Origin of the sequence: Nonomuraea sp. JJY05, from assembly GCF_043496855.1 — a bacterium.
Classification (GTDB): Bacteria; Actinomycetota; Actinomycetes; order Streptosporangiales; family Streptosporangiaceae; genus Nonomuraea.
Map to the genome: position 1 here is coordinate 54,609 of NZ_JBIEIS010000004.1, position 170,602 is coordinate 225,210.

Below are 170,602 nucleotides of genomic sequence, written 5' to 3' on the forward strand. Positions count from 1 at the left end.
CTCCACGCCGATCGTGGGCGAGGAGGGGTCGTCGAAGTTCGCCTTGAGCTCCCCGGCCAGGTTGTAGTGGATGTCGCCGGTCAGCACGACGGGGTTGCTGACCTGCCGCTCCACCATGCCGTTCAGCACGCGGTCCTTGGCGGCCTTGTAGCCGTCCCAGAGGTCCATGCTGAGCTTCTGCGCGGGCCCGGCGTCGTAGTCGAGCTGGATCATGGCGATCTGCTGGGCCAGCACGTTCCACTTGGCGCGGGAGGCGCCCAGGCCGTCGAGCAGCCACTGCTCCTGCTCGGCCCCGAGCATCTGCCGGGCCGGGTCGAGCCGCTCGGCGCAGTCGATCTGCTGCCCGTCGCCGCAGACCTGGTCGTCGCGGTACTGCCGGGTGTCCAGCACGTTGAACTCGGCCAGGTCGCCGAAGGCGAACCTGCGGTAGATCCGGGCGTCGGGCCCCTGCACGGCGGGCACCCTGATGGGCAGGTTCTCCCAGTACGCGCGGAAGGCGTTGGCGCGGATCACCAGGTAGTCCTGCTCGGTCACCTCGCCGCCGGGGCCGAAGCGGCCCGCCCAGTTGTCGAGCACCTCGTGGTCGTCCCAGGTGACGATCCACGGCGCCGCCTGGTGCGCGGCCTGCAGGTCGGGGTCGCTCTTGTAGAGGCCGTACTGGACGCGGTAGCGGTCGAGCGTGTCGCACTGCACCCGGAACTGCTCGGGCACGGGCGTGCTGCGGTTCCCGCCCGAGGGCACGATGCCGTACTCGTAGATGTAGTCCCCGAGGTGGAAGACGACGTCGGGACGCTCCTCGGCGAGGTGGCGGTAGGCGGCGTAGTAGCCGTCCTGCCACGACGCGCACGAGGCGAAGGCCAGCCGCAGCGACTCGGGGCTGCTGCGCGGCGCGGGCGCCGTCCTGGTCCTGCCGACCGGGCTGAGCTCGCCGCCGGTGCGGAAGCGGTAGAAGTAGTCGCGGCCGGGGCGCAGCCCCTTCGCGTCCACGTGGACCGAGTGTCCGTATTCGGGGGTGGCCCACGTGGAGCCGTGCCCCGCGCGCCGGGTGAACGCCTCGTCCTCGGCGATCTCCCACTCGACCTTGATCTTGTTGTACGGCAGCCCGCCCAGCGGTTCGAGCGGCCTGACCGCCAGCCGGGTCCAGAGGATCACCCGGTCGGGCAGCGGATCACCGGACGCGACGCCGAGCTGGAAGGGGTAGTCGCCTTTCACCGTGGCCGCGGCGGTCCACGGGTCGGCGAGGTCGGTGCTGAACGCCAGGGCTAAAGCGCTGAGACCGAGGAACGAACGGCGCGTGTGCATGCTGCTTCCTCAGATGGGGGGCGAAAGCCCTCACTTTGTAGCAAGCAGGCAAGCTTGTAACAAGTCTGAAGTTAAAAATCACAGATCAGAGTGTTACAACTGGGCGACCTCGACCCGCCGGTGCCGGTCGCGCAGGCGCTGCAGCATCTCGGCGGGGGCGTTGGAGTCGACCACGATGACGTCGAAGTCGTCGAGCGGCGCGACCCGGTGCAGCGCCACCCTGGCCAGCTTGGAGCCGTCCACGGCCAGGATCCGGCGGGTGCCCGAGCCCAGCATCGCCCGCTTGACCAGGACGATCTCCTGCTCCTGGTGGAAGGCGTACTGGTCGGAGACCGCCGAGGTGGAGACCACCACCACGTCGGTGCTGACCGCCTCGACCGCGTCCACGCAGCCGAGCCCGAGGAACGAGTCGTGGGTGGCGTGATATTCGCCGCCGAGCGCGATGAGCCGGATGTCGGGGGTGGCCGCGAGCAGCCTGATCGCCTCGAGGAAGTTCGTCAGCACGGTCAGCGGGGCGAGCTCGCCCAGGTGGCGGGCCACGGCCAGGGCCGTGGTGGAGTCGTCGAGCATCACGGAGCTGCCCGGCTCGATGAGCCCGGCCACCACCCTGGCGATCGCGTCCTTCTCCGCGGTGTGCGCCGTGAGCCGGTAGGCGATGTTGCTCTCCCAGACGTTGGAGGCCTGGGCGGTGGCGCCGCCGCGGACCTTGCGCACCATGCCCTGGCGCTCCAGCTCGTCGAGGTCACGGTGCACGGTCATCACGCTCACGTCGAAGCTCTCCGCGAGCTCCGTCACCGTGGCCGAGCCACGCCGCACGATGTGCTCGGCCATGTCCCGCCATCGGGCGGACTTGCCGGAGGTGTGCTGCCGCGAATTCACCCTGAGCCCTCACCCTCGCCTGGACGGTTGCGGATCCTACTCTTGACACCCTTCTCGGGCGACTCGTACCCTCCCGACATCCCTCATTTTTAACAAAATCGGCTGTTAACTTAACAGGCCCGTCATTAAAACGTTCGTATCGGCTCCCCAGCGGCCGGGCGAGGAGACATGACATGACCGATCTGCGTGACGCCCGACTCAGCCGGGTCCAGTTCTTCCGCATGATGGGTGGCCTCGCCGTGGCGGCCGCTGCCGCGGCCTGCTCGACCAAGCCCGAGACCACGGCCTCCACGGGCGGCGGGTCCGCCGCAGGGGTCGACCTGAAGTTCCTCGGCGTGGCGGACCAGAAGGCGCCGATGGACGAGCTGCTGGCCGCCTACCGGAAGGTGAAGCCGGAGGTGCGGCTGACCGCCTCCTTCGCCCCCACCGACCAGGTGCAGACCTCCGTACGCACCCAGCTCGGCGCCGGCAACGCCCCCGACCTGCACGTGGTCTACCCGGGCAACGGCAGCGCCATGTCCATGAGCCAGATCGCCAAGGCCGGGCTGCTGGCCGACCTGTCCGCCCAGGCGTGGACGCAGACGATCCCCGCCGGCTTCAAGCCCGCCTTCCAGCTCGACGGCAAGACCTACATCTACTCCGCCGGCTCGTCGGTCATCGGCGCCGTCTACAACAAGAAGGCGTTCGAGAAGGCCGGCGTGGACGCGCCGCCGACCACGTGGACGGAGTTCCTCGCGGTCTGCGACAAGCTGAAGAAGGCCGGCATCACGCCGATCGCGCTGGGCGCGCAGACGCCGTGGGTCACCCAGCTCATCACGTACGCGCTGGTGCCCTCCACCGTCTACGCCAAGGACCCGACGTTCGACGACAAGCAGCTCGCCGGGCAGACCTCCTTCGCCCAGTCGGGCTGGCGCCAGGCCATGGAGATGTACCTGGAGCTGCAGAAGCGCGGCTTCTTCAACGACAAGCCGAACGGCACCACGTTCGAGCAGCAGATCTCCATGGTGGCCACCGGCAAGGCCGGCATGGCGATCCAGGTGTCGGCCGTGCTGCCAGACTTCCGCAAGGCGGCCTCCTCGCCCGACGACCTGTCGATGTTCCCCGTGCCGGGCGCGGACGACGCAAGCCAGGTGTGGATCCCCGCCGGCGTCGTCGTCGGCCTCGGCGCCAGCGCCAAGGGCCAGCACGTCGAGGAGGCCAAGGCGTTCATCGACTTCCTCGGCAAGCAGGAGAGCATCAACGCCTGGGCCAAGGCCATCGCCGCCATCCCGCTCACCCAGGACTCCTCCTCGACCATCGACCCGGCCGTCCAGTCGTTCCTGCCCTTCACCAAGGACCGCGCGGTGCCGTTCATGGACCAGCGCTGGCCCAACGCCGAGGTGCAGCCGGTGCACTTCGCGGTGATCCAGGAGCTGCTGGCCGGCAAGTCGACCATCGACGAGGCACTGAAGAAGATGGACGAGGCATACAAGAAGTGACTTCCCTGACTGTCCAGCGGCGCTCGGCCGCCTCGCGGCGCAGGCGGCGCTTCAGCGCCACCTCGCCGTCCTGGCTGTTCGCCGCGCCCGCCCTCGTCGTCTACGCGCTGGTCGTGCTCTACCCGGCCGCGGCCGGCGTGGTGTACGCCTTCACGGACTGGAGCGGCATCGGCCAGGACATGTCCTTCGTCGGTCTGGCCAATTTCGGCGCTCTCCTGGACGACGAGCAAGCCATGGGCTCGATCGGCAACACGCTGCTGCTCACCGTGGCCATCGTGGCCGTCCAGAACGGCGTCGGCCTGCTGCTGGCCCTGGGGGTCAACGCCAAGCTGAAGAGCCGGGCGCTGCTGCGGGTGATCTTCTTCGCGCCCGTGGTCGTCAGCCCGGTCATGGTGGCGTTCCTGTGGAAGTACGTCTACAACCCCGACCCGTCGGCCGGGCTCAACGGGCTGCTCGGCCTGAGCGTGGACTGGCTGGGCGACCCGTCGGTGGCGCTGTGGTCGATCGCCGGCATGGTGGTGTGGCAGTACGCCGGCTACTCCATGGTCATTTTCCTGGCCGGGCTCGAAGGCGTGCCCAAGGAGCTGCACGAGGCGGCCATGATCGACGGGGCGGGCACCTTCCAGCGCTTCCGCTACGTCACCTGGCCGCTGCTGGCCCCCGCGGTGACGATCAACCTCATGCTCTCCACGATCGGCGGGCTCAAGCTCTTCGACCAGATCTTCGCCGCCACCAACGGCGGCCCCGGCTACGCCACGGAGACCCTGTCCACGGTGCTCTACAAGCAGGCGTTCGTGTTCGGCAAGTTCGGCTACAGCACCGCGATCGCGCTGGTGCTCGCCCTGTTCGTGGCGGCCGTCTCCCTCGTCCAGGTCTACTACCTGCGCAATCGGGAGGTGACCGCGTGAGAAGGACGTTCCTGCTGGAGATCGTGATGATCGCGGCGGCGGTGGCGTTCCTGTTCCCCGTCTACACGCTGATCTCGCTGTCGCTGAAGGACCCGGCGCAGATCTCCCAGACGCCGCTGGCCCTGCCCGACCCGCCCACGCTGGACAACTTCGGCAAGGCGTGGTCGGCCGCCGCGCTGGGCCCGTCGCTGGTCAACAGCACGGTCATCACCGTGGCCAGCCTGGTCCTGCTGATCGCGCTGGGCTCGTTCGCCTCCTACTTCCTGGCCCGCGTGCAGACCAGGCTCGGCTACGGCCTGTACATCCTCTTCCTGCTGGGCATCGTGCTGCCGTTCCAGCTCGGCATGATCCCGCTCTACGAGCTGGTGACCGACCTGGGGCTGATCGGCACGCATGCCGGGATGATCCTCTTCTACACCGGCATCCAGCTGCCCTTCACGGTCTTCCTCTACACCGGCTTCATCCGCGCGCTGCCCCGGGAGTACGCCAGCGCCGCCCAGATCGACGGCGCCTCGCACCTGACGGCGTTCACCCGGGTGGTCTTCCCGCTGCTGCGGCCCATCACCGGCACCGTGCTGATCCTCAACGCCGTCTTCATCTGGAACGACTTCTTCACCCCGCTGCTCTACCTGGGCGGCTCCGGGTTCGAGACGGTCCCGGTCAGCGTCTTCGCCTTCGTCGGCCGGTACGTCTCCGATCATGGCCTGGTCTTCGCCGGGCTCGTCCTCGGGGCGCTGCCGATCGTGCTGGTCTTCCTGGTGCTGCAGCGCTACGTCATCAAGGGCTTCTCCAGCGGGCTCAAGGGATGAACCTGGCCGACGTGCTCCGCGAGCCGCCACGGGAGTTCTCCCCGGCGGCCATCTGGTGGTGGAGCGGCGAGCCGCTGCGCCACGACCGGCTGCGCTGGCAGATGGAGCGGCTCGTCGCCGGGGGAGTGCGCAACCTCGTCATCCTCAACCTGGCGCCGTCGGGGCCGCTGTTCGGCTCCGACGCCGACGACCCGCCGTTCCTGTCGGAGGCGTGGTGGGAGCTGCTGGACGGGGTCTGCGCCGACGCCTTCGAGCTGGGCGCGTACCTGTGGTTCTACGACCAGCTCGGCTTCTCCGGCGCCGACCTGCAGGCCCGTCTCGTCCAGGAACGCCCGGAGTTCGCCGGCCAGTGGCTGGCCCCCGACGGGACCGTCTCGACGCGCGGCTTCGACTACCTGTCCCGTGAGGCGTGCGCGGTGCTGCTCGACCGGGTGCACGGCGAGTTCGAGCGGCGGGTCGGCCACTGGTTCGGCAAGGTGATCGCCGGGTCGTTCCAGGACGAGCTGCCGACCGTGCCCACCTGGTCGGCGACGTTCGCCGAGGAGTACGCGGCCCGGCGCGGCCGGCCGTTCGCCCTCGACGCGCCCGACTGGCACGCCTACCAGCAGACCCGGGCCGAGCTGGCCGAGGAGGCGTTCTTCCGGCCGCTGGCCGCCTGGCACGAGCGCCACGGCCTGCTCAACGGCTGCGACCAGCAGGACCCGGCCCGCGCCGGGCATCCCGTGGACGGGGTCCGGCTCTACGCCGACTACGCGCGCACCCATCGCTGGTTCAGCGCGCCCGGCTCCGACCACCACGGCGACGCGCGCCTGCACTCCTCCCTCGCCCACCTGTACGGCAGGCCGCGCACCTGGATCGAGGCGTTCCACTCCAGCGGCTGGGGCGGCACCCTGGAGGAGACCTTCGACTGGTTGCTGCCCTGGCTGCGCGCCGGTGCCAACCTCTACAACCCGCACGCCGTCTACTACACGACCCGGCGCGGCTGGTGGGAGTGGGCGCCGCCGTCCACCGACTGGCGCCAACCCTACTGGCGGCACCACCGGGTCTTCGCGGACGCGGTGACCCGCCTGTGCGCGGCCCTGTCCCTGGGCCGCCACGCCTGCGACGTTGCGGTGCTCCTGCCCACCGCGACGTCGCAGGCCGGTACCCGGCTGGACGGCGTCGGCGCGCAGGCCGCGCGGGCGCAGGAGGTCTACCGGGAGATCGTGGGCGACATGGCGTGGTTCGCGACCGTGCCGGGGGCGCTCGACCGGCTCGGCCTCGACGCCGACGTGATCGACGAGGACTCGGTGCGGCGCGCGAGCGTGCGCGACGGGCGGCTGGCGGTCTCCACCGAGGCGTACCGGGCCGTCGTGCTGCCCGCCGTGACCGTGCTCGACGAGGACGTGGCCGCGCGGCTGAAGGAGTTCGCCGCCGGCGGCGGGTTGCTGGTCGCGGTGGGGACGGTCCCCGACGGGCTCCCCGACGGGCTCCCTGTCGTGTTCGCGGAGAGCGCCGAAGGGCTCGGGGCGGCGCTGGCCGGGCTCGAACGGCGGGTCGAGGCACCGGTGCCGCCGCTGGTGCGCGAGATCGGGGAGACCACGCTGGTGTTCCTGACCGCCGCGTTCCCCATGGCCAGCAGGATCGGCGTGGAGCGGCCCGAGGAGCGCGGCGTCGAGCTGGGCTGGCTGGACGCCGCCATCGACTTCGACCCGTCCCGGTACGCCCGCGAGATGCGGGTGAAGGTGCGCGGCGTCTCCGGGACGCCGCTGCTGGCCGGCCCGTTCGGCGGGGAGCCCCGGGCGCTGCCGTGCACGGTGGACGGGGACGCCGTGGAGGTCGTCGTGCCCTTCGACGACGGGCCCGCCGCGCTGCTCGTCTTCGACGGGACGTCCCGGGCCCCGGCGCCGCGCCCGAGCTTCGGGCACGAGGTGGAGCTGGGCGAGGAGTGGGACGTCGAGCTCGTGCCGACGCTGGACGACACCTGGTCGGACTTCGGCAGCCACGCCGTCGTCGAGCGCTGGACGCTGCGCACGCCGGACGGGGAGCCGGTGCACGTGACCTTCGAACCCCGGGGCGAGCAGCGGGTGGGCGCCGGGCCGTGGACGCCGTCGGTGTGGTCGCCGTCGCGGGGGCTGCGCAAGGACCCGATCCACCGGGAGACCCTCGGCCCGAAGGGGCACGTGCCCGTGGAGTTCCTGGCGTTCGGGACGGTCGGGGCGGGGCAGGAGGCGCGCTTCCGCAGCCTGCTCACCGTGCCCGAGGGCGGTCTGCTGGCGATCGGGGCGGGGGCGGCCAAGAGCGCCTGGCTGGACGGCGAGGAGCTGCCGCTGGACGACGCGGGATACGCGGCGGTCTCGCGCGCGCCGCTCGCGCCCGGCACGTACCTCCTGGAGCTGCTCCTCGTCCCCGACGAGGAGCTCGACCTGCGGGCCTATGCCTGCCTGGTCGCCGATCCCCGCGACGCGGCCCTGCCCGAGTGGATCGGCGGGGTCATGGAGACCACCGTGCCCGTCGGCGAACCTCCGTACGAGCTGCTGCAGGTGGCCTCGACCGCGTACTGCCGGGTGCTGGTGAACGGGGCGGAAGCGGGCAGGCAGGGCGGGTTCGACCCGTACGAGGAGGCGGACATCCCGCGCGTGCGCCGCTACGACGTCTCGGGCCTGCTCCGGCCGGGCGGCAACACCATCAGCGTGGAGTCGGACGGCTGGGTGCTGGTGGACGGGCTCGCGGTCTCCGGTCCCGGCTGGACCTCGCGGCCCCGCGTACGGCGGCGCCAGCAGGGCGACCCCGCCGCGCTCCACCTGCGGCCCCGGCCGCATCCGCTGCCCGGGGCGGGCTGGCTCGACGGACGCGTGACCGCGCTGCCCGCCGTGTTCGCGGTCCCGGGCGGACACCCCGGCCCCGGACGTCTCCTGCTGGACCCGCCGCCCGGCGTGACCGGGATCGAGGTGGACGCGACGGGTCCCGTACGGATCCACGGAACGGAGCTGGAGGTCACCGGGTCGCTGACCGGCCCGGTCCGCTTCACCTGCGGCCCCGGCCGGATGCGGCTCGGCGACTGGGAGGAACGCGGCCTGTTCGGCTACAGCGGCGGCCTCCGCTACCGCACCACGCTCACCGCCGCCGCCGGGCCCGGCGTGCTCGACCTCGGCAGGGTACGCGGAACGGCCGAGGTCACCGTGAACGGCCGGCCCTGCGGGATCCGGGTGTGCTCGCCCTACACCTTCGACGTACGGCTGGACGAGGGCGAGAACACCATCGAGATCCTGGTCCTCGGCACCCTCGGCCCGTACCTGGACGAGGTCAGCCCCACCCACTTCGTCTTCGCCGGACAGCGCAGCACCGGCCTGTTCGGCCCCGTCCGGCTGCGCACGCCCTGACAGCGTGCTGCCAGCCTTTTACCAGGGCGGCCGGAGACCGTGAGGTCATGGACATTCGACTCGGAGTGGTACGAGGCCTCCAGTACGGCCTCGTCGAGAAGACCGACACGTTCGCGCCGCAGGTCAGGGAGCTGGGGGCCGGGCTGGTGCGCGTGTTCCTCTACTGGTCGCAGCTCGAACCCGAGCCCGGCCGCCACGACTGGTCGGCGGTGGACGCCGTGCTCGACCAGTTCGACGACGACACCGAGCTCTGGTTCACCCTCGGCGCGGCCTCGCCGTGGGGCTCCACCCGCTCCACCGACCTGCTGCCCGCCTCGCCGCCCCTCGACCCGGCGGCCTACGCGGCCACGCTGCGCGCCCTCGTGAGGCACTGCCGGGGCCGCGTGCGCTACTGGCAGTGCGAGAACGAGCCCTGCATCGCCCTGTTCTGGGCCGGCACGGCCGCCGACTACGTGGCCCACCTCGCGGCCTTCCACCAGGCGGTCAAGAGCGCCGACCCGGAGGCCGCCGTGGTGCTGGGCGGCTGCCCGCCCGGCGTCTTCTCGGCCCAGGACGAGCCCGATGCCGAACGGGACTTCTTCCTCCAGGTCATCGAGGAGGGCCGGGACGCCTACGACGTTCTCGACATCCACCTGTACGGGGATCCGTACCTGATCCCCGGCGCGATCGAGGACGCGCGCGCGGCCGTGGGGGACAAACCGATCGTGGTGGGCGAGTGCAACGGGCCGCTGCCGACGCAGTACCCCGAGGCGTTCGAGCACCTGACGGAGGTGATCGAGGCCGGGGGCATCCAGCCGTGGCACCGCCTGACCGTCGAGGACCTCCGCGAGGGGCGGCTCACCACCGAACCGGTGCGCGCCGCAATGAAACGGCTCTACGACCGGATGGCGGAGCTGCCGCCCACGCTCCAGATGTTCATGACCGGCTGCCCGCCGGAGCATGAGGCCGAGCGGCACCGGATCAACGCCGACGACCTCGTCATCAGGAACCTGCTGGCCCTGTCGTGCGGCATCCGGCTGACCGTCTGCTGGCAGCTCGGCCCCGACATGCCGGAGCCGCCCGATCCGTACAACTTCCTCCAGCTGATGTTCTCGAAGTTTCAGCTCATGGGCTTCGAGGGCGGCACCATGTCCGTGCGGCATCCCGCCGCGGACGCGTTCGCCGAGCTGTCGTCGCGGCTCGCGGGCGCGACGGACGTGCGCCGGGTGGAGGTGCCGGGACGCCCGGACGCCCACGTCTTCGAGCTGGTCGGCACGGGGGTGGAGGTGGCCTGGCTGCGCCCCTCGTCCCCCGAGCCGCCGGCTCTGGTCTGGAACGGCACGGTCCTGAGCGCCCGGCCTCAGTTCACGTACGCCCACAGGTCGTAGGTGGGGTATTGCGGGTTCTGCGGCTGGGTGGTGCTGCACCACCAGGTGCTCCACCGGCCGTTCTGCTGGCCGGACTGGCCGAAGGAGACGCAGACGTCGTAGGGCAGGTAGGAGTAGACCTTCTGCAGGGTCGAGCCGGCGTGCGCGGGCGTGGCCACGGTCAGGGCGGTGGCGAGGGCCGTGGCCGCGAGCAGCGACAGGGCGGCGAGTCGGTGACGCACCAGATCTCCCATCTCGAAGGGGGCGGATCACCGTAAATTGCACGACGCGGTGATCCCCCGCCGCAACGGCGCCGCCCCCGCCCCCTTGGCGACCAGCGCTGACGCCCGTCGCGGTCGTGAAATTTTCAGGAGGCGACGGGGGGGTTGAGCCGGGCGAAGCCCTCCTGGCGCCGGTACGGGAAGTACGGGTACGCCGCGGTGGTGGCGCTTGCCGCATTCAGCCGGGACACCTGGTCCGGCGTCAGCTCCCAGCCGATCGCCCCCAGGTTCTCCTGGAGCTGCGACTCGTTGCGGGCGCCGACGATGACCGAGGAGACGGTCGGGCGGCGGAGCAGCCAGTTGAGCGCGACCTGCGGGACCGACCTGCCGGTCTCCGCGGCGATCTCGTCCAGGGCGTCCACCACCGCGTACAGCAGTTCGTCGGCCACCGGCGGCCCGAAGGGGGCGGTCTTGTGCAGGCGGCTGCCCGCGGGAAGAGGCTGACCGCGCCGGACGCGGCCGGTGAGGCGGCCCCAGCCGAGCGGGCTCCACACCACCGCGCCGACGCCCTGGTCGTGGCCGAGCGGCATCAGCTCCCACTCGTAGTCGCGCCCGACCAGGGAGTAGTAGACCTGGTGCGCCACGTAGCGCGGGTAGCCGTACCGCTCGGCGGTCGCCAGCGACTTCATGAGCTGCCAGCCGGAGAAGTTCGAGACGCCCACGTAGCGCAGCTTGCCCGCCCTGACCAGGTCGTCGAGCGTGGACAGCACCTCCTCCACCGGGGTCGCCGCGTCGAAGGCGTGCAGCTGGAACAGGTCGATGTGGCCGGTGCCGAGGCGGCGCAGCGCGTCGTCGACCGACTTGATCAGCCGGTGCCGGGAGGTGCCCGCGTCGCCGGGACCGTCGCCCATGGGCAGGCCGGCCTTGGTGGAGATGAGCGCCCGCTCCCGCCGCCCCTTGAGCGCCTGGCCCAGCACCTCCTCGGACGCGCCGTCGGAGTAGACGTCGGCCGTGTCGAACATCGTCACCCCCGCGTCGAGGCAGATGTCCACCAGCCGCCGGGCCTGCGCCACGTCGGTGTCGCCCCACGCGCCGAACAGCTCGCCCTTCCCGGCGAACGTGCCGGCGCCGAAGCTCAACGCCGGAACCTTGAGGCCAGATGCCCCCAACTGCCGATATTCCATGACAAGCCACTCCTTAACGGGTCTATCGTCCCTTTAAGGTAGCACGCTAACGGGATAACTGTTTCATTATGGGAATGCGGCATCGATGGAAGGAGAAGGCGGCGAGGCGCGGCGGCGGCCGCCGGAAAGGAAGGAGGGAGGCCGGCACGACGGCGGCCACGATAAGGCAGGCGGCGGCGTCGGCCCGCTGGGCCCGCGCGACCTCGCCGGGTCCGTACTCCAGGCAGGTCTCCGGGGGCACGCGCGGGCCGCCGGTCACGCCGATGCGCTCGGCGGGGGCGAAGTGAATCTCGGACGCGACATGGAGCAGCGTCCAGGAGGCCGCCGCCCGGACGGTCCATCGTCCGGTCCAGGGGAAGATGTCACGATCGTGCCGGTCGCCCGGGCAGCGGCGGATCCCCGTGACGAGCGAGCGCCCTCGCTCTCACGGGGGAGACGGCTCCTTACGCCTCGATACCGGCCTCCTTGGCGGCGCGGTCGATGGCGGTCAGCTCGTCGTCGGAGAAGTCGAGCCGGTCGACGGCGGCCACGTTGGCCTCGAGCTGCTCGGGGCTGGAGGCGCCGACCAGCACCGACGTGACGCGCGGGTCCCTGAGCGCCCAGGCCAGGGAGAGCTGCGCCACCGTCTGCCCGCGGGAGGCGGCCAGCTCCGACAGCGCCCGCACGAACGCCAGCACCTCGGGCGTCACCCGGTCGGGGGTGAGGAAGCGCGCCTCGGCGGCCCGCGAGTCGGCGGGGATGCCGTCGAGGTAGCGGTCGGTGAGCAGGCCCTGGGCCAGCGGCGAGTAGACCACGCAGCCGACGCCCTCCTGCTCCAGCACGCCCAGCAGGCCGTGCTCGATCTTCCGGTTGAGCAGCGAGTACGACGGCTGGTGGATCAGCAGCGGCGTGCCCAGCTCGCGCAGCAGCCGGGCGGCCTCCGCCGTGCGCTCGGGCGAGAAGTTCGACACGCCCACATAGAGGGTGCGCCCCGTGCGGACCATGTAGTCCAGCGTGGCCACCTGCTCCTCCAGCGGCGTCTCCTCGTCGTCGCGGTGCAGGTAGAAGATGTCCACGAAGTCGAGGCCGAGCCGGGCCAGCGACCGGTCGAGCGTGGCGAGCAGGTGCTTGCGGGAGTTGCCCTTGCCGTACGGGCCGTCCCACATGGGGTTGCTGCCCTTGGTGGTGACGACCACCTCGTCACGCAGTGACCGCGGCAGGAGCCGGTTGAACGTCGCCTCGGCGGCGCCGAACGGCGGGCCGTACCGGTCGGCGATGTCGAAGTGGGTGATGCCGAGATCGAGCGCCTTGTTGAAGATGGCGCGCTGGCTGTCGAGGGATTTGCCCCCGCCGAAGTTGTGCCACAGTCCGAGCGACACGGCGGGGAGGAGGAGACCGCTGCGGCCGCACCTTCTGTATGGCTGGCGTTCGTAGTCCAAGGATTACCTTCCTGCGATTCCGGTGAGCGTGACGCCCCGGATGAACGTCTTCTGCGCCAGGAAAAAGATGACGAGGATGGGCAGCATCGACACTAGCGCGACGGCCATCATCTGGTTGTACTGGGTCACGTACTGACCGTTGAACATGCCGAGCCCCTGCGCGAGGGTGATCTTCTCCATCGAGCGCAGGTAGATGGAGTTCTCCAGATACTGGTTCCAGTTGCCCACGAAGGAGAACAGGCAGATCGCCGCGATGGCGGGCTTGGCCAGCGGCAGCATGACGCTCCACAGGATGCGCAGCTCCGAGGCCCCGTCGATGCGGGCCGCGTCGATGAGCTCCTGCGGGATCGTGGTGAAGAACTGGCGCAGCAGGAAGATGTAGAGCGCGACGCCGAAGAACTCCGGCACGACGAGCGGCAGATACGTGTCGACCCAGCCGAGCTTGGAGAACATCACGAACTTCGGCACCAGCGTGATCTCGCGCGGGATCATCATGGTCGCCAGCAGCGCCGCGAACATGAAGCCCGCCGCCCGCGCCCGCAGCCGGGCGAACGCGTACGCCGGCAGGACGCACGAGACGAGGTTGCCCACCATGGACAGCCCGGTGATCACGATCGTGTTCAGCAGGAACCTGGTGAACGGCAGCGACCCGCTCCAGCCCTTGGCGTAGTTGTCGAAGTTGAAGGAGTCGGGCAGCCACTGCGGCGGGAAGGCCAGGTTCTCCGCGTCCGACTTGAGCGAGGTCGTCACCATCCACAGGAACGGCAGCAGGAACACCGCCGAGCTGATGACCAGCAGGATGTACGCGCCGGAGCGCCGGATCCGCCTGACGCGCTCGGCCTGCTCCGAGCTCAGGGGCTTGCCACCCGGCCTGGGGGCGCGCGCGGGCTTGACGGCGGTCTCGACCAGCATCGGCGACCTCATTTGAACTCGTAGTGCACCCAGCGCCTGGCCAGGCCGAACTGGATCGCGGTCACGGCGATGACCAGCACGAACATCGCCCACGACAGCGTGGCCGCGTACCCCATGTCGAAGTAGACGAACGCGTGCCGGTAGATGTAGAGCCCCAGCACCATCGTGGCGTTGCCGGGCCCGCCCTCGGTCATGACCAGGATGAGCACGTAGCTCTGCAGCGCCGCGATGAACCCGGTCACCACGTTGAAGAAGATGACCGGCGACATCATCGGCACGGTCACGCTCCAGAACCGGCGCCACCACCCCGCCCCGTCGATCTCGGCGGCCTCGTAGAGCGTCTTCGGGATGCCCTGCAGCCCGGCCAGGTAGATGACGATCGTGTTGCCCGCGCCCCACACGCTCATCAGCACGAGCCCGGGGATGGCCCACTCCTGCGAGGCCAGCCAGCCCGGCCCCTCGATGCCGAACGACGCCAGCACCTTGTTGATCAGCCCGTAGTCGGGGTGCAGGATGTTCAGCCACAGCAGCGCCGTGGCCAGGCCCGACACCACCGACGGCAGGTACATCACGGTGCGGAACAGTCCCTGGAAGCGCAGCGGCTGGTTGAGCAGCAGCGCCAGCAGGAACGTGAACGACACGCCGAGCGCCACCGAGCCGAGGCCGTACTGCACGGTGTTCTCGATCGACTCCCAGAACTCGGGGTCGGTGAACATGCGCTCGTAGTTGGCGAGACCCACCCACGTCGGCGGCTTCAGCAGGTTCCAGTCCATGAAGCTCAGCACGATGGCGCCGAGGATCGGGCCCGCGCTGAAGAGCACGAACCCGATCACCCACGGCGAGACGAACAGGTGGAAGCGCCGCGCCTCGCGGCGCGCCAGCGTGCTGCGGGCGCTGACGGCGGTCATGCGATCTTGTTCTCGGCCAGTACGGGCGTGACCTTGTCGGCGATCTCCTTCAGCGCGTCGTCCACGCTGATCTTGCCGAGCATCGCGCGCTCCCAGATGGGCTTGGCCGTGTCGACGACCTTCTTGTTGGCCGGCAGCCGCAGCACGCCGTCGTCGGAGGCGTAGTCGGCCAGGACCTCCTTGACCAGCTTCGCCGTCTCGTCGGGGATGCCGATCGCCTTGGCGTTGGCGTCCCAGGCGGACTGCCGGGCGGGCGCGGTGATCTGGCGGAACTTGTAGCCGGAGGACGACAGGAACTCGTGCATGTAGATCCAGGCGGCGTCCTTGTTCCGCGAGGAGGCCGTCATCACCAGCGCGCTGCCCACGGCCGGGGTGAAGCGGCCCGCCGGGCCCTTGGGGACGTGCGTGGCGCCCCACTTGAACGCCGTCTGCTTGGACAGCTCCAGCATCAGCCAGGCGCCGTTGATGAGCATGGCCGCGTGCCCGGTCTTGAACGGGTCGACCTTCTCCAGCAGCTGCAGCTCGGCCAGGCTGGGCACCGCCTTGTCCTTGACCAGCAGGTCCAGCCAGCGCCCCATGGCCTCTCTCGCCTTGGGCTCGTTGATCATCACCTTCGACTCGGCGGCGTCCAGGAACCGGCCGCCGAACGGCATCAGGAAGACGGTGCCGAGGTCGGGGCCCGGTACCGGCATGGGGGAGAAGCCGTAGACCTTCTCCGCGCCCGACCCGCCGGTCATCTTCTTGGCCGTCTCGAAGAGCTTGTCGAACGTCCAGCTCTCGTCCGGGTAGTCGATCCCGGCCTTGTCGAACAGGTCCTTGTTGTAGAAGAGCAGCTTGGGCGCCATGTCGGTGGGCAGGCCGTACAGCTTGCCGTCGCGCTTGAAGTAGCCGAGCCCGCTCTGCGGGATGTCGTCCATGTCGAACTCGGGCGTCTTGGCGATGAACTCGTCCACCGGATGCAGCACCTGGTTGGAGATGAGGTTCTGCGTCCAGGAGTAGTGGTTGTAGAGCACGTCGGGCAGGGTGCCGCCGGCGGCCTGCGTCATGTACTTCGTCAGGAACTGGTCGAAGGGCGACGACTCGCGCTTGATCTCGATGTTCGGATGGCGCTTCTTGAAGAAGAAGTCGAACTGGGCGTTGCGCACCTCGGTGACCGCGTCCGTGGTCATCGCCACCGTGATCGTCACCTTGGACGCCGGGTCGGGCACGCTCGTCTTCGGCCACGTCAGCGAGTTGTCGAGCTTTTCGGCCGCCTCGAACGGCCAGGCGTCGCTGCCGGGCCGGTTGGGGTCGATCAGCTGCGCGCCGGACTTGACCGGAGCCGCGGCCTGCTTCTGCTGCCTGGTGTCCGCGCAGGCGGACAGCACGGGCGCGGTCGCGGCCGCCACCGCCAGGGCCAGCATCCGGCGACGGTTCATCTCCATGGTGGGCCTCTCAAAGGAAGAGCTCGATATAGGTCGGATGTATCGGCGCGCCGATGGACTGGTCTGGCGGCTGTCCGTGAGGCATGGCCGTACCGTAGACCCGGTAATTAACTTCGTCAAGAATTGAATTGAAAGCGCTTGCAACCTAGGCTCTAGCGCACTGTGAGGAGATCCGGACGCCTTGACCGGCGGCCGTGCCTGGCGTGGGGACGGCCGGTAAGCCGCGATCGACTCCTCCTATCTCTTCCTTACCTGGAGGGCACGTGCCAAGCTGGACGTTCAGTGACGAGGACCTGGAAGCGGGGCTGAGCCTCTCCGCCGAGGGCGTGCTCACGCTGGAGGTGCGCCACCGCGGGCGGACGGTGCTGGAGCCGTCCAGGCTGGGCGTCAGGACCGCCCACGCCGACCTGAGCAAGGGGCTCGCGCTGTCCGGGATGTCCGAGCGACGGGTCGAGGAGACCTACCGGACGGTCACCGGCAAGCGGCGCGAGCACGCCTACGAGGCCGGCGAGTGGACGCTGTCGTTCACCAGGGACGGGCACCGGCTCGACGTGCAGATCCGCGTCGGCGGGCACGGCGTGGCCTATCGGTACGTGGTGCCGTGGACCGGCCCGGTCACCGTCGTGGAGGAGGCCTCCGAGTACGTCGTGCCGTCCGAGGCCCGCGCGGTGCTGCTCCCGTACGAGAACGGCCGCTGCGACTACGAGGAGATCCACCGCCACGGCAGCGTCGCCGACGCCGAGCCCATCCTGTACGGCTACCCCTCGCTCTTCGAGACCGGCGGCTCCTGGATGTTCGTCACGGAGTCGAACCTGGACAGCGGCTACGCCGGCTCCCGCCTGCTCCTCGACGGCAACACCTTCCGGCTCGACCTGCCCGACCCGTACGTGACCGCCGCCAGCCCGCTCACCACCCCCTGGCGCACGATGATCGTCGGCGACCTGGCCACGATCGTGGAGAGCGACCTGGTCACCAGCCTCGCGGAGCCGTCCAGGGTCGAGGACACCTCCTGGATCAAGCCCGGGGCCGCCGCCTGGTCGTGGTGGTCCGACGGGCCCTCGACGCGCGACCTAGACGCCCAGAGGCGCTGGGTCGACTTCGCCGCCGCGAACGGCTGGCCGTACGTGCTGGCCGACGCGGGCTGGAACAAGGAGTGGATGCCCGAGCTGATCGCCTACGCCGAGGAGAAGGGCGTCGGCGTCTGGCTCTGGTCGCACTGGCAGCACGTGGACACCGAGCTGGAGCACCGCGAGAAGCTCGCACTCTGGAAGGAGTGGGGCGCGGTCGGCGTGAAGATCGACTTCACCGAGTCCGACGGCCAGGACCGGATGCGCTGGTTCGACTCCATCCTGGCGGCCACCGCCCGGCTGGAGCTCATGGTGGTCTTCCACGGCGGCACGATCCCGCGCGGCACCGAGCGGACGTGGCCGCAGTTCATGACCGCCGAAGCCGTCAAGGGCGCCGAGTGGATCAAGCCGAAGCCCGGCAAGCAGCCGCTCTACCAGCCCACCCACTACCTGTCGCTGGCCTTCACCCGCAACGTGCAGGGCCCGATGGACTTCACGCCGTGCACGTTCACCGGCGTGCGCGCGATCTCGGCCGGGTTCGAGCTCGCGCTTTCGGTGATCTTCGAGTCCGGCGTCCAGCACTTCGCCGACGGCATCGAGGCCTACGAGGCCCGGCCGGAGGCCCTGCGGCTGCTGTCGGCCGTCCCCACCGCGTGGGACGAGACGCGGCTGCTGTCCGGCGACCCCGCCGACCACATCCTGCTGGCCAGGAGGAACGGCGCCGAATGGTACGTCGGCGCGGGCGTGTCGGGCGAGGCCCGCACGCTCACCGTGCCGCTCGACTTCCTCGACCAGGGGGAGTGGGCGGCCGAGATCTACCGGGACGCCCCAGGCGACCGGATCCTCGCCGAGACGGTCACCGTCTCCGCCGGGGGCAAGCTCGACCTCGCCGTTCCCCCCAATGGCGGGTTCACGCTTCACCTGAGGAGAGAAGACCAGTGAACAAGCGCATCGGCGGTGTCTTAGCCGCCCTGGCGGTCACCGCCGCCACCGCACTGCCCGCCGCCGCTCCCGCCGCGGCGGCCGCCTGGACGCTGCGCTGGAGCCCCGACCCGGCGGACGACACCGTCGCCGAGGCGTTCGAGGGCATCGAGGACGACCGCGCCGACTCGCACTCCGGCGTCACGCACATCTACGTCTCCGGCGGCGCGTACCGCTTCGACATGCACACCCAGGACCGCGACGGCGACGACCGCCAGCGCAACGAGGTCAAGGGCATGCGGACCGGCGGCAGCTCGTACCTCAAGATCCTCGAGAACGAGACCTGGCGCATCGGCTACCAGCTGTACATCCCGGCCTCGCTGGACGCGACCAGCAGCTTCACCCACATCGCGCAGATGAAGGTGCCCGGCTCCGGCGCACCCCTCTACACGATGTCGCTGCCCATCTCGGGCGGCACCCCCAAGATCAACGTCCGCTACTGGGACGAGGCCGAGCAGACCCACGAGGTCGGCAGCACTAACCTGGAGCCGATCCAGGGCAAGTGGGTGGACACGACGTTCGAGTTCAAGGCCTCCGACAGCGGCTACCTGCGCTGGACGCTCAAGGACGGCTCCACCACGCTCGTCGACAAGCGCCTGGACAACACCGACCTGTGGCGGGGCGACGACGAGTACCTGCGGCCCAAGTGGGGCATCTACCGCAGCATCAACAGCTCCGGCCTGCAGAACACCTACCTCCTGGTCCGCAACCTGCAGGCCTACCAGCTCACCGGCGGCGGCAGCACCGACCCGTCCGCGTACGAGGCCGAGCAGGGCTCCTTCAGCGGCACCGCCCGCACGGCGTCCTGCTCCGGCTGCTCGGGCGGCACCAAGGTCGGCTGGATCGGCGGCGGCTCCGGCAACGCGGTCACGCTCAACGTGCAGTCCGCCGCCGCCGGTGCCCGGCAGCTGACGGTGCACGGCCTGGTGAGCGGCACCCGCGGTTTCCAGGTCAGCGTGAACGGCGGCGCCGCCCAGACCGTCTCGCTGACCGGCACGGACTGGAACACGCCCGTCTCCAAGACGGTCCCGGTGCAGCTCGGCGCGGGCGCCAACAGCGTCCGTTTCTTCAACGACGGCGCGAGCGCGCCCGACCTCGACAGGGTGACGATTCAGTGAGAAGGCACCTGGTGGGAGCCCTGGCGGCGATGGCGCTGCTCCTGCAGACGGCCCCGGCCGACGCCGTCGCCGCCGGAGCTCCCAGCGGGGCTCCCCGGTGGGAGACCCGGTGGAACCCCAGCCCGTGGCGCGACGGCGTCAACGCGTTCGAGGCCCTGGAGGACGACCGGCGCGGCTCCCACCCCGAGGGCCTGCCGCACGTGCGCGCCGAGAAGGGCGGGTGGCGGTTCGACGCCCACCTGGAGGACCGTGACGGCTCCGACCGCATGCGCAACGAGGTACGCGGCATGCGGGCCGTCGACGGGACCCCGCTGGAGATCCGCAAGGACGAGACCTGGCGGATCACGTACCAGATGTACATCCCGGACACCCTCGACGCGACCACGAACTTCACCCACATCTGGCAGCTGAAGAACTCCGACGTCGGCACGCCGATCGCGCAGATCTCGCTGCCGGTCGTGAACGGCGTGCAGAAGATCGCGGCCCGCTACTGGACGCTCGAGGACAACAAGTCGCACGACTTCGCCACGGCCGACCTGGAGCCGATCCAGAACAAGTGGGTCACGACGACCATCGAGTTCAGGTCCGGCGACGCCGGATACCTGCGGTGGGTGCTGCGTGACGGCCCGAAGAACGGCTCGCGGACGATCGTGGACCAGAAGGTCGACGGCATCGACCTCTGGTGGACGCAGGAGCAGTACAACCGGCCCAAGTGGGGCATCTACCGCAGCATCAAGAGCGCCGGCCTGCAGGAGACGTACCTGCTGGTCAAGGACCTGAAGGCGGAGCAGCTCGGGCCCGCGACGCCGCCGGTGAAGCTGCCGCCGCCGGATCGCGGTCCGGGGACGTACGAGGCCGAGCGGGCCGGCAACGTCTTCGAGGGCGCCGCCGAGCCCGCCTACTGCGCCGTCTGCTCCGGCGGGCGCAAGGTCATCCTCATCGGCGGCAACGTCTACGACTACGCCGTGGTCAGGGGCGTGCTGTCGGAGACCACCGGGACGCGGCAGCTGACCGTGCACGCGCTGGTGGACGGCTCCCAGTCGTTCTCGGTCAGCGTCAACGGCGGCGACGCGATCCAGGTGCCGATGACCGGCGCCAAGGACACGGTGACCACCGCGACGGTGCCGGTGGACCTGGTGGCCGGGGTCAACACGATCCGGTTCTTCGGTCTCACCGCCCGCGGCCCCGAGCTCGACAAGATCGTCATCAGATAGGTGGACCATGACACATGACCTCAGCAGGCGGGCCGTGCTCGCGGCGGGTGGCGCGCTGGCGCTGTCCGCCGCGGGTGCGGCGATGGGTGCAGGGCCCGCAGGCGCCTCGACGATCTGGCAGTCCCGCCTGGTGCGCTACGACCGGCGGGGGCGGCTGGCGTACGAGCAGGACGCGGAGGGCAACCGCATCCCCGACTTCAGCCACGCCGGCTACCGCAACGGCGAGCGGCCGATCCCGCACGTGCCGGTGGTCAAGACGATCCGGCCGATCGAGGGCGACAACACCGCCCACGTCCAGGCGGCCCTCGATGAGGTGGCATCGCTGCCCCGCGCGCGGCGCGGCGCCCTGCTCCTGCTGCCCGGCCTCTACCCGGTGGCGGGCACCCTGTACGTACGGGCCAGCGGCACGGTCCTGCGCGGCTCCGGCGACGGCGAGGACCCGGCGGGCAACACGATCATCAAGGCCACCGGCAACAACCCGAAGGACCGCGACGTGATCGTGGCCGGCGGCGCGGCGGGCGGCGGCTGGGCGGGCGAGGTCCCCGGCACCCGCACCGACATCACCACCGACTTCGTGCAGGTGGGCGCGCGCGAGTTCGCGGTGGCCGACCCGCGCTCGCTGCGGCCCGGCGACAACATCGTGATCACCCATCCCTGCACCGAGGAGTGGCTGAAGGCCATCGACTACGGCGGCCACGACGTGGGGCCGCCGTGGAAGGTGGGCGAGCACCCCATCATCTACAACCGGTACGTACGCGAAGTTTCCGGAAATGTCGTGAAAATCGATGTCCCGGTCTTCAACCACCTCAACCGGGCCCTGTCCCCCTCCTTCCTCTACAGATGGGACCGGGCCGGGCTGGTCACCCAGGTGGGCGTGGAGCGGCTGCGCGTCGACATCGAGTACCACGGCGACCCGGAGCAGGACGAAGACCACGCCTACAACGCGATCGTCCTGCTGCGCACCGAGGACTCCTGGGTGAGGGACTGCACGATGCTCCACTTCACCCAGGCCGGGGTCGCCACCCAGGAGACCACCCGCGCCACGGTCGAGAACTGCCGGGCCGTCGACCCGGTCAGCATCGTGACGGGCAGCAGGCGCTACAACTTCAACACCTACGTCTACTCGCAGCAGGTGCTCTTCCGCGACTGCTACGCGTACAAGGCCAGGCACGCGTTCGTCTCCAACGGCCACAGCACGGTGTCGGGCGTGGTGTTCCTGCGCGGCACCTCGGAGTACGCGCTCAACTCCAGCGAGGGCCACCGCCGGTGGTCGCAGGGGCTGCTGTTCGACGGCCACAAGGACGTCGACCCGCACTACGACTACACCCTCGGGCTGTACAACCGCGGCCGGTACGGCACCTCGCACGGCTGGTCGGCGGCGCACTCGGTGGCGTGGAACTGCGACGTGTCGACCAGCAGGCTCATCGTGCAGAAGCCGCCGACCGCTCAGAACTACGCGATCGGCTGCCGCGGCACGATCACCGGCGACGGGCCGTTCGCGCAGCCGGCCGGGTACATCGAGGGCGCCGACCAGCCCGGCCTCCTGCCGCCCTCGCTCCACCAGGCCCAGCTGCTGGACCGCCTGCGCCGCTGAACACAGACCAGGCGCAGCCGCCGACTGTCCGGGCGCTTGAGCGGCTGCGCCTGCAACCCCCACCCACCCGGCCCGCGCGTCCGCCCGGCCCGCGCGCGTGCCACGCCGCATCGATGGCCCAAGGGGCGGGCGCCTCGGGCCATCGGCCCGCAAGAGGGCGGCGGGCGGCGCTAGCGGGTCAGGCGGAGCAGGCCGCCCTCGGGGACGTCGACCTGGGCGATGCCGGGGCGCAGGGGCAGGTTGCCCTCGGTGACGGTGCGGCCGCGGCAGTCGAGGATCGTGGCGTGGGCCGTACCCGAGTCGGGCACCCGCAGCAGCACGTCGGTGGAGGCGTCGCCGTTGGCCAGCCAGAGCGTGCCGGTGGCGGGCGCGGCCACCGGCATCGGCGCGTACCGGGCCGTGATCACCGTGTCGCCCGAGCGGGCCGTGACCTGCGGGTAGGCCAGGTCGGGCCGGGCGGGCTCGAAGGAGCCGCGCTGCAGCACCTCGGCGTGCTCCCGGAAGAAGCCCAGCCAGAACCGCAGCACCTCGCCCTGCTCGGGCGTCTGCGCGGTCAGGTCCACCGAGATCTGCGGCACCGAGAAGAGCACGTTGACGAGTTGCGTGGCGACGTGCTCGGGCCGCTCACCCGGGTGCCACATCAGCATGTCCGCGTGCACGGCCATGGGTCCCGCGATCAGCCGCAGGTCCACCGTGCGCTGCCGGTTGTGCGCCGGGCTGAGCGGGCAGTCGGAGGCGCGCACCATCGTGGCGTACGGCCACAGGCCCGGGCTCACGTACGGCTGCCGCAGCTCCACGAGGCAGTCGCGCGGCAGCTGCGCCAGGAGCCGGCGCACGCCCTCGTTCACCGTCCGGCAGTCGGCCTCGGGTCCGGGCTCGGGCGGGTCCTCCACGGCGAACTGGTCGATGAAGTCGATCTTGAGGCCGTCCATGCCCCACTCCGTGACCGCCCGGGTGAGATGGCCGGCGATCAGGTCGCGGACGTGCGGGTAGCGGGGGTCGACGACGGCGGCGTTCATGTGCTCCTTGTACGCCAGCGTGTACCCTCGCACGCGCTCCCAGAGCGCCGTGTGGCGGCCGACGAACGGCAGGGCGTACCAGAGCAGGTAGGCCAGCCCCTCACCCCGCACCTTGGCCACATGTCCCGAAATATCGGGGAATGTGGTGGGGGACGGCTCCCATTCGCCGACATAGCCGTACCCGCGCCCCCGGTCGTCGCTGTGCCAGCCGTCGTCCACGATGATCGCCTCGCAGCCCAGCTCGGCCGCCGGCCCCGCCTGCCGCTCCACGCTCTCGGCGCTGACGTGCTGCTGCATGGCGTACCAGGTCGAGTACGCGGGCATCCGCGCCACCTGCGGCACATCGGCGACGGGGCCGTGCAGCGCGCGCCACCAGCCGGCCACCTCGGCCAGCGTGGTCGCGAAGTGCCGCCGGGTGAGGTCGAGCCGCAGCACGAGCCCCGCCTCCGGCCCGGCCTCGTGCTCCACCCAGAACCCGAACTCGCCGGTCTCCTCCACCACCCCCGTGCGCGTGCGCACGGGCTTGACCACCTCGCCCGCGGCGTAGGTGCACAGCGCCACGTCACCGGCGCCCACCAGGCAGCCGACGGGCGCGTTCTTCTCCAGCGCCGCCGTGCGGGGACGGCGCCAGAACGGCGGCAGCCCCCGGTGCTCGCCGCCGTCGGCGGCCCAGAACGCGGTCGCGTCCACGCACGGCACCCGCCAGGCCACCCGCACGTCCGCGGTCCGGTCGGGGACGACGCGCAGCTCCAGGACACCCGGGGACGGCTCGGCGGCCGTCCAGGTGAGCACGGCCGCCGCCGAGCACTCGAACGCGAGGCCCGCCGCCTCGACCCGCACCTCCTCCGGCTGCTCGAACGCGCGGTCGTGCGGCTGCCAAATACCGGGCGCTGCGGTCACTCAATCTCCCTGTTCATGGCCTCACTTCGTGAGGCGTCTCGGTCGCTGGGATCCGCTGCCCTCCCTCGAGGGCGAAGTGCTGCTGGATGGCGACCGCGGCGGCGCCGCGGGCCCACTGCTCGAACGATCGCGGGCGCAGCAGCAGGCGGCAGTCGGCGGCCGCGCCGAACGCCTGGGCCGTGAACGACCGGTTGAGCTGCTCCTCGAACAGTCCGTACGAGGCCAGCCCCGGCACGTCACCGGTCACGATGATCAGCTCCGGCCCGAACAGGTTGGCCATCGCGGCCATGGCCAGCCCGATGGCGTGCCCCGCGCGGGTGAACACCTCGCGCACCGCCGGATCTCCCGCGTGGGCGGCCTCGATGGCCGCGTCCACGGTCAGCGACGCGTCGCCGGACGCCGCGCGCGCCGCCGCCAGCAGGGGCGCCGTGCCGGCGATGGCCTCGACGCAGCCGCGCCCGCCGCAGTGGCACCCGGGCTCGTCACCCCCGACGGGGATGTGGCCGATCTCCCCGGCCAACCCGTGCGCGCCGGCCACCACCCGGTCGTTGACCACCAGCCCGCACCCTATCCCCACCCCCACGGTGACCAGGGCGAACGACGAGGTGCCCACCCCGTCGCCGAACCACTGCTCGGCCACGGTGAGCGACTTGACGTCATTGTCGATCGTGACGACCAGGCCCGTGGCCTCGGCGGCCAGCCGCGCCAGCGGCACCTGGTGCCACCGCAGGAAAGGGGAGTAGCGCACCACCCCCTGGACCTTGTCGACGTCGCCCGACACGGCCAGGCCCAGCGCGTGGCAGCGCTCGCCGTAGGCCGGGTCGGCGGCCAGCAGCTCGGCGACCAGCTCGGCCAGCGCCGAGACCACGCCCTCGACCGACGTCGTGGCCAGCGGGCGGTGCGCCGAGACCAGCGGCTGCGCGCGCAGATCGGTGACCACGCCGATGAGCTCCTCGTGCGTGATCTTCACCCCGCAGAAGAACTCCCGCTCCGGCCTGATGGAAAGCGGGCTGGCCGGGCGGCCCGCGCCCGGTGCCGTACGCTCGGTGGCCTCCAGCTCCTCCAGGTAGCCCGCCTCGATGAACGGCCGGGCGGCCTTGGTGACGGCGGCCGACGACAGCCCGCTCCGCCTGGCGATCTCCACCCGGGAGACCGGCCCCTGCGTCAGCACCATGGTGAACACGGTGGCCGCCGCGGGAGTCGAGGTGAGCCGTGGGTGCATGAGCGCCATAGTAACAGTAATTAACTTCGTCAAGAATTGAATTCGGAGCTGGGGCGTGCCTACGCTCCGGGGCATGAGATCGGTGACCTTCGACGCCCCCGGCCGCAGGTGGCTGCTTCGTACCCCGGGCACGAGTTACGTCGTCGCCCTCGCGGCCGACGACGCCCCCCGCTGCCTGCACTGGGGCCCCGCGCTGACCGCCGAGCAGGCCGCCGGCCTCCCCGGCCCCACCGCGTACGGGGCCAGCAGCTTCGACAGCACGGCGGGCGGGGAGGAGCTGGTCTCCGAGGTGGGGGCGCGGTTCGAGACGCCGTCGCTGCAGCTCGTCCTCCCGGACGGTGATCGGGGGATCGAGTGGCGGCACGAGGGCCACGACGTCGACGGGGGCCACCTGACGCTGCGCTTCTCCGACCGCCGCCATCCGCTCCTGGTCGAGCTGCACTACCGGGTGCGCGAGGACAGCGACGTGATCGAGCGCTGGACCGTGCTGCGCCCTGGGGTGCCGGTGACCGTGCTGCGGTGCGACTCGGCGGCCTGGAGCGTTCCGGCGCTGGACGGCTATCGGCTCAGCCACGTCACGGGCGGCTGGAGCTCGGAGCACGCGCTGAGCCGTACCGAACTGGCGGTGGGGGAGACGACGCTGACCAGCAGGCGCGGGCTGAGCAGCCACCACGCGAACCCCTGGCTGATGATCGACGGCGGCGACGCGGGCGAGCGGCACGGCGAGGTGTGGAGCTGCGCCCTGGCCTGGAGCGGGAGCTGGCGCGTCACGCTCACCCGCACCCCCTCCGGGCGGGCGAGCTGGACCGGCGGGTTCGGCCACGAGGGCCTCACCTGGCGGCTGGAGCCGGGCGAGGAGTGGGTGACACCGGTGTTCGCCGGCGTGTACGCGCCCGACGGGTACGGCGAGGCCAGCCGGCGCTGGCACGACCACGTCGCCAGGCACGTGCTGCCCCGGCCGGACGAGCTGCGCCCGGTCGTCTACAACGCCTGGGAGGCCGTCGGGTTCGACGTGAACGAGGCCAACCAGCGCGACCTCGCGCGGCTGGCCGCCCGGGCGGGCGCGGAGCTGTTCGTGATGGACGACGCCTGGTTCGGTGGTCGCACCAGCGACGGCGCCGGGCTCGGCGACTGGTGGGTCAACGAGGAGCGCTTCCCCGACGGGCTCAGCCCGCTCATCGACGAGGTGCACCGGCTCGGCATGCGCTTCGGCCTCTGGGTCGAACCCGAGATGGTCAACCCCGACAGCGACCTCTACCGCGCCAACCCCGACTGGGTCCTGCACATGCCGGGCCGCTCCCGCACGCTGCTGCGCAACCAGCTCGTGCTGAACCTCGCCCGGCCCGACGTCGCCGACTGGGCGCACAAATGGCTGCACAAGCTGGTCTCCGAGCACGCCGTCGACTTCCTGAAGTGGGACTTCAACCGCGCCTTCACCGAAGCGGGCCGGCCCGGCGACCCGGACCAGGACCGGCTCTGGATCGACCACGTCAGGGCCGTCTACTCGATCATGGACCGGCTCCGCGCCGACCACCCGCACCTGCGCATCGAGGCGTGCGCGGGCGGCGGCGGCCGTACGGACCTGGGCATCCTGGCCCGCACCGACCAGGTGTGGACCTCCGACAACACCGATGCCCACGACCGCATCGGGATCCAGCGCGGATTCAGCCAGGTGTACCCGGCCCGGGCCATGGCCGCCTGGGTCACCGACAGCCCGAACCCGCTCACCGGGCGGGCCGTCCCGCTCCGCTTCCGCTTCCACGTGGCGATGGCCGGGGCGCTCGGGCTCGGCGGTGACCTCGCCCGCTGGAGCGAGGCCGAGCTGTCCGAGGCGGCCGAGCTGGTGGCGGTCTACAAGGACATCCGGCCCGTCGTGCAGTTCGGGCGGTTGTGGCGGCTTCCGTACGGGGTGCAGTACGCGCACGAGGACCGGGTGGTGGTGCTCGCCTGGCACGGGCCGGTCGCGTTCGGCACGCCGATCGCCCCGCTCCGCCTGGCCGGGCTCGACCCGGACGGCCGCTACCGCGACGAGGACACCGGCGCGGTGCACCACGGCGCGGTGCTGATGTCCCGCGGCCTGCCGCCGCTGACCCCGAGGGGCGGCTACACCAGCACCCTTCTCCGCCTGCGCGCCTGCTGACCCCGCCGGATCACCGGGTGACCTCCCGCCGCAGCTCCTCGAGGGACTCCTCCATCAGGCGCGGCAGCCGGTCGCCGTGCGGGAGCGAGCCTGACAGGACGCACGAGACGACGACGGTCGTGTCGCTGTAGACCATCGACACGGCCCCGCCACGGGTGTCGTACGTGGGCGGTACGGCGAAGCAGCCGTCCAGCGGCAGGCTCACCCCGATGACGCTCACCGTCATCCGGCCCGGGAACGCCTTCGGCACGAGCCACCTGAGCAGCCGGAACACCACCGTCGGGGCGTCGACGGGGTAGCGGTCGCGCCGGTAGGCGGCCATCCGCTCGAAGCTCGTCTGCTCCATGACCCGGCGCAGCCGCTCGGGCGGCGCGGCCTCGGCGCAGGGCAGGACGACCGGCATGGTGGTCGCCCCGTTGCCCAGGCCGCCGTCGCGCAGCCGGCCGTTCAGGTTGAGCGGGAAGGAGACGGTTGTGCCCCGGCGGCCCGCCTTCCGCCAGTGAGCCGGGTTCCAGGCCCTCAGAGCGCCTGCCAGCACGGCCAGACCGACCTGCGGGACGCTCGCGCCGGTCGCGGCGGCGATCTGGCGGAAAGCGGCGAGGTCGAGACGCAGGAAGAGCGTGCGCGCGGCCGCCTCCGCCCCGCCGGTCCGGCCCGGGGGCGGTCTGAGCCGCGCCGACGGGGCCGCCAGCCGGGCCGCCGTGGCGAGCAGCCGCATCCGTGCCATGACCGGCGCCCGCACCGCCACGTTCCGATCGGGCGCCGGGACGGTCTTCTCCAGCAGCACGGCCCGCGTCGCGACCCGGGCCGCCGCCACGCCGTCCTGGAAGGCGTGGTGCACGCGGTAGCAGAGCAGGTGCTCGTCCGAGGCGTACCCGTGGACGACCATCAGGCTCCACAGCGGGTGCTCGGGCAGCAGCCGGTTGTCCCTGACGGCGTCCACCACGGCCGCGCCCACGTCACGGCCCGGCGCCACCCGGTACTCCACGACGTGGCAGGCCGGGTCGAAGGCGGGATCCGGCTCCCATCCCCCGCGGGCCAGCCGGTAGGTCAGGACGGGCGCCCGCGCGGCCGACTCGGCGACCAGGCGCCGCAGCTCGCCGGAGTCGGGCGCCGGGCCGGGCCTCCTCGCCGCGAGGGCGATGTGCAGCCGGTAGTCGCGGGCCGAGCCGAGCTCACCGAGAAAGAGCCGGTCCGGCCCGGTCAGCGGTACGGCCCCAGCAGCTCGCATGGCCGGGCTAACCGGCCGTCTGCCGCGCGAGGTACGAACGGTGCGCCAGCCGGGCGACGTCGCCGACCGTCATCTCCATCGTGAAGTCGGACGGGTCGATGTCCAGCCCGTGGCCGCCCAGCGCCGCCCGCAGTTCGAGCACGCTCATGCTGTCGGACTCGAGATCGTCCACGAACGTGGTCTGCGGGGTGACGGCCGCCGGGTCGACGACGTAGATCTCGGCGCAGTACTGGCGTACGAGCCGCAGGATGTCTTCCTCGGACAAGAGTTCTCGCCTTTCCGTCGGGGGTCCGTCGGGGGTCCCAGCATGTCGCCGCGCGGCAGGCCGGGGCGGCGCCGGAGTCCTCGTGTCCGGTCAAGAACGGCCCCGGACTGGAAAACACGACTAGTCGATCAGCGGGCTGAGCCGGGTCGCGACGTCGGCTACGGCCTTCAGGGCGGCCCGGCAGCGGGTCCGGTCGTAGCGGGACACGGCGCCGGCCTCGACGCCTGCCGCGATGAGGCCCTCGGCCGCCGTCAGCGCCTCCCCGGACGCCATGGGCAGGAAGCCGTTGCGGCCGAACACCTCCGCGATGCCGTGGCGGGCGACGAACCCGGCGTCGCCGATCGTGCCCCACGCGGTGGCGTGCCCGGGCAGGCCGCGGGCGCGCCGCCGCCGGGCCAGGGCGTCCAGGAAGACGTTGGCGGCCGCGTACGCGGACTGGCGCGTGCCCCCGTACGTGCCGCTGACCGAGGAGAACAGCCAGAACAGCTCCAGCTCCCGACCCTCGGTGAGCCGCTCCAGCACCAGGGCCCCGGCCATCTTGCACCCCAGCACGCGGGCCAGCCGCGCGGGGTCCAGCCGCAGCAGGTCGCTCGAGTCGGGCTCCATCGCGGCGTGCGCCACGCCGCGCAGGGGATGCTCCCCGGCGTCGATCTCCTTGAGCACCGACGCCATCGCGGCCAGGTCGGTGACGTCGGCGGCATGGACGGACGCCTGCGCGCCCCGCGACCGGAGCCCGGCCACCGTGGCGGCCGCCTCCGGCGCGGCGCCGCCCCGGCGCGAGACCAGCGCGAAGTGCCGCGCGCCCCGCTCCGCCAGCCGGTAGGCCGCCGCGGCCCCGAACCCGCCCACGCCACCCACCACGAGGTACGTGCCGCCGGGATCCGGCCGGAGCCGTCCGGGCCGCGTCCTGACCGGCACCGGGCCGTCCAGGGGGTCGAAGGAGATCACGACCGCGCCGAGGTGCCGGGCGTGCCGCATGGAGGCGACCGCCTCCCGCACCCGGGCGGCGGGGTGGACGGTGTGCGGGAGCGGGCGGTGAACGCCCGCGTGGACGCGCTCCATGACCTCACGGAAGACCTCGTGATCGACCGCCGGCTCCGGCCCGCCGTCGCCGGGGTGCGGGGCGTCGAGCACGTCCGGCACGCCGAGACCGTGCAGGAACTCGCGTTGGGCCGCCGTCCGCGCGGTGGCGGTGATCGGCGTGCCGCGCTGCCACGCGTCCTGCAGCGCCGCGAGCCCGAGCCCCGAGGCGCCACCGCGCGCCTCGTGGCGGGCCAGGGCGATGAACGGGATCGGCAGGGTGGCGGCCTCGGCGAAGCTCATGCCGTCCGGGACCGCGCCGACGAGCCGGGCGTCGGCGATCAGGTGGGACGCCGGCGCACCCGGCGCCACCCCGACCACCCGACAGCCGGTCCCCACGTCGCGCACGCCCGTCCCGACCGCGGTGACCAGCCCGGCGAACGCCCATCCGGCATCCCCGGTGTCGCCTTCGGACGGGAGCGGCTGATCGGGCAGCCCGGCGGCCCGGACCTCGACGGCGACCGTGCCAGGGGCGGGCGGCGGCGGAGGGCCGGTCTCCGCCCAGGCGGGCTCCCCGTGCCGCCCCGGCCGGCCGAGGTCCAGGACGTAGTGCCGCACCCGTTCGCCGACGCCCTCGTACGGCACCTCCCGGGCGGCGAAGCGGCCACCCGGGGTCAACGCGACCTCGCTCTCCCCGGAGCCGGCCAGCAGTTCGCGGGCCAGCCGGCGGGCGTCCACGGCCACCGTTCCCTCGCGGTGCAGGCTGATCCTGGGCAGGTGCAGGCCGGGCCGGTCGTTGGCGAGGGCCCGGGCGGCGCCCCAGACCGCCGCGTCGGCGGGCACGAGAGGCAGCTCCGGAGCGGGCAACGCGCCGCTCGGCCGGGTCACCACGTACAGGGTGCGCCCGACGGCCGGTGGCAGCTCGTCGCACGCGGCCACGACGGCCCTCAGCACCCCCATCCGCCCGACGGCCTGCTCCACGCGCAGGCGCGGCTCGTCATCGCCGCCGGCGCACTCCTCGTGCTCGGCCAGCACGAACACGACGCACACCCGCCCGCTCCCCGCCCCGCCGCCGCACACCGGCGCGCGCCAGCCGGCCGGATCCCCGTCCGCGACCACCGCCACGGCCCGGTCGCCCAGCAGCCGGGCGACCGCTTCGGCGAGTGGCAGCTCGGACGCCGTCTCCGCCGCGACGAGCCAGCGGGTGCCGTCGGCGGGCGCGGGAAGCGGCCGCCGCCGAGCCTCGGTGGCCGGGGGACGGGAGGCCAGGATGACGGAGAAGCCGTCCCGGGCGGGCGGCCGGTCGTCGCCGGTCCGCACCACATGGGCGAACCCGCACTCGCGCAGCAGCTCCGGCCACCGGTCGCGGGACAGCAGCAGGCCGTTCGGGCGCAGGTGGTGGTCGTCGACCTGCCAGAAGCTCTCCAGCAGGCCGAAGGTGCCGATCAGCAGGCGCGGGTCGTGGGTCTCGACGGCCAGCAGCCGGCCGCCGGGGGCGAGCAGCGCGCCGACCCTGCGCAGGGCCGGGGCCAGGTCCCGGGCGGTGTGCAGGGCGTTGGCGGCGACCACCACGTCGTAGCCGCCCGCCGCGAAGCCCTGGGTCATGGGGTCGGCGTTCAGGTCGAGCTGCCGGTAGTCGAGGAAGTCGTGGATGGCGAAGCGGCGCCGGGCCGCGGTGCAGAAGAAGGGCCAGACGTCGGTGAAGGTGTAGCGGGTGCGATCGGGGGGCAGGCGCGGCAGCAGCGCCGCCGTCGTGCCGCCCGTTCCCGCGCCGACCTCCAGCACCCGGAGCGGCCGGTCCGGTGGCCAGGCGGCCACGATCTCGTCGAGCAGCGCGCCGGCCACCTGGTTGGCGAAGCGGCAGAGCGGGGCGATGTCGTAGAGCTGGCGGGTCAGCTCGCCGCCGCCGTCGCGGCTCAGCAGCTCCAGCGGGTCCCGTTCGCCGCGCAGGACCGCCGGCAGGTGGTGGTACATGCGGCTGTTCAGCGCGACCTCCGTGACGAAGGCCGGGTGCCTCAGCAGCAGGCTCCGGGTCAGCTCGTACGGCCTGGCCGGCCCGGTCAGCCGCCACCGGCCGTCCGGCCCGGGCTCGGCGAGCCCGTGCTCCCGCAGCAGATCGAGGACGACGGCGCCCAGCCGGTGGCCGGGGCGGGTCAGCTCGTCGAGGGCGGTCGCGAACCGGTGGAGCTGGGCCTGCCAGGCCTCCGGGAGGAACCGCTCGTAGCGGAGCTCGCGCCACGCCTCGCGCAGCCGTTCGATCCGCTCGCCCGCGCGGGCCACGATCACCTCGGGATCGGGATCGGGATCGGCGTCTGGGTCGGGGGTTGCGGGCGGCGGGTGGTTCGGCTCGTGCGGGGCGGCGCGGAGCCGGGCGTGGTGCAGCGTGATCGGCGGCCGGGCGTCAGGCATCGGACCTGCCGCCGGATGACGGCGGGGTGATCGGGCCGCGCGGCACCGCCACCACCGTGCAGCCCCGGCCGGGCTGGTGGGTGATGGCGACGCGGTTCATCCCCTCGTCGCGCGGATCGGCGGCGGACAGGATCACGCGGCGGGTCACGACGTGCAGGAACGTCGAGATCTGCAGCAGCGCGAAGTGCCGGCCCACGCACACGTGCGGCCCCGTCCCGAACGGCAGCCAGCTGTACGGGACGGGACGCCCCTCCAGGAACCGTTCGGGGCGGAAGTCCAGCGGGTCGGCGAAGTGCCGGGGATGGCGGTGCAGCGCCCGCAGCGCCACCAGCAGGTTGGTGCCGGGTTCGACCCGGTAGCCGCCGAACGTGAGCCGTTCGCGCGCCACGCCCAGCGGCACGGTCGAGGTCGAGGGGCGCAGCCGCAGCGTCTCGCAGGCGACCGCGGTGGCGAACCGGTCGTCCTCGCCGCGCAGGGCCTCCGCGGTCAGCCGGTGGAGCGCCGACGGGTGCCGTACGAGCCGCTCGACCGCCCAGGCCACGCCCAGCGCGGTCGTGGTGTGCCCCGCCAGCAGCATGGTCAGGACCTGGTCGACCAGCGCCTCGTCGTTGAGCCGCCACCCTTCGGCGGTGCGCGAGGCCATCAGCAGGCTCAAGATGTCGTCACCGGTGTCGCCGTCGTGGCGGCGGGCGATCTCCCCCCTGACCAGCCGCACGCAGCGGGCGCGCAGCCGCCGCGCGGACGGCCAGAGCCGGATGGCGCCCAGCTCGCGCAGGGCGAAGCGGACCATGAGCTGCTCCGTCAGCGCCACGTTCAGGAGCTCCCGCACCAGCGGCCGCCACACCTCCAGGCGCCGCCGGTCCAGCCCGAGCAGCGAGCGCAGCGCGATCTCCAGCAGCGCCTCCCACAGCAGCGGCAGCAGCTCGAACGGCTTACCGGCGGGGAACTCGTCCACCGTCCGCCCGGCCACGTCGGCCACGATCTCGCGGTGGCGCCGCACCGCCCTGCCGCCCAGGAGCGGCAGCACCAGCTTGCGCATCCGGTGGTGGTCGGCCCCCTGCTGCGCGAAGATCGACCGCGGCCCCCACGCCGCCGCCGTGGGCCGGCCGTCGAACGGGTCCAGCCGCGCCGTCATGACCTCGCCGATCAGCGCGGGGTCGCGCATGAGCGCGACCCGCCCGATGCCCGGCGCCCAGAACGCGAACACCTCGCCGTAGCGTTCGAAGGCCCGGTCGAGAAGGTGCTCGCCCCGCAGGAGGTACGCGGGCAACGCCAGCGGGGTCAGCCAGCCGGGGCCTGGGACGGGACGCGCCTTGCTCACCCGCCGATGGTAGGAAAGGGCGCCCGCCCGATGCCTCGTGCAACGCCGGGAGCAGGTAAAACGGGAGAGTGAGATTCGGCGTGCGGCAGTTCGAACTGTCCTTGATGCACCGGATGCGCGATCTCAACCCCGTGCGGGTCGAGGAGGCGCTCGGGGCCATGGGCGCGTCCAGGGCGGAGCTGCGGGCCGCGCACGCCCAGTGGACGAGGATGCTCCACTCGCCGCGGGCGCCGAAGACGCTGCGGCCGCTGCTCGGCCGCCCCGCCTACGAGGGCACGACCGCCGTGGGCAGCCTGACCTGCGGCGTGTCCCGCTGGGCCCTGCCGTCCTGGCCCGGCCTGGAGTTCGAGGTCCTGTACGGGCCCGGCGGCGAGACGTGGAACCAGTGGTTCGTCCGCCCGGGGGACCCCAGGACGCTGTCCTTCGCCGACCTGGAGCCCTGGAGCTGCGTGGTCGCCGACGTCGCCGCGAGCTTCCCCGGCGCCGTCCACCAGGAGGGCCAGGCCCCGCACCATTGGGCCGTCGACCTCGACCACGGCGGCGCCACCCACCGCGCCCGCTTCGTCTACGGCCTCTGCCAGCGGATCGACGTCATGTAGCCCGAGGGCCCGGCTGGAAAGCTTCGATGATCGATTGCATGATGAGGGCTCGGGTTTCCTGAGGAAGAAAAGGTGACGAAATATGCTCCGTGCCCTCGCCGTGTCCGTGGCCGCCGGGATCCTCTCGTTCGGGGGACCGTCCCCGGCCCGGGCGAGCGTCACCTGCCCACCGGAGGGGGTCGTCTGCCAGGAGGTCCGCGGGGTGCCCGGTGACCACTACTACTGGTTCACGATCGAGCCCGCGCCGACCACGGCCGCCTTCACCTTCACCGTCAACGGCTCCCTCACCCCCGGCTCCCTCACGACGACCACCGCCGGCACCACGCTCGAAGGGGACTTCCGGCCCGCCCTGGTGCTGGTCAGCGGGGATCGGGTCTGCATGCGCGCCGGCAGCCTGAGCGGCGAGTACTGCGCCACCACACCCTGACCCGGACGATTCTTTACTGGTCTGTACAAAATCCGGTAGTCTCCCTCCCATGGGCAGGCCACGGGAGTTCAGTGATCGGGCGGTCGTCGACGCCGCGATGGAGGTCTTCTGGGAGAAGGGGTACGAGGCGACCTCCACCCAGGACCTGTGCGAGCGCACCGGTCTGGGCCGCGGCAGCCTCTACAACGCCTTCGGCGGCAAGCACCGCCTCTACGAGGAGGCCATCCGCCGGTACGCCGAGACCAGGGCCGAGGCGCAGCTGGCGATGCTGGCCGAGCCCGGGTCGGTGCGCGCGCGGCTCAGGGACCTCATGCTCGGCGTGATCGACGCCGACATGGCGGACCCGGGCCGGCGCGGCTGCCTGGCGCTCAACGCCGCCACCGAGTCCAGCGGGCGCACCGAGGCGGTCGCGGGGCTGGTGCGGCGGCAGTTCACCGACCTGGAGCAGGCGCTCCAGCGGCTGGTCGAGATCGGCCAGAGCACGGGCGAGCTGTCGTCGGAGCGGCCGCCGCGGCAGGTGGCGCGGGCGTTCCAGAGCGCCTACTACGGGCTGCGCGTGCTCGCCAAGGTCACCGACGACCGGGCCGCCCTCCTCGACGTCGTCGACGGGGCCGTCGCCGCCCTGTAGAAGACCCGGCCGCGCTCCATCGAGCCGCGGCCTTTTTGCCGACCTAGTTCTGTACTGATCTGTAAAGAAAGAGAGCGAAGATCGATGAGGCTCAGTGTGCCGTCGCTGATGGTGTGCGTGTTCGGGATAACGACCGGCGAGTTCGTCATCGCCGGCATCCTGCCCGGCATCGCCGCCGAACTGAAGGTCTCGATCCCGGCCGCCGGGCTCCTGGTGACGGCGTACGCGATCGGGATGATCGTCGGCGGGCCCGTGCTGACGGCCCTCACCGCCCGTTTCCCGCGCAAGCCGCTCATCCTGGTGCTGCTCGGGATCACGATCGCCGGGAACCTGGCCTCCGCGCTCGCCCCCGCCTACGGCGTGCTCTTCGCGGCCCGGATCGTCACGTCGCTGGTGACGTCCACGTTCTTCGCCAACGCGATCGTCATCGCGGTGTCCACCGCCGCGCCGGGCAAGCAGGCCTCCACCGTCTCCAAGCTCGTCTTCGGCATGAACCTGTCGATGATCCTGGGCGCGCCGATCGGCACGTTCATCGGCGACGCCCACGGCTGGCGGGCCACGTTCCTGGTGGTCGCGGCGTGCTGCGCGGCCGGGTTCGCGCTGGTCTCGCGGCTGGTGCCGGACGTGCGCGAGCCGTCCGGCGGGGGCTCGGCCGTGAGCGAGCTGCGTGTCTTCCGCGCCCCGGACGTGCGGCTCGCCATCGCGGTCACGGCCGTGGGCAACGCGGGGCTGCTCATGGTGTTCACCTTCTTCGCGCCCCTGGTCACGGATGTCACCGGCTTCGCCGGCGGCGCGGTGGCGGCCCTGCTGCTGGTGTACGGGGTGGGCGCGGCCGTGGGCAACCTCCTCGGCGGCCGGCTGTCGGACCGGGCGCCGATGGCCGCCCAGCTCGGGCTGCTGGGCGTCCTCGCGGCGGTGCTCCTGCTCATGTGGGCCGGCAGCGGCAGCACGGCGGTGACGGCGGTCATGGTGTTCGTGCTGGGCGCGGCGGGGTTCGCGGTCATTCCCGGCATGCAGGCGCGCGTCCTGGCCACCGCCTCGGCGGCGCCCACCCTGGCCATGGCGGTGAACGCCTCCGCCTACCAGCTGGCCGCCGCCTTCGCCGCCTGGCTCGGCGGCCGGGTCATCGACGGCGGGCTCGGGCTGCGCTCCCTCTATGTCGTGGGCGCCGCCGTCACGGTGGCGGGGATCGCGGTCAGCGCGTACGCCTGGCGTCGTTCCCGCGTGCCGGCCTGACCCCCGCGAAGGCGGCGTGGACGGCGTCGGCGATCTGGCGCTGGATCGGGTCGGCCTCCGGGCCGAACAGCAGGTCGTCCACCCGGGACACCACGCCTGTGGCCGCCTGCAGCAGGCGCGCGCCCTCGGGCGTCAGCTCGATCGTCGACGCCGACCCGGCGCGGGCCGTGCTGTCGCGCACCAGACCCGCCGCGACCAGCGCCTTCACCGCGGTGTGCACGCTCTGGACCGTCGTCCCCGACATCCGCGCCAGCTCGCTGAACGACACCCCGGGCACGCCGGAGATATGACCGAGCAGGCCCAGCCGGCTGACCGTCAGGTCGAGCGGGGCCAGCGCGGCGGCCAGCTCGGTCTCGATCTTGCGCGCCAGCGTGAGCAGGACGATCGAGGGGCTGGTCACAGGCGGACCGGGGCGATCGGCGTTCTCGGTGGTCACCCCGCCAGTCTCCCGCACCGGTGGCGACGGTCGCGAGCGCACCCGCAGGAGTGGGAATCACTCCGAGGGACGGCACGGGGCGGACGCGCGGGAGAGAGCGATGACCGATTCGGCGATGGTGCGGTTCTACCAGGACAACGGCTACCTGCTGGTCAAGGGGCTGCTCGGCGCGGCGGAGGCGCGGGCGTACCGGGAGGAGTGTCACGCGGTGCTCGGGCGGCTGCGCCCGAGCGACCCCACATGGGGGAGCGCGCGGGAGATCGGCGGGGCGGGGACCGAGCTGCGGCACTGCCACGACGCGCAGTTCCACTCGGCCGCCTTCGCCCGGCTCATGGTGGACCCGCGCTTCACCGACGTGGCGGCGGCCCTGATGGGCTCGGAGAACGTGCAGCTCCACCACACCAAGATCTTCGTCAAGCCCGCCGAGAAGGGCTCGCCCTTCCCCATGCACCAGGACGCCGCGCACTTCCCGCACACCCGCCACACGGTGGGCGCGGCGATCTTCCACTTCGACGCCGCGCCCGAGGAGAAGGGGTGCGTGCGCGTGGTGCCGGGCAGCCACAGGTACGGGCCGCTGCCGCACCTGGAGGAGGGCGGGTGGCACCTGCCGCTCGCGGAGTGGCCGCTGGAGGCCGCCGTCGCGGTCGAGGCGGAGGCCGGGGACGTGCTGTTCCTCAGCTATCTCACCGTGCACGGGTCCGGGGTCAACCGGGCGGACGAGGCGCGTACGACCCTGCTCATCCAGTACCGCGACCCCGAGGACCAGCCCGCCGACGACGTCCACCGCTCCCGGGGCCAGGGGATGATGCTGCGCGGGATCGACCCGACGCGATCGTGACCTCTTGCTATTGCAAGTTTGTTGCAACAGATAGTCTTTCGCTCTAAGGTCGCCTGCATGAGGCGCAGATTGGCACTGTTTGCGGCAATTGTCCTGGGATTAATGGGATGTTCGGCTCCCTCGCAGCCCGCGGCGGCGCCGGCGCAGGACACGGTCGTGCTGGGGCTGGGGTCCGAGCCCGACTCGCTCAACCCGGTGCTCGGCTACGCGCCGGACGGCGGGGCGTTGATGTTCGACGGCCTGGTGCGGCGCACGCCCGACCTGAAGCTCGAGCCCGCGCTGGCCGAGTCCCTGCCCGAGGTGGAGGGCAAGCAGGTCACCTTCACATTGCGCCAGGGGGTCACCTTCCACGACGGCAAGGCACTGACCGGCGCCGACGTGGCGTACACCTATGAGCAGGTGCTCAAGGCCGCCAACAACTCGCCGATCCGCGGCGACTACGCCGCCATCGAGAAGGTGGACGCCCCCGACGCGCGCACGGTCGTCTTCCGCCTCAAGTACCCGTACGCGCCCATCCTGCAGCGGGCCACGCTCGGCATCGTCCCCGCGGGGTCCGACGTGTCCGGCACGCCCGCCGGCACCGGCCCGTACGCGTTCGTGTCCTGGACCAAGGGCGACAAGATCACGCTCAAGGCCAACGAGCGTTACTGGGGCGCGGCGCCGGCCATCAAGAAGCTGGTGCTCGCGTACACCTCCGACGACAACGCGCGGGCCACCAGGATGGCCGCGGGCGAGTTCACCGCCACCGAGCTGCCGCCCAAGGCGGTCGCCCGGTTCAAGGGTGAGCGGGGCATGACGGTCCACGAGGTGCCGACCGCCGACTACCGGGGCGTGATGTTCCCGCTCGAACAGCCCGTGACCGGCGACCTGGCCATCCGCAAGGCGCTCGGGCTGGCCGTGGACCGCGCCGCCATGGTCTCGGCGATCCTGGCGGGCTCGGGCAGCCCCGCCTTCGGGCCGGTCGCGCCCGGCACCGACTGGCACAACCCCGCCGTGAACGGCTCCGCCGCCCCCGACCGGGCCAGGGCGATGGCGACGCTGGAGGAGGCCGGCTGGAAGGCCGGGGCGGACGGCATCAGGGCCAAGGGCGGCATCCCCGCCAGGTTCACGCTCATGTACCCGGCGGGCGACTCGCTGCGCAAGGAACTCGCGCTGGCGGTCGCCTCCGACGCCAAACAGGTCGGCATCGACGTGCGCCTGGCCGGGCTCGACTGGGACGCCATCGACCAGCGCATGTCGAAGGACGCGCTCATCATGGGCTGGGGCAGCCCGTACGACCCCGACTACACCAACTACGAGCTGTTCCACTCGTCCTTCTCGGGCCAGGGCTACTTCAACCCCGGCCACTACAACAACCCCGACGTGGACCGGCTGCTCGACGCGGGCCGCGGCACCTCCGACGGGGCCGCCCGCAAGAAGGCCTACGACGAGGTGCAGCAGCGCATCAGCGACGACGCCGTCTGGCTGTACCTGGTCTACCTCAAGCACACCTACGTCGTACGCGGCACCTGGACCGGCCTCACCCCGGGCGTCGAGGCGCACGAGCACGCCACCGGCGGCCTGCTCGGCACGGTCGTGAGCTGGAAGCCCGCCTCGTGACCTGGGTCAGGATCGTGGCGTGGCGGCTGGCGTTCGCCGTGCCGCTGCTGCTGGCGGTGACGTTCGGGATGTTCGCGCTGGCCAAGGCGTCTCCCTTCGACCCCGTACGGCAGTACCTGGGCGAGCGGGCGATGGTCACGAGCCCGCAGATCATGGCCGAGATCAGGGCGAACTGGGGCCTGGACCGGCCCCTCGCCGAGCAGTACGCCACCTGGCTCGGCAACCTGCTCAGCGGCGACCTGGGCGAGTCCAGGTCGCTGCGGCTGCCGGTCGCGCAGGTGATCGGCGAGCGGCTGGGCTGGACGCTGCTCGTCGTCGGCTGCGCGCTCGTCCTGATGCTGGCGGCCGGCCTGGCCGTGGGCACGCTGGCCGCCTGGCGGCGCGACTCGTGGCTGGACCGGCTCGTCACCGGGACGGCGTTCACCAACGAGGCGGCGCCGGTCTTCTGGGTGGGCCTGCTGGCGATCTGGGTGTTCTCCGTGACGCTGGGCTGGCTGCCCGCGGGCGGGCTCACCGACGCCGCCTCCGCCACGGTGACGCTGCCCGACCTGCTGGGGCACCTGGTGCTGCCGGTGGCGGTGCTGGCGTTCTCGCAGTCGTCGTGGCTGCTGCTGTTCGTGCGGGAGTCGGTCATCGGCGTGCTGCGGGAGGACTTCGTGACCGGGGCCAGAGCGCGGGGGCTGCGCGAGCGCACCGTGCTGCTGCGGCACGCGCTGCGCTCGGCGCTGCTGCCGTTCGTCACGATCATGGGGGCGCGGGTGCCCGAGCTGGTGACGGGGGCGATCCTGGTCGAGGCGGTGTTCTCCTGGCCGGGCGTGGCGGGCACCACCGTCAAGGCGGCGCTGGCGGTGGACTTCCCGCTGCTGGCGGCGCTCACGCTGCTGGCCACGGTCACCGTGGTGGCCGGCAACCTGTTGGCCGACCTGGCGTACACGCTGGCCGACCCGCGCGTGCGCGTGCTCGGGGTGAGCTGATGGCGCGCAACCGCTGGTCGGCGGCGACGCTCGCCGTGCTGGTCCTGGCCGTGGTGCTGGTGCCGCTGGCCGTACGGCTCGACCAGCAGCTGGTGGACCTGCGGGCCGCGGGGCTGCCGCCCACCTGGGCCCACCCGTTCGGCACCGACGAGGTCGGCAGGGACGTGCTGATCCGCTCGATCTACGGGCTGCGCGTCTCGCTCCTGGTGGGACTGGTGGCCGCGGCGGTCAGCGTGACCATCGGCGGGCTGGTCGGGCTCGTGGCGGGCGCGGCCGGAGGGCTCGCGGACCGGGTGCTGATGCGGGTCGTGGACGGCTTCAACTCGCTGCCGCACCTGCTGTTCGGCGTCTTCATCGTGGCGCTGTTCGCACCGAGCGCCACCGCGGTGGTGGTGTCCGTGGCCGTCACCCACTGGACGACCGCAGCCCGGATCGTGCGCTCCGAGGTGCTCTCGCTGCGCGGCCGGCCGTTCGTGGACGCGGCGATCTCCGGCGGGTCGAGCCGGCTGCGGATCGTGGTCCGGCACTTCCTGCCGAACCTGGCGCCGCAGCTGCTGCTGGCGGCCGTGCTGATGATCCCGCACGCGATCTGGCACGAGACGGCGCTCAGCTTCCTCGGGCTGGGCCTGCCCGCCCACCTGGCCTCGCTCGGGAACATGATCAACGACGGCCGGCGGTCGCTGCTGGCGGGCGACTGGTGGTCCAGTCTCTTCCCCGGGCTGCTGATCCTGCTGCCCACGCTGGCGGTGTCGGGGCTGGCCCAGTACGTGCGCGACCGCGCGAACCCGCGCTGGAGATCGGAGCTGGCCCTGTGAGACTCCGTGTGGACGGGTTGTCGGTACGCTTCCGCATCCCCGGCGCGGTCGTGCACGCCGTCACGGACGCCCGTTTCGAGCTGCGCGCGGGCCGCTGCCTGGCCCTCGTCGGCGAGTCCGGGTGCGGCAAGTCCGTCATGGCGCACGCCCTGCTCGGCCTGCTCCCCGGCAACGCCGCCGTCACGGGTCACGCCTGGCTCGACGTGCCGGAGCAGGGCCCGCTGGACCTGGTGGCCGCGTCCGAGAAGACGCTCGCCCGGCGGGTGCGCGGGCGCCTGATCGGCCTCGTCCCGCAGAGCCCGGCCGCCCACCTCACCCCGGTGCGCACGGCCCGCGCCCAGCTCGCCGAGACCCTGCGCGAACTCGGCCGCGCCGAGACCCCCGACGCGCTCGCCGGACGCGCGGGCCTGCGCCCGGAGGACCTCGACCGCTACCCGCACCAGCTCTCGGGCGGCATGGCGCAGCGCGTCGCCAACGCCCTCGCCCTGGCCGGCGACCCGCCGCTGATCCTGGCCGACGAACCCACCACCGGCCTGGACCGGCCCCTCGTGGACGCGACCATGGCCGAGCTGCGCCGCCTGTGCGACGAGGGCCGCGCGGTGCTGGTCATCACGCACGACCTGCGCGCCGCCGAGCGGGTGGCCGACGACATCGCGGTCATGTACGCCAGCCGCATCGTGGAGCGCTCGGAGGCGGGCGCGTTCTTCGCCGGGCCGCGGCACCCGTACGCGCGGGGGCTGCTGGACGCGCTGCCGACGCGGCGGTTCGTCCCGATCCCGGGCCTGCCGCCCGAGCTCACCCGGCTCCCGGACGGCTGCGCCTTCCGGCCCCGCTGCACGCTGGCCACAGCCGAGTGCGCTGAACTGCCCGCCATCGACGAGAAGGGGGTGTCCTGCCACCATGCTTGACGCCACCGGGATCACGGTCTCGTTCGGCCGTCATCGGGTGCTCGACGGGGTGTCGCTGTCCGTACGCCCTGGCGAGGTCCTCGGGCTGGCCGGGCCCAGCGGGTGCGGCAAGTCGACCCTGGCCCGCGTACTCGCCCTGCTGCTGCGCCCGTCGGCGGGCGCCGTCACCCTCGACGGCGAGCCGGTGACGAGGTGGCGGCACCGGGCGCCGCGGCGCACCTCGATCGGCCTGGTCTTCCAGCAGCCCCGGCTCGCCGTCGACCCCCGCTTCACGCTGCTGGAGGTGATCACCGAGCCGCTGCGCGCCGGGCGGCTCCCGCTGGCGCGGGCGCACCGGCTGGCCGAGGAGCTGGGACTGACGCCCGAGCTGTACGGGCGGCGGCCGCACGAGGTGTCGGACGGGCAGCTCCAGCGGGCCTGCGTGGCCCGGGCGCTGGCCCTCGAACCGCGTTACCTGATCTGCGACGAGATGACCACCATGCTCGACGCCTCGACCCAGGCGCACCTGGTCGCCCGGATCGAGGCGTACCGGGAGCGCACGGGGGCGGGGGTGCTGGCCGTCAGCCACGACGGCGAGCTGCTCGACCGCTGGGCGGGCGGGAACGTCCGCGAGTGGGCCGGGGTGGAGCGTTCCTAGGAGGCCAGGGCGGCGGTGATGGCCCCCTCGACCGTGTCGTGCACCGGCACGTGGGCCATGACGCCGGTCAGCTCGAAGAGCCGGGCGGGCATGCGCTGAACGGCGGCCAGGTGGAGCGCGCCGCCGTTCTTGAGGCAGTTGGTGGCGCAGGTCAGCAGCACGTGCAGGCCCGAGCTGTCCATGAACGGCACCTCCGACAGATCGAACACCAGCTTCCCCGCGGGGGCCGGCTGGACCTGCGCGATGTACGCCTCGAGCTGACCTCGGTTGGCGGCGTCCATCTCACCGATCACGGCGATCACGGTCACGCCGGGCAGTTGCTGGTGCGCCAGCCTCAGTCGCGGCATCTACGCCTTCACCGCTCTCGCCCGGCTTAAGGTGACCATCAATGAAGGATAGTGCGCCGGAGTCTTCGGCGATATCCCGGTTTTCCTCGGACGACAGGGGCCCTGCCCCTCCTCAGTGACCGTGGCCGTGACCGACGAACGTCGTGGCCGGTCGGCCCGGCGGCACCAGCCCGAGCGAGACGGCCGCCGCGACCCCCGCCACGACGGCGCACAGCGTGAGCCCCGCGACGAAGCCTCCGACGCCTCCCGCCGCGCCGGGCGCGAGGCTCGCCGCGGCGACCGTCGAGACGGCGGCCACGCCGATCGAGCCGCCGAGCTCGTGGAAGGTGTTGATGACGCCGGAGGCCACGCCGTTCTCGCCGGGCGGGATGTTCGCCATGGTCGTCGTGGTGGCCGTCACGAACGCCGGCCCGATGCCCAGCGCCGCCAGGACGAAGCCCGGCAGCAGCGTGGTGTACGCGCTCGCGTCCGGTGAGATGCGCGTCATCAGCGCCGCCCCCGCCGCGGTCAGCACGAAGGACGCCACCGCCACCGGCCGCCCGCCGAGCCTGCCGATGAGATGCCCGCCGAGCTGCGCCCCGATCGTGATCGCGATCGCCACGGGCAGGAAGAGCAGGCCCGTCTCCAGCGCGCCGAACCTCAGCACGTGCTGGAGGTAGAGCGAGCTGAGGAAGAACAGCCCCAGCATCAGCCCCGTCGCCACCAGCATGACGAACGTCCCCGAGATCACCGGCCGCCTGGCCAGGGTCTCGGCTCGCATCAGCGGTGACCGCACCGACCGCTCGACCACCACGAACAGGATGTACAGCAGCACCGACCCGGCCAGCGGCAGCACCGTGCCCGCCGCGCCCCAGCCGGCGTCGCCCGCCGTCACCAGAGCGTAGATCAGCAGCGCCGTCGCCAGCGTGACCACCAGCGCGCCGGGCACGTCGACCCGCTCGCCCCTCCCTGGCGCGGGCGGCACCAGGGCGGGCACGGCCGCCAGCACCACCAGCCCGATCGGCACGTTGACGAAGAACACCCACGCCCAGCCCGGCCCGGCGGTCAGCACGCCGCCGACCAGCACGCCCAGGGCCGCCCCGGTGCCGCCGATGGCCGCCCAGACGCCGAGCGCCCGGCCGCGCCGCTCGCCCGTGAAGGTGGAGGTGATCACGGCCAGCGCGGCGGGGGAGAGCAGCGACGCGCCGACCCCCTGCAGCGCCCGCCCGGCGATGAGCGCGGCGCCACTGCCGGCCAGCCCGCACAGCAGCGAGGCCGCCGTGAACAGCCCCAGGCCCGCCAGGAGCGTGCGGCGGGCGCCCAGCGCGTCCGCGAGCCGCCCGCCGAGCACCATCAGGCCGCCGAAGCAGAGCGTGTACGTGGTCACGACCCAGGTGAGGGACTCGCGGTCGAGCGCGAGGTCCTGGCCGATGGTCGGCAGTGCCACCTGGACGACGGTGATGTCCACGATCAGCATGAACTGGGCCAGGCACAGCAGCACCAGCACTCCCCACCCGCCGGTGCGCTGCCTGCCCGGAGCCGCATCAAGGCTCATCCGATATCCTCCTTTAACTTGAACACTGATGTTCAAGTTAGCACGCAGGAACCATACGCGGGTAGGGCATGCCGAAGGCAGCGAGAGCCCGCGCGCGGGGCCGGTGGGGCTACGGCCGGGCGGGCCTGACGGCGGGGGCGAGCAGCGAGAGCATCGTCTTGGTCAGCACCAGCTCGACCTCCTCGGGCGCGAGCCGCCCCGCCTCACGCTCCTGCGCGGCGCTGTGGATGATGGAGAAGAACGTCGTCACCAGCCAGCCCGGCGGCAGGTCCGTACGGAAGTCGCCCGCCCGCTGCCCGCGCACGATGAGCCGCTCCACCCGCCGCAGCGGCCTCTCGTGGTGCTCCCTGATCCGCTCCGTGGCCAGCACCCGGTCGGCGGCCAGGAACAGCCGGCGGTGCCGGTCGAGCACCTCCCACGACGAGCGCAGCAGCCGCGCCATGGCCTCGGGCGCGGGGGCCGTGTCGAGCGAGTCGTCCGCCAGCACCGCGTCCGCCGTCTCGACCGCGTGGTCGAGCACCGCGTCCACGAGCGCCTCCCGGGACGGGAAGTGGCCGTACAGCGTCACCCTGCCCACCCCGGCGGCCTTGGCGATGTCCGCCACGCTGGCCGTGGGGTCGGCGCTGAGCAACCTGGTCCCGGCTTCGAGGATCGCGGCGATGTTGCGCTCGGCGTCCGCGCGCCGGGCGGGTACGGGCTGTCGTGCCGCGGTCTTGGCCATGCGACCACCCTACGACGCCGCGCGGGTCACAGCTCCAGTACGTGGTCCAGCAGCGACTGCAGCGTGACCGCCCCCACCAGCCGGCCTCCGTCGACCACGGCCACCAGCGGGCTGCGCGTACGCGCCATCAGCGCCGCCAGCTCCAGCACCGTCGCCTTCATGTCGGCCACCGGCAGCTCCTTCGGCTGCTCGGGCAGGCACTCCCGCACGGTCCTGCCCCCGAGCCGCCGCAGGAACAGGTCGGCGTGGGCCTCGTCCACCACCCGGGCCAGCGCCGGGTCGTCCTGGCAGTACGCCGGCACCGCGAGCCGCAGCACCTGGGTGCCGGGCAGGATGCTGAGGGGGCGCCCGTCGGGGTCGACGAGAATGAGCCCTGGCAGGTCCCGCTCCGCCAGGAGCTTCGCGGCTTCGAGCGCCGGGGTGTCGAGAGTGGCCGTCGGGAAGTCGACGGCGAGATCGCGTGCGCGCATCAGTGTCCTCCGGCGCCCAGCCTACGTCGCCCCCGCCGCCCGCGTCGGGGCCTCCTTCAGCGGAACCGGCCGCGGTGGATGGAGGGGGCGTCAAGGGCGTGAGGGGTTCGCGCCAAGAAGGCGTAAGTGCGCCGGCGTCACCCGGGCCTGTTACGGTAGTGCGCGGTGCGCCGGGAAGTCGGGTCGGCAGAGTGTCGGCTGGGGTTCGACGGGGGAGGCGCTCTCGATGCGTGACCTGTGTGGCGGGGACAGGTGATGAGCATGATGCCGTCGTTCTTGACCCGTTTCCGGCACCCCGCCCAGGTCGTGGCCGCCGGGTTCGGGCTGGCCATCACGATCGGCACCGCGCTGCTGTCCCTCCCGGTCGCCACCACCGATCGCGCGCCCGCCGACTGGGTCGTCGCCCTGTTCACCGCCACATCGGCCGTCTGCGTCACCGGGCTGGTGATCGTGGACACCGAGTCGCACTGGTCAGTGTTCGGGGAGGTGGTGATCGCGGGGCTCGTGCAGGTGGGCGGGCTGGGGATCATGACGATGGCCACCCTGTTCACCCTGCTCGTCTCCGGCCGCCTCGGGCTGCGGGCCAGGATCGCGGCGCAGGCGGAGACCAAGACGATGAGCATGAGCGACGTGCGCCGCGTCGTGCGCAAGGTGGTCGTGTTCAGCCTCGGCTGCGAGGCCGTCGCCGCCGTCGTGCTCACCACCCGGTTCGCCGTCGGCTACGGCGAGCCGCTCGGCCGGGCCGCCTACCTGGGCGCCTTCCACTCGGTCACGGCCTTCAACAACGCCGGGTTCGCGCTGTGGCCGGACAGCCTCATGCGGTTCGTCGGCGACCCGTGGATCTGCCTGACCATCGCGCTCGCGGTCATCGTCGGCGGGCTCGGCTTCCCCGTGGTGTTCGAGCTGGCCCGCACCTGGCGGCACCCGCGCAAGTGGAGCGTGCTGACCAGGGTCACCGTGGGCGTGAGCGTCACCCTGCTGGTGGTGGGCACCCTGGTCTTCCTGATGACCGAGTGGCGCAACCCCCGCACGCTGGGCGCGCTCGACGACCCCGGCAAGCTGCTGGCCGCCTTCTTCACCGCGGTCATGCCGCGCTCGGCCGGGTTCAACACCCTCGACATCTCCCAGATGTACCCGTCGAGCTGGCTGGCCACCGACGTGCTGATGTTCATCGGCGGCGGCAGCGCGGGCACGGCGGGCGGGCTCAAGGTGACCACGTTCGGGCTGCTGGCGTTCGTCGTCTGGGCCGAGGTGCGTGGCGAGAGCCGGGTCAACATCGGCCATCGCAGGCTCCCCGAGGCCACGCAGCGCCAGGCCGTCACGATCACGGTGCTGGGCGTCACGCTGGTCGCCGTGTCCACGTACGTGCTGCTCGCCCTCACCCCGCACGGCCTGGACCAGGTGCTGTTCGAGGTGGTCGCGGCGTTCGGCACGGCGGGGCTGACCACCGGCATCACCCCGAGCCTGGGCACGGCCGGTCACCTGCTGCTGACGGTGCTGATGTTCATCGGCAGGATCGGACCGCTCACCATGGGCTCCGCGCTGGCGCTCAACCAGCGCACCCGACATTACGAGCTACCCGAGGAGCGAGTCATCGTTGGCTGACAACAACCCCGTCGTGGTCATCGGCCTCGGCAGGTTCGGCACGTCGCTGGCACTGGAGCTGACCCGGCGCGGCACCGAGGTCCTGGCCATCGACAACCGGCCCAAGGTCACGCAGAGCCTGGCCGGGCGGATCACGCAGATCGCGACCGCGGACGCCACCGACATGGAGGCGCTGCGCCAGCTCGGCGTGCCCGACTTCTACCAGGCGGTGGTGGCCGTCGGCGGCGACATCGAGGCCAGCATCCTCACCACGTCGCTGCTGGTCGAGCTGGAGATCAACGACATCTGGGCCAAGGCGATCAGCACCCAGCACGGCCGGATCCTGAGCCGCATCGGCGCCCACCACGTCGTCTTCCCCGAGCACGACATGGGCGAGCGGGTGGCCCACCTGGTGAGCGGGCGCATGCTCGACTACATGCAGGTGGACGAGGACTTCGCGCTGGCCAAGACCACCCCGCCCAAGGAATACGTCGGCGTCCCCCTCGGCCGCTCCAACCTGCGCCGCAAGTACGGCGTCACCATCGTGGCGGTCAAGGCGCCGGGCGAGGAGTTCACCTACGCCACCGCCGAGACCGAGCTGTCGTACGGCGACGTCGTCCTCGTCTCCGGCCGGACCGAGCAGGTCGAGCGCTTCGCCGAGCTGCCCTAGCTAGCGCAGCTGCCGGAAGAACTCGCGCAGGTCCGCCACCAGCAGGTCCGGGGTCTCCAGCGCCGCGAAGTGGCCCCCGCGGTCGAACTCCGTCCAGCGCACCACGTTGTGCACCCGATCGGCCAGCGGACGCACCGAGAAGTCCGTCGGGAAGACGGCCGCCGCGGTGGGCACCGTCCCCCGCTCCTTGGGCGCCCACGCGCTGAAGTCGTTGAACCGCTCGTAGTACGTGTGCGCCGTCGACCCCGCCGTCCGCGTGAACCAGTAGATGCCGACGTCGGTGAGGATCCGGTCCCGATCCACGGCGTCCTCGGGCAGCTTCGCCGCGGGATCCGTCCAGTCCTTGAACTTCTCCACGATCCAGGCCAGCTGCCCGGCCGGCGAGTCGTGCAGCGCGGCGGCGATGGTCTGCGGCCGGGTGCCGTGCAGCTGCATGTACGCCCCGAGCTTGTCCTGCCACTCCCGCATCCCGGCCATCCGCGCCTGCTCGGTCTCGTTCAGCGACCCCGTCACGGCCGGGTCGGGGAAGGTGAGCAGCCCGTTGACGTGCACGCCGATGACGTGGTCCGGCGCGGCCCGGCCCATCAGGGGAGCGATGAAAGCGCTCACGTCGCCGCCCTGGACGCCGTACCGCTCGTACCCGATCCGGGACATCAGCTCCACGAGCGCGGCCGCCGTGCGGCCGTCCGTCCAGCCGGTGCCGGGCAGCGGGCCCGAGAAGCCGTAGCCGGGCAGCGACGGGACGACCAGGTGGAAGGCGTCCTCGGCGGCGCCGCCGTGCGCGACCGGGTCGGTGAGCGGGCCGATGACGTCGAGGAACTCGACGACCGAGCCGGGCCAGCCGTGCAGGAGCAGCAGCGGGGTGGCCTCCGGCTCGGCGGAGCGGAGGTGCAGGAAGTGCACGTTCGCGCCGTCGATCGTGGTGGTGAACTGCGGGTGCGCGTTCAGCGCCGCTTCCTGGGCACGCCAGTCGAAGCCGTCGGCCCAGTACTCGGCCAGGGCGCGCAGGTAGCCGGTGGGCACGCCACGCTCCCAGTCGGTGCCGGGCGGCTGCGGGGCCCAGCGCGTACGCCGGAGGCGGTCGCGCAGGTCGTCGAGGTCGGCCTGCGGGATGTCGATGCGGAAGGGGGCGATGCCGTCGTTCGTCATGTCTGCGACGGTAGAAGGGATTGGTGACAGGTTCTGGCACCGATGTCCGGCAGAATCACACCTATGTTGGAGACCTCGGCGCGGCTGCTCCGCCTGCTGTCCCTGCTCCAGTCGCGCATGGACTGGAGCGGCGCCGAGCTGGCCGAACGGCTCGGAGTCGGCCTGCGCACCGTGCGGCGCGACATCGAGCGGCTGCGCGAGCTCGGCTATCCCGTCGATGCCACCCCCGGCGTGGCCGGCGGTTACCGGCTCGGCGTGGGCGCCGCGCTGCCGCCGCTGCTGCTGGACGACGAGGAGGCGGTGGCCGTGGCCATCAGCCTGCGCACGGCCGCGACCGGCAGCGTCGCCGGGCTGGAGGAGGTCGCGCTGCGGGCGCTGGCCAAGCTGCACCAGGTGCTGCCGTCGCGGCTGCGGCACCGGGTGAGCGCGTTCCAGGCGGCGACGGTGCCGCTGGCGGGCGCGGCGGCCCCGGAGGTGAACGCCGACGTGCTGGCCGGGCTCGCCGCCGCCTGCCGCGACCACCGGCGCCTGCGGCTGCGCTACCGGGGGCGGGACGGCGTCACGGCGCGCGAGGTGGAGCCGCACCGGCTCGTGCACACGCCGCGCCGCTGGTACCTGCTGGCGTGGGACGTGGCCAAGGAGGACTGGCGGACGTTCCGCGTGGACCGCGTCGAGGGCCCCCTTGGGGAGCCGGGGGCCCGGTTCTCGCCGCGTGCGCTGCCCCAGAAGGACGCCGCCGCGTACGTCTCGCGTGCCATCACCTCCGCGCCCTATCGCTACCGGGCGCGCATCCTCTTCCACGCGCCCATGGAGGCGGTCGCGCCGCGCACCTCGCCCGGGGCCGGGCGGCTGGAGGCGGTGGACGCGCGCACGTGCCTGTTCCAGGCCGGCTCCAACTCGCTGGACGAGCTGGCGATCCACGTCGCGACCAAGGGCTTCGAGTTCGAGGTGCTCGACCCGCCGGAGCTGGTGCCGGTGCTGCGCGAGGTCGCCGACCGCCTCATGAGAGCGGGCTCGCGAGCGTAAGGTATGGGGACATGTCCGACGAACTTCCCATGACCGTGGACGAGGCCGTCGCCGCCGAGCAATCCGGCCGGCGCCTCAGATATCTGTACTTCTGGGGCCACCAGCCCGCCCGCGACGGCGGCGTCGGACCGGGCTGCCTCAGCCAGTGGTGGCCGGTCACCTTCACGGAGGACGGCCACACGTACGCCTCGGCCGAGCACTACATGATGGCGCACAAGGCGTGGCTGTTCGGCGACGGGGAGAGCGCGGACAGGATCCTCGCGGCCGGCCACCCGGGCGAGGCCAAGAAGCTGGGCCGGACCGTACGGGGCTTCGACGAGCCCACGTGGGACGCCCACCGCTTCGGCATCGTGGTGCGCGGCAACGTCGCCAAGTTCGGGGCGCACGACGACCTGACGGAGTTCCTGCTGGGCACGTCGGGCCGGGTCCTGGTGGAGGCGAGCCCGCTGGACCGGGTGTGGGGCATCGGGCTGGCGGCCTCGGACGAGCGGGCCGCGTCGCCTGCGGCGTGGCAGGGCGCCAACCTGCTCGGCTTCGCGCTGATGGCCGCCCGCGACACCCTGCGCGAGCGGCTTCAGGAGGGAAACCGCAGGTAGCCGGGCGGCACGTGGTCGGCCAGCCACACCCCGTTGGCGCTGACCCGGAACTCGTGCCCGCCGGCGTGCATCGCCCCGGCCGCGACCACCAGCACCACGGGGACGCCCCGCCGGGCCCCCACCCGCGTCGCCGTCTCCCGGTCGGGCGACAGGTGCACGTGGTGCCGGCTCATGGGCCGCAGCCCCTCCTCCTTGATCGCCGCCAGGAACCGGCCCACGGTGCCGTGATAGAGCACCTCGGGCGGCCGCACGGCGGGCAGGTCGAGATCCACCGGCACCGAGTGCCCCTGGCTCGCCCGGATCCGGCCGTCCTCGATCGCGTAGCGCCGCTTGTCGTTGGCCTCGACGACCTTCCACAGCTCCGCGGCCGTGATCGGGAACCCGTGCTCGGCCGCCGCCCGCAGCAGCGTGTCCACCGGCACCCACCCGTGAGGATCCAGCGTCAGGCCGATGCGCCCCGGGTCGTGCCGCAGGTGCCTGGCCAGGTATTTGGAAACGCGTATCAAACGCCGCTCGTCCATCACCGCCATGATCCCGCGCCCGTCAACCGGGTTTCGGCGTGGCCGTCCCCGGGTGTCGCAGCCCGCCTGCGACCTCCCGCAAAGTTACCTTTGACCAGGGGGAACTCCTTGCCGGGGGAAGGACAGGACAGATATGAGCCACACCGACGACTTCGTGCTGGACGTCACCAGGATCCGTGACCAGGTGCGGCAGAAGATGGACGAAGGTCCGATCACCGGCACCTTCGGGCACGACCCGCAGAAGGTCATCAACATCCTCAACGACGTCATCGCGACCGAGGTGGTGTGCTGGCTCAGGTACACCAGGCACGCCATCTCGGCCAAGGGGATCGACCGGGCGCAGGTGTCGGCGGAGTTCACCGAGCACGCCCAGGAGGAGCTGCAGCACGCGCTGCGCGCCGCCGAACGCGTGAGCCAGCTCGGCGGGGAGCCCGACTTCGACCCCGCCAGCCTCGTGCGGCGCTCCCACACCGACTACCAGGTGCCCGACGACACCGACCTGCGCGGCCTGCTGGAGGCCAACCTCTGGGCCGAGCGCATCGTCATCTCCACCTACCAGGAGATCATCCGCTGGCTGGGTGAGGGCGATCCGACGACGCGGCGGCTCATGGAGGCGATCCTCGAAGAGGAAGAGGAGCACGCCGACGACCTGACCGATCTGCTCGGCGTCTAGGGCGGGGCGGCGGACGATGGCGGGCGGAGCTATGGACAGCCTGATCAGCACACCGGCGGCGCGCCCGCGCCGGGAGCGCGAGATCGACGTGGAGCCGCTGCGGCGGCGGCTGGAGGAGACGGTCGACGGAGAGATCCGGTTCGACACCGGCAGCCGCGCCGCCTACGCGCGCGACGCCTCCAACTACCGGCAGGTGCCCATCGGCGTCGTGGTGCCCTACACGCTCGACGCCGGGGTGGCGGCGGTGGCCGCGTGCCGGGCCCGCGACGTGCCGGTGCTGTCCCGGGGCGGCGGGACCAGCCTGGCCGGGCAGTGCTGCAACGCGGCCGTGGTGATCGACTGGTCCAAGCACTGCGGCGCGGTCGAGTCCGTGGACGTCGCGGGCCGGCGGATCACGGTGCAGGCCGGCGCGGTGCTGGACGCGGTCAACCACGTGCTGGAGCCGGAGGGCCTGATGGTCGGGCCCCGGCCGTCCAGCCATCCGACCTGCACGATCGGCGGCATGATCGGCAACAACTCGTGCGGGGCGTCCGCGCAGGCGTACGGGAAGATGTCGGAGTCGGTGCTGCGGCTGGAGATCCTCACCTACGACGGCGTACGCGCGTGGGTCGGGCCGACCGACGACGCCGAGTACGCCAGGATCCAGGCCGCGGGCGGGCGGCTCGCCCAGATCTACGGGCAGCTGCGCGAGCTGCGCGACGACACCATGGAGCTGGTACGCACCCGCTTCCCCAAGCTGGAGCGGCGCATCTCCGGCTACAACCTCGACCAGCTCCTGCCCGAGAACGGCTTCAACCTGGCCCGCGCCCTCGTCGGGAGCGAGGGCACGCTGGTGACCGTGCTGCGCGCCGAGCTGGCCGTGGTGCCGAGGCCCGCCGCGCGCTCGCTGGCGGTGCTCGGCTTCGAGGACATCTTCGCGGCGGCCGACGCCGTCCCCGCCGTGGCCGGGCACCGGCCGCTCGCGCTGGAGGCCATGGACGACCGGATGTGCCGGCTCGCCCGCCAGGAGCGTCCCGACGATCCCGCGCTCCGCGACCTGCCGGAGGGGCGGGGGTGGCTGCTGGTGCAGTTCGGCGGCGACACCGTCGAGGAGGCGCTCGAACGGGCGCACGGGCTGATGGGCGACGTGGGGCAGCACGCGAGCCACACCTTCCTCGGCGACCCGGCCAAGGAGGACGAGCTGTGGCGCTGGCGGGAGGCCAGCCTGGGCGTGGAGGCGTACCCGCCGGCGGGGCGGGAGACGTACGAGGGCTGGTCGGACGCGGCCGTGCCGCCCGAGCGGCTGGGTGCGTACCTGCGCGACTACGATCAGCTGCTGCGCCGCCACGGCTACGCCGAATCGGCCCTGTACGGCCACTTCGGACAGGGGTGCGTGCACGGGAGGCTGCCGCTCGACCTGCACACCGACGACGGGATCGCCCGATACCGGGCGTTCGCGGAGGAGGCGGCCGACCTGGTGGCCGCCTACGGCGGCTCGCTGTCGGGGGAGCACGGCGACGGGCAGGCGCTGGCCGAGCTGCTGCCGCGCATGTTCGGCGACGAGGTGGTGGAGGCGTTCGGCCGGTTCAAGGCCGTCTTCGACCCGCGCAACCGGATGAACCCCGGCAAGGTCGTCCACCCCAACCGCCTCGACCAGGACCTCGGCCAGCGGCACTTCTACCCGCTGGAGCCGCGGCAGAAGTCCTTCGACTACCCGCGCGACCACGGCCGGTTCGGGCACGCCACCACCCGGTGCGTCGGGATCGGCAAGTGCCGCCAGCACACCTTCGAGGGCGGCGTGATGTGCCCCAGCTACCGGGTGACGCGCGAGGAGGAGCACTCCACGCGGGGGCGGGCCCGGCTGCTGGGCGAGATGGTGCGCGGCGAGCTGATCGCGGACGGCTGGCGCTCGGCCGCCGTGCGCGACGCCCTCGACCTGTGCCTGGCCTGCAAGGGCTGCCGGTCGGAGTGCCCGGTGAACGTCGACATGGCCACGTACAAGGCCGAGTTCCTGTCCCACCACTACCGGCGCCGGATCCGGCCCCGCGAGCACTACTCCATGGGCTGGCTGCCGATGTGGGCGGCGCTCGCCTCCACGATGCCCGGCCCGCTCAACGCGCTGGCGCACGCGCCGGGCCTGTCGCGGCTGGTCAAGGCCGTCGCCGGGGTCGCGGCCGAGCGTGAGCTGCCCCGTTTCGCGAAGGAGCGCTTCACCGACTGGTTCAAGCGGCGGGGCCCGGCGCGGCCCGGCACGCGGGGCAAGGTCGTGCTGTGGGCGGACACGTTCACGAACAACTTCGACCCGCACATCGGGCGGGCGGCGGTGAGCGTGCTGGAGGCGGCCGGGTTCGAGGTGCACGTGCCGCCGGTGGCGCTGTGCTGCGGGCTGACCTGGATCTCCACCGGACAGCTCGGGGTCGCGCGGCGGGTGCTGGCCCGCAGCGTGCGGGCGCTGCGGCCGTGGGCGGAGTCCGGGGTGCCGGTGGTGGGGCTGGAGCCGAGCTGCACCGCCGTGTTCCGCGCCGACGGGCCGGAGCTGCTGAACACGCCGGACACGCGGCTGCTGTCGGAGCGCACGCTGACGCTCGCGGAGCTGCTGGAGTCGCGGGCGCCCGACTGGCGCCCGGCCTCCTCGGGTGGTGAGGCGGTGGCACAGGTGCACTGCCACCAGAACGCCGTCATGGGGTACGACGCCGACCGCGCCGTGCTCGACCGCTTCGGGATCCGCACGGAGGTCCTGGACGCGGGCTGCTGCGGCCTGGCCGGGAACTTCGGGTTCGAACGCTCGCACTACGACGTCTCCGTGGCCTGCGCGGAGGAGTCGGTCTGGCCCGCCGTCCGGGCGGCGGGCCCGAACCAGGCGATCCTCGCCGACGGCTTCTCCTGCCGCACCCAGATCGCCGCCTCCCGCACCGGACGCCAGGCCGGCCACCTGGCCGAACTCCTCGCCACCTCGCTGTCCCGCCCGAGCTCCGCGGGGCCGTCGCCGGGCTAGCCGTCCAGGGGCGAAGGCCAGGACCTGCTGCCGGGCCGGCCGTGCGGGGAGAGGGTGAGGTGCCGCCGCCGGGCTAGCTTTCCAGGGCGAGGGCCAGGCGGCGGGCCAGGCCGGTGTTGCGCCGGTGGCCGATCCGGTGAACCGCCAGCTCCAGCGCCTCCCGCTGGCCCACCAGCACCACCCACGCCTTCGCCCTGGTCACCAGGGTATAGAGGAGCTTGCGGCGCAGCATGATCCCGCCCGACTCGGCCACGATGGGCGCCACCACGAACGGGTATTCGCTGCCCTGCGACCGGTGCACGCTGATCGCGTAGGCGTGGGTCAGGTCGTCGAGCTCGTCGAAGCCGTAGCGCACCCGCTCACCGTCGTCGGTCAGGATCTCGATCGTGCGCTCCTCCTGCACGACCGCCGTCACCGTGGCGGTCTCCCCGTTGAAGACGCCCTTGTCGTAGTTGTTGCGGATCGGCATGACCCGGTCGCTCACCCGGAACACCGACGCGCCCGACCAGTGCTCCGGCTTGTCGTCGGCGGCCGGGTTGAGCTGGTCCTGGATCAGGCGGCCGAGCGCCGCGGCGCCCGTCTCGCCCTTGCGCATCGGGCACAGCACCTGCACCTGGCCGGGCTCGACGTTCTGCTTGCGCGGGATCGCCACCATCGCCAGGTGGGCCACCCGCCGCGCCACCTGGGCGGGGTCGTCGAGCTCCTCGAACCAGAACCCGCCGCCGGCCGTCCTGACCGGGAGCCGGCCGGCGCGGATGCGATGGGCGGCGTCGATGATGCCGCTGCCGCCCGCCTGCCGGAAGACGTGGGTGAGCTGCACCCGCGGGACCGCCTCCACGCGCAGCAGGTCGGCGAGCACGTCGCCGGGGCCGATGCTGGGCAGCTGGTCGCCGTCGCCGATGAGCAGCAGATGGCTGCCGGACGGCACGGCGGCGGTCAGCCGGGTGGCCAGGTGGAGGTCGAGCATGGACGCCTCGTCCACCACGATCAGGTCGGCCTGCGACGGTGTCTCGTCGAACAGTGTCTCCGGGTCGGGATCGGGCTGCCGGGCGAGCATCCGGTGGATGGTCATCGCCGGCAGCCCGGTCAGCTCCGACAGGCGCTTGGCCGCCTTGCCCGTGGGCGCGGTGAGCGTGACCGTGCCGCCCGCCGCCCTGACCGTGGTCGCGATGGCCTTCACCGTGTGGCTCTTGCCGCAGCCGGGGCCGCCCGTGATGATGGAGACGGTGCTGGTCAGGGCCATGTTGACGGCGGCCTGCTGGTCCTCGTGGAGCCCGGGGTCGTCGCGGAAGGAGCGCAGGGGCAGCGTCGAGCGGGCCCGCATGAGCCGGGTGATCTGCTCGGTCAGCGCCGCCTCCCTGCCGTGCACGTGCTTGGCGTACGCCACCGCCACGCCCGGCTGGTCGGGCGCGGCCTCCACGACCACCCGGCGGTCGGCCACGAGCGCGTCGATCATCGGGCGCACCAGGTCCTGGTCCTGCTCGATCAGCTCCGCCGTCTCCCGCACCAGCGCGGGCACCGGCACGAAGCAGTGGCCGTCGCGGCTGCCCGCCGCCTCCAGCCGGTCGAGCAGCGCCGCCTTGACCCGCTGCGGGCTGCGCTCGGGCACCCCCGACTGCAGCGCGATCTTGTCGGCGATGCGGAACGCGATCCCCCGCACCCGCCCGATCAGCCGGTAGGGGTCCGTGGCCAGCACCTCGTCGGCGTCGTGCCCGAACACCTGGTAGATCTTGGCCGCCAGCAGCGGACTGACCCCGAGCCCCTGCAGCGTCACCATCAGCGCGGCGATCGCCTTCTGCTCCTGCCACGCCTGGACGATCTGCCCCTGCCGCAGCGGCCCGATGTTGACGACTTCGGTGAGCCGCTCGGGCTCGCTGTCGATCACCTTGAGCGTGGCCTCGCCGAAGTGGTCGACGATCGCGTACGCCAGGCGCGGCCCGATGCCCCTGATCAGCCCCGACCCCAGGTAGATCCGGATGGCCCGGACCGAGGAGGGCACGATCCGCTCGCACCCGCTGACCGCGAAGCGCCGCCCGTAACGGGCATGACGCCCCCACTCGCCCAAGAGCCGCAGCGTCTCGCCGGGCTGCACACCCGCCAGCGCCCGCCCGGTGGCCACGAAGTCGGGCTCGCCGTCGGCGCTCATGCGCGCGACGGTGTATTCGTCCTCCCGGACGTAGACGAGCTGCTCGACCGACGCCTCCACACCGCAGATCAAACCATCTGCTACCGACAAAGGTCACATGGCGGTCGGGTATGTCTCCGGCTCGGTGTCGCCCCACGGCTCGCCGTGCAGCGGGTGCAGCGCCCTGGTCTCGTCCAGCCAGATGAAGGCGTCGTAGCGGCCGCCCACCACCGTGGGCACGTAGTTGCCCCTGAGCTCCCGCTCGGGGTGGTACACGACGCCGACCGCGCGGTGCCCCATCGGCTCGTCGTACCAGGCGGGTCTCGACCACTTGGGCGGGACCACGAACAGGACCTCGGGCTCGACCACGGCCTCGTGCAGCAGCGCCTCCAGCGACGCGGGCCGCGCCGGCGGCACCCGCATGACGTGGTGCTGCGAGCCCCAGGCGGTCGCGGCCACCACGGACCCGTGATGGGTGCCGAACCCCACCAGCACCGCGTCGTCGCCGTACCGCTCCCGGGCCAGCTGCCCGAGGCTGGTCATGCCCGCGGCGGCCATGTCCGTGGCGCGGGCGTCGCCCACGTGGGTGTTGTGCGCCCACACCACGCCCTTGGCGTTGGAGAAGTCCGCGAGCCGGCCCATGGTGTCGGCCATGTGGACGTCCCTGACGTTCCAGGACTCGGGGCCGCCGCGCACCATGGAGCGGTAGTAGCGCTCGGCCCCGGCCACGACCTCGGCGTTCTGGCGCGCGCTGAAGCCCTGCTCGTCCAGGGGCACCGCGCGGACCATGCTCTGGAGCAGCTGCACGACCTCGTCCTCGCAGCCCTCCGGGACCAGCCGGGTGGCCAGGCCGTACTGCTGCGGGTCGTGGCCGTAGGACTCGAAGCAGTAGAGCGCGTCGACGACCGGCTCCATCTCGTGCGGGAGCCGGGCGGCGGCGTAGCGGCGCACGGCGCGCAGCGAGTCCCACAGGCTGTAGACGTCCAGGCCGTGGAAGCCGCAGCGCTCCCCGCGCGGCAGCGCGGCGTTGTAGCGCCGCAGCCACCGGCAGAACTGCACGACCTCCTCGTTGGCCCACATGAACGTCGGCCAGCGTTCGAACGTGTAGAGGGCCTCGAAGGGATCGGTGTCGCCGGTCACGGCCCGATGCACCCGTTCGCAGTCGGGCCAGTCGCCCTCGACCCCGACGAAACCGAATCCCTTCTCGGCGATCAGCCGGCGGGTCAGCTCCGCCCGCCAGGTGTAGAAGTCGTGCGTCCCGTGGCTGGCCTCGCCGATCAGCACGAACCTGGCCTCGCCCACGCGCTCCATCAGCGGGTCGAGGTCCCCCGGGCCGGTCAGCGGCAGCGCCGAGCGGCGTACCTCGTCGAGCACCGTCATTCGTCCTCCTCCGCGAGCACGCGCAGGCATTCGCGGGCCAGCTGGAGCTCCTCGCGCACCTGCACCACCATGACGGGCACGGCCGCGTCGTATGCGCTGACCGGCCCGTCGTCGTGGCGGTCGGCGAGCGCGGGAGGCTCGATGCCGAGCAGCCCGAGGCGGGCGCAGACGGCCTCGCGCACCTCGGGCTGGTCCCAGCCGATCTCCCCGGTGAACACCAGCGCGTCGATCCGCCCCAGCGAGGTGGCCGCGGCGGCGATCTCCCTGGCCACCCGATGGCTGAACACCTCCAGCGCCAGCTCCGCGGCCGAGTCGCCCTCCCGCGCGGCCGCCACCAGCTCGCGCGTGTCCCCCGAGAAGCCGCCCGACAGCCCCAGCAGGCCCGAGCGGCGCTCCAGCCCCTCGCTCAGCTCGGCCACCGTGAGATGCCCCGACCCCAGCAGCCACATCAGCATCCCGGGATCCACGCTGCCCGAACGCCTGGCCATGGGCAGCCCCTCCAGCGGGGTGAAGCCCATCGAGGTGTCCAGGCTGCGCCCGCCCGACACCGCGCACACCGAGCAGCCGCCGCCCAGGTGCGTCAGCACGAGGTCCAGCTCCGCCAGCGGCCGGCCGAGCAGCTCGGCCACGCGGTCGGCCGCCCACGCGTACGAGATGCCGTGGAAGCCGTAGCGGCGCAGCCCGTACCGCTCCCGCCACGACAGCGGCAGCGCGTAGACCGCGGCCTCCTCCGGCAGGCCGGCGTGGAAGGCGGTGTCCGGGCAGAGCACGTGCGGCAGGGCAGGCAGCTCCGCTCGGGCCGCGTCCAGCAGGGCCAGCGCGGGCGGCAGGTGCAGCGGCGCCAGGCTCGTCAGGCCGCGCAGTCCCTCGGCCGTCTCGTCGTCGGCCACGGCCGGGGCGCGGACGAGATCGCCGCCGTGCACGAGGCGGTGGGCCACGGCGCGGATGTCGCGCCCGAAGTGCCCGCCGAGGAACGACGACAGCTCCCGCCTGGCCGAGCCGGGATCGACGGCGCGCTCGGTGTGCACGCGGTCCAGCACGCAACCGCCCTCCACCAGGTCCAGGCGGAAGCTCGACGACCCGGCGTTGACAGTGAGTATCGCCGCCGACTCCGTCACCTGCTCGTCGATCGACACGCCCATGTCCGCTCGGCTACCCCTCATCGCAGGGACAAAACGGACACCGCCCCGGAGGGCGTTTACCGCGCTCAGAGGTTGGCTCGTCTGGAGGTCGGGTAGTCGTGCGCCATGGACATCACCCTGACGGTGAACGGATCGTCACACTCTGTGCACGTGGATCCCCGGATGTCGCTGCTGGACCTGCTCCGCGAACGGCTGGGCCTGATCGGCGCCAAGAAGGGCTGCGACCACGGCCAGTGCGGGGCCTGCACGGTCCTGATCGACGGCCGGCGGGCCAACTCCTGCCTGGCGCTGGCGGTGGCGATGGACGGCTCGGAGATCGTCACCGTCGAGGGGCTGAAGGAGGGTGACGAGCTGCACCCGCTGCAGGCCGCGTTCATCGAGCACGACGCCTTCCAGTGCGGCTACTGCACGCCGGGGCAGCTCTGCTCGGCGGTGGGGATGCTGGGCGAGCCGGGCCCGAGCGCGGTCACCGGCGATCTCCGCGAGGATCCCGGCCTGACGCCGGAGGAGATCAGGGAGCGCATGAGCGGCAACCTGTGCCGGTGCGGCGCCTACGTCAACATCGTCAGCGCGATCGCCGAGGTCGCGCAGTGAAGCTCTTCGAGTACGCCCGGGCGGGCAGCGCGGCGGACGCGGTGCGCGCCTTCGGGCCCGGCACCATGTATCTGGGCGGCGGCACCAACCTGGTGGACCTCATGCGGCTGGGCGTGGCCGAGCCGGACCGCCTGGTGGACGTCGCCAGGCTGCCGCTCGACGCCATCGAGCAGGCCGGCGACCGGCTCCGCGTCGGCGCCGCCGTGCGCAACAGCGATCTGGCGGTCCACCCCCTGGTGCGCTCCCGCTACCCGATGCTGGCCAGGGCGGTGCTGTCCGGCGCCTCCGGCCAGGTGCGCAACATGGCCACGGTGGCCGGCAACCTGCTGCAGCGCACCCGCTGCCCGTACTTCCAGGACGTGACCCGGCCGTGCAACAAGCGCCAGCCCGGCTCCGGCTGCCCGGCCATCGAGGGCGACCACACGAACCTGGCGATCCTCGGCACCTCGCACGCCTGCGTGGCCACCCATCCCTCGGACATGGCGGTCGCGCTGGCCGCGCTGGAGGCCGAGGTGCACGTCACCGGCCAGGGCGGTGACAAGATCATCCCGATGCCGGGGCTGCACCGGCTCCCGTCGGCCGCGCCCGAGCGGGACACCGTGCTGGAGCCGGGCGACCTGATCACCGCCGTGGAGCTGCCCGCGCCGCCGCCGGGCGCCTCGCTCTACCGCAAGGTACGCGAGCGGGCGTCGTTCGCCTTCGCCCTCGTGTCCATCGCCGCCGTGCTCGACGTCCGCGACGGCACCGTCGCCGGCTGCCGCATCGCGCTGGGCGGCGTGGCCCACGCGCCCTGGCGGGCCGAGCACGCCGAGCAGGTCCTCGTCGGCGGCCCGGCGACCGGTGAGGCGTTCCGCACCGCCGCCGAGGCCGAGCTGGAACGGGCCCGCCCGCTCCCGCGCAACGACTTCAAGGTGCCGCTGGCCCGCAACCTGATCGTCCGCACACTCGAGGAGCTGGCGCCGTGAACCGCGTCGAGGGCCGCGTCAAGGTCGCCGGGCTGGCCACGTACGCCGCCGAATACCCGGTCGAGGGCCTCACCTACGCCTATCCCGTGCAGTCGCGCATCGCCAAGGGCCGCATCAAGCGCATCGACGGCCGCGACGCGCTCGCCATGCCCGGCGTGCTGGCCGTGCTGTCCAGCCAGGACCCGCCCCGGCTGGGCCCGGGCGCCGAGGGCGAGCTGGCGCTGTTCCAGAGCCGGGAGGTCGCCTACCGCGGCCAGTTCGTGGCCGCCGCCGTGGCCGACACCTACGAGAACGCCCGCGCCGCCGCAGACGCGATCGTCGTCGAGTACGAGCAGGACATCCACGATGTGGCCCTGCGCTCCGACCATCCCGGCCTGTACCAGCCGGAGACCGTCAACCCCGGCTTCCCGTCCGACACCGTGAAGGGCGACGTCGAAGCCGGGCTCAATACGGCCGAGACCGTCGTCGACGTGACCTACACGACCCCCGTCCTGCACAACAACCCGATGGAGCCGCACGCCGCCCTGGCGCTGTGGGACGGCGAGGGCAGGCTGCTGGTGTACGACACCACGCAGGGCACGTCCGCCAGCCGCGACCTCATCGCCAAGACCCTCGGCCTGCCCAGTGACCGGGTGCGGGTGGTGTCCCGGCACGTCGGCGGCGGATTCGGCTCGAAAGGCACCTCCAGGCCGCAGGCCGTGCTGGCCGCCCTGGCCGCCAGGGCCGTCGGCCGGCCCGTCAAGATCGCGCTGACCAGGCAGCAGATGTTCGACGTCACCGGCTACCGCACGCCCACGATCCAGCGGCTGCGGCTCGGCGCGGACGCCGACGGCCGGCTCACGGCGCTGGAGCACGTGGCCTACGAGCAGAGCTCGACACTGGTGGAGTTCGCCGAGCAGACCGCGACCCCGGCCCGCGTCATGTACGCCACGCCCGCGCTGCGCACGGCCCACCGGCTCGTCCGGCTGGACGTCGCCACCCCGTCGTGGATGCGCGCCCCGGGCGAGTGCCCCGGCATGTACGCGCTGGAGTCCGCCATGGACGAGCTGGCCTGCGCCGCCGGCGTCGACCCGATCGAGCTGCGCGTCGCCAACGAGCCGGAGACGGAGCCGGACAGCGGCCTGCCGTTCAGCTCCCGCAACCTGGTCGCCTGCCTGCGCGAGGGCGCCCGCCGCTTCGGCTGGGACGGGCGCGACCCCGAGCCGGGGCGCCGCCGGGAGGGCGAGTGGCTGATCGGCACCGGCGTGGCCGCCTCCACCTACCCGGCCAGGCGCAGCCCGTCGAAGGCCGTCGTCACCATGCGGGAGGGCGACTTCCTCGTCCAGGTGGCCGCCGCCGACATCGGCACGGGCGCGCGTACCGCGCTGGCCGGGATCGCGGCCGGCGCGCTGGGCGTAGCGCCCGACCGGGTGCACGTCGAGCTGGGCGACAGCGACCTGCCGGACGCCCCGCTCGCGGGCGGCTCCATGGGCACGGCCTCGTGGGGCTCGGCGATCGTGCGCGCCTGCGAGCACCTCAAGATGAACGGTTCGGTGGGCCGCGCCGACACCACCGAGGAGGTCGCGCGGGACGCCGAGCTGTCCAGGCACGCCTTCGGCGCCCAGTTCGCCGAGGTGCGGGTCAACTCCGTGACGGGCGAGGTACGGGTCTCGCGCCTGCTCGGCGTCTTCGCCGCGGGGCACATCCTGGACGCCGAGCTGGCCAGGTCGCAGTTCGTCGGGGGCATGACGATGGGCATGGGGATGGCGCTGATGGAGGAGACCTACACCGACGAGGAGTTCGGCGGCTTCCTCCGGCGCGACCTGGCCCAGTACCACGTGCCCGCCTGCGCCGACGTGGAGCGGGTCGAGGCGGTCTGGCTGGAGGAGGAGGACGGCGACCTCAATCCCATGGGCAGCAAGGGCATCGGCGAGATCGGCATCGTCGGCACGGCCGCCGCCATCGGCAACGCCGTGCACCACGCCATCGGCCACCGCGTGCGCGATCTCCCCATCACCCCGGCCAAGATCCTGCGGGCGAGGTTTTAGCGCGCCCCGCCAAGGAAGGAGAAGTCTCTCGTTTCTGAGGCGGGAGGCGGCGTGAAGAACGAGTCGGACCAGGAGCGCGCGGACCGGAACTTCGTGGAGCTCTTACAGGGCGCGCGCGTGGCGGTGACCGGGGTGCAGGTGCTGTTCGCGTTCCTGCTCACCGTGCCCTTCTCGGTCGGTTTCGCCAAGCTGGACCAGACCGACCGATGGCTGTTCTACCTGGCGCTGGTCAGCGCGGCGGTCGCGTCCATCTGCTACATCGCGCCGACCGCGCAGCACCGCGTGCTGTTCCGGCAGGGGCGCAAGGAGACCCTGGTACGGCGCTCCAACCTCTACGGCATCGTGGGCGCGCTCGCGCTGGCCGTGTCTATGGCGACGGCCACCATGCTCGTGATCGACTACCTGTTCGGCCCGGTGCTGGGCTGGACCACCGGCGGGATCCTGGCCGCGCTGGCCCTGTGGACCTGGTTCGGCCAGGCGGCGCTCAACCGCTCGGACGATCAGTCCTCCGAGGGGAGCTCGGTGTCGTCGTCCGCGCGCTCGCGCGAGTAGGCGCCCCGCGCCACCATGTACGCCGCCACCGACACGGTGATCACCTGGGAGACACCCGCCAGCAGCAGCGGCCCGGCGTTCGCCCAGGTGGGCCGGTGCAGCCACATGGCCAGCAGCACCAGCAGCACGCCGAGCACCTGCGGTTTGGTGCCCGCGTGCATGCGGTCCAGCGTGGTGCGGAACCGGACGAGCCCGGCCCCGGCCGACAGCGCCAGCGCCGCGCCCAGCAGCAGGCAGGCCGCCGCCGCCATGTCCGGCCAGCTCATCGGGACCTCCCCGAGAAGAAGCGGGCCAGCGACACCGACCCGACGAACCCCAGCAGCGACAGCACCAGCAGGATCGGCAGGTCCGAATAGTCGTCTCTGACCACGGCGAACGCCCCGACGCCGCACATGCACAGCGACGTCATCACGTCGACCGCGACCGCCCGGTCCAGCATCGTTGGACCGCGCGCCACCCGGTAGAGCGTGGCCGCCGCCGCGCATCCGAGCAGCCCCAGCGTCACGAGGTACACCACGGTCACGGCAGCTCCTCCCGGTCCCGCAGGGTGCCGAACGCCGCCACGATGCGCGACTCCATCGCGGCCACGTCCGCCCGCACCGCCTCGGTGACGTCCCCCGGACGCCCCAGCACGTGCAGGAGCAGCTCGCGCTCCTCGGGGTAGGCCTCCACGACGAGGCTGCCGGGCACGGTCGACACCGCGACCATGATCATCACGGTCATGGACTCCGACGACGTGCGCAGCCGTACCCGGACGATCTGGGTGGGCGGCACGCCGGGCCGCACCACCCAGACCACCACCCGCACGGTCGAGACCACCAGGTCCCAGCCGAACCAGAGCAGGAAGTCCACCAGCGCCACCGGACGGATCCTGATGCCCGGGTCGAGGACGGGCAGCGGCAGCAGCCACGTCACCACCAGCCCGACCGCCAGGCCGCCCAGCACGTTGCCGGGCGACAGCTCGCCCCACAACATCACCCAGACCACCGCCAGCCAGGCGATCAGCGCCAGCCGCGGCTTCACGGCCGCCCCCCGAGGACGGCCGTGACGTACGGCTCGCGGGCCATCAGCTCGGCGGCGGCCCGCTGCGTGAACGCCGACAGCGGCCCGGCCAGCACCGTGAACGACAGCCCGATCGCGACCAGCGCCGCCACCGACCCCGTCAGCGCCCACGGGACGGCCGTCGTCGTGACGGTCGGGTCCTCGCCGGTGTACTCCTCGCTCTCCACGACCGTGCCCACCCGGACGGCCCGCGGGCCGCGCCAGAACGCCTTGCTCCACGTCTGGGCCACGGCATACAGGGTGAGCAGGCTCGTCACCAGGCCCCCGGCCACGAGGGCGACGGACAGCGGGCGGCCGTCGGCCAGGCCCGCCTGCACCAGCATCAGCTTGCCGAGGAAGCCGGACATGGGCGGGATGCCCGACAGGTTCATGGCGGGCACGAAGAACAGCACGGCCAGCAGCGGCGCGGTCGCCATCAGGCCGCCGAGCCCGTTCACCGAGGTGGTGCCGGTGCGCCGCTCCACCAGCCCGGTCACCAGGAACAGGGTCGTCTGCACGGTGATGTGGTGCACCACGTAGAAGATCGCCCCGGCCAGCCCGGCCACCGTGGACAGGCCGACGCCGAACACCATGTAGCCGATGTGGCTGACCAGCGTGAACGAGAGCATGCGCTTGAGGTCGGTCTGCGCGACCGCGCCCAGCACGCCCGCCAGCATCGTGGCCAGCGCCACCCACATGAGCAGCGTCGACACCGGCCCGCCCGGGAACAGCAGCGCCTCCAGGCGCACGATCGAGTAGACGCCGACCTTGGTCAGCAGGCCGGCGAACACGGCCGTGGCCGGGGCGGGCGCGGTGGGATAGGAGTCCGGCAGCCAGGCCGACATGGGGAAGATCGCCGCCTTGATGCCGAACGCCAGCAGCAGCGTCAGCTCCACCAGCAGCGCCACCTGCACCGGCAACGTGGCGAACCGCTCGGCGAGCTGGGCCATCGACAGCGTCCCCGTGGCCGCGTACGTGACCGCCAGGGCGATCAGGAACAGCATCGACGAGGCCAGGGCCATCAGCGTGTACGTGGCTCCCGCCCGGATCCTGGACTCGGTGCCGCCGAAGGTGAGCAGCACGTACGAGCCGCTCAGCAGCAGCTCGAACGCCACGTACAGGTTGAACAGGTCACCCGACAGGAACGCGTCCGCGACGCCGGCCACCATGACCAGGAACGCCGGATGGAAGATCGCCATGGGGGCGTCGTGCTCCTGCGCGGCGTAGGCGTTGGCGACCGAGTACACCATGACGCAGAACGTCACCGCCGACGACACCAGCAGCACCAGCGTGGACAGGCGGTCGGCCACCAGGCAGATGCCGACGGGCGCCGGCCAGCCGCCCAGCTCGGTGACCAGCGGGCCGCGGGTGTCGGCGGCGACCAGCAGCAGCGCCGAGACGACGACCGAGATGGCGAGCGTGACCAGGCTGATGAGCGACTGCAGCCGGCGCAGCCGCCCCCCGATCGCCAGCTTCACGCCGGCGGCCAGGAGCGGCAGCAGCACGGGCACGCAGATCAGCCTCTCCACGGAGTCAGTCCTCGCCTTCCAGCTCGGGGTCCTGCGCGAGGGCCTGCCGTTCCCGCTCCTCCCTGATGGCCGCCCGCATCTGCCGGCGCGCCTCCCGCTGCCGTGCCTTGAGCTTTCTCCGCATCGCCCGCTCCCTGGCCGCCTGCTCCTCCCGGCCCCGAGCGTGCTGCTCGCGCAGCTGCTCGATGCGCTCGGCGTTGTCCAGGGCGGCCGCGTCCTCGCGCTGCCCCGCCTCCTCGAAGCGCAGGTGCATCTCCTCCTCGGTCAGCCCCTCCCGACGGCTCTCATGCATCCACCGTTCGAGCTCGTCGTGCACCCTGGAGATGCGCTGCTCCAGGTCGGCCTCCTGCAGCCGCTCGCGTTCGGCCTGCTCGGCCGCGAGCTTGGCCAGCTCGGCGCGCTGCTCGGCGACCAGCCGCCGGTAGGCGTCCCGCCGGTCGCGTACGGCGTCGCTCAGCTCGCCGCGCCGGGCGCGCAGCCGTACGCGGCGGTCCTCGGTGTCGTCCTGGACCTCGTCGCTCCCGGACAGCTGCCACGACCGGTGCGCCAGGGCCAGCAGGAACGCCGTCACGCCCAGGGTGATCACGATCGCCGTGAGCACCATGGCCTGCGGCAGCGGGTCGGCCCGCCCGCGAACGTCCACGAAGGGCGGGCCGCCCGGGTCGCCGCCCGCGGTGACGATCAGCAGGTTGACGCCGTTGCCCAGGAGGATGACGCCGGCCAGCACCCGTACCAGGCTCCGCTCCAGCAGGAGCGTGACCCCGGTGGCGACCATCGCGAAGCAGGCCAGGAAGGGCAGCAGGGTGACGGTCACACGGCCTCCTGCCGGTCCAGCTCGGCGCCGAGGGAGCGCAGGATGTCCTGGACCATGCCGACGACGGACACGTACACGCCGAGGTCGAACAGCAGCCCGGTGGACACGTGCAGGTGCCCGGCCAGGGGCACGCTCACGTCCACGGCCAGCAGGTCCAGCGCCGCCTGCCCGAACAGCAGCCCGATCAGCGCCGTGCCCGCCGACAGCGTGAGCCCGGCGCCCATGAGCACCCCGGCGTGCACCGGGACGGCGGCGGCCAGCTCGTTCCGCCCGCCCGCCAGATAGCGCACGGTGATCGCCAGCCCGGCCACGATGCCGCCGGCGAACCCGCCGCCGACCTCGCTGTGCCCGATGAACAGCAGGAACACCGAGAGCACCAGCACCGTGTGGAACGTCAGCCGGGCCACCACCTCGAACGCCAGCGCCCGCTGCCCGCGCGGCAGCGTGGCCGACAGCCAGCGGGTGCGTTCGGCGCGCGGCGTCGCGACCGGCTCGATGTGGTACGACCTGCGGCGCAGGAACACCAGGCTCGTCACGCCCAGGGTCAGCACGACGAGCACCGTGCTCTCGCCCATGGTGTCCCAGGCGCGCAGATCGACGATGAGGGCGCTGACGATGTTCCTGGCGCCGGCCTGCCCGGCGGCCGCCTCCATGTGCGCGCCGATGGGCTCGGCGGTCCGCGCGCCCATCGCCAGCATGGCCGCGCCCGTGGCCACCACCCCCACGGCCAGCCCGAGCGCCATCCTGAACGGGAACGGCAGCCGCCCTCTGACCGGGCCGAGCGGCAGCCGCCGCAGCACCAGCGCGAACATGACCAGGCTCACCGTCTCGGCCAGGAACTGGGTGAGCGCCAGGTCGGGCGAGCCGTGCGCGAGGAACAGCAGCGCCGTCCCGTACCCGGTGAGGCCGACGACCAGGGCCAGCAGGATGAACGCGCGGGCGAACAGCGCCAGCACGGCCGCCGCCACCGTCAGGACGGCGACGACGGGCTGCTCGGGTCGCTGCCAGAGGACGACGGGCACACCCAGGTGGGGCGGGCCGCCGGAGACGAGGGAGAACACGCCGACGCCGACCGCGGCCAGCAGGGTGAGCGTCAGGTAGTCGGGCACTGATCCGCGCTGGATGAGGCCGGTGAGCTGGATGGCGAAGCGGTCGAGGCGCTGCACGAGCGCCCAGAAGAGCTGTCCGGAGTCGACCACGTGCAGCGCCGCCCCCGCCCTGGCCACGGGCTCCCTGGCCAGGAACAGCGCCACCCCGGCCGCCACCGACACCGCCGACAGCAGCAGCGGCAGGGTGAAACCACCCCACGCCACCAGATGGACGTCATACCCCTTAAAGCGAAATGTCCCGATATATCCAGAAAGCGCGGAGGCGAACCGCCCGGCGAACGGCACCAGGACCAGCCCGAGCAACGACAGCAGCGCGGCAGGTCCGGTCATGGCCGCGGGCATGCGATGCGTCTCCCGCGCCGCCACCCCCGGTTTGTCGCCGAACGCGCCCCACAGGAAGCGCAGGGTGTACGCCGCAGTCAAGGCCGACCCGGCCACCACGCCCGCCAGCACGACCGGCGCGCTCATGAGCGCCTCCAGCGCGGCCTCCTTGCCCGCGAACCCCGCCAGCGGCGGCAGCCCCGCCATCGACGCCCCCGCCAGCACCGCGACCCCGCACACCCACGGCATCGACCGGCCGACCCCGCTCAGCTCGCGCAGGTCGCGGGTGCCCGCCGCGTGGTCGACGATGCCCACCACCAGGAACAGCGCGGCCTTGAACAGCGCGTGCGCCAGCAGCATGCCCGCCCCGGCCAGCGCCGCGCCCCCGTCACCCGAGCCGAACAGCACCGTGAGGAAGCCGAGCTGGCCGACCGTGCCGTAGGCGAGCAGCCGCTTGAGGTCCGTCTCGCGCAGCGCCCGCCACCCGCCCAGCACCATCGTGGCCAGGCCGAGCGGCACCGCCACCGCCCGCCAGACCGTCAGGTCCCCGAGCGCGGGGCCGAGCCTGGCCAGCAGGTACACGCCGGCCTTCACCATGGCGGCCGCGTGCAGGTAGGCCGAGACGGGGGTGGGGGCGGCCATGGCGGCCGGCAGCCACGTGCTGAACGGGAAGATCGCCGACTTCGACAGCGCGCCGGCCAGGATGAGCACGACGGTGACGGGGCCCACGTGGGGCGGGTGCGCGACGACGTCCGAGACCCGGTACGTGCCCGCGGCCTGTCCGAGCAGGACGAACCCCGCCAGCATGGACAGGCCGCCGAACGTGGTGACCGTCAGCGCCTTCAGGGCGGCCTGCCTGCTCAGCCTGCTCTCGGGGTCGTACCCGATGAGCAGGTAGGAGAAGACGGTGGTCAGCTCCCAGAAGACGTACAGCAGGAGCAGGTTGTCGGCCGCCACCAGCCCCAGCATCGATCCGGCGAAGCCCGTCATGAAGCAGCCGTAGCGCCCGAGACCCTTGTCGTCCCGGGGGAAGTAGCGGGAGCTGTAGATCATGACCAGCGTGCCCACGCCGGTGACCAGCGACATCATCAGCACGGCCAGTGCGTCGGCGCGGAAGGACAGCTCCAGCCCCAGCGCGGGCGCCCAGGCCGAGCTCTCCCGCGGGGGCAGCCACAGCAGCACGGCGAGGAAGGCGACGCCCGGAGGAAGGGCGAGCACGGCCAGGGACGTGCGCCTGACCAGCCAGGGAGCGCACACCGCCGCCACCGCGTGCAGGACCAGCAGCGACTCCATGGGCTCCTCGGGAGGGACTTTTCCGGCTACGTCCGCCAATCTCTCCCGGCACGGCACGCGCGCCTCGCAGGCGCGACCGTGGTTGACCCGAACGACACCAGTCCCACACCGTGGTGTGGGACTGGGAACAGGGGACTCACGCCCCGGTAGTGTGCAGGGCGGAGCAGGCTCCGGGACGCGGCGGGACGACCGTGATCAGGTAGCGGTCGATCTGCTTCTCCACGCAGCTCGAACCCCCGCTGTACGCGGTGTGCCCGTCGGCGTCGTTGGTCAGCAGCACGCCCTTCGACAGCTGCGACGCCAGCGCCTTCGCCAGGCCGTACGGCGTGGCCGGGTCGCGGGTCGTGCCCACCACCACGATCGGCGGCGAGCCCTGGGCCCGCACCTTCTTGGTGAACCTGGTGCCCTTGACCGGCCAGTACGGGCAGCGCGACTCGGGGTGGTCGAGGCAGCTGATCGCCATGAGGGCCTCGTACCGGTTGTCGTAGCTGCCGTCGGCCCGCCGGCCGTTGTAGTTGTCGGCGAGCAGCAGCAGCTTCGTGCCGTCGCCCTTGAACGCGTCAGCCAGCGCGACCCGCAGCGTCGGCCAGTAGGCCACCGCGTAGAGGGCGTTCATCACGCCGGTCCGCACGACGGCCTCGCTGACCTGCCGGCCGTCGTAGGTGTTGCGCAACGGCGCCCGGTCGGCCCGCTTGTAGAGGACGTCCAGCCGCTTCCACGCCGCGCTGACGGAGTGCTTCCTGAACGGGCAGCCCTTGGCCTTGAAGCAGTCGCGCATGAACGACTCGGTCGCCACCTGGAAGCCCTTGGCCTGCGACTGGGCGAACTCGACGCCGGTCTGGTCCGGGTTCTCGGCGCCGTCGAGCACCATGGCGCGGATCCTCGTGGGGAACAGGTCGGCGTACCTGGCGCCGAGGTAGGTGCCGTACGACCAGCCGAGGTAGGTCAGCCGCCGCTCGCCCAGCGCGGCCCGCATCACGTCCATGTCCCTGGCGGACTCGCCGGTGCCGACGTGCGCGAGGAGCTGCTTGCCCGCGTTCGTCGCGCAGGCGCCGGCGAACGCCTTGGCCCACTGCTTGGACTGCTTGACCTCGGTGCGGTTGTCGGGCGTCGGGTCGGTGGCGAAGAGCGCGTCGAGGCCGAGCGTGCCGAGGCAGCGCACGGGAGCCGACGCGCCCACGCCGCGCGGGTCGAAGCTGACCACGTCGAACCGCTGCCTGAGAGAAGGGGACACAACGGTCTTGGCGGCTTTCAACGAATCGACGCCGGAGATGCCCGGCCCGCCGAAGTTGAGCACGATCGACCCGATCTTCTTTCCGGTGGCCCGCAGCCGGACCAGGCTGATCTTGATCTGCCTGCCGCCGGGCTTCGAATAGTCGAGCGGGACCCGCAATTTCCCGCATTCATATCCGTTGCCGCAGGAGGACCAGGCCACCCGCTGACCGTAATAAGCGTCGAGCCCGCCGGGCTCCGCCGCCCGCGCCGGCCCGGCGAGACCGGCGGCGGCGATCAAGCCTGCGATGGCGGGCGAAATGATGGTGATTAGACGTCGCATGAATAAAACGTGAATGTGAAAGCTTGCGGCGCCCTTTAAGAGTGCTGGAATAGATCCTTTGCAAGCGCGAGGTAATCGCTGGGTAGTGCTCGGGCGCCGGATGGCGCCGATTCCGCGTCAGGCGCGGGGACGGGTCGTACCGAACTCCGCCATCCCGGCTCCCCTTCCCATGCGCGCGCCGTACCCTCGTGATCTGCGCGCAAACCGGGGCCGGGCCGTGAGGGCTTCCCGCTACGGTTGCGCGCGTGGGAATCGTGTGGCGAGGGGAGCGGGGCGATGGCTGAGCCGCCACGGGTGCCGCCGGAGATGTTCCGGTTCGCCACCACCGACCGGGCAGACCTGAACACCGCGGTCCTCTACGCCTTCGGCGAGGCGAACGAGCGGCTGGAGTCGGCGCTCACCGTGGAGGCGGTGCGGGAGCGGCTGCGGGCGGTGGGCTGGTACGCCCCGGTCGGCGAGCAGGAGCTGACCGCGACGCTCAAGCAGCTCGCGGGGTGGGGGCTGCTCGACGTCATCTTCAACCACGCCGGGAGCTTCCCCACCGCCGAGGAGTACGAGCGCAAGAACCTGCGGTATTCGCTGACCAGGCGGGGCGAGGCGGCCTTCGCCGGCGTGCGGCACGCGACGGCGACGCTGACCTCCGTTGGAGCGTTGCAGACAGCGGTGCTCGACGCCATCGCCGACCGGCTGGGGGAGCTGGAGTCGCTGCTGCGCGATCCGGATCCCGGGCGCAACCGGCGCATCTTCGCGAGCCTGCGGGAGCTCGAAGGCCACCTCGACGGGCTGCGCGACAACACCAGGCGGTTCAACGGCGAGCTGCAGCGGTTGCTGCGCGTCGAGGGCACCGACCTCGCCACGTTCCACGAGGTCAAGGGTGCCACCGTGGCCTACCTGCAGGAGTTCGTGACCGATCTGGAGCAGCGCGGCGACACCATCGCGGCCGCCCTGCGCGCGGTGGCCGGGCACGGGGTCGCCGTGCTGCACGCCCGCGCGCTCGACGGGGCCGACCTGCCGAAGGCGCCGGGCACGGATCACGTCACGTCGTGGCTGGCGGCGCGGGCGGCCAGGTGGGAGGGCCTGTGCCTGTGGTTCGCACCCGAGGAGGGGCCGGACGACGGGCGGGCCGACGGGCCGGACGACCGGGCGGTGCCGCGGATCCGCCGGCTCCATGACGTGGCGCGGCGCGCCATCGTGTCGCTGCTGCAGGTGCTCGATCGGATCACCGACTCCCGCCGCCGCTCCTCCAGCGCCGCCGCCGACTTCCGCATGCTGGCCCGCTGGTTCGCGGGCGCCCCGAGCGAGGGCGACGCCCACCGGCTGTGGGACGCGGCGTTCGGGCTGGGCCCCGCCCGGCACGCGCACCTGGGGCACGCGGACGCGGAGCTGATCCCGGCCGGGGTGCCGTGGCGGGAGGCCGAGCCCGTGGAGGTGTCGGCGCTGCTGCGCTCGCGCGGGCGCACCGAGCGGATGGGACGCACGGGCAAGGTGCGTGACGTCGTCGCCCTGCGGGCCGAGCGCCGGGAGCGGGCCGGCAAGGAGCGGGCCGAGCTGGAGGCCGCCTGGTCGGCGCTGGCCACCACGGGGGCGACCCGGCTGTCGCAGCTGGGGGAGCTCGACCACGAGACGTTCGGGCGCCTGCTCGACCTGCTCGGCAGGGCACTGGTCGAGCGGCCCGACTCGACCGGGTTCAAACGGGCCGTGACCTCGGACGGGCGGGTGGAGATCGTGCTGCGGGCCCCCGAGGACGGTGCGGTGGCGGTGCTGCGTACCTCGGAGGGCTGGTTCCGCGGCCCCGACTACCTCATCGACGTGCGCACGCCGGCTCTCGGCCGGGCCTCCCTCAACGGCGGCGTGGGCGGCTCCCCCGCCTGCCACGAGCGGGCGGCGGGCGCATGAGCAGCCTGGCCAACCAGCTCGTCAGGGCCGAGAAGGAGGAGATCGCGCGGGCGATCAGGACCCTGCTCGGCAGGCCGCTCGTGTCCCTGCACGACGACGCCGCCGCCTTCGACCTGATCAGGAAGCGGCGGCAACCGCTCATCCAGTGGTTCGACTACTTCTGCGGCTGGCGGCTGGTCGTGGAGCCGCGCCAGGGGTACGCCCGCCTCGTCAAGGTCAGATCCGAGGCGAGCGCCACCCGGCCCGCCCGGCGCCGCCGCACCACCAGGGCCCCGTTCGACCGCCGCCGCTACACGCTGCTCTGCCTCTGCGCCGCCGAGCTGCTCACCTCGCCGGTCACCACGATCGGCATGCTCGCCCAGCGCGTGGTCCAGGCCGCCGCCGTGGAAGCGGGGGTGCCCGCCTTCGACCCGGTCAGGAGCGAGGAACGGGCCGCGTTCGTGGACGCGCTCAAACAGCTGGAGTACTACGGCGCGATCACGCCCATGGACGGCGCGACCGACTCCTACCTCGACGACGAGGACGCCAAGGTGCTCTACCGCGTCGACACCATCCGCGTGATCAGGCTCCTCGCCGCCCCCGTGCCCCCGTCCCGCATCGCCGCCGAGGGCGACGACCCCATGGACCGGGTGCTCGGCACGCTCACCACCGAGCCCCGCTATGGCGGCGACGAGCCGACCGAGACCCAGCGCAACCTGTGGGCCAGGCACTCCCTCATCCGCCGCCTCCTCGACGAGCCCGTCGTCTACCGCGACGAGCTGACCCCCGAGCAGTCGGCCTACGCCGACTCGCTCACCGGCCGCCGGATCATCCGCCGGGCCGCGGAGGAGGCCGGGTTCGTGCTGGAGGAACGGGCCGAGGGCTTCCTGCTCATCGACACCGACGCCACCGCCACGGACACCAAGTTCCCCGACGACGGCAGCCACGCCAAGGTGGCCGCCCTGCTCATGCTCGACCTGCTCGTCTCCTCCGGCCCCGTCAGGGCCGCCCGGATCGACGCCGAGGCCGCGGAGCTCCTGCGCCGCTTCCCGCAGTGGGCCAAGGCGTACCAGTCCGACGGCGGCGGGCCGCGGCTGGCCGCCGACGCGCTGGAGGTGCTCGAGCTGTTCGGGCTGGCCCGCCGCACGGGTGACCGGGTCGCCGCCCTGCCTGCCGCGGCCCGCTACCGGGTCGACCGCGGCACAGCCGTCCAGGAGGATTCATGACAGTCACGGAGCTCACCGCCGCACTCACCACTGGCACGCGCGCCGCGCAGGGCATGGACGCCCGCTGGGTTCCCGTACGCGCGGGGATCCTGAACGTGTGGCGCTACTACGACGAGGTGTTCGAGTTCCACCGGGGCAGGCTGCTGCTGCGTGGGCCCAACGGCAGCGGCAAGTCCAAGGTGCTGGAGCTGCTGCTCCCGTACGTGCTCGACGCCAGCCTGAAGCCGAGCAGGCTGTCCACGTTCGGCGGCACCGAGCGCACCATGCACTGGAACCTCATGGGCGAAGGCGCCGGCGGCACCACCCGGGTCGGCTACGTGTGGCTGGAGTTCCGGCATGCCGACGGGAGCTGGTTCACCTGCGGCGCCCGGCTCCAGGCCACCGTCCACACCAAGAACGTCACCGCCGTGTACTTCACGACCGAGGCCCGCGTCGACGCCCCCGACGGCATCCGGCTCACCGGCGAGGGCGGCCAGCCCCTGACCAAGGCCCAGCTCGCCGAGGAGCTCGGCACGTCGGGCCAGGTCCACGAGTCCGCCGACGCCTACCGCGCCGTCGTGCGCCGGACGCTCTACCGGGCGCTCAACGAGCAGCGCTACGACTCGCTCCTCACCGCCCTGCGCCAGCTGCGCACCCCCAAGCTCTCCGAACGCCTCGACCCGGGCCTGCTGTCCGACCTGCTGTCGAGCGCCCTGCCGCCGCTCGGCGAGGGGGAGATCCACGAGATCGCCGAGGGGTTCGAGCGGCTCGACCGCCGCCGGGAGGAGCTGCGGCTGCTCGAGCGCGACGTGGAGGAGGCCGACCGGCTGGCCGGCCGCCAGCGCGGCTACGCCCAGCGCGTCCTGCGCGCCGCCGCGGCCGCGGTGACGTCCGCGAACCACACCCTCGACTCGCTGGCGGCCGAGGCCAAGGCCAAGCGCGAGGCGCTCAAGGAGGTCGAGGGCGAGCTGAACACCACGACCGTGCGGCTCGGCGAGGAGGAGGCGCAGGAGCTGGCGCTGGCGGCGCAGATCGACGGCCTGAAGGAGAGCGAGGCGTACCGGGCGGGCTCCGAGCTGCACCGGCTCCGCACGGAGGCGCAGGCCGCCCACGAGACGGCCGCCCTGCTCCGCGACCAGGCGGGGACGGCGGCCCGCTCGGCCGCCGCCAAGCAGGAGCTGTCGGCGCTGGCCGAGGTCGCCGCCCGCACCGCCGCCGCGCTCGCGGAACGTTCCAGGACGCAGGCCCGCCACGCGGCCGAACGCGCCGGGCTGCTGGCCGCCCACGAGGAGTCCGACCGAGCCGGATCCGGCCAGGAGCCGGACGAGGGCGATCAGGGCGGCCGCGCGGCCGACGGTGCCGCCGACGGTGCCGCCGACGGTGCCGCCGACGGCGCGGGGGCCGTGCACCGGGCACGGGAGCTGCTGCGGGCCGCCGTCACCAGCCGCGCCGCCCAGATCCGGGCGGTACGCGCCGGAGCCGTCGAGCACCAGGAGGCGATCAACCGCCGCACCGCGGCCGAGCAGGACCGCGACCGCGCCCGCGACGACCTCGCCGCGGCGCAGGCCGCCCACGACGAGGCCGAGCGCCTGCGCGACGAGCGGGCCGCCAACCTGGCCGCCGCGCTGTCCGAATGGGCGGCCGGCTGCGCCCAGCTCAAGCTCGACGCGGACGACCTGGCGGGCCTGGCGGAGCGGTTCGAGCAGGCCGACGAGCTGGTGGGCGCCGCCCGTACGTCGGCGGCCGTCAAGCTGGCCGCCCGCGAGCAGCACCTGACCGGCCTGCGCGACAAGCTGCTGGCCGAGCGCGCCGAGCTGACCCGCGAACGCGAACGCCTCAACGACCGGACCGTCCTCGACCCGCCCGCCACGCACGCCCGCGACATGGCCGCCAGGCAGGCACGCCCGGGGGCCCCGCTGTGGCGGGCCGTGGCGTTCAGGTCGGGTCTCGACCCCGTCGCCCAGGCGGGCGTGGAGGCGGCGCTGGAGGCGGCGGGCCTGCTGGACCTGTGGCTGCGCCCGGACGGCGGGTTCGACGCGGGGGAGCACGACGCGTTCGCCGTGGCCGCGCTGGCCAAGCCCGCGCCCGGCTACAGCCTGGCCCACGTGCTGCTCACGGAGGCGGACTCCCCGGTCAAGGCCGACACGGTGCTGGCGGGCATCGCGTTCGCGCCCAGCGCGATCGGCGTCGACCACCCCGCCGTCGTCGGCGCCGACGGCACCTGGCGGCTCGGACCCGCCGCGGGCCGCTGGGTCAAGCCCGAACCCTCCTACATCGGCGCCACCGCCCGCGAGCGCGCCAGGCGCCGCCGCGTCGCCGAGCTGGACGACCGGCTCGGCGAGCTCGCGGGCACCGTCGCCGAGTGCGACCACCTGCTCGCCGTGGTCGACGCCGACCGCGACACGCTGGCCGCCGAGCTGCGGCGCCGGCCTGACAGGCGGCCGTACGCGGCCGCGCTCGACGCGCTCGACGGGGCGGTGAAGAAGGTCGCGCTGCTCGAGGACCAGCTCCGGGCCTGCGAGCAGCGCCTGCACGAGCGGGAGAAGGAGGTCGGCAGGTCACTGCGGCGGCTCACCGAGCTGGCCGCCGGCCACGCCCTGCCCACGGCGCCGCCCGCGCTCGACAACCTCGAGGAGGCCCTGCGCACGGCCGAGGCGACCGGCACCGCCTGGCACGACCGGCGCGCCGACGCCCGCGCCGCCGCGGAGCGCGCCGGGCACGCCGCCGAGACCGCGGGCGAATACCAGGACCTCGCCGTCAGGGCCGTCGAACGCGCCGAGGACGCCGCGGCGGGCGCCGTCACGCTGGCGGAGAAGCTCGCGGCGGTCGAGTCCACGGTCGGCGTCGAGCACCTGCGCGTGCTGGAGCGGCTCCAGGAGACGCAGGCCGCGTACCAGACCTGCCGCCGCCTCATCCGCTCGGTCAACGACGACCTGGCCCGGCTGCACGCCCGGCTCGGCGAGCTCAGGGGCGAGCTGGGCACCGTCGAGGACAAGCACGCCGAGGCGGGCCGGGTGCGGGACGAGGTGTCCGAACGCTTCCGCGGCCTGACGGCCGGGCACCTGGCGGCGGACGCGCGGGTGACGGTCGAGCTGGCGCGCGACGCCGGGGTGCGGGCCGTGCTGGTCTCGGCCAGGTCCGTCGCCGAGCAGCTCGCGGCGGTGCCGTACGAGCAGAAGAACATCAAGGAGGCGGAGGCGCGGCTGGGGGACGCCTTCCACCACGCCAGGGAGATCCTCGCCGACCGGGCGGACCTGGAGCTGACGCCCGACGAGGACGTCCAGCTGCTGACCGCCACCGTCGCCGGCGTCCGGGCGGGGGCCGCGGCCCTCAGCGAGGCGCTGCGCGAGGAGCGCGACGAGCGGCGCTCGGACATCACGGAGGCGGAGCGGGACCTGTTCGACCGGACGCTGGCCGGTGACACGCGGCGGCACCTCGCCGACCGGATCCGGCAGGCGACCGCGCTGGTGGAGGGCATGAACCAGCGCCTCGAACGCGTCCGCACCGCCTCCCGGGTGGCCGTCCGGCTGGTGTGGCAGGTCGATCCCACCCAGTCGCCCGGTACCCGGGCCGCCCGCGACCTGCTGCTGCGCGACCCTGCCGGGCTGGACGAGGCCGACAGGGAGGCCCTGTACGCCTTCTTCAGGGACCGGGTGGAGGAGGCGCGGGCCGACAACTCCTCGGCGAGCTGGGAGGACCAGCTCATGAAGGTGCTCGACTACACGGCCTGGCACCGGTTCGTGGTCAGGCTGGACCGCGGCGACGGGCAGGGCTGGCAGGACCTCACCAGGAAGCTGCACGGGGCGCTGTCCGGAGGGGAGAAGGCGATCGCGCTGCACCTGCCGCTGTTCGCCGCGGTGGCCGCGCACTACCAGAGCGATCCGGGCTGCCCCCGGTTCATCCTGCTGGACGAGGTGTTCGTGGGTGTGGACAAGACGAACCGGGGGCAGGTGTTCGACCTGCTGGTGAGCCTGGGGCTGGACCTGGTGCTCACGTCCGACCACGAGTGGTGCGAGTACCGCGAGCTCGACGGGATCGCCGTCCACCAGCTCATCACCGGCGACGGGGACGACGCGGTGACGACCGCCCGCTTCGTCTGGAACGGCTACCGGACGGTCCCGACGGAATGATCACACGCTCCGGGGCGGGTTGGCGCCCGCGACCGAGCACGTCAGCGCCGACACCCTGACCGCGAGCTCGGCCGCCTCCACCGCCGTCTCCAGGTCCAGGCCGTCCAGACGGCCTCCCAGGAGGCCCTTGGCGGCGAGGCTGTGCAGCAGGCCCGCCGTGAAGGAGTCGCCCGCGCCGACCGTGTCCACCACGTCCACCTTCGGCGCCGGGACCGACGCCCGCTCGCCGTCCAGGGACACCAGCGCGCCCGCCGCGCCCCTCGTGATGACGATCAGCCGGGCGCCGGCGGCGTGCCAGGTGTCGCAGGCGCCTTCCAGCGGCACCCCGGGCAGCAGGAAGTCCAGGTCGTCCGCGCTGAGCTTGAGGATGTCGGTCCACTCGCACCAGCGCGACACCGGGTAGTCGGCCAGGGAGGCGAGGCTGGGGCGGACGTTCGGGTCGATCGAGATCGTGGCGCGCCCGGCGGCCTCCCGCGCGAACGCCTCCACCGCCGTCCGGCCCGGCTCCCTGGCCAGGGCCAGCGATCCGGTGTGCAGGCAGGCGGCCGGGCCGAGGCGGTCCGGGCCCAGCTCGTACGGGGTCCACTGCCAGTCGGCGGTGCCGTCGGCGTAGAAGGTGTACTCCGCCTGGCCGCCCGCGTCGAGGGCGGCGACGGCGAGCGTGCTGGGTTCCGCGGCGTCGACGGAGGCCGAGAGGTCGACGCCCGAGGCGGTGAGGTGGCGGCGGAACAGCTCGCCGAACACGTCGCCGGAGATGCGGCCGAGGAAGCGCGTGGGAGTGCCGAGCCGGGCCAGCGCCACCGCGGTGTTCGCGGGCCCGCCGCCCGGCAGCACCCGCAACGCCAGCTCCACCCCCTCATCGCCCTGCCCGGTCGGGGCGGCGGGGGGCTGGTCGCCAGGGGCACGGGTGGTGAAGCCGTCGGCGACGCACTCGCCCAGGACAGCGATCATCGAGCCTGCCTTTCAGGCACGTTGCCGATTTGTTACGGCATGAGGGCATTGACGTTTCTCGGATGGGAGTCCATCATCGCAGCACAGCGGATGTCAACGTTGACATATGTCAACGATGACATCGGGTCCCCCCTGATAGGAACCGCCCATGAATGCAAAGATCTCGGCCGGACTCCTGGTCACCGCCCTTCTCGTCACCGGATGTGGCGGCGGGGGCGGAGGCGGCGGGCAGAGCGCCTCCGCGACGCCCAAGGTCGGCCTCATCACCAAGACCGAGACGAACCCGTTCTTCGTGAAAATGAAGGAGGGCGCCCAGAAGTCGGCCCAGGCCAACGGCATGGAGCTGATGACCGCCGCCGGCAAGTTCGACGGCGACAACGCCTCCCAGATCACCGCCGTCGAGAACATGGTCGCCGCCGGTGTGAAGGGCATCCTCATCACGCCGAGCGACACCAAGGCCATCGTGCCCGCCGTCAAGAAGGCCCGCGACGCGGGCGTGCTCGTCATCGCCCTGGACACGCCGACGGACCCGCAGGACGCCACGGACGCGCTGTTCGCCACCGACAACCTCAAGGCCGGCGAGCTGATCGGCCAGTACGCCAAGGCCGCCATGGCCGGCAAGCCCGCCAAGATCGCCACCCTCGACCTGGCCCCCGGCATCACCGTCGGCCAGCTCCGGCACGACGGCTTCCTGAAGGGGTACGGGATCGCGGAGGGCGACCCGTCCATCGTCTGCTCCCAGGACACCAGGGGCGACCAGTCCAAGGGACAGACCGCCATGGAGAACTGCCTGCAGAAGGCCCCCGACATCAACCTCGTCTACACGATCAACGAGCCCGCGGCGCTGGGCGCGTACACGGCGCTGAAGGCCAAGGGCCGCGAGAAGGACGTGCTGATCGTCTCCGTGGACGGCGGCTGCACCGGCGTCAAGGCCGTGAAGTCGGGTGAGATCGCCGCCACGAGCCAGCAGTACCCGCTGAAGATGGCCGAGGACGGCGTCAAGGCGGTGTCGGAGTTCGCCAAGACCGGCAAGAAGGCCTCCGGCTACACCGACACCGGCGTCACCCTGATCACCGACAAGTCCGTCTCCGGCGTCGAGGCCAAGGACACGGCCTTCGGCCTGGCGAACTGCTGGGGCTGACATGGCCGTCATGGAAGCGACGCTGCCGCGCCGCCTGATCTCGACCCCCGTCGCGGGCCCGCTGGCCGCGCTCGTCCTGGCCTGCGTGTTCTTCGGGCTCAGGACCGACCAGTTCTTCACCGGCCCGAACTTCTCGCTGATCATCCAGCAGGTCATGGTGGTCGGCACGCTGGCCATCGGCCAGACGCTGATCATCCTGACCGCGGGCATCGACCTGTCCAACGGCGCGATCATGGCGTTCGGCGGCATCGTGATGACCAAGCTGGCCGTGGACAGCGGCCTGCCGCCGGTCCTCGCGATCGCCGCCGGGCTCGCCGTCTGCTCGCTGTTCGGGCTGGTCAACGGGTTGCTGGTGACACGGATCTCGTTGCCGCCGTTCATCGTGACGCTCGGCATGCTGAACGTGGTCTTCGCCCTGACCCACATCTACTCCGACGAGCAGACGGTCACCGACCTGCCGCCGGTGCTGACGTTCCTCGGCCAGACGTTCCAGGTCGGTCAGACGAACGTCACCTACGGCTCGCTGCTGACGATCCTGCTGTTCCTGCTGTTCGCGTACCTGCTCGGCTCCACGGCGTGGGGCCGCCACGTGTACGCGCTCGGCAACAGCCCCGAGGTGGCCCGCCTGACCGGCATCAGGACGCGCCGGCTGACCATCGGCGTCTACACGCTGGCCGGCTTCGTGTACGGCATCGCCGCCCTGCTGCTGGTCTCGCGTACCGGAGTGGGCGACCCGCAGGCCGGCCAGACCGACAACCTGGACAGCATCACCGCGGTCGTCCTGGGCGGGACGAGCCTGTTCGGCGGCCGCGGCCTGGTGATCGGCACGCTGGTCGGAGCGCTCATCGTGGGGGTGTTCCGCAACGGGCTGCAGCTGATGGGCGTACCGTCGATCTACCAGACGCTCATCACCGGCATCCTGGTGATCCTCGCCGTCGCCGTCGACCAGCTCTCCCGCAGGAGGAACCGATGACGACCCCCGTGCTCCAGGCTCGCGGCCTGGTGAAGCGTTACGGCCACGTGACCGCGCTCGACGGCGCCGACTTCGACCTGATGCCCGGCGAGGTGCTCGCCGTCATCGGCGACAACGGCGCCGGCAAGACCAGCCTCATCAAGGCGCTCACGGGCGCGCTCCAGCCCGACACCGGCGAGATCCTGCTCGACGGCAAGCCGGTGCGCTTCCGCGACCCGCTGGAGGCGCGCCGGCAGGGCATCGAGACCGTCTACCAGGACCTCGCGGTGGCGGCCTCGCTCGACATCGCCACGAACATGTTCCTCGGCCGCGAGATCCGCAAGCCCGGCATCCTCGGCAGCGTCTTCCGTATGCTCGACAAGAAGCGCATGCGCGAGGAGTCCGCCCGGCACATGGCCGAGCTCAAGATCGGGCTGCGCTCGCTCACCCAGCCGGTCGAGTCGCTGTCCGGCGGCCAGCGGCAGGGCGTGGCCGTGGCCAGGGCGGTCGCGTGGGCCACGCACGTCGTGGTCATGGACGAGCCCACGGCCGCGCTCGGCGTCAAGGAGTCCGGCCAGGTGCTCGACATGATCAAGCGGGTCCGCGACGGGGGCACGCCGGTCGTGCTGATCAGCCACAACATGCCGCACGTCTTCGAGATCGCCGACCGCATCCACGTCCAGCGCCTCGGCCGCCGGGTCGCCCAGATCAAGCCGGGCGACCACAGCATGGCCGAGGTGGTGGCCATCATGACCGGCGCCCTCCAGGTCTCGGACGGCAAGGCGGTGGTGGCGGATCAGGGCGCGGCGGAGGCGATCGGGTTGTCCTGATGAGCGGCCACTAACATGGGCGCAATGCGGCGTCCGACGATGACAGATGTGGCGCGTGAGGTCGGCGTCACGGCGAAGACGGTCTCGCGGGTGCTCAACGACGACGGCCCGGTCGCCGTCGAGACCCGCGAGCGCGTCATGGCGGCCGTCAGGAAGCTGGGCTACCAGCCCAACCTGATGGCCCGCAACATGCGGGTCGGCGCGCGCGACGCCGCGATCGGCCTGGTCATCCCCGAGATGGGCAACCCGTTCTTCGGCACGGTCGCGGGCGGCATCGAGAGCGCCATCCGCGCCCGCGGCCTCACCCTCATCGTCGGCAACTCCAGCGAGACCGCCGACCTGGAGCAGTCGCTGATCGCGACGTTCCTGGCCCGAAGGGTGAGCGCTCTCATGGTGGTCCCCTCGGCCACCAGCGACCACCGCCACCTGCGCAACGAGCGCGTGGCGGGCCTGCCCATCGTCTTCCTCGACCGGCCGGCCGTCGGCCTGACCGCCGACAGCGTGGTCAGCGCCAACCGGGAGGGCGCCAGGGCCGGCGTCGCCCACCTGATCGCCCACGGCCACCGCAGGATCGGCTTCGTCGGCGACGTGCCGGCCACCCTCTACACGCGCCGCGAACGCTTCCAGGGCTACCGCGACGCGCTCGAAGGCGCGGGGCTGCCGTTCGACCGGAGCCTGGTGGAGACGGGTCACGACCAGGAGGCCGCGGCCCACGCCGCGATGCGGCTGTTAGCCCTCGACGATCCGCCGACCGCCCTGTTCGCGGGCAACAACCTGGCCTCCACGGGCGCGGTGGTGGCGCTGTCGCGGGCCCGCCGCAGGGACGTGGCGCTGGTGGGCTTCGACGACCTGCCCCTGGCCGAGTGCCTGGACCCGCCGCTGACGGTCGTGGCCCAGGACCCGGCGCGGATGGGGGCCGCGGCGGCCGAGCAGGTGCTGGCGCGGCTGGACGGCGACCGTTCCAAGGCCCGCAGGACGCTGGTGCCCACCCGGCTGGTCGTCCGGGGCTCGGGCGAGCTGCCCGCCCCGGATAGCTAGCGGGGGTAGGCGCCGCCGTCCAGGCTGAGGACCTGGCTGGTCAGGTAGCCGTTGCGCAGGACGGCCAGGGCCAGGTCGGCGACCTCCTCCGGCCGCCCGAAGCGGCCGACCGGGAGGTGGCTCGGGCTCGCCGTGGCCGGGAGCATCGCGGTGTCCTCGATCAGGGCGGGCGCCAGGGCATTGACCGTCACGCCGTGCGAGGCCACCCGGGCGGCCAGGAAGTGCAGCATGCCGTGCAGGGCCGCCTTGGACGCGGCGTAGTGGGGGCCGACGATGCCGCCGGTGAAGGCCGCGATCGACGACATGAACAGCACCCGCCCGTACCCCCGCGCCGCCATCCCCGGCAGCGCCTGCTGCGCCAGCAGGAACGGCGCGCGCAGATTGACCGCCATCGTGCGGTCCCACGTCACCGCGTCCACCGCCGTGTACTCCTGCTGGATGGCATAGCCGGCGTTGGAGATCAGCAGGTCGACGGGGCCGAGCGCGTCGGCCGTGGCGCGCAGCAGGGCGACCGGGACCTGCGGGTCGGCCAGGTCGCCCGGGAGGGCGATCGCGTCCACACCGGCGGCCCGCGCCTGCGCCACCAGGTCGTCGGCGTGCTCGGAGCGGGTGCCGTACGTGAAGGCGGTCCTTACTCCCGCGGCGACGAGGCGGCGTCCGATCGCCTGCCCGATGCCGCCCGACGCGCCGGTCAGCAGGGCCACGCGGCCAGTGAGTTGGGTCATGTCACCCAGTCTTCCCCGTGACAGAGACGTTGACGGCACGTTGGAAAGGGGAGTTTCCGTACGTCTTCCACTGTGTGCTCACGCGTAACTCGCGGTCCACCTGGGCGGTCTACGGTGCGCGCATGAGAATGCGCAGGTTACTCGCGAGTGTGCTGGCCGGAGCCGTCGCCGGCGGTACGGTCGCCGTCGTGCTGACCCAGACGACTCCCGCCACGGCCGAGCGCCGCGGCCACGCGCCCATCGTGATCGGCCACCGGGGCGCGAGCGCCCACCGGCCCGAGCACACGCTCCTGTCGTACGAGACCGCCATCGCCATGGGCGCCGACTACATCGAGCCCGACCTCGTCTCGACCAAGGACCACGTGCTGGTCGCCAGGCACGAGAACGAGATCTCCGGGACGACCGACGTGGCCGCGCACCCCGAGTTCGCCGGCCGGCGCACCACCAAGACCGTGGACGGCCGGGCGATCACCGGCTGGTTCACCGAGGACTTCACGCTGGCCGAGCTGAAGACGCTGCGCGCCAAGGAACGCGTTCCCGACCTGCGGCCGGACAACACCGCCTTCGACGGGCTGCCGGAGATCCCGACGTTCGAGGAGGTCGTGAGGCTGGCGCAGGAGCACGGCGTCGGCGTCTACCCCGAGACCAAGCACCCGACGTACTTCGACTCCATCGGCCTGTCGCTGGAGGAGCCGCTGCTGGAGGTGCTCGACCGGTATCGCGTGCGCAAGGCGTACATCCAGTCCTTCGAGACCGCCAACCTGCGCGAGCTGCGCGGCAGGACCCGCCTGCCGCTGATCCAGCTGATCACGTTCGGGGGAGCGCCGTACGACTGGGTCGCCTCCGGCAGCACCCGCACGTACGACGACATGGTCAAGCCGGACGGGCTGCGCGAGGTGGCCTCGTACGCGAACGGGATCGGGGTGGACACCCGGCGCGTGGTGCCCCAGGACGCCTCGGGCAAGACCCTCGAACCCACCACGCTGATCGCCGACGCGCACCGGCGCCGGCTGGACGTGCACGTCTGGACGGTACGGAACGAGAACTCGCAGCTGCCCGCCGACTACCGGCTCGGCAACCCGGCCAGTCCCGTCTACCCCCGGGCCACCGGGAACGTGATGGGATGGCTGTCGAAGCTGATCGACCTGGGGATCGACGGGGCCTTCTGCGACGACCCGGCCATGGGCAGGGCCGTGGTGAGCGGACGGCAGGCGTAGGGACGCGTCGGGGCGTCGGCCCTATTCCCCACCGGATCAGTGGGTACATTGGTCCGGTGAGGAACGACCAGCACGGCCTGGCGATGACCGGGGCCGGCGCCGCCGCGGCGCGGCACTACGACCGCGCGATCGACGAACTGCTGCACCTGCGGGTGGAGGTCGCCACCGAGACCAAGGCGGCGCTGGCCGAGTCGCCCGACTTCCCGATGGGCAACGTCCTGAGCGCCTACCTCGGGCTGCTCACCACCGAGGCCGACGACGCGCGGAAGGCGCGGGCGCGCTTCGCCGCCTTCCGGGACAGGGCAGACGAGACGTCGCTGCTGCCCCGCGAGCGCGCCCACGTGGCGGCCGTGCAGGCGCTGCTCGACGGCGACTGGCTGACGTGCGGTCGGCTGCTCGGCGAGATCACCGTGGAGCACCCGCGCGACGCCCTGGCGCTGGTGGCCGGGCACCAGGTCGACTTCTTCACCGGCGACGCGCGCTCGCTGCGCGACCGGATCGGCGGGGCCCTCGGCGCCTGGCGGGAGGACGACCCGCACTTCGGGCACGTGCTGGGGATGTACGCCTTCGGCCTGGAGGAGGCGGGGCACTACGACCGGTCGGAGGAGGCCGGGCTGCGGGCCGTGGAGCTGAACGCGCGCGACGTGTGGGGCATTCACGCGGTCGTGCACACCTACGAGATGCAGGGGCGGTTCGGGGAGGGGGTGCGCTACCTCGACGCGCGGGTCCCCGACTGGTCGACTGGAACGTTCTTCAACATCCACAACTGGTGGCACTACTGCCTGTACGCGCTGGAGTCCGGTGACGAGGCGCGGGCGCTGGCGATCTACGACTCGGTGCTCGCGGGCGGGGAGACCTGCATGGAGCTGCTGGACGCCGCCGCCCTGCTCTGGCGGCTCCACCTGGAGGGCTCTGACCAGCACGAGCGCTGGCGCGCCCTGGCCGACGCGTGGCCGGTCAGGGTGGCCGAGCCGTTCTACGCGTTCAACGACATGCACGCGGTCATGTCGTACGTGGGCGCCGGGCGGGCCGGGGAGGCGGAGAAGCTGATCGCGACGCGGGAGGCGTACGTGCTGGAGCCGCGTCCGGGCGTCACCAACCGGGACATGACCCTCCGGGTGGGCCTGCCGGTGTGCCGCTCGCTGGTGGCCTTCGGGCGCGGCGACTACGACGCGGTCGTGGACCTGCTCTATCCGATCAGGCACCGGGTCAACGAGTTCGGGGGCAGCCACGCGCAGCGGGACGCCGTGCAGAAGACCCTGCTGGAGGCGGCCCTGCGGGCGGGGCGGCGGGACATCGCGCGGGTGCTGGTGAGCGAGCGCGTCAACGTCCGGCCGTGCAGCCCGTACAACTGGCTCAAGCAGGCCGCCCTCGCCGACGAGCTGGGCGAGCGGGGCGCCGCCGAGGCCGCCCGCCTGCGTGCCGGGGAGCTCGCCCGGAACGGCGGCCGGTCCTAGCCGGGAGCCGGCCCGGGACGGGCCTGATCGGGGAGCCGGCCCGGGATGGGGCGGCGTGGTGGGGGAGGCGGCCCGGAACGGCGGCCGATCCGGCCGGGGAACTGTCGGAGCCGGCGGGTAGTGTTTGCGGCCATGGAACGGCAACTCACCCTGATGGTCGTACACGCACACCCCGACGACGAATGCCTGAGCACCGGCGGCATCCTGGCCCGCTACTCCGACGAGGGCATTCGCACGGTCCTGGTCACCTGCACCAACGGCGAGCAGGGCGACGGCCAGGGCGGCGTGAAGCCGGGCGACGACGGCCACGACGACGCGGCGGTGGCCGAGCAGCGGCTGGCCGAGCTGCGCGAGTCGGTGTCCCACCTGGGCATCGACCACCTGGAGCTGCTCGGCTACCGAGACTCCGGCATGCAGGGCTGGGAGGCCAACGCCCACCCCGACGCGTTCGCCAACGTGCCGGTCGAGACGGCCGCCGCCAAGCTGAGCGCGTTGATGGAGCACTACCGGCCGCAGGTCGTGGTGACCTATGACGAGACCGGCGGTGGCGGTTACGGCCATCCCGACCACGTCCAGGCCCACCGCGTCACGGTGGCGGCCGTCGAGCAGACCGGCATTCCCGACAAGTTCTACTACACGGCCATGCCTCGCTCCGGCATCAAGCAGATGTTCGAGATGATGCGGGCCAACGGGGTCGACTTCGGCGACTTCCAGCCGTCCGACGACTTCGGCACCCCCGACGAGCGGGTCACCAGCGTCGTCGACATCGCGCCGTTCGTCGAGCGCAAGCTCAAGGCGCTCAGGGCGCACGAGAGCCAGGGGGAGAACATCTTCCTGCTGCGCATGCCCGAGGAGGTGCAGCAGCAGGCGTTCTCGCGCGAGGCGTTCGAGCGCAAGCTGTGCAAGGTGGACGCGCCCGACCATGAGGAGGACCTGTTCGCGGGACTGCGTGACGGCTAGCGTCCAGAACATTATTCTAAGCCCTATGGGCACCCTCGTCAGCTACCGGCTCAAGGACTCCGTCGCCACCATCACCATGGACGACGGCAAAGTGAACGCGATCTCGGTCCAGATGCTGACCGAGCTCGGCGCCGCCCTCGACCGGGCGGCCGCCGACTCGGCGATCGTGCTGCTGGAGGGCCGGGAGGGAGTCTTCTCGGCCGGGTTCGACCTGAAGGCGCTCGCAGCGGGCGGCGAGGGAGCCCTGGCGATGGTGCGGGGCGGCTTCGAGCTGGCGGCCCGGCTGCTGTCTTTCCCGACGCCCGTGGTGGCCGCGTGCACGGGACACGCGGTGGCGATGGGCGCGTTCCTGCTGCTGTCGGCCGACTACCGGGTGGGCGCGGCCGGGCCGTACCGGCTGGTGGCCAACGAGGTGGCGATGGGCATCACGATGCCGTACGCGGCGGTGGAGATCCTCCGGCAGCGGCTGACGCCCGCCTGCTTCACGCGGGCGGTGCTGCTGGCCGAGCCGTTCTCACCCGACGACGGGGTGGCGGCCGGGTTCCTGGACCGGGTGGCGGAGCCGGCTCGGGTGTCCGACGTCGCCCGCGAGACGGCCGAGGCGCTGACAGCCCTCAACATGAGGGCACACGCGGCTACCAAGGCACGGGCCCGGCGGCAGACGCTGGAGGCGATGCGAGCCGGGATCGCCGAGGAGTTCGGCCCGGGCGCGAGCTGGCCGCCGGCGTAACCGGGCACCTGCCGCCTGGCCTTCGGCGTGGCCGGGGCGCCTGCCGCACGCTGGCGTAGCGGGACGCCTGCCGCATGGCCGCTGGCGTAGCGAGGGCCCGGGGCAAGATCGGGGCAGGTGGGGGTCGGCTGTGCGAGGGCGGGTCCCTTGCCCGAGCGGGGCCCTCGCGCGAGCGGGATCCCTCGCCGGAGCAGGGCGTCCACGGTCGGACAGGACCCCGCTTGGCCGGGCGGGGGCTCATGGCTGGGCGGGACCCTCCTCCCTATGCGGGGCCGTTCGCCTGGGCGGGGCCCTCTTGCCGGTGGTGGCAGCCGTTGTCTGCGAGGTGCCTTCGTCTGTGCAGGTGATGGCCCGGTCGGGGGCCGCTCGGCACCGCGACGTGACGGCGGCGCTGGTGATCAGCGCGTGGTCTCGAGGGTGACGGTGCGGCCGAGGAAGGCTAGGAGCCGCTGGTGGGCGGTGGCGTCGGCCGGAGCGGGCAGTTCGGGGCCGAACATGCCCGGCCGGCGGAAGGCGCCGAAGTCCATGCCGCGCATGACCGTCAGCAGTTCCTCGCAGGAGCGCTGGTCGACGAGGTGCTCCTGGTGGGTGGCGAGTGCCAGGTCGACGCCGTGCACCAGCACTTCGGTGAGGTGGATGAGCGCCGCCATCGCCCCCGGCACGGTGCCGAACCCCAGGCGCACGTTCGTCTCCAGGGCGCCGGGGCGGTGCCAGGCCGCGCGGTCCAGGTCGGCCGCGACGTCACCGACCTCATCGCCGAACGCGGCTACGGGAACTTCACTGTCGGCGAGGTCGCGGCCCGCGCCGGTGTGGCCGACACCAGCGTCTACCGCCGCTGGGGCAACCTCGAGGCCCTGCTCATGGACGTGGCGATCACCTGGCTGACCACGCAGTCGCCGATCCCTGACACCGGCAGCCTGGCGGGCGACCTGCGCGCCTATGCCGCCAACGTGGCCCGCGACGTCACCGGCCCTGAGGGGCCGGCGGTGCTGCGCCTGGTCATCGCCCTGTCCACGGCGGGGCAGCACGGCCTGCGGGCGCGCGACGCGTTCCTCGCCGAACGCTCCCGCCAGCTCCAGGCCATGCTCGACCGGGCCCGCGACAGGAGCGAGCATCCCCCGGACGTCCTGGACGTCCTCGACCACATTTTGGCCCCGATGTACATCCGGATCCTGTTCGGAGCGGGCCCGCTCACCCCCGACTACGCCGACAGCCTGGTCGACCGCCTCCTGTCACACAGGTGAGGTTCGCGGGCCGTGGTGGCTCGACGGGCAATTGGTTCCTGCCGGTGCGCACGCGCCGACGTCGAGGGCATGAGCGCCGCCCGCCTGGCCAGATGTCCGACAGTCATGGACTGAACGGCCCCCGCGGGCGTCCGCGATCCCCGTGTGCGCGATCTCCTGCTCGTCGGTCGCCGTATGAGGGCGTGTCGCCGTATGCGGGCATGTCGGCGTATGGGGCGTGTCGCCGTGTGCGGGCGTGTCGGCGTACGGGGAGTGTGCGGCTGTGCGGGTGTTTTCAGATCCGACGAAGGAGAGCGGACGCTGCCTCGACGCTCTCGGCGATGTCGAGCCGTCCCCAGCGAACAGGCCAGGAGAAGCGGCGGTCGACGGTCCAGGCCAGGACGGCGTCCAGGGAGTCCAGGGAGTCCAGGCTATTCGAGTCGGCGATCACCAGGGCCGCGGCAGGGCCGACGGCGGGGTCGGCGATGGCGCACCACGAGGAGTCCGCCAGGGGAAAGGCGTCCGACCGGAACATTCCGTGCAGGGTCGCGCAATCGTCGTCGAGCGGACTGCGTTCGCTGTCGAAGTAACGGCCGAACACGAAGTTGCCCAGCACGGCATCGGTGAAGGCGCCGACGAAGCGGAGCGTCTGCGCGCCGGCCCCGCCCGCCCGGCCCGGCCAGTACGTCAGCGTACGGGTGCGGATGCCCGACGGCGTCCGCCAGCTCCGGCAGTACACGCTGCCGGGGCACGGCGCGGACGGCCTGCGCCGCATCACGGCCAAGCGGGTCGGCGACGGCGAGGTGTCCAGCCTCCTGCACGCCACCGTCAAGGAGGGGGACGAACTGACCCTTTCCGCGCCGTTCGGCGACGTGGCGCTCGACGGCGGCGAGGCCCCGCTCGTGCTCGTCTCGGCGGGCATCGGCTGCACCCCGATCACCGCGATGCTGGAGCACCTGGCGCTCACCGGCGACACCCGCCGGGTCCTGGTGCTGCACGCCGACCGCCCCCCGGCCGCCCACGCCCTGCGCGCGGACATGGAACGTCTGGCCGACGCCCTGCCCGGCGGGGAGCGGATCTTCTGGTACGAGGAAGGCCACCCCCGTACCGGGAGGATGTCCCTGGACGGGGTGGACATCCCGGCGGGCGCGGTCGTCTACATGTGCGGGCCTGTTCCGTTCATGCGGGCGGCGCGCGGCGAGCTCATCGCGGCCGTGGTCGCGCCCCTCGACCTCCACTACGAGGTGTTCGGCCCGGACCTCTGGCTCGGCGCGGCCCGAAGGCGGCGCGACCTGAAAGCGGCGTGGCCTGCCTTCTCCTACTGATCAATGACCGACGCTCTGGTAATGGTCGAGCTGACGCCGCCAGACGAGGTACGCCAGCACGATCAGGATCACTCCCACCAGCGGGGCGGTCAGGGCCCAAGGGTTGGCGATCTTGCCCAGCACGACGCTCGCCGGCACGTACGCCACGAAGGCGACCGGCAGCACGAACGTCAGCAGCCACTCCACCACGCCACCGAAGATCCTCATCGGGTACGAGCCGAACTTGCTGAAGACGTCGTCGACGAAGACCCGCAGGGCGAAGGTGTCGATCATGCGGAGCGACAGGGAGCAGAGCGCGAGGAAGAAGGCGGCCTCGATGAGAGCGCCGCCGACGATCGCCATGAGGCAGAAGGCGATCAGCCAGGCGTTCCACCGGACCTGCGCGTTCTGGCCGGCCACGGCGACCAGCGTCACGCCCACCAGCAGGTCGCCGAACTGGGCGATGCCCATCCGGCTGCCCATGAGCTGGACGAGGGGGTTGAGCGGGCGGAGCAGGAAGCGGTCGAACTCCCCGTTGAGGACGAGCCACTGGATGTCGTTCACGCTCATCAGGGGGATCATGGCCAGGGCGTGGGCGGTCAGGCGCAGGCCGTAGAGGAAGGCGATCTCCGCCAGGCCCCAGCCCGCCAGCGACGGGAAGGTGTGCATCACCACCCAGATGAAGGCGAATCCGGTGCCCTGCCAGATCGCGCCGCTGAGGACGCCGATCACGGTGTTCATGCGGTACTGCAGGGCGCCGCGGGCGGAGGCGCGCTGGAGCAGGACGTACAGCCGCAGGCCGCGCAGGATCTCAGCCACCCTGGATCACCACCCTTCGGCAGGCCCGGGACCAGGTCAGCCCGAGCAGGCCCCACAGTCCCGCGATCCAGGCGAGCTCAACCACCACAGGTCCTGAAATATCGGAGATGTGGCCGATGTAGACCGCCGCGGGCACGTAACCCATGTACTTGAAGGGCAGGATCTCGGCCAGTTCGCCCAGGAAGCCGGGGAAGAAGGCGAGCGGCACCATCGTCCCGGCGAAGAACTGGCTGACCAGCCGGTAGAGCAGCGAGATCGCCCCGGTCTCCATGGTCCAGAAGCCGATCAGGCTGATCAGCAGCGACAGCTGTACGGCGATCACGTACCCGAGCACCAGGGTGATCACATAGCCCGGGCCGTTGACCGGCACGGTGATCGAGCCGACCAGCAGGACCACGGGGACGACCGGGGCGAGCAGCAGCAGCCCGCCCGCGGTGTTCCCCACCTGGAAGGCGGCCATCTGCCGCAGGTAGCCGACCGGGCGGGCCAGGTCGAAGAAGACCATCCCGGTACGGATGCGGCGATGGACGGTGCGGGCGACGAGGGTGTGGGTGGCGAAGGCCTGCAGGTTGGCCAGCGTGAGGTAGGCCAGCAGCGCCTCCAGCGTGAGCCCGGCGGCCGCGGGGCGCGAGCCGTACACGGCGGTCCAGATCATGCGCAGCAGGAACACCTGGGCGACCATCGTCACGCAGGTCATGATGATGTTGCTGCGGTAGGCCAGGGCGAGGCGGAACCCGACGCGCGTCATCGGGTGTAGATCCCTTTGATCACGTTCTCCAGGGCGGGTTCCTCGATCGACAGGTCGCGGATGGTGTGCTCGGCGGCGATCGAGGCGATCATGCCCGGCAGATCGTCGTGGATCTCGAAGACGTAGCGCCCCTCGGCGTCCCGGGGCGCGCCGCGCACCTCCTCCGGCCCGGACTCGAGCAGCACCACCAGCCGCCGGGGCTGGTTCACCAGCGCGTCGATGGCACCGTCGAAGAGCACGCGGCCCCGGTCGATGAGGATGATCCGCTTGCACAACGCCTCGACGTCGGCCAGATCGTGCGTGGTCAGGATGACGGTGGTGCGGCCGGCACGGTTGGTCTCCACGATGAACTCGCGTACGGCCTCCTTGGCCACCACGTCCAGCCCGACTGTCGGCTCGTCGAGATAGAGCAGCGGAGGTTCGTACAGCACGGCCGCGGCCAGGTCGCCCCGCATCCGCTGGCCCAGGCTGAGCTGGCGCACCGGGGTGTCGAGGAACTCGTCGAGCCCGAGCAGGTCGCGCAGCTTGCTCAGCGACGTCTCGAAGCGCGCGGCGGGAACGTCGTAGAGCGAGCCCACCAGCCGTAACGACTCGATCAGCGGCAGGTCCCACCACAGCTGGCTACGCTGGCCGAACACCACCCCGACGTTGCGCGCGTTGGCCGAGCGGCTGCGCCAGGGCACCAGACCGTTGACCCGCACGGTGCCGCTCGTCGGGGTGAGGATGCCGGTGAGGATCTTGATGGTGGTGGACTTGCCCGCGCCGTTCGGCCCGAGGTAGCCGATGACCTCGCCCTCGTCGATGTCGAAGCTGACGTCGTCGACGGCCGTCTTGTGCTCGTACTGCCGGGTGACCAGCGTGCGTAACGCCCCGAAGGGGCCGGGGAAGGTGCGTGGCCGGCGAAAAACCTTGGTTAACCCCTCGACCCGGATCATGCAAGAATGCTTTCTTCGGGGCGCGCATGCTGCAACTTATTTTCACGACCCGGCCGGGCCCACCCTAGCTGGAGGTGGCCGAAACCCAGATGGTCCACCCCTGGCGGCAGGTGTCGGAGGGGAACTTGTTGTCACAGCCCATGACGGTGAAACTGACCCGCTTCCCCGCGCCGGGGTAGACCACGAGACGGCCACGCGTACGAGGCTGGTCCTTCAGTTTCAGCTCGCCCTTCAGCCCGCCGCTGAGCGTCACCCGGTAGTAGTCGTAGTTGAAGGGCGTGCTCGGCCCCCAGCGGAAGACCAGGCCGTTCCTGCCGTTGATCTTGGCGGAGTAGGCCGCGACGATCATTTTCGGGCCCTGGTCCGGCGACCAGGCGATCTGGCCGTCGTCGAAGTTCTGCCTGCGGCCGTTGCGGTTCGGCACGCTTCGCTCCTCGTCGGTGGCGCAGCCGATGATGGCGCTCTCCCCGCCGAGCGAGCTCCAGTAGTCGCCGATCAGCCCGTACGGCTGGATCTCGCACGCCCGCGCGGAGGCCGGCTGGGCCACGAAGGCCGACCCGGCCATGGCCACCACCGCGGTTGCCGCGATGCGAAGTGTCTTGTTCATGTTCTTCCTGCCCTTCGGGAACGATCTCTGCCTTGAAGGTAGGCAGGATCGGACAGGGCGGCATGAGTAGGGCCTACTCATTTGTCGAGGGGCGGTCACGCCGGTGGGTATACGGCGGCGGGCCGGCCGCAGGCGTACTTCCGGGAGCCCGACGAGGCGCTGTGGGCCGAACGCTGGGGACTCCCGAGCGCCGCCGGCTACGGCGAGTACCTGCGGGCGGCGCTGGCCGCCGGGCGGACGGAGAACGGGGTGTTCGGCGCGAAGCTCATGTGGGGGACGCTGGACCACGTGGTCGCCAGGCTCATGCTGGTCCACCCCGGCCTGGCGGGTCAGGACGTGCGGCTGCTGGAACGGGCCTTCGGCCGCACGCGGTTCGTGTACCTGCGGCGCGACGACGTCCTGGCGCAGGCGGTGTCCTGGCTGCGCGCCGAGCAGACCGGTACGTGGTACCTCGACAACGCCGGCGAGGCCGGCGGCGGCGCGCCGGGCGGGCGGGCGCCCAGCTACGACGCGGCCGGCATCAGGGAGCTGATCGAGCGGATCGAGGAGCACAACGCGGCCTGGGAGAGGTGGTTCGCCTCCAGCGGCGTGCGGCCGCACCAGGTGCGGTACGAGGACCTCGACGCGGACCCGGCGGGGGTGACCCGGGGGATCCTCGGCTTCCTGGGGCTCGACCTGCCCGAAGGACGCGCGATCGTGGCCGGCCACCGGCGCCAGGCCGACGAGCTGAACACCGCCTGGATCGAGCGCTACCGCCAGGAGTGAACGGCCCGCAACCCGAAGAGCCCCGCAATCCGCATGCCGGAAGAGTTGCGGGGGGAGTACGGCAAGCTCGTCACCCAGGCCGCCCGCACTCTGACGAAGTCTCTGACCTGAGCGGGGCGAAACGGCAACTTGTCATCTGTACGTGCGGAAACTTTCTGGAAATGCGGGCGTCGAATGCTGGCCTGACCCTGCGGTGATCAGCACGAATATAACAGTTTGCACCCTCTTGACACGCCGAAACCCAGACCCTAAGTTGCCGCAATATTAACGGGAATTCCTCGAAAGTTTCGGCTGCAGGCCGGCTAAGAGCCGAAAGGGTGGCATGAGGGGCCAGGTACCAATCGACAAGTGGCGGAACCCGCGGCTGTCTGCCGCCGAGCGGGCCGAGGCGCTCATCCCGCTCATGACGCTGGAGGAGAAGGTCGCCCAGCTCGTCGGCGTCTGGGTCGGCGCCGACGCCTCAGGGGGAGGCGTCGCCCCGCACCAGGCCGACATGGCGGGAGTGGAGTGGAGCGACGTCATCGCTCACGGGCTGGGCCAGCTGACCCGCCCGTTCGGCACGGCGCCGGTCGACCCCGTCGCCGGCGCTCGCTCGCTGGCCGCCTCGCAGGCCCAGATCGTGGCCGCCAGCAGGTTCGGGATCCCGGCCCAGGTCCACGAGGAGTGCCTGACCGGCTTCGCCGCCTGGCGCGCGACCGTCTATCCGACGCCGCTGAGCTGGGGCGCCTCCTTCGACCCCGAGCTGATCGAGGAGGTGGCCGGGCGGATCGGCCGGTCCCTTCGGGCCGCCGGCGTCCACCAGGGCCTGGCCCCGGTCCTCGACGTCACCCGCGACTACCGCTGGGGCCGCACCGAGGAGACGATCGGCGAGGACCCCTACCTGGTCGGGACGGTCGGCGCGGCCTACGTGCGCGGGATCGAGGGCGCGGGCGTCGTCGCCACCCTGAAGCACTTCGCCGGCTATTCAGCCTCCCGGGGCGGCCGCAACCTCGCCCCCGCCCACATGGGAGGCAGGGAACTGGCGGACGTGATCCTGCCGCCGTTCGAGATGGCCCTGCGCCTGGGCGGCGCCCGGTCGGTGATGAACTCCTACGCCGAGATCGACGGCCTTCCCGCCGCGGCCGACGAGGGCCTGCTCACCCGGCTGCTGCGCGAGGAGTGGGGGTTCGCGGGCACGGTGGTCGCCGACTACTTCTCCATCCGGTTCCTGCAGAAGCTGCACGGCGTCGCGGCGGAGGCCGCGGACGCGGCCGGGCTCGCGCTACGGGCCGGGATCGACGTCGAGCTGCCCACGGTGGACACCTTCGGCGCCCCGCTGATCGAGGCCGTGAAGTCGGGACAGGTCGACGAGGCGCTCGTCGACCGGGCGCTGGGCCGGGTGCTGGCGCAGAAGGCCGAGCTCGGGCTGCTCGACGAGGACTGGCGGCCGCTGCCCGGCGAACCCGAGGACGTGCGCCTCGACGACGACGAGAGCCAGGAGCTCGCCCTGCGCCTGGCGCGCGAGTCGATCGTGCTGGTGCGCAACACCGGCGGCCTCCTGCCGCTCAACCCGGGCCGGCGGGTGGCCCTCGTGGGCCCGGTGGCCGACGACCCGATGGCGATGCTCGGCTGCTACGCCTTCCCCGCCCACGTGGGCCCGCACCCCGAGCACGGGCTCGGGCTCGACCTCCTCTCGCTGCGCGAGGCGCTCGGCACGCTGATCCCCGATCTCGCGTACGAGCCGGGCTGTGAGATCACCGGCGACGACGCCTCCGGGATCGCGGCGGCCGTCGCCGCGGCGGCGGAGAGCGACGTGTGCGTGCTCGCCGTCGGCGACCGGGCGGGGCTGTTCGGGCGCGGCACCTCCGGCGAGGGCTGCGACGCCGCCGACCTGCGCCTGCCGGGCGTGCAGTCCGAGCTGGTCCGGGCGGTGCTCGCGACCGGCACCCCGGTGGTCCTGGTGCTGCTGTCCGGGCGGCCGTACGCGCTGGGCCCGGAGCTCGACGCGGCCGCGGCCGTCGTCTATGGCTTCTTCCCCGGCCAGCGGGGCGGCCAGGCGCTGGCGGAGGTGCTCACCGGCGCCGTCAACCCGTCCGGCCGGCTGCCGGTCAGCGTGCCGCGCGACGCCGGCGGCCTGCCCGCCACCTACCTGTCGCCGTGGCTCGGGCGCCGTACGCAGGTGTCGTCGGTGGACCCGACGCCCGCGTACTCGTTCGGGCACGGGCTGAGCTACACCACGTTCGAGTGGGAGCCCCTCGACACGGGCGCGGCCGAGTGGCCGGTGGACGGCGAGGTCACCGTCGGGGTGAGCGTCCGCAACACCGGATCGCGGGCCGGCGCCGAGGTCGTCCAGCTCTACCTGCACGACCCGGTCGCGCAGACCACCAGGCCGGTGGTGCGGCTGGTCGGCTACGCCCGCGTCCCGCTGGAGGCCGGACAGGCCGCGCGCGTGGAGTTCACCGTCCCGGCCGACGCCGCGTCGTTCACCGGCGTGCGCGGCCGGCGCATCGTCGAGCCCGGTGACGTCGAGCTGCGCTTCGGGCGCTCCAGCGCGGACGCGGCGACCGATGCCGTGGCGGCCGTGCCCCTGCGCCTGACCGGCGGCGAGCGCGAGCTCGGGCACGACAGGAACCTGCTGGTCACGGCTCGTATCACACGGGAAGGAGCGGGATGAGCACGACGTCGTTGGACAATCCGCCGCAGGGCGTGCAGGCCGCGGGGCCGGCGCCCAGCCGGCGCAGACGGGCCAAACCCGGCACCTGGCGGCACGCGATCCGGCGCGACTGGCAGCTGTACTCGCTGGCGATCCTGCCGCTGCTGTTCTTCGCGATCTTCCGGTACCTCCCGATGCTCGGCAACGTGATCGCCTTCCGCAAGTTCGAGCCCGGCGGGAGCATCTTCGGCGAAAGCTGGGTGGGCCTGCGGTACGTGAAGATGTTCCTGAGCGACCCGTCGTTCTGGACCGTGTTCACCAACACGCTCGTCCTCGGCGCGCTGACCCTGCTGTTCTGCTTCCCGCTGCCGATCGTGCTGGCGCTGCTGCTCAACGAGGTGCGCAACCGGCGCGTGAAGCGGTTCCTGCAGTCGGTGTCCTACCTGCCGCACTTCCTGTCGATGGTCATCGTGGCCGGCATCGTCATGCAGATGCTGGCCATCGACGGGCCGGTGAACCAGATCGTGAAGGTGTTCGGCGGGGAGCCCACCGCGTTCATGCAGAAACCGGAGTGGTTCCGCACGATCTTCGTCTCGTCGGAGGTCTGGCAGACCGTCGGCTGGGGCACCATCCTCTACCTGGCCGCGCTGACCACCATCGACGAGCAGCTCTACGAGGCGGCCCGGATGGACGGCGCCGGCCGGTTGCGGCAGATCTGGCACGTCACCCTGCCGGGCATCCGGCCGACGGCGATCACGCTGCTGATCCTCAACATCGGCACGTTCATGGCCGTGGGCTTCGAGAAGGTCCTGCTGCTGTACAACCCGCTGACCTATCCGACCGCCGACGTGATCTCCACGTACCTGTACCGCATGGGCGTGGAGTCCAGCAACCTGAGCTACGCCGCCGCGATCGGCCTGTTCGAGGCCCTGGTCGGCGTGGTGCTGATCCTCTCGGCGAACCTCATCTCCCGCCGCACAGTAGGGACGAGCCTGTGGTGACCGTCGAGAAGACCCGTGGCTACCGCGCCTTCCAGGTGGTCAACGCCGTCATCCTGAGCGGCGTCGTGATCGTGACGCTCTATCCCTTCCTCAACATCCTCGCGCGCTCGTTCAGCGAGGAGCGCTACATCGTCGGCGGGCAGGTCAACCTCATCCCGCGCGGGTTCAACCTCACGACCTACAAGCTCGTGGTGTCGGACCCGACGTTCTGGACGAACTACGGCAACACGATTGTCTACACCGTCGTGGCCACGGCGATCGCCATGCTGCTGACGACGTGCTACGCGTACGTGCTGTCCAAGAAGCACCTCAAGGGCCGCACGTTCCTGATCTGGGTCGCCGTCTTCACCATGATCTTCTCCGGCGGCCTGATCCCCAACTACGTGCTGGTCAACGGCCTCGGGCTGACCAACTCCATCTGGGCCATCGTCCTGCCCAACGCCATCAGCGTCTTCAACCTCCTGGTCATGAAGGCGTTCTTCGAGGGCCTGCCGCACGAGCTGGAGGAGGCCGCCGCCATCGACGGCCTGAACACCTACGGCGTCCTCTGGCGGGTGGTGCTGCCGCTGTCGAAGGCGGTCATCGCCACGATGGTGCTGTTCTACGCGGTCTCGTTCTGGAACTCGTGGTTCACGGCGTTCCTCTACCTGAACAAGACCGAGTTGTTCCCGGTGACCATCTACCTGCGCAACCTCATCGCGGGCGCCACCGGCGCCGAGTCCGCGGGCGCGTCGCTCAGCGAGGCGTCGGCGGCGGCGGCCAACATCCAGTCGGTGACGATCATGCTCACCGTCCTTCCCATCCTGGCGGTCTACCCCTTCGTGCAGAGGTACTTCGTCTCGGGCGTCATGCTCGGCGCGGTCAAGGGTTAACCACTGTCCCTCCGAAAGGATCCCCCCATGCAGCACATCTCCCGCCGGCAGGCACTCCTCGGGCTGGGTGCGCTCACTCTGGCCGTCGCCGGTTGTGGCGAGGACGAGGCTCCGAAGAAGGCCGCCGACGTGTCCGCGAACAAGGCGGGCGCGATGGCCAGCTACGGCGTCGGCCAGCAGTTCAAGGCCACCGAGCCGGTCTCGTTCGACGTGCTCTACAACAACCACCCGTTCTACCCGGGCAAGAGCGACTGGCTGTTCTGGCAGGAGTTGACCAAGCGGACCAACGTGACGCTCAAGCCGCTGGAGGTGCCGCTCAGCGACTACGACAAGAAGCGCGGCCTGCTGGTGGGCTCGGGGCAGGCCCCGCTCATCATTCCGAAGACCTACCACCCGGCCGAGGAGGCGTTCGTCTCCTCCGGCGCCATCCTGCCGGTCAGCGACTACTTCGACCTGATGCCCAACTTCAAGGACAAGGTCGCCAAGTGGAAGATGGAGCCGGAGCTGGACACGCTGCGCCAGGCCGACGGCCGCATCTACCTGCTGCCGGGGCTCCACGAGGAGGTCTGGGTCGACTACTCGCTGGCGGTGCGGACCGACATCCTGGAGAAGCACAAGCTGGAGGTCCCGAAGACCTGGGACGAGCTGTACACCGTGCTCAAGGCGCTGAAGAAGGAATATCCGGACCTCTACCCGATGACCGACCGGTTCGGCGTCCCCACGCCCGGCGGCAACCTGTTCAAGCTCGTCGCCCAGGCCTACGGCGCCAAGGGCGGCTGGGAGTACCAGCACGCGACCTTCGACGCCACGGCCGGCAAGTTCGTCTACACCGGCGCGATGCCGCAGTACAAGCAGATGCTGGAGTATCTGAACAAGCTCGTGAAGGAGAAGCTGCTCGACCCGGAGAGCTTCACCCAGCAGGACGAGCAGGCCAAGCAGAAGTTCAACTCCGGCAAGTCGTTCGTGATCAGCGCGAACGCGCAGTCGATCGTCAACGATTACCGCCCGACGCTGACCAAGCTCGTGCCCGGCGCGAAGGTCGCCAAGATCCCGGTGCCGATGGGCCCGGTCGGCGACTCCAAGATCGGCACCCGGCTCGAGAACGGCGTCATGATCTCCAAGAAGGCGCTGGAGAACAAGAACTTCGTCGCCATGATGCAGTTCATCGACTGGCTCTGGTACTCCGACCAGGGCGAGGAGTTCGCCAAGTGGGGCGTCGAGGGCACGACGTACACCAAGGACGCCTCGGGCGCATTCAAGCTCGCCAAGGACATCGACTTCGTCGGCCTCAACCCCGGCGCGCCCAAGCACCTGCAGAAGGACTTCGGCTTCTCCAACGGCGTGTTCGCCTACGGCGGCACGACCAAGCTGCTGAACTCCACCTTCTCCGAGGAGGAGCTGGCCTTCCAGGACGTGATGAACGCCAGGAAGGCCGTCCCGGTCGAGCCGCCGCACCCGTTCAACGACGAGGAGCGCGAGCAGGCCACGCTGTGGGAGACGCCGCTGAAGGACTACGTCACCCAGCAGACGCTCAAGTTCGTCCTCGGCGAGCGTGACCTGAGCGAGTGGGATGCCTACGTCAAGGAGCTGGAGGCCAAGAACATGACCTCCTACATCAACCTCGTCAACACCGCCTACGAGCGCTTCAAGAAGGACCACGGCTGACCGACCCGCGGGGCCCGGGCCGGGCCGGGGAGAGGAGAGCCGTTGACTTCCTCTCTCCCGCAAGCGAGGGGAGTCCAACCCTCACGGGTTGGGCTTCCTGCTTCACCACCGATCGCCCGCCGAGGAGGACTCCTCTTGAGGTCTTACATCAGCTCCACAGGCGTTTCAGCTCTCCGCCAGCCCGGCGGCGAGCACGTTCTTGGCAGCGTTGACGTCCCGGTCGTGGACCACACCACAGGCGCATCTCCACTCCCGGATGGTCAGCGGCATGCTTCCGGCCAGCGCGCCGCACGCCGAACACAGCTGGGAGGAGGGAAACCAGCGGTCCACCGCCACCAGCGTCCGCCCGTACCAGGCGGCCTCGTACTCCAGCATCGACCGCAACTCCCGCCAGCTCGCGTCCGAGATGACGCGGGCCAACCGGCGGTTTTTGACCATGTTGCGGACTGTCAGGTCCTCCACGGCGATCACTTGGTTCTCGCGAACAAGCCGGGTGGACAGTTTGTGCAGGAAATCCCGGCGCCGGTCGGTGATCCGCGCGTACACGCGCGCCGCCTTGATCCGGGCTTTGGCTCGGTTGTTCGAGCCCTTCGCCTTGCGGGCGAGCTCACGCTGGACCTTGGCGAGCTTGCGCCGGTCGCGGCGTTCATGTCGGGGGTTGACGACCTTCTCGCCGGTGGACAGCGTGACCAGCGCAGTGATCCCCGCGTCCAAGTTCATCTTCGCCAGCGTGAGCTGGCCGTCGCGCCAGCGGAACGCGCTTCGGGTGTATTGGGCGCTCGCCCGCGACTTCTTGCGGGACTTGAACGTCGGATACTTGGCCCGCTTGGCGAAGAAGTTCGCAAACGCCGCTTGCAGGTGTCGCAGGGCCTGTTGGAGCGGAACGCTGGACACCTCGGCAAGGAAGGCCAACTCGGAGGTATTCGATGAGCGAGGTGTCGGCGCGGCGGCGGTTCGGCGAGGGGCCGCTCTCGCGGGCCGCCACGCTGATCTACAGCCTGCTGGTGGTCGAGGGCCTGTTCCTGGTCGCGACCGCGCCCGGCCTGATCGCGCTGACCCTGCTCGGCGCCGACGCCGCCAACGTGCCGCTGGTGGCGGCCTGCGCGCTGCCGCTCGGCCCCGCGCTGTCCGCCGCCCTCTACGCGCTGCGCCACCGCAGCCGGGACCTGACCGACCTCCATCCGGCGGCGGCGTTCTGGCGCGGTTACAAGGCCAACGTGCGCGGCGTGCTGACGATCTGGGTGCCGTGGCTCGTCGCGCTGGCCGTCGTCGGGACAAACCTGGCGAACTTCGCCGTCGCCGGCGTCCCGGGGTGGTGGGCGGTGCTGCTCGTGCTCGTCGCGCTGGCGGCGATGCTGTGGGCCGCCAACGCCCTGGTGATCACGTCGCTGTTCGCCTTCCGGGCGGTGGACGTGGCGCGGCTGGCCTCGTACTTCCTCATGCGCCACCCGAAGGCCGCTTTCGGCAACGCGTCCCTGCTGATCGTGGCGGGCGGCCTCACGATGGTCGCCACCGAGCTGGCGCCCGCCCTGCTGGCCTCGGCGTTCGCCGCGGCGCTGCTGTGGAACAGCCGCCCCATGATCGACGAGGTCCGCGAGCGCTTCACCGCCTAGGACTGGCCACCGCCGCCGTCCGGCTGCCAAGGTGATCATCTGAACAACCGCGGCAACCGAAGGGCTGGTCATGAGAGTTGGGGAAGGCGGCGGTGGCGTGCCGCCGGCGCTGCGGCTGGGCGTGGTGTGCCTGCTGGTCGCCACCGTGTTCGCCGGCCTCGGCATGTGTGCCACAACTCTGGGTGACGCCGAAGTGCGGCGTGCCGTGGAGACGGCTTCCCCTCAGGACGTCGGTGTCACGGTCGCCGGAGTGATCAACGCCGGGAACTTCGCCACGTTCGACCGGGTCGTGCGGGCACAGACCGCTCTGGCCTTCGGCGGTGCGGCCACCGAGGTGACCACCCTGCTCCGCTCGGACGGCTACGCGATGCCGGGCCAGGAGAAGCTGAGGTACCGGCGGCCGGAGCGGCTCAGGTTCGGCAGTCTCGACGGGTACCAGCAGCACGCGCGCCTGATCGGCGGCTCCTGGCCCCGGTCGCGCACCGAGCCGGTCGAGGCGGCGATCTCCCGGGCCGCCGCCTCGCTCACCGGCTTCACGCCCGGGCAGGTGTTCACCACGGTCGGCCGGATCGACGCCAAGCCGGTACGGGTCAAGATCACCGGGGTGTTCGTGCCCGACGACCCGTACGGGCCGCGCTGGGCCGGCGACCCGATGCTCGGCCGGGGCGTCGAGAGGGAGGGATACACCACCTACGGCCCGCTCATGGTGGACCAGGCCACGTTCCTCGACCGCTTCGCCGAAACGGTCGACGCCACCTGGACCGTCGTGCCCGACCTGCGCGGCCTGCCGGCCGAGCGGCTGCGTGCGGCGGCCGCCCGGCTGCCGGACCTGCGCGAACGGTTCAAGGAGAACGGCTGCCCCGACTGCACGCCGGCCGGCGCGCTCCCCGGCACGCTGGCCCGGATCGAGGCCGCCTCGCAGGCCGCCCGCTGGACCGTCCTGGGCGTGGCGGCGCTCCTGGCCCTGGCGCTGCTCCTCGCGCCCAGGCCCAGCCGTGCAGGCCGGGCCCTGGGCACGGCGGCGGTGGTCATGGGCTGCGCGTTCTTCGCCCCCTTCGTGGCCCGCCTGCTGCTGTCCCTGGCGGAGGCCGCGCCGTGGTGGCGGGCCGCGGGATTACGGCTGCCGGACCTGCCGGGAACGCTCCTGGTGGCGATCTCGATGGCGCTGGTCGCGGTCGTGTGCCTGGTCGCCGAGATACCGAGGCCGGGGATACGGGCGCTCTCCTCGGGGATCGCCGCCGCGATCGCCGTCCTCGCGATCTGCGCTGCCACGACCTGGCGTTCCTCGCAGTTGGATCAGGCCCGTCACCAGGCCGGCGCCGACGTGCGGCTGACCGGCCCGCCGGCGGGAGGCGAGCCGGGCGTCCTCGGCCGGGGCGCCGCCTTCACCGCGCTGCCCGGGGTCAGCGCCGTCGTGCCCGGCCACCGCGATCGCGTCGACGTCGACCTCCGCTACAGCACGCTCCTCGGCGTCGACGCCGACCTCCTCGGCGAGGTGGTCAGGCTGCGGCCCGACCTGTCGGACCGGACGGTTACGCAGGTGGCGGCCACGATGGTCGCCGGCCGTCCCGAGATCGGCGCCCTGCCGCTTCCCGGTCAACCGCGCACGCTGACCGTCGAGGCGGAGCCGTCCGACGGCTCCCTGCGGCTGCGCGTAGTGGTCTCCGACGCGCTCGGCGTCTGGCACGACCTGCCGGTCGCACCACCGCGCGAAGGCTCCGCGAAGGCGGACGTGGACCTGGCCGGCCTGGCCGGCCGGGACGGGAGGATCGCCTACCCGCTGTCGGTCCGGGGGTTCCTCGGCGACGCCACCGACGACTCCCCCCATGTGACGACCGTAACCGCGTTGCGCGCCGACGGCCGGGAATTGACCCTGCCCGCGGGCCAGCGCTGGTCGGAAGGCGCGGAAGGCGATACGGGGCTGTTCTCGCTGAAGGTGAAGGACGGCGCGGTCGTCGTGCGGCCCGTACCGCTGAACGCCTCCCCGGCCCGGCCGGTGCCGATCGTGCTCACCGCCGATCTGGCAGCCTCGGCGAAGCTCGCCACGGGCCGGACCGGCACCATCTCGCTCGGACGGCGACCGCTCCAGGTCGAGCTCGCCGGTGTCGTCGAGCGCATGCCCGGCGCCGCTCCCGACTCGGCCGGAGTCCTCGTGGACTGGCAGACCCTGCAGGCCTGGAACCTGGCCGCGGCGCGGCCGCCGCTGCCCGCCACCGACTGGTGGCTCGCCGTGGACGGCGACGGGAGGGGGATCCGTGCGGCGGTGGCCAGGTCCGGATGGGACGTCACGGTGATCGACTCGCTGGATCCGGCGGCTCCGTCGCCCGCTCCGCTGGGCGTGGCGATCGCGCTGGGGCTGGTGGCCGCGGCCGGCCTCCTGCTCCGCTCCGCCGCCGCGGGCCGTTGGGGGAATCTATGGCACGCCGCCGGGGGCACCTTGGCGGGGCTGGGGCTCTGCTACGCCGCGCTGCCCCCGCTCGTGCGCGCCTGGCAGGGCGGGAGCGTCATGCCCGACGTCGTGCCGGACGTGCCGTGGCCCGCGATCGTCGCCCTGCCCGTGCTGTTCGCGGCGGTCACCGCCGTCGCCCGGCGGTTCGCCGGACGCCCCTCAGGGGATGTGCCTGCCGCGCGCGTCGGGAACGCCTGACTTGCGGAAGAAATAGGCGTTGATCTGGTCGCGCCACTCCTCGGCGCAGCGGACCTGCTCGTCGAGCCGCTCCTTGACCCGGGCGTACAGGTCCGGGTCCACGGCGCCGGCGAGCTTCTCCCAGTGCAGCCGCGTCTCGGCCGCCTCGTCCGCCCCCGCGAAGTGCGTGTCGTAGATGTGCTGGATGACCGTCGAGCCGCTGTGCAGCACGTGCCCGTACGGGACGTGGTGGAAGAACAGCAGCAGCTCGTCGGGGCAGCGCTCGAGCGACTCGTAGACGTCCGACCACGGCTGCGGGTACTGGCCGGTGAAGCCGGTGCCGGTGGCGCGCGTGCGGTCCACGCCCACGCCGTCGCGGTCGGCGAAGTGGTACGTGCCCCACGGCGTGTACTCGTACCCGTCCACGTCCGGGCCGTAGTGGTGGCCGGGGCGCACCATGAAGCCGACGCCGAGCGGCGCGGTGTAGCGCTCGTACGTGCGCCACGACCCGTCCATCATGGCGTGCAGGGTGCGCCGCAGCGACTCGCCGGGCCAGGCGAAGGTGAGGTCCATCCACTCGTCGAGGACGGCGGCCGGGTCGAGGCCCGGGTCCCAGGCCAGGCGGCCGAACGCGTACAGGTTGGCCTGCGCGAGCGGGTGGCCGGTCCAGTAGCGGTCGTCGCCCACGTTGGAGACCGCGACCAGGTCGCCCGCCTCGGCGACGTTCTCGAACGCGAGGATCTCGCTCCACATGGGGGCCAGGTAGCAGACGTGCCGCTGCTGGCCGGTGTACTCCTGGGTCACCTGCAGCTCCACCGCCAGGCGGGTGCCCCGCATCTCCAGGATCACCGGGGAGACCGGCTCGCGCGTCTGGAAGTCCATGGGGCCGTGCTTGACCTGCAGGATCGCGTTGTCCAGGAACCGGCCGTCGAGCGGGGCGAAGTGGTCGTAGGCGGCGCGGGCGCGGTCGGTCGAGCGGTCGCGCCAGTCCTGGCGGTGGTTGTAGACGAAGGCCCGCCAGTGCACGACCCCGCCGAAGGGGGCCAGGGCTTCGGCGAGCATGTTCGCGCCGTCGGCGTGGGTGCGCCCGTACGCGAACGGCCCCGGCTGGCCCTCCGAGTCGGCCTTCACCACGTACCCGCCGAAATCGGGGATCGTCGCGTACACCTGCTCGGTGGTCCGCGCCCACCACGCCCGCACGCCCTCGTCGAGCGGGTCGGCGGTGGACAGGCCGCCGAGGGCGATCGGGGAGGCGAAGTTGACCGACAGGTGCACGCGGATCCCGTACGGGCGCAGCTCGGCCGCGATCGCGGCCACCTCGCCGAGCCGGTCGGTCAGCAGGTGGGCCTCGGTGGCGTGCACGTTCACGTTGTTGATCGCGACCGCGTTGACGCCGGAGGCGGCCAGCAGCCGCCCGTAGGCCCGCACCCGGGTCAGGTCCGCGCGCAGGGCGCCCTTGTCCCAGAAGATCGACCCGCCCGAGTAACCGCGCTCGACCTGGCCCATCACCGGGTGCACGTCGATGTTGTCCCAGTGGTCGAGCATGCGCCTGCGCATCGCGGGCCGGTGGTGCTCCGTCTCCCTGTCGGCCCCGAACGCGGCCTCGCCGAGCCGTACGACGTGGAAGAACCCGTACAGCAGCCCGACCGGATCGCCGCCGGTCACCGTCGTCACGCCGTCCCGCCGCGCGATGGCGTACCCGTCCGCGCTCTCGGCCGCGTCCAGGCTCAGCACCAGGTCGTACGGGCCGTCGGCGGCGCTGCCGTACCGGGCGCGGGCCTGCTCGACCTCCGCCCGCACGGTCTCGGCGAGCGGCCCGTCGGCCCGCACGAGGGTACGGCGGGAACCGATCGCCCGGAACGCCTCGGGCGGCAGCCACGCCGCGTGGACGTCGGTCAGTTCGGGAATGGTCACGAGGCTCCTTCGGTCGGTCACCGAGGGACGAATCTATCGAAACGGAGCCCGCCGCGAGCGATCAGGGGTGGCCTGCCCGCCCCCTGCGAGGGAGGCGGGCAGCCCTGCTTCAGCGGACCTTCACCTGCGAGGCCGCGGTGCCGCCGCCCGGTGCCTCCCAGCCCGCCACCACCGCCGCGTTGGCGGCCAGGGCGCGGGTCAGGGGCACGGTGACGGTCGTGACGCCCTTGCGGGACACCGTGACGACGCGGCTGCCCGCCGTCCCCTGGCCGTCGCGGACGAACAGGTGCGCCTTACCGGCCGCGTTCGCCCGCAGCGTCACCTTCACCCCCTCCTGTCCGGGGCCGGCGGAGACGGCCCAGCCGCTCTCCGACTCCTTGGCCGGCGGGCCGCCCGCGAGCGGGACGTGCACCCGGACCGCCTGCTCCAGCGACTGCGGCGAGTCCAGGCTGGACAGGGCGCTGTCGGGGATCACCGGGTCGGGCACCGGCCGGTCCGCGGGCGGCTGGTAGCCGGCCAGGGAGGCCACGCCCCACCGGTACGGGTCGCCCTGCACGCCGCCCCGCGTCGACCAGCCGATCCGGGTCTGGCCGGTCTTGTCCTGGGTGTCGGAGTCGTACACGAGGATGTTCAGCCCGAGGTGGGCGGGGTCGACGGAGCCGGGGACGAGCTCCAGGGGGATCGACATCTCCACGGTGTATCCGCCCGAGGCGACCTTCGAGGCCACCCGCATGCCGGGCGCGGTCTGCTCGCCCGGGCCCTGGCGGTTGTCGGCGTCCCGCAGGAAGCACGGCGGGCCTGTCGTCGCGGACCCGGCGACATCGGGAGTCGTCGCGGACTCGGCGACATCGGGAGTCGTCGCGGACCCGGCGACATCAGAACCGGCGGTCACCGGCAGCACCGCGGCCTTGAAGGTGGTCGAGGTGTTCTCGGAGGCGCCGCGCGGGTCGAGCGTGACCTCCACCGAGTCCGTACGCCAGTGCCGCTTGCAGTCGGCGGCGGCCAGCCGGGTGCCGAGCACGTCGTCCTGCACCTGGACCAGCAGGTAGAGGGTGTCGTCGTGCCAGGCCAGCCTCGCCGTGCCGGAGCAGTCGGCCGCGGACGAGCAGGCCGTGCCCTCCCACAGCCGCGAGATGTCGAGGGCGGGACCCGGATACTCGCCGTCGCCCGCCACGCCGTCCACGGTGGGCGACGCCTGCGGTACGGAGGTCGCCGGGACCAGTTCGAGCGCCGGCTTGCTCGCGACCGCGCCGTCCACGCTGATGGTGTAGGCGTAGTCGCCGCCCTGGTTGGACGTCTTCAGCGAGGGGTCGGAGTTCGTGACGGTGAACGGCACCGTCGTCGAGGCCCCGGCGGCCAGGTCGCTGTAGGGCGCCTCCACGCGGTCCGCGGTGAACCCGGCGGGCAGGTCCACCCGCACGGTCCCCGACCTGGCGGCGTCGCTGACGTTGGTCACCACGACGCCGACCTGCCGGGACCCGCCGGAGGGCAGGGTGAGCACGGGGGTGACGATGCCGCGCAGCTGCGGCACGCCGACCTCGGAGGTCCACTTCTCGTACTGGGCGACCTGGGGGAGGAGCTGCTGCCCGGCCCGTACGGGCGGGCTGATCTCGACCTGCCGGTCGGTGTAGCCGCGGCCCCGCTCGGTGGCCAGCGTGGCCGAGACGCGCGCCCGCCCGGTGCCCGCGGCGGGGGTGCCCGTGGTGGGGGTGCCCGCGGTGGGGGTGACGGTGAACGTCGCCGTCCCGCTCCGCCCGGCGGAGAGCCTGCCCAGGTCACCCGAGCCGCTGACCTGCCAGCCCGCGGGCACGCCCAGCGTCACCGACGAGCGGCCCAGCGGCTCGCGGGACGGCGCGGTCGCGCTGACCTTGACGGTGAACGGCGTGCCGGCCCGGACGTCGAACGTGCTGGTGCGCAGCCCGAACAGGGTCCCCAGTGGGACCGCCCCGCTCGCCCTGGTCAGCGCGCCGTCGAGGATCGCCGTGGGCGCGGCCGCCGCCGCGCTGCCCGGCTCCGGGAACGGCACCCGCGAGTCCACCTGCGTGAAGAAGTCGCAGCCGAGCTGGTTGGGGTCCGACGGCACGTCGGGGAAGACGGCCCAGCCCTGGGAGGCGTACGTGCGCTGGGCGTCGCGCTCGATCGCGGCCCACGTCCTGCCCTGGGCCTGGGAGGCGCGTCCGCCCCACACGCCGTACACGTTCTGCGCGGGGTTGTTCGGGCGGAAGGTCGAGGCGCAGGACGGGCCGGTCTGGGAGGTGCCGCGCCCGCCGCCGAGCAGCAGCCGGGCCGGCGCGAACGGGCGCAGCCCCTCGCGGGTGATCTGCTCGGGGAACGCCTTGGGGTCGGCCGCCGCGTAGAACGCCTGCACGGCCAGCCGCGCCGCCTGCTGGTGGTTGCCGTGGTTGCCGGGGGAGGGCGCCGGGTCCATGGTCAGGATGACCTCGGGCCTGGTCTGGCGGACCACCCGCACCACCTTCTCCAGGGTGTCCGCGCCCCAGATCTGGTCGGTCAGCGGCGCGCTCACCGTGTAGTAGAAGTCGACGTCGTCGAGGTTGAACACCTCGCGCACGCCCGCCTTGCCGACCGCCGCCCGCTCCTCGGACTCGCGCAGCAGGCCGAGCGCCGGACCCTCCTCGGGCCCGACGGCGTTGCCGCCGCCCTCGCCCCGGGTGACGGTGACGACGCCGGTGCGCACGCGGTGGTCCTCGTTCCACTGGCCGAGCGTGGACAGGCTGAACGCCTCGTCGTCGGGGTGCGCCCCGACGAACAGCGCGTCGAGGTCCACGGGAGCGCCGTTGGTGGGGGCTGTGGAGGCTTCGGAGGGAACGGCGGGTAAAAGGGCGAGCGCGACCGTGGCGGCCAGCACCAGCGACAGGCGTTTACGCATGGGACCTCCGGAACAGTTACTCGCGGACCGCCCCTTGGAGCAGCCCGCGGACGAAGTGGCGCTGGAGGAACAAGTAGAAGATCACGACCGGGGTCGCGACGATGACGGAGCCGGCGGCCAGCAGGGTGAAGCCGGAGGTGTACTGGCCCTGGAAGAATGCCAGACCCAGCGGCGCGGTGCGCAGCGACTCGCTGGTCACCATGATCAGCGGGATGAGGAACTCGTTCCACGTCCACATGAAGACCAGCACGGTCAGCGTGACGACGGCGGGCCGGGCCGGCGGCACCAGCACCTGCCACAGGATGCGCCACGTCGAGGCGCCGTCGATGCGGGCGGCCTCGACGATGGCCCGGTTGGAGGCCCGGAAGTAGGCCCGCATCCAGAACGTGCCGAACGCCACCGACAGCGCCACCTGCGGCAGCGCCACCGACCAGAACGTGTCGATCAGGCCGAGCGAGCGCAGGTCGAAGTAGAGCGGCACCGCGATGGCCTCGCTCGGCATCATGATCCCGAGCATGAACAGGTAGAACAGCACCGACTGGCCGCGAAAGCGCATCGTGCCGAACGCGTACCCGCTCAGGATCGACAGCACCACGCTCACGACCACGACGAACGACGACACCGCCAGGCTGGTGCGCAGGTACGTCCCGAACCGCCCGATCTCCCACGCCGCCGCGAAGTTGCCCAGCCCGGAGGTGTCCCCGCTGTCGGCGGGGCCGAGCGCGGCGGCCAGGATCGACACGATGGGGAAGAGCGCGAAGGCGGCGAACGCCGACAGGATCACGTAGTTGGCCACCCGCTCGCCCCGCGAGATCACGACACCCTCCTGTCGGCGAACCGGTTGATCCCGAACGAGATCACGAAGATGACCACGGTGAGCGTGACGCCGATGGCCGCGGCCGAGCCGATCTGGCTGAGCCCGAAGGCCCGGTGGTAGACCTCGTACGACGGCACCGACGTCGAGTCGCCGGGCCCGCCGCGCGTCGTGACGTACACCAGGTCGAACGTGCGCAGCGCGGCGATCACGGTCAGCGTCAGCGCGACGGCGATCTCCCCGCGCACCGACGGCAGCGTGACCGCGAAGAACTCCCTGACCGCGCCCGCCCCGTCCAGCCGCGCCGCCTCGTACAGCTCGCCGGGGATGCGGCTCATCCCGGCCAGCAGCAGCACGGTCACCAGCCCGGTCTCGAACCACGTGCCCACCACCCCGACCGCGGGCAGCGCGAACGTGTAGTCGCCCAGCCAGCCCCGCGTCAGCGAGTCCAGCCCGAGCGCGCCGAGCAGGGTGTTGAGCGTGCCGTCGGGCGCGTAGACCCGCCGCCAGGCCACGGCCACCACGACCATGGCCACCACCTGCGGCAGGAACACCACCGTGCGGAAGAAGCCGAGGCCGCGCACCTTGGCGTGGTTGAGGATCGCGGCCAGCCCCAGCCCGATGGCCAGCGGCGCGGCCGCGTAGAACACGACCAGCACCAGCGCGTGGCCGAAGGCCGCCCGCAGCCCCTCGTCGGAGACGATCGCGAGGTAGTTGTCCAGGCCGACCCAGCGGCCGAGAGACAGGCCGTCCCAGTCGTACAGGGACAGCTGCACCGCGCGCCCGATCGGATAGAGCAGGAACGCCGCGTAGACGGCGAACGCCGGCAGCAGGTAGAGGTAGGCGACGCGGCGAGGCTCTCCCGGAGGCCGGCCCCCGGTCATCGGTGGGCTCACCCGTTGCTCTCGACGAAGGTCTTGTAGTCCTTCTCCAGCGTGGCCAGGAACTCCTGCGGGGTCTGCTTCTTGGCCAGCAGGTCCTGCAGCGCCGCGCCCAGCGTGTCGGCGAACGTCGGGGTGGCGTAGTCGAGGTACGGCACCAGCCCGTCCTTGGCCGTGACCGTGCCGAACGCGGTGAAGACGTCCTGCTGCGGCCCCGCCGGGACGCTCTGCTGCGCGGTGTCGGCCACCGGCAGGTTGCCCGTGGTGGTGAGCACCTTCATCGCGTCGGCGTTGGTGATGAAGTCGATGTACGCCGCCGCGGCGTCGGGGTTGGCGCTCTTGGCCGTGATCGCGAACGGCAGCCCGGTCCCGCCGGTCGCGACGGGCGCAGCGTCGGCCGTGGCGCCCGGCGGCAGCATGAAGCCCAGGTCCTTGTCCAGCGCCTTCTGCAGGTCGGCGAGCAGCCAGGTGCCCCCGATCAGGAAGACGCCCTCGCCCTTGCCGAACGCCTGCCACGCCGGGTCATAGCCCTGGCCGTTGAAGCCCTTGTTGAAGTAGCCCTTGTCGACCCAGCCGACGAGCTCCTCGGCGGCCTTGGTGTTCTCCGGCGTGTTCCACGAGGCGCCCTTGCGGCCGAAGGCCAGCGTGCTGATCTGGTCGGCGGGCACGCCGCGGCTCTGCACCGTGCCGAACACGTGGATGGCCGGCCACTTGTCGAGGTTGCCCAGCTGCATCGGCACCTCGCCGGCGGTCTTGGCCTTGGCCAGCGCGGCGTCGAAGTCGGCCCACGTCGCGGGCGGCCGCAGGCCGAGCTTGGTCAGCTTGGCCTTGTTGTAGAAGATGCCGACGACCTCGCCGACCTGCGGCAGGCCGTACAGGTTGCCCTCGCCGAAGATCTTGCCGTCGGCGCTGTAGCTCGAATAGCGCAGCACCGACTGCGGGTAGCGCTTCTTCCACCCGTACGCCTCGGCGTAGGCGTCCAGCGGGCGCAGCTGCCCGGCCTTGACGAACGCGCCCATCGAGGAGCGGCCGTTGTTGGCCTCCACGATGTCGGGCGGCTCGTTGCCGCTCAGGGCCAGGCGCAGGGTCGTGTTGAGGTCGTCGAAGGAGCGGCTCACCCGGTTGATCTTGATGTTCGGGTATTTCGCCTGGAAGGCGTCGTTGAGCTGCTTCATCTGGGCGGCCTGCCCGCCGCGTACCTCCTGGTCCCAGATCGTGAGGGTGACGTTGCCGAGCGCCGCGGCGTCGGTGCGCACCGCGGAGGCGGAGGGCTGCGCGGAGGTCGCCGACGGCGGGGCGGAGGATCCGGGGGCGCACGCGGTCACGGCAAGGGCGCTGGCGGCGAGCACCGCGAGCGCTCGGAGCGGGGGGTTCATGGTGTTACTCCTTTTGCGCCGGCACGCGAGGCGTGTCGGGGCCCTCGTCCTCGGGTTGGTTCGGCCGCGTGGTGGAAACCTTGGGGCCGACGTCGGCGTACCGGGCGATGGTCGCGGCCGCGCGGCGCACGGCGCCCACCGGCACGGCGGGCACCAGCTTGTCGAGGAAGGCGTAGCGGCGGGCCAGCGAGTTGCCGTAGGCGCCGCTGTGGTCGGCCGAGTCGCGGACCTCGTGCCACCAGTCGGCGATGTCGCCCCAGCCGGGCGCCGCGAGCGAGCCGCCGAACTGCTGCACCGCCAGCGCCGCGCACAGCTGCGCGAACGCCAGGCGGTCGGACAGCGGCCAGCGCGACAGCGTGCCGAGCACGAACCCCGCGCCGAAGACGTCGCCCGCGCCGGTCGGGTCGAGCGCCGTCACCCGCGGAGCGGGCACGAACGCCTCCTCGCCGTTGACGGAGTCGATGGCCATGGCGCCGTTGGCCCCGTCGGTCACCACGGCCACGGGCACCTTGTCGGCGATCGCGTAGAGCGCGTCGCGCGGGGTGTCGGCGCCGGTGTAGGCCATCGCCTCGACCGCGTTGGGCATGAACGCGTGGCAGAGCGCGAGCTGGTCCAGCAGGGATGCCGACCAGGCCCCCGAGGGGTCCCAGCCCACGTCGGCGAAGATGAGCGAGCCGTCGCGGCGCGCCAGCTCGGCCCAGTTGCACGGGCTGTCCGGCGAGTCGAGCGGATCGTCGGTGGACAGCGTCACGATCACCGCCTTGGACTGCGGCGGCTTGCCGATCATCTCCGAGGCCGGCAGGGGCGAGGGGTGGCCGTGCGTCACCATGCTGCGGTCGCGGTCGACCGCCATGGAGACCGTCACCGGCGAGTGCCAGTGCTCGAACCGCCGCGACCTGGACAGGTCCACCGACTCCTGCTCCTCGAGCGTGCGCCAGCAGAAGTCGCCGTAGTCGTCGTCGCCGAACGCGGCGGCCAGCGAGGTGCGCAGGCCCAGCCGGCTGGTCGCGATGGCGAGGTTGGCGATGCCGCCAGGGCATGAGCCCATGCCCTCCGCCCAGATCTCGGTTCCGGCGGCGGGCATCGCGGGCAGACCGGTGAAGACGATGTCCAGAAAGACCGTGCCCGCCAGGAAGACGTCGAACTGCGGCCCCTCCGGGGTGCGCTCGGCGGCGAGAGGGTCGTAGACCTGATTAGACACGGGAATGAGTCCTCCCCGACACATATCGAGATGTGCGCAATCTTGCACGTTTGCTCGCGCACTTCAAGTCTTCCCCTGAGAGTTTTTGGTCAAAGCTGCATACTCCTGCGCGTTTTTGACTGATAGACTCGCGCCGTGCTTCAGCGCCTCAGGCATGCCGAGATCATGCGCCGGGTCCGACTTTCAGGCGCCACCAGTGTCAGCGATCTCGCCAGCCAGCTCGGCGTGAGCCCGTCCACCATCCGCAGGGACCTCGAGGTGCTCGACCGCGACGGCACGCTGCGGCGCGTCCGCGGCGGGGCCCTGCTCCTCGACGGCGAGGTCAGCGTCGACGCCGACGCCGACCGGCCGTTCGCCGAGGTGGCCGAGGTGGACGAGCTGGACAAGGAGGCGGTCGCGGTGCGCGCCGCCGAGCTGGTCTCCGACGGCGACGTGGTCCTGCTCGACATCGGCACGACGACGATGCGGCTGGCCCGGCGGCTGCGCGGGCGCCGCGTCACCGTGGTCACCTCCAGCCTGGCCGTGCTCGACGTGCTGCGCTCCGACCCGGAGGTCGAGCTGCTGCTGCTCGGCGGCATGGTGCGCCGGCCGTACCACTCGCTGGTCGGGGTGCTGACCGAGGCGGCCCTGAGCCAGGTGGTCGCCGACCGCGTGTTCCTGGGCGCCAGCGGCGTGCGGCCGGACGGGCAGCTCGTGGACACCACGCTCGCCGAGGTGCCGCTGAAGCGCGCCATGATCGCGGCGGCGGGCCAGGTGGTGCTGCTCGTCGACCGGCACAAGTTCCCGGGCACCGGCGCGCTGCGGGTGTGCGGGCCCGACGACATCGATGTGATCGTCACCAACGAGGGCGCCGACGAGGCGACGCTGCGCACCTGCGCCGCCGCCGGCGCCGAGGTCCTGCTCACGTGAAAGGGTATCGATGAAACTGGCCGTTCTCGGGGGCGGCGGCTTCCGGGTCCCGCTCGTGTACGGCGCGCTGCTGCGCGAGACCGCCAAGCCGCGCGTGGAGCAGGTGGTCCTGTACGACGTGTCGCCGGACCGGCTGGAGGCCATCCGGCACGTGCTCGGCCAGCTCGCCGCCGGGCACGACGACCCGCCGGAGGTCCTGACCACCACCGACCTGGACACCGCGCTGCGCGACTCCGCGTTCGTCTTCTCCGCCATCCGGGTCGGCGGCCTGGCCGGGCGCACCGCCGACGAGCGGGTCGCGCTCGACCTGGGCCTGCTCGGCCAGGAGACGACCGGGCCCGGCGGCATCTCCTACGGCCTGCGCACCGTCCCGGTCGCGCTCCACGTGGCCGAGCGGGTGGCCGCGCTCGCGCCCCAGGCGTGGGTCATCAACTTCACCAACCCCGCCGGCATGATCACTGAGGCCATGCGGCAGGTGCTCGGCGACCGTGTGATCGGCATCTGCGACTCCCCGATCGGCCTGATCCGCCGGGCCGCCGTCGCGCTCGGGCTCGACCCGGCGCGCGTGTCGCCCGACTACGTGGGCCTCAATCACCTCGGCTGGCTGCGCGGCCTCACCTATCAGGGGCGCGACGTGCTGCCCGACCTGCTGGCCGACGAGGCGGCGCTGCGGCAGGTGGAGGAGGCGCGCATCTTCGGCGCCGACTGGGTGCGCACGCTGGGCGCGCTGCCCAACGAATACCTGTACTACTACTACTTCACCCGGGAGTCCGTGGCCGCGATCTCCGGGCAGACCCGCGGGGAGTCGCTGGTCCGGCAGCAGGACGACTTCTACGCCGCCGTGCGGGCGCGTCCCGAGGAGGCGCTGGCCGAGTGGGTCAGGGCGCGCAGGCTGCGCGACGAGTCGTACATGGCCGAGGCCCGCGAACCCACCTCCGCGGGCGCGCGTGACGCCGCCGACCTGGAGGCCGGCGGCTACGAGGGCATCGCCCTGGCCCTCATGGCCGCCATCGCCCGCGGCGAGCCGACGTCCATGATCCTCAACGTGCGCAACGGCGCCGCAGTGCCGGGGCTGCCCGCGGACGCGGTCGTCGAGATCCCGTGCGCGGTGGACGGGGCGGGCGTCCGGCCGCTGGCCACCCGTCCCTTGCCCGGTCGCTTCCTCGGCCTCGTGCAGCAGGTGAAGGCGGTGGAGCAGGCCGCCATCGAGGCCGCCGCCTCCGGCTCGGCCCGGCTGGCGGTCGAGGCGTTCGCGCTGCACCCGCTGGTCGACTCGGTCGCGACGGCCCGCAAGCTGCTCGACGGCTACCGGGCGCGCATCCCCGAGCTGGCCGCCGTCATCCCGGGCTCCTCCGACGCGGGATAGCGCTTTCACGCCGGATACGCCGGGCTGCTCCGGTGCGGGCCAGCGCCCTCTCACGCCGGTTATCCCGGGCTCCTCAGGCGCGGCCAGGGCGCTTTCACGCCGGTCACGCCGCGCCGGCCGATTCGAAGAGCCGCAGCTCGCGCCCGGGGCGGCACACCAGCTGCAGCCCCACCGGCAGCCCGTCGAACGTGCCCGCGGGCACGGTCAGCGCGGGCAGGCCCAGCACGTTCCACAGGCTCGTCATGGACAGGAGCGCAGGCCGCACGGCGACGGTCCGGCCGTCCACCTCCGTCTCGCGCTCCAGGAGCGGCGGGGCGATGATCGGCACGGTGGGCAGCGCCAGCACGTCGTGCCGCTCGAACAGCGCCGCCGCGGCCTCGGCGAGCCGGGACCGCGCGGCCACGGCCGCGACGTAGCGCCAGCCGGGTATCTCGGCGGCCACGCGCAGGCGTTCGAGCAGCTCGGGGTCGAACAGCTCGGGCGCCCGCGCCAGCCGGTCCGCGTGCACGGCCACGGCCTCACAGCTCTGGATCACCGTGTACGTCTCGCGCAACTCCTCGCCCAGCCCCGCCCGCAGCCGCACCTCCTCCAGCCCCGAGCGGGACAGGCGGGACTCCGCGGTCGCGCGTACCGCGTCCACCACGCGCGGATCCCCGTCGAACAGCTCGGACGGATCGAGCCAGGCCACCCGCGCGGGACCGGGGTCCTCTCGTAACTGGGCGGAGGACAGGCAGCGGTAGGCGAGCAGGCAGTCCCGCTCGTCACCGGCCAGGACGCCGACGTGGTCGAAGCTGCGCGCCAGGGGGAACACGCCTTCAGCCGAGATCGCCCCGTACCCCGGCTTGAACCCGGCGATCCCACAGAGAGCCGCCGGGATGCGGACGGATCCCCCTGTGTCGGTGCCGAGCGCGAGCGGCACCAGGCCCGCCGCCACGGCCGCCGCGCTGCCGCCGCTGGAGCCGCCCGACATGCGCGCCGGGTCCCAGGGGTTGCGCGACGGGCCGTTGGCCGAGCGGTCGCCCGTGGGGCCGTACGCGAACTCGTGGGTGGTCGTCTTGCCCACGACGACGGCTCCCGCGCGGCGCAGCCGGGTCACGGACTCGGCGTCGGTGTCGGCGACGTAGCCCGCGAAATGCCGCGAACCCATGGTCGCGGGCAGCCCCGCGACCATGAACAGGTCCTTCACACCCACCGGCACGCCGTGCAGCGGGCCCCGGTAGGTGCCCGTGTCCAGCTCGGCGTCCGCCCGCCGCGCCGCCGCCAGCGCCCCGTCGGCGTCCACGGTGACGAACGCGCCGAGCGCGGGGTCGCGCTCGGCGATGGCCTCGAGCGCCTGCTCGACGAGCTCGACGGCGGTGGTCCGGCCTTCGCGCAGGTCCTGGGCGAGGCTCGTGATGGTGCGGCCGGTGAAGGGGCCGGGGAAGAGCGGCATGGGATCCTTTCGGACGGTCCTCGGCTGAGGATCCCACTGAACACCACGCACATCGGACGTTCCAGGCCAGGCAAGCTCGGCGGATGTCTACGCCGCCGCCCGCCGCTCGTGGCTGGTGTCCCTCGGGAGGGAGTGGACTGCGCCCGATGCCGTAAGTCCCGCCGTCCGTGGCAGAGGTCCCTGGGAGGAGGGGGCTGGTCCGAAGGAGCCGCGGTCGCTGATGGGGCCGCGGCCCGGACGATGGTCCATCGTCCGGGCCGCGGGTCCCCGGGAAGGGCCGGGCCGGGTGATGGCTCGGCGGATGGTGCCGGGGCAGGTGAGGCGGATCGGCGTACCGCGCCCGGCCGTGGATGTGCCGGGTGTGGCAGGCGCCCCGCGCTTCGCCGGTGGGCGAGGTGCGCGATGGGCGCTGGGCCGGGCACGGCGAGGGGATGGACCGTGCGGGGCCGGGCTGAGGTGGTGGGCCGGGGTGGCGGGCCCGGGTGGCGGGTCGGGGCAGCGGGTCGGGGCGGGGGGCCGGGGGAGGGGTGGGTGCGTCAGCGGGTGGTGCCGAGGCGGGCGGAGAGGCGGGTGGCGAGGCGGTCCAGGGAGAGGTTGATCAGGATGAAGATGGCCGCGATGAGGATGGCCGCCGGGATGGTGTTCTTGAAGTTGGCGGCGATCCCGTTCAACCCCCGGTTCACCAGCTCGTCGAAGCCCACGATGAGCCCCAGCGCCGAGTCCTTCAGCAGCACCACGAACTGGCTGACGATGGCCGGCATCATGGCCCGGAACGCCTGCGGCAGCAGGACGAGGCGCATCACCTGCCCCTTGCGCATGCCGATGGCGTGAGCCGCCTCGGACTGGCCGCGAGGCAGGCTCTGCACCCCGGCCCGGATGATCTCCGCGATCACCGAGCCGTTGTAGAGCGTGAGCCCGAAGACGACGGCGGCGAAGGCCGAGATGTTCACGCCGATGAGCATGTACGAGCCGAAGAAGGCGAAGAAGATCAGCAGCAGCAGCGGCACGGACCTGAAGAACTCCACCACCGCGGCCGCGGGCACCCGGATCCACCGGTGGTCCGACAGCCGGGCGGTGGCGAAGAGGAAGCCGAACAGGCCCGCCAGCACCACCCCCGCCACGGCCGCGCCGATGGTCCCGGCCAGCCCCGGCAGGATGAACGTGGCCCAGACGTCCCCGCGCAGCAGCGGCGTCCACTTGTCGGCCGACCACTGGTCCTTCGCGTCGAAGCGCACGTAGACCACGTACGCCAGCGCCAGCAGCACGAGCCCGACGATCCCGGCCAGCAGCCGGTTGCGCCGGATCCCGCGGGGCCCGGGGGCCTCGTAAAGGTTCGCGTAGCTCATCGCGCCACCGCCATCCGCCGCGACAGCCAGCCGAACAGCAGCCCCATCGGCAGGCACAGCAGCACGAACCCGGCGGCGAAGCCGAGGAAGATCTCGAGGACCTGGTCCCCGTACGTCTCGATCATCTCCCGCATCCGCACGGACGCCTCACCCACTCCGACCACGAGCGCGATCGTGGTGTTCTTGGTCAGCGCGATCATGATGCTGCCCAGCGGCGCCACCACGGCGCGGAACGCCTGCGGCAGCGTGATCAGCCCCAGCGTCTTCGTGAAGCCCAGCCCGAGCGACCGGGCCGCCTCCGCCTGCCCGACCGGCACGGTGTTGAGCCCCGACCGCAGGGCCTCGCAGACGAACGCCGATGTGTAGGCGGTGAGCCCGATGACGGCGAGCCAGAAGTTGTTGGTCGCGATGTCGTCCGACAGCTCCACACCGAGCTGCGCCCCGACACCGAGGCCGGTGAACATCAGCACCAGCGTGAGCGGCGTGTTGCGCATCATGGTCACGTAAAAGTTGGCCGCGCCGCGCAGGGAGGCCAGCGGGGCCACCCGCATGGCGGTCAGCAGCGTCCCCAGCACGAGGGAGCCGAGCGCGCTGACCGCCGTCAGCCGTATCGTCATCCAGAACGCGGCGAAGATCGTCTCGCGTTCGAACAGCAGCGCTTCCATGGATCAGTAGCGCTCCAGCTGCGGGGCCTGCGGGAGCGTGAAGCCGGAGGCGCCGACGCTGGCCTGCAGCGCCTTCGTCCAGCTGCCGTCGGAGAACATCTTCTCCAGCGCGTCGTTGATCGCCTTGCGCCCGGCCGTGTCGTCCTTCTTCAGGCCGATGCCGTACTTCTCGGTGCTGAACGGCTGGCCGACCACCTTGAGCTTGCCCCCGTACTGGGCGGCGTAGCCGGCGAGGATGACGTTGTCGGTGGTGAGCGCGTCGAGCTGGCCGCCGAGGACGCGGTCCACGCACGCCGAGTACGTCCGCTCCTCCTGCAGCTGCACCTCCTTGGCGTACTCCGCCTTGACCTTCTGCGCCGGGGTCGAGCCGGCGACCGAGCAGAGCTTCTTGCCGTTCAGCGTCTCGGGCCCGGTCAGCGCCGTGTCGTCGGCCCTGACCAGCAGGGCCTGCCCGGCCACGAAGTACGGCCCGGCGAAGGACACCTTCTGCTTCCTGGCGTCGGTGATCGAGTACGTCGCCACCACCATGTCCACCTGGCCCTGCTCGATGAACGCCTCGCGGTTGGCCGACACCGTCTCCTTGAACGTGACGTCCTTGGCCTCCACGCCGAGCTGCTTGGCCACGTACTTGGCGACCTCGATGTCGAACCCGGCGAAGCTGCCGTCGGGCGTGCGCAACCCCAGCCCCGGCTGGTCGGCCTTGACGCCGACGACCAGCTTCTTGTCGTTCTTGGCCTTGTCGACGATCGAGGCGTTGCTGGCTTCGGCGCTGCCGCAGGCGGTGGCGGTGGCGGCGAGCGCGACCACCGCGAAGGTCGCGTAAAGGGACCTGCCGAACATATGACGGCTCCTTAGTGAGTGAGGATCTTGGCGAGGAAGGACTGGGCGCGCTCGCTGTTCGGGGCTCCGAAGAACGCGTCGGGGGTGTTCTGCTCGACGATCTCGCCCTCGGCCATGAAGACGACCCGGTCGGCCGCGCGCCGGGCGAAGCCCATCTCGTGGGTGACGACCACCATGGTCATGCCCTCGCGGGCCAGCGAGGTCATGACGTCGAGCACCTCGTTGACCATCTCCGGGTCGAGTGCCGAGGTGGGCTCGTCGAAGAGGATCGCCTTGGGGTCCATGGCCAGCGCGCGGGCGATGGCCACCCGCTGCTGCTGCCCGCCGGAGAGCTGGGCGGGGAACTTGGCGGCCTGGCCGCCGATGCCGACCCGGTCGAGCAGTTCCTGGGCCCTGCGCACGGCCTCGGCCTTCGGCCGCTTCAGCACGTGGACCTGCCCGAGGACGACGTTGTCCAGGACGGTCTTGTGCGCGAAGAGGTTGAAGGACTGGAACACCATGCCCACCTCGGCGCGGAGTCTGGCCAGCGCTTTGCCCTCAGCGGGCAGCGGCGTACCGTCCAGGGTGATCGTGCCGGAGTCGATGGTCTCCAAGCGGTTGATCGCCCGGCACAGGGTCGACTTGCCGGCGCCGGACGGGCCGATGATCACGACGACCTCGCCCTGCCGGACCTTCAGGTTGACGTCCCTGAGCACATGGTGGTCGCCGTAGCGCTTGTTGACCTGGTCCAGGACGATCAGGTCGGCCTCGGTCATGCGTCACGCTCCTTGTCTCGGTCAGCGATGGCGTAACCGTAGGAGCCGTATGTGTCACCGAAAGGCTTGTGCGCGTTCTGCTCAGTGATTGGCCGATCTGAATGCGATCAGGGTCAGGGTGTCGCGGGCCTGGAGGAGTCGGACGTCGCGCCGGAGACGGCGATGGTGTCCTTGTAGGCGCGGTCCCACTGCCCGTCGCGCAGCCAGCGGGCGATGAGCCCGTTGAGGTAGTCGCGGAAGACGGTGTCCTCCTTGCGCACCCCCATCCCGTACGGCTCGCGCCCGAACGGCTTGAGCACCAGCCGGAACAGGTCAGGATGCTGGTCGAGCAGGCCGAGCAGGATCGTGTCGTCGGTGCTGATCGCGTCGACCCGCCCGTTCATGAGCGCGGGCACGCAGATGCTGTAGCCGTCCACGACCTCCACGGTCGCGCCCGGCACCTGGGCGCGCAGCCGCTCGCTGGAGGTGGAGCCCTTCGCCGTACAAACGATCTTGCCGTCCAGGTCGGACACGTCGTTGATGGTGGTGTCGGAGACCCTGACCAGCAGGTCCTGCCCGGCGTAGTAGTACGGGTCCGTGAAGGTGACCAGCTGCGCGCGGGCCGGAGTGATCGAGTACGTGGCGATGACGAGGTCCACCACGCCCTGCGAGATGAAGTTCTCCCGCTCCCGGGAGACGGTCTCGACGAAGCGGATGTTGCGCTCGCTGCCGGTGAGGTCCTTCGCGATGAGCCTGGCGATCTCGGCGTCGAAGCCGGTGATCCGCCCGCCGGTGGGATCCTTGTAGCCGAACATCGGCTGGTCGAACTTGGTGCCCACGACGAGGACGCCCCGCTCCCTGATCCGCGCCATCGTGGAGCCCTCGGGGAAGGGGTTGTCGCTGCCGCACCCGGCGGCGGCCAGGCAGAGCAGGACGGCGAGCAGCGCCCCGAGCCCTCTCATCGCACTCGATACCGGTGCTGGGGGCGACCGGTCGGCCCGTACTTCGGCCGGCCTTCGAGCAGCCCGCGATCGGCCAGATGTTCCAGGTAGCGGCGGGCGGTGGCGCGGCTGACGCCGATCATCCCGGCCAGTTCGTTCGCCGACACGTCCTCCGGGACAGCGGCCAGCGCGTCCAGCACGGCCTGCTCGGTCGCCGCCGAGATGCTCTTCGGCCGGACGCCCTGGTCGAGGTGGAGCGTGCGGAAGATGCGGTCGATCTCCTGCTGCTCGGCGAACCGGTCGCCCGACTCCAGCTGCTCGGCCGTGGCCGCGTAACGCAGCAGCGTCTGCTCGAGCGTGCCCGCCCGGGTCGGCTTGACCAGGTAGTAGAGGGCGCCGCGCTGCATGGCCGCGCGTACCGTGGCCGACTCCTTGCGTCCGGAGATCACGATGATGTCGATGGGCGGCTGCTCGGGCCGCCGCAGCCGGTGCGCCACCTCCAGCCCCGGCAGGTCGGGCAGGTGCAGGTCCAGCAGCACCAGCCGGGGCGCGAAGCGGCCGGCGGCGGCGAGCGCGGCCTGTCCGGTGTGCGCGATCCCGACCACTCTGAACCCGAGTACTCTGTTCACCTGCGCGTGCAGGGCCGCCGTGACGACCGGGTCGTCGTCCACGATGAGAACGGTGATGTCCCGCGGCTCAGGCACCGCCACTCCTCGTCCAGGTGCAGTTTTTACAAATCAGAGTGAGCTTAGGCAGGTTTTGTTACAAACGCTCAAGTTTTGCGCGTTCTGCTCACCGTGATCCGCCGCCAATGGCCTCTTCCTCTTAATCTGTAGCCGAACCGACAGGAAGGGAAGGACGGACGCCGGTGAGATGGGTGCTCGCGGTGACTGCCCTGTGGACGCTGCTCGGCCTGCTGCCCCTGGCGCTGCTGACCTCCTCCAGTATCTCCCTGTCGGAGAACGCCGTGCGCGACGAGGTCGACGACCGGGTCAGGATCACCGCCTCGGTGAGCCGGGTCGTGGTCGAGCAGCAGATGGGCTCCCTGGAGCAGCTCGTCACCGCGTTCGCGCAGCGGCCCGGCATGCGCGACACGGTGGAGCACGCCACCCCCGAGGCCATGCGCACTCACCTCGGAGAGCTCAAGGAGCTGCGCGACGGCATCAGCGGGCTGATCCTGGTCTCGTCGGAAGGGCGCATGCTCGGCGCCGAACCGAAGACCGTGCTGCCCCAGGACCTCACCGCCACGGACTGGTACCGCGCCGTGCGCGACCGGCGGGCGGCCCACATCTCCCAGGCGTACACGCCCACGATGATCGACGTGTCCAGGGCGGTCGCGGTGGCCGCGCCGATCCCGAGCACCGACGGCAAGCGCATGCTCGGCATCCTCGCCGTCGTCTACAGCCTGGACGCCATCCAGGAGTTCGCCAAGGAGGCCGCCGAGGCGCAGGACATCCAGCTGCTGATCACCGACCGGGCCGGCGTGCTCGTCGCCGACCCCCGCAGGAAACTGCTCGCGCTCACCTCCCTGCGCGAGGACCCCCGGGTGGACGCCGCGCTCGACGGCCGCACCTGGAACGGCATGTTCAGCGGCGTCGACGGCACCGTGCTGTCGGCGTCCGAGCCGATTCCGGGCATCGGCTGGACGGTCACCGCCGAGGTGTCCGCCGCCGAGGCGCTCGCCTCGGCCGAGCGGCTCAGGACGAACGTCATGACCGTCGCGGCCCTGCTGGCCCTGCTCATCCTCATCGGCCTGGGCCTGCAGATCCACACCACGCGCGGCCGCCGCCGCGCGCAGGCCACGCTGGCCAGGTACGCGGCCGAGCTGGCCGCAGCCAGGGACGAGGCGGTCAGCGCCTCCAGCGCCAAGTCCGAGTTCCTGGCCAAGATCAGCCACGAGATCCGCACCCCGATCAACGGCGTGCTCGGCATGAACTCCCTGCTCATGGGCACCCGGCTGGACGACGAGCAGCGCCACTACGCGACCACGGCCCAGGAGTCGGCCCAGAACGTGCTGCGCCTGCTCGACGACTTCCTCGACCTGTCCAGGATCGAGGCGGGCCACCTCCAGGTCGACGCGGTGCCGTTCGACCTGCCGCGCCTGTGCGACGAGGTGGTCGCGCCGTTCGCGCCGCACGCGTACGAGCAGGGGCTCTGGCTCACGCTGCGGCTCGACGACGGCGTGCCCCGGCAGGTGGCGGGCGATCCCGCGCGGCTGCGCCAGATCCTCACGAACCTGGTGGGCAACGCGCTGAAGTTCACCGTCCAGGGCGGGGTGGACCTGCACGTCGCCCTGGAGGAGGGCGAGCCGGGCGACGCGCGGGCGGTGCTCAGGTTCGCGGTCGCCGACACCGGGATCGGGGTGGGGCCCGACGACCGGGAGAAGGTGTTCGGCGTCTTCCGGCAGGTCGACTCGCCGATCACGCGCAGGACCGGCGGCAGCGGCCTGGGGCTGGCCATCGGCCGGCAGCTCACCGAGCTCATGGGCGGGGAGATCGGGCTCGACAGCGTGGAGGGCGTGGGCAGCCGGTTCTGGGTGCGCCTGCCGGTGGACGTGCTGACCTGGTCGGAGCCGTCGGTCGAGGCCCTGCAGGGCAGGCGCGCGCTCGTCGCCGACCCGCGGCCCGAGGACCGCGCGCTGGCCGTGCGGTTCCTGGCGGGCGCCGGGCTCGACGTGGAGGAGACCGCGGACTCCGCCCTGGAGCTGCTGCGGGCCGCCGCGGCGGGCGGGCGGCCGTACGAGCTGGCGGTCGTCGCCCTCGACCTCGGCACCGACGCCGAGTCGACCGCGCACGTGATCCTCACCGACCCGCTGCTCCAGGCCACCAGCGTGGTCGTGGTCGTCACCCCCGGGCGTTCGGGCTTCGCCTGGCCCGGCGCCGTGGGGGAGCGGGCCGTGCAGTCGATCACCCGGCCGCTGAGCCGCCGCCGCCTGCTGGCCGCCGTGGAGAACGCCCTGGTCACCGCCGAGCTCCCCGGAGAGCCGCGCGAAGGCGTGGAGCTCGCGGGCAGGGACGGCGGCGCGCGGATCCTGGTGGCGGAGGACGACGAGGTCAGCCGCCAGGTCGCGATGCTCGTGCTGCGCCAGGCCGGGCACGAGGTCGAGGTGGTGGACGACGGTGAGCAGGCCGTGCGCGCCGTGCTGGCCGGAGGCTACGACCTGGTGTTCATGGACTGCCAGCTGCCCGTGCTCGACGGGCTGGCCGCGACCGAGGAGATCAGGCGGCGCGAGGACGCGCACACCCCGATCATCGCGATGACCGCGGCGGCGATGCCGGACGACCGGATCCGCTGCCTGGCGGCCGGGATGGACGACCACCTGGCCAAGCCGGTGGACTGGCCGCGCGTGCTCGCCAGCATCCCGGAGTGGGCCGCCTACTCCGGCCTCCCGCCCGAGCTGGTGGGCCTGTCGTCGGAGGCGCTCGCCGACGTGGCGGAGGCGTACCTGGCCACCGCCACGCGCACGTACCAGGAGCTGCGGCAGGCGGCGCAGGCCGGCGACGTGGCGGAGGTGGCCGCGCTCGCGCACCGGCTCAAGGGCAGCTGCGCGACCGTGGGGGCGGCCCGCGAGGCCGAGCTGTGCCGCCGCGTCGAGGACCGGGCGCGTACGGGCGCCGTGGACAGCGAGCCGCTCGACGAGCTGGGCGAGCTGCTCAAAGTCACGCCGGCGTGGATGAACAATCCGTAGCCACTTGTTAACACCTGGGAAATTTGTCAACGTTAGTGTCGCGCTGTTCCAAGTCGTGTTTCTTTGTAGTGATTGGAGGGTTGATGGCTGATTCGTCTGGTGAGCCCAGTCCAACGACCACCCCCAGCCCGACGTCCTCCCCGACGCCGACCCCGTCCCCGACGGGCACCCCCACGGGCACCCCGACCCCCACTCCCACGGGCACCCCGACCCCCACCCCCACGGGGTCCGCGAGCCCGACCCCCACCCCGTCCCCGTCGGGCACGCCCACCCCGCGACCCACCCCGACCCCCTCTCCCACGCCGACCCCGACGCCCACCTGGTCGCCCGTTCCGACGCCCACCTGGTCGCTCACCCCTCCGGCGCAGGAGCCGTCCCCCAGCCCCGCCCCGACCCAGGAGCCGGTCCAGCGACCGAACACCCCCGGCGCCGGCCTGAAGATCGACTGGCCCTCGATCCGCCGCCTGGCCAGGCTCTTCGACAAGACCGGCGACGACGTCGTGGCGCTGCACCGCGGCTCCACCTCGCTGGCCACCACCTCCGACCTGGTCGGCGGTGACGAGGACGGGCGCGCGTTCGCCGAGTGGTACAGCGACGGCTACGACTCGCTCACCGAGGCGATGCGGCGCATCGCCGACAAGAACTTCAGCTCCGCCGAGAACTTCCGCGACTTCGAGAAGTTCTGGGACTTCCTGGAGCAGGAGATCATCAACACGCTGCCCAAGATCCCCGACCTGCCCGAGCCGCCGATCCCGCAGGCCCCGCCGCTCAAGGAAGGCGCCTGATGTTCGACCCCTTCCAGGCGCTGGCCTGGTTCGCCGACGTGCACGTGCCGGTGGCCGACGTGAGCAACCTGCGGGACCGTGCCAAGGCGCTGCGCGCGCTGGCCGCGTCCATCGGGAAGGTCGCCCACCAGACCGGCGCCGGCGTCGCCGAGGCGCGCAAGGCGAACGACAGCCGCTCGGTGGACCGCTTCGCCGACGTGTGGCCGAAGGAGCTCGCCCCCCGCTACGCCGCGCTCCAGGAGGAGCTGCTGGAGCTGGCAGCGGGCTGCGAGGAGTACGCCGACGCCGTGGAGGAGCACCGCGAGCAGCTGCGGATCATCGGCACGTACCTCGCCGCCATGGCCTTCACGATGATGTTCGGCTTCGTCTATCCCGCGGCCAGGGTCGCGGCCGAGAAGGCGTTCAGATGGCTGGTGTCCCGGGCCAAGCTTGAGCGCACGATCTTCCAGAAGATCACCAAGCTGATCCTGGAGACGCGGATGGGCAAGCGCCGCGTCGGCAACTACTTCGTCCGTGAGGGCCTCGACGCGCTGGCCGACTCCGTGCTGTGGACCGTTCTGAAGACCGGCGTGCACGCGGGCAGCTCGGCGGCCACGGGAGCGCCGACGGGCAACCTCTGGGAGTACGCGGGCAAGCACTTCGCCGCCGAGATGGCCTACAACGGCGGCATCAAGGCGCTGAGCGACGTGCGCAGGTTCTTCCCCGCCACGAAGGTCACCGAGACGCTGCTGGGCTCGGATCCCGCGGGCAAGTTCTTCCGCCGCACGCTCTCGGCCGCCACCATCTACCCCCTGGTGGCCGGCGGCTCGATGTCGGAGCAGGGAGCCCTCCGCTCGGCGCTGGCGCACGCGCCCAGAGCCTTCATCTTCAAGCGTTGAGTAAGTGAGGAACACCGATGACGACACCCCGTACCGGAGACCCGGAGCTCGATCGCGCGCTGGCCGAGATGGCGGCGCGGACAGCCGAGCTCCAGGAGGTGAGCCGCCTGCTGGAGGAGACCCGCGGGCGCGGTGAGAGCGCCGGCGGGCAGGTCGTCGTCGAGCTCAAGCCCACCGGCTCGCTGGCCGGGCTGCGCATCGACCCGCGGGCGATGCGGCTGGGCTCGCAGGCGCTGGCGGAGGCCATCGTGGAGGCGTTCCGGCGGGCCGAGGATGACGTGGCCGGGCAGTCGTACGACGTGGCGAGGACGGTCTTCGGCACCTGAGCGCCGCGGTTGGCGCGATATGGGGTGAATGGCAAGCTTGGTGCCGTGCGTGTGATGTTGCTCGGCCCGTCCGAGGTGCGTGACGGGGAGGGGCGCCGGGTCGAGATCTCCGGTGCCAGGTTGTGCGCGCTGGTGGCCAGGCTCGCGCTGGAGCCGGGCCGGGTCGTGCCGTTCGACGTGCTCACCGCCGCCATCTGGGGCGAGCGCCCGCCGGCCGGCAGCGCCAACGCCCTGCAGTCACTGGTCTCCCGCACCCGGCGGCTGGTCGGCCACGCCGCGATCGAGTCGCACCCGGCCGGCTACCGGCTCGCGTTCGACGCCGACGACGTGGACGTCTCCCGGTTCGAGCGGCTGGCCGGCACGGGGACCCTCGCCGCGCTGCGCCAGGCCGAGGAGCTGTGGCGGGGGCCGGCGCTGGCGGACCTGGCCGGGCTGCCGTTCGCGGACAACGCCGCCGTACGGCTGGACGAGCTGCGCCTGTCCGCCGCCGGGGACCGCCTGGAGCTGGAGCTGGGCGCGGGCAACGACGTGCTCGCGGAGCTGGCCCCGCTGGCCGCCGCGCACCCGTTGCGCGAACGCCTGCAGGGCCTGCTCATGCGGGCCCTGTACGCGGCCGGCCGGCAGGCCGACGCGCTCGGCGCCTACGAGCGGACCCGGCGGACGCTGTCGGAGGAGCTGGGCGTCGACCCGTCCGCCGAGCTGGCCGAGCTGCACCTGTCGATCCTCCGGCACGACCCGCAGCACCAGGACCGCCGCCGCGCCCGCAGGACGAACCTGCGCGCCCAGGTGACCGGCTTCGTCGGTCGCGAGCAGGAGCTGGCCCAGCTCGCCAAGGCGCTGGAGAGCGGCCGGCTCGTCACCGTCGTCGGCCCCGGGGGCGCGGGCAAGACCCGGCTCGCCGTCGAGGTCGCGCAGCGCTCGGCCGACCTGGCGCCGGACGGCGTCTGGATGGCCGAGCTGGCGCCCGTCACCGACCCCGACGACGTGCCCAACGCGGTGCTCACGTCGATCGGCGGCCGGGACGGCGCCTGGTTCGAGGCCGGGGAGGGCGGCGCCGCCGAGCGGCTGGCGGAGATCTTCGCCCGGCAGAGCGCGCTGCTCGTGCTCGACAACTGCGAGCACGTCGTGTCGGCCGCCGCCGAGCTGGTGGACCGGCTGTTGGGCGCCTGCCCCGACCTGCGCGTCCTGGCCACCAGCCGGGAGTCGCTGGCCGTCGCGGGCGAGAGCCTCTACCCCATTCCACCCCTGGAGTGGCCCGCCGGCGCGACGGAGGACGCCCGCGGCTACTCCGCGGTCCGTCTCTTCGCCGACCGGGCCGTGGCGGTACGCCCCGGCTTCACCCTCGACGAGACCACCACCGGGGCGGTCGTCGAGATCTGCCGGCGGCTCGACGGCATGCCGCTGGCCATCGAGCTGGCCGCCGCCAGGGTGCGCGCGCTGAGCGTGGAGCAGATCGCGGCCAAGCTCGACGACCGCTTCCGCCTGCTCAGCAGCGGCACCCGGACGGCCCTGCCCCGGCACCGCACCCTGCAGGCGGTGGTCGACTGGAGCTGGGACCCGCTGCCCGGCGAGGAGCGGGAGCTGGCCATGGTGCTGGCGGCCTTCCCCGGCGGGGCCACGCTGGAGGCGCTGGAGGCGGTCAGCGGGCTCGACCCGCTCGACGCGCTCACGGCGCTGGTGGACAAGTCGCTGGTCGAGCTGGCCGGCGAGCGCTACCGCATGCAGGAGACGGTCAGGTCGTACGGGACGGCCCGGCTGGCGGAGTCCGGGCAGGACCGGGCCGTGCGGGACGGCCACGCGCGCTACTTCCTGCGGCTCGCCGAGGCGGCCGACCCCGAGCTGCGCGGCGCCGGCCAGCTCCACTGGGTGGACAGGCTGCGGGCCGAACACGACAACATCGTGGCCGCGCTGCGGTTCGCGGCCGACGCGGGTGACGCCGAGCTGGGCGTGCGGCTGCTTGCGGCCGTCTGGTGGTTCTGGCTCCTGCAGGGCATGCTCGCGGAGAGCGTGCGCTGGACGAGCGGCGTGCTCGACCTGCCGGGCGAGGTGCCGGAGGAGCTGCGGCCCGTACGGCTGGTGCTCCAAGGGCTCCTCCACCGGCAGCTCGGCGCCGCGGCGGCGGCCCAGGAGGCGGCCCAGGAGGCGGTCCGGGAGGGGCTGGACCTCCGCGACCGGCTGGGCCGGCCCGCCGGAGCGGTGCTCCTCGTCGCGCCGGTGATGATCGGCGACCTGATGACGGCCGCCCGCGCCGGCGAACGCCTGCTGCCGGGACTCACCGGGTGGGAGCGGGCGCTGACGCTGATGCTGATGTCCAGCGCGGCCGAGAGCGAAGGGGACATCGCCGGGGCGTTCACGCTCATCGACGGGGCGCGGCGGGAGATGGAGGTCCTGGGCGACCGGTGGGCGCTGTCCTCGGCGCTGCGCCTGCTGGCCGAGCACCACGACCGCAGGGGCGACCCGGGCGCCGCGATCGAGGCGCGGTCACGGGCCCTGCGCCTGGCCGGTGAGCTGGGCGTCCTGGAGGACCAGGCCGCCATCCTGGCGAAGATCGCTATCTCGTACGCGCGGTCGGGCGAGCACGAGCGGGCCCGGTCGTACATGGAGGCGTCCTGGGACTGCGCGCGGCGGATGCGGCGGCAGGAGGGCGTGGAGTACCTGCGGCTGTCGCAGATCGAGGTGCTGCTCTGGAGCGGCGCCCTGGAGGAGGCGCGGCGGGAGCTGGCGGCGGTCGAAGATCCTTCCTATCCTGCGGACGTCCGCGCCTGGGCCGCGTGCTTCCGGGCGATGGCCGCGCTGCTCGACGGCGACCGGCCGAGCGCCGGGCCGTCGCTCGACACCGCGATGGAGCTGGGGGACCTGCCGATCCTGGCTGCCGCCGCGCACGTGCGGGCGGCCGCGCTGGCCGACGACGATCCGGCGCGGGCGGCGTACCTGCTGGGGGTCGCGACCGCGCTGCTCGGGACGGAGGACCGCAGCGGGTTCGGCGACCTGCTGCGGCCCGCGGAGCGGGCGCGGGCGGCGCTGGGGGACGGGGCGTTCGCCGCAGAGTACGAGAGCGGCGCCGCCCTCACCCGCGACGCCGCGGTCAGCGCCGTCCGCCCGGAGTGAGGGATTCAGCAGGAGCAGTCACAGCAGTTGCAGCACTCGCAACAGGAACAGTCCAGGCCGTCCAGGGAGCACCTGTCCCGGCCGCGGTGACGGGCGTCCCGCCGGTTCCACCGGGGCTGCCACCGGCCGCAGGTCAGGAACGTCAGGATCCCGGCCCCCGCCTTGCGGATCCAGCCGGGCCGCTCGTACGACGCCCGGAACGCCCGCTCCACCGCCCGGTGCACCTCGGTGCCCAGCAGCGTGTCCACCAGGTGGCGCTCCTCGAACTCCACCTCCCACAGGGCCAGGGTGAGGCCGCGGGCGGCGTCGTCGCACAGCCGCCGCGCCTCCCGCTCGCCGGTGCCGGTGGCGGTGAGCGGGTTGAACGCGCCCCGCGCGGCGTCCGCGGCCCGGTCCTCCACCGCGTCCAGCAGGTGCGCGATCCGGCCGAAGAACCTGCCCGCCTCGGCCAGCGCGGCGGCGTTGCCCGGCCGCCCGGCGAGCACCGCCGTGTGCGCGAACGCGGCCGCCACCGCCTCCTCCGTCGGCGCGGTCAGCTCCAGCACGCTCCCGCCGCCATGAGAGGTGGCCCGGCGCTCCAGGCCGAGCTGGCGGTCCACGGTCGCGACCAGCACCGCCGTGTCGAACCCGACCCCGGCCCCCAGCCGCGCCCCGCCCGCCTCCCACCGCGCCGCCAGCCGCCGCCGGGCCGTCCCGAAGGCGGGCCCGAGAGCGGTGTCGCCGTCGGCCACCTGGTCGCGCAGCTTGCCCGCGCTCAGCGCCAGCGACACCGCCGCCGCCAGCCGCGCCCCGGCCGCCCGCGCGTCCACCACCTCGGCGGCGCGGAACCCGCGTAACGCGCACGGCCCGGCCGTCCGGCGGGGCGCGGCCGACACGAGCTGGGCCTCGGTCAGAACCGAGATGATCAGCGTGTCGTAGTTGGTGGCCAGCCGCGCCGCCTGGCCCTGCCCGTCCCGCAACGTCAGGCACAGCCCGCACAGGTGCGCCTGCCAGGCCGCGCGCAGCGACGGGCACCCGTGTTCACCACAGGGACGGATGATGCCGAACATGTGAGGAATCGTATGAGTTCTCCGATCCAGGCTTTTACGGTTTCCCGCCATCGAAGTCGGCGGCCCGCCCCCATACCCGGCCGGACTGGCGCCGCCTAGCGTGAGGCGGCGTGATCAGTCTGAAGGGTTTGAGCAAGCGGTACGGCGACCGCCCGGCGGTCGACGACCTGACACTGGAGCTGAGACCGGGCACGGTGACCGGGTTCCTCGGCCCGAACGGGGCCGGCAAATCGACCACGATGCGCCTCATCCTCGGCCTCGACCGGCCCACCTCCGGCACCGCGCTGATCGGCGGCGTGCCGTACCACCAGATGAGCAACCCGCTGCGCACGGTCGGCGCGCTCCTCGACGCCCGCGCGCTGCACCCGGGGCGCAGCGGCCACGCGCACCTGGTGGCGCTGGCCCGCGCCAACGGCATCCCCCGGCGGCGCGTGAGCGAGGTGCTGGAGACGGTCGGCATGGCGGGCGCGGCACGCAAGCGGGCCGGGGCGCTGTCGCTGGGCATGAGCCAGCGGCTCGGCATCGCGGCGGCGCTGCTGGGAGATCCGGCGGTGCTGATGTTCGACGAACCCGTCAACGGGCTCGACCCGGACGGGGTGCGCTGGGTGCGCGGGCTCATGCGGTCGCTGGCCGCAGAAGGCCGGACGGTGTTCGTCTCCAGCCACCTCATGACCGAGATGCAGCTCACCGCCGACCACCTCGTCGTGATCGGCAAGGGCCGGCTCATCGCGGACGCGCCGCTGTCCGACGTCATCGCGGGCAGCTCCCTGACGGCCGTGCTCGTCCGCACCCCGCACGCCGGCGATCTCGCGGTACGGCTGCGCGCCGCCGGGATCGCGGTGGACCGGTACGGCGAGAACGAGCTGGAGGCCACCGGCGCCACCCTCGAAACGGTCGGCGACCTGGCCCACGAGGCCGGGATCCGGCTGCACGAACTGCGCACCAGGGAGGCCTCGCTCGAACAGGCCTACCAGGAGCTGACCGCGGGAAGCGTCGAGTACGGGGCGGGATCATGAGGACGTTGTGGCAGGCGATCAGGTCTGAGTGGGCGAAGCTGTGGTCGGTCAGGTCCACGTGGTGGTGCCTGGCCTGCGCGGCGGCGCTCATGGTGGTGACCGCGCTCACGCTGGGCGGCGCGAGCGCCACCGAAGCCCTGCGCGAGGGCCGGACCGGCGTGCGGGTGACGGCCAGCGAGCCGGTGGTGTCGGCGACGTCGTTCGTCCAGTTCGCGCTGGTGGCGCTGGCGATGCTGGCGATCACCTCGGAGTACTCGTCCGGGAGCATCCGGGCCACGCTGCAGGCCACGTCCGTCCGGGGCGCGGTGCTGGCGGCGAAGGCGCTGGTGGTGGCGCCGGTCATGGCCGTGGCGGGCGTGCTGTCGGGGGCCGTCGCGACGGTGGTCGTCCAGGTCGCGCTGTCCGGCGACCTGTTCGGCGGGCTCGTCGTGTCGCCGATGGGTGAGGTCGTGCCGGACCTGCTGGGGGTCGGGGCGTTCTTCGCGCTGGTGTCGGTGATGACGCTCGGCGTCGGCGCCGCGATGCGCAGCGCGGCGGGCACGCTGACCGTGGTGTTCATGCTGCTCATGGGGTTGCCGCTGATGTTGCTGACGACGGGGAGCCAGGCGGCGCTGGACGCCTCCCTGCGGATGCCGACGTTCGCCGGGCTGGCCCTCATGGGGAGCTCGGACAACCTGACCGGCGGGCCGATGCCGTACTCGGCGGGGGAGGGGCTGGCCTGGCTCCTCGCCTGGACGGCGGCGGCCCTGGCGGCGGGCCACGCGGTGCTGCGCCGCCGCGACGCCTAAGGCGGTGCGCGGCATCAGGGGGTCGCGCCTAGAATTCACGCCCGTGTCAGGCAGCAGGGCAGCGCGGGTGCTGGCCGGGGTCGTCCTCGGGATGGCCCTCGGCCTCGTCGAGCTGGTTTTCCTGTGCGTGGCGTGGCCCGCGTGCCTGGTCCCCGCCGCCCGGCCCGCCGTCGTCCGGGGGCTGGACAGGCTGATGGCGCTGGAGCGGGCGAGGCTCGCCGCTTGGCTCGGGCACGAGGTGGCGCGGCGGGACGGCGGTTACGGCTACCTCGCCGCGCGCGCCGCCCTGGGGGTCCTCGGCGGGTACCTGTGCGCGGCGGGTCTCTTCCTCAGCGGGCTCCTGCTGGCCGGCGGCCTGTGGGATCTGGCATGGGGACGGGCCGAGCCGGTGCCGGTGAACCTGCCCGGCGTCAGGATCGTCACCAGCAGCGGCGTGCTCGGCCTGACCGGCGGCGCCGTGCTGCTCGCCCTGGTGGCCCTCCTGACCCTGGCCGCCGGATCGCTCGAACGGCGGCTGGCCGACCACTTCCTCGGCCCCGGCAGCCACGAGCTGATGCGCCGGCGGATCGCCGAGCTGACCGCCACCCGCTCCGGCATCGTCCGGGCCGTGGACGACGAGCGGCGCAGGATCGAACGCGACCTGCACGACGGCGTCCAGCAGCGCGGCGTCGCGCTCGCCATGCTGCTGGGCCGCGCCCGGCACAGCGCCGACCCCGGCAGGACCGCCGAGCTGGTCGCCCAGGCGTACACCGAGTCGCGCCGGCTCCTCGACGAGCTGCGCAGCGTGGCCTGGCGCATCTACCCGACCGCGCTCGACGAGCTGGGGCTGCGCGCCGCGCTGGCGGGCGTCGCCGAGCGGTCGAGCGTGCCGGTGACCGTGCACGACGGGCTGGCCGGGCGGCCCGTGTCGGAGCTGGAGACCGCGCTCTACTTCGTGGCCCGCGAGGCGATCACCAACGCGATCAAGCACGCCGGGGCGCGTGACATCCTGGTCGTGCTGACGGAGGACGAGCGGGCGGTGAGCGTGGTGATCTCGGACGACGGTTCGGGCGGGGCGGACCCGGCGGGTGGCGGGCTGTCGGGGCTGGCCCGGCGCGTGCTGGCGCTGGACGGGGAGTTCACGGTCCAGAGCCCGCCTGGCGGCCCCACCAAGATCGCCGCCACCCTCCCGAAAACACCGCCCGGCGGCTCCCCCGAGGTCTCGGACGGCGTCTCCGGGCCGTCCGGGGGCTCCTCCGGCGCGGGGCGGAGCGGCCCCGGCGCGGGGTCGAGCGGGTCCGGGGTGGAGGCGGGCTCGTGCGGGTGATCCTGGCCGACGACTCCGTGCTGCTGCGCGAAGGGCTCACCCGGCTGCTCGACGAGGCCGGCCACGAGGTGGTCGCCGCCGTCGGCGACGCCCCCGCCCTGCTCGCCGCCGTCGAGCAGCACCGCCCCGACGTGGCCGTGATCGACGTCCGCATGCCGCCCGGCCACAAGGACGACGGCCTCCGGGCGGCCCTGGAGATCCGCGACCGCCACCCCGGCGTCGGAGTACTGGTCCTTTCCCAGTACGTCGAGCAGCACTACGCCGCCAGGCTCCTGGCCGGCTCCACGCGGGGCCTCGGCTACCTCCTCAAGGACCGGGTCTCGGAGGTGGCCGACTTCCTCGACTCGCTCGAACGCGTACGCGCGGGCGGAACCGCGCTGGACCCCGAGGTGGTGCGGCAGCTCATGGCCCGCACCACCCACGCCGACCCGCTGAGCGACCTGAGCCCGCGCGAGGGCGAGGTGCTGCGGCACCTCGCCCAGGGCTTCGTGAACGCCGCCATCGCCGAGCGCCTGCACGTCTCGCTCAGCACGGTCGAGAAGCACGTCAACGCCATCGTGGAGAAGCTCGACCTGCCCCGCGACCCCGACTACAGCCGCCGCGTCCTGGCCATCCTCCGCTACCTGGACACCTGAGCCCCGGGCGGCGAAGGAAGGCGGCGGGAGCGCACACCCCAGCCGCTCGCCCCGGCCGTCCGCTGTGCTGCGCTCCGGCGCGGAGATCGGGGGGGACCGTCACCTTGGGCGGCGGGTCATGAGGACGGCGAGGACCGCCAGCGCCAGCCAGGCCGACGTGAGCCCGATCAGCCAGGCCCAGCCCGCGTGCCCGTACACGACGCCGCCCGCCGTGCCGCCGAGGCCGCTGCCCAGGTAGTAGCAGAGGGTGTAGACGCCGGCCGCGCGACCACGGGCGCTCGGGGGCGCCTCGGCGGCGACCCAGGCGTTGGCGATGGCGTGCGCGGCGAAGAACCCGGCGGTCAGTACGGCGAACCCGGTCGCGATGATCGGCAGAGACGGGTGCGCGGTGAGCACGGAGCCCGCCACCGTCACGGCAAGGGCCGTGACCAGCGCCTTCGTCCAGCCCAGCCGTGCCGCCAGGCGCCCGGCGGCGGCCGAGGAGGCGGTGCCCATGGCGTAGGAGAGGAAGACGAGGGAGGCGGCGGCGGGGGCGAGCGACAGGGGAGGGGCGGCCAGGCGGAAGCCGGCGGCGTTGTAGAGCGCGACGAACGCCCCCGTGGCCAGGGTGCCCACGGCGAACGGCCCGATCAGCCCGGCCCCGAGCCCAGCCTTCCGGCCGGTCGCGACATCCGGCGACCCGCCCCCCGGAGCCTCCCCGCCGGTCCCTGGCCTGAGCCCTGCGGTCTTCGCTCCGGGCTCCGGAGTCTTCGGTCCGAGGGCGGCGATCCCCGATCCGGGCTCCGTGGCATGGTCGCGGGGGAGGGTGAGGGCCGCGAAAAGCGCGCACAGCAGGGACGGCAACGCCACCGTTAGCAGCGCGCCGTGCCACCCCATGGGCCCGGCGGCGAACCCGGCGCCGAGCCGGCCGAGCATCCCGCCGACCGAGTTCCCGGCGATCATCGCGCCCACCGCGGCGGGCAGCCGCGCCGTACCGACCGCATCGGCCAGGTACGCCGCCGCGACCCCGGCGAACCCCGCGACCGCCACCCCCTGCACGGCCCGCATCGCCAGCAGCACGGAGAAGGACGGGGCCAGCGGCAGCAGCAACCCGATGATCGCGGAGGCCAGCACGGACCAGACGATCACCCTGCGCCGCCCCACCAGCTCGGCGAGCCACGCCAGCGGCAGCACGGCCACGGCCAGGGCCCCGGTGGCCACCCCGATGGTCAGCGAGGCGCTGCCCGGATCCAGCCGGAACCCGGCGGCGAGCTGCGGCAGCACGGGCTGCGGCGCGTACAGGAGGGCGAACGACGACACCCCGGCCGCGGCCACAGCCGCACTGACCCGCCGCGTGTCACGAACCGGAGGAGCATCGAGAACCACCACGCCTGCAACGCTAAGCAAGGCTAATAAATACGTCTAATACAAGAATCAGCGATAATTCATGCTGTGATGGATGAATCGGCTGACGAGCGGCTGGCCGCGCGGCTGGCGCCCGCCCTGGCCCTGCTGGCCGCCGTGGGCGAGACGGGGCACGTGACGCGCGCCGCCGAGCTGCTCGGCGTCCCGCAGCCCACGGCCAGCCGCCGCCTCGCCGCCCTCGCGGAGCTGGTCGGCGCCCCGCTCGTCGTACCCTCCGGCCGCGGCATCCGCCTCACCCGGGCGGGCCACACCCTGGCCGCCGCCTCCGCCCGCGCCCTCACCACGATGGCCGCCGCCGCCCGCGAGGTCCGCGAGGAGATCGACCCGGCCTCGGGCCGCATCGTCCTGGGCTTCCTCCACCTGCTGGGCCGCACCCTCGTGCCGTCCCTCATCGGCGGCTTCCGCGAGCACCACCCCGGCATCCGTTTCAGCCTGGTGCAGGGCTCGCGCCACGACATGATCGAGGAGCTCCGCGAGGGCCGGATCGACCTGGTGTTCGTCGCGCCCATGCCCGTGGACGCCCCTGACCTCGACGGCGCTCCCCTCGCCGACCAGGAGCTGGTGCTGTCCGTGCCCCCGTCCCACCGGCTCGCGGCGCGGGCGCGGGTGCGGGCGGCGGAGCTGGCGGGGGAGGAGCTGGTGACGCTGGAGCCGGGGTACGGCCTGCGCCAGATCACCGACGACCTGTGCGCGGCGGCGGGGTTCGAGCCGAGGATCGCGTTCGAGGGCCAGGAGACGGAGACCGTACGCGGCCTGGTGGCGGCCGGGCTCGGCGTCGCCGTCCTGCCCCGCTCCACCCATCCCGCGGCGGACGCGACCGCGGCCGGCGTGGTGGAGATCCCGCTGTCCCCTCCGCTGTACCGGACCATCGGGATGGGCTGGCTCCGGGACGCGCGCCTTCCTCCGGCCGTACGAGCCTTCAGGGACCACGCCCGCGCCGGCACCACCGACCTGGGCCCGGGCTTCCGCCCCGCCACCCCCTGAACCCCGTCAGACTGGTGGCCATGAATCACGATGGCGATGCCGGCGTGCCGGGTTCGTTGGCGAGGGTGCTCGCGGACGTGACCGCCGAGCGGGTGGCCCAGGACGTGCGGTGGGGCATGCAGCTCCTGCCCGACGGCACCGGGCACGAAGGGGCGGTGGCCGAGTCCGGCCGGGCCAGGTCCGAGACGGAGGCGGCGGCCGAGGCCGGGACGCTGACGTGGCGGCACGTCCTGGCGGAGGAGGTGCTGGAGGCGTTCGCGGAGTCGGACCCCGAGAAGTTGCGCGCCGAGCTGATCCAGGTGGCGGCCGTCGCCGTCAAATGGGCCCAGGCCCTCGACCGCTGCCCGCCCCTCGACCGCCGACCGCGCCTCGCTCCCGCTCAAGGGCGGCCGAGGGAACGTTTCCGGGCGATCGTCGACGTGCACGTGCTCCTCCTGCGTGACTCCGAGGTGCTGCTCGGCAGGCGGGCCGGTACCGGGTACGGCGACGGGCTGTGGCATCTGCCCTCGGGCCACCTCGAAGCGGGCGAATCGGCGACCGAGGCGGCCGTCAGGGAGGCGGGCGAGGAGGTCGGCGTGACGATCGACCCGGCCGACCTCAGATTCGTCCACGTCATGCACCGGGCCCCGGAACGCGTCGGCCTCTTCTTCGCCGCCGACACGTGGACCGGCGAGCCGTACAACGCCGAACCGGACAAATGCTCCGAGGTCGCCTGGTGGCCCTTGGACGGCCTGCCCCGCGACATGGTCGGCTATCCGGCGGCGGCCATCGCCAACGTCGTGAACAGCGTGCCCTATGCCCTGCACGAATGGTCTACACATCGATGATGGGCCGCATGTAGCAGAAGGCCGATCGTCGACCGCACCGGCATACAGGCTCTGCGACCTGGCTCGGAAAGCACTACACGGCCTTGACGCGGCTAGAGGACGCTGTTGAACTCGGTGGTGTCGTCATGACGAGGAGGCCCGAGATGTCCATCGACTACTCCGAGCGCATCCCCAACAACGTCAACCTCGCCGAGGACCGCCGGCTGCGGCGGGCGCTGGAGTCGTGGCAGCCGCGCTTCCTGCAGTGGTGGTCGGAGATGGGCCCCGCGCTGCCCACCCAGGACGTCTATCTCCGTACGGCGGTCGCGGTCGGCCGCGAGGGGTGGGCGCACTTCGATCACGTGGCGCTGCCGGACTACCGCTGGGGCGTCTTCCTCGCCGAACGCGACACCGACCGGCGCATCGCGTTCGGGCAGGACAAGGGGCGGCCGGTCTGGCAGCAGGTGCCCGGCGAGCACCGCGCGGACCTGCAGCGGCTCATCGTCATCCAGGGCGACACCGAGCCGGCCAGCGTCGAGCAGCAGCGGCGGCTCGGCCTGACCGCCCCCTCCCTCTACGACCTGCGCAACCTCTTCCAGGTGAACGTGGAGGAGGGGCGGCACCTGTGGGCCATGGTCTACCTGCTGCACGCCTACTTCGGCCGGTCCGGGCGGGACGAGGCCGAGGCGCTCCTGCTGCGCAACTCGGGCAGCGAGGACTCTCCGCGCATCCTGGGCGCCTTCAACGAGGAGACGCCTGACTGGCTGTCGTTCTTCATGTTCACGTACTTCACCGACCGTGACGGGAAATACCAGCTCGGCACGTTGAAGGAGTCGGCGTTCGATCCGCTGAGCCGTACCTGTGAGTTCATGCTCAAGGAGGAGGCCCACCACATGTTCGTGGGGACCACGGGCGTGGACCGGGTGGTGGAGCGTACGGCGCAGCTGATGCGCGAACACGACACCGACGACGTCTGGGAGCACGGCGGCATCCCGCTGGACGTCCTGCAGAAGTACATCAACTTCCACTACAGCGTCAGCCTCGACCTCTTCGGCGGCGAGACCTCCACCAACGTGGCCAACTACTTCACCGCCGGGCTCAAGGGGCGCTGGCAGGAGGAGCGGCGCAAGGACGACCACGTGCTCACCGAGACGGTCGCCGTCGTTCAGCGGGTCGAGGCGGGGCGGCTGGCCGACGTCGAGTTGCCCGCGCTCACCGCGCTCAACGCCGACCTGCGCGGCGAGTACATCGTCGACTGCGCCACCGGCGTCAACCGGTGGAACCGGATCCTCACCGACCGCGGTCTCGGCGCGGTCCTCCACCTGCCGCACGTGGGCTTCAACCGGCGGGTGGGCCTGTTCGGCGGGCATCACATCTCGCCGCACGGGCGCCTTCTCGATCAGCCGGCCTGGGACGCGTCCCGCGACCTGTGGCTGCCGACGGCCGAGGACAAGGCACGCGTCCAGGCGCTGATGCGCCCCGTCTACGAACCCGGGAAGATCGCCGCCTGGGTGGCGCCGCCCCGCAACGGCATCAACGGGCGGTCGTTCGACTACGAGTACGTCCACCTGTGACGGCCCCTCGGAAGCGGATCCCGCGGGGAGCGGGGGCGTGACCTGGCCCACAGGGTGTTATCTTGCCTGCGTGGCGGACGTGGATGGGGAGGGGCTGACGGAGGCCTTTCTGCGCGAGCCGCGGCGCTACACCAGCCACCAGGTGGCCTACATGGCAGGGGTGCCGGTCTATCGCGCGCGGCGCTATTGGCGTGCCCTGGGGTTCGCGAACGTGGCCGACGACGCGGTCGAGTTCACCGACTCCGACGTGGAGGCGCTCAGGACGCTGCTCGGGCTGGTCAGCTCGGGCGTCTACGACGAGGAGCACATGCTGCTGGTCGCGCGCTCGATCGGCAGCGCGACGACCCGGCTGGCCGAGTCGCAGGCCGAGCTGGGCGTCGAGGCGCTCGACCAGGCCGGGGTGCCGCTGGCCGAACGCCCGCGGGCCTGGCGCCGGCGGGCCGAGCGGGTGGTGCCCGACCTGGCGCGCCTGCTGGTCTACGGCTGGCAGCGCCAGCTCGCCGCCGCCGCGGGGCGCATCGCCGAGCAGGACATGAGCGCCGTACGCCTGGCCGTCGGCTTCGCTGACCTGGTCGCCTTCACCCGGCTGAGCAGGCAGATCACGGGGAGCGAGCTGTCCAGGCTGATCGACAGGTTCGAGGGGCGCTCGGCCGACATCGTGACCTCGACCGGCGGGCGGGTGGTCAAGACGCTGGGCGACTCGGTGCTGTTCGTGGCCGACCAGTCGCATGTCGTGGCCGAGATCGCGCTTCGGCTGGTGGAGACGCACGCGAAGATCAAGGACATGCCGGAGCTGCGGGTGGGGCTGGCGGCGGGGCCGGTCATCTGGCGTATGGGGGACGTCTTCGGCACCACGGTCAACCTGGCGAGCCGGCTCACGGCGCTGTCGCTGCCGGGGACGATCCTGGCGGATCCGCAGTTCGCCGAGGAACTGGAGGGGGACCGGGCGTTCCGGCTGCGGCCCGTCAACCGGCTGTCGGTCCGCGGCCTCGGCGAACTGGCCCCGTTCACGGTCACCCGCGCCGGCTCCTGACCCACCACCCCGGCCCCCACACCGCCGCCGCTCCCGCACCCGGACGAGGCGGGGCATGCGGATAGCGGTGCAGGCGGTGGCGGGGGCGCCGTTGCGGGGGGCCGGTGTGCAGTTCGACCGGCACCTTCGCCAGCGTCCTGATGGGGGTCCGACCGGCGTTCTGGCGGCATGCCGCCCGCGCGATGTGGGCCGTCGGGCGGTGGCTGCGGCGTGATGTGGCGGCGGGGTGCGGTGCGGTGCGGGGCCGTGCGGGGTGGCGCTTCGGGAGGTGGGTGAGGCGCTACGTGGGGGTGTGCTCGTGGGGTGTTTTCGGGGGTGTTTTCGGGGGTGGGCAACCTGGGGTTGCGGTCGATGCGTCACTACCGGCAGCAGGCTCTCAGGAGAGGCGTATCAAGTTGGCGGATAGGGCGCAATTTCAGGACTTCGTGGTGGCGAGGTCGGATCGGCTGTTACGCACGGCGTACCTGCTGACCCACGACTGGGCCACCGCGGAGGACCTGCTGCAGGAGGCTCTGGCCAAGGCGTGGTTCGCCTGGGCGGGTATCGACGAGCCCGAGGCGTACGTGCGCCGGACCCTGGTGACCACGTACACGTCCTGGTGGCGCCGCAGGTGGCGCAGGGAGCTGCCCAGCGGCGACCTGCCGGAGGAGCCCGCGCACGACGACGCGGGCAGGCGCGAGGAGCTGTGGCAGGCGGTCGGGCGGCTGCCCGCCAGGCAGCGCGCGGTGATCGTGCTGCGCTTCTACGAGGACCTGCCGGTGGCCGAGGTGGCGACGATCCTGGGCTGCCAGGAGGGCACGGTCAAGAGCCAGACCGCCAAGGCGCTGGCCAAGCTGCGGGTGGACGAGTCGATCGTGAAGGAGCTGCACCGATGACCGTGCAAGATCTGCGTGACGTGCTGCATGAGCGGGCCGAGGCCCCGTCGCCGGCGAACCCGTACCGGCACGACCAGGTCCGCTTTCGCATCCGCAGGACCCGCCTGTGCAGGCGGGCGACGGCGGGCGCGGGAGCGATGGCGGTCGTCGCGGCGAGCGCCGTGGTGGGCGTCCATCTGCTCCCCGGTACGGCGACCACGCCGGGGCCCGCCACGGCAAGGACCGAACAGGACAAGCCCGCCGGACTGCCTGAGAAGTTCACCGCGGGGGACGGCACCGAGTACCGCCGCCTGGCCGTCGGCACGATCAGGAAGGAGGGCGCGAAGAAGGTCTCGCTCACGGTGCCGGTCTCCGGCAAGCCGCTGGACGTGGCCATGACGTGCGACGGCGAGGACGCCGTCAACACGCCCCGCGTCTTTGTGAACGGCAACGCCGACACCGGAGCCCAGGTCCTGCCGTGCGGGAAGGCGATGCAGTTGCGCCCGCTGTCCCTGGTCCGGGGCGGCGCGACGGAGGCCACGGTCGCGTTCGACACGACCGCCGTCGGCCGGGGCTGCGTCCAGCGGAAGAAGGACGGGCCGTGCGTGACTCCCAAGCCGAAGGTGGCCACCTGGCACGTGGCCGTCTATGAGTGGACGCCGCCCGCCCGGCCGGTCGAGCCCGAGCCGGTCAAGGACTTCCCCGACCGGGTGGCCAAGTGGCAGCTGGCCCGTTCGGCGACGGGCGTGTCGGATCGGGACTCGTCATTCACCCTCGTGGTCAAGAGCGCGAGCGGAAAGATCGGCATGGACCAGCTCTGCACGGGTGATCTGGCCGCGCGGATGTGGTTCAAGATCCGGGTCAACGGCACCGACGCCCCGATGGTCGGCGGCTGCAACGTCTGGAAGAGCGGTGATTACCCCATGGCCCTGAGTGAGTACGACGTCCCCAAGGGCAGCCGGGTGACGATCACCGGAAAGATCGGCTTCTGGGGCGAGTACGCCAACCGCCCGGTGCGATGGTCGGTGGGCGTGTACGTAAAGTAGATCGCGTGACGGAACGAGCCGCCTTCGAGGGCAGGCTGGTGGACGCCGACGCGCGCCTCATGTGGCAGGCGCGCTACGGCCACTTCACCGCCATGCAGGTCAGGGATCGCCGGGTGCGGGGGCTCGACCTGCACGTCGCCCGGCTGGAGGCGGCCAACGCCGAGCTGTTCGGCGTCCCGGTCGACCGCGCCGCCGTGCTCGGCTCCATCGCGGCGGTGCTCGGCGACGACGTGCGCGACGCGAGCGTACGCGTGTCCGTGGTGGAGTTCGCCGACGGCCCGCGCGTCATCGCCGTCGCCGCCCCGCCCCACGAGCCGCCCACCGGCCCGGTGGGCGTCAAGTCGGTCGTCGCCCAGCGCTACCTGCCGCACATCAAGCAGGCGTCCGGCATGATGCAGGCCCACCTCGGGCGGCAGGCCCAGCGCGAGGGTTTCGACGAGGCGCTGCTCACCACCGAGGACGGCCTGATCAGCGAGGGCTCGATCACCAACGTGGGCGGCTTCGCCGGCGGGCGCCTGGTCTGGCCGGACGCGCCGATGTTGCGCGGGATCACGATGCAGCTGCTGGAGCGGATGGACGTCCCGCAGGAGCGGCGGCCGTTGAAGGTCGCCGACCTGCAGGGGTTCGACCAGGTCTTCCTCTGCAACTCCTGGGGCGTCTGGCCGGTCGGCGGGGTGGACGGCATCCCGCTGCCCCAGGACGGCACGCTGATGGCGAGCGTTCTCGAGCATTACGACCGTATTGCGTGGGATCCACTGGACTGACCCCTTTGTCAGGTACGATCGCCGATCATCGTTCTGCGATCGCAAGGGAAGTCCGCATGACGACTCGCCGGCACGCCATTGGTGATCTCCTCCGTCGCTCGGCCGCCCGCTATCCGGCCAAGACCGCCGTCGTCTACGGCGACCTGCGGCAGAGCTACGCCGACCTCGACCTGGCGGTCAACCGCACGGCCAACGCCCTGGCCGCGCGCGGCGTCGGCAAGGGCGACCGGTTCGCCGTCTTCAGCCACAACAACCACGCGTTCGTGGTGGCGTACTTCGCGCTGGCCCGGCTGGGCGCGATCTCCGTGCCGATCAACTTCATGCTGGGCACGGCGGAGGTCGCGTACATCCTCGAACATTCCGGCGCGACCGGACTCCTCGTGGAGGAGGCGCTGCTGCCCGTGGCCGCGGCGGCGGCCGGGCCGCGGGTACGGGTGCGCGGCGTGATCGGGTCGGCCGACGGCTGGGAGTCGTTCAAGGAGTGGGCGGCCTTCGACGACGCGTCGGAGCCGCAGGTGGAGATCGGCGACGACGACCCGATCCAGCTCATGTACACCAGCGGCACCGAGTCGCGGCCCAAGGGCGCCACGCTGTCGAGCCGCAGCCTGATCGCCCAGTACGTCACCTGCGTCGTGGACGGCGAGATGAGCCACCACGACGTCGAGATCCACGCCCTTCCGCTCTACCACTGCGCCCAGCTGCACTGCTTCCTGACGCCCGGCGTCTACCTCGGCGCCACCAACATCATCCTGCCCGGTGCCACCCCCGCGGCGATCCTGGCCACCATCGAGGGAGAGCGCGCCACCAAGCTCTTCTGCCCGCCCACCGTCTGGATCGGCCTGCTGCGTCACCCCGACTTCGACCGCCGCGACCTGTCGTCCCTGCGCAAGGGCTACTACGGCGCCTCGATCATGCCCGTCGAGGTGCTGAAGGAGATCGCCGCCCGCCTGCCGGACGTCCGCCTGTTCAACTTCTACGGCCAGACGGAGATGGCCCCGGTCGCCACCATCCTCGGCCCGGACGAGCAGCTCACCCGCCTCGGCTCGGCCGGCAGGGCCGCCCTCAACGTCGAGACCAGGGTCGTCGACGACCAGGACAGGCCCGTGCCGCCCGGCGTGGTCGGCGAGATCGTCCACCGCAGCCCGCACGCCATGCTCGGATACTGGAACGACCCGGACAAGACCGCCGAGGCGTTCAGGGGCGGCTGGTTCCACAGCGGCGACCTGGGCGTCATGGACGCCGACGGCTACCTGTCCGTGGTGGACAGGAAGAAGGACATGATCAAGTCGGGCGGCGAGAACGTCGCGAGCCGCGAGGTGGAGGAGGCCATCTACCAGCATCCGGAGGTGGCGGAGGCGGCCGTGTTCGGAGTGCCGGACGAGCGGTGGATCGAGGCGGTCACGGCCGCGGTGGTTCTCCGCGAGGGTGGCGGGGTGACGGAGGACGAGCTGATCGCGTTCCTGCGGGAGCGGCTGGCGGCGTTCAAGACGCCCAAGCGGGTGGTGTTCGTGGACGCCCTGCCCAAGAACGCCTCCGGCAAGGTGCTCAAGCGGGAGCTGCGCGACGCGTTCTGATCGCGCGCCCCCGAGCCGGCGTCAGCCCGGCGATTAGCGGGCATTCACTCTCGGTGACGACCTCCCCTTCAGACCCTGGGGCGCTCCGCCATCTCGACCGAGAGAGGCCGCATGCCGAGTTTGCCGGAGATCATGCACCGTACGTTCTTCCGTACTCTGTCCCTGCTGTCCCCGGCGAGGCAGGGGATGCTCCTGGGCTACGTCTTCGACTGGCTGCACCGGACCCCTGACCCGTGGAAGCTCGCCACGGACAGTTACGAGCAGGACAAGTACCGCACCACGCTCAAGCACCTGCCCGCCCGGCCGTACCGGCGGATCATCGAAGTCGGCTGCAGCGAGGGCGTGTTCACGCACGTGCTCGCGGTGACGTACCCGGACGCGGAGATCATCGGGGTGGACCTTTCGGAGCGGGCCCTGGCGCGGGCGCGCGAGCGGGTGCCGCAGGACGGGCGGGTGCGCTTCATCCGGGCGGACATCCTCACCCACCGCTCCGAGCAGCGCTTCGACCTGGTGTTCTGTTCGGAGACCCTCTACTACCTGGGCCGCCACGAGCGGCTGCGGCGGGCGTCGGCGCAGCTCAGCCAGCTGCTGGTGCCCGACGGGGTGCTCGTGGCGGTCCACCCGTGGCCCGAGGCCGGCCGGCTGCACCACTACCTGGACTCGCACGCGGCGCTGTCCCGCCTGACCGAGCAGGTCTACACGGCCACGTCGCGCCCGTTCGCCGTCACCGTCTACGGGACGAAACCGGCGACGCCGACCTCCTAGCCGCCGGCCTTGCCCAGGAGGTCGGCGGCGATCTGGCGGATCACCACGCGCTGGATCTTGCCGGTCGCCGTCTTCGGCAGCTCGTCCAGCACCAGGACCTCGCGCGGCCGTTTGAAGGAGGCCAGGCCCTCCCGGCAGAAGCCGATCAGCTCGCCGGCGTCCACCGTGCGGCCCGGGGCGGACACCACGCAGGCCACCGGCTTCTCCAGCCCGTCCTCGTCGGTGTACGCCACGACGGCGCACTCGCCCACCGACTCGTGCTGCAGCAGCCGGGCCTCGACCTCCATCGGCGACACCCACATGCCGCCCGCCTTGATCATGTCGTTGGAGCGGCCGAGGCACTGGTAGAAGCCGTCCTCGCCCCTGATGTAGGTGTCGCCGGTACGCAGCCACTCGCCCTGGAACACCTGGCGGGTGGTCGCCGTGCGGCACCAGTAACCGGTGGCCACCGAGTCGCCCCGGATGTACAGGTGGCCCGGCTCGCCGTCCTCGACGGGCGCGCCGGAGTCGTCGAGCAGCTTGGCCTCGTAGCCGGGCACGACCGTGCCGGAGCTGCCCGGGCGTACCCGGCCCGGGTGGTTGGAGATGAAGATGTGCAGCGCCTCCGTCGAGCCGAGGCCGTCGATGACGTCCACCCCGAAGCGCTCGGTGAAGCGGCGGTAGATCTCGGCGGGCAGCGCCTCGCCGGCCGAGACGGCCAGCCGTACGGACTGGAAGGCGCCGGCGGGGGCGTCGGAGGCGAGCAGCGCCGCGAAGAACGTGGGGCCCGCGAAGAACAGCGTCGGCCGATCCTCCATCACCCTGGCGGCCACGCCCGCGGGGGTGGGGCGCGCCGGGTCGAGGACCGCCGTGGCGCCCGCGGCCAGGGGGAAGAACAGGGAGTTGCCGATGCCGTACGCGAAGAACAGCCGCGCGACCGAGAAGCACCGGTCGTTGGGGCGGATGCCGAGGACCTGCCGCCCGTACCCCTCGTAGACGTCCTGGACGGCGCCGTGCCGGTGCATGGCCGCCTTGGGGGCGCCGGTGGTGCCGGAGGTGTAGAGCCAGAGGGCGGGTGAGTCGCGCCAGGTGCCGTAGGGGAGGGCCGCCGCCCTGCCCGACTCCAGGACGTCGGACCACAGGCACACCGGCGTCGTGTCCCCCTCCTTCTCCTCCTCCGGCGGGTCGATGAGGACGAGCACCGCCACGTCGGGCGCGCTCCGCACGGCCTCGCGCACGGCCGGGGCGAACTCGGGGGTGGCCACGACGACCCTCGCCCGCGAGTCCTGGACCAGGGTGGCCAGCTCGGTGGGGTTGTACATGGTGGAGACCGGTACGGCGACCGCGCCCATGCGCATGACGGCCAGGATGGTGATCGCGGTCTCCGGGCGGTCGGACATGACGAGCAGGACCCGCTCCTCGGGGCGGACGCCCATCGTGCGTAAACCGGCCGCGAACCTGGCCACGTGGTCGGCCAGCTGCGCGTAGGTCAGCGTGCCCGCGGGGCTGGTGAGGGCGATGCGATCCGCGTGGCCGGCTTCGACCTGGCGGTCCACGAGAAAGACGCTGGCGTTGAACGACTCGGACGACATGGGCGTCCCCATCCGCAGGCGCGTGTATGTAGGGGCATCTTCTACATGGGAGGGGTGCGTCGTCAATGACCTGTAGTACGGGGCTGTCCCGCCGTCCGGGGTTGCGGTCCTTTTGGGGGGAGGGGGCTGTCCGGCCGTCCGGGGGTGCTGTCCTTAAGGGAAAGGCGGCGGGGCGATGTGCCGGAGGTCGGGGCGGGATCAGTCGAGGAGGGCGCCGAGGGCGGGGCGTTCGGTGGCCGGGACGTAGCCGGCGTAATAGTCGTACATCGCCTTTCTCGACAGGCGGGCGGCCAGCGGGCCGTCGCCGGCGCGCATGGCGGCCAGCACCTCCTCGTGGTGCCGGATGCTCTGCCGCATCAGCGCCTCCTGGTCGGACGCGTCGGCGAGCTTCTCCGAGATCAGCTTGAGCACGATCGAGCGGACCACGTCCGTGCAGATCTGGATGAGCTTGTTGCCGCTCGCCCGCGCCACCACGTCGTGGAAGGCCACGTCGGCCTCGCCGAACGCGTCCTGCCCCGACTCCACGGCGGCCCGCATGTGAGCGACGGCCGACTCCATCTCGGCCAGCTGCGCGTCGGTGCGCAGCCGGGCCGCCAGCAGGATCGCCGACGAGTCGAGCACCATCCTGAACTGCACCAGCTCGGCCAGCGACAGCTCCTCCACCCTGGCCAGCGTGGTCATCGACTTGTGCAGCGTGGCGGGCGAGAACGGCAGCACCTCCGCCCCGTTGGGATCGCCGGGCCGGGAGCGCACCAGACCGCGCGCCTGGAGCACCCGCAGCGCCTCGCGCACGGTGGACCGGCTGACCGAGAACTGCACCATGAGCTCCCGCTCGCTCGGCAGCCGCTCGCCCGGCGAGAGGGAGCCGCTCTCGATGGCCTCCTCGACCTGCTCCACCACCCGCTCATAGGCGCGTACGGCACGCACCGGCTCGAACCGCGGACCACCCATGAATGCCCCCTTGACCCGAGCCGCCGTCGACTGGCAATGTGCGTAGCCTACTGGTCCGACCAGTGCACTAGCCAGGAGGCAGTAACACATGAGGCGAATCGGAACCTGGATCGCCGCCGGCGCTCTCCTGCTGGGCACGGCCGCCTGCGGCGGCACCTCCAGCGGCGGCGGCAGTGCGGGCACCCCCCAGGCCCAGACCCTTTCCGTGGGATTCGTGGCCGAGCCCGCGAACCTCGACTTCACCTCGACGGAGGGCGCCGCCATTCCCCAGGCGCTGCTCGTCAACGTCTACGAGGGCCTGGTCAAGCTCGACCAGGACGGCAAGATCGTGCCGCTGCTCGCCGAGAAGTGGGACGTCTCGCCCGACCGCAAGACCTACACCTTCAACCTGCGCAAGGACGTCAAGTTCAGCAGCGGCGCGCCGTTCACGGCCGACGACGTGGTGTTCTCGCTCGACCGGGTCAAGTCGGACTGGAAGCTCAAGATCAAGGCGCAGCTCGACGTCGTCGACAAGGTGGAGAAGAAGGACGACTCCACCGCCGTCGTCACGCTCAAGAAGCCGAGCAACGGCTTCCTCTACTCGATGGCCACCAGGCTCGGCGCCATGTTCAGCCGGACCGGGATCGCCGACCTGGCCAACAAGCCCGTCGGCACCGGCCCGTACACGCTCGGCTCGTGGCGGCGCGGCGACTCCATCCAGCTCAACGCGAACGCCTCCTACTGGGGCACGAAGCCGCCGCTGTCGTCGATCACGCTGAAGTACTTCAAGGACGCCACGGCGATGAACAACGCGCTGCTGACCGGCGGCATCGACGTCATCTCCGCCGTGCAGGCGCCCGAGTCGCTGCAGCAGTTCGCCGACCCCAACCGCTTCCAGACGGTCGAGGGCACCACGAACGGCGAGGTCGTGCTGTCGATGAACAACAGCCGCCCGCCGTTCAACGACAAGAAGGCCAGGCAGGCCGTCCGCTACGCGATCGACCACAAGGCGCTGCTGGAGACCGCCTGGGCCGGGCGCGGCCAGCTGATCGGCTCGATGGTGCCGCCCACCGACCCCTGGTACGAGGACCGCACCGGCGACTACCCGTACGACCCGGCCAAGGCCAAGGAACTGCTCGGCGGCAAGACGCTCAACGTCAAGATGCGTATCCCCAACCTGCCTTACGCGGTGGCCGGCGCGCAGGTCGTCAAGTCGCAGCTCGCGCAGGTGGGCATCACCGCCGACATCGAGCCCCTGGAGTTCCCGGCCCGCTGGCTGGACGTGGTGTTCAAGCAGGGCGACTACGACCTGTCCATCATCAACCACGTCGAGCCCCGCGACATGGGCATATTCGCCGACAAGTCGTACTACTTCCACTACGACAACCCCGAGTTCGGCAAGCTCCTCGCCTCCGCCGACGAGGGCACCGAGCAGCAGCAGACCGACGACCTGAAGAAGGCCGCCAAGCTGCTGTCCGACGACGCGGCCGCCGACTGGCTCTTCCTCTTCCCCAACCTGATCGTGGCGAAGAAGGGCGTCACCGGGCTGCCGAAGAACGCCATCGCGGAGTCCTTCGACTTCACCGCGCTCTCCAAGCAGCAGTGACGCTTTACCTGATCAAACGCCTGGCGGTGCTCGTCGCGAGCACCGCCGTGGCGGGCGTGGTGGTGTTCGCGTTCATGGCGCTGCTGCCCGGCGACCCGGCGGAGGTCGCGCTCGGCGTGAACGCCACGCCCGACGCGGTGGCGGCGCTGCGCAAGCAGTTCGGCACCGACCGGCCGCCCGTGGCGCAGTTCTTCGACTGGTTCGGCGGGCTCCTGCAGGGCGACTTCGGCACCTCGTACGTGACCAGCTCGCCCATCGGCCCGCAGATCAGCGACCGGCTCGGCGTCACGGCCGTGCTGGTGCTCGGCGGCATGCTGGTGGCGCTCGTCATCGCGGTGCCGCTCGGCACGTTCGCGGCCGTGCACCACCGCAACCCGCTCGGGGCGGCCATCAGCGCGCTCAGCCAGGTCGGCATCGCGATCCCGGCGTTCCTGGCGGGCATCCTGCTGGTGTTCGTGTTCGCGGTGCAGGCCCAGGCGCTGCCGTCCGGCGGCTACGTGCCGATCGCCGAGAACCCGGCGCAGTGGCTGCTCAGCCTGCTGCTGCCGTGGATGTCGCTCGGCCTCGTGCAGGGCGCGGTCCTCACCCGGTACGTGCGCAGCGCCGTGCTCGACGTGATGCGCGAGGACTACCTGCGCACGGCCCGCGCCAAGGGCCGGGGCAGCACCGGCGCCCTGTGGCGGCACGGCCTGCGCAACGCCTCGATCCCCGTCGTCACCGTGCTCGGCCTGCAACTGGCCACGCTGCTGATCGGCGCGGTCGTGGTCGAGCGGGTCTTCGTCATCCCCGGGCTCGGCGACCTGCTGCTCAACGGCGTCGCCGGGCGTGACCTGCTGCTCGTCCAAGGTGTGGTGATGGTGCTGGTGGCGGCCGTGCTGCTGATCAACTTCGTGGTGGACGTGGCCTACCACCTGCTCGACCCGAGGCTGCGATGAGGGGCCGGATGAACGCCGGGCTGGTGGTCGGCGGCGTGCTCGTCGGGCTCGTGGTGCTCGCGGCGGTGGTGTCGTTCTTCTGGACGCCGCACGACCCGACGCTCGTGGACGCCGCGCGCAAGCTGCGGCAGCCGGGCGGCGGCTACCTGCTGGGGGCCGACAAGTTCGGCCGCGACACCTTCAGCCAGCTCATGGTCGGCGCGCGGACCACGCTCTACGTGGGCATCGTGGCCGTCGGCATCGCCGCCGTCATCGGCACGCCGCTCGGCATGATCGCCGGGATGACGCCGCGCGGCTGGCTCTCCGAGCTGATCATGCGGGTCAACGACCTGGTGTTCGCGTTCCCGGCGCTGCTGCTGGCCGTCATGCTCGGCGCGGTCTACGGGCCGGGCACGCTCACCGCGATGATCGCGATCGGCGTCGCCACCGTGCCCGCGTTCGCCCGGGTGGCCCGCGCCGCCACGCTCCAGGTCATGGTGACCGACTACATCCTGGCCGCCAGGGCCGCCGGGCGCCGCCGCCCGGCCATCGCGATGCGCCACGTGCTGCCGAACATCGGCTCCGTGCTCATCGTGCAGGCGTCGGTGTCGTTCGCGATCGCGATCCTGGCCGAGGCGGCGCTGTCGTTCCTCGGCTTCGGCACCCGCCCGCCCATCCCGTCGTGGGGACGGATGCTGCAGGAGTCGCAGGAGCTGCTGTTCTCGACCCCGCGCCTTGCGCTCTGGCCGGGCCTGGCGATCGCGCTCGCGGTGCTCGGCTTCAACCTCCTCGGGGACGGCCTGCGCGACTACCTCGATCCGAAGCTCAGGAGGGTCCGTGCTGAAGGTTGAGGGGCTGACCGTACGGGCGGACTCGCTGGAGCTGGTGCACGAGGTGTCGTTCGCGATCGCGCCCGGCGAGCGGGTCGGGCTGATCGGCGAGTCCGGCTCCGGCAAGTCGCTGACCGCCCTGTCGCTCATGGGTCTGCTCCCCGAGGGCGTCACCGCCTCGGGCACGGCCACGATGGGCGCGAACGACCTGGTCGGCGTGCCCGAGAGCCGGCTGAAGCGGCTGCGCGGCCAGGACGTCTCCATGGTCTTCCAGGAGCCCATGACCGCGCTGAACCCGCTCATGCGCATCGGCGCCCAGGTCTCCGAGGTCATGACCCTGCACGGCACGCCACGCCCGCAGGCCCGCGCGAAGGCGCTCGACCTGCTGGAACGCGTCCGCCTGCCCGAACCTGCGCAGATCGCCCGCGCGTACCCGCACCAGCTGTCCGGCGGCCAGCGCCAGCGCGTCATGCTCGCCATCGCCCTGGCCAACCAGCCGAGCCTGCTCATCTGCGACGAGCCCACCACGGCGCTCGACGTCACCGTGCAGAAGCAGATGCTGGAGCTGATCGCCGAGGTCGCGCCCGCGCTGCTGTTCATCACCCATGACCTCGCCGTCGTGGCGTCCGTGTGCGAGCGGGTCCTGGTCATGTACGGAGGACGCGTCGTCGAGAGCGGTCCCATCCGCGAGGTCTTCACCCGGCCCCGCCACCGCTACACCGAGGGCCTGCTGGCCGCCTCCAGGCTCACCCCGCGCGGCACCCGGCTGCCCACCATCAAGGGCAGCGTCCCGCCGGCCGGGCAGTTCCCCGGCGGCTGCGTCTTCCGCAACCGCTGCCCGCACGCCACCCCCGAGTGCGAGACCGTACCCGCGCTGACAGGAGACGGCCATGCCCACGCATGCTGGCACCCCGCTGATTGAGGCCCGCGACCTCAGCCGCGTCTACCACCGGCCCCGCACCTCGCTCACCAAGCCGGGCGCCGCCGTGCACGCGCTCAAGGACGTGTCGCTCACGGTGGGCCGGGGCGAGCGGTACGGCATCGTCGGCGAGTCCGGCTCCGGCAAGTCGACGCTGCTGCGCCTGCTGTGCGGGCTAGACCAGCCGACCGGCGGATCCATCCTGTTCGACGGGAAGGAGATCGCCGGCAAGCCGGAGCGGCGGCTGCGCTTCCTCCGGGAGAACCTGCAGATCGTCTTCCAGGACCCGATGAGCTCGCTCGACCCCCGCATGCGCGTCCGGGACCTGGTCGCCGAGCCGCTGGTGGCGCTCGGCCTGCCGGTCGGCGACCGCGTGAGCGAGCTGCTGGAGGGGGTCGGGCTGCCCGCCTCGGCCGCCGAACGCTACCCCCACCAGTTCTCCGGCGGGCAGCGCCAGCGCATCGCCATCGCCCGCGCGCTCGCGCCCCGGCCGAAGGTGCTCGTCGCCGACGAGCCGGTGAGCGCCCTGGACGTGTCCGTGCGCGGGCAGATACTCAACCTGCTGGCCGACCTCGTGGACGAGCTGGGGCTCACGCTCGTGTTCGTCTCGCACGACCTGTCCGTGGTGCGGCACGTGTGCGAGACGGTCGCGGTCATGAGCCGCGGGGAGATCGTGGAGAGCGGGCCGGTGGACGAGGTCTGGGCCGCGCCCGCCCACGACTACACGCGTACGTTGCTGCAGGCCGTACCGACTCTGGAGGGATTGTTTTGATCGACGTCGATGCCGACGGAGTGGTGGAGTTCACCCAGGCGCTGGTGCGGATCCCCAGCACCAACGACCCCGGGCGGCGTGAGCGGGCCGCCGCCGAGCTGGTGGCCGCGAAGATGCGGGAGTGGGGCTGGGAGCCCACCGTGTACGAGGTGGAGCCGGACCGGCCGAACGTGGTGGCCGTGGTCGAGGGCGGTGGCGGCGCCGGGCCGACCCTGATGTTCGAGGGCCACACGGACGTGGTGACCGAGGGCGACCTGTCCACCTGGACTGTCGACCCGTTCGGCGGGGAGATCCGCGACGGGAAGCTGTGGGGACGGGGCAGCGCCGACATGAAGTCCGGCCTGGCCGCCACCCTCTACGCCACCCGCGCCCTGCAGCTGGCTGGACCGTTCCCCGGACGGATCAAGGTGTGCGCCCTGGCCGACGAGGAAGGTCTAATGATCGGCGCGCACCACTTCGTCTCCGAGGGGCTGACCGCCGACGTGGACGGCGCGATCGTCGCCGAGCCCGAGGCGGGCGAGATCTGCGCGGTGGCCAAGGGCGCGCTGCGGCTGCGCGTCGACTTCACCGGCAAGATGGCGCACGGCGCCATGCCGCAGCACGGCCGTAACCCCCTCCCGGCCGTGGGCTCGCTGCTGGTGGGGCTGGGGTCGCTGCAGGAGGAGCTGCAGGGCCGGCATCCGGCGCACGAGCATCTGGGCGAGGTGTACGTGACGCCGACCGTGCTGCGGGCCGGCTCCGAGGAGCAGGTGAACGTGATCCCGGCGGCCGCCTCGGTGTTCGTGGACGTGCGGACGATCCCCGGGGTCGAGCACAAGCTGGTCGCCGACCGGGTGGCCGCGCTCGCCTCCTGCGACGGGATCGCCGCCGAGGTGTCGGTGCTGGTGGACCGGCCGCCGGTGGACGTGCCCGTGTCCGACCCGGTGGTGGCCGCGCTGGCCGCCGCCCACCGTACCGTCACCGGCTCGGAGCCCGTCTACGGCGGGGTGCCCGGGTCGACGGACGGGACCGTGCTGACGCACTGGGGCGGGATCCCGTCCGTGGTGTACGGGCCCGGCGGGAAGTGGATCGCGCACCAGGCGGACGAGTACGTGGAGGTGGCCGAGATCGTCCAGTGCACCCGCGTCTTCGCCGAGGCGGCCCGGCGCTTCCTCGGCGGGGACTTCTGATGCCGCTGCGCCCAGGGCCCGCCAACTCGCTGACGGACGTGGCCGGGCTGCGGGTCGGCCACGCGCAGCGGGCCGGCGGCGGTTACCGCACGGGCACCACCGTGGTCCTGGCCCCTCCTTCGGGCGCCGTGGCAGGGGTGGACGTGCGGGGCGCCGCTCCCGGGACCCGCGAGACCGAACTGCTGGATCCGCGGAACCTGGTGTCGCGCGTGCACGCCGTGGTGCTGACGGGCGGGAGCGCGTACGGGCTGTCGGCGGCGTGCGGGGTGGTGGAGCGGCTGGCGGACGCGGGCGTCGGGTATCCGGTGGCCGGCGGGGTGGTGCCCATCGTGCCGGCAGCGGTCATCTTCGACCTGGGGCGCGGTGGCACGTTCCGCGCCGTCCCGGACGCCGCCTTCGGCACCGCCGCCTACGACGCCGCCACCCCTGACGGCGGGGTGGGCGTGCGCGGCGGGTCGTCCGACGGCGTCTCCTCCCATGGGACGGTCACCCCCGACGGCGGGGCGGTGGGGAGCGGGTCGATCGGGGCCGGGACCGGGGCGCGGGCCGGAGGGCTGGCCGGCGGGGTGGGGACGGCGAGCGTCGTCCTGCCCGGCGGCGCCACCGTGGCGGCCCTCGTCGTCGCCAACCCCGTAGGCTCGGTCCTCGATCCCCGCGACGGCACCCTCGCCGGCGCCAGGTACGGCCTGCCGGGCGAGTTCGACCACCTCCAGCCCCCGCTCCAGGAGGAGATCGACGCCTGGCGCCCGCAGAACGCTCCCTCCTTCAACACCACCATCGGCGTGGTGGCCACCGACCTCACCCTCACCAAGGCCCAGTGCGGCAAGCTCGCCGCGGTCGCCCACGACGGCCTGGCCAGGGCGATCAGGCCGGCCCACACCATGACCGACGGCGACACGATCTTCGGCCTGGCCACCTGCGCCGGTCCCGAGCCCGACCACGACACCCTGCAGGAGGTCCTGGCGGCGGGGGCCGACGTGTTCAGCCGCGCCATCGCGCACGCCGTCCTCGCCGCCACCGGCCACGAGGACGCGCCCGCCTACCTCGACGTGTTCCCCAGCGCCCAACGGAAGCAGGCATGAGCATCGACACCGCATGGCCGTCCGGCCTGCCCATCGGCGACGGATGGGTGGAGACGGCGGAAACCGACGACGTCACCTTCCCGTACGACGGCTCCCTCGTGGCCACCGCCCCCAGGGGCGACGCCGGCCTCGCCCGGCGGGCCGTGGAGGCGGCCCTGGCCGTGGCGCCCGCCATGGCGGCGCTCCCGTCGCACGCCCGCCGCGCCGCCCTCATGAAGGCCCATGACGCGCTCGCGGCCAACCGGGAGGAGTTCGAGCGGCTGCTCGTCCTCGAGACCGGCAAACCCCTGGTCGACTGCAAGGTCGAGGTCGCCAGGACGCTCGTCACGCTGGCCACGGCCGCCGAGGAGGTCGCCAGGCTGCACGGCGAGACCGTGCCGCTCGACCTGCTGCCCTCGGGGGAGGGGCTGATCGGGTTCTGGACGCGCCGCCCGATCGGCGTGGTCGTCGGGATCACCGGCTTCAACTACCCGCTGCTCCTCGCCGCCCACAAGATCGCCCCGGCGGTGGCCGCGGGCTGCCCCGTGATCGTCAAGCCCGCGCCCGCGACCCCGCTGGCCACGCTCTGGCTGGTGCACCTCATGCGGTCGGCGGACGCGCTCCCCCCGGCCGCCGTGCAGCTCGTCACCGGGGACGTCGAGGTCGGCAGGACGCTGGTGGAGGACCGGCGGATCGGCGCGGTCTCGTTCACCGGCTCGGCCGCCGCCGGGCACACCATCGCCCGCAACGCCGCCCCCACCAAGGTCCTGCTGGAGCTGGGGTCGAACGCGGCGCTCGTCGTGGCGGCCGACGCCGACCTGGAGGCCGCCGCCGACGCGGTCGTGCGCGGCGGTTACTACGCCTCCGGCCAGGCATGCATCGCCGTCCAGCGGGTGCTGGTCGAGGAGCCCGTACGCGAGCGGTTCGTGTCCCTGCTGGCCGACCGCGTCAAGGACGTCACGGTCGGCGACCCCCGCCTGCCGGAGACCCGCGTCGCCCCGCTCATCGACGAGGCCGCCACGGACCGCGTGCTGGAGTGGATCGCGCAATCGGGGGGCGAGCCGGTCACGGGCGGGCACCGCGACGGCCGGGCCATCGCGCCGACCGTGCTCGTCGGCGTCGGCGACGGGGCCGCCGCCTGGGACGAGGAGATCTTCGGGCCGGTGGTGTGCGTGCGCTCGGTGCCCGACCTCGACGCCGCCTTCGCCGCCGTCAACGAGTCCAGGTACGGCCTGCACGCCTCGGTGTTCACCCGGTCGCTGGCCACGGCGTTCGCGGCCATCGAGCGGATCGAGGCCGGGGGAGTGGTGGTCAACGAGGTGCCGGGGTTCCGGGCGGACAACATGCCATACGGCGGCGTGAAGGACTCCGGGATCGGGCGCGAGGGGCCCCGCTTCGCCATCGAGGAGCTGACGGTGACCAGGATGGCGATCATCCGGCCTGCCTAGCCGGTGGTCGTGGCGACCGGGTCGCGGGACCCGGTCGCCGGCGCCTTCTCAGTTGGGCGGGTCGAAGCGGCCGTCCACGGCCGTCCAGCCGCCGTCCACGTACAGGACCGAGCCGGTCACGAAGCTGGCCGCGTCGCCGGCCAGGTAGACCACCGCGCCGGCCATCTCCTGCGCCGTCGCCCAGCGGCCGAGCGCGCTCTTGTTCGCGTACGCGGCGTACCAGCCGGGGTTGTCCTTGATCTGCCTGGTCAGCGGCGTCTCCACGACGCCGGGCGCGATGGCGTTCACCCGCACCCCGTGCGGCCCGAACTCGGCCGCCGCCGTCCGCAGCAGCTGCACCAGGCCCGCCTTCGTGGCCGAGTAGACGCTCTGCCCCGGCTCGGTCACGGACGCGCGGATCGACGCGAACCCGATGATCGACCCGCGTCCCCGCTCGACCATGCCCGCCCCGAAGGCCCGCACCACGTCGAACGAGGCCCGCAGGTTCAGCCCCACCACCCGGTCGAACTCCTCGCCGGTGTAGTCGAGCAGCCGCTTGCGGACGTTCGTGGCTGCCGTGAACACCAGCACGTCGGCGGGCTCCTTCCCGGCGGCCCTCTGCACCTCGGCGGCGTCCAGCACGTCGAGCAGCCGGGCGGCGCCGCCGCACGCGGCGGCGGTCTCCTCTGCCGAGGCCAGATCGCGGTCGGCGCACACCACGGAGGCCCCGTGGGCGGCCAGCGCCAGCGCCGCCTCCCGGCCGATCCCGCTCCCTGCCCCGATCACCACGGCCCGCCGCCCATCCAGGCGGAACAGCGCGTCATATCCCATACGAGGCACCCTAGCGACTGGTCCGACCAGTGCACCAGGTTGGGGTCAGCGCGCCTCCCAATCGGCGCGCGTCAGCTCGTACTCCACCCCGCCCTGCTCGGTCCCCGGCAGGGGGTTCTCCCACTCCAGGTGGAAGGTGCGGGCCAAGCGCAGCCCGCACTTCTCCATGACCCGCCGCGAGCGCACGTTCACCGCCATGGTCTGGGCGAAGACCCGGCGCGCGCCCAGCTCCCGGAACGCCCTGTCGATCAGCGCGAGCGAGCCCTCGGTCGCGTACCCCTTGCCCCAGGCCGGCTTGTGCAGCCGGTAGCCCAGCTCCGGTTCGTCTTCCGGCGTGCCCCTGCGCGCGCAGGTGGAACCACCCGAGGAACGTCCCGGACGGCTTCTCGACCGCCGCGAAGAATTCGGTTGCGATGAACGCGGGCAGCGTCTCCCTGACGATCACCTCGCGCGGCGTCGGCTTGCCGCCGTTGAGGAACTCCATGACCTCGGGGTCGTTGTGGAGGGCGAAGAGGTGGTCGGCGTCGGACTCGGTGAAGCGGCGCAGGGTCAGCCGCCCGGTCTCCAGATAGATCTGCACCGGCAAACGCTAGTGAGCCGGTGGCCGCGCCTTCGACAGGTTTTCCGACAGCTCGCGCAGCCGGGCCCGCGCCCCGGCGTCGTACGCCTGCTCCAGCGCCTGCGAGGGCCGCAGGCCGTCGAAGAAGCGCCCGGACACCTCGTCCAGCCCGGGGTCGGTGATCAGCCGCGCCGTGGCCTCCACGCCCTCCCGCAGCTCGCTGACCGGCGTGGCCACCATCTTGGTCGGCATGTACGTGGCCGGGTGCAGGGCGTTGACGGTGACCCCGGTGCCCGCCAGCTCCTCTGCCAGGTCCACGGTGAGCATCACCTGCGCGAGCTTGCTCTGGCAGTACGCGCGCACCCCGCTGTAGCCGGCGGCCAGCATGACGTCGCCGAAGTCGATCGGGGCCTGGCCGAGGCTGCTGACGTTGACGATCCTGGACGGGGCCGACTCGCGCAGCACCGGCAGCAGGAGCCGGGTGAGCAGGTAGCCGGCCAGGTAGTTGACCGCGAAGCGCAGCTCGTGGCCGTCCGCGCTCTCCTGCCGCACCCCGCCGCCCGGCACGGTAGTGCCGATCCCCGCGTTGTTCACCAGCGTGTCGAGGTCCTTGTGGTCGGCCGAGACGGCCTGGGCGAGCTCGCGCACCTCGTCGAGCGAGGCCAGGTCGGCGCGGTACCAGTGCAGCCGGGCGGCGGGGACGGCGGCCCGGATCTCCTCCAGTGTGTCGTGGCCGCGCCGGTCGTCGCGGCCGTGCACGAGGACGGTCGCGCCGCGACCGGCCAGGTCCGCGGCCAGCGCCCGGCCGAGCCCGTCGGTCGCGCCGGTGACGAGGATCGTCCGCTGCTCCATGGGCCGCATGGCCACCACGGTATCAAGACGGAATTTCGTTCTCTGCTACAGTGCCGCCATGGAACGCAATTCCCTCGCGGCGACCGTGCGGGCCAGGCTCTCCGGGCTGCACGACGCCGAGGCGCGGGTCGCGCAGGTGGTGCTCGACCAGGGTGCCGGGCTCGTCCACCTGAGCGTGAGCGACGTGGCGCGGCTGGCCGGCACGTCCGCCTCCACTGTCGTACGGGCGTGCCGGCGGCTCGGGTTCGGCGGCTACCAGGAGCTGAAGATCGCCTCCGCCCGCGAGGCGCCGCGGGGTCCCGAGCCCGAGGACGACCGCGATCCGCTGGCCGCGACCGTGCGGGCGGCGCAGGAGGCGCTCGGCGGGCTGGGGGCCACGCTGTCGCGCGACGACCTGAGCGCCGCCGCCGAGGCGATCGGCGGGGCCGCCCGGGTGCTGCTCGCCGCCACCGGCCTGTCGGGAGCGGTCGCCACCGACGCCGCCTACCGGCTGCGGGCCCTCGGCCTGCCGGTGGACCTGCCGCCCGACCCGCTCACCGCGCACCTGGCCGCCGAGCTGCTGCCGGAGCCGTCGGTCTGCCTGGCGATCAGCCACAGCGGGGCCACCCGCTCCACCGTCGACACCGCCCGCCGCGCCCGCGCCGCCGGGGCGCGGGTCGTGGCGATCACCAGCTACGCCAGCTCGCCGCTGGCCGAGGAGAGCACGTGGGTGCTCGTCGGCGGCGGGCAGGACCTCGTCCTCGGGATGGAGGCGGTCGCCAGCCGCCTGGCCCACCTCACCATCGTCGACACGCTGTCCATGATCCTGCTCGCGCTGCGCGGGGACGCGGCCGAGCGGGCGGTGTCGGCCTCCGCCGACGTCACGGCGAGCCACAGCTACTGAGAGGGAACAGTGATCAGCCAGACTTTCGACCTCGCCGGCGAGCTGCGGGTCAACCGGCTCGGGTACGGCACCGGCATGCTCACCGGGCCCGGCTACTGGGGGCCGCGCCTCGATCCCGACCAGGCCGTCGCCATCCTGCGCCGCGCCGTCGAACGCGGGGTGACGCTCGTCGACACGGCCGACAACTACGGGCCCGACCTCGCCGAAGAGCTGGTGGCGCGGGCGCTGCACCCGTACCCGGACGGTCTGGTGGTGGCGACCAAGGGCGGCGTCGTCCGTACGGGCCCCAACGTCTGGCACGTCTCCGGGCGGCCCGAGCGGCTGCGCGCCATGTGCGAGGCGAGCCTGCGCCGGCTCAGGACCGACACCGTCGACCTCTACCAGCTCCACCGGATCGACCCGGACGTGCCGCTGGCCGACCAGCTCGGCGCGCTCGCCGAGCTGCGGCAGGAGGGCAAGATCCGGCACATCGGCCTCGACACGGTCACCGTGGAGGAGCTGGAGCGGGCGCTGGAGATCACGGAGATCGCCTCGGTGCAGAACCGTTTCAACCTGCTGGACCGCGAGTCCGCGCCGGTGCTGCGGGCGTGCGAGGAGCGCGGGCTGGCGTTCCTGCCGTGGTTCCCCCTCGGGAACGGCTCGCTGGCCCGCGCCGGCCTGCCGGAGGTGGCGCGGCGGCACGGGGCGAGCGCCGGTCAGGTGGCGCTGGCGTGGCTGCTGCACCACTCGCCCGTCATCCTGCCCACGCCGGGCACCGGCTCGCTCGCCCACCTGGAGGAGAACCTGGACGCGGCCGCCGTCGAGCTCACCCCCGACGACCTGGCCGCCCTGGACGGCCTCCTGCCCTAGCGGGAGCGGACGGCGGCGACCAGCTCCGGCATGGTCCCGACACCGGGGTCAGGCCGAGCGCCGGCCAGAACTCGTCCGTGGTCATGCGCCCGAGCGTCACCGAGCGGTACGCCGCGCGGATCTCCTCCTCCGGCGCCGCGCAGCCCTCGGCCCGCAGGTACGGGATGAGCACCCGGCCCTGGACGTCCCCGTACCGGTACAGGACGCCCATCGCATCAAAGACGATCACCTTCACGAAGATCTCCTCCCGCACCGACGCTACTGCGGAGCGGAATGGCGGAGGCGTCGAGCGCGGGCTTGCAGACAGATCTCCATGAGACGCGACATGAGAAAGGCATGCCCTTTGCGGGACGGCCCCAGGGGTGCAATGTGGGAAGGAACCTCAAAGTTGCCCAAGACCAGCTGAGAGGAACTCATCATGCGCGCGAACGTCGGTGACCACCTGATCGTCCACGGCAACGTCGTCGGCCACGGAGACAGGAAGGGCGAGATCATCGAGACCCGGGGCGAGAACGGCGCGCCGCCGTTCCTGGTGCGATTCGAGGACGGGCACGAGCAACTCGTCTTCCCGGGCCCCGACGCGGTGGTCCAGCCCGCCGAGGTCTGACCGGCGTCCCAGCCGGGGGCGATCTTAGGCCTGCCCGGCCAGGTCGACGGCTGCCGGTCGGCGGACGGGGCCACGGTGAAACCGTCCTGGACCCGCCGGGAGCGTCAGTCCAGGCGGGCGCGCAGGGCCTCGGTGAACCAGTCGAGGGCGGGGCTCAGCGGCTCCGGGGCCGGCCAGCCGTTGATCACCGCCAGCAGTTCGAGGTAGTGGTCCCTGCGCGGGTCGTTCGCCTCCTCCAGCCGGTCCAGCAGCCGCCGCCGGAGAGCGGGGCTGTCCGGGAGGCCGCGGTCGCGCGCGTACGCGGCCACGACCGCCGCCACCACGGAGTCCGCCTCGGGGGCGGCGGGGGCGAGGCCCGCCGCGAGGGCCGGGCGGGCGTGGTAGCGGGCCAGCGCGGCGGGGTCGGGGCGCGGGGGCGCGTCCGCCTGCCCGGCCTCGCCTCGTTCGGCCGCGTGCCGGGCGGCCATGCGCCGGACGGCGGTCCGGAAGTCCGGGTCCTGCGCGAGCTCGGCCAGCTCCACCCACGCCTCCACCTGCTCGGGCGAGGGGTCGTCGGGCAGCTCGGGCGTCATCGAGCTCGTGATCCCCGCGAATCCCGGAACGGTGTCCAGGCCGTCGAAGGCGGCCTCCAGGAAGCCGTCCATGAGGCGGCGGCGTTCGTCTTCGGAGAGTCTTGCCAGTTTGTGCATGAGATCCATTTCCTCGGGGCTGGAGCCGCGCCTGGCCACCGCCGTGAGCACCGCGCGCCGCAGCCGGAGCGTCCGGATCTGCACGGCCAGGGCTTCGGCGTGCGCCGCGGCGACCTCGGGGAGCGAGATCTCGCGCTCCACGACCTGCCGGATCGTGGGCAGGTCCACTCCCAGGTCGCGCAGCGTCCGTACGAGCTCCAGGCGTGCGAGGGCGTCGAGGTCGTAAAGGCGGTAACCGGTGGGGCTGCGGTCGGCGGGCGGCACGATCCCCCGATCGGAGTAGAACCGGATGGTCTTGACCGTCAGCCCGGTGCGCCGGGCCAGGTCACCGATGGAGTAGAGCGCCATGTCTCCACCTTCCCGCCTCCCCTAGATGGAGACTCAACCGGTTGACGGTGATTCGTCCGTCCACGAGCGGTGACCCTGAAAATTGGGGTCCCATGTCCGGCCGGGTTTGACTAGCTGTGAGGAGATGTGGTCGCATCGTGACCTATGTTTCTGATGGGATGAATTAGACCGGTCCGGGGGAGAACGTTTCATGCCGCACGCCCTTCTGCGCGTGCTCGCTTCGACGTCCATCGCAAGCGCCACAGTCCTGGTGGCACTGCCATCGAATGCCCAAGCCGAGACGCAGGCCCACACCCAGGTGAGGGTCCAGCCCGTGCCCGCCGTGCAGGAGCCGCCGGCCGCCGCGGTCAGCGTTCCCACCCGGCCCTCGCTCGCCGTCAGGCCCGCGGGCACCGGGCGGGTGGGGCCCGACGAGCCCGAGGTGACCACGCCGGCCGGGCCGCGGCTCGTCGACGAGGTCACCGCCGAGGCCGCCTCCGTCCAGGAGGAACAGGGCTTCGGCAGGCAGGCGCCCGACGTCCGCAGCGTGCTGCCCGACACTGCGGACGCCGAGCCGCTGACGCTGATCAAGCCGCTGGCGCCGATCCTCAAGGCGTTCGACGGGCTGGGCAAGGCCGTGCCGGGGCTGACGTACCGGCTCTGCGTCCAGAGCGAGGCCGTGCCGGTCTCCTGCTCGATCTCGCAGCCGGTCGCCACGCCCGCCGTCGCCGACGTCACCGGCGACGGCAAGCCCGACCTGGCCGCCGACCTCGTGCCCACGGCCAACCCCGCGGAGGGGTCGGCCGGGCTGGGGTTCGCGGTCAAGCGGCTGTCGCAGGAGAGCGTCAAGGCGCTGGTCTGGGCCGAGTACGACGGCAAGGTCTCGGTCGGGTTCGACGGCCTGCGGCACGGCGCGTCGCTGTCGGCCTTCGACTGGGGGACGTTCGGCGTCGACCTGACGGGCAAGCAGGTCAAGGCCAGCGTGAAGCGTACCGATCCGGGGAGGTCCGCGGCCCTGGTCGCGGGGCTGACCGGCCGCAGCGTGGTGAGCCTGCGCCAGACGCCCGCCACCGAGAAGCTCAGCGTGACCGCCGCGCTCGACTCGCCCTCCCTGGACGTCCACGCCTCCGCGCCCGCCAAGCTGGAGGCGCTGGCGGTGAACGGCCGCCAGTTCACCCAGGCCGTGCTCGACCGCATGCCCGCCCGCGCCGCGGTGCGGCTGTCGGACGGCGAGGTCCGTTTCACCAGCCCGTCCTCGATCGCCCGCGCCCGGCTGCACAGCTTCACCTACCGTGACGGCAAGCTGGCCAGGGTGCTGAGCGCCCAGGTCAGGAAGGTGCCGCCGACCCTGACCGCCAAGTACGCGGCCGCGGACGGCAAGCAGACCCTGACCGTCGAGTCCGCCAAGGGCCGGGCAGGGGCGGCCTCCCTGCTCTTCTTCGACCGGGCCGCGGGCAAGACCGTGCTGAAGAGCGAGCTGAGCGACCTGCCGGCCAAGGTGCGCCTGGACAACGACCTGGCCGAGCACCGCGTCACGCACACGACCAGCTCGCCCATCGGCCGGTTCGCCGTGGTGCTCCAGCGCAACGAGGGCGCCATCTCCAGCCCGCGCGGCGGCCACGTCACCATGATCAAGAACGGTGACGCGGTGGGGGTGTCGGGCCTGCTGTCGGGGCTGTCCGGCTTCGACGTCACGTACGGGGCCGTGCCGCACGCCCACCTGGAGGTGGGCTCCAGCGGGCGCTCGTTCGTGGGCGCGGCCAGCATCGACGGCACCCACGTGGCCCGCCTGGAGATCTCGAACACGCCCTCCACCGTGGACGTCACCCTCGACCCCGCGGGCCGGAAGGCCGAGTACCAGGCCAGCGGCGTGATCCGCACCATCCGCGCCGCCTACACGAACCTGAGAACGGGCCCCACCATCGACGGCGCCGTCATGGGCGTGCGCGACGACGTCAAGGCGTCGTGGGAGCTGGGCGAGCGCTCGACCGTCAAGGTCGCCACGTCCGCCAAGATTGACCAGATCAAGATTTATGCCAATAAAGCGCACGTGACCTCGCCGTCCGGGGAGGACCTGGAGGCGACCGTCGAGGGCGTGCGCAAGAGCGTCGAGCTGGTCGCCGACACGGGCGCCAGGACCCTCACCTGGACCGCCGACGCGCCGGTGACCAAGGTCTCGGGCCTGGCCAGGGCCAAACTCGGAGACCGGTACGCCAGGGCCGCCGCCGAGGTGAGCGGCGTGCCGGCCCGCTTCGACGCCTCGTGGGACCCGGCGTCGTACCGCTTCCGCGGCCTGTCCGGGCCGGTCGGGTCGGCGGAGCTGGCGTTCACCAACCACGACGGCGCCAAGTCCCCCACCGGGCCGCACCTGTCGGCGCACTACAGCCAGGCCACCGGCGACCTGGACGCCAGCGTGCTGGTCAAGGGGCTCAAGCAGGTCGGGTTCAGCCCCTCGAAAGGCACAGCGGGGCAGGGGTTCAGCGCGGACTTCAGCTCGGCCCGGCAGACGCTGGCCGTCGACGCCGACGTCACGCAGGGTGACGCCCGCTTCGGCCTGCTCGGCACGCTCGGGCCCGTGCCCGGCCGCCTGTCCGTCACCTCCGACGGGGGCAAGCTCACCTACGCCGGCTCGCGCCTGGACGTGCGCGCCCGCGCCTGGCTCGGCAAGGTCGGGGCGCTCGACCGCATGCGGGCCGCGCCCGCGGTGCCCGGCGGCGTGTCCCTGGTGGACGGCGGCTGCGCGGCCGGATCCGCGGGCTGCTCCCAGGGGCCGTTCTGCACGCCGGATCGCGGCTGCTTCGGCCTGCAGGGATACCTGGACGTGAGCGGGCTGCCGGACCAGGTGAGCGTGGACGTGGCGGGCAGGACGTTCGCGTTCTCGGGGTTCAGCCCGCGGCGCAAGAGCCTCGGCGTCTATCTCGCCAGCAGCGTCCTGTCGCCCGTGCCCGTCAAGGCCAGGGCCACCCTGACCGGGCTGCCCTCCCAGATCACCAGCATGTCGCTGGGGCCGTTCGGCGTGTCGCAGGGCAACGCCGTGCAGGCCGCGTACCGCATCGAGCCCGCCGCCACGCTCGGCGCGCTCGACGTGCAGGCCGAGGCCGGTGACCTGCGCGGGCACGTGTCGATCGACCCCGTGCCGGCCTCGGTGTCGGTCCAGGGCACGTACGGCGCCCAGACCCGCATCCGGGTGAACAACTCCGCGGCCGTCAAGCGCCTGGACGCCAAGGTCACCCTGGCCGGGAAGGGCACCGGCGAGCTGCGCTTCGCGGACGTGCCGGCCGTGTTCGGGGTGGACGCCGACGCCTCGGCCGCCGGGCTGAGCGTGCCGGCGCTCACCTACAAGTCGAACGTCAGCACCCTAGACGGCTACCTCGGCGTGGAGGGCGGCCTGGTTGACCCGCAGGGCAGGCTCGGGGACGTGTCGTTCGCGGTCAAGGACCTGGCCGCCGACACCACGATCCGCATGAACCCCGACCAGTCGCTCGACCTCGTCTCCCGCCCCGTCCCCACGGGCCGCCTGTCGATGCACGCGGGGCTGCGGATGGACGCGGTCGCGCCGCAGCAGATCTCCGTGAGCAAGGACGTCCCGTACACGACGGGCTTCCTCACCTACAGCGTCGGCGGGAAGTTCGGGCTGCAGGCGAGCGCGGTCAAGGACCTGTCGCTGGACGCGCAGCGGGTGTCCTGGCTGCGCATCCGGCCCGGCAAGGTCCCGTTCGGCCTGAAGGCGCCCCCGGCCCTCGGGTACGTCGCGCCCGGCTTCGAGGGCGACTACGGTCAGCTCAAGCTGGCCGCCAAGGGGGTGGACCTGCGGCCCGAGGTCTCCCTGGACGTGCGGCTGAGCAGGGAGGTCGGCAACGACGTCTTCCACGACTCGGTGCGGCTGACCCCCACCGACTCGCTCGCGCTGCGCCGCTACGACCAGCGGATGCGGCGGATCGGGGCCAAGCAGGAGATCAAGGCGGCGGGGATCAGCCTGGCGTGCGTGACGGTGGACGCCAAGCCCGGCTTCGCGGCCGGGGACGGGTCCAGCTCCATCACGCTGCGCGGCGCCGACGGGCCCCAGATGGTGTCGCTGCTGGATCCGGGAGGCCAGGTGCCGGACTACGCGGTGGACCTGCTGACCCACTTCATGAGCCCGTTCCCGGGGGCGGAGTGGAAGGTCGCGGGCACCAAGGCCGGCGGCTGCGACTCCGGGCGGCGCCCGGCCTCTCGCTGACCCTGTGCTGACCCCGCCACGCCTGGCGCGGCGGGGTCAGCTCGGGCCGAGGTAGCCGGGCGGCGGGCGTTCGCCCTCGTACGCCTGCACCGGGCGGCCGGACAGGAACGCCCGCAGGAGCCCGAGGTACGCCCCGCTCTCGTAGGTGTCGTCTTTGCCGGTCTCGTCGTCGAGGTAGGCGAGGGTGGCCGACGGCAGCGCCCGCCGGTAGTCCATGGCCGACGTCCAGCCCTGTTCGTCACACCGGCTCTTGACGATCAGCACCGGGGCCTTCGCCTCGGACAGGCTGAGCGGCAGCGAGCTGGGCGCCGTCCGCCCGGTCAGGCCGACGTACCCCCCGGATCCGGTCGCGGCGGCGGCCGGGCACGGGTGCGGCGCCTCCTGCCGGACGAGGCCGAGGTAGGCGTCCAGCTCCCGGTCGCCCGCGAAGTCGTGCGCCGCCCGCGGGTCCACCCGCAGCAGCGTGGAGACGGCGAGCAGGCGCGGGTCCGGCGAGCCGTCCCGCCCGAACACCGCGGCCAGCTCGACCTCGCCGTCCGCCTTCCGCTGCGGAGGCAGCCCGGTGGGGGAGGCCAGGACGGCCTTCGCCACCCGGTCGGGGTGGGCGGCCAGATACGCGGTGGCGAGCTGGGCGCCGTAGTCGTGGGCGATCAGGTTCAGCCGGTCGGCGCCCACGGTCTGCCTGATGGCCTCCAGGTCCTCCACGTCGCGCGTCAGGCCGTACTCGCGGGGGTCGCTCAGCCGGGCCGAGCGGCCGGCCCCGAGCTGGTCGTAGACGTACACCTGGTAGCCGTCCGCCGTCAGCTTCCTGAAGAAGGCCGAGGACGCCGCCAGGTCGGCCACGCCGGGCCCGCCGTGCAGGAAGACCACGGGGTCGGGGCGCGTGACCCGCTTCGGCGCGAACCGTACGTAGGCCAGCTCCGAGCCTGTCGGCAGCCGCCACTCGCGCTGCCCGGCCACCGGCGCCGGGGGAGCGGCGGGCTGCGGCGGGCGCAGCGTGGCGACTGCGACCGGCCACACGACGGCCGCCTCCACCCCGAGGATCACCAGCGCCCGCAACCAGCGCCCCCACGCCGCCCTCGGCCTGGGCACGCACAGCAGCAGCCCCAGGAAGAACACCGACGCGAAGACCGCCAGCCCCGTCACCGTGAACGTGGTCGCCTGCGCGCCCACCATCGCCATCCCGGCCAGCGTGGCCAGCCCGAGGACCGGCGACAGGGCCAGCACCCCGGCGCCCGCCACTGCCCGTCCGGCCAGTCTGGCGAAAGAAGCCACAAGGGGACGTTAGTGCACGCCACGGGTTTCGGTCAGGAGGATGGATTCCGGCCCGGAGGTGGGATAGCGCTTTCCGGCCGAATGAGGTGGAATATCAGCGTCCCTCTACAAGGCTGGAGATTCCGTGCCACTGTTCGACCTGCCGCTTGAGCAACTCCGCGGCTACCTCCCCGAACGCGACGAGCCCGCCGACTTCGACGCGTTCTGGTCACGCACCTTGGCCGAGGCCAGGGGGTTCGACCTGAGCGCCGATTACGTACCGTACGACCTGCCCCTCGCCACCGTCGACGTGTTCGACGTGTCCTTCGCGGGCTGGGGCGGGCACCGGATCAACGGGTGGTTCCTGGTGCCGCGCGGCGTGGAGGGCCCGGTGCCGTGCGTGATGCACTACATCGGCTACAGCGGCGGTCGCGGGTTCCCCAAGGACCACCTGTTCTGGCCCTCGGCCGGGTACGCGGTGTTCGTGATGGAGACGCGTGGCCACGGCGGCGTCAACGCCGGCAGCCCCGGCACGACCGGGGACCCGCACGGCAGCGCCTCGCCGCAGGCGCCGGGCATGATGACCCGCGGCATCCTCGACCCGGACGACTACTACTACCGGCGCGTCTTCACCGACGCCGTCAGGGCCGTGGACGCGGCCATCGAGCACCCGGCCGTGGACGCGAGCCGGGTCGTCGTCTCGGGCGGTAGCCAGGGCGGCGGCATCGCCCAGGCCACGGCCGCGCTGCACCCGGGGGTCAAGGCGGCGCTCATCGACGTGCCGTTCCTGACCCACTTCCGGCGGGCGGTCGAGATCACGGGGAGGGACCCGTACCAGGAGCTGGTGCGTTTCCTGTCCACCCGCAGGGACACCGCCGACCAGGTCTTCCGCACGCTGTCGTACTTCGACGGGCTCAACTTCGCCGCCCGCGGCCAGGTGCCCGCGCTCTACTCGGTGGCGCTGATGGACGACATCTGCCCGCCGTCCACGGTGTTCGCCGGGTACAACCACTGGCAGGGCCCGAAGGAGATCTCCGTGTGGCCCTGGAACGGTCACGAGGGCGGCGGCGGCTTCCAGACGGAGGAGCAGCTGCGCTACCTCCACAAGCTCCTCAGCGACGGCTGACGGGCGCGGGGGGGGGGGGGGGGTGGGGGGGGGGGG

Annotated in this window: 145 protein-coding genes and 2 pseudogenes (1 of these 147 running past the window's edge); 83 read left to right on the forward strand and 64 right to left on the reverse strand. The window is 72.4% G+C overall.

What is annotated here, in order from left to right:
- Together ACFKCF_RS06365 and ACFKCF_RS06370 are read right to left on the reverse strand one after the other, a co-directional pair.
- A protein-coding gene (locus ACFKCF_RS06365) for an alkaline phosphatase D family protein (RefSeq protein ID WP_394491586.1) crosses the window boundary here: on the reverse strand, positions 1-1,302 show its 5' portion. Its footprint begins 255 nt before the window's first position; the window shows 1,302 of its 1,557 coding nt (coding positions 1-1,302); its start codon is at positions 1,300-1,302; its stop codon lies beyond the left edge, outside the window.
- A gap of 93 nt (positions 1,303-1,395) precedes the next feature.
- Positions 1,396-2,181 carry a DeoR/GlpR family DNA-binding transcription regulator gene (locus ACFKCF_RS06370; RefSeq protein WP_394491588.1) on the reverse strand — a complete coding sequence of 262 codons (786 nt, stop codon included), beginning with the start codon at positions 2,179-2,181 and terminating at the stop codon, positions 1,396-1,398.
- A gap of 173 nt (positions 2,182-2,354) precedes the next feature.
- Between ACFKCF_RS06370 and ACFKCF_RS06375 the strand changes: the two genes are divergently transcribed.
- Genes ACFKCF_RS06375 through ACFKCF_RS06395 form a run of 5 tightly spaced genes read left to right on the forward strand, consistent with a single transcriptional unit; the run spans position 2,355 to position 10,105 of the window.
- On the forward strand, positions 2,355-3,659 hold the full coding sequence (locus ACFKCF_RS06375) for an extracellular solute-binding protein (RefSeq protein ID WP_394491590.1): 1,305 nt from the start codon (positions 2,355-2,357) through the stop codon (positions 3,657-3,659).
- Entirely contained in the window at positions 3,656-4,567 is a 912-nt protein-coding gene (locus ACFKCF_RS06380; RefSeq protein WP_394491592.1) for a carbohydrate ABC transporter permease, read from the forward strand. Before ACFKCF_RS06375 ends, ACFKCF_RS06380 begins: the two co-directional genes overlap by 4 nt.
- The gene (locus ACFKCF_RS06385; RefSeq protein ID WP_394491593.1) at positions 4,564-5,376 is read left to right on the forward strand and encodes a carbohydrate ABC transporter permease; all 813 of its coding nucleotides are present in this window, start codon (positions 4,564-4,566) and stop codon (positions 5,374-5,376) included. Before ACFKCF_RS06380 ends, ACFKCF_RS06385 begins: the two co-directional genes overlap by 4 nt.
- Positions 5,373-8,738: a hypothetical protein gene (locus ACFKCF_RS06390; protein WP_394491595.1), complete on the forward strand. Its 3,366-nt coding sequence runs from the start codon at positions 5,373-5,375 to the stop codon at positions 8,736-8,738. The genes ACFKCF_RS06385 and ACFKCF_RS06390 overlap by 4 nt, the downstream gene beginning before the upstream one ends.
- 47 nt (positions 8,739-8,785) lie before the next feature.
- Positions 8,786-10,105, forward strand: coding sequence for a hypothetical protein (locus ACFKCF_RS06395; protein WP_394491597.1), 1,320 nt, complete (start codon positions 8,786-8,788; stop codon positions 10,103-10,105).
- Here the strand turns inward: ACFKCF_RS06395 and ACFKCF_RS06400 are convergent.
- The 6 genes from ACFKCF_RS06400 to ACFKCF_RS06425 all read right to left on the reverse strand — a co-directional run bounded on the left by ACFKCF_RS06400 (position 10,078) and on the right by ACFKCF_RS06425 (position 16,151).
- Entirely contained in the window at positions 10,078-10,326 is a 249-nt protein-coding gene (locus tag ACFKCF_RS06400) for a hypothetical protein (protein WP_394491599.1), read from the reverse strand. The genes ACFKCF_RS06395 and ACFKCF_RS06400 overlap by 28 nt on opposite strands.
- 125 nt (positions 10,327-10,451) lie before the next feature.
- Positions 10,452-11,489 (reverse strand): aldo/keto reductase, encoded by a 1,038-nt coding sequence (locus ACFKCF_RS06405; protein ID WP_394491601.1) that lies wholly within the window; start codon positions 11,487-11,489, stop codon positions 10,452-10,454.
- 443 nt (positions 11,490-11,932) lie between these two features.
- Entirely contained in the window at positions 11,933-12,907 is a 975-nt protein-coding gene (locus ACFKCF_RS06410; protein ID WP_394491603.1) for an aldo/keto reductase, read from the reverse strand.
- Positions 12,908-12,910: 3 nt separating this feature from the next.
- Positions 12,911-13,819, reverse strand: coding sequence for a carbohydrate ABC transporter permease (locus ACFKCF_RS06415; protein WP_394491605.1), 909 nt, complete (start codon positions 13,817-13,819; stop codon positions 12,911-12,913).
- An 8-nt stretch (positions 13,820-13,827) separates the two neighbouring features.
- Complete coding sequence (locus ACFKCF_RS06420) at positions 13,828-14,727, reverse strand: carbohydrate ABC transporter permease (protein WP_394491607.1); 900 nt, start codon at positions 14,725-14,727, stop codon at positions 13,828-13,830.
- Positions 14,724-16,151, reverse strand: a complete 1,428-nt coding sequence (locus ACFKCF_RS06425; RefSeq protein WP_394491609.1) for an ABC transporter substrate-binding protein — start codon at positions 16,149-16,151, stop codon at positions 14,724-14,726. The genes ACFKCF_RS06420 and ACFKCF_RS06425 overlap by 4 nt, the downstream gene beginning before the upstream one ends.
- Before the next feature lie 263 nt (positions 16,152-16,414).
- Between ACFKCF_RS06425 and ACFKCF_RS06430 the strand changes: the two genes are divergently transcribed.
- Genes ACFKCF_RS06430 through ACFKCF_RS06445 form a run of 4 tightly spaced genes read left to right on the forward strand, consistent with a single transcriptional unit; the run spans position 16,415 to position 22,125 of the window.
- A complete protein-coding gene (locus tag ACFKCF_RS06430; RefSeq protein WP_394491611.1) occupies positions 16,415-18,160 on the forward strand; it encodes a glycoside hydrolase family 97 catalytic domain-containing protein in 1,746 nt (581 codons plus the stop codon).
- Positions 18,157-19,317 carry a CBM35 domain-containing protein gene (locus ACFKCF_RS06435; RefSeq protein WP_394491613.1) on the forward strand — a complete coding sequence of 387 codons (1,161 nt, stop codon included), beginning with the start codon at positions 18,157-18,159 and terminating at the stop codon, positions 19,315-19,317. The genes ACFKCF_RS06430 and ACFKCF_RS06435 overlap by 4 nt, the downstream gene beginning before the upstream one ends.
- A complete protein-coding gene (locus ACFKCF_RS06440; protein WP_394491615.1) occupies positions 19,314-20,531 on the forward strand; it encodes a hypothetical protein in 1,218 nt (405 codons plus the stop codon). Before ACFKCF_RS06435 ends, ACFKCF_RS06440 begins: the two co-directional genes overlap by 4 nt.
- A 7-nt stretch (positions 20,532-20,538) precedes the next feature.
- On the forward strand, positions 20,539-22,125 hold the full coding sequence (locus ACFKCF_RS06445) for a hypothetical protein (protein WP_394491617.1): 1,587 nt from the start codon (positions 20,539-20,541) through the stop codon (positions 22,123-22,125).
- A 170-nt stretch (positions 22,126-22,295) separates the two neighbouring features.
- Here the strand turns inward: ACFKCF_RS06445 and ACFKCF_RS06450 are convergent, their stop codons facing one another.
- Both ACFKCF_RS06450 and ACFKCF_RS06455 read right to left on the reverse strand, forming a co-directional pair.
- Entirely contained in the window at positions 22,296-24,044 is a 1,749-nt protein-coding gene (locus tag ACFKCF_RS06450; RefSeq protein WP_394491619.1) for a glycoside hydrolase family 36 protein, read from the reverse strand.
- Between the two features lie 13 nt (positions 24,045-24,057).
- Entirely contained in the window at positions 24,058-25,266 is a 1,209-nt protein-coding gene (locus ACFKCF_RS06455; protein ID WP_394491621.1) for an ROK family protein, read from the reverse strand.
- Between the two features lie 73 nt (positions 25,267-25,339).
- Between ACFKCF_RS06455 and ACFKCF_RS06460 the strand changes: the two genes are divergently transcribed.
- On the forward strand, positions 25,340-27,406 hold the full coding sequence (locus ACFKCF_RS06460) for an alpha-galactosidase (protein WP_394491623.1): 2,067 nt from the start codon (positions 25,340-25,342) through the stop codon (positions 27,404-27,406).
- Positions 27,407-27,416: 10 nt separating this feature from the next.
- Here ACFKCF_RS06460 and ACFKCF_RS06465 read toward each other — a convergent pair whose 3' ends face one another.
- From ACFKCF_RS06465 to ACFKCF_RS06480, 4 genes are all read right to left on the reverse strand, one after another.
- Entirely contained in the window at positions 27,417-28,637 is a 1,221-nt protein-coding gene (locus ACFKCF_RS06465) for a wax ester/triacylglycerol synthase domain-containing protein (RefSeq protein ID WP_394491625.1), read from the reverse strand.
- 7 nt (positions 28,638-28,644) lie between these two features.
- Positions 28,645-28,902 (reverse strand): acyl carrier protein, encoded by a 258-nt coding sequence (locus ACFKCF_RS06470; RefSeq protein WP_394491627.1) that lies wholly within the window; start codon positions 28,900-28,902, stop codon positions 28,645-28,647.
- 120 nt (positions 28,903-29,022) lie between these two features.
- The gene (locus tag ACFKCF_RS06475) at positions 29,023-32,331 is read right to left on the reverse strand and encodes an SDR family NAD(P)-dependent oxidoreductase (RefSeq protein ID WP_394491629.1); all 3,309 of its coding nucleotides are present in this window, start codon (positions 32,329-32,331) and stop codon (positions 29,023-29,025) included.
- Positions 32,324-33,652: a cytochrome P450 gene (locus ACFKCF_RS06480; RefSeq protein ID WP_394491631.1), complete on the reverse strand. Its 1,329-nt coding sequence runs from the start codon at positions 33,650-33,652 to the stop codon at positions 32,324-32,326. Before ACFKCF_RS06480 ends, ACFKCF_RS06475 begins: the two co-directional genes overlap by 8 nt.
- 80 nt (positions 33,653-33,732) lie before the next feature.
- Here ACFKCF_RS06480 and ACFKCF_RS06485 point away from each other — a divergent pair, with 80 nt between their 5' ends.
- The 4 genes from ACFKCF_RS06485 to ACFKCF_RS06500 all read left to right on the forward strand — a co-directional run bounded on the left by ACFKCF_RS06485 (position 33,733) and on the right by ACFKCF_RS06500 (position 36,542).
- On the forward strand, positions 33,733-34,251 hold the full coding sequence (locus ACFKCF_RS06485; RefSeq protein ID WP_394491633.1) for a hypothetical protein: 519 nt from the start codon (positions 33,733-33,735) through the stop codon (positions 34,249-34,251).
- Between the two features lie 82 nt (positions 34,252-34,333).
- On the forward strand, positions 34,334-34,678 hold the full coding sequence (locus ACFKCF_RS06490) for a hypothetical protein (protein WP_394491635.1): 345 nt from the start codon (positions 34,334-34,336) through the stop codon (positions 34,676-34,678).
- A gap of 49 nt (positions 34,679-34,727) precedes the next feature.
- Entirely contained in the window at positions 34,728-35,306 is a 579-nt protein-coding gene (locus ACFKCF_RS06495) for a TetR/AcrR family transcriptional regulator (protein WP_394491637.1), read from the forward strand.
- 84 nt (positions 35,307-35,390) lie between these two features.
- Positions 35,391-36,542 (forward strand): MFS transporter, encoded by a 1,152-nt coding sequence (locus ACFKCF_RS06500; protein WP_394491639.1) that lies wholly within the window; start codon positions 35,391-35,393, stop codon positions 36,540-36,542.
- Here the strand turns inward: ACFKCF_RS06500 and ACFKCF_RS06505 are convergent.
- Positions 36,502-36,978: a MarR family winged helix-turn-helix transcriptional regulator gene (locus ACFKCF_RS06505; RefSeq protein ID WP_394491641.1), complete on the reverse strand. Its 477-nt coding sequence runs from the start codon at positions 36,976-36,978 to the stop codon at positions 36,502-36,504. The two genes, ACFKCF_RS06500 and ACFKCF_RS06505, sit on opposite strands and share 41 nt — an antisense overlap.
- Before the next feature lie 100 nt (positions 36,979-37,078).
- Here ACFKCF_RS06505 and ACFKCF_RS06510 point away from each other — a divergent pair, with 100 nt between their 5' ends.
- From ACFKCF_RS06510 to ACFKCF_RS06535, 6 genes are all read left to right on the forward strand, one after another.
- On the forward strand, positions 37,079-37,816 hold the full coding sequence (locus tag ACFKCF_RS06510; RefSeq protein ID WP_394491643.1) for a phytanoyl-CoA dioxygenase family protein: 738 nt from the start codon (positions 37,079-37,081) through the stop codon (positions 37,814-37,816).
- Positions 37,817-37,918: 102 nt separating this feature from the next.
- Positions 37,919-39,415 carry an ABC transporter substrate-binding protein gene (locus ACFKCF_RS06515; protein ID WP_394491645.1) on the forward strand — a complete coding sequence of 499 codons (1,497 nt, stop codon included), beginning with the start codon at positions 37,919-37,921 and terminating at the stop codon, positions 39,413-39,415.
- The gene (locus ACFKCF_RS06520; protein ID WP_394491647.1) at positions 39,412-40,389 is read left to right on the forward strand and encodes an ABC transporter permease; all 978 of its coding nucleotides are present in this window, start codon (positions 39,412-39,414) and stop codon (positions 40,387-40,389) included. Before ACFKCF_RS06515 ends, ACFKCF_RS06520 begins: the two co-directional genes overlap by 4 nt.
- Positions 40,389-41,204: an ABC transporter permease gene (locus tag ACFKCF_RS06525; RefSeq protein ID WP_394491649.1), complete on the forward strand. Its 816-nt coding sequence runs from the start codon at positions 40,389-40,391 to the stop codon at positions 41,202-41,204. Before ACFKCF_RS06520 ends, ACFKCF_RS06525 begins: the two co-directional genes overlap by 1 nt.
- Entirely contained in the window at positions 41,201-42,112 is a 912-nt protein-coding gene (locus ACFKCF_RS06530) for an ABC transporter ATP-binding protein (RefSeq protein WP_394491651.1), read from the forward strand. The genes ACFKCF_RS06525 and ACFKCF_RS06530 overlap by 4 nt, the downstream gene beginning before the upstream one ends.
- On the forward strand, positions 42,105-42,749 hold the full coding sequence (locus ACFKCF_RS06535) for an ABC transporter ATP-binding protein (RefSeq protein WP_394491653.1): 645 nt from the start codon (positions 42,105-42,107) through the stop codon (positions 42,747-42,749). Before ACFKCF_RS06530 ends, ACFKCF_RS06535 begins: the two co-directional genes overlap by 8 nt.
- Here the strand turns inward: ACFKCF_RS06535 and ACFKCF_RS06540 are convergent.
- The 4 genes from ACFKCF_RS06540 to ACFKCF_RS06555 form a co-directional block, all read right to left on the reverse strand.
- On the reverse strand, positions 42,746-43,096 hold the full coding sequence (locus ACFKCF_RS06540; RefSeq protein ID WP_394491655.1) for an STAS domain-containing protein: 351 nt from the start codon (positions 43,094-43,096) through the stop codon (positions 42,746-42,748). The two genes, ACFKCF_RS06535 and ACFKCF_RS06540, sit on opposite strands and share 4 nt — an antisense overlap.
- A 112-nt stretch (positions 43,097-43,208) precedes the next feature.
- Complete coding sequence (locus tag ACFKCF_RS06545) at positions 43,209-44,630, reverse strand: MFS transporter (protein WP_394491657.1); 1,422 nt, start codon at positions 44,628-44,630, stop codon at positions 43,209-43,211.
- A gap of 109 nt (positions 44,631-44,739) precedes the next feature.
- Positions 44,740-45,351: a TetR/AcrR family transcriptional regulator gene (locus tag ACFKCF_RS06550; RefSeq protein ID WP_394491659.1), complete on the reverse strand. Its 612-nt coding sequence runs from the start codon at positions 45,349-45,351 to the stop codon at positions 44,740-44,742.
- Positions 45,352-45,377: 26 nt separating this feature from the next.
- Positions 45,378-45,821 carry a CBS domain-containing protein gene (locus ACFKCF_RS06555; RefSeq protein ID WP_394491661.1) on the reverse strand — a complete coding sequence of 148 codons (444 nt, stop codon included), beginning with the start codon at positions 45,819-45,821 and terminating at the stop codon, positions 45,378-45,380.
- A 255-nt stretch (positions 45,822-46,076) separates the two neighbouring features.
- Here ACFKCF_RS06555 and ACFKCF_RS06560 point away from each other — a divergent pair, with 255 nt between their 5' ends.
- Both ACFKCF_RS06560 and ACFKCF_RS06565 read left to right on the forward strand, forming a co-directional pair.
- Positions 46,077-47,426, forward strand: coding sequence for a TrkH family potassium uptake protein (locus tag ACFKCF_RS06560; RefSeq protein ID WP_394491663.1), 1,350 nt, complete (start codon positions 46,077-46,079; stop codon positions 47,424-47,426).
- A complete protein-coding gene (locus ACFKCF_RS06565; protein ID WP_394491665.1) occupies positions 47,419-48,075 on the forward strand; it encodes a potassium channel family protein in 657 nt (218 codons plus the stop codon). Before ACFKCF_RS06560 ends, ACFKCF_RS06565 begins: the two co-directional genes overlap by 8 nt.
- On the opposite strand, the gene ACFKCF_RS06570 is transcribed toward ACFKCF_RS06565, so the two are convergent.
- Entirely contained in the window at positions 48,076-49,224 is a 1,149-nt protein-coding gene (locus ACFKCF_RS06570; protein WP_394491667.1) for an epoxide hydrolase family protein, read from the reverse strand.
- Positions 49,225-49,287: 63 nt separating this feature from the next.
- On the opposite strand from ACFKCF_RS06570, the gene ACFKCF_RS06575 reads away from it, so the two are divergent.
- Positions 49,288-50,250 (forward strand): helix-turn-helix transcriptional regulator, encoded by a 963-nt coding sequence (locus ACFKCF_RS06575; RefSeq protein ID WP_394491669.1) that lies wholly within the window; start codon positions 49,288-49,290, stop codon positions 50,248-50,250.
- Between the two features lie 11 nt (positions 50,251-50,261).
- The gene (locus ACFKCF_RS06580; RefSeq protein ID WP_394491671.1) at positions 50,262-50,846 is read left to right on the forward strand and encodes an NADAR family protein; all 585 of its coding nucleotides are present in this window, start codon (positions 50,262-50,264) and stop codon (positions 50,844-50,846) included.
- On the opposite strand, the gene ACFKCF_RS06585 is transcribed toward ACFKCF_RS06580, so the two are convergent.
- A complete protein-coding gene (locus ACFKCF_RS06585) occupies positions 50,825-51,367 on the reverse strand; it encodes an RNA 2'-phosphotransferase (RefSeq protein ID WP_394491673.1) in 543 nt (180 codons plus the stop codon). The two genes, ACFKCF_RS06580 and ACFKCF_RS06585, sit on opposite strands and share 22 nt — an antisense overlap.
- Positions 51,368-51,500: 133 nt before the next feature.
- Between ACFKCF_RS06585 and ACFKCF_RS06590 the strand changes: the two genes are divergently transcribed.
- Both ACFKCF_RS06590 and ACFKCF_RS06595 read left to right on the forward strand, forming a co-directional pair.
- Positions 51,501-52,040 carry a DUF892 family protein gene (locus tag ACFKCF_RS06590; RefSeq protein ID WP_394491675.1) on the forward strand — a complete coding sequence of 180 codons (540 nt, stop codon included), beginning with the start codon at positions 51,501-51,503 and terminating at the stop codon, positions 52,038-52,040.
- Between the two features lie 31 nt (positions 52,041-52,071).
- The gene (locus ACFKCF_RS06595) at positions 52,072-55,014 is read left to right on the forward strand and encodes an FAD-binding and (Fe-S)-binding domain-containing protein (RefSeq protein WP_394491677.1); all 2,943 of its coding nucleotides are present in this window, start codon (positions 52,072-52,074) and stop codon (positions 55,012-55,014) included.
- Between the two features lie 73 nt (positions 55,015-55,087).
- Here ACFKCF_RS06595 and ACFKCF_RS06600 read toward each other — a convergent pair whose 3' ends face one another.
- From ACFKCF_RS06600 to ACFKCF_RS06610, 3 genes are read right to left on the reverse strand one after another with little or no spacing between them, the layout of a single operon-like run.
- Positions 55,088-57,220 carry an ATP-dependent RecD-like DNA helicase gene (locus tag ACFKCF_RS06600; RefSeq protein WP_394491679.1) on the reverse strand — a complete coding sequence of 711 codons (2,133 nt, stop codon included), beginning with the start codon at positions 57,218-57,220 and terminating at the stop codon, positions 55,088-55,090.
- A 33-nt stretch (positions 57,221-57,253) separates the two neighbouring features.
- The gene (locus ACFKCF_RS06605; RefSeq protein WP_394491681.1) at positions 57,254-58,519 is read right to left on the reverse strand and encodes an erythromycin esterase family protein; all 1,266 of its coding nucleotides are present in this window, start codon (positions 58,517-58,519) and stop codon (positions 57,254-57,256) included.
- Positions 58,516-59,682: an acetate/propionate family kinase gene (locus ACFKCF_RS06610; protein ID WP_394491683.1), complete on the reverse strand. Its 1,167-nt coding sequence runs from the start codon at positions 59,680-59,682 to the stop codon at positions 58,516-58,518. Before ACFKCF_RS06610 ends, ACFKCF_RS06605 begins: the two co-directional genes overlap by 4 nt.
- Before the next feature lie 84 nt (positions 59,683-59,766).
- On the opposite strand from ACFKCF_RS06610, the gene ACFKCF_RS06615 reads away from it, so the two are divergent.
- The 4 genes from ACFKCF_RS06615 to ACFKCF_RS06630 are packed head-to-tail and all read left to right on the forward strand — an operon-like array spanning position 59,767 to position 63,799.
- Positions 59,767-60,255 carry a (2Fe-2S)-binding protein gene (locus tag ACFKCF_RS06615; protein WP_394491685.1) on the forward strand — a complete coding sequence of 163 codons (489 nt, stop codon included), beginning with the start codon at positions 59,767-59,769 and terminating at the stop codon, positions 60,253-60,255.
- Positions 60,252-61,220: an FAD binding domain-containing protein gene (locus ACFKCF_RS06620; protein WP_394491687.1), complete on the forward strand. Its 969-nt coding sequence runs from the start codon at positions 60,252-60,254 to the stop codon at positions 61,218-61,220. Before ACFKCF_RS06615 ends, ACFKCF_RS06620 begins: the two co-directional genes overlap by 4 nt.
- Entirely contained in the window at positions 61,217-63,247 is a 2,031-nt protein-coding gene (locus ACFKCF_RS06625) for a xanthine dehydrogenase family protein molybdopterin-binding subunit (RefSeq protein ID WP_394491689.1), read from the forward strand. Before ACFKCF_RS06620 ends, ACFKCF_RS06625 begins: the two co-directional genes overlap by 4 nt.
- A 51-nt stretch (positions 63,248-63,298) precedes the next feature.
- The gene (locus ACFKCF_RS06630; RefSeq protein ID WP_394491692.1) at positions 63,299-63,799 is read left to right on the forward strand and encodes a DUF6328 family protein; all 501 of its coding nucleotides are present in this window, start codon (positions 63,299-63,301) and stop codon (positions 63,797-63,799) included.
- On the opposite strand, the gene ACFKCF_RS06635 is transcribed toward ACFKCF_RS06630, so the two are convergent.
- The 7 genes from ACFKCF_RS06635 to ACFKCF_RS06665 all read right to left on the reverse strand — a co-directional run bounded on the left by ACFKCF_RS06635 (position 63,748) and on the right by ACFKCF_RS06665 (position 71,461).
- Positions 63,748-64,065: a cation:proton antiporter gene (locus tag ACFKCF_RS06635; RefSeq protein WP_394491694.1), complete on the reverse strand. Its 318-nt coding sequence runs from the start codon at positions 64,063-64,065 to the stop codon at positions 63,748-63,750. The two genes, ACFKCF_RS06630 and ACFKCF_RS06635, sit on opposite strands and share 52 nt — an antisense overlap.
- Complete coding sequence (locus ACFKCF_RS06640; protein WP_185074016.1) at positions 64,062-64,322, reverse strand: monovalent cation/H+ antiporter complex subunit F; 261 nt, start codon at positions 64,320-64,322, stop codon at positions 64,062-64,064. Before ACFKCF_RS06640 ends, ACFKCF_RS06635 begins: the two co-directional genes overlap by 4 nt.
- The gene (locus ACFKCF_RS06645; protein ID WP_394491696.1) at positions 64,319-64,822 is read right to left on the reverse strand and encodes a Na+/H+ antiporter subunit E; all 504 of its coding nucleotides are present in this window, start codon (positions 64,820-64,822) and stop codon (positions 64,319-64,321) included. The genes ACFKCF_RS06640 and ACFKCF_RS06645 overlap by 4 nt, the downstream gene beginning before the upstream one ends.
- Positions 64,819-66,369 carry a Na+/H+ antiporter subunit D gene (locus ACFKCF_RS06650; RefSeq protein ID WP_394491698.1) on the reverse strand — a complete coding sequence of 517 codons (1,551 nt, stop codon included), beginning with the start codon at positions 66,367-66,369 and terminating at the stop codon, positions 64,819-64,821. The genes ACFKCF_RS06645 and ACFKCF_RS06650 overlap by 4 nt, the downstream gene beginning before the upstream one ends.
- Before the next feature lie 4 nt (positions 66,370-66,373).
- Positions 66,374-67,183, reverse strand: coding sequence for a Na(+)/H(+) antiporter subunit C (locus ACFKCF_RS06655; protein WP_394491700.1), 810 nt, complete (start codon positions 67,181-67,183; stop codon positions 66,374-66,376).
- Positions 67,180-69,906: a Na+/H+ antiporter subunit A gene (locus ACFKCF_RS06660; RefSeq protein ID WP_394491701.1), complete on the reverse strand. Its 2,727-nt coding sequence runs from the start codon at positions 69,904-69,906 to the stop codon at positions 67,180-67,182. Before ACFKCF_RS06660 ends, ACFKCF_RS06655 begins: the two co-directional genes overlap by 4 nt.
- A gap of 136 nt (positions 69,907-70,042) precedes the next feature.
- On the reverse strand, positions 70,043-71,461 hold the full coding sequence (locus ACFKCF_RS06665; protein ID WP_394491703.1) for an alpha/beta hydrolase: 1,419 nt from the start codon (positions 71,459-71,461) through the stop codon (positions 70,043-70,045).
- 276 nt (positions 71,462-71,737) lie between these two features.
- On the opposite strand from ACFKCF_RS06665, the gene ACFKCF_RS06670 reads away from it, so the two are divergent.
- Genes ACFKCF_RS06670 through ACFKCF_RS06680 form a run of 3 tightly spaced genes read left to right on the forward strand, consistent with a single transcriptional unit; the run spans position 71,738 to position 78,671 of the window.
- Positions 71,738-73,357, forward strand: a complete 1,620-nt coding sequence (locus tag ACFKCF_RS06670; protein WP_394491705.1) for a TIGR02677 family protein — start codon at positions 71,738-71,740, stop codon at positions 73,355-73,357.
- Positions 73,354-74,562 carry a TIGR02678 family protein gene (locus tag ACFKCF_RS06675; RefSeq protein ID WP_394491707.1) on the forward strand — a complete coding sequence of 403 codons (1,209 nt, stop codon included), beginning with the start codon at positions 73,354-73,356 and terminating at the stop codon, positions 74,560-74,562. Before ACFKCF_RS06670 ends, ACFKCF_RS06675 begins: the two co-directional genes overlap by 4 nt.
- A complete protein-coding gene (locus ACFKCF_RS06680; protein WP_394491709.1) occupies positions 74,559-78,671 on the forward strand; it encodes a TIGR02680 family protein in 4,113 nt (1,370 codons plus the stop codon). The genes ACFKCF_RS06675 and ACFKCF_RS06680 overlap by 4 nt, the downstream gene beginning before the upstream one ends.
- Here the strand turns inward: ACFKCF_RS06680 and ACFKCF_RS06685 are convergent, their stop codons facing one another.
- On the reverse strand, positions 78,672-79,622 hold the full coding sequence (locus ACFKCF_RS06685) for a carbohydrate kinase (protein ID WP_394491711.1): 951 nt from the start codon (positions 79,620-79,622) through the stop codon (positions 78,672-78,674).
- A gap of 148 nt (positions 79,623-79,770) precedes the next feature.
- Between ACFKCF_RS06685 and ACFKCF_RS06690 the strand changes: the two genes are divergently transcribed.
- From ACFKCF_RS06690 to ACFKCF_RS06705, 4 genes are read left to right on the forward strand one after another with little or no spacing between them, the layout of a single operon-like run.
- Positions 79,771-80,763, forward strand: coding sequence for a sugar ABC transporter substrate-binding protein (locus ACFKCF_RS06690; RefSeq protein WP_394491714.1), 993 nt, complete (start codon positions 79,771-79,773; stop codon positions 80,761-80,763).
- A gap of 10 nt (positions 80,764-80,773) precedes the next feature.
- Positions 80,774-81,736, forward strand: a complete 963-nt coding sequence (locus tag ACFKCF_RS06695) for an ABC transporter permease (RefSeq protein ID WP_394491716.1) — start codon at positions 80,774-80,776, stop codon at positions 81,734-81,736.
- The gene (locus ACFKCF_RS06700; RefSeq protein WP_394491718.1) at positions 81,733-82,545 is read left to right on the forward strand and encodes an ATP-binding cassette domain-containing protein; all 813 of its coding nucleotides are present in this window, start codon (positions 81,733-81,735) and stop codon (positions 82,543-82,545) included. Before ACFKCF_RS06695 ends, ACFKCF_RS06700 begins: the two co-directional genes overlap by 4 nt.
- A 24-nt stretch (positions 82,546-82,569) precedes the next feature.
- Positions 82,570-83,583 carry a LacI family DNA-binding transcriptional regulator gene (locus ACFKCF_RS06705; protein WP_394491720.1) on the forward strand — a complete coding sequence of 338 codons (1,014 nt, stop codon included), beginning with the start codon at positions 82,570-82,572 and terminating at the stop codon, positions 83,581-83,583.
- Here ACFKCF_RS06705 and ACFKCF_RS06710 read toward each other — a convergent pair.
- On the reverse strand, positions 83,580-84,308 hold the full coding sequence (locus ACFKCF_RS06710) for an SDR family NAD(P)-dependent oxidoreductase (RefSeq protein ID WP_394491722.1): 729 nt from the start codon (positions 84,306-84,308) through the stop codon (positions 83,580-83,582). The genes ACFKCF_RS06705 and ACFKCF_RS06710 overlap by 4 nt on opposite strands.
- A gap of 122 nt (positions 84,309-84,430) precedes the next feature.
- Between ACFKCF_RS06710 and ACFKCF_RS06715 the strand changes: the two genes are divergently transcribed.
- The 4 genes from ACFKCF_RS06715 (at position 84,431) to ACFKCF_RS06730 (ending at position 88,672) form a co-directional block, all read left to right on the forward strand.
- Complete coding sequence (locus ACFKCF_RS06715) at positions 84,431-85,525, forward strand: glycerophosphodiester phosphodiesterase (protein WP_394491724.1); 1,095 nt, start codon at positions 84,431-84,433, stop codon at positions 85,523-85,525.
- Between the two features lie 56 nt (positions 85,526-85,581).
- Positions 85,582-86,982: a tetratricopeptide repeat protein gene (locus ACFKCF_RS06720; RefSeq protein WP_394491726.1), complete on the forward strand. Its 1,401-nt coding sequence runs from the start codon at positions 85,582-85,584 to the stop codon at positions 86,980-86,982.
- A gap of 132 nt (positions 86,983-87,114) precedes the next feature.
- The gene (locus ACFKCF_RS06725; RefSeq protein ID WP_394491728.1) at positions 87,115-87,942 is read left to right on the forward strand and encodes a PIG-L family deacetylase; all 828 of its coding nucleotides are present in this window, start codon (positions 87,115-87,117) and stop codon (positions 87,940-87,942) included.
- Positions 87,943-87,967: 25 nt separating this feature from the next.
- Positions 87,968-88,672, forward strand: coding sequence for a crotonase/enoyl-CoA hydratase family protein (locus ACFKCF_RS06730; RefSeq protein ID WP_394491730.1), 705 nt, complete (start codon positions 87,968-87,970; stop codon positions 88,670-88,672).
- A gap of 398 nt (positions 88,673-89,070) precedes the next feature.
- Here the strand turns inward: ACFKCF_RS06730 and ACFKCF_RS06735 are convergent, their stop codons facing one another.
- Positions 89,071-89,355, reverse strand: coding sequence for a hypothetical protein (locus ACFKCF_RS06735; protein ID WP_394491732.1), 285 nt, complete (start codon positions 89,353-89,355; stop codon positions 89,071-89,073).
- A 24-nt stretch (positions 89,356-89,379) separates the two neighbouring features.
- On the opposite strand from ACFKCF_RS06735, the gene ACFKCF_RS06740 reads away from it, so the two are divergent.
- A complete protein-coding gene (locus ACFKCF_RS06740; protein ID WP_394491734.1) occupies positions 89,380-89,916 on the forward strand; it encodes a TetR/AcrR family transcriptional regulator in 537 nt (178 codons plus the stop codon).
- A gap of 274 nt (positions 89,917-90,190) precedes the next feature.
- Here ACFKCF_RS06740 and ACFKCF_RS06745 read toward each other — a convergent pair whose 3' ends face one another.
- Entirely contained in the window at positions 90,191-90,634 is a 444-nt protein-coding gene (locus tag ACFKCF_RS06745) for a hypothetical protein (protein WP_394491736.1), read from the reverse strand.
- Between ACFKCF_RS06745 and ACFKCF_RS06750 the strand changes: the two genes are divergently transcribed.
- Positions 90,600-91,220, forward strand: coding sequence for a hypothetical protein (locus tag ACFKCF_RS06750; RefSeq protein WP_394491738.1), 621 nt, complete (start codon positions 90,600-90,602; stop codon positions 91,218-91,220). The genes ACFKCF_RS06745 and ACFKCF_RS06750 overlap by 35 nt on opposite strands.
- On the opposite strand, the gene ACFKCF_RS06755 is transcribed toward ACFKCF_RS06750, so the two are convergent.
- The 4 genes from ACFKCF_RS06755 to ACFKCF_RS06770 form a co-directional block, all read right to left on the reverse strand.
- Entirely contained in the window at positions 91,221-92,018 is a 798-nt protein-coding gene (locus ACFKCF_RS06755; RefSeq protein ID WP_394491740.1) for an ABC transporter permease, read from the reverse strand. It abuts the gene before it with no gap.
- A complete protein-coding gene (locus tag ACFKCF_RS06760) occupies positions 92,011-92,766 on the reverse strand; it encodes an ABC transporter permease (protein ID WP_394491742.1) in 756 nt (251 codons plus the stop codon). The genes ACFKCF_RS06755 and ACFKCF_RS06760 overlap by 8 nt, the downstream gene beginning before the upstream one ends.
- Entirely contained in the window at positions 92,763-93,701 is a 939-nt protein-coding gene (locus ACFKCF_RS06765; RefSeq protein WP_394491744.1) for an ATP-binding cassette domain-containing protein, read from the reverse strand. The genes ACFKCF_RS06760 and ACFKCF_RS06765 overlap by 4 nt, the downstream gene beginning before the upstream one ends.
- A gap of 64 nt (positions 93,702-93,765) precedes the next feature.
- Positions 93,766-94,308 (reverse strand): LGFP repeat-containing protein, encoded by a 543-nt coding sequence (locus ACFKCF_RS06770; protein ID WP_394491746.1) that lies wholly within the window; start codon positions 94,306-94,308, stop codon positions 93,766-93,768.
- Positions 94,309-94,389: 81 nt separating this feature from the next.
- Between ACFKCF_RS06770 and ACFKCF_RS06775 the strand changes: the two genes are divergently transcribed.
- The 5 genes from ACFKCF_RS06775 to ACFKCF_RS06795 all read left to right on the forward strand — a co-directional run bounded on the left by ACFKCF_RS06775 (position 94,390) and on the right by ACFKCF_RS06795 (position 101,243).
- Entirely contained in the window at positions 94,390-95,073 is a 684-nt protein-coding gene (locus ACFKCF_RS06775) for a Stf0 family sulfotransferase (RefSeq protein ID WP_394491748.1), read from the forward strand.
- 322 nt (positions 95,074-95,395) lie between these two features.
- A complete protein-coding gene (locus tag ACFKCF_RS06780; RefSeq protein ID WP_394491750.1) occupies positions 95,396-97,726 on the forward strand; it encodes a glycoside hydrolase family 3 N-terminal domain-containing protein in 2,331 nt (776 codons plus the stop codon).
- Positions 97,723-98,706 carry an ABC transporter permease gene (locus tag ACFKCF_RS06785; protein WP_394491752.1) on the forward strand — a complete coding sequence of 328 codons (984 nt, stop codon included), beginning with the start codon at positions 97,723-97,725 and terminating at the stop codon, positions 98,704-98,706. The genes ACFKCF_RS06780 and ACFKCF_RS06785 overlap by 4 nt, the downstream gene beginning before the upstream one ends.
- Positions 98,703-99,578, forward strand: a complete 876-nt coding sequence (locus ACFKCF_RS06790; RefSeq protein WP_394491754.1) for a carbohydrate ABC transporter permease — start codon at positions 98,703-98,705, stop codon at positions 99,576-99,578. The genes ACFKCF_RS06785 and ACFKCF_RS06790 overlap by 4 nt, the downstream gene beginning before the upstream one ends.
- Before the next feature lie 27 nt (positions 99,579-99,605).
- Positions 99,606-101,243, forward strand: a complete 1,638-nt coding sequence (locus tag ACFKCF_RS06795) for an extracellular solute-binding protein (protein ID WP_394491756.1) — start codon at positions 99,606-99,608, stop codon at positions 101,241-101,243.
- Here the strand turns inward: ACFKCF_RS06795 and ACFKCF_RS06800 are convergent.
- Positions 101,224-102,152 (reverse strand): annotated as a pseudogene (locus tag ACFKCF_RS06800) (RNA-guided endonuclease TnpB family protein); the annotation flags it as partial. The gene ACFKCF_RS06795 and the pseudogene ACFKCF_RS06800 sit on opposite strands and share 20 nt — an antisense overlap.
- A gap of 17 nt (positions 102,153-102,169) precedes the next feature.
- On the opposite strand from ACFKCF_RS06800, the gene ACFKCF_RS06805 reads away from it, so the two are divergent.
- Positions 102,170-102,856 carry a DUF624 domain-containing protein gene (locus ACFKCF_RS06805; protein WP_394491758.1) on the forward strand — a complete coding sequence of 229 codons (687 nt, stop codon included), beginning with the start codon at positions 102,170-102,172 and terminating at the stop codon, positions 102,854-102,856.
- A gap of 70 nt (positions 102,857-102,926) precedes the next feature.
- Complete coding sequence (locus tag ACFKCF_RS06810; protein ID WP_394491760.1) at positions 102,927-105,503, forward strand: hypothetical protein; 2,577 nt, start codon at positions 102,927-102,929, stop codon at positions 105,501-105,503.
- On the opposite strand, the gene ACFKCF_RS06815 is transcribed toward ACFKCF_RS06810, so the two are convergent.
- The 6 genes from ACFKCF_RS06815 to ACFKCF_RS06840 form a co-directional block, all read right to left on the reverse strand.
- Entirely contained in the window at positions 105,465-107,396 is a 1,932-nt protein-coding gene (locus ACFKCF_RS06815) for an alpha-glucuronidase (protein WP_394491762.1), read from the reverse strand. The genes ACFKCF_RS06810 and ACFKCF_RS06815 overlap by 39 nt on opposite strands.
- Before the next feature lie 109 nt (positions 107,397-107,505).
- Positions 107,506-110,283, reverse strand: coding sequence for a sugar-binding protein (locus tag ACFKCF_RS06820; RefSeq protein ID WP_394491764.1), 2,778 nt, complete (start codon positions 110,281-110,283; stop codon positions 107,506-107,508).
- A gap of 16 nt (positions 110,284-110,299) precedes the next feature.
- A complete protein-coding gene (locus ACFKCF_RS06825) occupies positions 110,300-111,100 on the reverse strand; it encodes a carbohydrate ABC transporter permease (protein WP_394491766.1) in 801 nt (266 codons plus the stop codon).
- Positions 111,097-111,981, reverse strand: a complete 885-nt coding sequence (locus ACFKCF_RS06830) for a carbohydrate ABC transporter permease (protein WP_387560012.1) — start codon at positions 111,979-111,981, stop codon at positions 111,097-111,099. The genes ACFKCF_RS06825 and ACFKCF_RS06830 overlap by 4 nt, the downstream gene beginning before the upstream one ends.
- 8 nt (positions 111,982-111,989) lie before the next feature.
- On the reverse strand, positions 111,990-113,354 hold the full coding sequence (locus ACFKCF_RS06835; protein ID WP_394491769.1) for an extracellular solute-binding protein: 1,365 nt from the start codon (positions 113,352-113,354) through the stop codon (positions 111,990-111,992).
- A 4-nt stretch (positions 113,355-113,358) separates the two neighbouring features.
- The gene (locus ACFKCF_RS06840; RefSeq protein WP_394491771.1) at positions 113,359-114,555 is read right to left on the reverse strand and encodes a carbohydrate kinase family protein; all 1,197 of its coding nucleotides are present in this window, start codon (positions 114,553-114,555) and stop codon (positions 113,359-113,361) included.
- Between the two features lie 135 nt (positions 114,556-114,690).
- Between ACFKCF_RS06840 and ACFKCF_RS06845 the strand changes: the two genes are divergently transcribed.
- Both ACFKCF_RS06845 and ACFKCF_RS06850 read left to right on the forward strand, forming a co-directional pair.
- Complete coding sequence (locus ACFKCF_RS06845; protein ID WP_394491773.1) at positions 114,691-115,464, forward strand: DeoR/GlpR family DNA-binding transcription regulator; 774 nt, start codon at positions 114,691-114,693, stop codon at positions 115,462-115,464.
- Positions 115,465-115,474: 10 nt separating this feature from the next.
- On the forward strand, positions 115,475-116,830 hold the full coding sequence (locus tag ACFKCF_RS06850; protein ID WP_394491775.1) for a 6-phospho-beta-glucosidase: 1,356 nt from the start codon (positions 115,475-115,477) through the stop codon (positions 116,828-116,830).
- Positions 116,831-116,933: 103 nt separating this feature from the next.
- On the opposite strand, the gene ACFKCF_RS06855 is transcribed toward ACFKCF_RS06850, so the two are convergent.
- The 7 genes from ACFKCF_RS06855 to ACFKCF_RS06885 form a co-directional block, all read right to left on the reverse strand.
- Positions 116,934-118,262 (reverse strand): amidase, encoded by a 1,329-nt coding sequence (locus ACFKCF_RS06855; protein ID WP_394491777.1) that lies wholly within the window; start codon positions 118,260-118,262, stop codon positions 116,934-116,936.
- Positions 118,263-118,798: 536 nt separating this feature from the next.
- Positions 118,799-119,608: an amino acid ABC transporter permease gene (locus ACFKCF_RS06860; RefSeq protein ID WP_394491779.1), complete on the reverse strand. Its 810-nt coding sequence runs from the start codon at positions 119,606-119,608 to the stop codon at positions 118,799-118,801.
- A complete protein-coding gene (locus ACFKCF_RS06865) occupies positions 119,605-120,273 on the reverse strand; it encodes an amino acid ABC transporter permease (RefSeq protein WP_394491781.1) in 669 nt (222 codons plus the stop codon). Before ACFKCF_RS06865 ends, ACFKCF_RS06860 begins: the two co-directional genes overlap by 4 nt.
- A gap of 3 nt (positions 120,274-120,276) precedes the next feature.
- Entirely contained in the window at positions 120,277-121,113 is an 837-nt protein-coding gene (locus ACFKCF_RS06870; protein WP_394491783.1) for a glutamate ABC transporter substrate-binding protein, read from the reverse strand.
- Positions 121,114-121,124: 11 nt separating this feature from the next.
- A complete protein-coding gene (locus tag ACFKCF_RS06875) occupies positions 121,125-121,868 on the reverse strand; it encodes an amino acid ABC transporter ATP-binding protein (protein WP_364849568.1) in 744 nt (247 codons plus the stop codon).
- A gap of 113 nt (positions 121,869-121,981) precedes the next feature.
- Positions 121,982-122,809, reverse strand: a complete 828-nt coding sequence (locus tag ACFKCF_RS06880; RefSeq protein ID WP_394491786.1) for a glutamate ABC transporter substrate-binding protein — start codon at positions 122,807-122,809, stop codon at positions 121,982-121,984.
- On the reverse strand, positions 122,806-123,492 hold the full coding sequence (locus ACFKCF_RS06885) for a response regulator (protein ID WP_394491788.1): 687 nt from the start codon (positions 123,490-123,492) through the stop codon (positions 122,806-122,808). The genes ACFKCF_RS06880 and ACFKCF_RS06885 overlap by 4 nt, the downstream gene beginning before the upstream one ends.
- A 164-nt stretch (positions 123,493-123,656) precedes the next feature.
- Here ACFKCF_RS06885 and ACFKCF_RS06890 point away from each other — a divergent pair, with 164 nt between their 5' ends.
- From ACFKCF_RS06890 to ACFKCF_RS06910, 5 genes are all read left to right on the forward strand, one after another.
- Entirely contained in the window at positions 123,657-126,476 is a 2,820-nt protein-coding gene (locus tag ACFKCF_RS06890) for a response regulator (protein WP_394491790.1), read from the forward strand.
- Between the two features lie 83 nt (positions 126,477-126,559).
- Positions 126,560-127,261 (forward strand): hypothetical protein, encoded by a 702-nt coding sequence (locus ACFKCF_RS06895; protein ID WP_394491792.1) that lies wholly within the window; start codon positions 126,560-126,562, stop codon positions 127,259-127,261.
- Positions 127,261-128,139 carry a hypothetical protein gene (locus ACFKCF_RS06900; protein WP_394491793.1) on the forward strand — a complete coding sequence of 293 codons (879 nt, stop codon included), beginning with the start codon at positions 127,261-127,263 and terminating at the stop codon, positions 128,137-128,139. Before ACFKCF_RS06895 ends, ACFKCF_RS06900 begins: the two co-directional genes overlap by 1 nt.
- A 17-nt stretch (positions 128,140-128,156) precedes the next feature.
- Positions 128,157-128,465, forward strand: coding sequence for a YbaB/EbfC family nucleoid-associated protein (locus tag ACFKCF_RS06905; protein ID WP_394491795.1), 309 nt, complete (start codon positions 128,157-128,159; stop codon positions 128,463-128,465).
- A 54-nt stretch (positions 128,466-128,519) separates the two neighbouring features.
- Positions 128,520-131,573 carry a BTAD domain-containing putative transcriptional regulator gene (locus tag ACFKCF_RS06910; protein WP_394492164.1) on the forward strand — a complete coding sequence of 1,018 codons (3,054 nt, stop codon included), beginning with the start codon at positions 128,520-128,522 and terminating at the stop codon, positions 131,571-131,573.
- Positions 131,574-131,578: 5 nt separating this feature from the next.
- On the opposite strand, the gene ACFKCF_RS06915 is transcribed toward ACFKCF_RS06910, so the two are convergent.
- On the reverse strand, positions 131,579-132,622 hold the full coding sequence (locus ACFKCF_RS06915) for a DUF5685 family protein (RefSeq protein ID WP_394491797.1): 1,044 nt from the start codon (positions 132,620-132,622) through the stop codon (positions 131,579-131,581).
- 110 nt (positions 132,623-132,732) lie between these two features.
- On the opposite strand from ACFKCF_RS06915, the gene ACFKCF_RS06920 reads away from it, so the two are divergent.
- Genes ACFKCF_RS06920 through ACFKCF_RS06935 form a run of 4 tightly spaced genes read left to right on the forward strand, consistent with a single transcriptional unit; the run spans position 132,733 to position 136,367 of the window.
- Positions 132,733-133,638 (forward strand): ATP-binding cassette domain-containing protein, encoded by a 906-nt coding sequence (locus tag ACFKCF_RS06920; RefSeq protein ID WP_394491799.1) that lies wholly within the window; start codon positions 132,733-132,735, stop codon positions 133,636-133,638.
- Positions 133,635-134,426, forward strand: a complete 792-nt coding sequence (locus ACFKCF_RS06925; RefSeq protein WP_394491801.1) for an ABC transporter permease subunit — start codon at positions 133,635-133,637, stop codon at positions 134,424-134,426. The genes ACFKCF_RS06920 and ACFKCF_RS06925 overlap by 4 nt, the downstream gene beginning before the upstream one ends.
- A gap of 43 nt (positions 134,427-134,469) precedes the next feature.
- Entirely contained in the window at positions 134,470-135,732 is a 1,263-nt protein-coding gene (locus ACFKCF_RS06930; protein ID WP_394491803.1) for a sensor histidine kinase, read from the forward strand.
- Positions 135,723-136,367 carry a response regulator gene (locus ACFKCF_RS06935; protein WP_394491805.1) on the forward strand — a complete coding sequence of 215 codons (645 nt, stop codon included), beginning with the start codon at positions 135,723-135,725 and terminating at the stop codon, positions 136,365-136,367. The genes ACFKCF_RS06930 and ACFKCF_RS06935 overlap by 10 nt, the downstream gene beginning before the upstream one ends.
- Before the next feature lie 99 nt (positions 136,368-136,466).
- Here the strand turns inward: ACFKCF_RS06935 and ACFKCF_RS06940 are convergent, their stop codons facing one another.
- A complete protein-coding gene (locus ACFKCF_RS06940) occupies positions 136,467-137,735 on the reverse strand; it encodes an MFS transporter (protein WP_394491807.1) in 1,269 nt (422 codons plus the stop codon).
- A gap of 66 nt (positions 137,736-137,801) precedes the next feature.
- On the opposite strand from ACFKCF_RS06940, the gene ACFKCF_RS06945 reads away from it, so the two are divergent.
- From ACFKCF_RS06945 to ACFKCF_RS06985, 9 genes are all read left to right on the forward strand, one after another.
- Entirely contained in the window at positions 137,802-138,755 is a 954-nt protein-coding gene (locus ACFKCF_RS06945) for a LysR substrate-binding domain-containing protein (RefSeq protein ID WP_394491809.1), read from the forward strand.
- A 20-nt stretch (positions 138,756-138,775) separates the two neighbouring features.
- Entirely contained in the window at positions 138,776-139,582 is an 807-nt protein-coding gene (locus ACFKCF_RS06950) for an NUDIX domain-containing protein (protein ID WP_394491811.1), read from the forward strand.
- A 125-nt stretch (positions 139,583-139,707) separates the two neighbouring features.
- Positions 139,708-141,135 (forward strand): benzoyl-CoA 2,3-epoxidase subunit BoxB, encoded by a 1,428-nt coding sequence (boxB, locus tag ACFKCF_RS06955; protein WP_394491813.1) that lies wholly within the window; start codon positions 139,708-139,710, stop codon positions 141,133-141,135.
- Positions 141,136-141,205: 70 nt separating this feature from the next.
- A complete protein-coding gene (locus tag ACFKCF_RS06960) occupies positions 141,206-142,168 on the forward strand; it encodes an adenylate/guanylate cyclase domain-containing protein (protein WP_394491815.1) in 963 nt (320 codons plus the stop codon).
- Positions 142,169-142,563: 395 nt separating this feature from the next.
- Positions 142,564-143,043 (forward strand): SigE family RNA polymerase sigma factor, encoded by a 480-nt coding sequence (locus ACFKCF_RS06965; protein ID WP_394491817.1) that lies wholly within the window; start codon positions 142,564-142,566, stop codon positions 143,041-143,043.
- Positions 143,040-144,068, forward strand: coding sequence for a hypothetical protein (locus ACFKCF_RS06970; protein ID WP_394491819.1), 1,029 nt, complete (start codon positions 143,040-143,042; stop codon positions 144,066-144,068). Before ACFKCF_RS06965 ends, ACFKCF_RS06970 begins: the two co-directional genes overlap by 4 nt.
- A 5-nt stretch (positions 144,069-144,073) precedes the next feature.
- Positions 144,074-144,832 (forward strand): aminotransferase class IV, encoded by a 759-nt coding sequence (locus ACFKCF_RS06975; protein WP_394491820.1) that lies wholly within the window; start codon positions 144,074-144,076, stop codon positions 144,830-144,832.
- 56 nt (positions 144,833-144,888) lie between these two features.
- Entirely contained in the window at positions 144,889-146,406 is a 1,518-nt protein-coding gene (locus tag ACFKCF_RS06980) for an acyl-CoA synthetase (protein ID WP_394491822.1), read from the forward strand.
- A gap of 111 nt (positions 146,407-146,517) precedes the next feature.
- Positions 146,518-147,171, forward strand: coding sequence for a class I SAM-dependent methyltransferase (locus ACFKCF_RS06985; RefSeq protein WP_394491824.1), 654 nt, complete (start codon positions 146,518-146,520; stop codon positions 147,169-147,171).
- On the opposite strand, the gene ACFKCF_RS06990 is transcribed toward ACFKCF_RS06985, so the two are convergent.
- Both ACFKCF_RS06990 and ACFKCF_RS06995 read right to left on the reverse strand, forming a co-directional pair.
- Positions 147,168-148,742 carry a benzoate-CoA ligase family protein gene (locus ACFKCF_RS06990; RefSeq protein ID WP_394491826.1) on the reverse strand — a complete coding sequence of 525 codons (1,575 nt, stop codon included), beginning with the start codon at positions 148,740-148,742 and terminating at the stop codon, positions 147,168-147,170. The two genes, ACFKCF_RS06985 and ACFKCF_RS06990, sit on opposite strands and share 4 nt — an antisense overlap.
- A 198-nt stretch (positions 148,743-148,940) precedes the next feature.
- Positions 148,941-149,693, reverse strand: a complete 753-nt coding sequence (locus tag ACFKCF_RS06995) for a FadR/GntR family transcriptional regulator (RefSeq protein ID WP_394491828.1) — start codon at positions 149,691-149,693, stop codon at positions 148,941-148,943.
- Between the two features lie 88 nt (positions 149,694-149,781).
- On the opposite strand from ACFKCF_RS06995, the gene ACFKCF_RS07000 reads away from it, so the two are divergent.
- From ACFKCF_RS07000 to ACFKCF_RS07035, 8 genes are read left to right on the forward strand one after another with little or no spacing between them, the layout of a single operon-like run.
- Entirely contained in the window at positions 149,782-151,278 is a 1,497-nt protein-coding gene (locus ACFKCF_RS07000) for an ABC transporter substrate-binding protein (protein ID WP_394491830.1), read from the forward strand.
- The gene (locus ACFKCF_RS07005) at positions 151,275-152,213 is read left to right on the forward strand and encodes an ABC transporter permease (protein ID WP_394491833.1); all 939 of its coding nucleotides are present in this window, start codon (positions 151,275-151,277) and stop codon (positions 152,211-152,213) included. Before ACFKCF_RS07000 ends, ACFKCF_RS07005 begins: the two co-directional genes overlap by 4 nt.
- Positions 152,214-152,221: 8 nt before the next feature.
- Positions 152,222-153,043: an ABC transporter permease gene (locus tag ACFKCF_RS07010; RefSeq protein ID WP_394491835.1), complete on the forward strand. Its 822-nt coding sequence runs from the start codon at positions 152,222-152,224 to the stop codon at positions 153,041-153,043.
- A complete protein-coding gene (locus tag ACFKCF_RS07015; RefSeq protein WP_394491837.1) occupies positions 153,030-153,944 on the forward strand; it encodes an ABC transporter ATP-binding protein in 915 nt (304 codons plus the stop codon). Before ACFKCF_RS07010 ends, ACFKCF_RS07015 begins: the two co-directional genes overlap by 14 nt.
- Positions 153,913-154,713, forward strand: coding sequence for an ATP-binding cassette domain-containing protein (locus tag ACFKCF_RS07020; protein WP_394491839.1), 801 nt, complete (start codon positions 153,913-153,915; stop codon positions 154,711-154,713). Before ACFKCF_RS07015 ends, ACFKCF_RS07020 begins: the two co-directional genes overlap by 32 nt.
- Positions 154,710-155,882, forward strand: coding sequence for a M20 family metallopeptidase (locus ACFKCF_RS07025; RefSeq protein WP_394491842.1), 1,173 nt, complete (start codon positions 154,710-154,712; stop codon positions 155,880-155,882). Before ACFKCF_RS07020 ends, ACFKCF_RS07025 begins: the two co-directional genes overlap by 4 nt.
- On the forward strand, positions 155,882-156,964 hold the full coding sequence (locus tag ACFKCF_RS07030) for a P1 family peptidase (RefSeq protein WP_394491844.1): 1,083 nt from the start codon (positions 155,882-155,884) through the stop codon (positions 156,962-156,964). The genes ACFKCF_RS07025 and ACFKCF_RS07030 overlap by 1 nt, the downstream gene beginning before the upstream one ends.
- Positions 156,961-158,391 (forward strand): aldehyde dehydrogenase family protein, encoded by a 1,431-nt coding sequence (locus ACFKCF_RS07035; protein ID WP_394491846.1) that lies wholly within the window; start codon positions 156,961-156,963, stop codon positions 158,389-158,391. The genes ACFKCF_RS07030 and ACFKCF_RS07035 overlap by 4 nt, the downstream gene beginning before the upstream one ends.
- Positions 158,392-158,439: 48 nt before the next feature.
- Here ACFKCF_RS07035 and ACFKCF_RS07040 read toward each other — a convergent pair whose 3' ends face one another.
- The 4 genes and pseudogenes from ACFKCF_RS07040 to ACFKCF_RS07055 form a co-directional block, all read right to left on the reverse strand.
- Entirely contained in the window at positions 158,440-159,201 is a 762-nt protein-coding gene (locus tag ACFKCF_RS07040; RefSeq protein ID WP_394491848.1) for an SDR family NAD(P)-dependent oxidoreductase, read from the reverse strand.
- A 45-nt stretch (positions 159,202-159,246) separates the two neighbouring features.
- Positions 159,247-159,393 (reverse strand): hypothetical protein, encoded by a 147-nt coding sequence (locus ACFKCF_RS07045; protein WP_394492172.1) that lies wholly within the window; start codon positions 159,391-159,393, stop codon positions 159,247-159,249.
- Between the two features lie 15 nt (positions 159,394-159,408).
- A pseudogene (locus ACFKCF_RS07050) lies at positions 159,409-159,781 on the reverse strand (GNAT family N-acetyltransferase); the annotation flags it as partial.
- 9 nt (positions 159,782-159,790) lie between these two features.
- Positions 159,791-160,621, reverse strand: a complete 831-nt coding sequence (locus ACFKCF_RS07055) for an SDR family NAD(P)-dependent oxidoreductase (protein WP_394491850.1) — start codon at positions 160,619-160,621, stop codon at positions 159,791-159,793.
- 49 nt (positions 160,622-160,670) lie between these two features.
- On the opposite strand from ACFKCF_RS07055, the gene ACFKCF_RS07060 reads away from it, so the two are divergent.
- Both ACFKCF_RS07060 and ACFKCF_RS07065 read left to right on the forward strand, forming a co-directional pair.
- Positions 160,671-161,495: a MurR/RpiR family transcriptional regulator gene (locus ACFKCF_RS07060; RefSeq protein ID WP_394491852.1), complete on the forward strand. Its 825-nt coding sequence runs from the start codon at positions 160,671-160,673 to the stop codon at positions 161,493-161,495.
- A gap of 75 nt (positions 161,496-161,570) precedes the next feature.
- Entirely contained in the window at positions 161,571-162,344 is a 774-nt protein-coding gene (locus tag ACFKCF_RS07065; RefSeq protein ID WP_394492166.1) for an aldo/keto reductase, read from the forward strand.
- Here the strand turns inward: ACFKCF_RS07065 and ACFKCF_RS07070 are convergent.
- On the reverse strand, positions 162,301-162,579 hold the full coding sequence (locus ACFKCF_RS07070; protein WP_394491854.1) for a hypothetical protein: 279 nt from the start codon (positions 162,577-162,579) through the stop codon (positions 162,301-162,303). The two genes, ACFKCF_RS07065 and ACFKCF_RS07070, sit on opposite strands and share 44 nt — an antisense overlap.
- Before the next feature lie 183 nt (positions 162,580-162,762).
- On the opposite strand from ACFKCF_RS07070, the gene ACFKCF_RS07075 reads away from it, so the two are divergent.
- Positions 162,763-162,951 (forward strand): DUF1918 domain-containing protein, encoded by a 189-nt coding sequence (locus ACFKCF_RS07075; RefSeq protein ID WP_394491856.1) that lies wholly within the window; start codon positions 162,763-162,765, stop codon positions 162,949-162,951.
- Between the two features lie 104 nt (positions 162,952-163,055).
- Here the strand turns inward: ACFKCF_RS07075 and ACFKCF_RS07080 are convergent, their stop codons facing one another.
- Entirely contained in the window at positions 163,056-163,988 is a 933-nt protein-coding gene (locus tag ACFKCF_RS07080; RefSeq protein ID WP_394491858.1) for a MerR family transcriptional regulator, read from the reverse strand.
- Between the two features lie 190 nt (positions 163,989-164,178).
- On the opposite strand from ACFKCF_RS07080, the gene ACFKCF_RS07085 reads away from it, so the two are divergent.
- Positions 164,179-168,186: a hypothetical protein gene (locus tag ACFKCF_RS07085; protein WP_394491860.1), complete on the forward strand. Its 4,008-nt coding sequence runs from the start codon at positions 164,179-164,181 to the stop codon at positions 168,184-168,186.
- Between the two features lie 36 nt (positions 168,187-168,222).
- Here ACFKCF_RS07085 and ACFKCF_RS07090 read toward each other — a convergent pair whose 3' ends face one another.
- Entirely contained in the window at positions 168,223-169,461 is a 1,239-nt protein-coding gene (locus ACFKCF_RS07090) for an alpha/beta hydrolase (protein ID WP_394491862.1), read from the reverse strand.
- A gap of 124 nt (positions 169,462-169,585) precedes the next feature.
- On the opposite strand from ACFKCF_RS07090, the gene ACFKCF_RS07095 reads away from it, so the two are divergent.
- Positions 169,586-170,566, forward strand: a complete 981-nt coding sequence (locus ACFKCF_RS07095; RefSeq protein WP_394491864.1) for an acetylxylan esterase — start codon at positions 169,586-169,588, stop codon at positions 170,564-170,566.
- The last annotated feature ends 36 nt before the right edge of the window (positions 170,567-170,602 follow it).

Coding starts and splice junctions, on each gene's coding strand:
- ACFKCF_RS06925 (WP_394491801.1), top strand. CDS start 133,635: ATGAGGACGTTGTGGCAGGCGATCAGGTCTGAGTGGGCGAAGCTGTGG.
- ACFKCF_RS06695 (WP_394491716.1), top strand. CDS start 80,774: ATGGAAGCGACGCTGCCGCGCCGCCTGATCTCGACCCCCGTCGCGGGC.
- ACFKCF_RS06895 (WP_394491792.1), top strand. CDS start 126,560: ATGGCTGATTCGTCTGGTGAGCCCAGTCCAACGACCACCCCCAGCCCG.
- ACFKCF_RS06660 (WP_394491701.1), bottom strand. CDS start 69,906: ATGGAGTCGCTGCTGGTCCTGCACGCGGTGGCGGCGGTGTGCGCTCCC.
- ACFKCF_RS06670 (WP_394491705.1), top strand. CDS start 71,738: ATGGCTGAGCCGCCACGGGTGCCGCCGGAGATGTTCCGGTTCGCCACC.
- ACFKCF_RS06780 (WP_394491750.1), top strand. CDS start 95,396: ATGAGGGGCCAGGTACCAATCGACAAGTGGCGGAACCCGCGGCTGTCT.
- ACFKCF_RS06460 (WP_394491623.1), top strand. CDS start 25,340: ATGAGATCGGTGACCTTCGACGCCCCCGGCCGCAGGTGGCTGCTTCGT.
- ACFKCF_RS06805 (WP_394491758.1), top strand. CDS start 102,170: ATGAGCGAGGTGTCGGCGCGGCGGCGGTTCGGCGAGGGGCCGCTCTCG.
- boxB (WP_394491813.1), top strand. CDS start 139,708: ATGACGAGGAGGCCCGAGATGTCCATCGACTACTCCGAGCGCATCCCC.
- ACFKCF_RS06690 (WP_394491714.1), top strand. CDS start 79,771: ATGAATGCAAAGATCTCGGCCGGACTCCTGGTCACCGCCCTTCTCGTC.
- ACFKCF_RS06420 (WP_394491607.1), bottom strand. CDS start 14,727: ATGACCGCCGTCAGCGCCCGCAGCACGCTGGCGCGCCGCGAGGCGCGG.
- ACFKCF_RS06760 (WP_394491742.1), bottom strand. CDS start 92,766: ATGACGCGCGTCGGGTTCCGCCTCGCCCTGGCCTACCGCAGCAACATC.
- ACFKCF_RS06665 (WP_394491703.1), bottom strand. CDS start 71,461: ATGCGACGTCTAATCACCATCATTTCGCCCGCCATCGCAGGCTTGATC.
- ACFKCF_RS07065 (WP_394492166.1), top strand. CDS start 161,571: ATGCTCACCGGGCCCGGCTACTGGGGGCCGCGCCTCGATCCCGACCAG.
- ACFKCF_RS06970 (WP_394491819.1), top strand. CDS start 143,040: ATGACCGTGCAAGATCTGCGTGACGTGCTGCATGAGCGGGCCGAGGCC.
- ACFKCF_RS06850 (WP_394491775.1), top strand. CDS start 115,475: ATGAAACTGGCCGTTCTCGGGGGCGGCGGCTTCCGGGTCCCGCTCGTG.
- ACFKCF_RS06795 (WP_394491756.1), top strand. CDS start 99,606: ATGCAGCACATCTCCCGCCGGCAGGCACTCCTCGGGCTGGGTGCGCTC.
- ACFKCF_RS07055 (WP_394491850.1), bottom strand. CDS start 160,621: ATGCGGCCCATGGAGCAGCGGACGATCCTCGTCACCGGCGCGACCGAC.
- ACFKCF_RS06425 (WP_394491609.1), bottom strand. CDS start 16,151: ATGGAGATGAACCGTCGCCGGATGCTGGCCCTGGCGGTGGCGGCCGCG.
- ACFKCF_RS06415 (WP_394491605.1), bottom strand. CDS start 13,819: ATGCTGGTCGAGACCGCCGTCAAGCCCGCGCGCGCCCCCAGGCCGGGT.
- ACFKCF_RS06475 (WP_394491629.1), bottom strand. CDS start 32,331: ATGCCTGACGCCCGGCCGCCGATCACGCTGCACCACGCCCGGCTCCGC.
- ACFKCF_RS07020 (WP_394491839.1), top strand. CDS start 153,913: ATGCCCACGCATGCTGGCACCCCGCTGATTGAGGCCCGCGACCTCAGC.
- ACFKCF_RS06455 (WP_394491621.1), bottom strand. CDS start 25,266: ATGCACCCACGGCTCACCTCGACTCCCGCGGCGGCCACCGTGTTCACC.
- ACFKCF_RS06880 (WP_394491786.1), bottom strand. CDS start 122,809: ATGAGAGGGCTCGGGGCGCTGCTCGCCGTCCTGCTCTGCCTGGCCGCC.
- ACFKCF_RS06870 (WP_394491783.1), bottom strand. CDS start 121,113: ATGTTCGGCAGGTCCCTTTACGCGACCTTCGCGGTGGTCGCGCTCGCC.
- ACFKCF_RS06750 (WP_394491738.1), top strand. CDS start 90,600: ATGCCCGACGGCGTCCGCCAGCTCCGGCAGTACACGCTGCCGGGGCAC.
- ACFKCF_RS06785 (WP_394491752.1), top strand. CDS start 97,723: ATGAGCACGACGTCGTTGGACAATCCGCCGCAGGGCGTGCAGGCCGCG.
- ACFKCF_RS06865 (WP_394491781.1), bottom strand. CDS start 120,273: ATGGAAGCGCTGCTGTTCGAACGCGAGACGATCTTCGCCGCGTTCTGG.
- ACFKCF_RS07075 (WP_394491856.1), top strand. CDS start 162,763: ATGCGCGCGAACGTCGGTGACCACCTGATCGTCCACGGCAACGTCGTC.
- ACFKCF_RS07060 (WP_394491852.1), top strand. CDS start 160,671: ATGGAACGCAATTCCCTCGCGGCGACCGTGCGGGCCAGGCTCTCCGGG.
- ACFKCF_RS06635 (WP_394491694.1), bottom strand. CDS start 64,065: ATGAGCTGGCCGGACATGGCGGCGGCGGCCTGCCTGCTGCTGGGCGCG.
- ACFKCF_RS06950 (WP_394491811.1), top strand. CDS start 138,776: ATGAATCACGATGGCGATGCCGGCGTGCCGGGTTCGTTGGCGAGGGTG.
- ACFKCF_RS06995 (WP_394491828.1), bottom strand. CDS start 149,693: ATGGGTGGTCCGCGGTTCGAGCCGGTGCGTGCCGTACGCGCCTATGAG.
- ACFKCF_RS06835 (WP_394491769.1), bottom strand. CDS start 113,354: ATGAACCCCCCGCTCCGAGCGCTCGCGGTGCTCGCCGCCAGCGCCCTT.
- ACFKCF_RS06680 (WP_394491709.1), top strand. CDS start 74,559: ATGACAGTCACGGAGCTCACCGCCGCACTCACCACTGGCACGCGCGCC.
- ACFKCF_RS06905 (WP_394491795.1), top strand. CDS start 128,157: ATGACGACACCCCGTACCGGAGACCCGGAGCTCGATCGCGCGCTGGCC.
- ACFKCF_RS06860 (WP_394491779.1), bottom strand. CDS start 119,608: ATGAGCTACGCGAACCTTTACGAGGCCCCCGGGCCCCGCGGGATCCGG.
- ACFKCF_RS06405 (WP_394491601.1), bottom strand. CDS start 11,489: ATGGAATATCGGCAGTTGGGGGCATCTGGCCTCAAGGTTCCGGCGTTG.
- ACFKCF_RS06985 (WP_394491824.1), top strand. CDS start 146,518: ATGCCGAGTTTGCCGGAGATCATGCACCGTACGTTCTTCCGTACTCTG.
- ACFKCF_RS06570 (WP_394491667.1), bottom strand. CDS start 49,224: ATGACGAACGACGGCATCGCCCCCTTCCGCATCGACATCCCGCAGGCC.
- ACFKCF_RS06555 (WP_394491661.1), bottom strand. CDS start 45,821: ATGCGCGCACGCGATCTCGCCGTCGACTTCCCGACGGCCACTCTCGAC.
- ACFKCF_RS06375 (WP_394491590.1), top strand. CDS start 2,355: ATGACCGATCTGCGTGACGCCCGACTCAGCCGGGTCCAGTTCTTCCGC.
- ACFKCF_RS06535 (WP_394491653.1), top strand. CDS start 42,105: ATGCTTGACGCCACCGGGATCACGGTCTCGTTCGGCCGTCATCGGGTG.
- ACFKCF_RS06715 (WP_394491724.1), top strand. CDS start 84,431: ATGAGAATGCGCAGGTTACTCGCGAGTGTGCTGGCCGGAGCCGTCGCC.
- ACFKCF_RS07040 (WP_394491848.1), bottom strand. CDS start 159,201: ATGGGATATGACGCGCTGTTCCGCCTGGATGGGCGGCGGGCCGTGGTG.
- ACFKCF_RS06510 (WP_394491643.1), top strand. CDS start 37,079: ATGACCGATTCGGCGATGGTGCGGTTCTACCAGGACAACGGCTACCTG.
- ACFKCF_RS06610 (WP_394491683.1), bottom strand. CDS start 59,682: ATGAGGGGTAGCCGAGCGGACATGGGCGTGTCGATCGACGAGCAGGTG.
- ACFKCF_RS06725 (WP_394491728.1), top strand. CDS start 87,115: ATGGAACGGCAACTCACCCTGATGGTCGTACACGCACACCCCGACGAC.
- ACFKCF_RS06820 (WP_394491764.1), bottom strand. CDS start 110,283: ATGCGTAAACGCCTGTCGCTGGTGCTGGCCGCCACGGTCGCGCTCGCC.
- ACFKCF_RS06560 (WP_394491663.1), top strand. CDS start 46,077: ATGAGCATGATGCCGTCGTTCTTGACCCGTTTCCGGCACCCCGCCCAG.
- ACFKCF_RS06500 (WP_394491639.1), top strand. CDS start 35,391: ATGAGGCTCAGTGTGCCGTCGCTGATGGTGTGCGTGTTCGGGATAACG.
- ACFKCF_RS06585 (WP_394491673.1), bottom strand. CDS start 51,367: ATGGACGAGCGGCGTTTGATACGCGTTTCCAAATACCTGGCCAGGCAC.
- ACFKCF_RS06900 (WP_394491793.1), top strand. CDS start 127,261: ATGTTCGACCCCTTCCAGGCGCTGGCCTGGTTCGCCGACGTGCACGTG.
- ACFKCF_RS06550 (WP_394491659.1), bottom strand. CDS start 45,351: ATGGCCAAGACCGCGGCACGACAGCCCGTACCCGCCCGGCGCGCGGAC.
- ACFKCF_RS06910 (WP_394492164.1), top strand. CDS start 128,520: ATGTTGCTCGGCCCGTCCGAGGTGCGTGACGGGGAGGGGCGCCGGGTC.
- ACFKCF_RS06580 (WP_394491671.1), top strand. CDS start 50,262: ATGTCCGACGAACTTCCCATGACCGTGGACGAGGCCGTCGCCGCCGAG.
- ACFKCF_RS06945 (WP_394491809.1), top strand. CDS start 137,802: ATGGATGAATCGGCTGACGAGCGGCTGGCCGCGCGGCTGGCGCCCGCC.
- ACFKCF_RS06465 (WP_394491625.1), bottom strand. CDS start 28,637: ATGCGAGCTGCTGGGGCCGTACCGCTGACCGGGCCGGACCGGCTCTTT.
- ACFKCF_RS06685 (WP_394491711.1), bottom strand. CDS start 79,622: ATGATCGCTGTCCTGGGCGAGTGCGTCGCCGACGGCTTCACCACCCGT.
- ACFKCF_RS07080 (WP_394491858.1), bottom strand. CDS start 163,988: ATGGCGCTCTACTCCATCGGTGACCTGGCCCGGCGCACCGGGCTGACG.
- ACFKCF_RS06540 (WP_394491655.1), bottom strand. CDS start 43,096: ATGCCGCGACTGAGGCTGGCGCACCAGCAACTGCCCGGCGTGACCGTG.
- ACFKCF_RS06595 (WP_394491677.1), top strand. CDS start 52,072: ATGGACAGCCTGATCAGCACACCGGCGGCGCGCCCGCGCCGGGAGCGC.
- ACFKCF_RS06445 (WP_394491617.1), top strand. CDS start 20,539: ATGACACATGACCTCAGCAGGCGGGCCGTGCTCGCGGCGGGTGGCGCG.
- ACFKCF_RS06605 (WP_394491681.1), bottom strand. CDS start 58,519: ATGACGGTGCTCGACGAGGTACGCCGCTCGGCGCTGCCGCTGACCGGC.
- ACFKCF_RS06855 (WP_394491777.1), bottom strand. CDS start 118,262: ATGCCGCTCTTCCCCGGCCCCTTCACCGGCCGCACCATCACGAGCCTC.
- ACFKCF_RS06590 (WP_394491675.1), top strand. CDS start 51,501: ATGAGCCACACCGACGACTTCGTGCTGGACGTCACCAGGATCCGTGAC.
- ACFKCF_RS07030 (WP_394491844.1), top strand. CDS start 155,882: ATGCCGCTGCGCCCAGGGCCCGCCAACTCGCTGACGGACGTGGCCGGG.
- ACFKCF_RS06545 (WP_394491657.1), bottom strand. CDS start 44,630: ATGAGCCTTGATGCGGCTCCGGGCAGGCAGCGCACCGGCGGGTGGGGA.
- ACFKCF_RS06390 (WP_394491595.1), top strand. CDS start 5,373: ATGAACCTGGCCGACGTGCTCCGCGAGCCGCCACGGGAGTTCTCCCCG.
- ACFKCF_RS06765 (WP_394491744.1), bottom strand. CDS start 93,701: ATGATCCGGGTCGAGGGGTTAACCAAGGTTTTTCGCCGGCCACGCACC.
- ACFKCF_RS06810 (WP_394491760.1), top strand. CDS start 102,927: ATGAGAGTTGGGGAAGGCGGCGGTGGCGTGCCGCCGGCGCTGCGGCTG.
- ACFKCF_RS06490 (WP_394491635.1), top strand. CDS start 34,334: ATGCTCCGTGCCCTCGCCGTGTCCGTGGCCGCCGGGATCCTCTCGTTC.
- ACFKCF_RS06730 (WP_394491730.1), top strand. CDS start 87,968: ATGGGCACCCTCGTCAGCTACCGGCTCAAGGACTCCGTCGCCACCATC.
- ACFKCF_RS06705 (WP_394491720.1), top strand. CDS start 82,570: ATGCGGCGTCCGACGATGACAGATGTGGCGCGTGAGGTCGGCGTCACG.
- ACFKCF_RS06915 (WP_394491797.1), bottom strand. CDS start 132,622: ATGTTCGGCATCATCCGTCCCTGTGGTGAACACGGGTGCCCGTCGCTG.
- ACFKCF_RS06675 (WP_394491707.1), top strand. CDS start 73,354: ATGAGCAGCCTGGCCAACCAGCTCGTCAGGGCCGAGAAGGAGGAGATC.
- ACFKCF_RS06495 (WP_394491637.1), top strand. CDS start 34,728: ATGGGCAGGCCACGGGAGTTCAGTGATCGGGCGGTCGTCGACGCCGCG.
- ACFKCF_RS07000 (WP_394491830.1), top strand. CDS start 149,782: ATGAGGCGAATCGGAACCTGGATCGCCGCCGGCGCTCTCCTGCTGGGC.
- ACFKCF_RS06700 (WP_394491718.1), top strand. CDS start 81,733: ATGACGACCCCCGTGCTCCAGGCTCGCGGCCTGGTGAAGCGTTACGGC.
- ACFKCF_RS06575 (WP_394491669.1), top strand. CDS start 49,288: ATGTTGGAGACCTCGGCGCGGCTGCTCCGCCTGCTGTCCCTGCTCCAG.
- ACFKCF_RS06515 (WP_394491645.1), top strand. CDS start 37,919: ATGGGATGTTCGGCTCCCTCGCAGCCCGCGGCGGCGCCGGCGCAGGAC.
- ACFKCF_RS06525 (WP_394491649.1), top strand. CDS start 40,389: ATGGCGCGCAACCGCTGGTCGGCGGCGACGCTCGCCGTGCTGGTCCTG.
- ACFKCF_RS07010 (WP_394491835.1), top strand. CDS start 152,222: ATGAACGCCGGGCTGGTGGTCGGCGGCGTGCTCGTCGGGCTCGTGGTG.
- ACFKCF_RS06710 (WP_394491722.1), bottom strand. CDS start 84,308: ATGACCCAACTCACTGGCCGCGTGGCCCTGCTGACCGGCGCGTCGGGC.
- ACFKCF_RS06770 (WP_394491746.1), bottom strand. CDS start 94,308: ATGAACAAGACACTTCGCATCGCGGCAACCGCGGTGGTGGCCATGGCC.
- ACFKCF_RS06990 (WP_394491826.1), bottom strand. CDS start 148,742: ATGTCGTCCGAGTCGTTCAACGCCAGCGTCTTTCTCGTGGACCGCCAG.
- ACFKCF_RS07035 (WP_394491846.1), top strand. CDS start 156,961: ATGAGCATCGACACCGCATGGCCGTCCGGCCTGCCCATCGGCGACGGA.
- ACFKCF_RS06395 (WP_394491597.1), top strand. CDS start 8,786: ATGGACATTCGACTCGGAGTGGTACGAGGCCTCCAGTACGGCCTCGTC.
- ACFKCF_RS06980 (WP_394491822.1), top strand. CDS start 144,889: ATGACGACTCGCCGGCACGCCATTGGTGATCTCCTCCGTCGCTCGGCC.
- ACFKCF_RS06830 (WP_387560012.1), bottom strand. CDS start 111,981: ATGACCGGGGGCCGGCCTCCGGGAGAGCCTCGCCGCGTCGCCTACCTC.
- ACFKCF_RS07085 (WP_394491860.1), top strand. CDS start 164,179: ATGCCGCACGCCCTTCTGCGCGTGCTCGCTTCGACGTCCATCGCAAGC.
- ACFKCF_RS06875 (WP_364849568.1), bottom strand. CDS start 121,868: ATGACCGAGGCCGACCTGATCGTCCTGGACCAGGTCAACAAGCGCTAC.
- ACFKCF_RS06615 (WP_394491685.1), top strand. CDS start 59,767: ATGGACATCACCCTGACGGTGAACGGATCGTCACACTCTGTGCACGTG.